Annotated in this window: 223 protein-coding genes, 2 pseudogenes, 2 riboswitches and 1 other annotated feature (2 of these 228 cut by a window edge); of the genes and pseudogenes, 195 read left to right on the forward strand and 30 right to left on the reverse strand. The window is 39.1% G+C overall.

All coding sequences use genetic code 11. The features are described from left to right. The 6 genes from accA to JW886_RS04360 all read left to right on the forward strand — a co-directional run. A protein-coding gene (accA, locus tag JW886_RS04335) for an acetyl-CoA carboxylase carboxyl transferase subunit alpha (RefSeq protein WP_205872403.1) crosses the window boundary here: on the forward strand, positions 1 to 525 show its 3' portion. It extends 264 nt beyond the left edge of the window; the window shows 525 of its 789 coding nt (coding positions 265-789); its start codon lies off the left edge, out of view; the stop codon is at positions 523 to 525. Positions 526 to 661: 136 nt separating this feature from the next. Continuing rightward, a complete protein-coding gene (locus tag JW886_RS04340) occupies positions 662 to 1,810 on the forward strand; it encodes a cystathionine gamma-synthase (RefSeq protein ID WP_075525027.1) in 1,149 nt (382 codons plus the stop codon). 39 nt (positions 1,811 to 1,849) lie between these two features. Beyond that, complete coding sequence (cysK, locus tag JW886_RS04345) at positions 1,850 to 2,767, forward strand: cysteine synthase A (RefSeq protein WP_205872404.1); 918 nt, start codon at positions 1,850 to 1,852, stop codon at positions 2,765 to 2,767. Positions 2,768 to 2,901: 134 nt separating this feature from the next. Continuing rightward, a complete protein-coding gene (locus JW886_RS04350; protein ID WP_075525025.1) occupies positions 2,902 to 3,150 on the forward strand; it encodes a GlsB/YeaQ/YmgE family stress response membrane protein in 249 nt (82 codons plus the stop codon). Between the two features lie 63 nt (positions 3,151 to 3,213). Beyond that, complete coding sequence (locus JW886_RS04355) at positions 3,214 to 3,456, forward strand: CsbD family protein (RefSeq protein WP_075525024.1); 243 nt, start codon at positions 3,214 to 3,216, stop codon at positions 3,454 to 3,456. 110 nt (positions 3,457 to 3,566) lie between these two features. Continuing rightward, positions 3,567 to 3,923: an arsenate reductase family protein gene (locus JW886_RS04360; RefSeq protein WP_205872405.1), complete on the forward strand. Its 357-nt coding sequence runs from the start codon at positions 3,567 to 3,569 to the stop codon at positions 3,921 to 3,923. A gap of 21 nt (positions 3,924 to 3,944) precedes the next feature. Here the strand turns inward: JW886_RS04360 and JW886_RS04365 are convergent, their stop codons facing one another. Next, positions 3,945 to 4,802, reverse strand: a complete 858-nt coding sequence (locus tag JW886_RS04365; RefSeq protein WP_205872406.1) for an exodeoxyribonuclease III — start codon at positions 4,800 to 4,802, stop codon at positions 3,945 to 3,947. Between the two features lie 176 nt (positions 4,803 to 4,978). Here JW886_RS04365 and metG point away from each other — a divergent pair, with 176 nt between their 5' ends. The 11 genes from metG to JW886_RS04420 all read left to right on the forward strand — a co-directional run bounded on the left by metG (position 4,979) and on the right by JW886_RS04420 (position 18,827). Next, entirely contained in the window at positions 4,979 to 6,979 is a 2,001-nt protein-coding gene (metG, locus tag JW886_RS04370; RefSeq protein WP_205872407.1) for a methionine--tRNA ligase, read from the forward strand. 156 nt (positions 6,980 to 7,135) lie between these two features. Further along, on the forward strand, positions 7,136 to 7,375 hold the full coding sequence (locus JW886_RS04375; RefSeq protein WP_011835550.1) for a DUF2829 domain-containing protein: 240 nt from the start codon (positions 7,136 to 7,138) through the stop codon (positions 7,373 to 7,375). A gap of 16 nt (positions 7,376 to 7,391) precedes the next feature. After that, positions 7,392 to 8,123 (forward strand): 3-oxoacyl-ACP reductase, encoded by a 732-nt coding sequence (locus JW886_RS04380; RefSeq protein ID WP_205872408.1) that lies wholly within the window; start codon positions 7,392 to 7,394, stop codon positions 8,121 to 8,123. A 143-nt stretch (positions 8,124 to 8,266) separates the two neighbouring features. Then, positions 8,267 to 8,371: riboswitch (PreQ1 riboswitch) on the forward strand. Further along, entirely contained in the window at positions 8,369 to 8,878 is a 510-nt protein-coding gene (locus tag JW886_RS04385) for a QueT transporter family protein (protein WP_075525019.1), read from the forward strand. (Overlaps the previous riboswitch by 3 nt.) Positions 8,879 to 8,984: 106 nt before the next feature. Further along, positions 8,985 to 9,629 (forward strand): NAD(P)-dependent oxidoreductase, encoded by a 645-nt coding sequence (locus tag JW886_RS04390; protein ID WP_205872409.1) that lies wholly within the window; start codon positions 8,985 to 8,987, stop codon positions 9,627 to 9,629. Positions 9,630 to 9,743: 114 nt separating this feature from the next. After that, positions 9,744 to 10,439 carry a ribonuclease III gene (gene rnc / locus JW886_RS04395; RefSeq protein ID WP_205272665.1) on the forward strand — a complete coding sequence of 232 codons (696 nt, stop codon included), beginning with the start codon at positions 9,744 to 9,746 and terminating at the stop codon, positions 10,437 to 10,439. Then, positions 10,429 to 13,965 (forward strand): chromosome segregation protein SMC, encoded by a 3,537-nt coding sequence (gene smc / locus JW886_RS04400; RefSeq protein WP_205872410.1) that lies wholly within the window; start codon positions 10,429 to 10,431, stop codon positions 13,963 to 13,965. The genes rnc and smc overlap by 11 nt, the downstream gene beginning before the upstream one ends. 346 nt (positions 13,966 to 14,311) lie before the next feature. Continuing rightward, positions 14,312 to 16,378, forward strand: a complete 2,067-nt coding sequence (locus JW886_RS04405) for an LTA synthase family protein (RefSeq protein ID WP_308430917.1) — start codon at positions 14,312 to 14,314, stop codon at positions 16,376 to 16,378. A 124-nt stretch (positions 16,379 to 16,502) separates the two neighbouring features. Further along, positions 16,503 to 16,916 carry an EbsA family protein gene (locus JW886_RS04410; RefSeq protein ID WP_075525014.1) on the forward strand — a complete coding sequence of 138 codons (414 nt, stop codon included), beginning with the start codon at positions 16,503 to 16,505 and terminating at the stop codon, positions 16,914 to 16,916. Positions 16,917 to 16,965: 49 nt separating this feature from the next. Then, positions 16,966 to 18,078, forward strand: coding sequence for a YibE/F family protein (locus JW886_RS04415; RefSeq protein WP_205872411.1), 1,113 nt, complete (start codon positions 16,966 to 16,968; stop codon positions 18,076 to 18,078). Then, positions 18,075 to 18,827, forward strand: coding sequence for a YibE/F family protein (locus JW886_RS04420; protein WP_205872412.1), 753 nt, complete (start codon positions 18,075 to 18,077; stop codon positions 18,825 to 18,827). The genes JW886_RS04415 and JW886_RS04420 overlap by 4 nt, the downstream gene beginning before the upstream one ends. A 68-nt stretch (positions 18,828 to 18,895) precedes the next feature. Here JW886_RS04420 and JW886_RS04425 read toward each other — a convergent pair whose 3' ends face one another. After that, positions 18,896 to 20,230 carry an amino acid permease gene (locus tag JW886_RS04425; protein ID WP_205872413.1) on the reverse strand — a complete coding sequence of 445 codons (1,335 nt, stop codon included), beginning with the start codon at positions 20,228 to 20,230 and terminating at the stop codon, positions 18,896 to 18,898. A 471-nt stretch (positions 20,231 to 20,701) separates the two neighbouring features. Between JW886_RS04425 and JW886_RS04430 the strand changes: the two genes are divergently transcribed. From JW886_RS04430 to JW886_RS04455, 6 genes are all read left to right on the forward strand, one after another. Continuing rightward, positions 20,702 to 21,511 carry a Cof-type HAD-IIB family hydrolase gene (locus tag JW886_RS04430; protein WP_205272661.1) on the forward strand — a complete coding sequence of 270 codons (810 nt, stop codon included), beginning with the start codon at positions 20,702 to 20,704 and terminating at the stop codon, positions 21,509 to 21,511. 104 nt (positions 21,512 to 21,615) lie between these two features. Continuing rightward, the gene (gene ftsY / locus JW886_RS04435; RefSeq protein ID WP_205872414.1) at positions 21,616 to 22,980 is read left to right on the forward strand and encodes a signal recognition particle-docking protein FtsY; all 1,365 of its coding nucleotides are present in this window, start codon (positions 21,616 to 21,618) and stop codon (positions 22,978 to 22,980) included. 142 nt (positions 22,981 to 23,122) lie between these two features. Next, a complete protein-coding gene (locus JW886_RS04440) occupies positions 23,123 to 24,097 on the forward strand; it encodes a ribose-phosphate diphosphokinase (RefSeq protein WP_075525008.1) in 975 nt (324 codons plus the stop codon). A gap of 96 nt (positions 24,098 to 24,193) precedes the next feature. Then, positions 24,194 to 24,865 (forward strand): helix-turn-helix domain-containing protein, encoded by a 672-nt coding sequence (locus tag JW886_RS04445; RefSeq protein WP_075525007.1) that lies wholly within the window; start codon positions 24,194 to 24,196, stop codon positions 24,863 to 24,865. A gap of 83 nt (positions 24,866 to 24,948) precedes the next feature. Then, positions 24,949 to 27,438: a leucine--tRNA ligase gene (gene leuS, locus JW886_RS04450; protein WP_205872415.1), complete on the forward strand. Its 2,490-nt coding sequence runs from the start codon at positions 24,949 to 24,951 to the stop codon at positions 27,436 to 27,438. 160 nt (positions 27,439 to 27,598) lie between these two features. Then, positions 27,599 to 28,402, forward strand: a complete 804-nt coding sequence (locus tag JW886_RS04455; RefSeq protein WP_205872416.1) for an alpha/beta fold hydrolase — start codon at positions 27,599 to 27,601, stop codon at positions 28,400 to 28,402. 62 nt (positions 28,403 to 28,464) lie between these two features. Here JW886_RS04455 and JW886_RS04460 read toward each other — a convergent pair whose 3' ends face one another. Then, a complete protein-coding gene (locus JW886_RS04460; RefSeq protein ID WP_205872417.1) occupies positions 28,465 to 28,863 on the reverse strand; it encodes an iron-sulfur cluster biosynthesis family protein in 399 nt (132 codons plus the stop codon). Between the two features lie 161 nt (positions 28,864 to 29,024). Here JW886_RS04460 and JW886_RS04465 point away from each other — a divergent pair, with 161 nt between their 5' ends. Both JW886_RS04465 and JW886_RS04470 read left to right on the forward strand, forming a co-directional pair. Continuing rightward, complete coding sequence (locus JW886_RS04465) at positions 29,025 to 29,390, forward strand: hypothetical protein (protein ID WP_205872418.1); 366 nt, start codon at positions 29,025 to 29,027, stop codon at positions 29,388 to 29,390. Between the two features lie 157 nt (positions 29,391 to 29,547). Continuing rightward, positions 29,548 to 31,473, forward strand: coding sequence for an FAD-dependent oxidoreductase (locus JW886_RS04470; protein ID WP_075525003.1), 1,926 nt, complete (start codon positions 29,548 to 29,550; stop codon positions 31,471 to 31,473). Between the two features lie 45 nt (positions 31,474 to 31,518). Here JW886_RS04470 and JW886_RS04475 read toward each other — a convergent pair whose 3' ends face one another. Beyond that, a complete protein-coding gene (locus tag JW886_RS04475) occupies positions 31,519 to 32,073 on the reverse strand; it encodes a biotin transporter BioY (RefSeq protein WP_200406650.1) in 555 nt (184 codons plus the stop codon). Positions 32,074 to 32,329: 256 nt separating this feature from the next. Between JW886_RS04475 and sdaAB the strand changes: the two genes are divergently transcribed. The 5 genes from sdaAB to JW886_RS04500 all read left to right on the forward strand — a co-directional run bounded on the left by sdaAB (position 32,330) and on the right by JW886_RS04500 (position 36,990). Beyond that, a complete protein-coding gene (sdaAB, locus tag JW886_RS04480; protein ID WP_075525001.1) occupies positions 32,330 to 33,001 on the forward strand; it encodes an L-serine ammonia-lyase, iron-sulfur-dependent subunit beta in 672 nt (223 codons plus the stop codon). A gap of 27 nt (positions 33,002 to 33,028) precedes the next feature. After that, positions 33,029 to 33,895 (forward strand): L-serine ammonia-lyase, iron-sulfur-dependent, subunit alpha, encoded by an 867-nt coding sequence (sdaAA, locus tag JW886_RS04485; protein ID WP_205872419.1) that lies wholly within the window; start codon positions 33,029 to 33,031, stop codon positions 33,893 to 33,895. A gap of 83 nt (positions 33,896 to 33,978) precedes the next feature. Further along, positions 33,979 to 34,434, forward strand: a complete 456-nt coding sequence (locus JW886_RS04490; protein WP_075524999.1) for a CopY/TcrY family copper transport repressor — start codon at positions 33,979 to 33,981, stop codon at positions 34,432 to 34,434. Between the two features lie 16 nt (positions 34,435 to 34,450). Then, entirely contained in the window at positions 34,451 to 34,651 is a 201-nt protein-coding gene (locus tag JW886_RS04495) for a heavy-metal-associated domain-containing protein (protein WP_205872420.1), read from the forward strand. 194 nt (positions 34,652 to 34,845) lie between these two features. Beyond that, a complete protein-coding gene (locus tag JW886_RS04500; protein ID WP_205872421.1) occupies positions 34,846 to 36,990 on the forward strand; it encodes a heavy metal translocating P-type ATPase in 2,145 nt (714 codons plus the stop codon). 66 nt (positions 36,991 to 37,056) lie between these two features. Here the strand turns inward: JW886_RS04500 and JW886_RS04505 are convergent, their stop codons facing one another. Beyond that, positions 37,057 to 39,696, reverse strand: coding sequence for a YfhO family protein (locus JW886_RS04505; protein WP_205872422.1), 2,640 nt, complete (start codon positions 39,694 to 39,696; stop codon positions 37,057 to 37,059). A gap of 66 nt (positions 39,697 to 39,762) precedes the next feature. Further along, positions 39,763 to 40,548 carry a DUF4931 domain-containing protein gene (locus JW886_RS04510; RefSeq protein ID WP_205872423.1) on the reverse strand — a complete coding sequence of 262 codons (786 nt, stop codon included), beginning with the start codon at positions 40,546 to 40,548 and terminating at the stop codon, positions 39,763 to 39,765. A 302-nt stretch (positions 40,549 to 40,850) separates the two neighbouring features. Between JW886_RS04510 and mnmA the strand changes: the two genes are divergently transcribed. From mnmA to rpsA, 3 genes are all read left to right on the forward strand, one after another. Further along, positions 40,851 to 41,999 (forward strand): tRNA 2-thiouridine(34) synthase MnmA, encoded by a 1,149-nt coding sequence (mnmA, locus tag JW886_RS04515; protein ID WP_200406655.1) that lies wholly within the window; start codon positions 40,851 to 40,853, stop codon positions 41,997 to 41,999. A 128-nt stretch (positions 42,000 to 42,127) separates the two neighbouring features. Then, on the forward strand, positions 42,128 to 42,667 hold the full coding sequence (locus JW886_RS04520) for a hypothetical protein (protein WP_205272649.1): 540 nt from the start codon (positions 42,128 to 42,130) through the stop codon (positions 42,665 to 42,667). 148 nt (positions 42,668 to 42,815) lie between these two features. After that, positions 42,816 to 44,042: a 30S ribosomal protein S1 gene (gene rpsA, locus JW886_RS04525; protein WP_075524992.1), complete on the forward strand. Its 1,227-nt coding sequence runs from the start codon at positions 42,816 to 42,818 to the stop codon at positions 44,040 to 44,042. A 137-nt stretch (positions 44,043 to 44,179) separates the two neighbouring features. Here rpsA and gloA2 read toward each other — a convergent pair whose 3' ends face one another. Further along, complete coding sequence (gene gloA2, locus JW886_RS04530; protein WP_205872424.1) at positions 44,180 to 44,572, reverse strand: SMU1112c/YaeR family gloxylase I-like metalloprotein; 393 nt, start codon at positions 44,570 to 44,572, stop codon at positions 44,180 to 44,182. 261 nt (positions 44,573 to 44,833) lie between these two features. Between gloA2 and JW886_RS04535 the strand changes: the two genes are divergently transcribed. Then, positions 44,834 to 45,445 (forward strand): hypothetical protein, encoded by a 612-nt coding sequence (locus JW886_RS04535; protein WP_205272647.1) that lies wholly within the window; start codon positions 44,834 to 44,836, stop codon positions 45,443 to 45,445. A gap of 270 nt (positions 45,446 to 45,715) precedes the next feature. On the opposite strand, the gene JW886_RS04540 is transcribed toward JW886_RS04535, so the two are convergent. Continuing rightward, positions 45,716 to 45,958: a GlsB/YeaQ/YmgE family stress response membrane protein gene (locus JW886_RS04540; RefSeq protein ID WP_075524989.1), complete on the reverse strand. Its 243-nt coding sequence runs from the start codon at positions 45,956 to 45,958 to the stop codon at positions 45,716 to 45,718. 206 nt (positions 45,959 to 46,164) lie between these two features. Here JW886_RS04540 and JW886_RS04545 point away from each other — a divergent pair, with 206 nt between their 5' ends. From JW886_RS04545 to JW886_RS04590, 10 genes and pseudogenes are all read left to right on the forward strand, one after another. Continuing rightward, positions 46,165 to 47,160 (forward strand): alpha/beta hydrolase, encoded by a 996-nt coding sequence (locus JW886_RS04545; protein WP_205872425.1) that lies wholly within the window; start codon positions 46,165 to 46,167, stop codon positions 47,158 to 47,160. A gap of 177 nt (positions 47,161 to 47,337) precedes the next feature. Beyond that, positions 47,338 to 49,341, forward strand: coding sequence for an excinuclease ABC subunit UvrC (gene uvrC, locus JW886_RS04550; RefSeq protein ID WP_205872426.1), 2,004 nt, complete (start codon positions 47,338 to 47,340; stop codon positions 49,339 to 49,341). A gap of 124 nt (positions 49,342 to 49,465) precedes the next feature. Next, the gene (gene mutY, locus JW886_RS04555) at positions 49,466 to 50,566 is read left to right on the forward strand and encodes an A/G-specific adenine glycosylase (protein ID WP_205872427.1); all 1,101 of its coding nucleotides are present in this window, start codon (positions 49,466 to 49,468) and stop codon (positions 50,564 to 50,566) included. 80 nt (positions 50,567 to 50,646) lie between these two features. Beyond that, the gene (pepV, locus tag JW886_RS04560) at positions 50,647 to 52,065 is read left to right on the forward strand and encodes a dipeptidase PepV (RefSeq protein ID WP_205872428.1); all 1,419 of its coding nucleotides are present in this window, start codon (positions 50,647 to 50,649) and stop codon (positions 52,063 to 52,065) included. Positions 52,066 to 52,163: 98 nt separating this feature from the next. After that, a complete protein-coding gene (gene acpS / locus JW886_RS04565; RefSeq protein WP_075524973.1) occupies positions 52,164 to 52,523 on the forward strand; it encodes a holo-ACP synthase in 360 nt (119 codons plus the stop codon). A gap of 133 nt (positions 52,524 to 52,656) precedes the next feature. Beyond that, positions 52,657 to 53,763, forward strand: coding sequence for an alanine racemase (alr, locus tag JW886_RS04570; RefSeq protein WP_205872429.1), 1,107 nt, complete (start codon positions 52,657 to 52,659; stop codon positions 53,761 to 53,763). A gap of 142 nt (positions 53,764 to 53,905) precedes the next feature. Continuing rightward, positions 53,906 to 54,346: pseudogene (locus JW886_RS04575) on the forward strand (Spx/MgsR family RNA polymerase-binding regulatory protein). Between the two features lie 121 nt (positions 54,347 to 54,467). Next, positions 54,468 to 55,775 carry a dihydrolipoyl dehydrogenase family protein gene (locus JW886_RS04580; protein WP_205872430.1) on the forward strand — a complete coding sequence of 436 codons (1,308 nt, stop codon included), beginning with the start codon at positions 54,468 to 54,470 and terminating at the stop codon, positions 55,773 to 55,775. 145 nt (positions 55,776 to 55,920) lie between these two features. Beyond that, the gene (locus JW886_RS04585) at positions 55,921 to 56,838 is read left to right on the forward strand and encodes an ABC transporter ATP-binding protein (RefSeq protein WP_205272636.1); all 918 of its coding nucleotides are present in this window, start codon (positions 55,921 to 55,923) and stop codon (positions 56,836 to 56,838) included. Next, positions 56,835 to 58,337: an ABC transporter permease/substrate-binding protein gene (locus tag JW886_RS04590; RefSeq protein WP_205872431.1), complete on the forward strand. Its 1,503-nt coding sequence runs from the start codon at positions 56,835 to 56,837 to the stop codon at positions 58,335 to 58,337. Before JW886_RS04585 ends, JW886_RS04590 begins: the two co-directional genes overlap by 4 nt. Positions 58,338 to 58,396: 59 nt before the next feature. On the opposite strand, the gene JW886_RS04595 is transcribed toward JW886_RS04590, so the two are convergent. Further along, a complete protein-coding gene (locus JW886_RS04595) occupies positions 58,397 to 60,436 on the reverse strand; it encodes a copper-translocating P-type ATPase (RefSeq protein ID WP_205872482.1) in 2,040 nt (679 codons plus the stop codon). Positions 60,437 to 60,619: 183 nt separating this feature from the next. On the opposite strand from JW886_RS04595, the gene JW886_RS04600 reads away from it, so the two are divergent. From JW886_RS04600 to JW886_RS04695, 20 genes are all read left to right on the forward strand, one after another. After that, complete coding sequence (locus JW886_RS04600; RefSeq protein WP_075524966.1) at positions 60,620 to 61,465, forward strand: bifunctional methylenetetrahydrofolate dehydrogenase/methenyltetrahydrofolate cyclohydrolase; 846 nt, start codon at positions 60,620 to 60,622, stop codon at positions 61,463 to 61,465. 112 nt (positions 61,466 to 61,577) lie between these two features. Further along, positions 61,578 to 62,831: an exodeoxyribonuclease VII large subunit gene (xseA, locus tag JW886_RS04605; RefSeq protein WP_205872432.1), complete on the forward strand. Its 1,254-nt coding sequence runs from the start codon at positions 61,578 to 61,580 to the stop codon at positions 62,829 to 62,831. A gap of 1 nt (position 62,832) precedes the next feature. Beyond that, complete coding sequence (locus JW886_RS04610) at positions 62,833 to 63,069, forward strand: exodeoxyribonuclease VII small subunit (protein ID WP_075524964.1); 237 nt, start codon at positions 62,833 to 62,835, stop codon at positions 63,067 to 63,069. 94 nt (positions 63,070 to 63,163) lie between these two features. Next, positions 63,164 to 64,213, forward strand: coding sequence for a glycerate kinase family protein (locus JW886_RS04615; RefSeq protein ID WP_205872433.1), 1,050 nt, complete (start codon positions 63,164 to 63,166; stop codon positions 64,211 to 64,213). A 77-nt stretch (positions 64,214 to 64,290) separates the two neighbouring features. Next, positions 64,291 to 65,154, forward strand: a complete 864-nt coding sequence (locus tag JW886_RS04620; protein ID WP_205872434.1) for a polyprenyl synthetase family protein — start codon at positions 64,291 to 64,293, stop codon at positions 65,152 to 65,154. 86 nt (positions 65,155 to 65,240) lie between these two features. Next, on the forward strand, positions 65,241 to 66,047 hold the full coding sequence (locus tag JW886_RS04625; protein ID WP_205872435.1) for a TlyA family RNA methyltransferase: 807 nt from the start codon (positions 65,241 to 65,243) through the stop codon (positions 66,045 to 66,047). After that, complete coding sequence (locus JW886_RS04630; RefSeq protein ID WP_075524960.1) at positions 66,044 to 66,490, forward strand: arginine repressor; 447 nt, start codon at positions 66,044 to 66,046, stop codon at positions 66,488 to 66,490. Before JW886_RS04625 ends, JW886_RS04630 begins: the two co-directional genes overlap by 4 nt. 115 nt (positions 66,491 to 66,605) lie before the next feature. Beyond that, the gene (gene recN / locus JW886_RS04635; RefSeq protein WP_205872436.1) at positions 66,606 to 68,273 is read left to right on the forward strand and encodes a DNA repair protein RecN; all 1,668 of its coding nucleotides are present in this window, start codon (positions 66,606 to 66,608) and stop codon (positions 68,271 to 68,273) included. Between the two features lie 46 nt (positions 68,274 to 68,319). After that, positions 68,320 to 68,841, forward strand: coding sequence for a DUF805 domain-containing protein (locus tag JW886_RS04640; protein WP_205872437.1), 522 nt, complete (start codon positions 68,320 to 68,322; stop codon positions 68,839 to 68,841). Between the two features lie 17 nt (positions 68,842 to 68,858). After that, on the forward strand, positions 68,859 to 69,758 hold the full coding sequence (locus JW886_RS04645; protein WP_205872438.1) for a DUF805 domain-containing protein: 900 nt from the start codon (positions 68,859 to 68,861) through the stop codon (positions 69,756 to 69,758). Between the two features lie 244 nt (positions 69,759 to 70,002). After that, the gene (gene rsmH, locus JW886_RS04650) at positions 70,003 to 70,956 is read left to right on the forward strand and encodes a 16S rRNA (cytosine(1402)-N(4))-methyltransferase RsmH (protein ID WP_075524956.1); all 954 of its coding nucleotides are present in this window, start codon (positions 70,003 to 70,005) and stop codon (positions 70,954 to 70,956) included. A gap of 61 nt (positions 70,957 to 71,017) precedes the next feature. Continuing rightward, positions 71,018 to 71,398, forward strand: a complete 381-nt coding sequence (gene ftsL2 / locus JW886_RS04655; protein ID WP_075524955.1) for a cell division protein FtsL — start codon at positions 71,018 to 71,020, stop codon at positions 71,396 to 71,398. After that, positions 71,395 to 73,686, forward strand: a complete 2,292-nt coding sequence (locus JW886_RS04660; RefSeq protein WP_075524954.1) for a penicillin-binding protein — start codon at positions 71,395 to 71,397, stop codon at positions 73,684 to 73,686. Before ftsL2 ends, JW886_RS04660 begins: the two co-directional genes overlap by 4 nt. A gap of 86 nt (positions 73,687 to 73,772) precedes the next feature. Then, complete coding sequence (gene mraY, locus JW886_RS04665) at positions 73,773 to 74,834, forward strand: phospho-N-acetylmuramoyl-pentapeptide-transferase (RefSeq protein ID WP_200406682.1); 1,062 nt, start codon at positions 73,773 to 73,775, stop codon at positions 74,832 to 74,834. A 210-nt stretch (positions 74,835 to 75,044) separates the two neighbouring features. Then, entirely contained in the window at positions 75,045 to 75,341 is a 297-nt protein-coding gene (locus tag JW886_RS04670; protein ID WP_200406683.1) for a hypothetical protein, read from the forward strand. Between the two features lie 158 nt (positions 75,342 to 75,499). Then, positions 75,500 to 77,023 carry an ABC transporter permease gene (locus tag JW886_RS04675; protein ID WP_205872439.1) on the forward strand — a complete coding sequence of 508 codons (1,524 nt, stop codon included), beginning with the start codon at positions 75,500 to 75,502 and terminating at the stop codon, positions 77,021 to 77,023. Between the two features lie 101 nt (positions 77,024 to 77,124). Next, positions 77,125 to 77,787, forward strand: coding sequence for an ABC transporter ATP-binding protein (locus JW886_RS04680; protein WP_200406685.1), 663 nt, complete (start codon positions 77,125 to 77,127; stop codon positions 77,785 to 77,787). 58 nt (positions 77,788 to 77,845) lie between these two features. After that, entirely contained in the window at positions 77,846 to 78,523 is a 678-nt protein-coding gene (locus JW886_RS04685; protein ID WP_075524949.1) for a GTP pyrophosphokinase, read from the forward strand. Between the two features lie 146 nt (positions 78,524 to 78,669). Then, a complete protein-coding gene (gene rplS / locus JW886_RS04690; RefSeq protein WP_075524948.1) occupies positions 78,670 to 79,014 on the forward strand; it encodes a 50S ribosomal protein L19 in 345 nt (114 codons plus the stop codon). A gap of 274 nt (positions 79,015 to 79,288) precedes the next feature. Further along, the gene (locus JW886_RS04695) at positions 79,289 to 79,693 is read left to right on the forward strand and encodes a hypothetical protein (RefSeq protein ID WP_205872440.1); all 405 of its coding nucleotides are present in this window, start codon (positions 79,289 to 79,291) and stop codon (positions 79,691 to 79,693) included. A 378-nt stretch (positions 79,694 to 80,071) separates the two neighbouring features. Here JW886_RS04695 and JW886_RS04700 read toward each other — a convergent pair whose 3' ends face one another. Continuing rightward, positions 80,072 to 80,341, reverse strand: a complete 270-nt coding sequence (locus JW886_RS04700; RefSeq protein ID WP_205872441.1) for a DUF3892 domain-containing protein — start codon at positions 80,339 to 80,341, stop codon at positions 80,072 to 80,074. Between the two features lie 139 nt (positions 80,342 to 80,480). Here JW886_RS04700 and JW886_RS04705 point away from each other — a divergent pair, with 139 nt between their 5' ends. The 6 genes from JW886_RS04705 (at position 80,481) to pnuC (ending at position 86,207) form a co-directional block, all read left to right on the forward strand. Beyond that, positions 80,481 to 80,906, forward strand: a complete 426-nt coding sequence (locus JW886_RS04705) for a universal stress protein (RefSeq protein WP_075524519.1) — start codon at positions 80,481 to 80,483, stop codon at positions 80,904 to 80,906. 126 nt (positions 80,907 to 81,032) lie between these two features. Beyond that, on the forward strand, positions 81,033 to 81,992 hold the full coding sequence (locus JW886_RS04710; protein ID WP_205872442.1) for an alpha/beta hydrolase: 960 nt from the start codon (positions 81,033 to 81,035) through the stop codon (positions 81,990 to 81,992). A gap of 114 nt (positions 81,993 to 82,106) precedes the next feature. Then, a complete protein-coding gene (locus tag JW886_RS04715; RefSeq protein WP_205872443.1) occupies positions 82,107 to 83,039 on the forward strand; it encodes a Rossmann-fold NAD(P)-binding domain-containing protein in 933 nt (310 codons plus the stop codon). Positions 83,040 to 83,313: 274 nt separating this feature from the next. Then, complete coding sequence (gene cls, locus JW886_RS04720; RefSeq protein ID WP_205872444.1) at positions 83,314 to 84,849, forward strand: cardiolipin synthase; 1,536 nt, start codon at positions 83,314 to 83,316, stop codon at positions 84,847 to 84,849. Between the two features lie 83 nt (positions 84,850 to 84,932). Next, on the forward strand, positions 84,933 to 85,364 hold the full coding sequence (locus JW886_RS04725) for a universal stress protein (protein ID WP_205872445.1): 432 nt from the start codon (positions 84,933 to 84,935) through the stop codon (positions 85,362 to 85,364). Between the two features lie 147 nt (positions 85,365 to 85,511). Then, positions 85,512 to 86,207 carry a nicotinamide riboside transporter PnuC gene (gene pnuC, locus JW886_RS04730; RefSeq protein WP_205872446.1) on the forward strand — a complete coding sequence of 232 codons (696 nt, stop codon included), beginning with the start codon at positions 85,512 to 85,514 and terminating at the stop codon, positions 86,205 to 86,207. 232 nt (positions 86,208 to 86,439) lie between these two features. Here the strand turns inward: pnuC and JW886_RS04735 are convergent, their stop codons facing one another. After that, entirely contained in the window at positions 86,440 to 86,994 is a 555-nt protein-coding gene (locus JW886_RS04735; RefSeq protein WP_075524525.1) for a TMEM175 family protein, read from the reverse strand. Between the two features lie 110 nt (positions 86,995 to 87,104). Between JW886_RS04735 and JW886_RS04740 the strand changes: the two genes are divergently transcribed. Continuing rightward, on the forward strand, positions 87,105 to 87,530 hold the full coding sequence (locus tag JW886_RS04740; protein WP_200406703.1) for a universal stress protein: 426 nt from the start codon (positions 87,105 to 87,107) through the stop codon (positions 87,528 to 87,530). Between the two features lie 153 nt (positions 87,531 to 87,683). Continuing rightward, positions 87,684 to 88,034, forward strand: coding sequence for an HU family DNA-binding protein (locus tag JW886_RS04745; protein ID WP_205872447.1), 351 nt, complete (start codon positions 87,684 to 87,686; stop codon positions 88,032 to 88,034). Between the two features lie 31 nt (positions 88,035 to 88,065). On the opposite strand, the gene JW886_RS04750 is transcribed toward JW886_RS04745, so the two are convergent. After that, a complete protein-coding gene (locus JW886_RS04750; protein WP_075524528.1) occupies positions 88,066 to 88,599 on the reverse strand; it encodes a TetR/AcrR family transcriptional regulator in 534 nt (177 codons plus the stop codon). Between the two features lie 164 nt (positions 88,600 to 88,763). On the opposite strand from JW886_RS04750, the gene JW886_RS04755 reads away from it, so the two are divergent. Both JW886_RS04755 and JW886_RS04760 read left to right on the forward strand, forming a co-directional pair. Continuing rightward, entirely contained in the window at positions 88,764 to 91,355 is a 2,592-nt protein-coding gene (locus tag JW886_RS04755) for a YhgE/Pip domain-containing protein (protein ID WP_205872448.1), read from the forward strand. Between the two features lie 145 nt (positions 91,356 to 91,500). After that, positions 91,501 to 91,833 carry a metal-sulfur cluster assembly factor gene (locus JW886_RS04760; protein ID WP_075524530.1) on the forward strand — a complete coding sequence of 111 codons (333 nt, stop codon included), beginning with the start codon at positions 91,501 to 91,503 and terminating at the stop codon, positions 91,831 to 91,833. A gap of 62 nt (positions 91,834 to 91,895) precedes the next feature. On the opposite strand, the gene JW886_RS04765 is transcribed toward JW886_RS04760, so the two are convergent. Further along, the gene (locus JW886_RS04765; protein ID WP_205872449.1) at positions 91,896 to 93,701 is read right to left on the reverse strand and encodes a glycerophosphoryl diester phosphodiesterase membrane domain-containing protein; all 1,806 of its coding nucleotides are present in this window, start codon (positions 93,699 to 93,701) and stop codon (positions 91,896 to 91,898) included. A gap of 271 nt (positions 93,702 to 93,972) precedes the next feature. Between JW886_RS04765 and liaF the strand changes: the two genes are divergently transcribed. The 27 genes from liaF to JW886_RS04900 all read left to right on the forward strand — a co-directional run bounded on the left by liaF (position 93,973) and on the right by JW886_RS04900 (position 118,598). After that, a complete protein-coding gene (liaF, locus tag JW886_RS04770; RefSeq protein WP_205872450.1) occupies positions 93,973 to 94,617 on the forward strand; it encodes a cell wall-active antibiotics response protein LiaF in 645 nt (214 codons plus the stop codon). Further along, positions 94,614 to 95,615, forward strand: a complete 1,002-nt coding sequence (locus JW886_RS04775) for a sensor histidine kinase (RefSeq protein ID WP_205272605.1) — start codon at positions 94,614 to 94,616, stop codon at positions 95,613 to 95,615. Before liaF ends, JW886_RS04775 begins: the two co-directional genes overlap by 4 nt. Before the next feature lie 10 nt (positions 95,616 to 95,625). Beyond that, positions 95,626 to 96,255 (forward strand): LuxR C-terminal-related transcriptional regulator, encoded by a 630-nt coding sequence (locus JW886_RS04780; protein ID WP_205872451.1) that lies wholly within the window; start codon positions 95,626 to 95,628, stop codon positions 96,253 to 96,255. 99 nt (positions 96,256 to 96,354) lie between these two features. Then, on the forward strand, positions 96,355 to 97,161 hold the full coding sequence (locus tag JW886_RS04785; protein ID WP_200406711.1) for a Cof-type HAD-IIB family hydrolase: 807 nt from the start codon (positions 96,355 to 96,357) through the stop codon (positions 97,159 to 97,161). Between the two features lie 115 nt (positions 97,162 to 97,276). After that, complete coding sequence (locus tag JW886_RS04790) at positions 97,277 to 97,867, forward strand: peptidylprolyl isomerase (RefSeq protein WP_075524536.1); 591 nt, start codon at positions 97,277 to 97,279, stop codon at positions 97,865 to 97,867. 1 nt (position 97,868) lies between these two features. Then, complete coding sequence (locus JW886_RS04795; RefSeq protein ID WP_200406712.1) at positions 97,869 to 98,309, forward strand: S1 RNA-binding domain-containing protein; 441 nt, start codon at positions 97,869 to 97,871, stop codon at positions 98,307 to 98,309. Between the two features lie 19 nt (positions 98,310 to 98,328). Beyond that, positions 98,329 to 98,934: a TVP38/TMEM64 family protein gene (locus JW886_RS04800; protein ID WP_075524538.1), complete on the forward strand. Its 606-nt coding sequence runs from the start codon at positions 98,329 to 98,331 to the stop codon at positions 98,932 to 98,934. A gap of 279 nt (positions 98,935 to 99,213) precedes the next feature. After that, positions 99,214 to 100,461, forward strand: a complete 1,248-nt coding sequence (locus tag JW886_RS04805) for an FtsW/RodA/SpoVE family cell cycle protein (protein WP_075524539.1) — start codon at positions 99,214 to 99,216, stop codon at positions 100,459 to 100,461. A 71-nt stretch (positions 100,462 to 100,532) separates the two neighbouring features. Then, positions 100,533 to 100,961, forward strand: coding sequence for a flavodoxin family protein (locus JW886_RS04810; protein ID WP_075524540.1), 429 nt, complete (start codon positions 100,533 to 100,535; stop codon positions 100,959 to 100,961). 195 nt (positions 100,962 to 101,156) lie between these two features. Then, complete coding sequence (locus JW886_RS04815) at positions 101,157 to 101,918, forward strand: (S)-acetoin forming diacetyl reductase (protein ID WP_075524541.1); 762 nt, start codon at positions 101,157 to 101,159, stop codon at positions 101,916 to 101,918. Positions 101,919 to 102,281: 363 nt separating this feature from the next. Next, a complete protein-coding gene (abc-f, locus tag JW886_RS04820; protein WP_205872452.1) occupies positions 102,282 to 103,808 on the forward strand; it encodes a ribosomal protection-like ABC-F family protein in 1,527 nt (508 codons plus the stop codon). 65 nt (positions 103,809 to 103,873) lie between these two features. Continuing rightward, positions 103,874 to 104,776: a DMT family transporter gene (locus JW886_RS04825; RefSeq protein WP_075524543.1), complete on the forward strand. Its 903-nt coding sequence runs from the start codon at positions 103,874 to 103,876 to the stop codon at positions 104,774 to 104,776. 453 nt (positions 104,777 to 105,229) lie between these two features. Next, on the forward strand, positions 105,230 to 105,937 hold the full coding sequence (locus tag JW886_RS04830) for a hypothetical protein (protein WP_205872453.1): 708 nt from the start codon (positions 105,230 to 105,232) through the stop codon (positions 105,935 to 105,937). A 53-nt stretch (positions 105,938 to 105,990) separates the two neighbouring features. Beyond that, positions 105,991 to 106,599: an HAD family hydrolase gene (locus JW886_RS04835; protein WP_205272599.1), complete on the forward strand. Its 609-nt coding sequence runs from the start codon at positions 105,991 to 105,993 to the stop codon at positions 106,597 to 106,599. Positions 106,600 to 106,755: 156 nt separating this feature from the next. Further along, on the forward strand, positions 106,756 to 108,711 hold the full coding sequence (gyrB, locus tag JW886_RS04840; protein WP_075524545.1) for a DNA topoisomerase (ATP-hydrolyzing) subunit B: 1,956 nt from the start codon (positions 106,756 to 106,758) through the stop codon (positions 108,709 to 108,711). 148 nt (positions 108,712 to 108,859) lie between these two features. Beyond that, entirely contained in the window at positions 108,860 to 109,699 is an 840-nt protein-coding gene (locus JW886_RS04845; RefSeq protein ID WP_200406718.1) for a metallophosphoesterase, read from the forward strand. Between the two features lie 472 nt (positions 109,700 to 110,171). After that, positions 110,172 to 110,702: a hypothetical protein gene (locus tag JW886_RS04850; protein WP_205872454.1), complete on the forward strand. Its 531-nt coding sequence runs from the start codon at positions 110,172 to 110,174 to the stop codon at positions 110,700 to 110,702. A 142-nt stretch (positions 110,703 to 110,844) separates the two neighbouring features. Then, complete coding sequence (locus JW886_RS04855) at positions 110,845 to 111,255, forward strand: ArsC/Spx/MgsR family protein (protein WP_205872455.1); 411 nt, start codon at positions 110,845 to 110,847, stop codon at positions 111,253 to 111,255. Positions 111,256 to 111,414: 159 nt separating this feature from the next. Beyond that, on the forward strand, positions 111,415 to 111,882 hold the full coding sequence (locus JW886_RS04860) for a VTT domain-containing protein (RefSeq protein WP_155724337.1): 468 nt from the start codon (positions 111,415 to 111,417) through the stop codon (positions 111,880 to 111,882). 161 nt (positions 111,883 to 112,043) lie between these two features. After that, positions 112,044 to 112,508, forward strand: coding sequence for a MarR family winged helix-turn-helix transcriptional regulator (locus tag JW886_RS04865; protein ID WP_075524551.1), 465 nt, complete (start codon positions 112,044 to 112,046; stop codon positions 112,506 to 112,508). Further along, complete coding sequence (locus JW886_RS04870) at positions 112,501 to 114,045, forward strand: MDR family MFS transporter (protein WP_200406722.1); 1,545 nt, start codon at positions 112,501 to 112,503, stop codon at positions 114,043 to 114,045. Before JW886_RS04865 ends, JW886_RS04870 begins: the two co-directional genes overlap by 8 nt. Next, entirely contained in the window at positions 114,045 to 114,764 is a 720-nt protein-coding gene (locus JW886_RS04875) for a DUF4811 domain-containing protein (protein WP_075524553.1), read from the forward strand. The genes JW886_RS04870 and JW886_RS04875 overlap by 1 nt, the downstream gene beginning before the upstream one ends. 118 nt (positions 114,765 to 114,882) lie before the next feature. After that, the gene (locus JW886_RS04880) at positions 114,883 to 115,635 is read left to right on the forward strand and encodes a MurR/RpiR family transcriptional regulator (RefSeq protein ID WP_075524554.1); all 753 of its coding nucleotides are present in this window, start codon (positions 114,883 to 114,885) and stop codon (positions 115,633 to 115,635) included. Positions 115,636 to 115,818: 183 nt separating this feature from the next. After that, the gene (locus tag JW886_RS04885; protein ID WP_205872456.1) at positions 115,819 to 117,027 is read left to right on the forward strand and encodes a phosphopentomutase; all 1,209 of its coding nucleotides are present in this window, start codon (positions 115,819 to 115,821) and stop codon (positions 117,025 to 117,027) included. 58 nt (positions 117,028 to 117,085) lie between these two features. Continuing rightward, complete coding sequence (locus JW886_RS04890) at positions 117,086 to 117,271, forward strand: DUF6440 family protein (protein ID WP_205872520.1); 186 nt, start codon at positions 117,086 to 117,088, stop codon at positions 117,269 to 117,271. 104 nt (positions 117,272 to 117,375) lie between these two features. Next, positions 117,376 to 118,080, forward strand: coding sequence for a purine-nucleoside phosphorylase (gene deoD, locus JW886_RS04895; protein ID WP_075524557.1), 705 nt, complete (start codon positions 117,376 to 117,378; stop codon positions 118,078 to 118,080). Between the two features lie 71 nt (positions 118,081 to 118,151). Beyond that, positions 118,152 to 118,598 (forward strand): ASCH domain-containing protein, encoded by a 447-nt coding sequence (locus tag JW886_RS04900; protein ID WP_075524558.1) that lies wholly within the window; start codon positions 118,152 to 118,154, stop codon positions 118,596 to 118,598. 30 nt (positions 118,599 to 118,628) lie between these two features. Here JW886_RS04900 and JW886_RS04905 read toward each other — a convergent pair whose 3' ends face one another. Next, the gene (locus JW886_RS04905) at positions 118,629 to 119,357 is read right to left on the reverse strand and encodes a membrane lipoprotein lipid attachment site-containing protein (RefSeq protein ID WP_200406724.1); all 729 of its coding nucleotides are present in this window, start codon (positions 119,355 to 119,357) and stop codon (positions 118,629 to 118,631) included. A gap of 177 nt (positions 119,358 to 119,534) precedes the next feature. On the opposite strand from JW886_RS04905, the gene JW886_RS04910 reads away from it, so the two are divergent. From JW886_RS04910 to JW886_RS04990, 17 genes and pseudogenes are all read left to right on the forward strand, one after another. After that, a complete protein-coding gene (locus JW886_RS04910; RefSeq protein ID WP_075524560.1) occupies positions 119,535 to 120,071 on the forward strand; it encodes an HdeD family acid-resistance protein in 537 nt (178 codons plus the stop codon). A 180-nt stretch (positions 120,072 to 120,251) separates the two neighbouring features. Further along, positions 120,252 to 121,919 carry a formate--tetrahydrofolate ligase gene (locus JW886_RS04915; RefSeq protein WP_205872483.1) on the forward strand — a complete coding sequence of 556 codons (1,668 nt, stop codon included), beginning with the start codon at positions 120,252 to 120,254 and terminating at the stop codon, positions 121,917 to 121,919. A gap of 127 nt (positions 121,920 to 122,046) precedes the next feature. Next, the gene (locus JW886_RS04920; RefSeq protein WP_205872457.1) at positions 122,047 to 122,649 is read left to right on the forward strand and encodes a C40 family peptidase; all 603 of its coding nucleotides are present in this window, start codon (positions 122,047 to 122,049) and stop codon (positions 122,647 to 122,649) included. A gap of 149 nt (positions 122,650 to 122,798) precedes the next feature. Then, positions 122,799 to 123,650, forward strand: coding sequence for an amino acid ABC transporter substrate-binding protein (locus JW886_RS04925; protein WP_205272592.1), 852 nt, complete (start codon positions 122,799 to 122,801; stop codon positions 123,648 to 123,650). Positions 123,651 to 123,800: 150 nt separating this feature from the next. Beyond that, a complete protein-coding gene (locus JW886_RS04930; protein WP_205872458.1) occupies positions 123,801 to 124,685 on the forward strand; it encodes an amino acid ABC transporter permease in 885 nt (294 codons plus the stop codon). Between the two features lie 14 nt (positions 124,686 to 124,699). Beyond that, a complete protein-coding gene (locus JW886_RS04935) occupies positions 124,700 to 125,452 on the forward strand; it encodes an amino acid ABC transporter ATP-binding protein (RefSeq protein ID WP_205872459.1) in 753 nt (250 codons plus the stop codon). 1 nt (position 125,453) lies between these two features. Further along, complete coding sequence (locus JW886_RS04940; protein ID WP_075524566.1) at positions 125,454 to 125,681, forward strand: DUF4059 family protein; 228 nt, start codon at positions 125,454 to 125,456, stop codon at positions 125,679 to 125,681. A 157-nt stretch (positions 125,682 to 125,838) separates the two neighbouring features. Then, positions 125,839 to 126,768 carry a thioredoxin-disulfide reductase gene (gene trxB / locus JW886_RS04945; protein WP_200406728.1) on the forward strand — a complete coding sequence of 310 codons (930 nt, stop codon included), beginning with the start codon at positions 125,839 to 125,841 and terminating at the stop codon, positions 126,766 to 126,768. 214 nt (positions 126,769 to 126,982) lie between these two features. Then, on the forward strand, positions 126,983 to 127,231 hold the full coding sequence (secG, locus tag JW886_RS04950) for a preprotein translocase subunit SecG (RefSeq protein WP_075524568.1): 249 nt from the start codon (positions 126,983 to 126,985) through the stop codon (positions 127,229 to 127,231). 238 nt (positions 127,232 to 127,469) lie between these two features. Continuing rightward, the gene (gene rnr / locus JW886_RS04955) at positions 127,470 to 129,917 is read left to right on the forward strand and encodes a ribonuclease R (RefSeq protein WP_205872460.1); all 2,448 of its coding nucleotides are present in this window, start codon (positions 127,470 to 127,472) and stop codon (positions 129,915 to 129,917) included. Positions 129,918 to 129,970: 53 nt separating this feature from the next. Next, entirely contained in the window at positions 129,971 to 130,555 is a 585-nt protein-coding gene (locus tag JW886_RS04960) for an isochorismatase family protein (protein ID WP_205272722.1), read from the forward strand. An 83-nt stretch (positions 130,556 to 130,638) separates the two neighbouring features. Then, positions 130,639 to 131,698 (forward strand): annotated as a pseudogene (locus JW886_RS04965) (exonuclease/endonuclease/phosphatase family protein). Positions 131,699 to 132,018: 320 nt separating this feature from the next. After that, the gene (locus tag JW886_RS04970) at positions 132,019 to 133,371 is read left to right on the forward strand and encodes an FAD-dependent oxidoreductase (protein ID WP_205872461.1); all 1,353 of its coding nucleotides are present in this window, start codon (positions 132,019 to 132,021) and stop codon (positions 133,369 to 133,371) included. A gap of 41 nt (positions 133,372 to 133,412) precedes the next feature. Further along, on the forward strand, positions 133,413 to 134,081 hold the full coding sequence (locus JW886_RS04975) for a hypothetical protein (RefSeq protein WP_205871449.1): 669 nt from the start codon (positions 133,413 to 133,415) through the stop codon (positions 134,079 to 134,081). A gap of 11 nt (positions 134,082 to 134,092) precedes the next feature. After that, on the forward strand, positions 134,093 to 134,632 hold the full coding sequence (locus JW886_RS04980) for a hypothetical protein (protein WP_205871450.1): 540 nt from the start codon (positions 134,093 to 134,095) through the stop codon (positions 134,630 to 134,632). Further along, entirely contained in the window at positions 134,629 to 135,912 is a 1,284-nt protein-coding gene (locus JW886_RS04985) for a glycosyltransferase family 2 protein (protein WP_205871451.1), read from the forward strand. The genes JW886_RS04980 and JW886_RS04985 overlap by 4 nt, the downstream gene beginning before the upstream one ends. Before the next feature lie 15 nt (positions 135,913 to 135,927). Next, on the forward strand, positions 135,928 to 136,191 hold the full coding sequence (locus JW886_RS04990) for a hypothetical protein (RefSeq protein WP_200406735.1): 264 nt from the start codon (positions 135,928 to 135,930) through the stop codon (positions 136,189 to 136,191). 49 nt (positions 136,192 to 136,240) lie between these two features. Here the strand turns inward: JW886_RS04990 and JW886_RS04995 are convergent, their stop codons facing one another. Then, positions 136,241 to 137,179, reverse strand: coding sequence for a UbiA family prenyltransferase (locus JW886_RS04995; RefSeq protein WP_205871452.1), 939 nt, complete (start codon positions 137,177 to 137,179; stop codon positions 136,241 to 136,243). Between the two features lie 187 nt (positions 137,180 to 137,366). On the opposite strand from JW886_RS04995, the gene JW886_RS05000 reads away from it, so the two are divergent. The 21 genes from JW886_RS05000 to JW886_RS05100 all read left to right on the forward strand — a co-directional run bounded on the left by JW886_RS05000 (position 137,367) and on the right by JW886_RS05100 (position 161,503). Next, on the forward strand, positions 137,367 to 137,630 hold the full coding sequence (locus tag JW886_RS05000) for an ACT domain-containing protein (protein ID WP_075524577.1): 264 nt from the start codon (positions 137,367 to 137,369) through the stop codon (positions 137,628 to 137,630). Positions 137,631 to 137,745: 115 nt separating this feature from the next. Continuing rightward, on the forward strand, positions 137,746 to 139,083 hold the full coding sequence (locus JW886_RS05005; RefSeq protein WP_200406737.1) for a PFL family protein: 1,338 nt from the start codon (positions 137,746 to 137,748) through the stop codon (positions 139,081 to 139,083). A gap of 25 nt (positions 139,084 to 139,108) precedes the next feature. Next, a complete protein-coding gene (locus tag JW886_RS05010) occupies positions 139,109 to 139,363 on the forward strand; it encodes a hypothetical protein (RefSeq protein ID WP_200406738.1) in 255 nt (84 codons plus the stop codon). A gap of 112 nt (positions 139,364 to 139,475) precedes the next feature. After that, complete coding sequence (locus JW886_RS05015; protein WP_200406739.1) at positions 139,476 to 140,165, forward strand: histidine phosphatase family protein; 690 nt, start codon at positions 139,476 to 139,478, stop codon at positions 140,163 to 140,165. Beyond that, positions 140,162 to 140,917, forward strand: coding sequence for a M15 family metallopeptidase (locus JW886_RS05020; protein WP_373298593.1), 756 nt, complete (start codon positions 140,162 to 140,164; stop codon positions 140,915 to 140,917). Before JW886_RS05015 ends, JW886_RS05020 begins: the two co-directional genes overlap by 4 nt. A gap of 642 nt (positions 140,918 to 141,559) precedes the next feature. Beyond that, positions 141,560 to 142,603 (forward strand): heat-inducible transcriptional repressor HrcA, encoded by a 1,044-nt coding sequence (gene hrcA, locus JW886_RS05025; RefSeq protein WP_075524583.1) that lies wholly within the window; start codon positions 141,560 to 141,562, stop codon positions 142,601 to 142,603. Between the two features lie 29 nt (positions 142,604 to 142,632). After that, positions 142,633 to 143,172 carry a nucleotide exchange factor GrpE gene (gene grpE / locus JW886_RS05030; protein ID WP_075524584.1) on the forward strand — a complete coding sequence of 180 codons (540 nt, stop codon included), beginning with the start codon at positions 142,633 to 142,635 and terminating at the stop codon, positions 143,170 to 143,172. Between the two features lie 67 nt (positions 143,173 to 143,239). Then, positions 143,240 to 145,066: a molecular chaperone DnaK gene (gene dnaK, locus JW886_RS05035; protein ID WP_075524585.1), complete on the forward strand. Its 1,827-nt coding sequence runs from the start codon at positions 143,240 to 143,242 to the stop codon at positions 145,064 to 145,066. Between the two features lie 185 nt (positions 145,067 to 145,251). Next, positions 145,252 to 147,015 (forward strand): oleate hydratase, encoded by a 1,764-nt coding sequence (locus JW886_RS05040; RefSeq protein WP_205871453.1) that lies wholly within the window; start codon positions 145,252 to 145,254, stop codon positions 147,013 to 147,015. Between the two features lie 68 nt (positions 147,016 to 147,083). Further along, positions 147,084 to 148,232 carry an amidohydrolase gene (locus tag JW886_RS05045; RefSeq protein WP_205872484.1) on the forward strand — a complete coding sequence of 383 codons (1,149 nt, stop codon included), beginning with the start codon at positions 147,084 to 147,086 and terminating at the stop codon, positions 148,230 to 148,232. A 117-nt stretch (positions 148,233 to 148,349) separates the two neighbouring features. Continuing rightward, entirely contained in the window at positions 148,350 to 149,048 is a 699-nt protein-coding gene (locus JW886_RS05050; RefSeq protein WP_075524587.1) for a DeoR/GlpR family DNA-binding transcription regulator, read from the forward strand. A gap of 46 nt (positions 149,049 to 149,094) precedes the next feature. Next, positions 149,095 to 150,012 (forward strand): 1-phosphofructokinase, encoded by a 918-nt coding sequence (gene pfkB / locus JW886_RS05055; RefSeq protein WP_205871454.1) that lies wholly within the window; start codon positions 149,095 to 149,097, stop codon positions 150,010 to 150,012. Next, on the forward strand, positions 150,012 to 151,937 hold the full coding sequence (locus tag JW886_RS05060; RefSeq protein WP_205871455.1) for a PTS fructose transporter subunit IIABC: 1,926 nt from the start codon (positions 150,012 to 150,014) through the stop codon (positions 151,935 to 151,937). Before pfkB ends, JW886_RS05060 begins: the two co-directional genes overlap by 1 nt. Before the next feature lie 172 nt (positions 151,938 to 152,109). Further along, positions 152,110 to 153,555 carry a cardiolipin synthase gene (gene cls, locus JW886_RS05065; protein ID WP_205871456.1) on the forward strand — a complete coding sequence of 482 codons (1,446 nt, stop codon included), beginning with the start codon at positions 152,110 to 152,112 and terminating at the stop codon, positions 153,553 to 153,555. A gap of 54 nt (positions 153,556 to 153,609) precedes the next feature. Next, positions 153,610 to 154,986, forward strand: coding sequence for an RsmF rRNA methyltransferase first C-terminal domain-containing protein (locus tag JW886_RS05070; protein WP_205871457.1), 1,377 nt, complete (start codon positions 153,610 to 153,612; stop codon positions 154,984 to 154,986). An 84-nt stretch (positions 154,987 to 155,070) separates the two neighbouring features. Further along, positions 155,071 to 155,961, forward strand: coding sequence for an RNase adapter RapZ (gene rapZ / locus JW886_RS05075; protein WP_205871458.1), 891 nt, complete (start codon positions 155,071 to 155,073; stop codon positions 155,959 to 155,961). Beyond that, a complete protein-coding gene (locus tag JW886_RS05080) occupies positions 155,958 to 156,941 on the forward strand; it encodes a gluconeogenesis factor YvcK family protein (protein WP_205871459.1) in 984 nt (327 codons plus the stop codon). The genes rapZ and JW886_RS05080 overlap by 4 nt, the downstream gene beginning before the upstream one ends. Positions 156,942 to 157,052: 111 nt before the next feature. Next, a complete protein-coding gene (whiA, locus tag JW886_RS05085; protein WP_075524594.1) occupies positions 157,053 to 157,970 on the forward strand; it encodes a DNA-binding protein WhiA in 918 nt (305 codons plus the stop codon). Between the two features lie 148 nt (positions 157,971 to 158,118). Further along, positions 158,119 to 159,027: an ABC transporter ATP-binding protein gene (locus JW886_RS05090; protein ID WP_205871460.1), complete on the forward strand. Its 909-nt coding sequence runs from the start codon at positions 158,119 to 158,121 to the stop codon at positions 159,025 to 159,027. Next, positions 159,008 to 160,618 (forward strand): ABC transporter permease, encoded by a 1,611-nt coding sequence (locus JW886_RS05095; RefSeq protein ID WP_205871461.1) that lies wholly within the window; start codon positions 159,008 to 159,010, stop codon positions 160,616 to 160,618. The genes JW886_RS05090 and JW886_RS05095 overlap by 20 nt, the downstream gene beginning before the upstream one ends. A 102-nt stretch (positions 160,619 to 160,720) precedes the next feature. After that, complete coding sequence (locus tag JW886_RS05100) at positions 160,721 to 161,503, forward strand: formate/nitrite transporter family protein (protein ID WP_205871462.1); 783 nt, start codon at positions 160,721 to 160,723, stop codon at positions 161,501 to 161,503. Between the two features lie 157 nt (positions 161,504 to 161,660). Here the strand turns inward: JW886_RS05100 and ntdP are convergent, their stop codons facing one another. Further along, positions 161,661 to 162,191, reverse strand: coding sequence for a nucleoside tri-diphosphate phosphatase (gene ntdP, locus JW886_RS05105; protein WP_075524672.1), 531 nt, complete (start codon positions 162,189 to 162,191; stop codon positions 161,661 to 161,663). Between the two features lie 145 nt (positions 162,192 to 162,336). Continuing rightward, positions 162,337 to 163,242: a metallophosphoesterase gene (locus JW886_RS05110; RefSeq protein ID WP_205871463.1), complete on the reverse strand. Its 906-nt coding sequence runs from the start codon at positions 163,240 to 163,242 to the stop codon at positions 162,337 to 162,339. Between the two features lie 381 nt (positions 163,243 to 163,623). Between JW886_RS05110 and JW886_RS05115 the strand changes: the two genes are divergently transcribed. The 5 genes from JW886_RS05115 (at position 163,624) to ftsX (ending at position 168,274) form a co-directional block, all read left to right on the forward strand. After that, positions 163,624 to 163,869 (forward strand): hypothetical protein, encoded by a 246-nt coding sequence (locus tag JW886_RS05115; protein WP_075524599.1) that lies wholly within the window; start codon positions 163,624 to 163,626, stop codon positions 163,867 to 163,869. A gap of 187 nt (positions 163,870 to 164,056) precedes the next feature. Beyond that, complete coding sequence (gene queG / locus JW886_RS05120) at positions 164,057 to 165,115, forward strand: tRNA epoxyqueuosine(34) reductase QueG (RefSeq protein WP_200406751.1); 1,059 nt, start codon at positions 164,057 to 164,059, stop codon at positions 165,113 to 165,115. Between the two features lie 132 nt (positions 165,116 to 165,247). After that, positions 165,248 to 166,345, forward strand: coding sequence for a peptide chain release factor 2 (gene prfB, locus JW886_RS05125; protein WP_200406752.1), 1,098 nt, complete (start codon positions 165,248 to 165,250; stop codon positions 166,343 to 166,345). A 308-nt stretch (positions 166,346 to 166,653) separates the two neighbouring features. Next, positions 166,654 to 167,346 (forward strand): cell division ATP-binding protein FtsE, encoded by a 693-nt coding sequence (gene ftsE, locus JW886_RS05130; protein WP_075524602.1) that lies wholly within the window; start codon positions 166,654 to 166,656, stop codon positions 167,344 to 167,346. Next, the gene (gene ftsX, locus JW886_RS05135) at positions 167,339 to 168,274 is read left to right on the forward strand and encodes a permease-like cell division protein FtsX (RefSeq protein WP_205272571.1); all 936 of its coding nucleotides are present in this window, start codon (positions 167,339 to 167,341) and stop codon (positions 168,272 to 168,274) included. Before ftsE ends, ftsX begins: the two co-directional genes overlap by 8 nt. Positions 168,275 to 168,450: 176 nt before the next feature. On the opposite strand, the gene nrdF is transcribed toward ftsX, so the two are convergent. The 5 genes from nrdF to plsY all read right to left on the reverse strand — a co-directional run bounded on the left by nrdF (position 168,451) and on the right by plsY (position 173,305). Next, the gene (gene nrdF, locus JW886_RS05140; protein ID WP_205871464.1) at positions 168,451 to 169,428 is read right to left on the reverse strand and encodes a class 1b ribonucleoside-diphosphate reductase subunit beta; all 978 of its coding nucleotides are present in this window, start codon (positions 169,426 to 169,428) and stop codon (positions 168,451 to 168,453) included. Between the two features lie 132 nt (positions 169,429 to 169,560). Further along, positions 169,561 to 171,729 carry a class 1b ribonucleoside-diphosphate reductase subunit alpha gene (nrdE, locus tag JW886_RS05145; RefSeq protein WP_075524604.1) on the reverse strand — a complete coding sequence of 723 codons (2,169 nt, stop codon included), beginning with the start codon at positions 171,727 to 171,729 and terminating at the stop codon, positions 169,561 to 169,563. A 142-nt stretch (positions 171,730 to 171,871) separates the two neighbouring features. Continuing rightward, positions 171,872 to 172,294: a class Ib ribonucleoside-diphosphate reductase assembly flavoprotein NrdI gene (gene nrdI, locus JW886_RS05150; RefSeq protein WP_200406755.1), complete on the reverse strand. Its 423-nt coding sequence runs from the start codon at positions 172,292 to 172,294 to the stop codon at positions 171,872 to 171,874. Position 172,295: 1 nt separating this feature from the next. Next, on the reverse strand, positions 172,296 to 172,514 hold the full coding sequence (gene nrdH / locus JW886_RS05155) for a glutaredoxin-like protein NrdH (RefSeq protein WP_075524606.1): 219 nt from the start codon (positions 172,512 to 172,514) through the stop codon (positions 172,296 to 172,298). A gap of 152 nt (positions 172,515 to 172,666) precedes the next feature. After that, a complete protein-coding gene (gene plsY, locus JW886_RS05160) occupies positions 172,667 to 173,305 on the reverse strand; it encodes a glycerol-3-phosphate 1-O-acyltransferase PlsY (RefSeq protein ID WP_075524607.1) in 639 nt (212 codons plus the stop codon). 207 nt (positions 173,306 to 173,512) lie between these two features. Between plsY and parE the strand changes: the two genes are divergently transcribed. The 19 genes from parE to JW886_RS05255 all read left to right on the forward strand — a co-directional run bounded on the left by parE (position 173,513) and on the right by JW886_RS05255 (position 193,358). After that, entirely contained in the window at positions 173,513 to 175,447 is a 1,935-nt protein-coding gene (gene parE / locus JW886_RS05165) for a DNA topoisomerase IV subunit B (RefSeq protein ID WP_420844217.1), read from the forward strand. Positions 175,448 to 175,482: 35 nt separating this feature from the next. Beyond that, positions 175,483 to 176,031 (forward strand): Type 1 glutamine amidotransferase-like domain-containing protein, encoded by a 549-nt coding sequence (locus JW886_RS05170; RefSeq protein WP_205871466.1) that lies wholly within the window; start codon positions 175,483 to 175,485, stop codon positions 176,029 to 176,031. 36 nt (positions 176,032 to 176,067) lie between these two features. Then, positions 176,068 to 176,889, forward strand: coding sequence for a 3'-5' exonuclease (locus tag JW886_RS05175; RefSeq protein ID WP_205871467.1), 822 nt, complete (start codon positions 176,068 to 176,070; stop codon positions 176,887 to 176,889). A 38-nt stretch (positions 176,890 to 176,927) separates the two neighbouring features. Beyond that, entirely contained in the window at positions 176,928 to 177,374 is a 447-nt protein-coding gene (locus JW886_RS05180; RefSeq protein WP_075524611.1) for a GNAT family N-acetyltransferase, read from the forward strand. A gap of 354 nt (positions 177,375 to 177,728) precedes the next feature. Then, a complete protein-coding gene (gene parC, locus JW886_RS05185; protein WP_200406760.1) occupies positions 177,729 to 180,203 on the forward strand; it encodes a DNA topoisomerase IV subunit A in 2,475 nt (824 codons plus the stop codon). 107 nt (positions 180,204 to 180,310) lie between these two features. After that, positions 180,311 to 180,733 carry a methylated-DNA--[protein]-cysteine S-methyltransferase gene (locus JW886_RS05190; RefSeq protein WP_205871468.1) on the forward strand — a complete coding sequence of 141 codons (423 nt, stop codon included), beginning with the start codon at positions 180,311 to 180,313 and terminating at the stop codon, positions 180,731 to 180,733. A 79-nt stretch (positions 180,734 to 180,812) separates the two neighbouring features. Next, entirely contained in the window at positions 180,813 to 181,268 is a 456-nt protein-coding gene (gene lspA, locus JW886_RS05195; protein ID WP_205871469.1) for a signal peptidase II, read from the forward strand. Positions 181,269 to 181,342: 74 nt separating this feature from the next. Further along, a complete protein-coding gene (locus tag JW886_RS05200) occupies positions 181,343 to 182,251 on the forward strand; it encodes an RluA family pseudouridine synthase (protein ID WP_200406763.1) in 909 nt (302 codons plus the stop codon). 160 nt (positions 182,252 to 182,411) lie between these two features. Continuing rightward, positions 182,412 to 182,855 (forward strand): divergent PAP2 family protein, encoded by a 444-nt coding sequence (locus tag JW886_RS05205; protein ID WP_075524617.1) that lies wholly within the window; start codon positions 182,412 to 182,414, stop codon positions 182,853 to 182,855. Between the two features lie 172 nt (positions 182,856 to 183,027). Further along, positions 183,028 to 184,665: a glycosyltransferase family 39 protein gene (locus JW886_RS05210; RefSeq protein WP_205871470.1), complete on the forward strand. Its 1,638-nt coding sequence runs from the start codon at positions 183,028 to 183,030 to the stop codon at positions 184,663 to 184,665. After that, positions 184,662 to 185,618, forward strand: coding sequence for a glycosyltransferase (locus JW886_RS05215; protein ID WP_205871471.1), 957 nt, complete (start codon positions 184,662 to 184,664; stop codon positions 185,616 to 185,618). The genes JW886_RS05210 and JW886_RS05215 overlap by 4 nt, the downstream gene beginning before the upstream one ends. A gap of 191 nt (positions 185,619 to 185,809) precedes the next feature. Further along, entirely contained in the window at positions 185,810 to 186,490 is a 681-nt protein-coding gene (locus JW886_RS05220) for a response regulator transcription factor (RefSeq protein ID WP_200406766.1), read from the forward strand. 36 nt (positions 186,491 to 186,526) lie between these two features. Further along, on the forward strand, positions 186,527 to 187,141 hold the full coding sequence (locus JW886_RS05225) for a DUF2127 domain-containing protein (protein WP_205871472.1): 615 nt from the start codon (positions 186,527 to 186,529) through the stop codon (positions 187,139 to 187,141). 3 nt (positions 187,142 to 187,144) lie between these two features. Further along, positions 187,145 to 188,482: a sensor histidine kinase gene (locus tag JW886_RS05230; protein ID WP_205871473.1), complete on the forward strand. Its 1,338-nt coding sequence runs from the start codon at positions 187,145 to 187,147 to the stop codon at positions 188,480 to 188,482. 5 nt (positions 188,483 to 188,487) lie between these two features. After that, positions 188,488 to 189,126: a phosphatase PAP2 family protein gene (locus JW886_RS05235; RefSeq protein ID WP_205871474.1), complete on the forward strand. Its 639-nt coding sequence runs from the start codon at positions 188,488 to 188,490 to the stop codon at positions 189,124 to 189,126. 197 nt (positions 189,127 to 189,323) lie between these two features. Next, positions 189,324 to 191,141 (forward strand): glutamine--fructose-6-phosphate transaminase (isomerizing), encoded by a 1,818-nt coding sequence (gene glmS, locus JW886_RS05240; protein ID WP_205871475.1) that lies wholly within the window; start codon positions 189,324 to 189,326, stop codon positions 191,139 to 191,141. An 86-nt stretch (positions 191,142 to 191,227) separates the two neighbouring features. After that, a complete protein-coding gene (radC, locus tag JW886_RS05245; protein ID WP_205871476.1) occupies positions 191,228 to 191,899 on the forward strand; it encodes a RadC family protein in 672 nt (223 codons plus the stop codon). 134 nt (positions 191,900 to 192,033) lie between these two features. Beyond that, positions 192,034 to 192,396, forward strand: a complete 363-nt coding sequence (locus JW886_RS05250; protein WP_205871477.1) for a TIGR02328 family protein — start codon at positions 192,034 to 192,036, stop codon at positions 192,394 to 192,396. Between the two features lie 227 nt (positions 192,397 to 192,623). Beyond that, the gene (locus JW886_RS05255; RefSeq protein ID WP_205871478.1) at positions 192,624 to 193,358 is read left to right on the forward strand and encodes an alpha/beta hydrolase; all 735 of its coding nucleotides are present in this window, start codon (positions 192,624 to 192,626) and stop codon (positions 193,356 to 193,358) included. A gap of 181 nt (positions 193,359 to 193,539) precedes the next feature. Here JW886_RS05255 and gdhA read toward each other — a convergent pair whose 3' ends face one another. Further along, entirely contained in the window at positions 193,540 to 194,871 is a 1,332-nt protein-coding gene (gdhA, locus tag JW886_RS05260; protein WP_075524627.1) for an NADP-specific glutamate dehydrogenase, read from the reverse strand. Between the two features lie 186 nt (positions 194,872 to 195,057). Between gdhA and JW886_RS05265 the strand changes: the two genes are divergently transcribed. The 3 genes from JW886_RS05265 to JW886_RS09860 all read left to right on the forward strand — a co-directional run bounded on the left by JW886_RS05265 (position 195,058) and on the right by JW886_RS09860 (position 198,976). After that, positions 195,058 to 196,998, forward strand: coding sequence for a cation:proton antiporter (locus tag JW886_RS05265; protein ID WP_205871479.1), 1,941 nt, complete (start codon positions 195,058 to 195,060; stop codon positions 196,996 to 196,998). Between the two features lie 296 nt (positions 196,999 to 197,294). Beyond that, the gene (locus tag JW886_RS05270) at positions 197,295 to 198,194 is read left to right on the forward strand and encodes a CHAP domain-containing protein (protein WP_205871480.1); all 900 of its coding nucleotides are present in this window, start codon (positions 197,295 to 197,297) and stop codon (positions 198,192 to 198,194) included. A 134-nt stretch (positions 198,195 to 198,328) separates the two neighbouring features. Then, a complete protein-coding gene (locus JW886_RS09860; RefSeq protein WP_241003736.1) occupies positions 198,329 to 198,976 on the forward strand; it encodes a hypothetical protein in 648 nt (215 codons plus the stop codon). 54 nt (positions 198,977 to 199,030) lie between these two features. Here the strand turns inward: JW886_RS09860 and JW886_RS05280 are convergent, their stop codons facing one another. Continuing rightward, the gene (locus JW886_RS05280) at positions 199,031 to 199,687 is read right to left on the reverse strand and encodes a redox-sensing transcriptional repressor Rex (RefSeq protein ID WP_075524631.1); all 657 of its coding nucleotides are present in this window, start codon (positions 199,685 to 199,687) and stop codon (positions 199,031 to 199,033) included. Between the two features lie 222 nt (positions 199,688 to 199,909). Between JW886_RS05280 and JW886_RS05285 the strand changes: the two genes are divergently transcribed. The 8 genes from JW886_RS05285 to JW886_RS05320 all read left to right on the forward strand — a co-directional run bounded on the left by JW886_RS05285 (position 199,910) and on the right by JW886_RS05320 (position 207,492). After that, positions 199,910 to 200,302, forward strand: a complete 393-nt coding sequence (locus tag JW886_RS05285) for a Spx/MgsR family RNA polymerase-binding regulatory protein (RefSeq protein WP_075524632.1) — start codon at positions 199,910 to 199,912, stop codon at positions 200,300 to 200,302. A gap of 170 nt (positions 200,303 to 200,472) precedes the next feature. Then, positions 200,473 to 202,380 (forward strand): ABC-F family ATP-binding cassette domain-containing protein, encoded by a 1,908-nt coding sequence (locus JW886_RS05290; protein ID WP_205871481.1) that lies wholly within the window; start codon positions 200,473 to 200,475, stop codon positions 202,378 to 202,380. A gap of 266 nt (positions 202,381 to 202,646) precedes the next feature. Beyond that, positions 202,647 to 203,276: an orotate phosphoribosyltransferase gene (gene pyrE, locus JW886_RS05295; RefSeq protein WP_205871482.1), complete on the forward strand. Its 630-nt coding sequence runs from the start codon at positions 202,647 to 202,649 to the stop codon at positions 203,274 to 203,276. Between the two features lie 70 nt (positions 203,277 to 203,346). Continuing rightward, positions 203,347 to 204,618: a dihydroorotase gene (locus JW886_RS05300; RefSeq protein WP_205871483.1), complete on the forward strand. Its 1,272-nt coding sequence runs from the start codon at positions 203,347 to 203,349 to the stop codon at positions 204,616 to 204,618. An 83-nt stretch (positions 204,619 to 204,701) separates the two neighbouring features. Further along, positions 204,702 to 205,361 carry a DnaD domain-containing protein gene (locus JW886_RS05305; RefSeq protein WP_205871484.1) on the forward strand — a complete coding sequence of 220 codons (660 nt, stop codon included), beginning with the start codon at positions 204,702 to 204,704 and terminating at the stop codon, positions 205,359 to 205,361. Positions 205,362 to 205,378: 17 nt separating this feature from the next. Next, complete coding sequence (nth, locus tag JW886_RS05310; protein ID WP_205272496.1) at positions 205,379 to 206,035, forward strand: endonuclease III; 657 nt, start codon at positions 205,379 to 205,381, stop codon at positions 206,033 to 206,035. Then, positions 206,028 to 206,732: a tRNA (adenine(22)-N(1))-methyltransferase gene (locus JW886_RS05315; protein WP_205871485.1), complete on the forward strand. Its 705-nt coding sequence runs from the start codon at positions 206,028 to 206,030 to the stop codon at positions 206,730 to 206,732. The genes nth and JW886_RS05315 overlap by 8 nt, the downstream gene beginning before the upstream one ends. After that, positions 206,722 to 207,492 (forward strand): Nif3-like dinuclear metal center hexameric protein, encoded by a 771-nt coding sequence (locus JW886_RS05320; RefSeq protein WP_205871486.1) that lies wholly within the window; start codon positions 206,722 to 206,724, stop codon positions 207,490 to 207,492. The genes JW886_RS05315 and JW886_RS05320 overlap by 11 nt, the downstream gene beginning before the upstream one ends. A 31-nt stretch (positions 207,493 to 207,523) precedes the next feature. On the opposite strand, the gene JW886_RS05325 is transcribed toward JW886_RS05320, so the two are convergent. From JW886_RS05325 to JW886_RS05335, 3 genes are all read right to left on the reverse strand, one after another. Further along, positions 207,524 to 207,892, reverse strand: a complete 369-nt coding sequence (locus JW886_RS05325; RefSeq protein ID WP_075524639.1) for an iron-sulfur cluster biosynthesis family protein — start codon at positions 207,890 to 207,892, stop codon at positions 207,524 to 207,526. A 137-nt stretch (positions 207,893 to 208,029) separates the two neighbouring features. Continuing rightward, on the reverse strand, positions 208,030 to 208,845 hold the full coding sequence (yidA, locus tag JW886_RS05330) for a sugar-phosphatase (protein WP_075524640.1): 816 nt from the start codon (positions 208,843 to 208,845) through the stop codon (positions 208,030 to 208,032). A 26-nt stretch (positions 208,846 to 208,871) separates the two neighbouring features. Further along, positions 208,872 to 210,176 carry an HD domain-containing protein gene (locus JW886_RS05335; RefSeq protein ID WP_200406782.1) on the reverse strand — a complete coding sequence of 435 codons (1,305 nt, stop codon included), beginning with the start codon at positions 210,174 to 210,176 and terminating at the stop codon, positions 208,872 to 208,874. A gap of 167 nt (positions 210,177 to 210,343) precedes the next feature. On the opposite strand from JW886_RS05335, the gene JW886_RS05340 reads away from it, so the two are divergent. From JW886_RS05340 to JW886_RS05380, 9 genes are all read left to right on the forward strand, one after another. Continuing rightward, complete coding sequence (locus JW886_RS05340; RefSeq protein ID WP_205871487.1) at positions 210,344 to 210,745, forward strand: YwiB family protein; 402 nt, start codon at positions 210,344 to 210,346, stop codon at positions 210,743 to 210,745. Between the two features lie 2 nt (positions 210,746 to 210,747). Further along, a complete protein-coding gene (locus tag JW886_RS05345) occupies positions 210,748 to 211,947 on the forward strand; it encodes an AbrB/MazE/SpoVT family DNA-binding domain-containing protein (RefSeq protein ID WP_205871488.1) in 1,200 nt (399 codons plus the stop codon). 49 nt (positions 211,948 to 211,996) lie between these two features. Further along, positions 211,997 to 212,070 (forward strand) — a sequence feature (ribosomal protein L21 leader region). A gap of 40 nt (positions 212,071 to 212,110) precedes the next feature. Then, complete coding sequence (gene rplU / locus JW886_RS05350) at positions 212,111 to 212,425, forward strand: 50S ribosomal protein L21 (protein WP_003130644.1); 315 nt, start codon at positions 212,111 to 212,113, stop codon at positions 212,423 to 212,425. A 2-nt stretch (positions 212,426 to 212,427) separates the two neighbouring features. Then, entirely contained in the window at positions 212,428 to 212,763 is a 336-nt protein-coding gene (locus JW886_RS05355) for a ribosomal-processing cysteine protease Prp (protein ID WP_075524643.1), read from the forward strand. A 1-nt stretch (position 212,764) separates the two neighbouring features. Next, a complete protein-coding gene (gene rpmA / locus JW886_RS05360) occupies positions 212,765 to 213,049 on the forward strand; it encodes a 50S ribosomal protein L27 (protein ID WP_003130646.1) in 285 nt (94 codons plus the stop codon). 224 nt (positions 213,050 to 213,273) lie between these two features. Next, entirely contained in the window at positions 213,274 to 214,227 is a 954-nt protein-coding gene (locus tag JW886_RS05365; RefSeq protein ID WP_205272490.1) for a PhoH family protein, read from the forward strand. Between the two features lie 94 nt (positions 214,228 to 214,321). Beyond that, positions 214,322 to 214,816, forward strand: coding sequence for an rRNA maturation RNase YbeY (gene ybeY, locus JW886_RS05370; RefSeq protein ID WP_205871489.1), 495 nt, complete (start codon positions 214,322 to 214,324; stop codon positions 214,814 to 214,816). Continuing rightward, positions 214,800 to 215,255 carry a diacylglycerol kinase family protein gene (locus tag JW886_RS05375; protein ID WP_082272278.1) on the forward strand — a complete coding sequence of 152 codons (456 nt, stop codon included), beginning with the start codon at positions 214,800 to 214,802 and terminating at the stop codon, positions 215,253 to 215,255. The genes ybeY and JW886_RS05375 overlap by 17 nt, the downstream gene beginning before the upstream one ends. Before the next feature lie 14 nt (positions 215,256 to 215,269). Next, the gene (locus tag JW886_RS05380) at positions 215,270 to 215,836 is read left to right on the forward strand and encodes a nucleotidyltransferase family protein (RefSeq protein ID WP_205871490.1); all 567 of its coding nucleotides are present in this window, start codon (positions 215,270 to 215,272) and stop codon (positions 215,834 to 215,836) included. Between the two features lie 57 nt (positions 215,837 to 215,893). On the opposite strand, the gene JW886_RS05385 is transcribed toward JW886_RS05380, so the two are convergent. Both JW886_RS05385 and JW886_RS05390 read right to left on the reverse strand, forming a co-directional pair. Beyond that, a complete protein-coding gene (locus JW886_RS05385; RefSeq protein ID WP_205871491.1) occupies positions 215,894 to 216,541 on the reverse strand; it encodes a ComF family protein in 648 nt (215 codons plus the stop codon). Continuing rightward, on the reverse strand, positions 216,538 to 217,854 hold the full coding sequence (locus JW886_RS05390) for an ATP-dependent helicase ComFA (RefSeq protein WP_205871492.1): 1,317 nt from the start codon (positions 217,852 to 217,854) through the stop codon (positions 216,538 to 216,540). The genes JW886_RS05385 and JW886_RS05390 overlap by 4 nt, the downstream gene beginning before the upstream one ends. Positions 217,855 to 217,910: 56 nt before the next feature. Between JW886_RS05390 and JW886_RS05395 the strand changes: the two genes are divergently transcribed. From JW886_RS05395 to JW886_RS05425, 7 genes are all read left to right on the forward strand, one after another. After that, positions 217,911 to 218,540 carry a YigZ family protein gene (locus tag JW886_RS05395; protein ID WP_205272486.1) on the forward strand — a complete coding sequence of 210 codons (630 nt, stop codon included), beginning with the start codon at positions 217,911 to 217,913 and terminating at the stop codon, positions 218,538 to 218,540. 78 nt (positions 218,541 to 218,618) lie between these two features. After that, a complete protein-coding gene (locus tag JW886_RS05400; protein ID WP_205871493.1) occupies positions 218,619 to 219,638 on the forward strand; it encodes a DUF475 domain-containing protein in 1,020 nt (339 codons plus the stop codon). An 85-nt stretch (positions 219,639 to 219,723) separates the two neighbouring features. Further along, positions 219,724 to 220,665, forward strand: a complete 942-nt coding sequence (locus JW886_RS05405) for a zinc-binding dehydrogenase (RefSeq protein ID WP_205871494.1) — start codon at positions 219,724 to 219,726, stop codon at positions 220,663 to 220,665. Between the two features lie 226 nt (positions 220,666 to 220,891). Further along, on the forward strand, positions 220,892 to 221,845 hold the full coding sequence (gene glyQ, locus JW886_RS05410; RefSeq protein WP_075524651.1) for a glycine--tRNA ligase subunit alpha: 954 nt from the start codon (positions 220,892 to 220,894) through the stop codon (positions 221,843 to 221,845). Next, positions 221,845 to 223,866 carry a glycine--tRNA ligase subunit beta gene (gene glyS, locus JW886_RS05415; protein WP_205871495.1) on the forward strand — a complete coding sequence of 674 codons (2,022 nt, stop codon included), beginning with the start codon at positions 221,845 to 221,847 and terminating at the stop codon, positions 223,864 to 223,866. Before glyQ ends, glyS begins: the two co-directional genes overlap by 1 nt. A gap of 71 nt (positions 223,867 to 223,937) precedes the next feature. Next, entirely contained in the window at positions 223,938 to 224,180 is a 243-nt protein-coding gene (locus JW886_RS05420; protein WP_205871496.1) for a DUF896 domain-containing protein, read from the forward strand. Positions 224,181 to 224,220: 40 nt separating this feature from the next. Then, positions 224,221 to 224,289: riboswitch (Fluoride riboswitch) on the forward strand. A 106-nt stretch (positions 224,290 to 224,395) separates the two neighbouring features. Beyond that, complete coding sequence (locus JW886_RS05425) at positions 224,396 to 225,607, forward strand: voltage-gated chloride channel family protein (protein ID WP_205871497.1); 1,212 nt, start codon at positions 224,396 to 224,398, stop codon at positions 225,605 to 225,607. A 12-nt stretch (positions 225,608 to 225,619) separates the two neighbouring features. On the opposite strand, the gene JW886_RS05430 is transcribed toward JW886_RS05425, so the two are convergent. Next, entirely contained in the window at positions 225,620 to 226,207 is a 588-nt protein-coding gene (locus tag JW886_RS05430; RefSeq protein WP_075524655.1) for a nicotinate-nucleotide adenylyltransferase, read from the reverse strand. 199 nt (positions 226,208 to 226,406) lie between these two features. On the opposite strand from JW886_RS05430, the gene JW886_RS05435 reads away from it, so the two are divergent. From JW886_RS05435 to JW886_RS05455, 5 genes are all read left to right on the forward strand, one after another. Next, the gene (locus JW886_RS05435) at positions 226,407 to 227,879 is read left to right on the forward strand and encodes a nicotinate phosphoribosyltransferase (RefSeq protein ID WP_205872485.1); all 1,473 of its coding nucleotides are present in this window, start codon (positions 226,407 to 226,409) and stop codon (positions 227,877 to 227,879) included. Next, positions 227,879 to 228,394: a GNAT family N-acetyltransferase gene (locus tag JW886_RS05440; protein ID WP_075524657.1), complete on the forward strand. Its 516-nt coding sequence runs from the start codon at positions 227,879 to 227,881 to the stop codon at positions 228,392 to 228,394. Before JW886_RS05435 ends, JW886_RS05440 begins: the two co-directional genes overlap by 1 nt. A gap of 30 nt (positions 228,395 to 228,424) precedes the next feature. After that, complete coding sequence (nadE, locus tag JW886_RS05445) at positions 228,425 to 229,249, forward strand: ammonia-dependent NAD(+) synthetase (protein ID WP_200406797.1); 825 nt, start codon at positions 228,425 to 228,427, stop codon at positions 229,247 to 229,249. Between the two features lie 139 nt (positions 229,250 to 229,388). Then, complete coding sequence (locus tag JW886_RS05450; RefSeq protein WP_205871498.1) at positions 229,389 to 230,090, forward strand: ABC transporter ATP-binding protein; 702 nt, start codon at positions 229,389 to 229,391, stop codon at positions 230,088 to 230,090. Between the two features lie 3 nt (positions 230,091 to 230,093). Continuing rightward, positions 230,094 to 230,686 carry the beginning of an ABC transporter permease gene (locus JW886_RS05455; RefSeq protein ID WP_205871499.1) on the forward strand. 2,107 nt of this gene lie beyond the right edge of the window, so only the first 593 of its 2,700 coding nucleotides appear in the window; the start codon lies at positions 230,094 to 230,096; the stop codon falls past the right edge of the window.

Consider the following 230,686-nt stretch of genomic DNA (forward strand, 5'->3'; position numbering starts at 1 on the left):
CAGCCTTCTCCCAATGGCTACCGAAAAGCGCTACGTTTGATGAAACAAGCTGAAAAATTTGGTCGACCAGTTGTTACTTTTGTAAATACGGCAGGCGCTTATCCAGGGATTGAAGCCGAAGAACGTGGGCAAGGAGAAGCTATCGCGCGTAACTTATTGGAAATGTCCGATCTCCGAGTGCCTATCATTACGTTTATTACTGGTGAAGGTGGGTCAGGTGGAGCATTGGCCTTAGCTGTTGCCAATAAAGTTTATATTTTGGAAAACGCTGTTTATTCTGTCCTTTCACCGGAAGGATTTGCAACTATTTTGTGGAAAGATGGCTCCCGGCGTGATGAAGCAGCTGAGCTGATGAAAATCACGGCCCCTCATCTCTTTGAAATGGGACTGGTCGAAGGCATCATTGCAGAAGACAATCTGATTGAAAACACCAAAAATCAATTATCAAAAGCTCTGACAGAGCTGTCAGTAATGTCAGTTGAAGCACTGACTGAGCAACGCTATCAACGTTTTAGAAAATATTAAAAATGAGCATATTTTGCTCATTTTTTTATTTTTTAACCGATAAAAATAATGAATCCTGTGATAAAAAAATCTTATGGCAAGCGCGTGAATTTCATGTTATTTTATAAAGAGCACATAAAAAGAAAAGGAAGAAGAAATGACCAATTTAAAAACAAAAGTGATTCATGGGGGGATTGCTACGGACTCTACAACAGGAGCTGTTTCTGTTCCAATTTACCAAACTTCCACCTATCAGCAAGATGCCCTGGGCCAGCCTAAAGCCTATGAGTATTCGCGTTCTGGAAACCCTACACGTCATGCGCTTGAGCGTTTGATTGCAGATCTGGAAGGGGGCATTCAAGGGTTTGCTTTTGGCTCTGGATTAGCTGGGATACATGCAGTCCTCTCGATGTTTTCTGCTGGAGATCATATCATTCTTGCTGATGATGTCTATGGTGGGACATTTCGTTTAATGGATAAAGTCATGACGAAAGTAGGGCTTACGTATGATTTGATTGATTTAAGCGACCTTGAAGCATTTTCAAACGCATTTACTCCTCAAACAAAAGCAGTTTACTTTGAGACACCTTCCAATCCATTACTTAAAATCTTGGATATCGCAACAATTTCAAAAATTGCTAAAGCACATCATGCCTTAACGCTAGTTGATAATACCTTTGCAACGCCTTACCTCCAACAACCTCTTCTTTTAGGCGCAGATGTAGTTTTGCATTCGGCGACAAAATACTTGGGTGGACATTCTGATGTAGTTGCTGGACTTGTGACAACTCACTCGCAGGAACTTGCGCAACAGATTGGGTTTTTACAAAACTCAATTGGTGCGGTCCTTGGTCCACAAGATAGCTGGTTAGTTCAGCGGGGAATTAAGACACTGGCTTTACGGATGGATGCGCACAGTGCAAATGCCTTTAAAATTGCAAGTTATTTAGAGGAAAATTTAGCAGTTGCAAAAGTCTATTATCCGGGACTTGACCAACATTTGGGGCATGCGATTGCTCAAAAGCAAATGCGTGATTTCGGAGGGATGGTCTCTTTTGAATTAGTAAATGAAGCAGGAGTTAAACGCTTTGTTGAAAAACTCAAATATTTCACTTTGGCAGAATCGCTCGGAGGAGTCGAGAGTCTAGTTGAAGTACCAGCCATTATGACACATGCTTCAATTCCAAAAGAAATTCGTGAAACAATCGGGATCAAAGATGGATTAATCCGCCTATCCGTAGGTGTAGAAGATATTGCAGACTTGCTTGAGGATTTGCAGCAAGCACTTGAAGCTGTAAATGCTTAGAGCAGACAGGCTTATCTTAGGTGAGGTAGCAGAGCAGAGATGACTAAAATCATAGAAAACATTACAAATTTAATCGGCGAAAGCCCTATTGTTCAATTGAGCCATACGCCTAAAGAGAGTGCAGATATTTATCTAAAGCTTGAACGGTTTAATCCTGGTGGTTCTGTAAAAGATCGTATCGCCTTAAGTATGGTCAAAGCTGCCGAAAGGCAAGGCTTACTTAAACCGGGGGGCACTATCGTTGAGCCAACATCTGGAAATACGGGAATTGGACTTGCAATGGTGGGCGCAGCACTAGGATACAAAGTGGTGATTATTATGCCTGATAATTATTCAAAAGAACGTCAGCAGTTAATCAAGGCATATGGTGCTCAACTCGTTTTGACACCAGCATCCCAAGGCATCCAGGCGGCTATAGATCTTGCGGCCACATATGTCAGAGAAAAAGGTTGGTATATGCCGATGCAGTTTGAAAATGTTGCAAATAGTGCAGCCCACGAATTAACGACAGGCCCTGAGATATGGCGAGCTTTCAAAGAAGAAGGCTTAAACGCTTTTGTGGCAGGTGCGGGAACAGGTGGAACTATCTCTGGAGTATCTCACTACCTTAAACAAAAAGACCCTTCGGTAGAAACCTATGTGGTAGAACCAGGCGAATCGCCTATATTATCTGGGGGAACAAGTGGTTCCCACCGGATACAGGGAATCGGTATTCCTTTTTTATCTCCTAACCTTGATACTCAGGCCTATGATTATGTTGTTGATGTCATGAGCGATCAGGCCCTCGAAATGGCCAGAGTAATTGCTAAAGAAGAAGGCATATTGATTGGAATTTCTGGAGGAGCCGCAGTTTGGGCAGCCTACCAAATTGCAAAAAAATTAGGTCCTGGCAAAAAAGTATTGGCGCTTTGCCCTGATAGTGGGGAACGTTACCTTTCAACAGAACTTTATTCTTAAAACACTGACTCTTTAGGGTCAGTGTTTTATATAATACAATTTTTAAGAAGTTGTGAGCAGTTTTCTGTACTTTTTATATGTCAGGTGTTAAAATAAGAAGTAGGTTAAAACTAAATAATAAAGGAGGAAAAAGCATGCATTTTATTTGGTCATTAATCGTCGGAGGTGTCATTGGTCTTATTGCTGGAGCAATCACAAGCCGCGGTGCAAAAATGGGAATTATCAGTAATATTTTGGCGGGTTTAATTGGTTCTGCGATCGGTGAAGGACTCCTCGGACATTGGGGTCCACAATTAGCGGGTATGGCAATTTTACCATCCATTATTGGTGCGGTAATTCTAGTATTAGTTGTTTCTGCAATCTTTGGACGAGCAAAAAATTAAAAACTCGTAAAGTTTAAGAAACAAAATGAGAATTAAGTTAATAAAAAATTAGGAGGTCTTACTATGACTTTGAATGACAAACTTGACGCTACTAAAGATAAAACTTCTGGTAAAATCAAAGAAACTACTGGTAAAGTAACAGGTGACGAAAAGCTTGAGGCTAAAGGTAAAGCTGAAGGTTTACTTGGTAAAGCTAAAGAAGGACTTGGTCATCTTAAAGACAAAGCCTCTGACGTGGCTGAAGATGTTGCTGACAAGTTTAACGATGGTGTTGACTCAGCAAAACATAAAAAGGATCATGAATAGTCCCTACATATTTTTTATCAATAAAACCTGAGCATTGGCTCGGGTTTTTTGGTTTACTCCTTGGCGTTTTTCTTATGGTATAATATAAAAAAAAGCGTTAAGGAGAAAAAATGTATACGTTTTACTGGTACCCAAAATGTTCCACTTGTCAGAAAGCCAAACGCAAGCTTGATGAGATGGGGATTGCTTATGAAGCGATTGATCTTAAACTTACTCCGCCGACGAGTACTCAGTTGATGGACTGGTTCAAACAAGACAAGTTTCCAATAAAAAAATTTTTTAATAGTAGTGGACTTGTTTATCGTGACCTCCAGCTTAAAGATCAGTTACCCACAATGGCGACAACAGAAAAGGCAGAACTTCTGGCCTCTAATGGAATGTTGATAAAGCGTCCTTTACTCATTAAAGATGGGAAAATTGTCCAAATAGGTTATAAAGAAAGTGAATATGAAGCAATTAAAAAATGAGTGTCTGAGGCACTCATTTTTTTAAAGTTCAACTTCTAGGAGGATAGGCACATGGTCGAGGCGTTCGCCCGAATCGAGGGGTTCAGAGCTTCGGACACCTTCTGCAATACGATTAGAAACGAGCCAGTAATCAATTCTCCAACCAGAGTTATTGAGTTTTGAGGTTTTCGCACGTTGTGCAAACCAAGTGTAGATACTACGTCCTTCAGTAAAGAAGTGTTCAACATTACCGTGGATGTAACGGAAAGTATCCGTGAAACCTGCTTCTAAGAGTTGTCCAAATTTTTCACGTTCTTGGTCAGTAAATCCAGCGGAATTGTGGTTACCACGGGGATTGGCAAGGTCAATTTCGGTGTAAGCGGCATTGAAATCACCGCAAGCAAAGACAGGTTTCTGTACATCGAGACTTGCGAGGTATTCCCGATACTTATCATCCCAGATTCCACGTAAATCAAGTCTTGTCAAGCCTTCTTGGGCATTCGGTGTATAAACAGTTGTAACAAAAAATGCGGGGAATTCTAAGGTGATGATGCGTCCTTCGGCATCCATTGGTTCAGGAGCGCCGATTTCTGGAAAAGTGATGGTCGGCTCAGGTAGCGTTTCTTTGTAGAGGACAAGTGTACCCGAGTAGCCTTTGCGGGCTGGTTCAACAGAAGAACGCCAGACTAATTTATACCCTTTAAAAATTTCTTCTAGGGCTTCTAAATGTGGCTTTTTAGGTCCTGTAGCGGGAAGCTTCGTTTCTTGAATGGCTAAGACATCTGGCTGTGCTGCGGCAAGTTGTTTTACGACGGCGAGTGAAAGTGCTGCGCGTTCAGAAGTACCTGTCAAAGCAGCATTGAGTGAATCAATATTCCATGAGATAAATTTGTATTTCATAACTTTTCCTTCTTTAGGAAGGCTACCAAGGAGATTTGTTAGGGTAGTCTATCCATTTACTTAACAATTATTATAACAAACTTAGCCGGTCAAAGCGATATCGGAGCTTTTTTGATATAATGAAGAGGAGAAAATTCTCAAAATAACGAGTTTCATTCGCTCGGAGAGGACTTAAAATGACTGAAAATAAAACTTTTTACATTACAACACCAATCTATTATCCTTCTGGTAAACTTCATTTGGGCTCAAGCTATACAACCATCGCTTGCGACGTGCTTGCTCGTTACAAACGGTTGATGGGCTTTGATACTTTTTATTTAACAGGGCTTGATGAACACGGCATGAAAATTCAACGAAAAGCCGAAGAATTGGGAATGACTCCTAAAGAATACTTGGACCCAATGGCGGCTGATGTTCAAGAATTATGGAAAAAATTGGATATTTCTTATGATAAATTTATCCGTACGACAGACACTTATCATGAAGAAGCCGTTCAAAAAATCTTTGAAAAATTACTGGAACAAGATGACATTTACTTGGGTAAATATGCGGGTTGGTATTCTGTTTCGGATGAAGAATTTTTCACTGAAACACAATTGGAAGAAGTTTTTAAAGATGAAGCGGGCAACGTGACTGGTGGGATTGCACCCTCTGGTCATGAAGTAGAATGGGTTGAAGAAGAATCTTATTTCTTCCGTATGGGCAAATATGCAGATTGGCTTCTTGAGTTTTATGAAGCTAACCCTACATTTATTGAGCCGGCAATTCGTAAAAATGAAATGATTAATAATTTCATCAAACCAGGATTGGAAGATTTGGCCGTTTCTCGGACAACTTTCACTTGGGGTATTCCAGTAAAATCAAATCCAAAACATGTGGTTTATGTGTGGTTGGATGCGCTCTTTAACTACGTGACAGCGCTAGGATTTTATGGTGATGACGACTCACTTTATAAAAAATTCTGGCCTGGGGTCAATATGGTCGGAAAAGAAATTGTTCGTTTCCACACGATTTATTGGCCAATTTTCTGTAAAGCATTAGGAATTGAACCACCAAAACAAGTTTTCGCTCACGGTTGGCTCTTGATGAAAGACGGAAAAATGTCTAAATCAAAAGGAAATGTTGTTTATCCTGAAATGTTGATTGAACGTTATGGCCTTGATGCGGTTCGTTATTATTTGATGCGTGCGATTTCTTTTGGACAAGATGGCATTTTCACTCCAGAAGACTTTGTTGGACGTATTAATTTTGATTTGGCCAATGATTTGGGGAATTTGTTGAATCGTACCGTTTCAATGATTAACAAATACAATGGTGGTAAAATTGAAAACACAGGAGTTTCGACTGAATTGGATGCGAGTTTGGAAGAAGTGGTTGAAGAAACAATCAGTCATTTCCATAAAGCAATGGATAAATTTGAATTCAACGTAGCTTTGGCTGATGTTTGGACATTGATTTCAAGAACAAATAAATATATTGATGAAACAGCACCTTGGGTCCTTGCAAAATCAGAAGATGACAAAGCAAAATTGAATAATGTTTTGTATCATTTGGCAGAAAATTTACGAATTGCTGGTAGCCTTTTACAACCCTTTATGCGTGCAACTTCAGGTAAAATCTTTGAGCAATTGGGAGTGGATGAAGTATCATTTTCACTTGAAAATCTTGCTTTTGGCTATTCATTTACTCATCTTGTAGTAGCAAAAGGTCAACCTATTTTCCCGCGTCTTGATGTGGAAGAAGAGGTTGCTTATATTAAATTACAAATGGCTGGCGGCTCAGCGGAATCCGCTGAGGTGGCAGATGAGTGGGTGCCTGAAGAAGTTGAATTGAATTTAACTTTACCACAAATTAAGTTTGATGATTTTGAAAAGATTGAACTAAAAGTTGCCGAAGTGCTTGAAGTAGAACCTGTTGAAGGTTCTGATAAATTGTTGAGATTTAAATTGGATGCTGGTGATTCTGAACCACGTCAAATCTTGTCAGGCATTGCACAATTTTATCCCAATGAACAAGAATTAGTAGGTAAAAAGTTACAAATCGTAGCCAACTTGAAACCACGTAAAATGATGAAAAAATACGTTTCACAAGGAATGATTTTGTCAGCCGAATTTGGTGGAAAATTGCGTGTCTTGACCGTTGATGATGATGTGCCTGCTGGTTCATTGATCGGGTAATCGGCATTTAATATTTTACTGACAGTTCTGTCAGTAAAATGCGATTGAATAATGAGCATTTTAGATGTAGATAAAGGAATTGTCAGCTCTGCTGACAAATCTATCAGTAATATCAAGAGGGGCGAAAGCCCCTTTTTAAACAATATGGAGGAAAAAATGACTTTTGAAGAAGCATTAGCTTTACTTAAAGCTGGGAAAAAAGTAGTCAGAACTCAAGGCTGGTCTGGTGCCGAAAATTATGTTAAACTCTATGATTCGATTGTTTTAGAATCTGGTGAGAAGTTGGAAGTTACCCCTTATTTCTTGATTAATGTCTCAGGAGAGGGTGAAGGTTTTTCAATGTGGGCACCAACGCCTTGCGACGTTTTGGCTGATGATTGGGCCTTGGTTGAATAGAGTGATAGGCTACAAAATGAAATTTTCTGGGAAAAAAGTGCTCATTACAGGTGCTGCCAGTGGGATTGGCTTAGCTCAAACAAAAGTATTTTTAGCCGAAGGTGCAGAGGTTGTTGCTGTGGACTTACAAGAATTTACTGACGAATCTATCAGTAATTCAAAAAATCTGTCAGTAAAAATTCTTGATGTTTCCGATGAAAAAGCAGTTGAAAAATTGGCTGACGAAGTGGGAAGTATTGATGTTTTACTCAATACAGCGGGCGTTTTGGATGCTTATAAAACTTTGGAAGAAACTGACTTTGCGGAATGGCAACGAATTTTATCAACGAATCTCAATTCAATGTATTTGATGATTTCAGCATTCTTGCCAAAAATGAAAGCTCAAAAATCAGGAGTCATTATCAATATGGCTTCGGTTGCTGGCTTGGTTGCCGGTGGTGGTGGTGTCGCTTATACGGCCAGTAAACATGCCATTGTTGGATTGACAAAACAGTTAGCTTTGGATGAAGCACAACACGGGATTCAAGTAGCAGCTATCGCTCCAGGTGCCATCAATACACCGATGAATGCGGCTGATTTCACTGAAAATAATGGTCAGATGGCCCAATGGGTAGCTGATGAGACACCAGCTAAACGATGGGCTAGTCCTCGCGAAGTGGCTGATTTGACCCTCTTTTTAGCAAGCCCACAAGCCTCTTATATGTCGGGAGCAATTGTCCCGATTGATGGTGGCTGGACCATCAAATAAGTTACTGACCAGCTGGTCAGTAATAAAAAAGGGCTGGATAAGCTGTTCGTTCTCAATATTAAGATTTAACAAGTGATAAGCACGAAAGATTTCTCCCATTTGCTCAAAGGGAAATGTTTCAGTGCTTTTCATTTGTTGTAAATTTTGCTAAAATAAAACCGTTGCTCAATTGTGAGTCAACCCTTGAGCCTTCTTCCCTTTGCTCAAGCATATTACATGCGGTTTGGCCGCTAAAGGAGAATTTTTTGAAAAACTCAAAAACTTATGATTTGGTCACGATTGCGATTGTGGCTGCCCTCTACGTTATTTTAACTGTTACCCCAGGATTGAATGCAATGAGTTACGGTCCTGTCCAATTTCGGATTTCTGAAATGCTCAATTTTACCGCGTTTTTTAATAAAAAATATATTATTGCGGTAACCATAGGTTGCATGATTTCCAATTTTTTAAGCTTTACCTGGGTAGATGTAATCGTGGGTGGACTTTCAACCCTTGTCTTTTTGACACTTGGTGTTCTTTTATTTGATCGTTTTAAAAATCGTTATTTCTTTAATGGTAAATTAAATCAAGCATTTTTGTACTTTGCCGTTTTCTTTTCTCTGAGCATGTTTACGATTGCGCTGGAGTTAAAAGTAGTAGCAGGGGCGCCATTTTGGATCACCTGGCTGACAATGGGGTTGGGTGAATTTGCGAGTTTACTTGTGGGGGCTTTCGTGATGGACCATCTTGGTCGGCGAATAAATCTCGCCCGTTAATAAAAAAATAAAAGTGGCTTGTGCCACTTTTTTTTGAACTTATCCAAAAGTTTTAGACCATGCTTTTGTTATAATTAAAAATAAATAAAAGAATGGAGTGGAAAAGATGAAAAAAATTGCAGTCATCGGAGCAAGTGGCAAAGTGGGCACTTTAGTGTCCCAAAAAGCGATGGCAAAAGGTTTTGAAGTCACTGCTTATGTACGACAAGCCAGTCGTTTAAAAACTGAGGTTTCTAAGGTCGTTGAAAAAGATCTTTTTGATTTGCAACTTTCAGATTTGGAAGGCTTTGATGCGATTGTCTTAGCTTATCGGGCACCCCAAGGGCAGGAAAAAGATTATTCGAAAGTCGCTTTTCATTTAACGGGTTTGCTGGCTCAAAGCCAAACGCGATTAATTGTCGTGGGAGGTGCAGGGTCAATGTACCTAGATGATGAGCGGATGACACGCTTAGTGGATACGCTACCCAAAACGCTCCCTTATTATCCGACAGTCAATCAAATGGCTATTGCGAGCCTCATCTTTAAAAATTCCGCAGCTAATGTAACTTTCTTTTCGCCCGCAGAATTTTTTGATCCAGAAGGTAAAGAAACGGGTAACTATACTTTAACGAATGATATTTTGGGACATAATGCTGCTGGTGAAAGTCGAATTTCTTATGCGGATTATGCGTCTGCATTGGTTGCGATAATTGAAGAGGGACGTTATCAAAATGAACATATCGGTATTTATGAAAACGAGAAGAGAAGCTGAAAAGCCTCTTTTTTTCAGCAGTATACGTCAAACTGACGCCCCCAAAATTGTTATTTTTTGGTATAATAAGGGATAAAACTAAAAAAAATGTATTTTCATAAAAGGGAGGCTTTTATGCTCAAGCTCCAAGAAAAACTAAAAAATGATTATGGTCTAGTTTTCTCAGATGAGGAACTTTTAAAGACTGCATTTACTCACTCCTCATATACTAATGAAGAACGGCTCCCAAAGGTTGCAAACAACGAACGTTTGGAGTTTTTGGGAGACGTCGCTTTGTCATTGGTCATTTCTGATTATCTCTATCGGACTTACCCTGAAAAGTTAGAAGGTGAACTCTCCAAGATGCGCTCCAGTATTGTCCGAACAGAGTCTTTAGCAAACTTTTCACGTCGTTGTGGCTTTGGTGAGTTTTTAAGACTCGGCCATGGTGAAGAAAAAATGGGAGGACGCAATCGAGAAACGACTTTAGAAAACCTTTTTGAGGCTTTTTTAGGGGCACTTTTTATTGATCAAGGGATGGACGAAGTACGACGCTTTATCTACCGGGTAGTGGTCCCACATGTTAAAGCTGATGATTATGTTAAAGTGGTGGACTACAAGACGGAACTTCAAGAGATTTTGCAAATGGGTGGTGAAACAACCATCACTTATAAAATCCTGGAAGAAGAAGGTCCAGCCCACGATCGTTCTTTTGTTGCTGCCGTTTACAATAACGGTAATGAGCTAGGACGTGGGATTGGGAAATCTAAGAAAGTAGCTGAACAAAAAGCAGCTGAAGATGCGATAAAAGGGCAGAACCATGTATCTTAAAAAAATGGAAATTGTCGGATTCAAGTCATTTGCCGACCGCACGACGATTGCCTTTGACCAAGGAATAACCGCAGTAGTTGGTCCAAATGGATCTGGGAAATCTAATATCGTTGAAGCCCTACGCTGGGTGTTGGGTGAACAATCGGCAAAATCACTTCGTGGCGGAAAAATGCCAGATGTGATTTTTTCTGGTACAGAAAAACGGCGTGCGCTTAATTATGCAGAAGTTACTGCTCACTTTGATAACAGCGATCATTACTTGCAAGGACAGGATGAACAAGAAGAAGTTGTCATTACACGTCGCCTTTATCGCAATGGGGATTCAGAATTTCTGATGAATGGGCATAAATGCCGTCTGCGTGATATTCATGATCTTTTTACCGATACAGGACTTGGTCGTGATTCTTTATCAATCATTTCCCAAGGACGTATCGAGTCTGTCTTCAATTCAAAACCTGAGGAACGTCGCGCGATTTTTGAGGAAGCAGCGGGCGTTTTGAAATATAAAAATCGGCGCAATGAAACGCAATCCAAGCTTCAGGCCACACAGGATAATCTGGATCGGCTTGAGGACATTATCTTTGAGTTAAATGGACAGTTAGTTCCATTGCAGGCTCAACGAGATGTCGCTTTGCGTTTTAAGACCTTGGATGCTTCACGTCAGAAACTGGCACTCGCTGTTCTAGTGGGACAACTTACAGCTGGTAAAGCACAGTATGAAACGATTAAAGCTGAACTTGAAGAGGTTACGCAACAGCTGACCGGTCTGTCAGCACGACAAAAAACTTATGAGGACCAGTTGGGCGACTTGCGTAAGCAAAGACGTGCTGTAGAAACTGAGCAAGAAAACTTACAAGCTGATCAGCTAAACTTTTCCAATTTAAAAGCAGATTTGACAAGGAAAATTGAACTTTTTGATGTGCAAAAAGATTCTTCACAGAAAACTGAGGCGGAGCGAAAGCAGCGTTTACAAGTTTTAAACGAACGAAAAGAAGCTGCCCACCAAAGCTTAGCTGAATTGAAAACGAAGACCGCTCAGTTGACAGCCGAAAAAACGCAACTTGATCAGCAACTGACAGCACTGTCAGCCGAATTAGCCAATCTGTCAGAAAATCCAGAAACCCTTATGGAACGCTTACGAGATGAATTTGTTCGTTTGGTCAGCCAAGAAGCGGAACTCTCGAATGAGATGGTGCGTAACAAGGCAGAAATCGAACAACTGACTCGCCAACAGTCTGAACAGAATGAATCAGCCCGTGAAAATCTGATAAAATTTGAAAAGGTAAGCCAACAGGTAGCACAAGTTAAAGCCAATCTGGCTCAACTTCAAGATGAGATTGCTGAACGTCTAGCGATTTTTGAGAAAAAAAGTACTGCTGAAAAAGAAGAAGCCGCACGTGAACGTCAGGCACAAAACGCTCTTTATGATCACTTGCAAACACTTAATCAGCAAAAAGCTCGGTTGAGCTCCTTACAAAACATTCGTGATAGCCACAGCAATCTCTTTGCTGGCGTTAGGGCGGTGATGCAAAATGCAGACCAGCTGGGTGGTGTGATTGGTGTTGTTGCCGATTTGCTGTCTTTTGATAGTCAGTATACCACGGCAATTGATATCGCTCTTGGTGGAGGAAGTCAAAATATTATTACTGAGGATGAAAATGCCGCCAAGCGAGCCATTGCTTTTTTGCGTGAACGTCGCTTAGGCCGAGCAACTTTTTTGCCCCTTACAACCATAAAAGCCCGCACGTTCAATGGACTTGAACGTATTAAAAAAATGCCTGGTTTTATTGACTTGGCGATTGACTTGGTCCAATTTGATCCCCGTTTGAAAAAAGCCATGCAGTCACTTTTAGGCACGACGCTCATCGTGGATAATAGCGAAAATGCTACGGCGATTGCTCGCATGATGAACTATAGCGTGCGGATTGTGACGGTAGATGGTACTCAAATCAACCCAGGTGGTTCTTATGCAGGAGGAGCTGGTAAACGCAATACAACTACCTTTACAACCGTTGAGTTAGAACAACTTCAAGCCCAACTTTCTACTTCTGAAGCCCAGCTCAAGGCAGCCGAAAAAGCGGTGCAAGTCGCTCAAAAAGCACGTGCACAAATCCTTGAAGAGCTGGAACAGCTCAAAGCTGAGGGTGAAGAAAAGCGCTTTGCTGAGCAGTCTCTGCAGCTTCAACTGACCCAATTAGAAGACCAAAAAGCCACTTTAGAGCAGCTGACCGGTCTGTCAGTACAAAAAGAAGCCTCAGGTCAACTTGCCGAACTTAACCAACAAAATCAAAAGACTGCGAAGCAGTTGGCGATAATTGCCGAACGAAAAGCGGCGATTGAACAAGAGCTTGAGGCAGTGAAATCAAATAGCCAGGCTCACAAAGCGTTACATAGTGCTAAAACCCAAGCTCAAACAGCTGCCAAGCTCCGACAATCAGAGGTCAGCAGTGCGCTACGCTATAACAAAACTGATGAAGAACGTTTACTGACAGAGCTGTCAGCTCTAGCAGAAGAACAAAAACAACTGTCTCATTTGCTCAACCCTGTCAACTTTGACGAAACGGAACGAAACCATTTTGCTGAACAACTAAAGGAAGTGGAAGCTCGACTCGGTGCGTTGAATGTGCGTCTGGTCAGTCTTAAATTTGAACGGGAAGATATCGCGGCACAGATGGAAGACTTGGAACAACATCATCAAGATTTTATCCAGCAAAATCAAACCCTCAATAATCAAAAAACGCGTTTAGAAATGCAAGTTGAACAGCTTGAAGCACAAATAATGCATCTGCAAGAAAGCTTGACGAGCGAGCATCAGATGAGTTTTGCAGAGGCCAAAGCTCAAGTAGAGGTTCTCGATAATCTGAGTCAAGCTGAACAGGAGCTCAAACAATTAGAGCGTCAAATCCGGGCGCTTGGTCCGATTAATTTGGATGCCATTGCTCAATATGAAGAGGTCAGTGAACGCTTCAACTTTTTGTCCAGCCAAAAAGAAGATTTATTGGAAGCCAAAACCTTGTTGCTCTCCACGATTGACGAGATGAATGACGAAGTGAAAATCCGCTTTAAGGCAAGTTTTGAAGCAATTCGTGAAAGTTTTAAAACCACTTTTGCACAAATGTTTGCAGGAGGCCAAGCCGATCTGGAATTAACCAGTGACAACTTACTGGAAGCTGGTGTGGAGATCAATGTCCAGCCCCCTGGAAAAAAATTGGCTAGTCTCAATCTGATGAGTGGGGGAGAAAAAGCCCTCACTGCCTTAGCCCTCATTTTTGCGATTTTGCGTGTACGGACGGTGCCTTTTGTAGTGCTCGATGAAGTAGAGGCGGCGCTTGATGAAGCGAATGTCAAACGGTTTGGAGATTATATGAACCATTTTGATAATAGCAATCAGTTTATCGTGGTTACTCATCGTCGTGGAACGATGGCTGCTGCGGGTGCGATGTATGGTGTTACGATGGCGGATGCTGGAGTTTCTAAGATGATTTCGATCAAGCTTAATTCAGCCGAAACTCAAACTTTAAGCTAGCTTTAACTTAAAATTGTTATACTAAAAACTGAATTTTTTACAGGACTTGCTCAAGGGTGTGATTCGCATTTTGATTGCCTCTCACGCTTAAAAAGCGTATAATTTAAGCAAATACCATGTAAAATAAAGCATAAGTTTTTATGTTTAAAATGAAAATTTGTAGTGATTATTGCCTTTGTTTGAACACTGTTTCTCAGAGGTTACTACAATTTCGTAACTTATTTTCTAAATAGGGAAACGAAATAAATCTATTTTTGGGGTTATAAAATTGAAAAAATTACTTTCTGCTTTCAACACACGTGTTGGTTTGCTTAGTTTTCTTGTCTTTTTTGTCTGGGCCAAATCAATGCTTGCCTATTTTGGAGTATTTAACCTCCGAGGCGTTGGTCCAGCTGAATTTTTGTTGATGATCATCAACCCGATTGGTTTTACAGCAACATGTTTTGCGCTGTTGCTCTTTATCAGAAGGACTTCCCTCTTTTATCTTGCAACGCTTGTCCTTGGGATTGGTGCAAATTTCTTACTTTATTTGAATGTTCTCTATTACCGAGAATTCAGTGATTTTATCACGATTGATACGATGACAGGTGGAGCAGGAATGTTCCAACATGGCTTTGATTTTGGATCGGTTCCTGTCCATTTGATGGATTGGCTTTACTGGATTGATCTTGTGGTTATTATCGTTTTATTAATCGCAAAGAAAATGAAATTTGACCAACGCCCTGTCGGGGCAAAGCGCGCTTTCACCTTCTTCTCGATGGGATTGGCATTGTTTGGGCTTAACTTTTGGTTTGGAGATTTCAATAAAAATCAATTGATTATGCGTCGAGCACAGTCTGATAAAACCTATGTCGTTCGCTACTTAGGCTTGGGGCCTTGGATTTTGACCGATGGTTATTATACAAATTTAGCAAATACACAACGTAAAGATGCTAGTAAAGAAAGCTTGGAAGAGATTCAAAAATATATTGCTTCCAACCGTTATCTAGCCCCTAATATGAAAATGTATGGGATTGCTAAAAACCGGAATGTCATTGAGATTCACTTGGAATCTTTCCAACAAGCTTTGATTGATTTGAAAATCAAAGGGACAGATGGTAAGGAACATGTTGTTACGCCGTTTTTGAACTCAATCTATCATTCCAATTCTACCTATTCATTTAGTAATTTCTTTAACCAGGTTGGTCAAGGGAAAACATCCGATGCTGAAAACTTGCTTGAGACTTCAACGTTTGGTTTACCTGCTGGTTCGCTCTTTGCTAAATACGGTTCCACTCAAACTTTCCAAGCCATGCCTGCGATTTTGAATCAAACCGATGGTTACAGTTCAGCTGTCTTTCACGGGAATGTTGGTGCGTTCTACAACCGTTTAAACACCTACAAACAAATGGGTTATCAAAACTTCTTTGATCAAAGCTTCTTTGATAACTCTGCTTCAAATATGAGTCCTTGGGGAATTAAAGATAAATTACTCTTCCGGGATTCAGTACCCATGCTTGAACAGATGCAACAGCCTTTCTATGCTAAATATCTAACGGTAACCAACCACTTGACTTATACGATGGATGACGAAGATAAGGATCCCAATTTTGCAACCGTTGATTCGGGTAATAAATTGGTTGATGGTTACTTTGAAACGGCTCATTATCTCGATCAAGCTGTGGAGCAATTTTACGCTTATCTGAAAAAATCAGGGCTTTATGACAAGTCAATCATTGTCCTTTATGGGGACCATTACGGTATCTCAGGTAGTGATAATAAAGCTTTTGCCCCATATGTTGGCTACGATGCGGATACATTCAATAACTACGACAACACGATGCTCCAACGCACACCGTTTATGATTGACGTGCCAGGACGTACAGATGGTCACATCATCGATACTTATGTGGGACAAGTTGATGTGATGCCTACTTTAGAACATTTGATGGGCATTGATACTTCAAAATACGTTCAATTTGGCCAAGATATGTTTGCATCAGGTCGTCAAGACTTTGTTGCCTTGCGAAATGGGGGATTTGTGACCCCAACCATTACTTTACCGACATTAAATAGCCGTTACTATTACGATACGCAAACGGGCTTACAGATTGAAAACTTAACGCCAGAGCAAGAAACTTATGTGAAAGAAACTAAACAGAAAGTAGCCGATCTATTGGCAGCTTCGGATAAGTTAAATAATCAAAATCTCTTGAGGTTCTATACCCCTACAGGCTTTACACCAGTTGATGCAAAAGATTACAGCTATACGGTGAAAGATACTGAAAAACGTCTGAAGAAAGAGAATGAAGATTTGTCGGCTAAATCAAATAGTTTATTGAGCCAAAATCAAGGAAAATCAACTTTACCAGACTACACGACGGATATTCCCGAAGTGAAAAAAGGTGAAGATGAAGTCAAAGTTAAAGATTAAACAAAAAAATTCCGTCAGTTACTGACCAGGCTGTCAGTAACTTTCTCAGGTAAAATGCAGCGTCAAAAGAGAGTAACACTTTTCTTTATGGCTTTTACCTTAACGGACATGAAGAGAGGAATCAATGAAAACAGGATATTTTCTCCCAGTTTCACTTAATCATCGATTAGTATGGCTCTGGGGTATCATCATTTTGAGTTTCGAGCGTACACTTTTTTATGAGCTAGATAAACAAGGCAATTGGTTTTTGACCACCTTGGCAATTCTTTCTTACCTGGTCTTTGTTGTACTGATTTGGCCGCACCGTTTCTTTATATCGGAAGGTCAACTTCATTTCACAACATTCCCTCGGGTTAAAATGAAAAGTATTGAACTAAAGTATATTTCGGCCATTCGGGTCAGAAAGTTCGGCTTTGAATTTAGCTATGCGGGGAAACGTTATCAATTTTTGACTTTTGGTAAGTCAAAACAAACTTTGGCAAGTTTACAAGAAGTACTCGATGCTTCTCAAGAAAAGATACTCGAGGCAAAAGCCTAAGAAGAGACGGCACTATTGCCGTCTTTTCTTTTTTGAAAGTAGAAAATTTATGAATATAAAATGGCTTTTAAAAAAAATGATCCTGCCCATTTTGATTGCACTCTGTGTTTTTGTGGTGGTCAGTCATGATCATTTTCTTTATCATTCACCTGTAGGAAAAATTACGGCGGTCAGAACACTTAGTTCGCATGAAGTGAGTGATGATTTTCAAAATAAAGATCGACAAATTGTTCAAGAACTCCAGGTTAAAATACTTAACGACAATAAAAAAACACTGACACTGCAAAATGCAACGACCAGTTCACAAACAACTGACCAACTTTTTCGCGTCGGTCAGCAGGTGATTTTACAAAAGATTGCTGGACAAGTCCAAATCGTTTCCCTCAAAAGAGATGCTTTAATCAGTGCCTTACTGGTTTTATTCATCGGTTTTTTAATCAGTTTCCAACGTTTGCGCGCTTCTCTATTTTTGTTGGCCTCTTTGGTGCTGAATCTCATATATTTTGTGAGTGTGATCGCGTTTAATGTTTCTTTTAATCCACCTGTCCTCCTACTTTTTGCTTTTTTATCCGCTTTATTTGCTGCATCATCCCTTTTGTTTGTGCTTGGCCCAACTCGACAAATGGTTTATACTTTTATCACCACGGCACTTACGACTTTTATTACATTTGCTGTGACTTTGCTGGTGTTAAAGCTGACAGGCAACCACGGAGTCCATTTCGAATACTTAGAATATGTGACGCAAAACCCTTCAGAATTTTTCTTTGTCGGCACAATGATTTCTGTACTGGGTGCCATTATGGATGGGACGGGAGACATCGTTGCTGGACTTTTTGGTCTTGCTAGACAAAATGAATTGAATCAGATTAACATGACAAAAAAAGATTATATCCGCTCTGGGATGTCCATTGGCCAAGAAATCATTGGTACCTTGACCAATGTTCTATTTATGATTTTTATGGCCGAGGCGCTTCCTATGACTTTGTTGCTTTTGAGAAATGGGAACACGTGGGGATATATCGCAACGGTCGGGCTCAATCTTGGACTCCTTCAAACAATTATTTCGGCTATCGGTATTGTTCTTGCCGTCCCTATTACCGCAATTGTCACCAGTTTTGGGCTTGTACGTATGCATAGAAAAAGCGAGGTGCACCCTATATGAACTCACTTTTAGTCTTATTAATCCTTCTTATAGCTTTAATGCTTTTAGTGGCACGCCAAGATGGCTTGAGAAATTTGATTGGATTGGCCCTTAATTTTGGTGCAATCTTTGTCTTGATTACACTGATAGCTTGGGGATTTAATGCCATTCTTGTACTGACAGTGCTGTCAGCGATTATTTTGGCCATAGCAATCTTTATGTCTGCTGATGAAAGTGAAGTCACGCTTATTGCTTTTAAAACGAGTTTGATTGTAGTGCTCGTTTTATTAGGCTTGGCGGTACTTGTACAGCTAGTGGGTCAATTTCAAGGTTTTGCTGCAGAAGATGTGGATGAACTTGAAAATCTCTCGCTTGCAGTGGGATTAAACTTTTCAAACGTTGCCATTGTAGTGATTGTGATTTCTATGTTAGGAGCTGTCGCTGAATCGGCCATGGCGCTGACGGCGAGCTTATCAGAAGTGGTAGAACAGGATGAAGCCATGACTTTGTCTCAATTTATCAATCAGCGGCGAATTATTTCACAACAAATTTTGGGAACAGCTGTCAATACCCTATTTTTTGGTGTTTTAGGCTCAACAGTAGGTTTAATTTTATGGTTTGTGCGCCTTCATTATCGATGGGCGGATATCTTTAATTCGAAACTTTTGATGGCTGAGGTCGCTGCCATGTTAGTGGGTATGCTAGGTATTCTCTTTTCTATTTGGTTAGCCGGCTATTTTGTTCAAAAGAATTTTGAAAAATCCCTTTAAATTTTACTGACAGCGTGGTCAGTAAAGAAAAAGACCCGTTTGTTACTGACAAACGGGTCTTTTTGTTCTTAAAGCTCATCAGCAGGCTTAGAGCGGCGATAGCTAAAGAGAATAATCAGATAGAGTGCACCAGTAAAGAGGGTAACCCCTATTGGATTGGTCAATAATATCCCAATGAAAATCAAGACAAGTGCAAGCATTGCGCCCAGGCTCATACTTTTCGCTGACCAAACTCGTTTTCTCAATGCCAGTAGAAAGCCAGCTAAGCTGATTAAAAACCATACCAGTAATACTGTGTAGGATAAAGAACCTGCTAAATAATTGAACAGACGATCCCCAAGGAAATAAGAGAGGACTACTCCGATATAGAGCGTGCCTGAACAAAATAAAACGGCACGTTGTGGGACTTGCTTGCGGTTAAGTTTAGCAATATGACCTGATAAACGACTAGGTCGCTGTTTTAAACGGAAAAATAAGAGGCGAGAAGAGGCATAAATTCCCGAATTTATTGATGAAAAGAGTGCTAAAACAATGATAAAATTCACCAAATCACTCGCAAATGGCAGGTGCATTTTGTTAAAAACCATCACGAAAGGACTCATGGAGGAGGCCGCTAAAGTCTGCCAACTGTAGATAAGTAACAATAAGAACATCGGAACAATATAAAAAGAAATGATGCGTCCGATAACTCCTCGTATTGCTTTGGGAATAGCCTTTTTAGGATTCTCCGTTTCACTAACAGTGATGGCGATTAATTCAGAGCCCCCATAAGAATAAATTACAATCAAGAGTGAATTCATCACGCCTTTGAATCCATGGGGAGCAAAGCCACCATGAGCAGTGAGCCCTGATAGTGCAGTAACCAGATTGGTGTGAAAGACCATCTGAGCCACTAAAAAGAGACCAAATAAGATAAGCAAAATAATGACACTAATTTTGATAAAAGCCAACCAATATTCTGTTTCAGCAAAGAAAGTGACCGAAAACAGATTAATCAGTGAAGTCAAAGCAGCAATGATTAAAACAAAAATCCAAGTGGGCACCTGAGCAAACCAGAGTTGTAAAAAACTCGCTGCCGCAACAGCTTCAGCGATAATGTTAATCATCCATAAAGACCAATAAACCCAGTCAGTAAAATCAGCTGCACGTGCGCCGAGATAAGGCTGAACTAGACCAGACAAGCCATGTGGATTTTCAGAAGACAAAATTAACTGCTCCAGGCTTTTCATGACGAAAAATAAGACCAAGCCACCTAAAAAGTAAGCAACTAAGACGGCAGGCCCTGCAGATTCAATTGCTGAAGCACTCCCTTTAAATAAACCAGCCCCAATAGCTCCTCCTAGAGCAATCATGGCAATATGACGTGACGTCATTCTCTTTTTTAATGTGTGTGTATTTTCCAAATTTTTTTCCTTTCATTTAACAAACACTTAGTAATTTTATTCTTATTTTTTGATTTAGCTTTCCTCCTTCTTAATTGACATCAAAAAAAGACGCCCTGAGGACGTCTTTTTGTCCTCATCATGACCAAACGCCAAAGAGGACTCACACTGATAGCAAGATGTTGCTAGCGTGAGCCCTCCTTCAACAACAAGTTAAAAGTGGCATTAATTGGAGTCATGTTTAGGACCTCTGTATTTTAATTATTACTAGTTTAATTAAAAAACTTCGCTTTGTCAAATCTTTTTATGAAATTTCAAGAAATATTAGAAAGGGGATTAAAGTACACATTCAGGAGTTTTAGAAGTTTCAAGGAGGAAGTGATTACTTGTTTTACCCAAAAATAAAGCAAATTTCTTTACCAGTTCTTCTTTTCGCTGTGAAATTAATAACCATTATTGAGCCATAGTGACACGGTATGGTATAATAAAACAATGAAGAATGAAATTAAATTGGTAGCGCTTGATTTAGATGGTACCTTATTAAACTCCTCGAAAGAAATTTCAGCAGAAAATGTCTCAGCGATTGAAGCGGCTCGAAAAAAAGATGTTCACGTTGTTTTGACAACAGGGCGCCCTTTAGTAGCCATCCAACCTTATTTGAAGCGGCTTGAAATGCTGGATTTTAAAGATTTTAGCATCACTTTTAATGGAGGATTGGTCCAACGTAATACGGGACAAATCGTTTCGAAGAAAAGTTTTTCCTATGAGCAGATTTCAGCAATTAAACGTTTAACCACCGCACTTGGTTTACCTTGTGATATTCTGAGTGAGGAAAAAGTATTTGTGACTAAAAGTGCGGTAGCTTCACAGTATGAAACTTTAAATAAATTGCTCACTTTTATGAAGATGGACTTTGCTGATGTCCCTCAGAATGTTGTCTACAATAAAATTGTTTCCTGTACAGAAAAAGAATTATTGGATCAACGACTCGCTGAGATTCCTGAGCGTTATTTCGAAGAATTTGAAGTTTTTAAAACACAAGCAAAATTACTAGAATTTATGCCAAAAGGGATTAATAAAGCCTATGGTCTCACTCAACTCATCCATCAGTTAGATTTGAAACCAGAAAATGTGATGGCAATGGGAGACGAGGCCAATGACCTTTCGATGATCGCATGGGCAGGCTATGGTGTGGCAATGGCGAATGCGGTACCTGCTGTAAAAGAAGAGGCCAAAATTATTTCCGACTGGACCAATGATCAACACGCAGTAGCCAAAGTGCTTGAAACGTACGTTCTTTAAAGATGACTGATGGACGTAAAGCTTGAAGTTTTAAAAGTAGTGACCTCTATCAGAAAATAAAGTGTAAAATAGAATGAACTCGGTTCATTTAAAAGGAGAAAAAAGTGGGACTTTTTGACCGATTATTTGGTAAGAAAAAACAAGAAGAACAAGTAGTAAATGAAGAACAACTTGCAGCGGATCAGCAAGAACAAATCACTGATGAGCCTGTCAGTACAGTTATTGAAGAGAAAAAACACGCTGACCAAAAAGTAGAACAAAAAGAGGAACCTGTCGTTCCTAAAGAGGGGCTATCGTCAGCCCAACCCAAGGACAGTGAACAAGTGCTACCTCGTCCGACAGCTGAACCTACATTAATCAATCCATCAGAAGAAACTTCCGAAAACGAGGAAGTATCAGCTGAGCCTGTTGTAACAGAGCCACAGATCAAACCTACTTCTGATGAGCCGGTCAGTCCTGCTGCCGAGCCTGAGCCTGTCGCAGAAGAGGAAGATATCGTGATTGATATTGATGCCTTAGCTGATATCTTTACTCAATCTCGCGAAGAAACTGAAAAAAAATATGAACAATCGCTTTCCCTGACCCGTAAGACTTTTGCGGATGGGTTCAATGAACTTTTTGCAAATTTCCGTACCGTGGATGAGGAATTCTTTGAAGAACTTGAAGAAACCTTAATCATGTCCGATGTGGGTGTGGATTTGGCGATGGAAATTACTGAGGAATTACGTAAAGAAGCCAAATTAGTTAATGCTAAATCCACGGATGATTTACGTCAACTGATTATTGAAAAAATTGTTGATAAGTTTGACGGGGAAAAACTCCCTTCACGTCTGGATATTCAACCAGAAGGTTTAACGGTTTTACTTTTTGTTGGGGTAAATGGAGTTGGGAAAACAACGACGATTGGTAAACTTGCTGCGCGGTACAAAAATGAAGGAAAACGCGTTTTACTTGCCGCTGCCGACACTTTCCGGGCAGGTGCAATCGACCAGTTGGTTGAATGGGGGAATCGTTCCGCAGTTGAAGTAGTCACAAAACCAGCGGGTTCAGATCCAGCAGCAGTTGTTTTTGACGCTCTCGCAAAAGCTAAAGCTGACAATTATGATATTTTACTTGTGGATACTGCAGGTCGTTTGCAAAATAAAGATAATCTGATGAAAGAGCTGGAAAAGATTGGCAAGGTCATCAAACGTGAAATTCCGGATGCTCCGCATGAAACGATTTTGGCACTTGATGCAACAACAGGCCAAAATGCTATTCAACAAGCCAAAGAATTTTCTGCCGTCACACCGATTTCAGGAATTGCTTTGACCAAACTTGATGGTTCAGCAAAAGGTGGGATTGTTTTATCCATCGTGCAAAGTCTTAAAATTCCGGTCAAATTAATCGGTTTGGGCGAAAAGCTTAATGATTTACAGGATTTTGATGAAGAATTCTTCGTCAGAGGCCTTTTCAAAGAGTTGTTATAATCAATAAATAAAAGGGAGAAATAAAATAGCTCCTTTTTATTTTATTTTTCATCACGGTTTGAAAAAATTGAAAATTTAAGGTAAAATAAGAATACATAAAATTGAACCTCTGTGTTCTGTAGGAATTAAAGAAAGGCTCTTCATGTCGTATTCAAATTTGAAGTTGTTTTCGCTCTCTTCCAACCATGAATTAGCACAAAAAGTTGCTAAAGAAATCGGAATTGAGCTTGGAAAAGTAAGCGTTGGTGCTCACTCAGATGGCGAAACTATCGTACATATTGATGAATCAGTCCGTGGTGACCATGTATTCATCCTTCAGTCAACAAGTGACCCTGTCAATGATAACCTGATGGAACTTTTGATCATGATGGATGCCTTACGTCGTGCCTCAGCTGCATCAATTAACATCGTCTTGCCTTATTATGGTTATGCTCGTCAAGACCGTAAAGCGCGTGCGCGTGAACCAATCACCTCTAAACTTGTAGCAAACATGCTTCAAATTGCTGGTGCAGACCGTCTGATTACATTTGACCTTCACGCTCCCCAAATTCAAGGATTCTTCAATATTCCTGTTGACCACTTGATGGGTTCACCATTGATTGCGGAATATTTCCGCCGTCAACTGGTCTATGCTGGTGATGATATCGTAGTCGTTTCACCTGACCATGGTGGAGTTGGACGTGCACGTAAGTTGGCTAATTTCTTGAAAGCACCACTTGCTATTATTGACAAACGCCGTCCACGTGCAAATGTGGCAGAAATCATGAACATTATCGGGGATGTAAAAGGTAAAAAATGTATCTTAATTGATGATATGATTGATACTGCCGGTACCATCACCCTCGCTGCGAATGCTCTGAAAGAATTGGGTGCAACAGAAGTTTATGCGTCATGTACGCACGCCGTACTTTCAGGACCAGCAATCGAGCGCATTAATAATTCAGCAATTACTAAACTTGTTGTTTTGGACACCATCGAAATGCCAGAAGAACGTCAAAGTGAAAAAATTGTTAAGTTATCAATTGCACACTTGCTTGCTGACGCAATCATCCGCATTCATGAAAGTCGTCCCTTGTCACCACTTTATGAATTGCATCTTCCTTCAGAACAAATCTAAAAGCTGATGTTTCTTCTCACTTACTTGGCTTATACAGAGCTAAGTCGAGAGAGGATAATAGCAGTTTCAAGCGGCCGTAGGTCGCTTTTTTGAAAAATGGAACTAGAAAAAATAAAAAAACTTTATGAAAATGTTGATCCAAATCAACTGACAGCTCGTGAAAAGTTACTGACAGCGTTACTATTTACTGACGATGTGGTCAGTACCGATAAGCTCCCCAATGGGCGTTATCGCATGCTCCAGTTTTCGAGCAATGATTTTTTAGAGTTAGAAAGTAGCTTGAAGCTCTTGCTGCCAGATTTTGTGAAAAGCAATGCTCAGGAGCAATATGTGATTGAAGCATTTTCCACGGATAGCCCGACCAAATCGGAACTTTTTGATATTTTTCAAACGCTTGCGCAAGATAGAGGAGAAGAAGTTTCGCTCTATATTGGGCGTTTTGTGGATAAAAACAAGCTTTCAGCAACTTACAGCATAGAACGTGAAATTTTTCAAAGTCACAAGGCCTTTAGTGAATATATCTTATCAGAAAGCTTAACGCATTTTGATTTTCCAATGTTAGAGGAAATTCGTCAGGAACTTCTGGCAAACGGTGACGATCAAACGCTAGTGCGAACCCTCTATAAAACAGGGGGAAATCAAACACAAGCAGCTAAGGCGCTTTATATTCATCGTAATACCTTAATTAATAAAGTTAAAAAGTATGAGCAAAAGTATGGTTTGCAACTTACAGGAAGTGATCTCGTGCTTGCTTTTAATTTATTATAATCTCACTTTAAACGACATTTACTTAGTCATGAAAGGAGTGGAGTGTTTTGAGCTAAATTTAGTAAAACCTCCCATCTTAATTTATGGAATACAATCATCAAGAAATAGAAGCCAAATGGCAAAAATACTGGGCGGATAATAAAACTTTCCGTACAGGAACTGACAAAAATAAACCAAAATTTTATGCCCTCGACATGTTCCCTTACCCGTCCGGTGCAGGACTTCACGTAGGACATCCAGAAGGCTATACAGCAACTGATATTTTGAGCCGTTACAAACGCGCTCAAGGGTTCAATGTGCTTCATCCTATGGGATGGGACGCTTTTGGTCTACCTGCTGAACAATATGCAATGGATACAGGAAATGACCCAGCAGAATTTACAGCTGAAAATATTGCTAACTTTAAACGTCAAATCAATAGTTTAGGTTTTAGTTATGACTGGGAACGTGAAGTTAATACAACTGACCCTAATTTTTATAAATGGACACAGTGGATTTTTACTAAACTTTATGAAAAGGGTTTAGCTTATGAAGCAGAAGTAGCTGTTAACTGGGTTGAAGAACTCGGAACAGCTATTGCCAATGAAGAAGTGCTTCCAGACGGAACTTCTGAACGCGGGGGTTATCCTGTTGTTCGTAAACCAATGCGCCAATGGATGCTTAAAATTACAGCTTATGCGGAACGTCTACTTGAAGACCTTGAAGAAGTGGATTGGCCTGAATCAATCAAAGAAATGCAACGTCACTGGATTGGTAAATCCGTCGGTGCAGATGTTACCTTCAATGTAGAAGGTACAGACGAAGCTTTTGAAGTTTTCACAACCCGTCCAGATACACTGTTTGGTGCAACTTACGCTGTCCTTGCGCCAGAGCACCCTCTTGTTGATAAGATTACTACGCCGGAACAAGCTCAAGCAGTTGCGGACTATAAACATCAAGCTAGCCTCAAATCTGACTTAGCACGTACGGACCTTGCAAAAGAAAAGACGGGAGCCTTTACCGGTGCCTATGCGATTAATCCAGTCAATGGTAAAAAAATGCCGATTTGGGTGGCAGATTATGTGCTTGCTTCATACGGACATGGCGCTGTTATGGCAGTTCCTGCTCACGACGAGCGTGACTGGGAATTTGCTAAGGTCTATGGACTTGAAATTTTGCCTGTTGTTGAAGGTGGAAATGTAGAAGAAGCTGTTTATACAGAAGATGGCCCTCATATTAATTCAGAATTTTTGAATGGACTTGATAAAGCGCAAGCGATTGAAAAAGCCATTGAATTTTTGGAAGAAAAGAAAATTGGGAAAAAGAAAATCACTTACCGCTTGCGTGACTGGCTCTTTAGTCGTCAACGTTACTGGGGTGAACCAATCCCAATTATTCATTGGGAAGATGGCACATCAACCGCTGTTCCAGAAGATGAACTCCCACTTGTTTTACCAGTAACTTCTGATATCAAACCGTCAGGAACAGGTGAGTCTCCTTTGGCTAACTTGACGGATTGGTTGGAAGTCACACGCGCAGACGGGGTTAAAGGACGCCGAGAAACGAATACAATGCCACAATGGGCAGGCTCAAGTTGGTACTACCTTCGCTATATTGACCCAAATAATAGCGAAGCTTTGGCAGACCCAGAACTTCTCAAAGAATGGTTACCAGTTGATATCTATGTGGGAGGGGCTGAACACGCTGTTCTTCACTTACTTTACGCTCGTTTCTGGCATAAAGTGCTTTATGATTTAGGCGTTGTTCCAACTAAAGAACCTTTCCAAAAACTCTTTAACCAAGGAATGATTCTCGGAACCTCTTATCGTGATCATCGTGGGGCCTTGGTTGCAACTGATAAGGTTGAGAAACGTGATGGTGGCTTTTACCATATGGAAACAGGCGAAGCGCTTGAACAAGCTCCAGCTAAAATGTCTAAATCTCTTAAAAACGTGGTTAATCCTGATGATGTTGTTGAACATTATGGGGCTGATACGTTACGTGTTTATGAAATGTTCATGGGTCCACTTGATGCAAGTATTCCATGGTCAGAAGAAGGCCTTGAAGGGGCTCGTAAGTTCCTTGACCGTGTCGTGCGTATGATTGAAAATTCTGAGATTACAGAAGGGTCGACAGGTGAACTGGATAAGGTTTACCACGAAACCGTCAAAAATGTAACGGAGCGTTTGGATCATATGTACTTTAACACAGCCATTTCTCAGCTTATGATTTTTGTAAATAGCGCTAATAAGGCTAAAGCCCTCCCCCGTGACTATGCAAAAGGTTTTGTACAACTTTTGGCGCCATTTGCTCCCCATATCGCTGAAGAGCTTTGGGTTAAACTTGGTGAAAAACCAGGGATTTCTTATGTGGCATGGCCAACTTATGATGAAAGTAAGTTAGTAGAATCAGAAGTTGAGATTGTTGTTCAAATCAACGGAAAACTTAAGGCTAAAATCAAGATTGCGAAAGATCTCTCACGCGAGGAACTCAGCAAAATTGGACAAGAAGCTGTTGCACAGGCTCTTGAAGGAAAAAATGTGATTAAAGTCATTGCGGTTCCTAATAAACTAGTGAATATTGTTGTAAAATAGAACTTTATAAACCCTCCTGACGTTTCTGTCAGGAGGGTTTTGTTAAGAAGTTACTGACCCATTCCTCAGTAAATGTTTTGTGTAAAATCTGCATTGACCTGTGACGAGATTTATTTTGATACAATGAAAATATGTAAAAAAAACCTGAAAGGAAAGAAAAATGCCTTTTTTTATTACCAATGATTCTGTAAAAATCAATTATCATGATTATGGAGAAAAAGAAAAGCCAGCATTAGTATTGATTGGTGGTTATTCCTCTAGTGAAGTGACCTGGTTTGCTCAAGTTGCTCCTTTTACTGCAGCGCGGTACCGTGTGATTACTTACGATCATCGCTCACATGGGGATTCACAGCGTGTTGATTTTGGAATGAGTTTGCAACGTCTGGCTATGGATTTGCACGAGTTGATTGAATACCTTTCCCTTAAAAAGGTTACCTTAATCGGACATTCAATGGGGGCGGCCACGATTATGGCCTATGAGGAGTTGTTTACGACTAATGATCTGACAGCAGTAATTACCGAAGATCAAGCGCCGACCTTCATGAAATCAGAAGACTGGCTTAATGGCGCTTATGGGCGTACACTTCCTGAGTTAGAAACTTTTATCGACACGTTTCCAAAAACCACGCTCACACGTCAAAAACTTTCCGATGAGGTGAAGCGAGCACTAGGACGAGGGATGCGTCCCTTTGACTTTAAACGTTATCGAGGATTGCTACAAAATGTAATTTTGCAAGATTGGCGCGCTCAACTTGGTCAAGAACATGTTCCTCATCTCTTTTTTGCGGGTGGAAAGTCCCCAATTTTTCCGAGTGCTCATGCTCAAGCTGCGCGTAACTTGCAACCTCATCCGCTCTCAGAGGTGCAAGTGTTTGATGAATGTGGACATATCCTGCACTTAGAAGAAAGTGACCGGTTTAATCAGTGTGTTCTTAGCTTTTTAGAAAAAATAAAAAAAGACTGAAAAAGCAGCCTTTTTTTATTACGGTACTTACTGACCAGCTGGTCAGTAAATAAATTGCCGCTCTAACGTGTCAGTACAGCTTGTTTTCGATAATCGACAATTTCAATGTGCGGGGCAATTTGCTCTCCACGACCCATGATTTCGATCAAATGGTTGGTAGTAAGGCGGACATTCATCGTTTCATCAAAATACATCATTCCCCATTTTTTACAGTAAAAGGGTCCTAATGATGAAGAAATTTGTCCATCAAAAATAGGCGGCACCTGATCTTTTTCAACAGCTACAATCCGGTAGCGTGTAATCCCGCAACAAGTACTTTCAAGTTGTTCACTACTTAAAGTATGATCAAAGTCTAAAACAAAATCAACGGCTGACGGTTTGGTCAGTAAGTCTTTTTTATCTTGAAAACCCATCAGTCCTAATAAACGCTTGGTGACAGTTTCATCAAAAGTAATTTCCATTTTCTATCCTCCACCTAAGTTCATTTTATCAAAAGAATGAGCGCTTTGCTTAACGAATGGTTTTTTTCATTATTTTTTAATAGTATATCATTATGTGCTCATAAATAAAGTTGGTACAATAGAATTAACGATTAGAGAAAAAACTTTTAAAGGAGGTTTTTATGAGGCAAAAACATATTGAATATGCGACTTTTACGCAAAAAGACGTTCAAAAATCTGGAACCACTCCTATAAATAGGGAAAAGGTGGTGATGAAATTACTCGTGGAGAGTTACATGCATGGCGCTCAAACCTGTGAGGCCGAAAATGGAAAAATCCTTGGAGTGAGTATTCATCATGGAATTTGTGACCATATCCATTTTTTTATCAACGACAGCCATAAAGTGACAGTAGAAATCAGCCAAGGAACAAGTCGAATTACAGTGATGTCAGATAAGGAGTTAGGCGATGCCGAATACATTATCCCTTTTATCCGATGCCTAGGGATTCCAGAAGGACAAATTTTAGAGAATGGTCCCCAAATTTAAAAAGTCGCTTGGTCGACTTTTTTAATGATCAAATGAGCAGAAATCATGAAGATTAACTTCTCCTTAAATTTCCGTATGCAACGGTTTACAAATGCTTTCAAAAAGGATATAATGGACACTGACATTATTATATCACTATTAGGAGACTGATTTTAAAATGACTAAGAAAAAAATCGTAGTCGTCGGTGGTGGCGTTGCTGGGGTCCATGCAACACGCGAGCTTTCAAAGAAATTGAAAGCCAACGCTGACATCACTTTGATTGACAAACATAGCTATCACACTACCATGACACAACTTCATGAAGTTGCAGCTGGTCGTGTACCCTTTACAACAGTTCAATACGACTTCCAAAAACTTTTAGGTAAGCGTAAAAACGTTAATCTTGTAACTGACGCCGTTGTAAGTCTTGATAAAGAAAATAAAAAAGTAATTACAAAACACGGGAGCTATGATTATGACTACGTGGTAGTTGCACTCGGTGGCGAACCAAACGATTTTGGTGTTCCTGGAGTAAAAGAACACGGCTTTACACTCTGGTCACTTGAAGACGCTATGAAAATCAAGCGTCAATTGGAAACGGTTGTACAGTACGCTTCCACAGAAGTTAATGATGAAAAACGTCGTGCCCTCTTGACAATCTCAGTAGCTGGTTCAGGCTTTACTGGTATTGAAATGGCTGGTGAATTGATTGACTGGCGTAGAAAAGTTTCAACAGACTGGAAGATTCCAGAAGAAGAAATCACGATCAACGTTGTTGAAATGATGCCAACTATTCTTAATACCTTGGATCGTAAGCAAGCTGATAAAGCTCACGCTTACCTTGAAAAGAAAAATGTTAATGTGTTGACCAACCATGGTATTGTTGAAGTTGCTGAAGACCATATCAAAGTTAACGTCGGCGGACGTGATGAAGAAAAAGTTGCAAAAGAAATTGCCACTCATACTTTGATTTGGACGACAGGGGTTCAAGGGAATACAGCAGCACAAACCAACCTTAAGGAAACAGAACGTGGTCATCGCCTCCAAGCAAATGAGTACATGGAAGCTGTTGGCTTTGAAGGACAAGGTATCTATGTTGCTGGTGACGTTTCTGGATATATCGAACCTGATACAGGTCGCCCTACTCCACAAATCGTAGAAGCAGCAGAACAAACTGCACATACAGCAGCAGAAAATATTCTTGCGGATATCAATGGTGGAAACAAACACAAACACGTGAGCAAGTACCAAGGAACCATGGTTTCAATTGGATCAACTTGGGGTGTAGCAAAAATCGGAAGCATGCGCTTAACTGGCTTTTGGGCAATGTTGATGAAGAATATTGTTTATTTCATCTACACTTTGCAAATCCGTTCGGCACACTATTTCTGGCGTTACGCTTTGGATGAAGTTTTCCGTACAAAAGACAATCGCAACTTCATGCGAGGTCATACTTCACGTCAAGGAAATGTTCTTTGGGCATTGCCACTCCGTCTTTTCTATGGTTTTGCTTGGTTAGTAGAAGCAATGGCTAAAATCGTTGGTGATGGGAAATGGTTTAATCCTGGAACGTGGTTTGGTCAAGGATCTTGGTTCACAAATGATCTGAAATTCCCATTTGAATGGTTGCAAACTTCAGATGCAGCAGCAGGCGCATCTGCAGCAGCTGCAAGCGGATCTGGCGATAGTACGACTGAAGCTGTTAAATGGGGCTTGACTTATTCTTCAGAACACAGCCCAATGCCTGTTTTTGATCATGTGGTAGGTTGGTTCCAACCAATTATGAAATTTATGATTCCAAATCGTGATGTAGCCTTATTCATGCAAAAATTCATGTCTATCTTTGAAGTACTGCTTGCACTTGCAATTATTTTCGGTTTCTTCACATGGATTGCCTCAGCTGTAACAGCTGCCTTAACAGTGATGTTCTCCCTCTCTGGTATGTTCTTCTGGGTTAACATCTGGTTTATTCCAGTAGCGATTGCCTTGATGAATGGTTCTGGACGCGCATTTGGTTTAGATAAATGGGTTCAACCTTGGGTACAAAAAGTGTTAACTCAACTCTGGTACGGTAAATCACGTTCAATTTATAAAGGGCGTTAAAATAAAAAAATATGTTACCTTCAAAGGTAACATATTTTTTTATTCTTAAATTTCTCTCAAAACTCCCGCTTTACTCATAGCGCCTTTAATTCTTTGTCCAAGTAATGCGGCAGCCACAGCTTGGATAGGATTTGTGAAAATGAAAGGAAGTACGCCAGCACTGAAAGCAGCGCTCCAACTCATCTGAGATTGAAATTTGAGCCAGATTAAACCGAATAAGAGGATGATTACAGTAACTCCAAGAATCGCACCAATGACAGCGGCAGTATAACTATTTGGAAAACGACTTGTAAAGAAGCCTACCACATAGGCGGCTAAAGTAAAGCCAACGATATAGCCACCCGTAGGACCAAGTATGATTCCAAAGCCGCCAGACATCCCTGCAAATACAGGGATACCAATTGCACCAAGAAGGCAGTAGAGAAATACAGAAAGGGTACCGTAACGTTTTCCAAGTATGACAGCAATAAGCCCAATTCCCAGTGGTTGTGCTGTATTAGGAACGATAGGAAATGGGATAGTAATTTGGGCTAAAATTGCGATTAATGCTGCACCGATTGCAGCTGCGATAAGCATCTTTCGATGTTGTGAGGTGCTCATGAAATTCTCCTAAATAAAGTCATTAATTTGTTACAAAAATGAGTATAGCAGATATGAAAGCCTTTTACAATTTTTTTGTCTAATACTTTTACATCTCTTTATTTAATGTTTACGTTTGATTTAATCGGGTTTAGCTTACCTCTAGTTTTTACTAACTTGTCACTCCCCAATTTTTTATGATAGAATAGAAGAGCTTGTATTCAATTAAAAAATAGAGAAAATTTTAGCTCAATTCCACGCCGTAGAAGGGATACAAATGGAAAACTTAAGATATAAAAGTGTTTTTGATATTATTGGTCCAGTGATGATTGGACCGTCTAGTTCACATACTGCTGGCGCTGCTCGCATTGGTAAGATTGTTCGTTCAATTTTTGGTGAACTTCCCGAAAAACTTGAGATTCATTTGTATGAATCTTTTGCAAAGACTTATCGAGGACATGGTACAGATGTAGCCTTGGTAGCTGGAGTACTTGGGATGGATACTGATGATGAACGTCTCCCAATGGCCCCTCAGCTTGCTTATGAGCAGGGCATGGAGATCAGTTATGTGCCACACCCTGAAGAGAAAGCCGAACATCCCAACACGGCACGTTTGATTGCAAAAAAAGGAAATCGAACCATGACTATCACAGGAATATCAATTGGTGGGGGAATGATCCAAGTCACTGAATTGAATGGTTTTGATATTGCAATTTCTGCGGGTGTTCCTACATTTGTAGTGATCCACGAGGATGTTCCAGGGATGATAGCAAAAGTGTCCAGTCTATTATCAGAGCATGCCATAAATATTGCGCAAATGAATGTAACGCGCGAAGCAAAAGGTGAAAAGGCGATAATGATTTTAGAAGTGGACACACCAAATGTAGAGGAAGTGATTGAAGAGATGAAATCAATCCCACGCTTACATGCGGTGAATTTCTTTAATTAGACCATAATGAGTGAAACGGAAACGAAAATGTTTAAAAATATACAAGAATTAATTGAGGATTCGAAAAATTATTCCTCAGTCGCAGAGCTTATGATTGCAATCGAAATGGAACAAACAGGGCGCCAAAGAGATCAGATCTGGACTCTGATGGAACGAAACTTAATGACAATGCTAGATTCTGTTGAAAAAGGATTAGAGGGAAAGAAATCCTTGACAGGACTAACAGGTGGCGATGCCAAACTCATGGACGATTATATTAAATCAGGCAAAGCCTTATCCGGAGATTTAATTTTAGGAGCGGCTCGTGATGCAGTGGCTGTAAATGAAGTAAATGCTCAAATGGGGTTAATCTGTGCTACACCAACAGCTGGTTCAGCTGGTTGTCTTCCAGGCGTGTTGACGTCTGCTATTAAAAAATTGCAATTAAGTCACGAGCAACAGGTAGAGTTTTTGTTTGTCGCTGGTGCTTTTGGTCTTGCGATTGCCAATAATGCGACAATATCTGGTGCTGAAGGAGGCTGTCAGGCCGAAGTTGGGTCAGCTTCAGCTATGGCTTCAGCTGCTTTGGTTTTAGCAGCAGGAGGTTCTGCTGAGCAAGCGGGTTATGCGATTGCTTTAGTTTTACAAAATATGTTAGGTTTAATTTGTGATCCTGTCGCTGGTTTAGTTGAAATTCCATGTGTGCATCGAAATGCTATGGGTGCTTCACAAGCAATGATTTCAGCTGATATGGCATTGGCAGGAGTGAAACCGGTTATTCCTGTGGACGAAGTGGTTAATACAATGTATAATGTAGGCCGCTCCCTTCCGGCTGCCTTTCGTGAAACAGCAGAGGGAGGCTTGGCACAAACAGCAACTGGACGACGTATCATGGAAGAAGTCTTTGGAGCGTAGAGATTCTTAGTTAGAATACTTGACAATTTTCGTTTACGCGTGTAAACTTAAGCTATAAGAATAATTAGAGAAAGGAGACAGAGATGAACGAATCAGAATTTAATGTTTCCAATGCAGAATTGATTGTTATGCGTGTGATTTGGTCTTTGGAAGAGGCACGAGTTGATGAAATCTATCAACAGATTCCCCAAGATTTGGAATGGTCTCTTGCGACTGTAAAAACGCTGCTAGGTCGTCTGGTGAAAAAAGAAATGTTGAGTACAGAAAAAGAAGGACGAAAATTTATTTATCGACCTTTAATGGAAGAATGTACGGCTATTAATTTAATGGCTGATAATCTTCTTGAAAAAGTATGTGCTACAAAGCATGTCAATATTTTGCAAGACATGATTGACAAATCAGTCTTAACGGCGCAGGATATAGAGAAATTAACCCAGGCCTTATCTCAAAAAGAGACGGTGTCAGAAAAGCATTGTAACTGTCTCGAAGTGACTGGAAGTTGTGCTTGTAAACACGAGCATGAGCAGATAGCTGTCTAAGGAAAGAGGAATATAAATGAAAGCAATATTAAAAATAGAAGGCATGACTTGTGATCACTGTGTCATGCATGTCACAGATGCGCTTCAAAAAGTAGAAGGTGTAGAAAAAGCAAAAGTTTCATTAAAGAAAAATGAAGCAGCGGTTAAATTTTCTGAACCTGCCACAATGGATGAAATGCGCGAAGCGGTTGCGCAAGTAGGCTACAAAGCAATTTAGGAGTCACTTAATTTGTCACCCTCGTTTAAATTTGCTAGAATAATAGAAGTAAAACAAACCCCAAATGATGTTTTACTTAAATAATAACAGCCACCTTCATTCCCCAAATGGAGGTGGTTTTTTGTTAAAGAAATGACTTGACTTTTTAAGTTTACAAGTGTAAACTATAATAAAGAAATAAAAGGGGTAACATAATGAGAAGTCAGACTTTTGTGATCACAGGAATGACCTGTGCTAACTGTGTTAATACAGTAGCTAAGGCCTTACATAGTACAGATAAAATTAGTGAAGCAACGGTTAATCTTGCAACTGAAAAGGCAAAAGTAGTCGTTGATGATCAAATGTCAGATGAAGAAATCATCGCCTTAGTGGAGCAAGCAGGCTATGGAGCAATTGTTAATGATAAAGCACACCAAGAAAGAATTGCGAGACAAGCTCATCGTCATTCCCGATTCCTTCGTTGGTCATTTTGGGCTTCGCTTATCTTAACTTTGCCTTTAGTAGTAGCTATGTTTGCTTCTGTCCTTGGGCTACACGCATCGTGGGTAATGTTTTTACATCAACCCATCCTCCAATTAATCTTGGCAACCCCCGTACAGTTTGTTATTGGTTGGCGTTTTTATAGGGGAGCTTTTCATGCGTTGCGAAATAAATCCGCCAATATGGATGTTTTAGTCGCTTTGGGAACGACAGTTGCTTATTTTTCAAGTTTAATCTTGTCCGTTATGATGGGAGAAGCTAATGCCCTGAACTTCGAATCGTCGATGGTTATTATCACCTTGGTGTTAATGGGTAAAGTGTTAGAGCATAATGCAAAAGAGAAAACTACACAAGCCATTACAGGCTTAATGTCTTCACGAGCTTCTGTTGTTCATACGCCTGATGGGGATCAAGCCATTGAAGAAATTCAGATGGGAGATGTCATCCGTATTTTACCTGGAGAAAAAGTTCCTTTAGATGCTATGATTTTGTCAGGAAAAGCTTCTTTTGACGAAAGTATTCTGACAGGAGAGGCACTTCCAGTAGTGAAAGCCGACGATGCGGTTATTTTTGAGGGGACCATCAACTTGGACGGGGAAGTGAAGGCTGTCGTTGTTCATGATTTGGAGGGATCTACAATTTCGCGTATGGTAGAAATGATGAGCGAAGCTCAAGGTTCAAAGCCAAATATTCAAAAATTGGCGGATCAGATTTCGGGAATTTTTGTCCCAATCGTTCTGGTGATTGCCCTGCTTACCTTTGGGATAACTTGGTGGTACACGGGTCTCTTATTGACGGCTTTAATGCATGCAGTAGCCGTATTGGTGATTGCATGTCCTTGTGCGCTGGGCTTAGCGACTCCCACGGCAATTATTTCTGGAACGGGCTTAGCAGCCAAAAACGGTTTGCTCATTAAAAACGCGAATGCATTAGAGCTTGCCGGAACGATTAATACGATCTTTTTAGATAAAACGGGGACGATTACAACGGGTGAATTTGAACTGACCGACTTGAAAATGATTGCTCAGCCTACTGACAGCGCCGTCAGTGAAGCCACAGCGCCCCAAGCCGCTCTGCTAAAACTCTTGGCTAGTCTTGAAGCACATTCAAATCATCCATTAGCAAAATCGCTTGCTTACAAAGGAGAACTCTTCGAACTTACTGAGTTGTCAGAACTTGCTGGGCGTGGTATCACAGGAAAAATCAATGGAAAAAGTTATTTTGCAGGAAATGATAAGTTGATGAAGGAACTGAATCTGACAGTACCTGAGACAGAAGATACTGTGATTTATCTGGCCGAATCACATCAACTCTTAGCAGTGGCTACCTTTAATTCGAAGGTAAAAGCTGAGAGCGCACAGACGATAAAGACGTTGCAAGGACAAGGCTTGAAGGCCATCATGTTAACTGGGGACAACAGAAACTCTGCACGTAAAATCCAAGAACTGGTGCAACTTGATGAAATTTATACGGATCTGAGTCCTGAAGAAAAAGCGACGATTGTTCAAAAAACTCCGCGGGCGATGATGGTAGGTGATGGCATCAATGATGCTATTGCATTAGCTGGAGCAACAATAGGATTAGCGATGGCTACTGGTTCAGATATTGCGATGGAGGCAGGAGATGTTACTGTTGTAGGCGGACAGTTGCACAAAATTACTACCTTCTTTGAAGTTTCTCGAAAAACAATGCGTAAAATCAAGCAAAATTACTTCTGGGCTTTTATTTATAATCTCATAGGTATTCCACTTGCTGCGCTTGGTTTACTCAATCCGATGTTGGCGGCTGCAGCGATGAGCTTATCTTCTGTTTCAGTGATTCTCAACTCATTACTACTGACGAAAAGTAAAGTAAAATAAAAAAGCATTGATTTATCAACGCTTTTTTTATTGGCTTTGACTGACAAACCGGTCAGTCTTTTTTGGCTAATTTTTTAAAGATGACTTACGTCGAAGAACGTCGTAAGTAATGAACAAAACGATACCTAAGACAAAACAAAGGATCCCGGTTTTTAGACCATTTGGGAAGAAGGAGAGGCGCAAAGTATGCTTGCCAGCAGGCACCTGAACCTTCATAAAGCCTTCTTGTGCTTTGGACACTTTGACGGTTTTTCCATCGATTTTTGCTGACCAGCCCTTGTCATAAGGTATGCTCAAGAAGACTTCTCCTTTTTCGGACGTATTGGTCTGAAGCGTAGCACCGTTTTTGGTGAGTTGTGTTTTAGGGCTACGCGCTTTGAGGGTGGACATTACTTGGCTGTAAGCCTGAGTATCTAAACTCCAAAAAGAAGTAGTATCAAAGCTTACCTGTGAATTCTCAGGAAAGGCAAGGGTTACTTTTAAATCAGTAGCTTTACTAAAAGTTCCGAGATTTATAAAGCGACCCGTATCGTTGGTTCCGATATAGTAGCTTGATAAGGTGCGCGTGATTTTATTATTTTCGACGTTGCTGATTGTGACAAGTGTATTTTCAGCATTACTATTAATATAACTAATATTTGGCACCGATAGATAGATTTGACTATGAGCGGGAGCGGTAATGCCGTAAGTGACAGAAACTTCGTTATCCGTAGAAGATTCTGGACGAGTTAGGGTAACGGAGTCCCCTGTACCAGTGATTTTATCTGAGGTAGCTTCACTTGTTGTATAAAAAGGTTGAAAAAGTGTAGTCTTCGTTTTGGAGAGTGCGTCAACAAAGGCTGTTTGATTGTTGAGGATGGCAGAAGTCTCATCACGATCTTCAAATTTTGCATTGACAAATTCTCCGGGGACGAAGATGCCCAGACTTAGGGCTTCTTGATTTTCGTTCAAGGCATTTAAAGGGGAGGTTTTACTGACGGACTTGAAGCCATACTTTTCCGGTTGGCTCTGGTTAATATTATATTTTACACCAAAGAGCGCGTCCATCAGTAAAGTATTGCCAGGATAACGCAGATTAAGATAGGTACTGTCGGTATGAAAGCCTAATTGGCGCATGATTGAGCTGGAGTTGCTATTACGTACAGAAGAAAACTGAGAGATGGTGTTAAAATTATATTTCATCCCATCATTAGCTGTATCGGGGTTAGTATTATCAGTTCGAGCAAAAGTTGTTCCTGTTAATGCGTTAATTTTTTCTGCAATAGGAGCGAGCGTATCAACTTGACGATTATAATAATCTCGGCTCGCAAAATTCCATTCTTTCTGGACACCCTGAACTTGATAGAGACCATTTACACCAGCTTCACTAACCATAAAGACGAAAAGGACAGGAATTAAAGCACGAATGGAAATCCAGCGGTGAATTAGATTTAAACCTAATATGAAGTAAGCTAAACCAAATAAAAAGGTTAAAATAATTTGAACAGTGGTAAGGTAGTGATAATGTCCGAAATAGAATGTGGCGAGATAGAAAAGAGCAAAAACTGCGCTTACTACAAGGAGATGCCAAGTTCGAAATTCTTTCCAGCGTTTGCAGCTTTCTAGAGCCATTAAAATAATAAGAAGGCTAAAAAGAAAGGCGTAGCGATGAAGGAACATATTTGGGGAATGCATGCCTTGCCAAAATAAATCTAAAGCTTGCAAATAGAAAGAAGCGATAAAAAGAACCAATAAGCCAAGAAAAGCAAATTTAGTACGTCTCTTGATGCTTTTTGCAAAAAAGAACAAGAAAGCTAAGCCCAGAGGAACCATTCCCACATAAATCATAGGAATGGCATCAAACTGGGTGGTGTCATAGGCCCCTACGAAATTTTTGGCAAAAAGGTCAAAAAGGTGAGCATTTTCGGTAAACACCCCAGAAAGACTAGTCAGCGCGTCGGAGTTATTTGCTCGCAAATCTAAATACATGGGTAATAGCATGATGAGACTTGAGAGCCCTGCTAAGAGTGAAGTAACTACAAAATCTAGAACTTTGTGCCATGACCATTTATCAAAGGTCATACGGGCTAAAAAGTAGAAGACGAGGAACAGTGCAATCATAAAACCAAAATAATAATTTTGGATAAAAACAATAAGTAAACTGATGAAATAAAGCCAACGTTTTTGTTCATTCATCAAGCGATGCAGTCCCCAGATGATAAGTGGAAGAAGGATGAAAACATCTAACCACATGATAATTTCAAGCTGAGAAGTTAAAAAACTCATCAAACTAAAAGCTACGCTCAAGGCAAGCACAACGACTTGTGGAAGCTTTTTATACATATTTTTGAAACTTATAAAAGCTGATAAACCGATCAGCCCAAACTTGATTAAAGTCAATAAATAGAGTGCATCAGGCATATTATGGACATTAAAGAAAAAAGTAAAGGGCATGAGAAAACTGCCCATATAATAAGCCGAAAAAGCGTAAAGGTTTAAACCTAAGCCGCTGGTAAAGGTGTAGAGGAAACCCTGCGAACCTCCTGAATGTAAAATATTACGATAAAGAGAATGGATCGCGACATATTGGTGATAAGCATCTCCCGCCAAAATCGAACGAGAGCTTCCCCAATAAATACCAGTAATCGCCAGAATGATCGCCATTAAAACCAAGGGAAGCAAGAAGCTTGCTAAGAGACTCCATTTATTTTTCTTGATAAATTTCATAATTCTATTATACCAAAATCAACCTTATATCAGGCTGATGCGTTCAAAAAAATACTGACCAAGCTGTCAGTAATTTTTATCTAATCTTAATTTAATTTCTTGAGCAATTTCTGCCAAGGTTTGTGGATGAGAAACTTGTGGGATTTTATAACCAATAAAGTAGGGAGAAGTGATGAAACGCGGTACAATTTTGCAAATGTATTGACCATCAAAATGGTGGAAAAAGAGGTTGTAAGAATCACAACGCCCCTCCATATAGCTGCTCATCAGATAAGCTGTGATTTCATGAACCATATCAGCTAGATTTTCAACATTGTCAAGGTCAGTAATCATCGCATTGAATTCCACAAATCCCATAATAGGGCGGGTAGAGAGCGTGACTGTGACTCCATTTTTATGAATCTCGACCCCTTCAAAATTTTCAGGAGAGATCTGTCCGTAACCGTCAGTATTTTTTAATCCGACCACTTGTAAGTGAGGGTGGCGTAAAGTACCACCAGAGCGGGGACCAAAATTTTTGAACATGAGCACGGAGCGATAATTTCCTGATTGAATCATTTCATCCCAGCAATCAAAGGCAAAGCGGAATACTTCACGATTCTCTTTCAAGCGATAGGTTGAGACATCTCCTAAATGCTCATCAGATTCTATAATCACTGTCATCGTAGCTTCTTCCAGTGTTGGAAATTTATTTTTTAGCCATATTTTCTTTCCGTCAGTACGTAAAATACCAGTTAAATGCTCCACATCACAAAATGGACAAGTGTTTTGTACAGGGACGACCGTTTCTGCTCGCTTTTTTTGCCCGATGGCAGTATTAAAGACCAAAGGATTTTCAGTATGTTTTATCATAAAAACTATTATAGCACGCGTTCTGAGTGACGACGTTTACAAAAATATCCTCTAAAATTGGAAGAAAGAGCTATTTACATTTTGACCAAAATTGACTATAATAAATAAGTTACCTATTAAATTCAGCCTTCAACTGAAGTAACCTACAAAAATCAGCCTTCAACTGATATTTTGTCTAACTTGGGAAAAAGAAAGTGGACTGACGCAGAGGTCAGTTGTCTTTTTTTAAAGTACATTTACTGACCACTCTGTCAGTCATTTCTTTTTTTCAAAATCAAAATAGAAAGAGATGGTGAAAATTAATGGATAACAGTCAAACTTTAAAGGGCAAGCTCCCAGCGCAAACGCGTGTCGTTGTGGGAATGTCAGGAGGGGTCGACAGCTCTGTCACTGCCTTGTTACTCAAAGAACAGGGCTATGATGTTATCGGTGTATTCATGAAAAATTGGGATGACACTGATGAAAACGGAGTCTGTACGGCTACGGAAGATTATAAAGATGTCGCAGCAGTGGCAGACCAAATCGGTGTTCCTTACTATTCTGTTAACTTCGAAAAAGAATACTGGGATCGTGTCTTTGAATATTTCCTTGCAGAATACCGCGCTGGACGTACGCCCAATCCTGATGTCATGTGTAACAAGGAAATCAAATTCAAAGCTTTCTTGGATTATGCCATGGAGCTTGGAGCAGATTATGTTGCAACTGGACACTATGCGCAAGTTCGTACCGACGAAGATGGAACCGTACACATGTTGCGTGGCGCAGATAATAATAAAGACCAAACTTATTTCTTAAGTCAATTGACACAAGAACAATTGAAGAAAACCATGTTCCCACTTGGTCATCTTGAAAAACCGGAAGTCCGTCGAATTGCAGAAGCAGCTGGACTGGCAACGGCTAAGAAAAAAGATTCAACAGGAATTTGTTTTATTGGAGAAAAAAACTTTAAAAAATTCTTAAGTGAATACTTACCCGCACAACCTGGTAAGATGATGACACTTGATGGAATCGAAATGGGTACTCATGCTGGTTTGATGTATTATACTATCGGTCAACGTGGCGGGCTTGGCATTGGTGGACAACATGGACAATTAACAAGTGATCCATGGTTTGTTGTCGGAAAAGACTTGAGCACAAACACCCTTTATGTTGGACAAGGTTTCCACCATGAACACCTTTATTCAACAAGTCTGGACGCAAGCGATTTGAGCTTTACCAGAGAAATGCCAGAAACTTTTGACCTTCACTGCACAGCAAAATTCCGTTATCGTCAAGAAGATACAGGTGTTACGATCCATGTAAATGGTGATAAAGTTACTGTTGACTTTGATGAACCTGTCAGAGCGATTACTCCTGGACAAGCAGTAGTCTTCTATGATGGAGAAGAATGCCTCGGTGGAGCACTGATTGATGTCGCTTATAAAAATGAAAAGGTAATGCAATACCAATAAGAAGAAAACTCGTCACTAGTGACGAGTTTTTTTTCATGCCCAAATCGTAAAAAAGAGTATCTTTTTGTAGGATATAAAAAGAGTGTTATAATAATTTTATAATAAAATTATCATTTTAGGAGTGTACTATGATATTTAATTTAAAAAAGTTATTAATATTCTCTGTTATTCTATTAATTATCCCCAGTTTACTAGGGATTATGGCTAGCAGCAAAAATATCGCTCATGTCTCACAGGAAGATAATAAACTTCTCATAAAGTATAGTGAAAAAGAATTTACTCAAGTAGAATACGCCCAAATAAGAAATGGAGATTATTCTTCGTTAGAAGGAAACTGGATCAGCAGGGATAAGCACAATAGCACGCGCCTAGCAGTCAATCAAGGGGTACTGATTTTTAATAATGTCCGGTATGTTCTTAGCTTGGCAGAGGGTCAGACGGGGGCAGCTCCTACCCTAAAATGCCGCTCAGAAAAAGGCTATCAAAATACAGCGAAACTTAGTTTCTATCCAGAAGGTATCGTGATTCCCGTACGCTTAAAAGATGGAACCGTTGATTATTCGGGAGCCCATGATCCGACAAATCGGGGGACAGATCGTCTTTTATTATCACAAACAATCTTAAGTGAAGAAGGTTTAAAAGAAAACGTTTGCTATCGAAAAAAATGAAAAATCAACTGTATTTTGAGTTCATTAAAAAGACTCATAAATTTTTTATTATTTAACAAAGAAAAAGCTTTCCCTAAGCGATTTTTTATGGTATAATGTTTTGTAAGGCTGTGTATCAGCCAAATTGTTGGAGGAATTTTTTTTACAAATGAACGAATTTGAAACACTATTAAACAGCGTTGAAGACGTTAAAGTACGCGACGTCGTTAAGGGCGAGATCCTTACAGTTGAAAACGGGCAAGCAACTGTTGCCATCGTAGGAACTGGTGTCGAAGGTGTCCTTACACTTCGCGAAATCACTAACGATAAAGATGCTGATATCAATACATTCGTTAAACCTGGTGATGTTCTTGACTTACTCGTAATTAAACAAATTGTCGGTAAAGAAGCTGAAGGTGCAAACGTATACCTCCTTTCATTGAAACGTCTTGAAGCTCGTAAAGCTTGGACTCAATTGGAAGGCAAAGAAGGCGAAATCGTAACAGTTAAAGTTACTAAAGACGTTAAAGGCGGACTTTCAGTAGACTACAACGGTGTACGTGGATTTATCCCTGCCTCTATGATCGATACTTACTTCGTAAAAGATACTAAGAAATTTGTTGGCGAAGAAATTGAAGCTAAAATCATTGAAGTTAATGCTTCTGAAAATCGCTTCATCCTTAGCCGTCGTGCAGTTGTTGAAGCTGAAGCTCTTGAACTTCGTAAAGAAGCTTTCGCACAACTTCAAGAAGGTGATATCGTTGAAGGTACCGTTTCACGCGTTACTAACTTCGGTGCTTTCGTTGACCTTGGTGGGATTGATGGTTTAGTTCACGTATCTGAACTTTCACACAGCCGTATCAAACGTCCATCAGATGCCGTTAAACCTGGTGATGTGATTAACGTTAAAATCTTGAAACTCGATCCAGAAGCTGGACGTCTTTCACTCTCACTTAAAGCAACACAACCTGGACCATGGGAACAAGTTGAAGAAAAAGCACCCGTTGGCTCAACTGTTGAAGGTACAGTTAAACGTTTGACAGACTTTGGTGCCTTTGTTGAACTTTATCCAGGTGTTGAAGGACTTGTTCACGTTTCACAAATCTCTTGGGAACGCGTTGAAAATCCAAAAGATGTTCTTAAAGTTGGTCAAGTTGTGAATGTAAAAGTTCTTGACGTAAAACCAGAAGAAGAACGTATTTCTCTTTCTATCAAAGCGCTTGAAGAAGCACCAGCTCGTCCAGCTCGTAACAACGACAACGACGGTGAAAAACGTGATCGCAAACCACGTGCACCACGCAAAGCTGCTAAACCTTCATACGATTTGCCTGAAACACAAGAAGGCTTCTCATTGGCTGATTTCCTTGGAGAAGACTTCGATATTAACGATTTGTAAGAAAAATTCAAAAATATCCTCGAAAAGACCTTATAGGTCTTTTTTAGTTCACTCAAACCAATTTTGACTAGCACTATCTCTCACCGATTGTATGATAAGCAAAAAAACGCCCGATTTATTAATAATTCGGGCATTTTTTATTCATGAAGTTCAAGAGGTAGACCATCTGGATCAAAGAAAAAAACCATTTTTTTATGAGTGATTTCATCATATCTAATCTCTTCAACTCGTACATCATTCTCTTTAAGGTATCGTACATCTTCTTCGATAGCTTGTGTTTTAAAAGCAAGATGTCTCAGACCTTTGGCTTCTGGAAAAGATACACGCTCGGGTGCATCAGGTTTTATAAATAATTCAATTTCAGTCTGATCGTTCATCATCAAATCTATTTTTATATCATTTTTCTTACCTCGTTTCGTTTCACGAATAATTTTGAAATTTAAAATTTCTGAATAGAATTTGAGACTCCGTTTATATTCACTACCAATAATGGCGATGTGATGAATCATATTAAAGTGATGTTTGTTCATTCGTTCTCCTTTTTATAAGCTCCCAACAGTATTTTAACATATTGATTTTAGAAATAGCCTAAAGGAAGCTTGTGCTACCGTGTACGTACTATCCAAAGTGGTTGGCTCGATTGGGCCAGCCAGTGAGAGCTCATTTCTAGTTTTTATTTCTAGTAAAGTAATTAATTTTTGATAATTTATTGCTTTTTAAACATTATTTTGATACTTTAGACTAAAAGTTAATAATACAGATTATTAGTATTTGTATTCTAGGGAGAGAAAATGAAGAGGAAACTTACCGTAGGCGTATTATCAGTGCTAGCTCTTTTAATTTTTACAGGCTGCACTAATGGAAATGAGAAGAAAAAGAATAGTGAAGCCTCTAATAGGAGCATGCAAAGCAAAAAGAGTTCCACTAAAAGTAAAGTGTCCCAGATAAGTAAGAGTGCAATTAGCAAATCACAAGCTAGCGCAGAATCAAGCAAAAAAGTTACCTCTACAGTCGTTAATAAACCAAGCCAAGTAAGCTCGTCTCAAGTGGTAGAAAGTACAACTAACCAGGAAGTAGTTTCACCACCAAGTGAATCTCTCTCTTCCTCAGTCCTCAGTAGTGAACCAGCCCAAAGTTCCTCGCAAGTTATTCAAAGTACCACGACTACAATTAGTAATGAACCAATAAACCAAGCGCAAAATCAAGATTACTATACAGAAATTAAAAAAGTTTGGCAGGATGAATTGAATTATATTAATTCAATCACAGATCCACATTTAAAACAAGCTGTCCAAACACCAGAAGCTGCAGCGATTTCCGAAGCTACTTTCCTCTTGGGCACCCATCCTGAAAATAGTACAATTATCAACGAAAGTTTGAAAAAAGTTCTGTCAGGAGAATAAGTAGATAACTATTGATGACAATCGTACTTTATGGCATCATGTTGTGTACCGCAAAGTAAAGAGAAAGGACTCGCTGTATCAAGTCCTATTGTGACCGATTAAATGTCGGTATCAATAATAAGTCAAAGAGCTGAAAAAAGACCTCCGTTGGAGGTCTTTAATGGAATTTTGTTTTCGTTTTACCGAAATTTTCATTTATAAATTTATAAATCTATTATTACATGATGTTATCGCAAAAAATTATAAAGTATCGTTTTTGAATTTTTTCTCTTAATGCTTTACTTTAGCTAAAACGAAAGATACGATTAGCACGACGATCACTGCCCCAATAATGGAAGGAATGAGTGCCATACCAGCAAGTGAAGGACCCCATGTTCCGAGGAGAGATTGTCCTACAAAAGAACCAACAAGACCAGCTAAAATATTAGCAATCCAACCCATTGAGCCTCCCTTGTTAGTGAGTGCTCCTGCAATCACACCAATAATAGCTCCTACTATTAACGACCAAATCATAAAATACCTCTTTCTAGTATGCTTTTGCATACATGTTATAGTAATACTTTAGCATATTAAATACGACTATTCAAAAAAACTGTCTCGAAAATAAGAACAATTCTTATTTTATAACGTTTTTTTCTAATCATGATGTAACATTTTCATTTCTAATGGATAACTTGAAAGTTATTTAGAATGATATAACGATATGGTATAATAAAAAAATGAAAAAGATCTTATTTAGAAGTGTTTTAGGGTTATTTGGGCTATTAATTGTAATTGTGTTTGCTTTTTATATTTCACCTAAGCCTGGAGCAATACTCATCAGACATCTGTTTAATTCTGAAGTAAAAATTACTGATAAAGTATCTTTTAATAGAGCAAAAGCTAATGTTGAAGTTACTTATAACCAGCATTATGATTCGGATTTTAAAGATAATACCTATGATCTATATCTTCCTAAGAATAACAACCAACGGTTACCAGTGTTGATTTGGGTGCATGGAGGTGGTTATGTAGGTGGAGATAAGGAAGGGGTGAAAGAATTTGCGACAAAACTAGCTTCTGATGCAAAGATAGCAGTAGTGTCTATGAATTATGAAAAAGCTCCTGAATCAAAATATCCTAATCAGTTACGCCAAGTTAGCGAATTGGTAAAGACTCTAAAAGATGAAAAACTTTCTAAGCTAAAGCTCGATAATATTATCTTAGGAGGAGATAGCGCAGGTGCTCAGATTGCGTTGCAGTTTGCCTTGACTCAAACTAATGAACAATATAGAGACAGTTTAAAAGTTCCTCAACTGATTAAAAGAGAGGGGATTAAAGCAACGATATCCTATTGTGGGCCGATAAACTTAGAACAATTAAAGAATACGAAGAACTCAAGTAATTTTATGAAGTTTTTTGTGAGAACAGTCGCTTGGTCTGAATTAGGGATTAAGAACTGGAAAACAAGCTCTCAGCTAAAACAAGCGAGTTTAGTTAAGCATCTTACAAGTGAATTTCCTCCGACTTATATTACGGATGGGAATGCCTATTCCTTCCAAGAGCAGGGATTAACATTTAAAGATAAGTTAAAACAACTTTCAGTACCTGTCCAAAGTTTGTTCTTTAATAAAACTAAGAAAGAAATTACTCATGAATACCAATTTGATTACTCTAAATCAGAAGCAAAGGATTGCTACATCCAAACACTAAACTTCATAAATCAATACAAATAAAGGACTGTTTAGCAACTGTTTATTTTGTTAGGATGAGAAAGCCAAAAAAGATGCTCTGAATCATAGCTCACTTCGATAAGGGATTCTTTAAAATAGATAAACGTGATGCTACTTTTTTAACTACGTTTAAGTTGAACCTTATTGAACCTTGTTGGCATAGTATGCTATACTAGGCATATGAATCAAACGATTAAAGCGAAGTTAGAGTTGCTCCCCGATAGTCCGGGGTGCTATTTACATAAAGATAAAAATGGCACAGTTATTTATGTCGGAAAGGCTAAGAATCTTAAAAATCGAGTCCGTTCTTATTTTCACGGCTCACACAATACAAAAACTGAACTATTGGTTTCAGAAATTGAGGATTTGGAATGGATTGTTGTCGATTCCAACATTGAGTCTTTAGTTTTAGAAATCAACTTAATTCAACGTTATAAGCCTAAGTATAATATCATGCTCAAGGATGATAAGTACTATCCATTCTTGAAAATCACGAATGAAAAGTACCCACGGTTGTTGGTTGTTCGTAAGGTACAAAAAGACGGGGCAACTTATTTTGGTCCTTATCCTGATGTGAGGGCGGCTAATGAAGTAAAGCGACTTTTAGATCGGATTTTTCCTTTTCGTAAGTGTGGTCTACATGAAAAAAAGGTGTGTTTTTATTTTCATATTCACCAGTGTCTTTGTCCAGTAGTTAATCATGTGGACCCTCAAGTTTTTAAAGAGATGACTCAAGAAGTGAAGGAATTTTTAACGGGTTCTGATCAGAAAATTATTAAAGAATTAGAGTCTAAAATGCTGGTAGCTTCTAATAAAATGGAGTTTGAGCAGGCAGCTGAGTATCGTGATATTATTAAAGCGATTGGGACTTTACGAACTAAGCAGAGAGTCATGAATCAAGATTTGCAAGACCGAGATGTCTTTGGTTATTATGTGGATAAAGGTTGGATGTGTGTGCAAGTTTTCTTTGTACGCCAAGGAAAACTGATTCAGCGTGATGTCAATATGTTTCCTTATTACAATGAAGCTGAAGAAGACTTTTTAACGTACATCGGACAATTTTATCAAGAAAATAATCACATGATGCCACGAGAAATTTTTATTCCTCAAAATGTGGACAAGGCCTCTGTAGAAACTGTGGTGGCTGCGAGCCAAGCAGAAAATAGTTTGACAAAAGCACAAGCGCGTGCCGTGGATGCTAAAGTATTTACGGCGAAAACTGTAAAATTTTCCGACCAACAGGATGTAGAGCAATCGATTGTCAAATTAGATAAAGAATTATCTTCAGAAAAACGTTTGTCCAGTTTACTCGCAAAAACTAAAATCATCCAACCCAGTCGGGGGGAGAAAAAGCAGCTGGTAAATATGGCGATGAAAAATGCTCAAACCCAACTGCAACTCAAGTTTGATGTGGCTGAGCGAGACATGTTGAAAACGACAAAGGCTGTAGAAAATCTGGGTAAAATTTTAGGAATTCCAAAACCAGTGCGGATTGAATCCTTCGATAATTCCAACATTATGGGAACATCTCCTGTATCAGCAATGGTTGTTTTTATCGATGGAAAACCTTCCAAGAAGGATTATCGAAAATACAAAATAAAAACGGTCGTGGGCGCCGACGACTATGCTTCAATGAGGGAAGTTATGACGCGTAGGTACAGTCGTGCCTTAAGAGAAGGGACAGCTTTGCCAGATTTAATAGCTATGGATGGAGGAGCAGGTCAAGTCAACATCGCCAAACAGGTTTTACGTGAGTTGGGGCTGTCAAAAATTCCAGTCGCAGGGATGCAAAAAAATGATAAACACCAAACAAGTGAATTGCTTTTTGGCGATCCTTTAGAGGTAGTCCCCTTATCGAGGCAGTCGCAAGAATTTTTCTTACTCACTCGCATTCAAGATGAGGTCCACCGTTTTGCTATTACTTTCCATCGCCAACTTCGTGGGAAAAATACCTTTTCCAGTAAACTGGATGGAATCGTTGGTTTAGGACCAAAACGTAAGCAAAAATTGTTGACAACTTTTAAAAATCTTAAAGCGATTGAGGAAGCTACCGTTCAGGAGGTTGCTGATGCGGGTGTTCCTTATGAGGTCGCTGAACGGGTCAAAGCTACGTTGGAAAAACCTAAAGCTACTGACGATAATTGGGAATCCTTAAAAGATCAAGTCCCCGAAATAAAAAAGTAACGATTAAGTAGCAAGTCAACTTATTTTCTAAGACAAATAAGGGAGAAAACATCAGAGCTACTACTGACCAAGCTGTCAGTAAAAAGTTCTGATGTTTTTTCTACTTTTTTATTATAATAGAAAGATGAAGCTAAGCAAAAAACAAGTGACAGCCTTTCAAAATTCACTTTTAGACTGGTATGATCAGCATAAGAAGCCACTCCCATGGCGTAAAACAACAGAGCCATATCAGATTTGGATATCGGAGATTATGTCTCAACAAACTCAAGTGGAGACCGTGATTCCTTATTTTGAGCGTTTTATGGCAAAATATCCGACGTTGCGGGACCTAGCAACTGCTGATGATGCAGAATTGTTGAAACTTTGGGAAGGTTTAGGTTATTACTCACGAGCCCGCAATCTGAAACTGGCAGCGCAAGAAATTGTGACCAATTTTGACGGAATTTTTCCCGAACATTTGTCAGATATTCAGTCATTAAAAGGGATTGGCCCTTACACAGCTGCAGCCATTGCTTCCATTGCTTATGGTCAACCTGAACCCGCAATTGATGGAAACCTTATGCGCGTGACGAGCCGTGTTTTTGAAATGACTGACGATATTTCCCAAGCAAAATCGCGCAAAGCATTCGATGAAGTTTTACGAAAGCTGATTTCATCTGAACGTCCAGGGGATTTCAACCAAGCGCTTATGGATTTGGGCTCTACTGTCTGTAAGCCCAAAATTGCCCTGTGTGCTGCTTGTCCCCTCGCCGAGTTTTGTCAAAGTCGAGCTAAAGGGACCCAACTGAATTTTCCCATCAAAACGAAGAAAATAAAGCAAAAGGATCTCTATTTTACAGCCTTTGCACTTCAAAATGCTGCGGGAGAATATTATCTAGAAAAACGGCCTGAGTCTGGACTTCTGGCCAATATGTGGACCTTTCCGCTGACCAAGTTGTCAGGTGAAGATTTCGAGAAAATAGTTACTGACGGAGCTGTCAGCAACAACGGCCTCCTGCCTGAGTTGCCAGAAAGTATTTCCAAGCTGACTTATGTCGGAAATTTCACACATATTTTTTCACATCAGAAATGGCATATTGTGCTGGTCAAAGCTCAGCCAGAAGAACATTTCCAACTTACCGAAAATCATCTATCAGAAGAAAAAATGTGGCTGACCGATCTGTCAGCAATACCACTTGCTGGTCCTCAAGTTAAAATGTTCGAAATGTTGACCAAAGAAAAATAATTTTATTAATCATGTGAAAACACCAAGAAAGACTGAAAATTTGATATAATTGTAAGTATATTATTTCAAGGAGAATTTAAATGACAACAATTGATTTTGCAGCTGAAGTTGACAAACGTAAAGATGCGCTCATGGAGGACCTTTACAGTCTTTTACGCATCAATTCTGCAGAGGATAAAGCTCACGCTGACGCTGAAAATCCTTTCGGTCCTGGCCCAAGAAAAGCTTTGGATGCTTTTTTAAAAATCGCTGAACGCGACGGCTATTCAACAAAAAATTATGACAACTATGTTGGTCATTTTGAATACGAAAATGGTGCAGCTGATGATGCTGAAGTCCTTGGTATTATTGGACACTTGGATGTTGTACCTGCAGGTTCTGGTTGGGATTCTGATCCATTTGAACCTGAAATCCGTGATGGAAATCTTTATGCCCGTGGCGCTTCAGATGATAAAGGCCCTACAATGGCTTGCTATTATGGTTTGAAAATTTTGAAAGAGCTTGACGTTAAATTGAGCAAAAAAATTCGTTTCATCGTGGGAACTAACGAAGAAACGGGTTGGGCAGATATGGACTACTACTTCGAGCATTGTGAATTACCAAAACCAGATTTTGGTTTCTCACCTGATGCTGAATTCCCTATTATCAATGGTGAAAAAGGAAATATTACTGAATATCTCCATTTCGCAGGGAAAAATGCTGGTGAAGTAGTACTTCATTCATTCAAAGCTGGTCTTGCTGAAAATATGGTTCCAGAATCTGCTACTGCAGTGATTTCTGGTGCTAAAGATTTACAAGCTGCGTTGGAAAAATTCGTAGCAGAACATGCAGATAAAAATCTCCGTTTTGACCTCGAAGAAGCAGAAGGAAAAGCAACAATTACACTTTATGGTAAATCAGCACACGGTGCGATGCCAGAAAAAGGTGTAAATGGAGCAACTTACCTTACTTTATTCTTGAACCAATTTAATTTTGCTGATGGTGCTGCTGCTTTCATTAAAGTTGGAGCTGAAAAACTTCTTGAAGACCATGAAGGTGAAAAATTGGGAACAGCTTACGTTGATGAACTCATGGGTAATACCTCAATGAACGCGGGTGTTTGGTCATTTGATGAGAATTCTGAAGGTAAAATCGCGCTTAACTTCCGTTTCCCACAAGGAAATAGCCCTGAGCGTATGCAAGAAATCTTGGCTAAACTTGATGGTGTTGTTGAAGTTGCACTTTCAAAACATCTTCATGTTCCACATTATGTTCCAATGTCAGATCCCCTTGTGTCAACATTGATTGATGTTTATGAAAAACACACTGGTCTTAAAGGCTACGAAACAATCATCGGTGGCGGAACATTTGGTCGTCTTTTGGAACGTGGTGTGGCTTATGGCGCAATGTTTGAGGGCGAACCAGACTCAATGCACCAAGCTAACGAAATGAAACCTGTCGAAAATATCTTTAAGGCAGCCGTTATTTATGCTGAAGCAATTTACGAACTCACAAAATAAGCGATACAGATAGAAAAGTTTAGATAAAATTTTTAGTGACGGAATGACCTGATGGCTTAGCTATCAGGTTCTATTCCTTTGGGAGATAGGAGAGAAAAATGGTATTTGGTACGGGCGTGGACAACGTAGAACTTGCCAGAATTCAAAAGGCTTTAACACGTTCTGAACGCTTTGTTGAACAAGTCCTGACACCTGAGGAATTAGAAAAATTTAAAAGTTTTCATTCTAAGGCGCGCCAGACCGAATTCTTGGCAGGACGTTGGGCAGCAAAGGAAGCTTTTTCTAAGGCTTATGGTACAGGAATCAGTAAAGCCCTTGGGATGCACGATCTTGAAGTTAAAAATGATCATTTAGGAAAACCATATTTTTCAAAGCATCCCTTTGAAGGTGAAGTCCACCTCTCCATTTCACACAGTAACTTAGAAGCCGTTGCTTTTGTCGTTCTTGAAAAAAATTAAGAAAGTGGCGGTAACGTCACTTTCTCTGTCTATTTAGGCTAATAATTTAAAAAGTTACAATCAAGAAAAAGTGTGCTCTACTTTGAAATATATTTTATTTAACAATTGGTTCTATCATGGAAGGATTTAAAAAATGAAAGCTTCTCCGCATCGTCATACGACTGCTGAAGTTGATTTAGTAGCGATAAAAAATAATATTAAGAAATTTAAAAAATATCTTGGTCCCAAACCGCAGATTTGGGGTGTAGTCAAAGCGAATGCCTATGGACATGGAGCTGTTGCTGTCTCTCAAGCTATTGAAAAAGAGGTTGAGGGTTTCTGTGTTTCTAATCTTGATGAGGCGCTCGAACTTCGAGAAAATCTAGTGACCAAGCCTGTACTCATTCTTTCAGGGATTGTACCCGAAACAGTAAATTTAGCGCTCCAGCATGATATCACCCTGACCGTGCCAAGTCTTGCTTGGATTAAACTTGTCGTTGCACAAGATATAGACCTTACAAAATTAAAAGTGCATGTTGCGGTGGATTCTGGAATGGGTCGTATTGGCGTGCGTGAGGTTGAAGAAGCAAATGCCATTATCGATACTCTTGATCGGTTTGGCATCACTTTTGAGGGAATCTTTACCCACTTTGCAACAGCAGATGAAGCAGACGAAGAAAAATTTAAACTCCAGCAGGAACGTTTTAGCGCTTTTCTCAATTCGCTCAGGCGTAAACCCCGCTATGTACATTCGACCAATACTGCATCTGCCCTATGGCATACTCACCAAGTTCAGGATATTGAGCGACTTGGAATTTCGATGTACGGTCTTAATCCGAGTGGAAAAACACTTCCTTTACCCTTCGAACTTGAGCCCGCGCTCTCTTTAAAAACAGAGCTAACCCATGTTAAACAAGTCCAGTCAGGTGAGACACTGGGATATGGCGCAACCTATGAAACTTCCGAAAGCACTTGGATTGGGACTGTATCCCTTGGTTATGCAGACGGTTGGACAAGAGCAATGCAAGGTTTTCATGTCTTAGTTGACGGGAAGTATTGTGAAATAGTGGGGCGGGTTTCAATGGACCAGATGATGATTAAACTTGACCAAGCTTATCCACTTGGAACCGTTGTGACGCTTATTGGAAGAGACGGAGTGGCAGAAATTAGTGCCACAGACGTCGCAGATTGGCGGGGAACCATCAACTATGAGGTCCTCTGTCTTATTTCAGATCGTGTGGTGCGTATTTACAAGCAATAAACAACAAAATAATTTCATTTATATTAAAAATAAGTTAAATGCTCATTTTTATCTCATAAAACTATTTACAAATCTCATTTTTATGTTAGAATAAAGATAAGATATAAATGAGAAAGTACTAAGATAAAAATGAGGTGACCACATGATTAAGATATATACTGTAGCGTCTTGTAGTTCTTGCAAAAAAGCGATGGACTGGATGGACAAGCATGAACTGCCCTATCAAGAAATTAATCTAATCACAGATCCGATCACTAAAGAAGATCTCTTAGAAATATTGGCTTTGACTGAACACGGAACAGTCGACATTATCTCGCGGCGAAGTCAGGCTTATCAACGTCTCAATATTGATTTTGAGACAATAAAGCTAAATGAGCTCGTTCAAATCATTGAAGAAAATCGGACACTTTTGAGACGCCCCCTTGTTGTTGATGAGAAGAGGTGACAAGTCGGCTATAATGATGATGAAATTAGAAAGTTCTTACCACGCCCTCGTCGCAAAATTGAAATTGAAACAGCTAAAAAGCGTGTACTTGATCTGGAATGGCAAACTCCAAGTGACAACCATGAAATCAGTAGTTAAGGCTACTGATTTTTTGTTTGAAACTTATTAGTTTTAAAAATGGGTTAAAAACAGTAAAATAAGGTTAAATTGTAATAAGCAAAATTTTCTAAAACTTGTTCCCTAAAGAAAGAAGGTAGAAATGTTTGATCTATTGATTATTGGTGCAGGACCTGGTGGTATTGCATTGGCACATCATCTCAACCAAGCGGGTAAAAAGGTTGCGATTGTTGAAAATGATAAATGGGGTGGAACTTGTCCGAATTATGGCTGTGACCCTACAAAAATGATGATGGCAGTAGTGGAAGCTAAAAAACATGCTGAATGGTTACAAGGACAGGGAATTGTCGGAGAACCAAGTGTGAAGTGGGAAGAAATGCGGGCACGCAAGTTGAATTTAACAGATCCTTATGAGAAGGAGATGCTCAAGGGATTAGAAAAAGCAGGGGTTACCACAATTTATGGGACAGCTTCTTTTAATCGTAATGGAGATGTTGTCATCAACGAGAAAACGTATCAAGCCAAGCAATATGTTATTGCGACAGGGAGTCGTCCGAAAAATCTTGCAATCAAAGGCTCGGAATTTTTAAAAACGAGTAATGATTTCTTAGCACTTCCTCATCTTCCAAGTCACATGACCTTTTTAGGTATGGGTCCTGTCTCACTAGAACTTGCACAATTGGCGCATGCTGCAGGGACAGAGGTCACGATTATTTCACGGCATGAAGCGAAAATCGGTCACTTCGATCAAGAGATAGGAGATGTATTTATCGCCTCGCTGAAGTCAGAGGGGATCGAATTTATTGAAAATGTTTCAATAAATCAAGTGGTGCAAAAAGATGAAGGTTATCAAATCACGGATTCAAAAGGTTTTGAATTGGAGACAGGTCTGGTTGTTCTAGGGATTGGTCGTGGAGCTAACCTTAAAGACCTAGCCCTTGAAAACGTGGAGGTCGCTGTGAATGCGCATGGAATTGAAGTTGATGAATTTTTAAGAACGACTCATCCCAAAATCTACGCGTTAGGAGATGTTTTATCAAAAACAGAAGGACATTTGACACCAGTATCCAGCTTTGAGAGCGCTTATCTTGCTCGTTTACTTACGGGAAAAGAAGAGAAAGCCATCACCTATCCAGTAATCCCTTCTCTTATTTTTGGTCCAACCAAATTGGCACAAGTCGGGCGAGTTTCAGGTGAGGATATAAAGGTAAAAATGCTTGATTTAACTTCTTGGTATACTTACAAGCGCATTAATGCACCTTTTGCAAAAATTAAGATAGCAGTCAATGATCGGAATGAGTTGGTAGGAGCCTCAACGGTTAGTCCTCTGGCTGATGAGGTGATTAATCTACTGACCGTGATGATTCAACAAAAAATTTCGCAAGCTCAGGCGGAGAGAATGATTTTAGGATACCCAACAGTAGCAAGTGATTTAGAATATTATTATTAAAAATTTTCTGGGGCATACTGACGGCTTGGTCAGTTACTTCGAAAAATTAAGTCCTTAAAAAAACTATTCATAATTTTTTTTAGAGTGGCGTAAGCGATCTGACCATGTGGTCAGCCCCTAAACATGACTTAGAAATGAGGAATTCATGATTGAATTTCAAGACGTATCAAAGGCCTTTGCTCACAAAAAAATATTGGATCATGCCAATTTTGTGATTGAAGACGGTGAGTTTTTTGTACTTGTTGGACCAAGTGGGAGTGGCAAAACGACTACATTAAAGATGATCAATCAACTTGTTGCACATAGTGAGGGGAAAATTTTGATTAACCACCAAGATGTGACCCAGACGAATCTGAGAAAACTTAGACTTTCAATCGGCTATGTTCTTCAGCAAATTGCCCTTTTTCCCAATCTCACGGTGGCAGAAAATATTGCCTTGATTCCAGAGATGAAGGGGTGGTCTAAAGACCAAATCGAAAACCGCACTACAGAATTACTGGACTTGGTCGGACTCGCACCTACAGACTACGCCCACCGCTTACCCGCTGAACTTTCAGGAGGTGAGCAACAGCGCGTTGGAATTTTACGTGCAATTGCTTCTAATCCTGCCATTGTCTTAATGGATGAACCTTTTTCTGCGCTAGATCCTTTGTCTCGCAGACAACTGCAAATCTTTATTAAAGACTTGCAAAAGAAAATGCAACTGACCATTGTTTTTGTGACACATGATTTAGATGAAGCCCTTTATCTAGCAGATCGTGTGGCCGTGATGAATGAGGGACTTATTCAGCAAATTGCTGATCCGACCGCTATTTACTATCATCCCGCCAACGATTTTGTCAAAAATTTCTTTAAGGAGTCACAGCAAAATTTGTCAACTGTTCGTGTTGATAATCTTTTACTGACAACGCCGTCAGTAGATGATGAGGCCCATGAAGTTGAGGCGGACACGCCTCTTTCAGATGTTGTTACAACATTGGCAAAAGGGGAGCGTCTTAAGTACCAAGGAAAGCGCCTTGCTGCTGAGGATATTGTTACTTACATGGCAGGAGGTGGCTTATGAGTCAGCTTATTACCACTTTTCAGAACCAACAAGGACAATTTTGGCAGGCCCTTCTTGAACATATCCAAATTTCACTGATTTCAATTTTTATTGCATTACTTATAGGGATACCCTTAGCTTTGTTACTTAGACGTTATCCAAAGCTTGCAGAAGTGGTTTTACAAATTACTGGTATTTTGCAAACCATACCGAGTTTAGCCTTATTAGGCTTACTTATTCCCTTTATCGGGATTGGTAGTTTACCCGCAATTGTGGCCTTGGTAGTCTATGCTATTTTTCCTATCGTCCAAAATACCTATACAGGACTCTCTCAGATAGAGCCCTCTCTGATTGAAGCAGCTACCGCTTTTGGGATGAATCGGCGAGAGCGTTTAATGAAATTTGAACTAAGCCTAGCCATGCCTTTTATCATGGCGGGGATTCGGACGAGTACAGTCATGGTTATCGGGACCGCAACACTAGCAGCATTAATAGGAGCAGGTGGCCTTGGTAATTTTATTCTTCTTGGAATAAATATGAATGATGTTTCCCTAATTCTTATTGGGGCCATCTCATCTGCTTTATTAGCAATCCTCTTTAGCGCCCTGCTCAAATTGCTAGAAGGTGCGAAGATTAAAACTATTGTACTCAGTTTTTTTATCGGATTACTGATTTTGGGTGGTTCCTATTATCGCCCACACAGGGATACCCATCCGCAAATTACGATTGCAGGAAAGCTAGGAGCAGAACCTGATATTATTATTAACATGTACAAACTCTTGATTGAACAAGACAGTGATATCCGTGTTAATCTTAAAACCAATTTTGGAGATACTACCTTTTTATATAATGCTTTGAAAGCAAATAAAATTGATCTTTATCCGGAGTATACGGGAACGATCACAAGTACTTTCTTAAAAAGTCCTGTGCAGTCCACTGACCCGACAGTAGTTTGGCAAAAGGCTCAAGAGGGGATTAAGGCATTGAATCATTTTGCCTATCTCTCACCCATGCAATTTCAAAATACCTATGCGCTTGCTGTTAAGACCGACTTTGCCAAAGCACATCATCTTAAAACCATTTCTGATTTAAAAAACGTTCCAGATTTGACGGCCGGCTTTGATGTCGAGTTTGCCAATCGGACTGATGGAAACATCGGTCTAAAGAAGGTTTATGGTTTGAACCTTAATGTGAAAACCATGCAAAGTAGTTTGATCTATAAAGCGCTCAACACAGGTGCTGTTAATGTGGCAGAAGTTTACTCAACAGACAGTCAGATAAAACAATATGGTTTGACAGTACTTGAAGATGACCAGAATCTCTTTCCACCTTATCAAGCTGCACCGATGATGAACGAAAGTCTACTTAAAAAATATCCTGAACTCAAGCAGATTTTGAATCAACTTTCTGGTGAAATCACAGCTCAGCAAATGATTGAAATGAATTATGAAGTCAATGTGAATCAGGCTAGTCCTGAAAAAGTGGCGCGTGAATTTTTAAAGAAAAATGGATTGATATAAAAAAGAGGAGATGTACTCCTCTTTTTATTTTTTAGTAATGCTTGCTTGGTTGCAGTGCCTCATTCTTTGTCTGTAAGTCTCATTGCATTAATAGAGACAACGACCGTCGAAAGTGACATCAATACTGCAGCTAACAATGGATCAATATAAAGTCCTATAAATGGATAGAGAATCCCTGCGGCAACTGGAATAGCAATGATATTATAACCCGCACCAAACCAAAGATTTTGCTTCATTTTACGTAGCATTTTTTTCGAAAGTGAAATAAGATCAAGCACAGCTTTAGGATTAGAATTCACCAAGACAACGTCGGCGCTACTAATAGCCACCGATGTTCCTGAACCAATGGCGCAGCCAATTGTTGCTGTTGCGAGAGCAGGAGAATCGTTGACTCCATCTCCAATAAAGATGACCCCACCCTTTTCTTGGTATGTTTTAACCAAGCGTGCCTTGTCCTCTGGTTTTAATTCTGCTTGAAACTCAGGGATTCCTAAAGCGGCTGAGATTTTTTGAGCTGTTTGCTGATTATCACCCGTTAACATTACCGGTTGGATATCTTGGGCAATCAATCCTTCGACCAAAGCCTTAGCTTCAGGTTTTGGTGAATCTCCTAGAGCAATAAAACCAAGGATTTCTTGCTGATCATTAAGGAGGTAAGAAAGGGTTAATCCAAGGGATAAATATTCTTGGGTTTCATCGTCGGCGACTGTAAGTTGATGTTCATTCAAGTACCTCCCGTTGACAATCTGATAGGATTTACCCTCGATTTTTCCAGAAATACCAACCCCTGGAATATTTTTAATCTCACTTGCTAATGCTTGGGGCTCATCGGCGGCTGCTTGTACGATAGCTTGTGCCAAGGGATGAGTTGAACTCTTTTCTAGAGCTGCCATGAGTGACAAAATATTGTCTTTTTTATTTAGAGCTACCACTTTTCGTACTTTAAATTGTCCATCGGTTAAGGTTCCAGTCTTATCCATCAAAGCATATTTTATCTGGTTGATATTTTCTAGAGCGGTCCGATTTTGAATTAAAAGTCCTTTTTTAGCGGATAAACTCATTAAGCGTGAGACAACGAGCGGGACTGCAAGACCGAGTGCATGGGGACACGCAATAACAAAGACGGAGACGGCTAAAAGAAGGGCAAAACTGAAAGTAGCTGTAAGATTCCAAATGATAAAAGAGAGGATCCCTACAAACAAAGCGGCATAGAAGAGATAGCCTGCTACTTTATCGGCCATATTTTCCAGGGAGGATTTTTGGGCTTGAGCATTTTGTACAAGTGCAGTGACTTGACTAAGAAAACTTTCTTTTCCTAACGTTGTAACTTCCATTTCAAAGGGTTGGTTTTTATTTTGAGCCCCTCCATAAACTAAATCATTCGGCTTTTTAGTGACAGCTCGACTTTCCCCTGTAATCATAGACTCATCAATGAGTGCCTCGCTGAGGATTTTTCCATCAGCTGGTATTTTTTCATTTTCTTTAACGAGTAAGACATCACCAACTTGCAGTTCAGAAAGTTCAACGTCTTTTCCATTTTTCAGATGGGCTTTTTTAGGAACCAAACTTGCCAAGTCTTTTAAGGCATCTCCTGCACCCATAATTGCACGCATTTCGATAAGATGACCAATCAACATAATCACAATTAAGGTAGATAATTCAAACCAGAAATTCATTGCCATCTGACCTTGCAACGTGAGGACAGTGGCGTATACGGAATAAGCATAGGCGACAGAAATCCCCATTGTTATAAGCATCATCATAGCTGGTTTATGACTTTTAAGCTCTCCTTTTGCACCACTGAAAAAGGGGGTGCCTGCATAAAAGAAAAGAATGGAGCCTAAGAGCAATTGTACAAGCTCACTTCCAGGAAAATGAATGAGGGTAAAACCTGCAATGGGTGAAATCAGCAAAAGAGGTATCATCAAACCAATGGCTACTTTAAGCTTTTTTTTCATGTTGCCCATGTGCATCATGTGACCACCGTGGTTCATCATCGTGTGGTCCTCCATCATTTCCATAGAATGATCCCCCTTCATGTGATGATGGGGTGTAGCTTCGGACTCCGTATGGGGCATGTTTTTAATTTTGTTCGTCATCATTTCCTCCTCTTAATTTGTTTTAATGTGTTACCTCTTCTTTAAGGTTACACATGTAAACTTAAAAAGTCAAAGAAAGCGCTCATTTTTTAGAAAACAAATGGCGAACGTTTAAATTAATAATTAAAAATATGAGAAAAAGGAGAGCTGAGAACTAATTAGGCTTATGTTATAATAAGAGATATGAAATTAATAGATGGAAAAGCGCTCGCTGCAAAGATGCAAGACGAGTTAAAAAATAAAGTTGACGCATTGCAAGCAGCTGGACTTATTCCGGGTTTAGCTGTAATTTTAGTTGGGGAAGATCCTGCTAGCCAAATTTATGTACGGAATAAAGCACGTCAAGCTACAGCTATTGGACTTAATTCAAGTGTGGTTCGCTTGCCAGAGGATGTTTCTGAAGAAGAGCTTTTAGGTTTGATCGAACAGTATAATCAAGCGGAACAGTGGCATGGTATTTTGGTGCAATTGCCCCTCCCTGCACACATTTCTGAGGAGAAGGTGTTGTTGGCTATTGATCCTGAAAAAGATGTCGATGGTTTTCATCCGATGAATATGGGACGTCTGTGGTCAGGAAATCCACTGATGATTCCCTCTACGCCTGCGGGCATTATGGAGATGTTTCGAGCATATGATGTTGATTTGGCCGGGAAAAAAGCTGTGGTGGTTGGACGCTCTAACATTGTAGGTAAGCCGATGGCGCAGTTATTGATGATGGCTGATGCGACTGTAACGATTGCTCATTCACGTACCCAGAATCTTCAAGAGTTGACTAAACAAGCAGATATTTTGGTCGTGGCAATTGGAAAAGATCGATTTATCAAGGCAGCGGATGTAAAAGAAGGCGCCGTAGTTATTGATGTGGGAATGAATCGGGATGAAGAAGGAAAGTTGCATGGAGATGTCGACTTCGATGAGGTCAAGAACGTCGCAGGACTTATCACCCCTGTTCCGGGAGGTGTTGGACCGATGACCATTACCATGTTAATGGAGCAAACGGTTCGCGCTGCTGCAAGAAAATTAGACTAATTTTACTGACAGAGCTGTCAGTAAAAAATGATGCTTATAAATGGATTAGAGATTAGAATTTAAAAGAAATTTTTTAAAGTTTATAGGTAAAAAGATAAGAAGTTGATAAAAAATGACAGAATATTTATCCGTAAGCACCTTAACAAAATATTTAAAAGCGAAATTTGACCGTGATCCCTATCTGGAACGGGTTTATCTGACAGGAGAAATTTCAAATTTTCGTCAGCGACCAAATCATCAGTACTTTGCACTCAAAGATGAAAGTGCAGTGATTCAAGCTACGATGTGGGCCGGTCAGTTTAGAAAGTTAGATTTTCGTCTGGAAGAGGGAATGAAAGTATTAGCGGTGGGGCGTATCAGTATTTATCCCCCTTCTGGCTCTTACTCAATCAATATTGAGCGTTTAATTCCAGATGGTGTCGGTGCTCTGGCTGTTAAATTTGAACAATTAAAGAAAAAATTAACCGCTGAGGGTTTGTTTGAGGCAAAATGGAAGCAACCCTTACCAGCTTTCTCTCGAAAAATTGCTGTGGTAACAAGTCCCTCTGGCGCGGTAATTCGGGATATCATTACGACGGTACAACGCCGTTTTCCCATGAGTCAGCTGGTCGTTTATCCCACAAAAGTTCAAGGAAATGGAGCAGCTGAGGAAATTGCCACTAACATTCGTCGTGCGAATGCGCGAGGCGATTTTGATGTGATGATTATCGGTCGAGGCGGTGGCTCTATCGAAGACCTTTGGGGGTTTAATGAAGAAAGTGTGGTTCGGGCAATCTTTGAATCGCGGATTCCGATTATTTCCTCAGTGGGTCATGAAACTGATGTGACTCTAGCAGATTTTGTGGCAGATCATCGGGCTGCAACACCCACTGCTGCAGCTGAATTGGCGACTCCGACTACAAGATTAGATTTAATGAACTGGGCAAGTGAGCAAGAAAAACGCATGACAAACCAGCTCACTCATTTGATTAGCGTAAGGCGCGAGCGAGTAGAAAAACTGAGTGCATCCGTAGTTTTTCGCCAACCAGAGCGTCTTTATGATGGTCACGTTCAAAAACTTGACCGACTGACGGAACGTTTAAGTTCACTGACCACGACGAAAGTAACGCAAGTTCAGCATCGGTTTGAACTTGCAGCTGACAGGCTCGTGCCAGCTTATGCTAAAATTTTAGACCGACAAAAAAATAAAGTCGCACAACTTTATCAGTCCTTACTTTTATTAGATCTTTCTAAAATAAAAGCACGTGGCTTCTCTGTCGTCACGAATGATCACGGTAAAATTATTAAGTCTGTCAATGAGGTCGAAAAAGGGGAAACCCTCCATTTGGATTTTGTTGATGGTAAAGTAGAAGTTGAGGTAAAATAAAATGGCAACTAAGAATGAAGCAACCTTTGAAGAACATTTAGCAGAGCTCGAGAGCATTGTCCGCAAGTTAGAATCAGGAGATGTCCCTCTTGAGGATGCAATCGCCGAATTTCAAAAAGGAATGAAACTCTCTGAAGGTTTGAAGAAAACGTTAAATGAAGCAGAGCAGACCCTGGTCAAAATTGTGGGTAAAGATGAAGAGGAAAGTGATTTTGCACCTGAGCAAAAAGAGTACTAAGTGTACTGACCAGCTGGTCAGTAAATAAAGAAGGACTTACGGGTCCTTTTTTATATTATTTTGGTAAAATAAGAGTAAAGCAAAGGAGTCTCGGATGAAAATTGTTGTAGCTTTAGATTCTTTTAAAGGTTCAGCCTCGTCATATGCATTAAACGCTGCCGTCAAAAAGGGAATAAAATCTGTTCTGCCACAAACAGAGGTGTGTACTTTTGAAATTGCCGATGGTGGTGAAGGAACCCTTGCAGCTTTAGCCCAGAAACTTGGCGGTGAGCGGATTAAAGTAGACACAGTAGATCTAATGGGGCGCCAGATTACTGCTTCTTATCTGTTAGCGGGAGATGTAGCGGTCGTTGAAGCTGCACAAGTGATTGGACTTGATAAAATCACGCCAACAGCTGACACATTTACTCAGGCGAGTTCCCGGGGGCTTGCAGCTTTATTTATTGACGCTGAAAAAAGGGGAGTGCGCGAATTATTAGTCAGCTTGGGCGGTACAGGAACTTCTGATGGCGGTCTCGGTCTTTTGGAAGGTTTGGGCGGAAGTATCTTCGCTCTGCCACGCTTTGAGAATATGAAAGTGACGGCTTTGACAGATGTTACCAATGTTTATGCTGGCGAAAATGGTTATGCCAGAGTTTTTGGTCCTCAAAAAGGCGGAACACCTGATTTAATTGAGCAGCAAGAGGCCCAAGCACAAGAAAGAGCAAGACAAATACGAGAACGCTATGGTTTAGATGTGCAGAAAGTAGCAGGAACGGGAGCTGCTGGAGGGTTAGGAGCAGCTATTTTGCTTTTAGGAGGAGAGCTAAAATCAGGCTTTTTTAAGATCGCAGAATTATTAGAGCTTGAAGAGGAGCTAAAAGATGCGGACCTAGTAATTACAGGAGAAGGAAGTTTGGATTTTCAAACTGCTCATGGGAAAGTTCCTTACGGGATGGCTATATTGGCGAAAAAACACAAGGTACCCACGTTAGCTTTTGTGGGAACTTTAGGGGAAAATCTGGGAGAAATGGAGGAACTTTTACTGGCAAGTTTCTCGATTCAGCCTCGCCCGCTTTCTTTAGAACAAGCCTTAGAAGAAAAAGGAACACTTCATCATCTGGAAGAGCTTACAAAAAATGTAATCAAAGCAAGATTTTTATAAAAAAATTCAGTTTTTCACTTGCTATTCACTAACAACGAACACAACTTTTAGTTGTGTTTTTTGGTATAATGAAACTAATGGACACGAAGAGAAAAAAAATAGAAGATCTTATTAAAACGTTTTATGCTCGAGAGGACATTCCGGCGCAACTTGCTGCTTCTGCTCGCTATTCGTTATTAGCTGGTGGAAAGCGATTACGTCCCCTTGTGTTTTTAGAACTATTGGAAGGATTTGGCCTGAGTCTTAATCCGAGCCATTATCAAATTGCTCTAGCAGTAGAATTAATTCATACGGGTTCATTAATTCATGACGATTTACCCGCGATGGATAATGATGATTACCGTCGTGGTGTCTTGACCAATCATAAAAAATTTGATGAAGCGACTGCCATTTTAGCGGGAGATACTTTATTTTTTGACCCCTTTTTCCTTCTCGCAGAAAGTGACTTACCCTCCTCTGTTATTGTGGACCTCACGCGAGAATTAGCCTATGCTTCAGGTTCTTTTGGGATGGTGGCTGGTCAGGTTTTGGACATGGCTGGTGAAGGGAAAACCTTAAGTCTCCGTGAGATTGAGCAAATTCATCAGTTAAAAACGGGACGACTTTTAACATTTCCTTTTGTGGCTGCAGGGATTGTAGCTGGAAAGTCAAGGACAGAAATTGAAAGCCTCAGAAAGACTGGTCAGCAGTTTGGTTTAGCTTTTCAAATTCGGGATGATATCTTAGACATTACAGCAACTTTTGCAGAACTTGGCAAGACCCCTGGCAAAGATATTTTAGAAGAAAAATCGACATATGTTGCTTACTTAGGACTTGATGGTGCAAAAAAAGCTTTACATGTACAGCTGACCGCAGTCAAAGCACAACTGACAGAGCTGTCAGTGATGCCAAAAACGCCTCTTTTCGAATTGATTGAAAAACTGGACATGGAGCAGGAGTAATACGGCTTGCTCTAGAAGTGGCAGAGATAAAAAGCGGGATTATCCGATGAACTAAGCGAAGTAAGAAAGGATTTATTTTTTAATAAATGAAAGAAAGAATTGACGTTTTAGCTACTAACCAGGGTTTGTTTGAAACACGTGAGCAAGCAAAGCGTGGGGTGATGGCGGGACTTGTCGTTGATCAAAAGTCAGGAGAACGTTTTGATAAACCAGGTCAAAAAATAGAGGACAGTACGGAGCTTCGCCTCAAAGGCGAGAAGCTGAAATACGTCAGCCGAGGTGGTTTAAAATTAGAAAAAGCCATTGCCCAATTTGGTCTAGATGTGGCTCAAAAAATCTGTTTGGATATTGGAAGTTCAACAGGTGGCTTTACCGATGTGATGCTACAATCTGGGGCTAAACTGGTCTATGCACTCGATGTAGGAACTAATCAGTTAGCTTGGAAAATTCGTAATGATGCACGGGTCGTGGTCATGGAACAATTTAACTTCCGGCATGCCGTCCTCGATGATTTCAAAGAAGGACAGCCAGAATTTGCAACCATTGATGTGAGTTTCATTTCGTTGGACTTGATTTTGCCCCCGCTTTATGCTATTTTAGCTGAAAATGGTTCAGTAGCAGCTTTGATTAAACCCCAATTTGAGGCAGGTCGGGAACAAGTCGGCAAAAATGGGATCATTAAAGATCCTAAAATTCATAGAATGACCATTGAGAAAGTGCTCCGAAGTGCAACAGATATTGGCTTTTCTGTCAAAAATTTAACCTTTTCACCCATCAAAGGGGGAGCAGGAAATGTTGAATTTCTTGTCCACCTTGTTAAAGACGGTTTAGCGCAAAACGCTGATACCGCCATGATTGATTCAGTCTTAAAAGAAGAAAGTGAAAACTTATGAAAAGAGAAGAACGCTTAAACTTTATTGCCCAATTTATCAAAGAAAACGAAGTGAAGACACAAGAAGAGCTGGTTTCAAAACTTCAGCAACATGACGTCGATGTGACGCAAGCCACGGTGTCACGTGACATTAAATCTTTGGCCTTGATTAAAGTTCCAGCCGCTTCTGGAGGATATCGATACGATTTACCTAAAAATAATGAGGGACTTCAATCCAGTCTTCACAAAGCACTTGTCTTTGACGCGATTACTGGTACGAAAATTAAGGCGGATAAACTTTGGATTCAGGCAAACCCTGGGACAACAAGTTTGGTTAAAAATTATCTTCTTGAAGATTATGGAGATGAAATCTTTGCATTGATCATTGATGATGATAGTGCGCTGGTCATTTTTGAAACGGAAGCACAGGCAAAAAAACTATATCAAGTACTTACTGAGTTTTAGAACTTACTGACAGAACCATCAGTAAATTTAAAACCGATTAGCCTAAAAAAACATGCGGAGAAAACCTGTCAGTTTACTGACAGGTTTGTCAGTCATTTTTTGGAAAGGAATTCTGATGTTACAAGAGATTTCAATCAAAAATTTTGCAATTATTGAAGAAATTCATCTTTCATTTGAAAATGGAATGACGATTTTGACAGGTGAAACTGGTGCAGGGAAATCAATTATTATTGATGCGATGAACCTTCTTTTAGGAGGACGAGCTTCAAGTGATTTTGTCCGACACGGCGCAACAAAAGCTGAAATTGAGGGTTTGTTTTATTTTGAAAAAACTCCAGAATTAAAAAATCTTTTACAAGAACTTGGCTTTGAAGAAGTTGAATCTGAGTTGATTCTACGGCGAGAAATTTTCGCAAACGGTCGTTCGGTTTGTCGCATCAATGGTCAGATGGTAAATCTGAGCACCTTACGTCAGATCGGTGAATTTTTGGTGGATATTCATGGTCAACACGACAACCAAGAGTTAATGAATGCAAAAAATCATCTTCATTTGTTGGATGAATTTGGTGATGAGCAATTCGAAGAAAAGAAACATCACTATAAAAGCAAGTTTGAACGATTTAAAACACTGCGCCAACAACTGACGCTTCGTCAAAAAAATGAGCAAGAATTTGCCCAACGTATCGAAATTCTTCAATTTCAAGCAGAGGAAATTGAAGCAGCTGCCATTAATTTGACAGAAGATGAACAGCTTTTGCATCGCAGGGAAAAACTTAATAACATTAAGAGTATTGCTGACGCACTTAGTGTGGCTTACTTGGCACTAGATGATGAGGATAGCGATTATTCTAGCCTCAACAACATTCGCACGACCATGTCAGAGCTTGATGCGATCAGCAGTTATGATCCAGAATACCAAGATTTAGCAGATAAAACAGCAGAGAGCTATTATGTTTTAGAAGATGTAGCGGCCCAGTTACAGCGGATTATGAGTGATTTAGAGTTTAATCCTAGTGAACTTCTCCAAATAGAAGATCGAATACTCAGTCTCAACACCTTGAAAAAAAAATATGGGCCAGAACTCACTGATGTTTTAAATTATCTTGAAAAAGTTCAGCTCGAGCTTTCTGAATTAACGGGTTCAGAAAATGATTCTGAACGTCTAGAAAAAGCGGTAAAAGTCGCTCAAAAAGAGCTAATTGAAGCCAGTAAAGTGCTCAATATTGCCCGACATGAAATAGCACAAGAATTAGAAAAAGATATTAAGCACGAGCTTGCTGATTTGTACATGGAAAAGGCGGATTTCAAAGTACAGTTTGAAGCAGGAAAATTCTCTTCCAATGGCAATGAGCATGTAGAGTTCTTCATCCAAACTAACCCAGGTGAAGGATTTAAACCTTTGGCAAAGACAGCTTCAGGCGGTGAGCTATCTCGTCTAATGTTAGCTATAAAATCAAGCTTTTCACGGCGTGAAAATAAAACAGCGATTGTCTTCGATGAGGTTGACACCGGTGTTTCAGGCCGCGTTGCCCAAGCTATTGCCAATAAAATTTATAAAATTGCGACTAACGGGCAGGTTCTTGCAATCTCGCATTTACCTCAAGTTGTGGCCATCGCAGATACACAATTTTATATTGAAAAAGCTTCTACGGATGAGATTACGACATCGACCGTGCGTAAGTTGAGTTTTGACGAACGCGTCAAAGAAGTAGCGAAGATGTTGGCTGGAGATGATCTTACAAAGGAAGCTTTAGCTCAGGCAAAACGTTTACTTTCTCACTGAAAAAGCTGATCAAGCGATCAGTAAAAATTAAGATTAGAGGTGAAAAATGATACAAGCATACAAAAAATATTGGAAAAAAGCGGGTGATTATAAAACATATGCGAGTCGCTCAGACTATTGGTGGGTCTTTTTAGTTAACGTCATTATTTTTGCCCTACTAAATATGATTCATTTCTTTATGATGATTCCACAGGCTGCTAAAATTCTTAATCAGGCTTCAACCTTGTCACAAGCAGAACTGCAAAAAAGCATACTTGATTTATCTTTTAATCCTACGGGAAGTACTCTGATTATTGTTATTCTCATTGCTCTAGTCGGTCTCATAATTCTTCTTCCCAATATAAGTTTGACAGCACGACGCCTGCTTGATGCTGGCCTTCCCAGATGGTTTGCCCTTTTGTTTGGTGTGAGTGCTTTATATGGAATAGTTGTGCGCTTTATTCAAATTGATTTTTTGAGTAATTTTGGTCTCCTGTTTAATCTTATTACATTAGTAGTTTATGTGCTCTGCCTCTTTCCATCGAAGTATGGTAAAGATGAGGCTGACGATTCAAGACTTTACGAGTGAGAAAGGATGAACATTCCATGATTCAAGCATATCAAAAATTTTGGATGGGCGCATTTAACTTTTGGGAGCGTACGGTTCGCAGTGACTTTTGGTCCGCAATGTTTGTTCATTTTATTGTACTTATCATTCCACTAAATGTGCATCACTACCTCACGACGCACTCTTATTTAGGTTACTCACTCGTTTGGGAGTCGCTAGCTTCTCTTACGTTACTTATATTTTGGGGTTACGCTCTAGCGGCTATATTACCCTATTTTGCCATGACGATTCGCCGTTTAAGAGATGCGGCGTTGCCTTGGGAACTTATTTTTTTAACCCTTGTTTTTGGTGTAGGGTCGGTAATTTTATTGATACTCAATGGTCTTCCTCAGGACGCGCGCGCGCGTCATCTGCCAATTTATCAGCCGCTTAATGTTTCATCTGATCAACTTGCTGAAGAGCCTCAAAATTTTTCCAAAGCATTTAACCTTTATTTTAAAAATTATTTTGATTTTTCAGGACGTCTTAATCGAAAGGCGTTCTGGTTGGTTCAGCTTGTATGGGTGCTGATTCTTACGTGCTTTATAGTTTTAGCAAAGCTTTTAGAACCACTGAATCAATTCGGTCTGGTAAATGTAGCCATGTTTTTACAGGGACTCTTCATTCTTTTCCTTGTCATAACGGCTATCCCTCAAATTGCAAGTTTTACACGCAGATTAAGAGACGTTGGACTTAGCAATTTAAATATTTTAATAGTACTAAGTACGACTGCGATAGGGACTGCTTACTATTGGATTTTAAATCACAAAATTTCGCTAAGCTACGCAACCAATCAAGATTTACTCCTCCAATATCTCTTGTTTTTAGTATTGATGTTAATTATTTTATGTTTAATTATCTTGCTAAGTTTACCAAAACAAGCAGTTAGGGAAAAATAAAATAGACTGACTTAGTTCAGTCTATTTTTAGTAGAAGTTGGTATAATTAAACTCGGCCCAATGTTGACACGATTTGTCAATCCATTTGACAGAAGAAAGCGGGCCGTTTATCTATCGCCTTTTATAATAAAGGGCTTACAGAAATGATGAGGTATAAAAAAATTTACATCATTATGTAAACTACTACAAAAAATATAAAAAAGTGGTATAATGAACTATAAGTATACAAGGAGGATGGCACAAATTGCCAAAAACTACAGCATTTAAGCATGATACAGTCTTACTACATGAAACCGTCGATTTGCTTGACGTCAAACCTGATGGAATTTATGTAGATGCAACCCTTGGGGGGGCTGGCCATAGTGAATATCTCCTTAGTAAACTTACCACAGGGCATTTATATGCGTTTGATCAGGATGAAACTGCGCATGAGAATGCAAAGATTCGTCTAAAGCAACAACTTGCAGCGCATAAAGTTACACTCATCAAGAGTAATTTTCGTTACCTCACTTCAGCACTCGCTGAGGAGGGGATTACGAAGATTGATGGGATTCTTTATGATTTAGGAGTCTCAAGTCCACAATTTGACGATAGTCAACGAGGCTTTTCCTATAAAAAGGATGCACGTTTGGATATGCGAATGGACCAAACGCAAACTTTGACAGCCTATGAAGTGGTTAATGATTACCCTTATGAAGCGTTAGTTCGAATTTTTTTCCGTTATGGAGAAGACAAATTTTCAAAACAAATCGCTCGTAAGATTGAACAAGCAAGAAAAATAAAACCAATTGAAACAACAATTGAACTAGCAGATTTAATAAAAGCTGCTCTGCCTCAAAAAGCTTTGAAGAAAAAAGGTCATCCGGCTAAGCGAATCTTTCAAGCCATCCGAATTGAGGTGAATGATGAACTGGGTGCAGCTGAAGAATCAATCGAACAAGCTATTGACTTGCTAAAAGAAGAAGGTCGAATTTCAGTAATCACGTTCCATTCTTTAGAAGATCGCTTGACGAAAAATATCTTTAAAGAGTACAGCACAGTCAATGTCCCTAAAGGGCTTCCTATGCTTCCAAAAGAAATGGAAGCAAAATTGAAACTTATTACACGCAAGCCTGTGCTTGCAAGTGAAGAAGAGCTCGCAGAGAATAACCGTGCCCATAGTGCGAAATTACGCGTGGCTCAAAAACAACATGATTAATAAATAATCTGATAACAAAGAAGTAAAAATAGCTTTAGAATATAAAGCAGTGGAGGAGACGATGGCAGCACAGCCGAAAGAATACTTTGACATAGAAACTGCGGCAAAAAAAGACTCGTATTTGATTGATACAGAGTCTCTCGCGCCAGAAGTTTTAGCAAGTAAGTTTAAAAAATTTAGCGGTGTCGAAAAAGTGTTCTACCTTGCAATGGTAGGGGCTGCTTTGGTATTGGCTGTCGGCTTGCTCTATGTTAAGACAAAAACTCTTGAAGTCCAAAGTAATACGATGGACTTAAAATCAAAAATCACACAACAAACGACCCAACAATCAGAATATGATCAACAAATTTTAGACTTAGCTTCACCCAATCGGGTTATCGATGCAGCAAATAAGGCTGATATGAAACAAACGCCGTCTAATATACTGAAAGCAACAAAATGATAAAATTCTTTAAAAAACTAATTTTCTTTCCATTTAGAAAAGTATCTCGAAATGCAAGAAAGACGAAGTTGAGTCCTGAAAGAAATCGTAAACATGTAGGTAAGAGCCTTTTTTTCCTAGCTATTGCTCTGTTTACGATTTTTATATTTCGCTTTGTCTGGTTAATTACAGTAAATCATGTAGGTGGAACTGATCTTAAAAAGATGGCCACAAACAATTATCAAAGTACAGTAACTGTTCAAGCCAAGCGTGGAACAATCTACGACCGGACAGGAGCTCCTATTGCGGTAGATTCAAGTACTTATACAATCTACGTGGTCTTGGATAAAACACAAGTGGATTCCAATGGTAATCGGATGTATGCTGATAAAAGTGAATACAGCAAGTTAGAAGATTTTCTTAACCGTGAATTAAATATCGACCGAAGCCTTATTGAGAAGCAACTAAATTCGAAATATAAACAAGTGCAGTTTGGGACAAAAGGCTCTAATATTTCTTTGCAGAAAATGCAGGAAATACAAAAAGCAGCTGAAGAACAAAAACTTGTGGGAATTGGCTTTTCTGCCGATCTTTCACGTTCCTATCCGTTCGGAAATTTTGCTTCACAGTTTATTGGGATTGCACGTCCAAAAGATGTCAATGGTGTACAGGTTTTGCAAGGAGACATGGGGTTGGAAAAATCTTTCAATCCAATCTTGAGCGGTAAAAATGGGGTGGAAACTTACCAAAAAGATATCTTAGGGCGTCCTATCCCTGGGACTACTAAGGTGATTGAGCCCGTTGAAAATGGTCAAGATGTTTATACGACGCTGGATGCGCAACTTCAAAAACTGTTGGAGACCTCAATGGACTCTGCAGCAAGCCAGACCGGAGCTCAAGAGATTTCAGGTACGCTGGTTGATGCGCATACAGGAGACATTTTAGCTACCAGCCAACGTCCGACTTATACTGCTGAAACAATCAACTCAGACATTACACAAAAGAATTTCACATGGAATAGCTTGCTTTATCAAACTGCTTTTGAACCGGGCTCAACCTTCAAAACCTTTTTGATGGCTTCAGCTTTAGATAGTGGTAAAGTAGATCTTAATGCAACTTATCAACGGAAGCTCCAAGTGTATGATGCGACCATTAATGACTGGGACGTTACCGAAAACAAGAGTTATACCCTTCCCGAAACAGTAACTTATGCGCAAGGATTTGCGATGTCATCCAATATTGGAATGAGCCGCATTGAAATGGATATGGGGAACGACCTTTGGGGCAGTTATTTAAATAAATTCAAATTTGGCTTAAAAACGCGAGTTGGGCTGGATGACGAAAATGCAGGTTCGCTTCCTTCGGCAAATGCTGTATCCCAAATCCAATCTTCGTTTGGTCAAGGGGTAGCTGTGACACCTATTCAGTTAATTCGAGGATGGACAGCCATTGCGGGCAATGGAACAATGCTTGAGCCTCATATTGTAAGTAAAGTGGTTAATCCTAATACGAAAACCAGTTTGACCTCTCAACCAGAAGTTATTGGACATCCCGTTTCAGAAAGTGCAGCGGATAAGGTTCGGGATTTGATGCTAACTGTTAATACGGATCCAGTTTATGGAACGTCTTATTCTACAACAGGCGATCCTGATGAAGGAATTGATCCTGGTCCATTATTTATGGTGAATGGGCAAGCCGCAGCAGTCAAAACTGGGACGGCACAGATTGCCTCTTCAACAGGAGGCTATATGACGGGCTCCCAAGATTATTTGTATTCTGCAGTTGTAATGTATCCTGCTAAAGACCCTGATTTTATCTTCTATATGAATGTCAAGATTCCTTCAGAGCCATGGACGCTGAAATACATTGCACGTGTAGCAAATCCGCTCTTAACGCGTGCTGAGAGCTTAAAGAGTGAACTGAACCAAACAAATTCTGATGATGAAAAAGCTGGTCAGGTTAAAATTTCTGACTATAAAGGAAAAGAAGCGGGGACGACAGCAGATAGCTTGCGTCAAACCGTTCTTAATCCTGTGATTATCGGTTCAGGAACAAAGGTCACTGCTCAATCAGTAAGTGCAGGCAAAAAAGTTAATGCGAATACACGTATCTTGCTTCTTACAGATGATAAGGATCAAGTAATGCCTGATATGTATGACTGGTCAAAAGAAGAAGTTAATCAGCTCGCCGATTGGTTCGGTCTAAAAGTTACTTTTGAAGGATCAGGTACGAAGGTAGCAAGTCAAAGTCTTGACGTGGGTACAAAAGCTAAAAAAGGGCAGACTTTAACTGTAACACTTGGCAGTTAAGTTTTGTCTTGAATGAAAACAGGAAAATCACTAAAAATAGACGGGTAATAAGAAGTCACGTCGGGTGATTAAAATAGGAGAAGAAAATGTTATTGAATGGGATAGTGGTAGCGGTCGTTGCGATGGTTTTAACAATCATTGGCATCCCTCGCTTCATTATGTTCTTCCATAAGAAAAAATTGGGTGGACAACCAACGCTTGAAGATGTCAAGCAACATGCGAGTAAGGCTGGAACGCCTACAATGGGTGGATTTGTCTTTGTCATCGTGGCATTGATTGTTTCGGTAGTAGCAGCACTTTTATTAGGGCAAGCGAGCGCTTCGTTCATCATTGCATGGTGGGTTCTTGCTATGTATGCCGTGATTGGTTTCTTTGATGACTTCTTGAAAATTTTTAAGAAGAAAAATGAGGGGTTGACAGCAATACAAAAACTTTTGGCGCAAATCGTGATTGGTTTAGTTTCTTATTTGATTTATACGAGTGCTCCTCATTTTAAAGCTGCACCACGCATGGGAAATTTCATTCCTGATCATATGATTCCTCCCGTATCTCCTGGGCTTCAAGTCAATCACCTGATTTTATTTGGTCGAAATTTTGACTTAGGAATTTTCTTCTTGATCTTTATCATCATTTGGTTAGTGGGATGGTCAAATGCAGTCAATCTTACCGATGGGATAGATGGGCTTGCTTCTATTACAGTTGCCATTTCCCTTAGTGCTTATGCGATTATTGCAGTAGTCCATCACCAGTATGATGTTTTGCTGATCATCTTGTCAGTCATTGGTGGCTTGCTAGGCTTCTTTGTTTTCAATCACAAACCTGCTAAGATATTTATGGGTGATGTCGGAAGCTTAGCCTTAGGTGGCTTTCTTGCTATCATTTCGATTTTATTACACGCCGAGTGGACGTTAATCCTTATTGGTGCAGTCTATGTGATTGAAACATTATCTGTGATGATCCAGGTCACTTACTTTAAGAAAACAGGGGGCAAACGAATTTTTCGAATGACTCCAATTCATCACCATTTTGAGTTGGGTGGTTTTTCTGGAAAAGCCGCTGGCTGGTCTGAATGGAAGATTGACATTGTTTTTTGGTTATTTACCGCAGTGATGTCGGTAGTGGCTTTGTGGCTCTACTTCATGTTCTAAGCCATTCAATCTCTTAAGATAAAAAATAAAAGCTACCTCGGGTAGCTTTTTTTATAATGTTAAATTCAGAGCTTACTGACAGCTCTGTCAGTAGCATGACGTGTCAGTCAGAAAGTTAAAAGTTTCTTTCAGAAAAAATTAAGGCTGGCTTGGGTTGTACTTAAGTTTTAACTTCTATAATCATCTTATCAAGTGAGAAAGGAAGAGGCGTTGACAAAAATTTTACATCTTTTTAAAGAAAAAACGGTGGTCTACATGTCACTTTTGACTTTAGTTTTAGGTGGTCTGGCAGGTTATTATCTTGGGCAACGACAAGCCAATGCGGACTCAGGGCAGAATTTACAACAAATGCAAAATCGTCCATCGGGAAACGGCAGTAATCAGACAGAAAATAACCAGGGTGCCCCAGATGTGAATTCAGGTGCATCCAATAACAGCGGTGGCACAACAGATCAAAATTCTGGCTCAGTCGATGATAATACTGAGGGTGGAACCACTGCCATCTAATGCAGCGAGAGTGATTTTTAAGGACGGCAAGCCAAGTTTAATCTGCTTAATCTTATGCTATTATTTTTAAATTAAAAGGTGGCTGACGTGCTTAAAAATGGACTGACCGGGCTGTAAGTTTTAAAGGTCTGTGGTACAGACTTAGAAAAGAGGAAAATATGGATTTTATAAGACGGGCATGGCTTTTTACGAAAGCCAAAATCGGACGTACAGTATTATTGATTGTCGCATTTTCAGCCATTTTGATATTTGTTTTATCTGGTTTGATTATCAATAGTGCAGCAAATGTTTCCATTGATAATGCTAAAAAGGCTGCGGGGGCAACAGTTTCCCTCTCAGTAGACATGCAAAATGTGATTAAAGAAGCGCAAAGCAGTGCTACTTCAAGCTCCAGCTCTAGTGAGAGCACATCAGATACTTCGGGCAAACGTTTCAATATTGATATGCCAACAATTTCTGAATCCACTGCAAAAAAAATTGCCGCTCTTGATGGTGTAAAATCTTATAGTTTTACTTATCAAGCATCAGCTTCAGCTGATTCAGGGATTGAAAAAGTTTCAACAAGCAGTGATACTTCAAGTTCCGATAGTGCTACTGGTGATCAAAATGGCCCTGGTGGCGATATGGGTGGTGGCCAAATGGGAGGCTCTCAAGATGATTTCACCATCTACGGAACAAATAATTTAGCGGCAAATACAAGCTTCTCAAGTTCTTACAAGATTAAATCTGGACGTGCTATCAAAGCTTCAGATGAAGGAACCAATAATGTAGTTATTGAATCAACCTTAGCCAGTCAAAATAATTTGAAAGTGGGTTCTACTTTCACCTTAACCGATTCAAATGACAAAACTTATAAGATGACAGTAGTCGGTATTTACACAACGACAAGCAGTAGTACAGAAAGTTCAATTCAATATATGAACACGATGTATACGCCCCTTTCTGTGGCTAATGCGATGAAGGCAACTACTGGTAAGATCTCGACAGCCACTTATAGTATGACAAATCCAGCCAATGCTGACAGCTTTGTCAAAAAAGCCAATAAGCTCATCAATAATGACAGCTTCCAAGTATCAAAAGACGATCAAGCTTATCAAAATGTTAAATCTTCACTGAACAATGTGGCAAGTTTTGCACGTAATATTGTCTTGATTGTTGCGATAGCTGGTGCGATTATTCTTGCACTTATCGTAATGCTTATGGTACGTGAACGCCGCTTTGAGATTGGGGTCTTGATGAGCCTTGGCGAATCTAAAATTAAAATTATCGGTCAATTCTTCTTTGAATTATTCATGGTGATGATCGTGTCAGTTGGGATCGCTTCCGCTGCCGGAAATGTTGTCGGAAACGTTGTTGGTCAACAAATTTTAAAACAAGAAACAACACAAACAACAGCAAGTTCTACAAATAACGGTGCTCCTGGTGCGCCCGGCCAAAATGGCAATACTACAAGTCAACGTCCATCTGGTAACGGAGGAGGATTTATGGGTAAAGCAGGTGGAGCCATGGGTATTGGTCAATCACAAGCTGAATCTAAAGCACTCGAAAAATTGAACGTTAAAACGTCTTATACAGAGATTCTCTTATTGGTAGCTATTGCGATTCTTATTACGTTGATTGCTGTAGGTTTAGCAAGTATTGGCATTCTTCGCCTAAATCCTAAGCAAGTTTTGACCAATTAAAACGACTGACTGACTAATCAGAGAACGCCAAAATAGTGTAACACCTTACCTCACTTTACTGACAGCTCTGTCAGTAAACTCAAACTAGAATAGGAGCGCTTATGACCTTAAAAGTAGAAAATTTAACCTATTATTATACCAATCCTGAGGATTACCTCTTCAAAGAGGTCACACAGACATTTGCCAAAGGAACCGTGTATGCAATTCTTGGGCAATCCGGTTCAGGAAAAACAACTTTTCTCTCCTTACTTGCCGGGCTAGATACACCGAAATCTGGGACAATGTCTTATGATGATCAAATCATCAAAGCAAGTAACTTAACCAACTATCGTAAAAAAACAGTGAGTACCGTCTTTCAAGCTTATAACTTATTGACTTACATGAGTGCTTACGACAATGTTAAAACAGCTGTAAAAATCTCCGCTGTAAAATTTGAAGACGAAAAGGCAGCGATTGAAGAAGCACTGGAAAAAGTTGGATTGACCAATGAAATGATTTACAAACCTGTCAGTAAATTATCCGGTGGTCAGCAGCAAAGGGTCGCTATTGCCCGTGCCTTAGTGCTTAATCACGACGTGATCATTGCTGATGAGCCCACAGGAAATCTGGACGAAGAAACAACGGCACAAATTGTTGAACTCTTTAAGAAAATTGCTCATGAAGATAAAAAAATCGTGATTATTGTTACGCACGAAACAGAGGTCGCTAATGCCTCTGACGTAGTGTATACCTTGAAACATCGAAAATTTGAGCGCACCGCATAAATTAGAACGTTTTCATTTCAAAGCAGAAAATTTTTACTATTTTTAATATAATAGAAGTATGGAAGAAAAAGATTACTTAAAAACGCGATTTGAACCTGAGGAATTTGAAAAACTCAAGCAAAAATTAGTGAATTACAGTTGCGCACTGGACGTTGTTCGGACGCAACTCTCAAATCTCAATACCTACTATAATAATTTTGAAACGGTTAATCCGATTGAACATATCAAGCACCGTCTCAAGTCACCGGAAAGTATAGCTGGTAAATTGAAGAAAAAAGGGCTCCCCATTACAGCGGAAGCCGCTCAAGAACATCTCTCAGATATCGCAGGGATTAGAATCATTTGTTCCTATGCTAAAAATATCTATGAAATAGTAGAAATCATTAAAAATCAAGAAGCTTTTACGGTAGTCAGTGAAAAAGATTATCTCCGCAATGTCAAACCTACGGGATACCGCAGCTACCATATGATCTTAGAAGTTAATCTAGGTCACCTCTTTAACGAAAAAGTTTGTCGCGTAGAGATTCAATTGCGAACCTCAGCTATGGACTTCTGGGCGACTTTGGAACATAAAGTTCGTTATAAATATGATGGTCAAATACCTGAGCAACTGAGCAAAGAACTCCAAAACTGCGCAGAACAAATCCATGCCTTAGATGAGCGCATGTACCTCATTCACAAAGTTTTAGACATGATTAACCAATCAGAAGTTGACATTGATCGGATTGGTTACTGACCACTCCGTCAGTAAAAAAATCAGCATAGTGGGCTTGTCAATGCTAAACAAATTTGTTATAATTTACTAGTATGTGTTTTACATACTAATAAAACTGTTCATCCGCTGGGTCAAAGTTACTTATTGATGGGCAAGAGGAGAAAAAAATGAACCTTATCGAATCTATCAACGCTGAACAACTTCGCACTGATATCCCTGACTTCCGTCCTGGTGACACTGTACGTGTACATGCTAAAGTTGTCGAAGGTACGCGCGAACGTATCCAGATCTTTGAAGGCGTTGTTATCGCTCGTAAAAACTCAGGAATCAACGAAACATACACTGTTCGTAAAATCTCTAACGGTGTTGGTGTAGAACGTATCTTCCCTGTTCACACACCACGTGTTGAAAAAATTGAAGTGATCCGTCACGGTAAAGTACGTCGTGCGAAACTTTATTACCTCCGTGCACTCACAGGTAAAAAAGCTCGTATCGCTGAACGTCGTCGTTAAGAGATACTTCTTAAACCGCTCTATTGAGCGGTTTTTTTGTTCTCTTCTTAAAGAAAGTATCTATCAGTACAATAAGCGATATTATATAGAGATAAATGATAAATAAGCTCAATAAATTCCATAAAAAAACGGGAAAAACGCTATATTATTACACAAATAACGCTAACGGTGTAAATAAAATCATTTTTTGCAATTTCTGTGTATTATTTTGACAAATGATTAAAGGAAGTAGTATTATAATTAAAGAAATTAAGAAAAGATTAGGAAAGTAATAATGAACAATATTCCATGTCCAGCAAAAAATCAAGATCCGTTAATCTACCAACGCTATAAACTTCCTAGCGGTCGCATTGTTATGATATCAAAGGAAATGATGATGCCGAGTAAGTTGAATAGTATGAAATTCGAGCAGATGATTTCTGTTACATCTTTTGAGACGGGATTACTTACATATTTTAATTTTGGACATCGGGGTAAGCTTGCATTTAGATTACCCATGAGTTTTTTTGCAAGTACATCTCCCGAAGCAAAACAGCAACTACTTAAGCAGTACATGATTGAGTTTCTAAATGAAACATCTCGCAAGAAAAGCCAGCTGAAAATTAATCTCGCCCAGAAATTGGTTCCGCTCTTTTTAGCTATCGAAGCTGCAGAACTTCTTCTTAAACTTGCCCTGTAGTTTGCCTTATTTTAAGTAAAAAAAAGAGACACGTTGTGTCTTTTTTTTAAGAACTGAAACACATTAAATCCTTACATTAAGCCTCTATTTGAATAATGTAGCGTGTATTAATCAAATGTTCAATATTGTCCTCGTCGATAACGAGACACATTCCGCTCATTGTTTTTTTGAGATGAACCACTGAAATAGTAGCTCCATCGATCATATATAACTTGACGCTTTCATTTTGTTTAAGCATTTTTTTTAAATAACTAATCATAATATTCCTTTCCTAAAGAAGTTCATCTTTAACCATTCTATGCTATAAACCATAAATAGAGCAAAAGCTTAGAAAAAACCAATTAGTTCGCTTTATAATCAGTTGTAATTCAAGTGAATTTAAAAAAGAGGAAGAAATAAAAGCTCGTCAGGAGAGGTTACACGCTTACGCGTATGAATATAAGGGCTGCGGTTCATTGGGTGGACGGACCCAACGGAAAGCTTTTGACCAGCTTTGTTGGTATAGGAATAGTGACATCCTATATCAATAAAGTAAGCCACTTCAGCTGTTGTTTCAATAGTTCCTCCTTCTAGTTTAACATGCGTGATTTTTGAGGGTGAAGAACTAAAATGATCAGAAAGTCGAATGTGAGTAATGTGATAATTCATGGAACCTCCTTTAAGTAAATTATAGCGCTTACTTCGTAATAAATAAAATAAGTAGTCCTTTATTTCAGATAAAATGATTTTGTATTTTAACGCTTTCATTATAAAATAGAAGTAACTAAAAAAGAGGAGGTTATAACCTATGAAAAAAGAATACAAAAATATTATGGTAGCAGTAGATGGATCGGAGCAATCATATAACGCAGTACAAGAAGCAGTAGAAGTGACAAAGCGCAATGGTGGTAAACTTCAAATCGTTACCGTTAAAGACAATAAACGGTATTATGGCATGGCTGGTGCTGGATTCGTTGAAACACCGGGTTTAGATCAAATGGCTCAAGAAATTTTGAATGAGGCAAGCCGACTGGTGGGTGATAAAGTAGAAGTTACCTTACAAGAACTTTCGGGGACTCCTAAATATAGGATTGTAAGCTTTGCCGAAGAACATAATATCGATCTTATCGTTATTGGCTCAACTGGAGCCGGGGTAATTGATAAACTCATGCTTGGTTCTACTACTCAATATGTTGTGAGTCACGCGCCATGTAACGTAATGGTAATTAAATGAAAAATTAAAGGCTCAGGTAGGAGCCTTTTTTGTATCCTATGGTTTTTTAGGGACGAACAGATATGTTGACAATGTAAACGCAAACAACTAAAATTAATGTTATAAATAGAATACAAGGAGACACCCATGGTAAATAGAATTTCATTAGAGGATGCTGCCCGAAAATTTAGCGATGATAATGCTCCACACCCACGTATTTATGAGCTAGAACCAAAAGAAGGAAGAAAACTACTTGAAAAAGTACAAGATGGTGAAGTGCATAAAGAAGAAGCAATCATTGAGGATCTACCAGTAGATACAGGGAAATGGGGCACAATAAACGTTCGCTTTATCAGCCCTAAGTCTCCTGCTGGAAACAATTCTAACCTCCCTGTGATACTTTACCTTCATGGAGCGGGTTGGGTATTTGGCAGTGCGCATACGCATGATAAACTAATTCGTGAACTTGCAGTAAAGACAAATTCTATCGTAGTATTCCCCGAGTACTCTTTAGCTCCAGAAGCCAAGTATCCCACAGCAATTGAACAAAATTATGCAATATTAGAACAACTAAAGAATTTCAGTAAAGAAAAACATTTTGATCTTAATCGTTTGACCGTTGCAGGAGATTCTGTAGGTGGAAATATGGCAACGGTAATGACCCTATTGAGTAAGCAACGCAATGGACAAAAAATTAACCAGCAAGTTCTATTTTATCCTGTTACTGATGCCAATTTTAATACACCTTCTTATCAAGAATTCGCTGAAGGTTATTTTTTGACAAAAGAAGGGATGCAATGGTTCTGGGATCAATATACAACAGATGAAAAAGAACGTGCTCAAATTACAGCATCCCCTTTGCGTGCGACTAAAGAGCAACTTGAAGGTCTTCCCCAAGCTCTAATTATTACGGGCGAAGCCGATGTTTTAAGAGATGAGGGAGAGGCTTATGCTCAGAATCTAAGAGAAGCTGGGGTTGAAGTGACCCAAGCGCGTTTCCAAGGAATAGTGCATGATTTTGTGATGGTAAATATGATGGATGAGACAAATGCCACACGTGGAGCGATGATGTTGACGACTCAATGGTTAAAAAATAAAAATGAATAACTTGAAGTAACAAAGAATTCATCACTCAAAATTGAAAGATACACTTGTCACACTCCGTAGCAACGAACTGAAGAGAACCAAGTGTATTTTTTATTAGCTTAAAGGAGGAATTAAATGATAATTGGATTAATAAAGGCAAATTTTCCAGGAGAAAGACGGGTCCCTCTCTTACCCGAAGATATTTCGGGATTTGAAAATGAGTTAATTGTTGAAAAGGGATTTGGTGAATATCTAGATATTACTGATGAAGAATATCGTGCAGCGGGTTGCCGAATTTTAGACCGTAAAGAAATATTTAAAGAAGCAGAAGCAATTTTTTCTTTAAAATTAATCCAGCCTAGTGATTATGCTGAACTGAGACCTGGGCAAATGATAATTGGTTGGACTCATCCTATGGGGTCGGGTAAGGAGTTTATGAAAGATCAGGTCTATCCAAAAAATCTAACCGTGGTAGATTTAGATAGCAATGCACCAAGTATTTATTATAAAAATACTAGTAAACCTGCTCCGCTACCAAAGGGATTGCTGTATAGAAATAGTTTTTATGCTGGATTTGCTGGAGTGCAAGATGCTTTGATTCGATATGGCTTGTATCCAGATGACTCTATTAAAATTGCGGTTTTAGGCTCAGGAAATGTGGCGCAAGGTGCTTTTAGCAGTCTTTCAAAATATTCTAGTAATATCCGGATGTTCTATCGGAAAACCATGCCTGTTTTTAAGGAAACTTATTCTACCTACGATATCATCGTGAACGGTATCGAAATAGGGAAAGATGATGCACCGATTCTAAGTCTAGAGGAACAAAAAAATTTAAAGAAAGGAACCTTTATTATCGATGTGGCAGCCGATGCAGGTAATGCTATTGAAGGAACACACTTTACAACACTCAGCCACCCTATTTATAAAGAAGAGGGAAAATACTATTATGTGGTACCTAACACGCCTTCTTTAGCTTACCGTAACGTCAGTAGGATTTTAAGTAAGATTCTAAGTGAACATATATTTAAGTCTGATACCTCTCGTTTTAAAGTAAGCGATGAACAATAAAAACTTCCGTCTATTCGGGAGCTTTTTCTTAGGTCTAATGGCATATTGTAGCTAGTCAAATTAATCACTAATACTTAAGTAATAGAGTTAGCTAGTTAAAAAGAACAAAGGGGACTTTCTCAGTACACAAAAAGAGCAATCGCTACCACTTGAGTGTAGAACCATAAAAGCTTTGTTGTCGTGCTTTCTTAAGTTAAGATTATAAAATGAGAGTTAATAGCTCGATTATTTTTTATGTTACAATTATAGTATAAAAAATGAAGGAACCCTCGCCGTGCACAAAGTTTTTAATAAGCTCTTTAATCGAATTTCAATCACTGTTTTTTTTATTCTAATTGAATTATTAGCGGTGGTAGGAATAGTTCGTAGTTTCGATCATTATGTACCAATTCTAGGACTTTTGAGTCTTACAGTTAGTGTCTTGGTTGTACTCTACTTGATTCGACGTGATCAAGCCTCCTCAATAAAAATTGTTTGGATAATAATCATTCTGCTTGTTCCAGGTTTTGGAGGTCTGCTATATCTTCTTGTTGGAACTCAAAACCCTGTAAGGAAAATGGAAGCTAAGATTGAGCGTGCGCATCAAGAAATCGTGCCCTATCTTAAACAGGATAGAATAGTGCTTGATCATCTCAAAGAAAAGGATAAACGTTTTTTAGGTACTGTAAAAAACCTCATCAATGGAAGTGGCTATCCACTCTATGAGGATACTCAAGTGGAATACTTCGAGTTCGGGGAGATAATGTATGCTGCGATGCTTGAAGAAGTTGCAAAAGCTGAACGTTATATCTTTTTAGAATATTTTATTATCAATGAAAAAAGTCGGATGTGGCAGGACCTGTTAAAATTGCTGATAGAAAAAGCAAAGGTAGGGGTAGATGTTCGCCTTATTTATGATGACTTTGGTTCATTGACAACTTTTCATTTGAAAAATATTGCTGAATTGAGGAAGTCAGGAATAAAGGTTGTTAATTTTAATCCTTTTATTCCCGCTTTAGCTGTTAAGATGAATAACCGCGACCATCGAAAAATATTAGTTGTTGATGACAAAGTGGCTTTCAATGGCGGAATCAATATTGCAGATGAGTACATAAATGAAGAGAATCGTTTTGGGATTTGGAAAGATACGGGATTGAGAATTAAAGGGCCTGCTATTGCTAGCTTTACAATGATGTTTCTTGAAACATGGAACGCTTTCTGCCAACCTCAAGAAGTATTGCTTGATTTTGCAGCCTACTCTTATAAGGGAGAGAGTTTCGAAAAACAAGGCTTTGTCCAACCTTTTGCCGAGAATCCACTTACGCATGATTTGCTCGCGGAAGATACCTATATAGACATTTTGAATCAGGCTACAGATTATGTTAGTATTTTCACTCCTTATCTTATTATCACTGATAAAATGATTCATGCCCTGCAACTAGCAAGTAAGCGCGGCGTTAAGGTGACCATCATTACTCCTGGAATCCCAGATAAGCCTCTCATTTATCGAGTAACGAGATCTTTCTATCGAGTATTAATGAAAGCAGGAGTTGAAATTTATGAATATTCACCTGGTTTTGTTCATGCAAAAAGTTTTGTTGCAGATGATAAAATTGCGGTGGTAGGTACGATAAATTTGGATTATCGGAGTTTATATTTGCATTTTGAATGTGCTACGCTTCTCTACAATGCACCAATGATAAAAGAGTTAAAAAGAGATATGGAGCAAACGCTACTTAGCTGTCGTAAGGTGGAGCGTGACGAAATAAAACGTCATTTTATTGGTAGTATCATTGATGATGTTTTGCAACTTTTTTCACCATTAATGTAAACAAACTTCTAACTTTTAACTTTAGATTTTGAACACTTAGGTGTAGAATAGAAGTAAAGCAAGAATACAAGGAGGTATTTCAGATGAGTAGAAAGTACGATAATATATTGGTTGCAGTGGACGGTTCAAAGCAGTCGTATGATGCTGTTCAGGAAGCTTTAGAGGTAGCAAGACGTAATCAAGCGCAGCTCAAATTGCTATATGTGTTGAATGATAAATTAGCAAATATTCCTGTGCATCTAGATACGATGACACTTTATAAAAGTGTACAAGAGCATTCAGACTTTGTTGTTGAAGAGCTTCATAAAAGATTTGAAGATCAAGCGAAAACTTTGGATATTGTTCGTTTGACAGGAACACCCAAGAGAGAAATTGTAAACTATGCTCAAGAGAATAATATTGATTTGATTATTATTGGTTCAACAGGGCTTGATGCAATTGACCGCCTTTTACTTGGCTCAACTACACAGTATGTAGTAAATCATGCCAAATGCAATGTCTTAGTAATAAAATAAGCATTAATAGGTCGCCTTAGGGCGGCTTTTCTAGTAGCGTTCGCTAAAGTAGATTTCCCCCTTGAAGAAAAGGGATACAAAATTGTATCAAGAATAATACGCCTAATCATGATATAATTTTTAAGTATTTCCATAAAGGAGGAGATCATGAAAAACTATATTATTTGGCTCAAAGATGAGCTTAAATCTATAAATACAGCGGGAAGTATTATGCTTTCTTTCATCATAGGAGTTCAGTTGGCTTTTTTTCTTACGGCTCCAATAACGTTATTATCAGTAATCACGCTTATTGCGACTTTGATTGGCTCAGCATGTACGGTCTACATGATGATTGGTAAACCAATTAATGGTTTGTTAGGTTTAATAAGTGCGATAGGCTTTATTTATATTAATTGGACAGCAGGGCACTATGCCTCAGTCTTAGACCAACTTGTGTTTGTTGCTCTTATTGATATCCCTCTTATTATTACTTGGAAAAATTGGGGACATCGTATTGAAAATGGTGTTAAGTTTATGAAAGGGCGTTCTTGGATTTTAACCATCTTGATAATGCTTGTCTTGTGGTGGCCGATGATGATGATTTATCAACATTTAGGAGATACTAATCCTGTCTGGGATGCAATCACCTTGATCATCGGTGCTACTGCCTCCCTTTTAGTATTTAAAGGTTATGGGGATAGTTATTCTTTATGGCTATTGTCTGATTTCGTTACCATCATTCTTTGGGCCACAGCACTTGCAAAGGGATATTCTGCAAGTTCATTGCCTATGCTTTTAACACTTACTTTTTATTTAGCGACTGCTTTATATGGGAAATTTTTCTCCATTTGGAAAAAGCAATAAGAAAAAGACGTACTTTAGGGTACGCTTTTTTCATAGCATTGAAACAAAAAATCCGCTGTTAGGATCAGCGGATCAGAAGAAATTCAGATATGTTGGTGACGAAAAAAATCGTGAGCCAAGCACCAACATACACTATTTATGATATCAAATCTTGAAAAGTGAATCAAAAAAGTAGTGGTGATTTTGGACTCAAAAAAAGAACTTATGAAGTACTGAAAATGAGTAATGTGAGTTATTCAAAGGCGTTGTGTCTACCCCAATAGAGCGCCATTAATAAAGTGACAATAGGCAAGGCGTATAGCCATATCAGTGAGAGAAGGGCGCCAGGGAGTAGAAAAATAAGAAAAATTTTAATTCGCTTTCGATTTCTCAAGCGTAGGATTTCACTCTTATTACATTGGCGATAAATTACCTCACTAAAACCAATCAAGCTTAGCCAGATAATCAAATAAATAGCAACATAAGCCAGACTATCAATAAGTGAGTGAGGATGTTCGGCATGGACTACTGTGGCAAAAGGGAAAAGGCAGATAACCAGCAAGAGTCCATGGTTAAGCCACAAAATCAGTTCATCCACTTGCTTGCTCTTTAAAAAGCTTAATACATGGTGGTGCGCATTCCAAATAGACGCAAGTGCAACGAAGGTCGTGACATAGATAAGTAACATCAACAGTAATTTAGGAGAGAAAAGGTTCCCGTTTTCTGGTACTTTAAACTCTAGTACGGTAAGGGTCATGACAACGGCAAATATTCCATCCGTTAAGGCTTCCATTCTACTTTTATTCATAAAATGATTATAGCAAATCTTTCTTATTTTTTTATCACTCAGCATTCTAAGCATTTTATTGGATTTTTTTAGAATTTTATCATAAAATAGTAGATAAGGAGGCGCTTACAATGAGAGATAAATATACTAAAATTTTGGTACCACTGGATGGTTCAGAACAATCAAAAGAAGCTTTAAAAGAAGCAGTAGCAGTTGCAAAACGTAACATGACATCTTTAGTTTTGCTCCATGTAAAAGATGAGGCGCGGATTAGTGGCACCCCTTACGCTTTAGCACTTAATCTTGAAGATTTAGAAAACGAAGCTAAAGAGATTGTTGCAGAGGCGCAGGAACTTGTTGGCGATGAAGTGGCGGTTGATATCCATCGGACAACAGGAAGTCCGAAGAAAGAAATTGTCAATCTGGCTAATGAGCTGGGAATTGAACTCATTGTAATGGGCTCAAGCGGGAAAGGTTTGCTGGACCGAATGTTAGTTGGTTCAACGACAACGTATGTCATTAGCCACGCACCTTGTAATGTGATGGTTGTGAGGTAACACTGTCAAAACCTTAGCGGGAGCTAAGGTTTTTTATATCGCTAAATTACAGCAAAAGATTCTTCGCAATAGCGCACGTGGGCCTGTACGCCTAATTTAAAAATAAATTGTGCTAGAATGAAAAGACAAGGCATAACAAAAGGAGGAGGATAAATGGCTGCTAAACAGGAATTAATTAACTATATTGCAGATCGTACAGAGCTTTCAAAGGTCACAACTGCCAAAGCGATTGATGCTTTTTTTGAGGCGATAACATACTATATTTCAGAAGGCACTCCTGTCCATCTATCTAATTTTGGAACTTTTTCGGTAAAGCGACGTGCTGCTCGGGTCAGCCATGATATCCATTCTCGAGAACGTGTCCTTCATGAAGAACAAAATGTTCCTGTCTTCAGGGCTGGAAAAGCACTAAAAATGGCAGCGAAAAAAGCTCAACAACATCACATCAAAGTCGAAGAACCCTTTTCTCAACAGTTAAATATTAATCATCAAGAACCTAAATAACAAAAAAGACTTCACAATGCGGAAGTCTTTTTTAATTAATAAGCTCTTGTAAGAGATCTGCGATTTGAGCAGGGGTTTCTTTTTGTTTACGGCGTATCCACGATTGAGTGGTTCCGAAAATTGCGTTGGCGTAGTAAGTGGCAGCATAAATTTCACCAAGCTTTCCAAAGCTAATCCTTTCTGATTTAGGGAAGATTGCATTTTGAAAGAGCTCTTTAAGTTTTTGCAACATAAATTGGTGTATTTCTTTGCTCCCATTTTCTGAGAGCAGCACAGCATAAATTTCATTGCGTTGGAGAAATTCAAAAGTCTCAAGCATTGTGGCATGCAAGTCTCCGTGATTTTTTTCAAAGACATATTGGATGGTTTCAAAGAGGCGACGTTGATAAGCTTCAATCATGTCGTATTTATCTTGGTAATGGGTATAGAAACTACTGCGACTAACTTTTGCTAATTTAACAAGTTCAGTGGTTGAAATTTGGTCAAAAGGTTTCTCACGCAATAGTTCAATCATGGCATCGCGAAGTTGAATTCTTGTCCGATCTTTTCTAGTATCAGTAGACATTGCAATGGAGCTCCTGTTTCTATAGAAATGTAAGTGCTTCAAATAGACAAAGTGAATTATAGTGTCTAAAATTTATGAGTATTAATTGTCTATTTCCTTAAAAGGTTTATAATTACATATTATAGCAATTTTTGGACTAAGTGTCCATAAAGGAAGGGAGAAATATGTTAAAAAGAGAATGGCAAGCCATTTTAAAACACAAATTTTTTATTATTGTTATTATTGCGTTGGCGCTTGTACCGGCAATTTATAACTATATTTTCTTAGGATCAATGTGGGATCCTTACGGGAACTTAGATGATTTACCGGTTGCGGTTGTAAATTTAGACAAGTCGTCTGAATTGGAAGGAAAAAAGCTTAAACTGGGGAACGAAGTGACAAAAGAGATGAAGAAATCAAAAGATCTGGATTATCATTTCGTTTCTGAAAAAAAAGCATCTGAAGGTTTAAAATCGGGTGATTATTATATGGTTATCACTTTCCCTGAAGATTTCTCGGAAAATGCTGCCAGTTTGATGAGTAAGAATCCTAAAACGGTTCAACTTGATTACCAAACTACACGTGGACACAATTACATTTCTTCAAAAATGAGTGAAAGCGCGATGAATGAACTCAAATCTGAAGTCTCTAAAAATGTTACGCAAGAGTATACACAGGCCATCTTTGATAAGCTGGGAGATATGAAATCCGGTATGAAGGATGCGTCAAAAGGTTCGACTAAACTTGCTGATGGGACTTCATCAGCACTGACAGGTTCGTCAGAACTCTCGAGCAATCTGAAAACACTTGCCTCATCAAGTTTAACTTTTACTGATGGAGCAGATAGTTTAAATGTTGGTTTAAAGCAATACACGGATGGTGTTGATCAAGCCGCAGATGGTGGCGAGCAATTATCAAGCGGGATAAATCAAGCGGCAGATGGTAGTCAACAACTGGCAACTGGAATTAATCAAGCCTCTTCAGGCGGTCAGCAGTTGAGTGATGGTACCAGTCAATTTTCATCTGGTACAGCGTCTTTGGCAGCTGGGACTCAACAACTTGTAGACAAATCCAAAGATTTATCTGCTGGTATTGCGCAAATTTCACAAAGTACCAGTTCGGTGGCTCAGCTCCAACAAGGGAGTCAGGAACTCACAAATGGCCTAAATGAACTAGTCCAAGGAACGACCTTATCAAGTGAAGAACAAGCTAATATTCAGAAGGTTCAAGAAGGTCTACAAGCTTTAAATACTCAACTTTCTCAAAATAATATTGACCCTAATTTAGCAGATAATTTGACGGCTGCATTAACTAATCTTAAAAATAGTTTACCAGGATTAATCCAAACAGTAGTGAGTGACCAAGTCAATGTAACGGGGGAATCCATTAAAGCTACGCAAGCTTACAAAAATTTATCTGAAGCTGATCAAAAAGAAATCTTGAATGCTGTGCAAGCTTCTGCTGGTAGTGGAAATGTACCTACTGATATTTCAAACATTACGAACAGTTTGACAAGCCTGGGCGATCAATTAAACACACAACTCAATACTTTGTTGCCTATGATCAATAATCTGGCTCAACTTCCAACCTTAGTTACAGGTGCAAGTACAGCAATTACTAATCTTTCAAATGGATTAGCGAGTGTCAATACAAATGTCGCTCAAAAGATACTCCCTGGAGCAACAACATTAACCGCTGGCCTAACTGAATTTAACACGAAACTTTCCGCAGGTGGAGCACAACTTGAGAGTGGTTTCAATCAATATGTTAATGGGGTAAGTCAGGCTAATGATGGTGCTCAAGAACTCGCGACTAAGTCTAAGGAATTACAAAGTGGGGTACAAAGTTTAAATACCGGACTTACGCAATTACAAACGGGTAGCTCTAGTTTGACCTCAGGCTTGACACAATTGCAGACTGGAGGACTTCAATTAGTTTCTGGTTTAGCCCAACTGCAGGATAATAGCTCAACTTTGACCTCAGGCTCAGGTCAGCTTGCTGATGGCGCTCAACAGTTAGCCTCAGGTTCAGGTCAATTGTCTGATGGTAGCAACACATTGACAAAAGGTTTAGGCACGCTTAATACAGGTGCTAAGAGCCTTTCGTCAGCTCTGACGGATGCTGATAAAACCCTGTCAGCAACTAATAGTACGGATGAAAATGCTAAAAAAGTTGCTGCACCTCTCAAAACAAAACATACGGACCACGATAATGTTCCAGTCAATGGAGCAGGGATGACGCCTTACATGATTAATGTGGCTTTGTTCATCGGTGCGCTTGCAACGAATGTCGTGATTGGGGTTGGTTTCTCTGGTGACAAATGGAAAAATGGCCGTGAGTTTATGTTGGCCAAAATCGGAACAAACGGTGTGGTAGCTGTCTTACAAGCGATTATCGTTTGTGGCGCTGTGGCTCTTTTGGGCTTGAATCCCAATTATTGGGGTGAAACTTTCCTTGTTGTACTGCTAATCAGCTTGGCTTATATGGCCATCAACACCTTCTTCTTAACGGCATTAGGTAAGGTGGGTGAGTTCTTGATGATCATCGTTTTGGTCTTACAACTTGCAACAAGTGCAGGGACTTATCCATTACAACTTGCACCAAAGATTTTCCAAGTCATCAGCCCATGGTTACCGATGACTTATGGATTGAAGATGTTACGGGAAACGATTGGTTTAAATGGCGCAATTCTTCCTTACGCGCTCCTATTTGCCGTCTTAATCCTCGTCTTTACATTTATGTTGAGTTTCTTCAAAAAATTCTCACGTTTTGCCTAAAAGAAATCACTGACAGCTCTGTCAGTGATTTTTAGGTAGAAATTTCAGTTTAATTTTGATAAAATAAACCTTGTAAAAAGAATTTGACAATTTGGAATTACCTCAAAAGCATGTAATTGATGCATATGAGGTAAAGGAGATAAACATGGCGGATAAATACACAGACGAGCAAGTAGAAACAATAAAAAATAAAATTTTGGCTGCTCTTGAAAATGTCATTGACCCTGAATTGGGAATTGATATTATTAATCTTGGTTTGGTATATGAAATCAGTTTTGAAGATAATGGTTTTACAGAAATCAAAATGACTCTTACAACTATGGGATGCCCTTTGGCCGATCTTTTGACTGACCAAATCCACGATGCGCTCAAAGAAGTCGAGGAAGTTAGTGAAATTAAAGTAAACTTAGTTTGGTATCCAGCGTGGACGGTCGATAAAATGAGCCGTTATGCGCGTATCGCTTTAGGGATTCGCTAGTTGCCATAAAGAGTTATGGTTAAAATTTAAAAAACATTGTCCTAAAAAGACAATGTTTTTTTTTAGCCAATTCCAATGACAAAGAAAAGCAGTTGGTCAGAGTAATGAAGTGGGGTCGTTTCCTTGAGCGTCTGATTAAGTAAGGTCATCTGATCGGTGATAATACCATCAGCACCGTAAAATTTCATCCGTGACATGGTATCTGCGTCGTTTGGCGTCCAGGTAAAAACTTTTTTTCCTTGAGCATGGGCTTCATTGATAAATTTAGAGTTAAGGGTTGTGTACTCAATCGTAAAAAAGTCCATCTTTCCTTGAGGGGGTCCTACTACGCTAAAAGGCATGATATAGCCTGCTGTTACTGAGGGAGCAAGCTCTTTAAGCTCAGCAATGATATCGTAAGAAAGAGACTGAATAATATGTCCTTCTTGAAGAATTTCTGTTTGGTACTTTTGGAGAAATGTTTTGAGCATTTCAGGGCTGTCTTCTTTGGTGGGTTTGATTTCAATTAAGAGTTTTTGATGTAAGTTTTGAGCTTCTTTTAGATAATCATCAAAAGAGACGAGGTGAGCAGTTTGCCCGTTCTCATGCGCTTGCAGCTTTGTAAGCTGTGCTAGTGTCAGTTCATTGGGCTTTTTATTCACACCGGTCAATGCTTTAAGGTTGTAGTCGTGATAAACGATAAATTGGTGATCCTTAGTTTCTTGGATATCCATTTCAATGTATTCTGGATGTGTGCTTTGACTCGTTTTTTTGAGGGCCTCAAGGGAGTTTTGAACGCCATTTTTGTCGTCTACACCTCGATGTGAAGCGGCCATTGGTGTACTAGTAGAAGGATGTGCTAGAAAATCAGCATTGGATTGACCGACGAATAATATAACACCCAAGATAAGAAGAACTGTCACAGCTTCCTTAAGACGCCGTGCTTTTAACGAGGTTTTTAAAGAAGAGTTAGGACTGAACCAGCTGAGTTTTTCGGGTAAAAAGTTTTGAAGCTTCATATAATCAACAGTGATAAAGAAGATGCTTACAGTTGAGAGAACGATATTAATTACCCAAAGTACTTGAAGAAGGGTCATGATAATGATAGCTGAGACAAAGCTTGCTTGTGGAGAGTAAAGCTCGATAGCATGCTGAATAAGTAATAGAAGGCTCTGTGAAAGTCCCATGACTAAGGTCAAACTACCTAGGACAATTAAAAATTGGAAGATAATCGAAAAAAGTTTTCGTTGTGTTTTTTTCCAACTGTGCTTTAGTGCTTTTTTAAAAGGCTGATCATGTAGAATCATCTCTGGAAGAGTGAAGATAAACCTAACAGCTAAATAAATCAATAGAAGATAAAAAAGAATGAAAAGTCCTAAATATAAAAATTTATGTTCAAAGATGACATCCAAAATAAAGACAGGAATACGGACTTTGGCTAAAAGGGCAGAGTTAAAGCTCATACCAATAAGTGGTAAAATAAGGAAAAAATAAAACAGAAAGAAAAAAAGTGTGCCAATCCTAATTTTTCGCAATTGTAAAAGCGTTCCTTTAAGGAGTTCACGTAACGTGATTTCTTGCCTTTGCTCAATAAAAAAAACCGTGAGGAGCAAAAAAGTGAACTCGAAGTAGACAGCAAGTAAAAGTAACAAAAGAATAAGCAGGAGGCTGAGAAAAACAAAAGGGTGTTCTTGCAGAATTACCCCGAGGTTATCATAGGAGAGGTAACTAATCTCACCCTGGTTAAGAATGAGACGCGTGAGGTGGGAGAGAAGAGGAGTTAAAATAAACAGCAAAAAGCCATGCATGAGTAGGACGTCTCGATAATAGAGGCGAGCGTCACTGATGAATCTGAAAGTTTTTTTGAGGTTGGTTTTTAAGACGTGCATAATTGTCCCTTACTAAATAAAAATAAAAAATAATAGAAAGCCAGTTGTTTCAACTTGTAAATCAAGAAAGTAATTTTTAGAAGTCGAGGAACTGCACCATTATTATAGCATTTTTGTTTTCATTCATCTGGCATGGATTGAAAAACTGGAAGCTGCTTATGAGAAGCAAGGCCGGGTGGTGCCATCTACTGACCAACCTGTCAGTAAAAAAGCAGAGAAAATACACCTTTAGACTGAGTCGCTTAACCGCTTTTTTTGATACAATAGGATTATGAATAAAAAACTGAAAGCAATCATCATTATCGAATTTTTTATCGTGTTAGGATTGATTTTTCATGTTGTACGTACGCCGCATTTATGGGTGGTCTTGGGTCTAGCCATCTTATTTACTGTACTCGCTACACGCTCACGTGCGCGTGTACTACGAGTGCTGAGCTTAATTTTCTGGGCGATTACAACGATGATTCTTTTCACGGTGGGCTGGTTTTGGTTAGCCATTGTTTTTCCAGCCATCATGTGTATTATTTTTTGGAAAAATAATCCAAGAGAAGGACAAACCATCTTTGGCTATGATATTTTTAATGGAGCATCTGCGGCAGAAAATGATTCACTGGAAGCGCAAGGTCGTGCGAACGGAAATGATGTCATTGATCTAGAAGATTATAATTTTAAGGCTTCAGGAAACCGCTTGTCCATCAAAAAAAATGCAGGGAACACTAAAATTATTGTTCCACATGATGTCGCAATCAAATTGGATGCGACTACCCAAACTGGTTTAATCAAAATTTTTGACGAAACACCACAGATTAATGCGGGTAATCTCCATTATTTCTCAGAAGGATTTGACCATACAAGTAAAAGAATAACACTCTTTATTCGAGTAGAGACAGGAAATATTGAGGTAGTGCGCGGATGAAAAAATCAATATTTACGACCTTTCTGGCAGTTTTTAGCATTATCGTAGTGATGTATCTTTTACTTTTTACTCTCATGAACAGTGGACAGTCCTTGGGAGGCATGACTAGGATCATTGGTGAGTTTCGTGAAAATCTTTATGGCCTATGGATTTTTATTTCAGTAGCAGGGCTTCTTGCACTCATCTTTACTTTATTCAATCATATTGAGAATATGAGTATTGAGCAGCGGTTTCGTAACGATATCACACGGGTCGAGCAGAATGAAGCACCAGAACTTCCAGAACTCCAAGAAGTGCATCACAAAATCATGACCATGTCTGCTGAGTTGCAAGAATTATCTAAGCAAAAATCCGCAGATAAAGCAGAAATTATTGAACTTGAACGTAAACGTATCTCCCGTGAACTCCATGACTCAGTGAGTCAGGAACTTTTTGCTGCCACGATGATTTTATCCTCAGTAGCAGGTTCTACCCAAAATCTCACTAAAGAGCAAATTGAAACTCAAACCCAACTTGTTTTAAAGGTGTTGCATTCTGCCCAAAATGAGATGCGGGCACTTTTGCTTCATCTGCGTCCTGTTGAATTGGATGGTAAGAGTTTGGCAGAAGGACTGTCGGCTCTGACAGATGAACTGCAAGCCAAGATTTCGGCAAATATTACTGTGAAACTTGCAGATATTGAAGCTTCAAGCAATATTGAAGATAATCTTTTTCGGATGGCGCAAGAAATTTTATCTAATACCTTGCGGCATTCACAAGCAGATCACATTGAAGTAGCTCTGCGAGAAACGCGAGGTAATATTATCTTAAAAATTGCAGATGATGGGGTGGGCTTTGACACTTCAGAGCGAGACAAGACAGCGAGCTATGGATTAGCAAACATTAAAGAGCGTGCCTTGTTGCTAGGAGGCGATGCTAAGGTTGTCTCAGCTCCTAATGCGGGGACAATGGTGGAGATTATTATTCCTCAGCCCAAAATAGAAGATAAAGAGAATTAGAAAGTAAAATATGGAAAAAATAAAACTCTTGATTGTAGATGATCATCAGATGGTTCGTTTAGGACTTTCAAGTTTCATGAATATCCAACCTGATATAGAAGTTGTCGGAGAAGCATCAGATGGTGAGTCTGGCTTTTTGAAGACAGAAAGTCTCAACCCTGATGTTATTTTGATGGATTTAGTAATGGATCGTCTCGACGGGATTGGTGCAACACAAAAAATTTTAGCAAAAAATCCGGAGCGTAAAATCTTGATTTTGACGAGCTTTATTGATGATGAAAAGGTTTTTCCAGCTCTGGCAGCTGGCGCTAAGGGTTACATTCTGAAAACTTCCCAAGCCGCCGAGATAGCCAACGCAATCCGTAAGGTTGCTAAAGGCGAAGATGTACTTTCGGACGCTGTTAAAGAAAAAATAGCTCAGCAAAAACACCGAAAACACGAGCTTCATGATGATTTATCAAAGCGGGAGATGGAAGTTTTGAAAGTGCTTGCTACTGGGCTTTCCAATCAAGAAATCGCTGATGAACTTTTTATAAGTTTAAAAACAGTAAAAACCCATGTTTCTAATATTTTTAACAAACTAGAAGTCTCTGATCGCACGCAGGCAACGATTTATGCCATTCAACATCATTTGGTTTAGATGAGAAAAACTCAGACTAAGGCGCGGACTTTCCCCGAAAAGTCATAGGATTTGTGATATAATTTATAAAGAACTAAAATATAATTAGATTGAAAAAAGATGGATAAAATATTAGAAAAAGCAAAAGCGATCAAAATTATTTTCTTTGATATTGATGACACTTTACGTGTTAAGACCAGCGGATTTATGCCCGAATCAATCACACAAGTTTTCGAAAAATTGCGTGAAAAAGGGATTATGACAGGGATTGCTACTGGGCGGAATCTCTATGGGGTTGTTCCTGAAGTTCGTGATTTACATCCCGATTTTTATGTGGCAATCAATGGGGCTTATGTAGAAGAGGTAAAAAGTCACAATATCCTCTACAAAAATACCTTTTCCACACCACTGGTAGAGGAAATTATCACATGGTTAGAGCAGGAAAAAAGTGAATATGCCTTTGTGGCAAGCGACAGTCTGAAAGTTTCAAAATGGGATAAGATTGCTAAAGAAGCAATCAGCCCCGTTTATGCTGAGCTTGAAGAAGATCCAGCTTACTACCAAAAACAGGATATTTATCAAATGCTGACCATTTCCGATCATGACGACCAACTTGTCTTGCCTGAGCATTTGGCTCAGCAAATTCGACTGGTTCGTTGGCATCCGAACAGTTCGGATGTAGTGCCTATGGCTGGCTCCAAAGCGATTGGTTGTCAGAAAGTACTAGAAGCCTTAGATTTAAAACCAGAAAATATGCTGAATTTTGGCGATGGCCTAAATGATCGTGAACTTTTTGATTTTGCTGGTTTATCTGTAGCCATGAAAATTTCACATCCAGAAATTTTGGAAAAGGCTGATTATGTGACAGATACAGTGGAAAATGATGGGATTTTAAAAGCCCTACAAGCACTTAAAATTATTGACTAGTTAATCAGCGACTTACAGAATTGTAAGTAACGGTTGGCGAATTTATTGATAGAATAATAAAGAAAGGATGACAGATGCATAAGGAATAGCCTTTTGTATTTGTCAAACGACTAAAATGACTTACCCACAACTTGATCTTAAAAACTATAACGGAACAACTGCTATTATTAAAACTAATCATGGAAAAATGACAGTAAAACTCTTTGATGACGTTGCTCCAAAAACAGTAAAAAACTTTATCGAACTTAGCAAACAAGGCTATTATGACGGCGTGATTTTTCATCGCATCATCAAAGATTTCATGATTCAAGGGGGAGATCCAACAGGTACAGGGATGGGCGGCAGCTCCATTTACGGAGAAAAGTTTGAAGATGAGTTTTCAATGGACGTCTTCAACCTTCGTGGTGCTCTCTCTATGGCAAATGCTGGTCCAAATACAAATGGTAGCCAATTTTTCATTGTACAAAATAAAAATCTCCCTTATCCTAAAGATGCTTTAGTGCAAGGAGGTTGGCCTGAAGAAGTCGCTGAAGTTTATACAGAGGGTGGTACGCCGCATCTTGATGGGCGCCACACCGTTTTTGGTCAGTTAGTTGATGCAGAGAGCTACGAAGTTCTTGATGCTATTGCAGCTGTACGTACAGGTGCGCAAGATAAACCTGTAGACGATGTAGTGATTGAATCTGTGGAAATTATCGAGAAATAAGATGGTAGCAAAACGTCCAAAAATCGGAGATATTGTTGAAGTAGAAGTCATCGGAATGCAAGACTACGGGGCTTTTGTTAAATTTTTCCTCCCGGAAGTTGCTGATGAGATGGTCAGTAAGACCCCAAAGCAATCTGTTGGGAACATAGAGCAAAAAGGTTTAATCCATATCTCAGAAATCCAATCTGGCTATGTCAAAAGCATTCATGACGTAGTTAAGATTGGTCAAAAAATAAACGCACAAATCATTGATATTGATGAATACAATGGCAAAATCAGCCTATCAATACGGAGTTTAGAAACAACACCACAAGTTCATCATATCTACCGAAAAAAACATTTTACCGATTCGAGAGATAAAATTGGCTTCAAAACTTTGGAACAATCCCTCTCTCACTGGGTGGAAGAAAACGAGGCTTACCTAAAAGCGCAGAAAAAATAGCCAAAAGTGAGGATTTTCTTTGACTGAGAATGTATTAAGATACACCAAAAGAGTTTTTAATATTATTACCATCCTTGGTTTTATTGCAACAATTGTTGGTGGTGTCTATCTCTGGCGTTTAGGGGCTTTTCAAGACCAGGCCATTTTGCAACAACTCATTGTGGCGCATCGGTTTTTAGGCCCTCTCATTTTTTTGTGTATGCAAGTCCTTCAAGTCATTGTACCAATTATTCCTGGTGGCATTACCATGGCTGCAGGTGTCATGATTTTCGGACCAGTATGGGGCTTTGTCTACAACTACGTCGGAATTATGGTAGGCTCCTTTTTATTATTTCACTTTGGAAAAAAATATGGTGCCTCCCTTGCAAAAACCTTTGTCAAAGAAAAGACCTATACAAAGTATATGGGGTGGCTGGATAAGGGACAAAAGCGTTTTAATATTATTTTCGCTTTATTAATCCTTTCGCCAATTGCTCCTGATGATGCGCTTGTCCTCATTGCAAGTCAGACGAAGATGACCTGGAGATTTTTTACGTGGACGATGATTCTCTGTAAGCCACTCCCTATTCTTTTGTATTCTTATTTGCTTATTTTTGGAGGTGGCTTTCTCAGACACTTTCTATAAAATACTGAAAGTATTTTCAGTATTTTTTTCTGAAATTTTTTGTAAAGATTACCCAAATCTTCTAAAAAAATGTATAATAGAATGGATTTATCACTTGAAAAAAGTGAACTCGCTCGTGTTCCGTGTCACTCATGATATTTAAGTTTGCTGATAACAAGAGCGACAAGACACGTATATTCCAACCTCTCGGAATTAAAAACAATCCACAAACATCTTGAACACAGGTGCATGAGCCGCCTATTTAAAATGTTTCGGAGGATAGACTGACTGGAGCTAGTTTTGAATAAAAAGAAACAAACGAAATTTTCATTTGATGCAAGAATTGACTATGGTTTAATCTTACCGGCTTTCATGCTGATTCTTATCGGGCTTTATGCCTTGTACGTGGCCCTTTCTCATGATCACCCGACACAAGCAACGCAAATGCTTGTTCAACAGGGCACATGGATTGTTGTGGGGCTCTTTATTGCACTTATTGTGATGCATATGGATTCGCGCTTTTTATGGAATCTTACACCCTTTTTTTACCTCTTAGGTTTAGTTTTGATGGTCTTGCCCATTTTCTTCTATAATGATGCAACCTACGCCTCTACCGGAGCAAAAAACTGGGTGGCTTTTGGAGGGCGCAATCTCTTTCAACCCTCCGAATTTATGAAAATCTCCTATATTCTCTTTTCGGCACGGCTAGTGGTCACTTTTCAAAATAAACTAAGAAATCGAATTTTAAAGGATGATTTCCGACTCATTGGCCGTCTTTTATTAGCGCTGCTCCCCGTTGCAGTACTTACAGCCTTGCAACATGACTTTGGGACTTTTATGGTTTTTGGTGCTATATTTGCTGGGATTATCCTCGTTGCAGGGATTTCTTGGAAAATCTTAGCCCCCGCCTTTCTCGCCGTTTTTGCTGCAGCAGGAGGTATTGTCGCCTTAGTGGCCTCACCTGGAGGGCAAAAGTTTCTTGAGAGCACCCATTTTGCTCAATATCAGGTCAATCGTTTTATAGCTTGGCTCCATCCTTTTGAATACTCGCAGACTTTTAGTTTACAACAAGCCCGCTCATTAATTTCTATTGGTATTGGTGGAGTTTGGGGTAAAGGGGTTGGTTCAGCAAGTGTGAATGTTCCGGTTCGTGAATCAGACATGATCTTCACCGTTATAGCGGAAGACTTTGGCTTTGTTGGTTCTGCCTTTTTGATTTTCTTATATTTTATGCTTATTTATCGGATGATTCGGGTAACCTTCAACTCAAATAATCAATTTTATACCTACATTTCAACGGGGATTATCATGATGATTCTTTTCCATGTCTTTGAAAATATAGGAGCTGCTATTGGTGTAGTACCACTGACTGGGATTCCGTTGCCCTTTATTTCACAAGGGGGCTCCGCTTTGATGTCCAATATTATAGGATTAGGGCTTGTTTTATCTATGAAATACAATCAATTGCCAACTTGGGCTGAAAAACATGGACAGATTCCAGAACCTAAAGCCGGTGGACGTGTAGCACGGCGGAAAAATAAGCGTTAAATTATTCTCTTATTCTTGAAGAATATGCTAAAATGTAAGGGTAGTATTATTCGGATAGGAGTGGATGAATTATGAAATATGCAGTGCGGTACACATCGCGTGGTGGGAATACAAAAGCTGTTGCTGAGCTGATTGCTCAAGAAGCAGGCGTGGAAGCGCTCCGTGTTTTTGAACCTCTCACAGAAGAAGTAGATGTTCTCTTTTTAGGTGCAGGCGTATGGTTTATGAATGTGACGAAAGAAATGAAAGAATTTCTAGCTCACTTGGATAAAAATCGAATCAAAAAAATTGTGGTATTTTCAACCTCAGCTGATTTGGATTCTGCGACAAAAGTCATTAAAGGAGCGGCCAATAAAGCGGGTATCCCGGTTGATGACCGTAGTTTAACTTTGAAACTTGGTTTTCAAGGGTTTAGTTTAATGGCTCCAGCTGGTGGCGATCTTAAACCTGCACAAGTACAAAAAGTGAAAGAATTTGCGGATCAAGTCCTTACAAATTGATAAAATAACGCCTAAAAGTTACTGACAGACTGGTCAGTAACTTTTTTTATATTATATGTAAGAGGATACAGAAAACGCTTTAAATTTTTGTATTTTCAAGAGAGAAGTGCTAAAATAATTTTTGTGAGAGAAATCTCAATAAATTAAAGAGTGATTGCCTGAAACGACAACCATTGATTGATAAAGGAGACTATTATGTCTAAAGTTGCTGTAGTGACTGGTGCTGGTCAAGGGATTGGATTTGCAATTGCAAAACGATTGGTTAATGATGGCTTTAAAGTAGCCCTTGTAGATTACAATGAGGAAACTGCCAAGGAAGCTGCAAAAAGTCTAGGTGAAAGTGCTTTTGCTGTTAAGGCGGATGTATCAAAACGTGATGATGTTTTCGCTGCGGTTGATCAAGCGGTTGAAAAATTTGGCGATCTTAACGTCATCGTCAACAATGCAGGACTTGGCCCAACAACTCCAATTGATACCATTACGGAAGAACAATTTACTCGTGTCTATGGTGTAAATGTCGGTGGCGTACTTTGGGGAACCCAAGCGGCGCATGCAGCCTTTAAGAAATTAGGACATGGCGGGAAAATCATAAATGCTACTTCACAGGCAGGTGTGGTAGGAAATCCAGAATTGGCGCTCTATAGCGGCACTAAATTTGCTGTGCGAGGGATTACTCAAGTTACTGCCCGTGACTTAGCAGAAGAAGGGATTACCGTCAATGCTTATGCGCCTGGTATTGTTAAAACACCAATGATGTTTGATATTGCTCATGAAGTTGGTAAAAATGCAGGTAAAGATGATGAATGGGGAATGCAACAATTTGCAAAAGATATCGCTTTGAAACGTTTATCAGAACCAGAAGATGTCGCAGCTGCAGTATCCTTCTTAGCAGGTGAAGATTCAAATTATATTACAGGTCAAACGATTATCGTTGATGGCGGGATGCAATTCCATTAATAAACCTAAAAATGCGTTGTCAAGTTTTTTTCTTGACAGGGCTTTTTTAGTTGTGCTATACTATTAATATCAAATATCGGAGGAATGGTCTATTGAAATTTTAAATCATGAAAAGTAAAAAAACGCACTGATGAAGCGGTCAGCACGATTTCTTTGTTAAAAAGGAAAAGGCAAGACACGTCTCCGTCTCTAGGAAGCCTCTTTTTATCCTAGGACAATCAGTATTTTTTGCATTCATGATTTGAAAAATGACCGTTCAATAAGCGCATTGTCGTATTTTTTGAGCTCTTTTTCTTATTGTGAATGTTTCGCAAAAAGAAGAGGAGCTTTTTATTTTACTAAAAGCTCAAGAAGGAGCAGATAATGTCAAACATTGAATTTAAAGACCTCATATTTGGATATGGCGCAACACTTATTTTTGATCACGCACAGATTAATATTGATGACAGCTGGAAATTGGGACTGGTCGGTCGTAATGGACGTGGGAAATCAACACTTTTGAAACTTTTACAAGGAAAAATCACTACTGACAGCCCCATCAGTACAAATAAAAACTTTGTCTACTTCCCACAATTATCATCTTCTGATCATCAGATGAACGAGGAAGTGAACCTCGTCACAGCATCCTCTCAACGCTCGCTGACCGACGCATCAGCACTGACCTTTTACTTACTTAGTGAGTTGGCTGATTTTGAACAGTGGGAGTTGGAACGCGAGTTGACTTTGTTAAAAGTAGACTTAGAAGTTCTGTGGCGCCCTTACGAAACCTTATCTGGAGGAGAACAGACAAAATGCCTATTGGCTTTACTTTTTTTAGATGAATCTAATTTTCCACTAATTGATGAACCAACCAATCATCTGGATATGGCAAGTCGTGAGACTGTCGCTCACTATCTTAAGAAAAAATCTGGCTTCATCGTAGTTTCACATGACCGACATTTTTTGGACGAGGTCTGTGATCATACGCTTGCGATTGAACGTCGACAAATTAAGCTTTACCAAGGCAATTTTAGTACTTATGAACATGAAAAAAAATTACGTGATGATCAGGAGTTAAGTCAAGATGGTAAATTGAAAAAAGAAATTACACGCTTAAAACAAACGGCTCGTGAAAAGGAAGAATGGTCAAAAACAAGAGAGAAGACCAAGGACCAAGCCGCTGACAGCGGTTTTGTCTCAGCACGTGCAGCGCGAATGATGAAAAAGTCTAAACACTTAGAGAAGCGAATGTCTCAAGACCTTACCGAAAAAGAGGCCTTACTTCAAAATATTGAAAAAGTAGAGCCTTTGGTAATGAACAATCAGGGGACACATCATAAAAGACTTTTACATTTTGAGCATTTTCAATTAGCTTATGAAGGTCAATCTTTGTTTGAACCCGTCACATTCTCACTCATGGCAGGACAAATTACAGCCCTTCTAGGGGCAAATGGTTCTGGGAAGTCTACTCTTTTGAAATTCATTGAAAATGATTTTACAGGGGAACAGAAGGGCTATTTCGAAAGTCCTCAAGGACTCAAGATTTCTTATGTCCGTCAAATCTATGAAAATAAAGGAGATTTGAAATCCTTTGCCCTTATGAACCAGCTAGATATGGAAAGCTTTCTTGCCAACTTAAGAAAGTTAGGGATGGAACGCAGTGTTTTTGAACTCAATATTGAGCAGATGAGTCAGGGACAACAAAAGAAAGTCGAATTAGCGCGCAGCCTTTCACAAGAAGCTCACTTGTACATTTGGGATGAGCCGCTCAATTATCTTGATGTATTCAATCAAGGACAAATTATTCAGTTGCTTAAATTTGCTCAGCCAACTTTGTTACTGGTAGAACATGATCAAAGCTTTATTGAAGCTGTCGCTAATCAGACCGTTGAGCTAACGAGAGTGAAATGAAGAGGAAAAAAGAGCTGCGTGTTTTCACGGAGCTTTTTTAGAAAAGTATTTGATATAATAGACGGATGAATGTTAAAAAACAAATTTTTAAAGGAACACTCTATGCAGTTGTTGCGGGCTGCATGTGGGGGATATCAGGTATTTTTGGGCAACTTTTCTTTCGAGATTATCAAGGTAGCCCTTTATGGATTACTTCCACACGTTTAACAGTGGCAGGTATCATTCTGCTTACCCTCTCTTTTATCCGTGACCGAGAACATTTTTTCGGTGTTTGGACTTCTAAGAAAAATATGCCTACCCTCTTTTTATATGTCTTTGGAGGTGTTTTTTCTGTGCAGTATTTTTATTATTTAGCCATTCAACTATCAAATAGCGCCACAGCTACGATTTTACAATATACAGCCCCAGTCTTTATTATGCTTTATTTATTGATTTTTCGACGCCAAGCTCCTAAGCCTAAGTCCGTAGTATTTGTCTTTTTAGCAATGCTAGGTGTTTTTTTGTTGATTACAAATGGTGATTTGAGCCATCTCTCTATTAGTCCACTCGCTCTGATATCCGGCTTACTTGCAGGAGTAGCAGTGGTGATTTACTCCATCGTTCCTAAACCACTTCTTGATAAATATGGCGCTTTGAACATGACAGGCTGGGGAATGATGCTCGCGGGTATCGGCTGCAATATTTTCTATCCTATTTGGCGGGTTGACTTTAAAATAGAGCCTTTATCTATTTTTTATGTCTTAACGATTGCCATTGTAGGAACAGCTTTAGCTTTCTTGCTTCTTTTGAGAGCTTTCCAACTCATTTCACCGCTAGTAGTCTCTGTAGCAACGGCGACAGAACCCTTAACTTCAGTATTTTTGAGTATTCCTCTTTTTGGCTTAAAATTAACACCTGTTGAACTACTTGCTATCATAATGGTCATCGTCTCTGTCATTTTACTTTCAAAATCAGAACAACAAGTCTAAGAAACCGGATGGTTTCTTTTTATAATGTGAAATAGCGCACTTTTTTGTTATAATAAGCTCAAGAAAGTAGAGCAAAGGCTGATATGGAAGAAATTTATTTACCGTTAAAATTAAAAACGAATGTTTGGACGATTTTATGGATCAGTGTTTTGTTTGAGCTTTGTTGCGGTTACTTATTTTACAGGTTTTGGTTATCAATTCCATATAGTCAGCCGTTTTTTTTTGATGTTTCTCCTGGTACTCCTTTTTTTGTATCTGCTTACGTTTTCAGTACGACATCTTCGCAAAACACTGTTAGTGATTGATGAAAGAGGTATCACTTTTCGACTCCTACCTCATGAAAAAAGTGTTGAATGGCGGGAGATTCGTGGAATTTATCTTCGAAATCAGCAACTTTACATTTGCAAGGGCCAGCCGAGTGGACCGTTTCAAATGGAAAAAAACAGGGGGAAAATGTTCGACTTCTATCATCCGGGTCATGATTTAGAGGTCGCCTTTTCCATCAGTGCTTCAGCAGTAAAAATTTCTTTAGCAGAATTGTCAATGATTTGTGAAGAGGTTTGGGAAGAAAAAAGCGGACAACCCAAGGAGTCGTTGTGGCGAAATGATCCCTCTCCCAAACAACCAAATTTAAAAAGGAGATTAGCCACATGGCAAATTGCTCTTCTTTGGTTTTTGACTTTCGTTGGTGCACTAACCTTTACTTTTGGTAAAGATATTCTGAAGAGTCACTTTAGTATCGCTTCGGATAAGATTTATTATGTCGTTAACGAAACGACCCATAATATTGAATTCGGATTTGAAACACAAGAATTTAGGAGTGAGGAGGACCGTGCTTACCTTGTTCAAGATGCTTCTTTCAACCAACAGGTAAACCCATCGATGAGCAAGTACCAATTTGACGAAATAGAGCGCTTTTCTTACGAGCATCTTCTTACAAAAGAACAAAATTATGTGATTTCCAAATTAGAACGTCCAACTTGGTGGAAAATCACTTTTGATTTTAAAGACTTTGCTAACAAGAAAAAAGATCTTCAAGCCATTACCTTATATAAGATTCGCAAGCCCTTATTCAAAGATTACTTTGAAGCACAAATGCTTCTAAGACAACCAAAAGGAAACAGCGCTGCAATTCCAGTAAAAATCTATCTGGCCCACTAAATTTAAATGGTTTTAAAATAAAGCTTACAAGGTGAGTATGTTATAATATGAACATGGACTACGAAAACTATATCTGGGATTTAGGCGGTACTTTATTAGACAATTACGAAAGTTCTAGTCATGCTTTTGCAGCAACATTATGGGCAATGGCAGAACGAGTGGTCTTACATTCAGAAGCTTATGACGCTTTGAAAATTTCTACTGCCTATGCCGTGGAAAAATTTGCAAAAGATCTCCCAGGTTTTTTAGAGGAATACAAGAAACTTGAAGCAGAAGTTTTAGAAAAACCAATTCTTTTTGATGGAGCAAAAGAAGTACTGACAGAGCTGTCAGCAAGGCACGCTCATAATTTTATGATTTCACATCGTAATAATCAAGTTCTTACAATTTTAAACTCAGCACAGATTGATTCTTACTTTACAGAAGTTGTGACATCAGATAATGGTTTTAAAAGGAAGCCTGCTCCTGATTCAATTAACTATTTATTAGACAAATATCATCTTGATCCAGCTAAAACAGTGATGATTGGAGATCGTCCCTTAGACATTGAAGCCGGAAAAGCAGCAGGTATAGCCACCATATATTTTGATAGTGCAGTCTCTACGACAGAAGCACCTACTGCCGACCATCTTATCCATCATTTAACAGAAATTTTAGAATAAAGAAGTTGAAAAGTAAATTTTAAAAATTTGCTTTTTTATTTAACAATATTCTCTCCAAAAAGGTGATTATTTAATAAAAGTTTACCTCACGAAGTCGCTAAAATCGGCTATTTATGGTATAATAGGAGTAAGTTTTCATAGAAATGAGATTTGATTTTGAACGAAGAAAATAAAGATTTAGAAATGCTTGCTGATGAGTATGATGCCAGTCAGATTCAAGTACTTGAAGGGCTTGAGGCAGTTCGGATGCGTCCAGGGATGTATATCGGGTCCACTTCAAAAGAAGGGCTCCATCACTTGGTATGGGAAATTGTAGATAATTCAATTGATGAAGCTTTGGCAGGATTTGCCAGTCATATTGAGGTATTCATAGAAGCCGATAATTCTATTACTGTTGTCGATGATGGCCGGGGAATTCCTGTTGATATTCAAGAAAAAACGGGGCGCCCAGCTGTTGAAACAGTTTTTACGGTGCTCCATGCGGGTGGTAAATTTGGCGGTGGCGGCTACAAGGTATCTGGCGGTTTGCACGGTGTGGGTTCTTCCGTAGTTAATGCACTCTCCACAACCTTAGACGTCACGGTACATAAGGACGGTGAAAAGTATTACCAAGAATATCATCGGGGGCTTGTTGTTGACGATCTGAAAGTTATTGGAGAAACCGACCGGCGTGGAACTACAGTTCACTTTGTACCAGATCCCGAGATTTTCACTGAAACAGTGGAGTTTGACTTTGATAAATTGGCAACACGTGTCAGAGAATTAGCTTTCTTGAATCGTGGTCTGCGTATCTCACTGACTGACAAGCGTGCAGGAAATGAGAAAAATGAAGTTCATTTCCATTACGAAGGTGGAATTCAGTCTTATGTTGAATATTTAAATGAAAATAAGACAGTCATTTTTGAACCAGCAATTTTTACTGAAGGGGAAATGGATGGCATTGCAGTTGAAGTGGCAATGCAATATACTGACACCTACCATTCAGTTGTGATGTCCTTTGCTAATAACATTAATACGCATGAAGGTGGGACTCATGAACAAGGCTTTAGAACAGCTCTAACGCGTGTCATTAATAATTACGCAAAACAAAATAAAATTCTTAAAGAAAACGAAGATAATTTAACTGGAGATGATGTTCGAGAAGGGTTGACTGCTGTTATTTCGGTTAAACATCCTAACCCTCAATTTGAAGGACAAACCAAAACGAAGCTAGGTAATTCTGAAGTAACAGGGATTGTGAATAAACTTTTTGCTGAAGCTTTGAGTACCTTTATGCTCGAAAATCCAAACGTTGCTCGTAAGATCGTCGAAAAAGGGATTTTGGCAAGCAAGGCTCGTATCGCAGCAAAACGTGCGCGTGAAGTGACACGTAAAAAATCAGGGCTTGAAATTTCCAACCTTCCCGGTAAATTAGCTGACTGTTCATCCAATAATCCAGAACAAACTGAATTATTCATCGTCGAAGGTGATTCGGCTGGTGGATCAGCTAAATCAGGACGTAATCGTGAGTTCCAAGCAATTTTACCTATTCGGGGTAAGATTTTGAATGTGGAAAAAGCCACGATGGATAAAATTTTAGCCAATGAAGAAATTCGTTCGCTATTCACTGCAATGGGAACAGGTTTTGGAGCGGATTACGATTTGTCCAAGGCACGTTATCACAAACTTGTTATCATGACCGATGCCGATGTCGACGGCGCACACATCCGGACACTTTTATTAACACTTTTCTACCGTTACATGCGCCCAGTTGTTGAAGCAGGATATGTTTACATTGCTCAACCTCCAATTTACGGTATCAAAGTTGGTTCAGAAACAAAAGAATACATCCAACCAGGTGAAAATCAAGAAAAAGATTTACAAGAAGCTTTAGCACGTTGGGCACAAGGAAGAACAAAACCCACAGTTCAGCGCTACAAAGGTCTTGGGGAAATGGATGACCATCAACTTTGGGATACAACCATGGATCCTGAACACCGTTTAATGGCACGCGTTTCTGTTGAAGATGCAGCAGAAGCTGACAAAATCTTTGATATGCTCATGGGTGACCGTGTTGAACCCCGTCGTGAATTTATCGAAACCAATGCCCAATATTCAACAATTGATGCTTAAAGATTTAAAAACCCGTGTATATCAAGGGTTTTTCTTTGGTTTCTTTTTTAAATTTTATTAAAGGGGATGAAAAAAGAAAATTTTACAATAAAAGCTTTAGGCTTTTTAAAAATTTATGCTCTACATAAATATGTTATAATTAAAAGATATGAAACTAATAAAAACATTTCTGACCCTCTTTCTGATTGCACTTCTTGCTTCAGTAGGGTGTTTGTATTATGCTTTTAAAGTTGAGCCTTATCGTCTCACTTTAAATGAACATCAGGTACAGAGTGTGGCCTCAGAAGAAAAACTAAAATTAGTTCAAATCTCTGACTTGCATATAAAAAAAGATTACACTGCAAAACACTTAGAAAAAGTCGTTCAAAAAGTAAATGAGCAATCTCCAGACTTCATCGTTTTTACTGGTGATCTTTACGATAATTATTCAAACTATCAAGATAATGAACAAGTGGCCTCAAAACTTGCTCATCTAAGAGCAAGATACGGAAAAATAGCTATCTGGGGGAACCGTGATTACGGAGGAGGAGCCTCTCGCATCTATGAAAATATGATGCAACAAGCTGGGTTCTCGCTTTTAAGAAATGAAAATTTAGTAGTAGGAACCTCTCAAGGAAGATCCATTTTATTTACCGGCCTCGATGATGCTTTATTAGGAAACCCTGTATTACCTCCGACAGTTGAGGAAATGAATGGTACAGCCTACGATATTTTATTGACACATGAACCAGATGAGGTGATCCAATATCAAGGAAAAGGGTATGAACTTATTCTCTCGGGACATAGTCATGGCGGACAAGTAAATATACCATTTTTCCCACAAGTCCAAAAAAAAGCAGCAGCCGTGATGGGTCATGCTAATCGTTATACTGGAGGGCTATACACCTTAGATACAGGGGAAAAATTATATGTAAATACGGGTATAGGAACAACTCATCTCTCAGCGCGTTTTGGGGTTTTACCAGAAATTGCGGTATTTTATATTTAAACTCGCCTCCGTTTAGGAGGCCTTTTTTATTAATCTAGAAAAAAACTCATTAAGTTACAAGTGGAGTCTCAAAATAGATATTTCTCAATAATAGCAAGGAGTAGATGACAAAAATAGTCCATATTTTATATTGGAGAGTGTCAAAGAAAGGTATTTTGAACGTTCATTTTTCTAAAATGTGCTAGACTATTTAATATTAGGATATGATAAATGAAAATATATAAAATATGGCTAACAGTCATTTTAGTAGGTACAATTATTTTTTGGATCGGGGTTATTAAACCTAGCCACTACCATTGTCTTCTTTTTTTAGGAAGTGTAGGAATTGCTGGCGGACTGGTCTGTCTGCTTACGGACTTGATCACAGGACATGTCGTTAGAAAAAAACATCAGTTGAATAAATAATTCCCGTGGAAAATGGGTTTTTCTTTTTTAAAAGTAATAGAATGAAAAAATTGGAGGAAACAGACAGTTGAGAGAAATTATCATTGTGTTTTTAGGAGCATTTTTAGGAACTTTGTTAGCAGGAGTGTTACTCCAAAAAAAAGGACAAGATGTAACAGTTACTCAAGCAAAATTTCAAAGGCTACAAAAGGTAAGAGAGCAGCTTATTGAAGTGATAATGGCCTATCGAGTAGTAAAGGATACAGCAGACTCTAAAATGAAGCAAGAGAAAGAACTTTTACAGCAACTCGAGTTACTTTCTGTTTACTTTCCGCAGGTAGAGGAACAAGCTGACCAACTAGATAAGTCGATGTTGGAACGCGTTTATAAACTTTCTAATCGTTTTTTCAGTAATCATTATGAAATCCAGATAAAAAGAAAACCAAACTTATCTCAGAAAGAGGGGCTGTCAAAGGAAATTAGTGAAATGCTTACTAAGTTTTTAGAAGACCCAAAAGACTGGGATATGCTTCCTATTTTGAAAGAAAAAGTAAATGCTTATTTAGAAGAAGAATGGATTCTAATTACAAAGGGTAAAAAAGTTCATAAAGATTTATGATCTTTTTTTGTGCTCTGAGAGTACTTAAATTAAGTAATATGAGTAGGGGTAAGCTTTCATTTCTAGGCGTCTAAAGAAATAAAAATTTTATTGAAAAAGATGCTTGTATTTTAAAAAGAAGCATTATATAATTAATAACCATATGAAAGTAAAGGCTTACTATGCTTCACCTGAGAAGTGCTCTTCCGTAAAAAAAGCACAGGAATGGTTAGAAGATCATAAAATCGAATATGAACTGATTCCTTATGGTAAATTGTCTCGTCAGCAGTTGTTAGAAATTTTAAGTTTTACTGAAGGAGGCTTTGCTGATGTGCTCCGCCGAGGGATGAACTATCAAAAGTTGAGTCGTTTAGCGGGAAAGAAAGTTGAAGAAATGGGAACTTTAGAGCTTGCTGATTTTTTGCTTTCCAATTCTCGGTACCTTAATCAACTGCTTCTTGTTGGTAATAATAGAATTCAAGTTGGTTACAATGAAGAAGAAATGAGAAAATTTATCCCTAAAAACAAACGAGTGATTGCAAAAAAATTTTTAAAAAAATCTAAACTAAATTAAAGTAAAGCTTGCCTCTCTTTTTGTCATCGTTTCACCTATGCCTTTTTGAGCATTAATTTCCTTTCTGGTGAAGCTTTTATGATATGATAGAGCTAGATGCCCATTTTCTTCTTGTTTAGAAAAGGGTAAAGAAGCGAGGTAGAATCATTGGCTAAGGCAATGTTGGATTGGGTAGCAAGTTTACCATTATGGCAAGCTACCATATTTTTATTTGTAGTAGTATTTTTCAGAGCTCAACTTACTTTTTGGTTGGGAAAATTCATGCGAAAAGGGCTTATTAAAAGTAAGTTTGGAAAAAGCGGCCAAAATGCTGAGGAAAAAAGAGCTGGTATAGCTGCACTTGAAAAATATGGTTGGCCCGTTATTCCCCTGAGTTTTTTAACAGTAGGATTTCAGTCGGTCGTTCAACTTGGCGCAGGATTTTTGGATTGGAATTGGTTAAAATACACGCTAGCTGCCTTGCCGGGCTATCTAGCTTGGGGATTTATTTATGCTTTTGGCGGATTAGCGCTATTTCGGTCCATTACGAATGGATCAATTGGTCTTTTAATCATCGCACTTATTGTTGCTTTCCTCGTATGGGCTGTAGGCGCGGTAATTGTTAAAAAGTTAAGAACGAATGGATAGTATTCGGATTTTTATAAGAAGCGGTGAGTTACAAAAACTTATAGCTTTTTTTTTTTTGCAAATTTTTTGGAAAGACGAATTTTTCTTCTTGACAAAATAAAATGAACGGACTATAATAGTTAACGTCGTTAATAAATATTGCCGTTAGAGAGAGGGAAAAGATGGATTACAACCAAGCCGCAGAGGTTTTTCTTTCTGCCGTGAAGAAAAAAGGAAAAGCTGAAATCATAAACCGCTTCAACAATTACTCCCATGGGGAGCAATTGGTGTTGGGGTATCTTTATAAAGAAGCTGGTAAAGAAGTTGTACCTAGTGCGATTGCAAAATACACCCACACGAGTACAGCTCGAATTGCGACCATCTTGAACAATCTCGAAGACAAACATATGATTACCCGTGAGATTTCAAGAACTGACCGTCGTAAAATATTGGTTGCTATAACTGATAAAGGGCGCCGAACTGCAGAAGAAGCAAAAATGGCCGCCTGCACCAATTTGGCGCGTGTTTTTGAGGAAATGGGTGAAGAACGAACGCAAAGTTTCATCGAAAATTTCAAATTATTTTTAGAAATTGGGATGAAAAATGCGCAAGAACAAAAAGAAAAAGAGGAGGAAAAAAATGCCTAATACAATTGAAAAAGATTATCATTTAGACATTCATGGTAAGCATTATAGCCGTATCGGTATGCTTATTTTAATCTTAGTTGGGACATTCGGGGCCATGTTGATGCAAACATCACTTGGAACGGCCATTCCTACTTTGATGAACGACTTTAACATTACAATGTCAACTGCTCAACAAGCCACCACATGGTTCTTGTTAGCAAATGGGATTATGGTCCCAATTTCTGCCTACTTGGCAACAAAATTCCCAACACGCTGGCTTTATATGAGCGCTTATGCCATTTTATTTATTGGGATGTTCGTAGCTTACTCAGCTCCAACTTCAAGCTGGTGGGTCTTTCTTGCTGGTCGTATCTTACAAGCTATAGCTGTAGGGATCACGATGCCCTTGATGCAAGTGGCTTTAGTCAATATGTTTCCTGCTAAACAAATGGGAGCAATCATGGGGATTGCAGGGGTAGTTCTCGTCCTTGCACCTGCAATTGGACCTACCTTTGCTGGTTGGCTCATCACACATAAATTTCATTTTATTTTCTGGACTTTTGCCGCGAGCTGGCGTACAGTTTTCTTGATTCCTATGATTGTGGTTGGTATCGTCTTTCTCGTTTCAATTTTTGCGATGCGAGATGTTATCCCAAACCGTCCAATGAAGTTAGATTTCCTCTCAGTTGTTCTTTCTGTCCTTGGCTTTGGTATCTTCCTTTGGGGCTTTACAAATGTCGCAACAGATGGCTGGGGACAATTTGACACGGTTATTGCTCCAATCGTGGGTGGGTTAATTATAATAGCACTCTTTGGTTGGCGCCAACTTAAAATGGATGATCCTTTCCTTGACATTCGTGTCTTTAAGATTAAACAATTTACATTGGTGACTTTAGCACTTGCATTAAGTACCATGGCCATGATGGGTGTTGAAATGATGCTGCCGCTCTATCTTCAAGATGTGCATGGTCTTTCAGCCTTTAATTCAGGTTTGGTATTACTTCCTGGTTCCTTGGTAATGGTAGTTGTCGCACCACTCGCAGGGAATGTTTATGACCGAATTGGTGCTAAACGTCTTGCCCTTGTCGGTTTCTGTGTATTGGCAATCGGTACAGTGCCGTTTATGTTCTTTACATCAACTACTCCAGACCACTTCGTCACTTTACTTTACGGTTTACGTATGGTCGGGGTTGGTATGGTTATGATGCCTTTGACTACGAGCGCCATGAACTCAGTGCCTGTTAATGAAGTGGCTCAAGCTACCGCCTCTAATACCACTGCACGTCAAGTTGCTTCGTCAGTCGTTGTTGCTTTACTTTCATCAGTAGCGCAAAATGTAATTACCAACAACATGCCTGCTACATCCTTGAAAACTTCTGATCCATTACAATACGCTAATAAAGCTATCGGAGCAATGCTTCAAGGTTACCACGCTTCGTTTGCGATTGGTTTTGCCTTTGCGGTAGTAGGTATTGTTGTCGCACTCTTTTTGAGAAATGGAAAAATGTTGGCTGGTGTTCCTGTTGAAGAACATGAAGTAGAAGGAGGAACTAAATAATGTTAATTTTAGTATTAATTGTGATCTTTATGATCGGTACTTTCTTTGGATTTATGTTCATTAAAAATACTTTCGCTCATTGGTTAGTGGGAGGTCTCTCATTTTTACTTTTGGCGACTTCTGTTGGGATGCTCACCTTCCATATTAAAGATCACTGGGGAATGAAAGAAGTTTCAACTTCACGTACCCATGAGATTTATACAGCTGGAGATTCATCAGCAGCCTATAACTTGATGATCAAAGCTGAGATTGGTAAAAATACCAATAACTATGTGTTCGTTTATCGTAATGAAGAAGATGCGAAGAAGCCGGATACAAACTTTACACCAGATGAAAAGCATATTTCAGAAGCAGTCAAGAAATCTGCTACTTATAAAATGACAGATGCGTCGAAAGCTACAGTAACCACCACCACAACACGTCGTGTTTGGGCTTCTGATTTATATAAAGCACTTTTTAGCATGGGTGACGAAGAAGGTGATTTGGTAAAACAACGCTCAGTGGTTAGTGTTCCAAAAGATACTTGGCTCGTTTTGACACAAGATCAAGTCGAAAAATTGACTAAAGAAGCACCAGCGATGCAAGCTCAAATGGCAGCTCAACTGAAAGCTGATCCTGCAAAAGCTGCAGAGTTGGCACAGCTGCAAAAAACGAATCCTGAAGCTTATGCTAAGATGCAAGTAGAGCAAATCAAAACCCTTTTGGGAATCAAAGATTAATTTAAAAAGGCCCCCTTATTAGGGGCTTTTTTTTGTGCGATACTCAATAACAGGAGGGGGTCTTTAAGGAGATATGATATAATAAGAAGAGCATAAAACGAACAAGAAATGAGAAATAATGGAAAAGTTATCGGATGCAGAAATGTATACTTGGGATTTTTTGGAAGAAAATAGATCAAAGGTGCAGCGCTCATCGATCACTCAAATTGCTGAGTTAGGCCACGTGAGTACAGCAACGATTGTCAGAACGTTAAAAAAAAGAGGTTTTGAAGGCTTCTCTGATTATAAAAATCTTTTGAAACGTCATCACCAAACAGATCAGCAAGAAATCAAAGGTCTGTCAAAGGAAGCCAATGCTTTTATTTATAAAAATTTAGATGAAGTGGTGCGTACAATCAACTTATTGGATGGTCAGGAACTTTCCCACATTTTAGAAGCGCTGACAACTTCTCAGACAATAATGATTATCGCGCGTGGGCCAAGTACGGGTGTGGCTGATGATCTGACACATCGGCTACAATCCTTAGGGAAAAATGCTGTCAGCCGCTATTTTGATAGTATGATGGACTATGCGGATAAGTTGACGGCTGACGATATGGTCATTGCCTTGAGTTCGTCAGGAACAACACCTAGAATTCTTGCTGCGGTCAAGAAGTCAAAAAGGCAAGGAGCTAAAGTTTTAGCGATTACTTGCAACTATCAAAGTGAGCTTGCTCAGTTGAGTGACTTTGTACTTTTGGCTTATAAATCTAAATTAGAAAAATCAGCTTTACTAGGAGATGCTGCAAGTCGCATGACTTTAGAATTAATTTGCCGTATTTTGCTGGATTTGTATGCCATCTACCAAGAAAAGGGCTCAATCATGAACTGACAGAACTGTCAGGCGCTTTTGAAGTGACGGAAGGCAATTTCCGCCTATTTTTTATTAAAAGCTTTTGTAAAAGTTTTCAGATGAAGACGCAGCGATGTGAAAACCTTTTTATGAGGAATTTTTATATAATAGAGATAGAAAAGTTTGATATAATAAGTGTAATATTAGAAAATGGAGTATGAGATGGCAAAAAAATTTGGTCGTGTACATTTAATCGTAATGGATTCAGCAGGAATCGGTGAAGCACCTGATGCGAATCGCTTTTTCAATCATGAAACACCAGATACTGGTTCAAATACTATTGGCCATATTTCAGAAAAAGTGGGCTTAGACGTACCCAATTTTCAAAAATTAGGCTTGGGTAATATTGCACCATTAAAAACAGTGGCCCCAACTGACAAACCGCTCGGTTACAGTACAAAATTGCAAGAAGTATCTGAAGGAAAAGATACGATGACTGGACACTGGGAAATTATGGGGCTGGATATTAAAACGCCTTTTCCTGTCTATCCGGACGGCTTTCCTGAAGAACTTTTGACTAAAATCGAAGAATTTTCAGGCCGTAAAATCATTCGTGAAGCGAATAAGCCCTACTCAGGTACGGCGGTTATTGATGATTTTGGTCCTCGCCAAATGGAAACAGGCGAGCTGATTATCTATACATCAGCTGACCCTGTCTTGCAAATTGCGGCACATGAAGAGATTATCCCTGTTGATGAACTTATGAAGATTTGTGAATATGTACGCTCAATTACGTTAGTCGGCTCTGAATGGATGTTGGGCCGGATTATTGCTCGGCCTTATGTGGGTACGCCAGGTCATTTTGAGCGGACAGCACATCGTCGTGACTTTGCACTTGCACCATTTGGTCGTACCGTCATGAATAATCTGGACGATGCGGGTTTCAAGGTGATTTCGGTCGGTAAAATCCATGACATTTATGATGGTCAAGGTATTAATAAAGACATGGGTCACAATGAAAACGACATGGACGGTGTGGATCGCATGTTGAAAGCCATGGCCCTGCCCGAGTTCGATGAAGGCTTACTCTTTGTTAACCTCGTGGATATGGATGCCAAATACGGTCACCGTCGCAATCCAGAAGGTTATCGTGATGCCATTCAAGACTTAGATGGTCGTTTGCCAGAAATTATGGATGCGATGCGAGAGGATGACATTCTTATGATCACTGCAGACCACGGGAATGATCCAACATTCGTGGGAACAGATCACACGCGTGAATACATTCCATTGGTCACTTTCTCTAAAGCTTTCAAGGAACCAAAACCTTTGCCAATCGGACACTTTGCCGATATCTCTGCGACTATCGCAGAAAATTTTGGCGTAGCAAAAGGCGATATTGGAGAATCAATCTTGGATGAATTAGTTTAAGCTGAAAAATTTTACTGACGAAGTGGTCAGTAAAGGTTAAATGAGAAAAGGTGAGCTTATGGACAAAAATGATGTCAAAAATCGCTTTGAAAAAATTTCGGGTGGGATGTCAGGCAACGCAGTCATTATTGATAAAGAAACAGGAATTGAATACCTCTTTATCGCCGGTAGTGGCGGTGGAGGGGGACTTACGGTGCTTTTGGACCGATCAGGCAAACCAAAAATTAATCAAGATTACCACTAAACCCAATTTATAAAAAGCAGTGTACGCTTACTGACCACTCTGTCAGTAATTTTAAAACTGATGGAGCCATCAGTGAACTCAAAATAATAAAAAGGAAAAAAATTATGCCAACACCACATATTGAAGCTCAAAAAGGCGAAATCGCAGATAAAATCCTCTTACCAGGTGATCCCTTACGTGCCAAATTTATTGCGGAAAATTTCCTAGAAAATCCAGTCCAATTTAACCAAGTGCGTGGAATGCTTGGATTTACAGGGACTTATAAAGGGCATCGCGTTTCAGTCATGGGGACAGGGATGGGGATTCCTTCCATTTCAATCTATGCCAATGAATTAATCACAGAATACGGTGTGAAACGCTTGATTCGCGTGGGGACAGCGGGTTCCATTAATGAAGAAGTTCATATTCGTGATTTGGTGATTGGGCAAGCTGCAGCAACAACCTCAGCGATTGTTCGTCACGATTTCCCTGATTTTGATTTTCCACAAATTGCGGACTTTGACTTGCTAGATAAGGCTTACCATATCGCAAAAGACTTAGGGATCACCACCCATGTGGGAAACATTTTAAGCTCTGATTTATTCTATGGCGGGCCTGATGCGTTGAAAATCGGTCAACTTGGCGTCAAAGCTGTTGAGATGGAAGCAGCAGGTCTTTATTACCTTGGCGCTAAACATCACGTTCAAACCCTCGGTATTATGACAATATCTGATCATCTGCTGACAGGAGAAGCAACGACATCAGAAGAACGCCAACTCACGTTCACTGATATGATGAAAGTTGGACTTGAAACACTTATTGCTGAATAATTATTTATAATGAACTTACAGCCCTGTCAGTGAATGACAGGAGTTTTTAAAAGAGAAGCAGGAGGTGAGTGATGAAGTATGAAGCTTTTATCACAAGAACTGGACTTGAACCCGAAAATTTCCGTTGGGCTTGGGCTTTTTGTAATGAAGTCGAGGGGCCTATTACAGAACCTGAACTTGCCGATGAGTTACTCGACCTCGTTTTAACTGGAAAAAAAACAGCCACAGCCAGTGCTTTAGCCGAATACGCACCAGATGAAGCTCAACCTGTAGTGGACGGTAAGTTTGATGTGTTGTTAGATGGTAAAGGTGTACCGCGTGCTGCTATCCGGACAACCCGTGTCACCATTAGAAAATTTAAGGAAGTTTCTGCAGCGCACGCTTTCAAAGAAGGTGAAGGTGATCGCTCTCTTTCCTATTGGCGGCAAGCTCATCAAGAATTTTGGGAAAATCTAGGCCTATTTCAAGAAGAAATGGACGTGATTTGTGAGGAATTTGAAGTTTTGTACCAAGAGTAATAAAAAGCACTCGAATTCGAGTGCTTTCTTTTATTCGATTTTATCATAAGCTCCTGTTGTAGGATTGTTTTTCACTAGAAAGTTAGTGCCATCTGAAAACACTTGGTATAAGCCTACCGTGCCACTTCCTCCTTGGGCACGGATTGCTTTGGAGACAACTTGAATAATGTAGCTATTTTCATATTTGGTAGCTAAGAAATAGGAATCGTCATCACTAAAGCCTTTAGAAGATTGAAGGATTTTGAGTGCTTCTTGCTCTGTAAAAGGAAGGCTTGTTTCTGCGGTACTGTATTTAAAAATAGTGGCTTGATTATTATTATAAATGTCTTTGGAGAGGCTAATACTCGTGATTTTATCACCAGTATCATTAAAAGTTACAGTTATCGTCTCCGTATTAAAAGCGTAGGTACGGCTAAAGCTAGGGGAAGTAGTTTGCTTAGAGAAAGTTTTTTGATTGAGCACAACACTCCCCACTAAAGTTTGATCTGGCGCATAATAGTGGATCTTGTCGGCGCTAATGATTAAACTGGAATCCAGTTCGCTTTTATAAGTACCCGTGTAAGCACTATAGTCGCCACTGGCAAATTTTTTAATAGTTTGTGGCATGGCGGTGCTGCTTGAGGTACTGGAGTGAAGTTTTTGACTTGAAGAAGAGGAAAGGGGAGTTTTATTGCTCGAAGCTTGTGTAGATTCTGTAGACTTGGCACTACAGCCAGTTAATAGAAACAATGCCGTACAAGCCAATAAGTATTTTTTCATAATGTTATCTCCTTATCATCATTTTATCATAAGTTCGCTTACAAAACGTATTATAAAAACGACTATCTGCGATTGATTCAAGGAAATAAGGGTATGAGAAGTAATCTAAAAATAAGCCCATTGTTTGAAAAAATGAGAATAACTTGTTATACTTTGGGTATAAAAGGAGGTAGGAGTATGCGTGGAGACTTTGAAAGATTACGTCGTGGTCTAGGGTTTAACGGAATTGTTTCAGTTATTATTGGTTTATTAATTCTATTTTGGCCCTCTCGCACGGCAGCCATTGTTGCTTCGATTGTTGGTGTTGCCCTGATTATCATGGGGGTTGTTTACATTGGGTCGAATTTTATTAGAAAACGAGAAGACCGTAGTAAAATTTGGCGTGTGGGTCATTTTATACTTGGGTTTATGTATTTGTTCGCAGGTATTTTCGTTTTTGCTGACTTAAACGCAGCAGCAGAGTCGTTATTTATTCTTGTCGGTATTTTTGTAGGGGTACTGTGGATTATTGATGGTATCGTAAATTTGACTGCTTTAAGCCAGTTTTATAATAAAATCTGGGCAATGATTTTAAGTCTAATTAGTGTTATTGCTGGTGCAACATTGCTCTTCTCACCTTTATGGGGAGCGGTTACCCTTTGGATGATTTTGGGGATTGAATTTTTGGTTGTCGGTATCATCAAAATTATCCATTATTATAATTGGAATAAATAGAGGGAATAAAGACGAGTTTCGACTGGTCTTTTTTTTTATTATATTTTATAAAACCGAACATTTTAGATGGGAAGATGAATCAATAAATAGCTTAAACAGTAAATCCTTTTAATTTCTGATAAAATATTAATAAAAGAACTTCAAATTACCTATATTAGTTGTTAGATTTTAAGGAGTATGATGAAATCAGATATCGAAATTGCACAAGCTGCTACAATGACCCCCATCACTGAAATTGCTGAAAAAGTTGGTTTATCTTTTGCTGATATTGAACTTTATGGAAAATATAAAGCGAAACTGCCTTTAGATGTTTTAAAAAAATTTGAAACAAATAAAGAAGGAAAACTCATCTTAGTGACCTCTATCAATCCTACACCTGCAGGGGAAGGGAAATCTACGGTAACAGTAGGTTTGGCAGATGCTTTTGCTCAAAAAGGAACACGTGTTATGGTTGCCCTACGTGAGCCGTCACTTGGACCAGTGATGGGTGTAAAAGGCGGGGCAGCAGGTGGAGGGTACGCTCAAGTTTTGCCAATGGAAGACATTAACCTTCATTTTACAGGCGATATTCACGCCATCACAACAGCTAATAATGCGATTGCAGCTTTTTTAGATAATAGTTTACACCAAGGGAATCCTTTGCAGATTGATCCACGGCGCATCATTTGGAAAAGAGTACTTGATTTAAATGATCGAGCACTGCGCCATGTGACCATTGGTCTAGGAGGTCCTTTAAATGGGGTTCCTCGAGAAGATGGCTTTGATATTACTGTAGCCAGTGAGATTATGGCTGTGTTATGTTTGGCGACTTCGTTGGAGGATTTAAAAGAACGCTTAGCTAAAATTGTCATTGCACAACGCTATGATCGAAAACCAGTCACAGTAGGTGATATTGGCGTTGCCGGCGCCATCACGATGCTCTTGAAAGATGCGATAAAACCCAACTTGGTGCAAACCATTGAAGGTACACCTGCACTGATTCATGGTGGGCCTTTTGCAAATATTGCACATGGCTGTAACTCCGTTTTAGCGACTAAAACAGCATTGCGTTTAGCAGATGTAGTGATTACAGAAGCAGGTTTTGGCGCAGATCTTGGGGGCGAAAAATTCCTTGATATTAAAACACGTCAACTGGAAAAAACTCCAGATGCTGTTGTTATTGTAGCAACGTTACGGGCCCTTAAAATGCATGGTGGAGTGGATAAAACCGATTTAACACTCGAAAATAAAGAGGCTGTAGCACGCGGCTTTGCCAATCTGAAACGGCATATCCAAAATATGCAAGCATATGGTATTCCAGTAGTAGTCGCCTTAAATCAATTCGAATCTGACACAGAAGCTGAGATTGAAGTTTTAACCCAGCTGACTCAGGACTTAGGCGTAGAAATTTCTTTGACGCAAGTCTTTGCTAAAGGCGGAAAAGGAGGCTTAGACTTAGCAGAAAAACTTTCACCAATGTTACAAGAAAAAGCTGATTTTCACTATCTTTATGAGCTTGAGACGTCTATTTCAGACAAAATTAACAAAATTGTGACAGAAATTTATGGCGGTTACAAGGTTAATTTTTCGGATAAAGCTAAGAGGCAGATGAGAGAAATCGAAGAGAATGGGTGGGCTCAACTCCCGATTTGCATGGCAAAGACCCAATATTCCTTTTCAGATCAGCCGCAACTTTTGGCTGCACCCGAGGGCTTTGAAATCACAGTAAGAGAGCTTATTCCTAAAATTGGTGCTGGGTTTATTGTCGCTCTTCTGGGCAACATCATGACGATGCCTGGGCTTCCTAAAGCCCCAGCTGCATTAAAAATGGATGTGACAAATGAAGGTAAGATCTCTGGTTTGTTCTAATTTATAGAGGACTTGCAATAAGTTACACCGAGATAATGCGTATTATTTTTGGAAGACTAAATTTTCAAAGATTAAAATATGGTAAAACCGCTTGTAGAGCGGTTTTTTTATGCTATACTAACTAGCGATGTTAAAGAAACTTATTTTTTCAGCAGCAGTCTTCACAGGTCTTGCTGCTGCTATTGCAACACCAGTAAAAGCTGACGAATTTCTAGTCAGCAATGATGAAAATGATTTGAGTACACTGACCACGTTATCAGCAGCTAGTGAGTCACTCGAGGCATTGACTCAAACGATGGACCAAACAGTAACGAAGGTCTCCAAAGCGCATACGGCAAAAACAGCTAAGAAAGCTCCTGCGAAAGCTGCAACTAAGGCACCCAATAAAGCTGACCAACTCATCAGTACTGCTAAAAAATATTTAGGTGTCCCTTATGTATGGGGAGGAACAACACCTGCAGGCTTTGATTGCTCTGGATTTACAAGCTACGTCTACCGAGAAGCCCTTGGTATAGAAATTGGTCGCACGACTTGGAATCAGATAGCTTCTGGGCAGCACCGCTCACTAGATCAAGCACAAGTGGGCGACCTCATTATTTGTTACGGTGGGGACCATGTGGGGATATATCTTGGAAATGGTCAAGTGCTACACGCTCCACAACCTGGGGAATCTGTTAAAGTCAGTGCGCTGACCGACTTGTCAGCAAATTATGCGCTTAATTACATATAAGATTATAGAAAGAAGTAGCAAATTATGCTACTTTTTGTCTTTTATTAATATCATAGAAGGAACGAAAGTTCGTGATAAGTTTTTTTAATAGCAAATGATTTAAGTTCATGTTAAGATAGTTTTATCAAAAATTTAAAAAGGGGAACTTTATGAGAACATCACTAAAGGTCACACTTGCCGCTCTAACATTTATCGCTGCTGGAACTTTGGCTGCATGCTCCAATTCAGGTTCAAAAGATACTTCATCAAGTAAAACGACTTCCGTTGTCATCGCTACAGATGGTGCAACTAAACCATTTAATTACTCAGATGCAGAGGGAAATTTGACAGGTTATGATATTGAAGTTGCGCGCGCAGTTTTTAAAGAATTACCACAATATAAGGTGAAATTTCAAGTGACAGATTTCTCTGGGATTGTACCTGGCCTTGATTCTGGTCGCTATCAAATGGGGGCTAACGATTTTGGTTGGACAAAGGAACGTGCGCAAAAGTACTATTTTTCATCACCACTTTCCAAATCAAATAATGCAGTTCTTGTAAAATCTGGCACCTACAAAACTTTAGGTGATTTAGCAGGAAAATCAACGATTGGAAATCCTGCATCAAATTATACAAAGTCTATTCAAGATTGGAATAAAGCAAATCCGGATAAAAAGATCAATTTGGGTTATTCTGCAGACAGTACCTCTATCAATACGCGTTTCACTCAAGTCGAGTCTGGTAAAATTGATTTCATGCTCTATGATAAAATTTCCTTGACCTCAGCGATTAAAGAGCAAGGTTTTGACGACTTAAAAGTTGAAGATATTAATATGGATACTGGCGACCCTGAACATGATGGTTATGAATATTTCTTGTTTAGTAAAGATGAACAGGGAAAGAAGATGCAAGCCGATGTCAACAAGGTTTTGGCGGAATTCCAGAAAGATGGAACGTTATCTAAGCTTTCCAAAAAATACCTTGGAGGCGATTTTGTCCCTGACGCTTCGCTCTTTAAGTAATAGTCCCAATAGTTACTGACCACTCCGTCAGTAAGATGTAAAAAAGCAGAAAAATTTTCAAAAATCTTGTATAATAGTACAAGATAAGATCAAAAAAGAGCTCTGTCACTTCATTGATGACGGAGTTTTCAGCATTAGAAATAGAGAACGATGAATAAAAACAAAAAAATCATACTGGGGGTGGGATTGTTATTGGTCCTGATTCTGTTGCCAGCCTTACCCTTTTTGCTGATTAAAGGACAGTATAATTTCCATGATTTTTGGGCGATGTTTTTCACCAAAATATTCAGTTGGGAAGCTTTTGTAAGTGCCTTTGTCCCTATTATTAAGATGATTCCATCATCCCTTGAAATGACAATCATTGCCATGTTTTTTGGCCTTCTTTTAGGTCTCTTACTCGCTTTAGTACGGATTAACAAGATTCCGATTTTAAATCAATTGCGTGCTTTATTTGTAAGTTTTGTACGTGGTACGCCAATCCTTGTCCAATTGTACCTCTCATATACTGGGATTCCTTTAATCTTGAAAGCCATCAATATGAACTACGGGACATCATATAATGTCAATACGATTCCCGCAATGCTTTTTGTTATTGTGGCCTTTGCGCTTAACGAGGCTGCTTACAATTCTGAAACAATCCGTGCAGCGATACAAGCTGTGGACAGAGGACAAACCGAAGCGGCTAAAGCCTTAGGTATGACCAACTTTCAAGTCTTCATGCGCGTCACTTTGCCTGAGGCAGCGACGGTAGCGACTGCACCGCTTGGGAATGCTTTGATTGGACTGCTAAAATCAACTTCGTTGGCCTTTGTGGCTGGGGTGGTTGAAATGACTGCCCGTGCTCAAATTATTGGGGGATCCACCTTCCGACTTTTTGAAACCTATCTTGCGCTCGCCCTTGTTTATTGGCCAATTTGTATCATTTTCGAGCTTCTTATCCGTTTGTTGGAGCGTAAACTCGAAGTGAAAATGCCAAAAGATAAACGGAAAAATCGGGCACAAATTTCGCTTTCACAAAATCCATTTAATCGCTAAAAGAAAGGACGACTATGATTAAAATTACAAATTTAAGTAAGGCTTTTTCAGGCAATCAGGTCCTTGATCATCTGGATTTAGAGATTAACGAAGGGGATGTTGTGGCGTTGATTGGCGCTTCTGGTGCAGGAAAGTCTACCTTTTTGCGCTCCTTAAATAATCTGGAAAATCCGGATAGTGGGCAAATTGAAATTGATGACTTAAAAATTGATTTTGCACATTTAACAAAAAAGGAAGTTCTTGCTTTAAGGCGAAAGACGGGGATGGTTTTTCAACAGTTCAACCTTTTTGAGCGAAGAACTGCTTTAGAAAACGTGATGGAGGGCCTGATTCAAGTTAAAAAACTTCCTAAAGAGAAAGCGCGTTTGATTGCTGAACAAGAACTAGAAAAAGTAGGTTTGACCGATCGTAAAGACTATTATCCGAAGTTTCTTTCGGGTGGTCAAAAACAACGGGTAGGTATCGCTCGGGCCCTCGCTATGGAACCTAAACTTTTACTTTTAGATGAGCCGACATCGGCACTTGACCCTGAATTAGTAGGTGAAGTTCAAGAAGTGATCTTGCAGGCTGCTAAAAATCAACAAACCATGGTTTTAGTCAGTCATGAAATGGATTTTGTTTATAATGTAGCTACAAAAGTGCTCTTTTTGGAAAAGGGTAAAATTATTGAAGCAGGTACGCCACAAGAAGTATTCTATGCCCCCCAAAACCCACGTACACGTGCCTTTTTGGCTCGCCATATAAAAAATCTAGAGGTGGACAACTAAGATGATGATTCTAGAATTTTATCTCAAAGGACTCTTAATTTCTGCAATATTTGTTTTGTTAGTTGGTGGCTTTTACGCTTTCACCTATCTGGTAAGAAATACGAAGAAACCATTTGCAGAACGTCGTAATCGCATTTTTGACTTAATCCTAGTCGGTATTTTAACGACGCCCATTTTAAGTTTTGCTGTGCTTGGTGTGCTTGTCATTCTCCAAATCCGTGGGTTGTAAATTACAAATGCAATTCAAATAATGGAAAAATAGAGCGCGACAATGTAAAATAGGGCTATAAGATTTTAGCATGAAAAATAAAGGAAGTCACAGCTAAGTCGCTAATGCTTTAAGACTTAGGGATGACTGTGATTTGCTTTTAGAAAAAGGAAATAAAATGACAGAAAAGTTATATGACGTCGTAATTATAGGATCAGGGCCTGCCGGAATGACAGCTGCAATGTACACTGCCCGCTCTGAAATGAAAACATTATTATTGGAACGAGGCGTTCCTGGTGGGCAAATGAATAATACGGCAGAAATTGAAAACTATCCTGGCTATGGAACAATTATGGGGCCGGAGCTTTCCATGAAAATGGCTGAGCCCTTGGAAGGACTCGGTGTAGAGAACGCTTATGGTTTTGTCACTGCTATCGAAGATCATGGGAGTCATAAAAAAATTATCACGGAGGACGATGAGTTTTTGACGAAATCCTTGATTATTGCTACGGGCGCAAACCACCGCAAATTGGGAATTCCAGGGGAAGAAGAATATGGGGCTCGAGGCGTTTCATATTGTGCAGTCTGTGACGGTGCTTTCTTTAGAAATCAAGAAATTTTGGTCGTTGGCGGTGGAGATTCTGCTGTTGAAGAAGCGGACTACTTGACACGTTTTGGTAAAACAGTTACGATTATGCATCGACGTGACCAACTACGGGCCCAAGAAATCATCCAACAACGCGCTTTTAAAAATGAAAAAATTAATTTTATCTGGGATTCTGTCCCACTTGAGATTAAAGGGGATGATAAAAAAGTACAATCTGTTCTTTTTAAAAATACAAAAACAGGGGAAGTAACAGAAAAAGAATTTGGGGGCGTCTTTATCTATGTGGGACTCGATCCTGTCGCTGAATTTGCGGGTAATCTTGGAATTACTGATGAAGCAGGCTGGATTATTACAGATGACCATATGAAAACAGCGATTCCAGGAATCTTTGCTGTGGGAGACGTTCGTCAAAAAGACTTCCGCCAAATTACAACAGCTGTAGGCGATGGAGCACAAGCTGCGCAAGAAGCTTACAAGTTTGTCAGTGAATTAGGCGAATAACCTTCTTGTACAAGTTATCTAGAACTACAGCGTGGTTCATGATTAACACAAGGGCTAGACTCAAGTTTCCGTAAAGTTCGAAACTTGAGTTTTTTTATTGAATCTGATGTTCTAAAATAATTTGTGAAGATAAAAAAACAAAAATGTGTTATAATGTTAATAACGCAATTTTGAAAAAGGAGATTAGGCAATTGCCTAAAGGATTAATAAGACTATGGAAAAAGTAATTTATGACATTTTGATTGTCGTGATGCTGATTGTGTCATTGTTTATTATTGTGGCGATTTTCATGCAACCTTCAAAACAAGACGGAGCGGCTGATGCTTTTTCAGGAGGAACGGGCGAGCTCTTCGAACGGCGCAAGGCGCGTGGCTTTGAAGCGGTTATGCAGCGTTTTACCGCAATTATGATTGGCTTATGGCTTGTCATTGGATTTGCACTTGTCGTCTTGTCAACACGATAAAATTGCGGGCTGAAATAGCCCGTATTTTATTTTTTCAAATTTGTGGAAGTACTGACACGATGGTCAGTAAACTTTAGCTCGACAAAAGGAGCTAGTGGCGAGCGTTATTCCTGTCAGGGGTAGAATTGATTCTATCAGTGGCCTCGGCTGATAAAATGATTAATACCACTGACAGAGATTTAAATGAAAGAGGCTCAACATGAAGTGATCAAAAGAATGAGCCCAGAAGAGAAAGAGAATGAGTATTAGAAAAATAATCATGGACTACCTTGAGAATAGTCCAAAAACCGCCTTGTCAGTGGAAGAATTGTCCGCTGCTTTGCATATGAACAAATCAAAAGACTACAAAGTTTTTGTCAAGACTTTGGCTTCTCTAGAAGCTGAGCACTTGATTCAATTTACCAATAAAGGAAAAGTCGCACTCAAACCCAAAGAAGAAGCTAAAATAGTAGTTGCCGGAACTTTTCGTGCAAATGCTGCTGGCTTTGGCTTTGTTAATATTGATGCAGAAGAACCAGACGTTTTTATCCGACGGGGGCAAACTGGCTTTGCACTTGAAGGTGATGAAGTTTTCATTGAATTGGATAAAACCGCCAATGCTTTGAAAGGAACATCAGCTGAAGGTCATGTTGTCGAAATCACGAAACATGAACTGCATCAAGTCGTTGGAACTTTTGTAGCGCTCGATAAAGAGGAACGCGCAGAGACGGGGCTTATCGGTTTTGTGAAATCCCGTAATAAAAAAGTGCCTTATCGTGTGTATCTAAGTGAGGAAGGCTTAATTCCTGAAGATCGAGCAATTATAAGAGCCGAAATTACCCATTATCCGGATTCCGAATTCCCAGAAACCATGCAGGGCGTGGTTACAGAGATTGTAGGACAATCAGGTGAGCAAGGAATCGACGTTCTTGAGGTATTGGCTTCGATGGATATTGTTTCCGAATTTCCACAGGAAGTACTCGCACAAGCTGAGGTTGTTCCTGAAGAAGTGCCAGAAAGTGAAATCGCAGGCCGTGTAGATTATCGTGGCGAAATCACTTTCACGATTGACGGAGCAGATGCAAAGGATCTTGATGATGCCGTACATGCTAAACGTTTAGGAAATGGTAATTTTGAACTTGGCGTGCATATCGCTGATGTCTCACATTACGTCACGGAAAATTCTCCACTTGACCAAGAAGCTTACGAGCGCGGGACTTCTGTCTATGTGACAGATCGCGTCGTCCCTATGTTACCCGAGCGCCTGTCAAATGGGATATGTTCTTTGAATCCACGTCTTAATCGATTAACTCAATCTTGTGTAATGGAAATTACTCCTGAAGGGCGAGTGGTAAATTATCAGCTCTCACAATCTGTGATTAAAACAACCGAACGCATGACCTATGATGAGGTCAATCAGATGATCGCCAAAGACCCAGAAGCTCTGGAGAAGTATGCTAAGATTGCTGATTCTGTTGAAATTATGGTAGAGCTTCATCATATTTTGGAAGCGATGCGTAAACGTCGTGGGGCCATTGATTTTGAAACCGTTGAGGCTAAAATCATTGTTGACGATAAAGGGCTACCTGTTGAAATTAGAAAAAGAAGCCGGGGCATTGCAGAGCGAATGATTGAGTCGTTTATGCTAGAAGCCAATGAAACTGTAGCAACACATTTCGAAAGCCATAATTTGCCTTTCATCTATCGGATCCATGAGCAGCCTAAAGCTGATCGCTTACAACGCTTCATTGATTTTGCTGGAACTTTTGGTATGCAAATTGAAGCTACAGCAAATTCGATTGATCAAAAAGCACTCCAAGCCTTTATGAAAAAGATTAAAGGTCAACCGGGTGAAATGGTGCTGTCGACCATGCTTTTACGGAGTATGCAACAAGCACGATACTCAGAAAACAATGAAGGACACTTTGGACTGGCTGCTGAAAATTATACCCATTTTACTTCGCCAATTCGCCGTTATCCCGATTTGTTAGTGCATCGCTTAATTCGTGAAATCGGCGAGGGTAAAAAATCCGCTAAAGTTTTACAAAAATGGGAAGAAAAAATTCCTGAAATTGCTGAACATTCTAGTCATCGTGAGCGTCGTGCTGTGGATGCTGAGCGCGAAGTTGAAAAAATGAAAAAAGCCGAGTTCATGGTCGACCATGTTGGCGAAGAATATACCGGTGTAGTTGCTTCAGTGACACGTTTTGGTATGTTTATCGAACTTGAAAATACAATTGAAGGGCTTGTTCATATTTCAACCCTAAAAGGAGACTACTTCGCCTTTCATGAACGGATGTTAGCCCTAGTGGGAGAACGTACAGGTTTAGTCTTTAAGATTGGACAACCCATCAAAATTAAAGTCGTTAAAGCTGATAAAATAACCGGTGACATTGATTTTGCTTACCTTCCTTCTGAGCTTGACGTCATTGATAAGAATGCTAAAGTCAAGAAAAAATCAGATAATAAACGCCGTCAGAAGTCATCACAAGACATAAAAGTAAAATCAGTTCATAAAAAGAAGACTGACAGAGCGGTCAGCTCAGATAAAAAAGGCTCAAAGTCCGATCAGGATGCTGAATATGTGGCTCGTAAAAAGAAAAAAGGGAAGAAACCCTTTTATAGCAAAGCGGCAAAAGGAAAATTTACTGACAAGTCTGTCAGTAAGAAAGCGACTGCTGGGCACAAAAAAACACATAAAAAGTAATGTGAATGATTAAACAGAAGAAAAATAGAGTTGATGAAAGTTGGAAAAAAGAGATGTCTAATCTAGAGTTAAAGAAAACAGCCTTGGTCCTTATTGATTTGCAAAAAGGAATCGCTGGACGTACAGGTTTTACTCCATATTCTGCTCAAGCTGTAATTGAAAAAAACAAAAAATTGGTCGAAGCTTTTAAGAATACCGAAGCTCTTATCGTTTTTGTTCATGTCAAAAACTATGGGCCTGAAACGCTTCACCCCCATACGGATACACTGAATACTACGCCACAAGTTTTGCCAACAGATTATGCCGAATTTGTCATGGAAGAAGCTTATGATCAAGAAATTCACAACGTTATCCATGTCGCAAAACATAACTGGGGAGCTTTTTATGGAACAGATTTAGATGTGCAATTACGTAGAAGAGGGATTGATCAAATCATCCTCACTGGAATTGCAACGACTATTGGCTGTGACACCACAGCGCGTGAAGCTTTTCAGCATGGTTATCAGGTCATTGCTGTAGAAGATGCGATGACAGACTTCAATGGGGAGCTCCATACTGCGATCATGGAAAATATTTTTCCAAGACTCGGCCGCGTGCGGACCACACAGCAAATTTTGGACATGTGTCCAGTTAAGTGAGTCGCTCATAGGCACCACATTAAAAATCGAGTTTTCAAGCTTCGATGAGCGGGAATAACTCTTCATAGTTAGACATAATAAAAATGAAAAAGATCATATTCAAAATTGGAAAAATTGTAGGCCTTTTACTCGCGCTACTTCTTGTGGGCGCTATTGGCTATTTGATTTATGTTTTTGGGCAATACCATCGTTTGCCCGACCAGAGCCAGGAGAGGATTAAAAATCCTCAAACTCAGGTTGTAGAACAGGGTAAAACCTACAAAATGATGACTTTTAATATCGGTTACGGTTCCTATCCGCCCTCTTTTAGCTTTTTTATGGATGGAGGTCCAGATGTTCGCGCTTATAGCCGAGCTGCCGTGGTGAACGCCATTGAAGAGGATATTCGCTTAATCAAAAAAGCAAATCCTGATTTTGGTAACATTCAAGAGATTGATTGGCAAGGAGATCGCAGCCGTAAAGTCAACGAACCTCAAATGGTTCGTAAAGCTCTGGAAGATTACACAACGGTATTGACACAAAACTATGATTCAGCCTACCTTTTTTATCCTGTGACTAAGCCGATTGGTAAAGCAAAATCTGGGATTATGACCTATTCAAAATATAAAATTGAGCAGGCAGAGCGTTATCGTCTCCCTATTGAGACAAACTTCAATAAGTTTTTTGACCTGGATAAGAGCTTTCAACGTCAATATTTTACCTATCAAAAATTCGAATAAAAAGTTTGTTATATTCAATACGCACATGTCAGCTTTCATTAAGGATCAAAAGATTCAAAAAGAACAACTGCAAACCCTATTTGATAAGATGCAAGAATATGTGGATGCGGGAGATTATGTAATTTGTGGAGCAGATTATAACCATGCATTGGCTGGAAAGGCTCATCCAGAACTGACGTGGATGAAAGCTTTTCCTACCGATCATCTAACTAAAGGGATGCGAGTCGTAGCTCCAACAAATGCTTCGACAGTAAGGTCATTGGATGTCCCTTATGATCAAAAAAATCCTAAAAATACCTTTGGGATAATTGATGGATTCCTCGTTTCCGATAATATTAAAGCATTGAAAGTTCAAACCGTTGATAACCAATTTAAATCTTCGGATCATCAACCCGTTACCATCGACTTTCAACTCAACCCGTAACGCTAAAAGATAGCTATGCTATCTTTTTTTTATTAGTATAAAATGAGAATACCTCCCCTTATAATATTAAATGATAAGGGGATTTATTTTTTCGAAAGCATTGATGAGGGGATGAGGAGGAAAAGAGGGAGATTAACCACGTTTTGAACAAAATAGCAGCTGCGAAAACTTCAAGAAACTTCAATGTATTTTAAAATAAACAAAAGTAATTTAAAAGGTTTTTAGTTACAAAAACGTAAGAAATAAGTTATAATGATTACAAGAATTAAAAGAGAAAAGGCAAGGTAAGATAGAAACAAGACACCTGCTCAGGAGAAAGGATGAAAGTTGTAATAGTAGGCGGCGCCCATGCAGCAGTAGCATGTGCGATAAAAACCCGTACAGAGTATCCAGACAGCGAAATTGTCCTTTATGAGCGACAAAAGAGCATTGGCTTTGCTGCACAAAATATACCTCGCTATCTTTTAGGACATCAGGATTTCAGTTATTTATTTAATGAACAGACAAAAGCTCAACTTGAAAATTTAAAGATTCAGGTTTATACTCAAACGGTTGTTGTTGAGTTAAATCTTGGAGTGAAAAAAATAAAAGTATTTGATTTATCCCAAGAACTTGAAGAAGAAGTGACCTATGACAAGCTTGTATTAGCGATGGGTTCCTCTCCAAGTTTGCCCTTGGCTCAAGGTTATGTAGGAAAAAACTTTTTTATTATCAAGCGAGCTGATGAGGCTGAAAAATTAAAAAAATTTATGCAAGAAGCTCATAGTGTCTTAATTGTAGGTGGTGGGGCGATTGGTACAGAACTTGCTCAGGTCATGAGTGCTCGAGGCATTGAAACGACCTTGCTTCATTCTTCTTCCCATCTGCTTCATAATTATCTTGATGAAGCAGTCTCAGATAGAGTTCGTAAAAGTTTAGAAGAAAGTGGTGTTACTGTCTTTACAGACGAAATCGTCCACTCTATAACGGAAGAAGCTGATGAACAAAGCGTTCGTAAAAGTAGTCACATCCAGACGCAAAAAGGAAAGCAGTTTGTAGCTGATGGGGTAATCTATGCCACTGGCTTTCTTCCCAATAGTTTTCTGGTGGCAGAACAACTTGACTTAGGGGACAAAGGGGCAATTGTAGTCAATGATTATTTGCAGACCAGTCAAGAGGACGTCTTTGCCGTTGGAGATTGTGCGACAACTCAAGTAAAAAACATGAAAACTGCACATTATCTTTCGCACGCTAGTGACGCCCTTAGACAAGGAGAAATTGCGGCATTCAACTTACGAAAACCTCAAAGAAAAATTCCTGCCACACAAAGTACTTATAAATTTATCCTTGGTAGTAGACACATACTTGCCGTGACTGGATTAAATCTTGCAAAGGCCCAAAGTGAAGGTTTTGCTGCTGCGATTGTGAGTATCCGAGATGTAGTCGTTGATACTCACGACTATGTATATTCGTGGTTAGTTTATGAAAAAAAGACACATAAGATCCTAGGCTATCAATGTTTTGGAAATGTCGAAGGAATTGCGGAACAGGCGGATCTTATCTCACTAGCGATTCAAAATGACATGACAATTGAAAGTCTCGAATACAGTGATTTTCATTTTAGAACGACTTATAACAACCCTCAGAGTTTTGTAAAACGTTTAGCGGATGAAGTCCGTATAAAGGAAAGGTGAAAAGTGATCCAAAAGGGGGTTAGAGAAAGTGAGGAACAAGCGTGGTAGAAACACGGTTAAGCGACTTAGATTATTGTTATGCTTCTGTAGAGCTATTGAAGGTGCTAGAAAACAATGCTTATTTGCGTAATGAACGCATCCGTACATTTTTAGAACAACGAGCAAGTCGTGAAACACGTATCGTTTCTCTAGTCGCCCTCCTTTTTCCTGCGGTACTCCTGATCTTATTATTTGGTTTCCCAGGTAATTTTGCTCGGGAACTTATATCAATAGAAAATTTTCTTTTTCGTATGTTTAGTCTTTTAATGTTAGGATTATTCATCTTTATCTTTTGCTTTTTGTTGGTGTATCATTTGTGGCATTTACGCCTTGTAGAACCTCTGAGAAAAAAGCTAACACATGATTTAAAAAAAGAACTTTTAGACGATATCAAAAAGATTGATGAGCACACCGAATCGATTGTTCAAAAAAGTCTTTTCACTCATCCGCGCGTGCCAGAGCTTTACCTGTGTACTGAAATCCTGCCTTTACTTATTCGTTATTTTGAGAAAGGATTAGCTGATTTTATGAAAGAAGCGGTCTATGCACTCGAGTTGGAACTTAAACATACGGGGCATTATCATCATCTTGTCCCTCGTGTTACCTTCCTGCAGCGCGAAAGAGATTATCTACAAAACCGCATGGCCTACCTTAACAAGCTTTTAAAATGAGGTGAATCAATATGAAGATGAAGAAAGAGTTAAACAAAAAAGTCGCTCTAAAGCAGCAAAGTGAACAGCAAGTCAAAAATTTCGTGCAAGATCAATTTTTTGAGACTGGGCATTGGTGGTTAAAGACGCGACAAATAATCGTGAATGTCTGTTTTTTAGTATTTTTGATTTTTCCTATTGGTATCTTTATCACTTTTTTGACGAATCATCACGTTTGGCATTATTTGCACTGGAATTATGAGGCTAGTTTTTTATTAACGCGGCACTTGAATGAAATTATTTTGTATCTCTTTGTTATTGTTTTAGTAGCAAGCTTGGCCTTGGTATGGCGTAATAACATTTTAGAACAAAAAGTCTACCCTCAAAAAGTTACTTATAATGTTCAAAAGTTAAACCAGCGAAAAGAGATTATGGAAAGGATGTATGAGACACGTTTTGGTGCCAAATCCTTTAGAGAAGCAACACGTTATTATGTGGTTGAGCGCGAACAAAATCTCCCCAATCAACTTGTTCCAGACTTATTTAAAGCAGGAAAGGTTGAAATAAAATGACTGTTTTGTTGCATTTCACACAACTTTTAATGTTTTACCCCATCGTAGGCACAATTGCATGGACAGTCGGCGGTTTATTTTATCGGACGCTTTATGTTGGCAAATACCTAGAGCGAGATTTTCGGCCCTTAGTTGAAGCTGAAGAACCGTTTATTACGATAATGATTCCTTGTCATAACGAAGAAGTGATGATTGAGGAGACGATTGATTATTTAATGAATGAAATTGAATACCACCACTATGAAGTGTTAGTTTGTGATGATGGTTCTTACGATACAAGTCCCGAGATATTAGCGCGTTTAAGTATAAAGTACGAAAAACTACGGGTATTAAGAATTAATGAGAATAAGGGGAAGGCGCATGCTTTTAACATTGGCCTCTCTTTTTGCAAAGGGGATTATATTTTAAGTAATGATGCTGATATCGTTCCCTCTCCGGATGCTCTGTGGAAATATATGAACTATTTTCTAGGTCCAGGCGGTCAGAATGTTGCTGCTGTTACAGCTAATGCGGATGTCCAGAACCGCTCTTTATTGGTCGAAAAATCACAAACCGTTGAATTTTCTAGCATCGTAGGCATGATTAAACGCTCCCAGATGGGGGTTTTAGGGACAATGTATGCTTATTCTGGAGCGAATACAATGTATCGTAAAGATGCAATCATGGATTGTGGTGGTTTTAGACAAGACCGAGCGACAGAGGATATCTCAATCGCCTGGGATCAACAGTTTAATGGTTGGCGCGCTATCTTTGCACCAGCAATCATGTTTTATATGAACGTTCCTAACACTTATAACATGCTTTACCAGCAACGTAAACGTTGGGCAAAAGGGGGCACAGAGGCTTGGTTGACGAATTTTTGGCGCATTATGAAACATCCTATCAAAAATTTTCCAAAATTAATCCTGCTTTTAGATCAAACTGGCAGTATCCTTTGGAGTTTTTGTTACCTTTTTTTCTCGCTTTGGCTTATTTTTCTCGTTTTTGTCTTGGTGTTGACTAATAATTTTGACCAGTTGCTCTATGTTTTAGATATGGCCTTTGTTTTTTCGGCCTTTATGACTTTAGTGGGAGTGTGGCAGCTTATTGCATCAAGTGCATTGGATAATCATGGGTCGAAAATGAAGTATCTATTTTTTGCCCCCGCTTATATGATTTGGTATTGGCAGATGAACACGATAACCATTGCGACAACTTTTATCCCTGCAATCAAAGGGGTACTTGGATTTTCTGGCGAAGGAACATGGGTCAGTCCAACCCGCACAAAAATGAAGAAATAAAAAAAGGGGGACGCGATGAAAAATTTCAGAGATACAGCAATTTGGCTGCAGAGTGATTTTTTTACGACACCGCTCGCTCGGACGCTCCTTTTGGGTTTATGTGCTGTGGGAATCTGTTTAACCTTTTTAGTATTTGGGCAAAATAAAAAGGCTTCCGCCAAAAAGGAACATCAACACAGAAAAAAAGACCTTCTTGGAAGCTTATTAATGAGTGTTTTGATTGGTTTAATTTTACTTTTTCTCGGTTTTGAAACTTTCTTTCAATTATTCAAGCATTAAAAAAACTTTGCTCAAAACGGAGTAAAGTTTTTTAAAAAGTTTTGTGCTTTTAATCAAAAAGTAGGGCGAGAAAAAGCGAGAGCGCTAGTGCACCATTGAAAAGCATGAGGTTATCAATTTGAAGATGAAAAGTTTCAGATTTGATTTGGCGTGCTCGAAAAGTTTTGATGTTAGGAATTAGCTTAAAGAGGATAAGCAGCATAAGTAAAGTCCATAAAGGTAAAATGCCCAGCAGAATACTAACCAGAATACACAGCCCCGCAAGTACATACATCCCGGTAAACAAGGTCAAACTAGCAGGAGTTTTTAAGTAATAAGGCAAGGTATAACGCTGATTCCGAATATCTTGTTCTAAATCACAAAGGTTGTCACTAAGCATAATATTAAAGTTTTGAGCAAAGCACATAAGACCAATTAAGACCAGCGGAAAAAGGAGCTTAAAATCCCAAATCCAGGTCATTTTCCATCCTTCGAAACGGATAAAAAAGTAGCCTTTATCGTAAGAGTTGATATAGACTGCTAAGAAAAAACCAAAAAATCCTTCACACAGTCCAGCTAAAATTTCACCGAGAGGAAAACGAGAAAATGCAAAAGGGCCATAAGTATAAAAGATGGCAATAAGGAAACAAAGCCCACCCAATGGCAAGATAGCCCAATTAGTCAAATAGAGGACAATGAGTCCAATCAAAACGTCAAAAACCAAAAAAGAAATACAAAGCTTGAAAGCTAGTCGAGGGTTAATGTTTTTAGCCACGATAATATTCCATTTTTTATACTCCGGATCTAAGGCTTTACGGTAGTCCATTAGATTGTTCCACGCACTGACAAAAAGATTAATACTGGCAAGTCCGAGAAAGAAAAATAGTGTCGGGAGCCAATGAAAACTTTTAAAATACCACAAAGCGTATAAAACACCTGCGAGAGGTGATAATACGGCAGCAGGAAGTGTTTGAATCCGTGTGAAATTAAGGAAAGTTTTTAAATTCATAATAAGCTGATTATAGCAAAATATCACTGATAATTCATACTTCGTCAGCACTGACCAGATGGTCAGTGCAAAAATGCACTGATTTTCCGAATGAATAAAAAATAAAAAAATCCTCTTTGGGTGAGGTCAGCAAAACAGAGAAACAAAATGATATAATATAAATAAAAATTTTGAATGGAGAACAAAGATGCGCGCAGTAGTAACAGTGGTAGGAACGGATAAAATTGGGATTGTGGCAGGCGTAACTGCAACCTTAGCAGAACTTAATGCCAACATCATCGAAATTTCTCAAACTTTAATGAGTGGTGCTTTTACGATGATGATGGTTGTTGAGACTGAAAATAGTGATTTCACAGCTTTACAAGCAGAACTTTCCCGTCAAGGAGAAGCTCTTGGCGTCACGGTTCATGTGCAAAACGAAGCTATTTTTAATGCCATGCATAAGTTATAAGGATTGACGAAGCCGTCAGTAAATGAGACGGAAAAAAAGATGTACAGAGCAGAAAAAAAGAGAAAAAGCTACTGATGGAGCTATCAGTAACTTACATAGGAAAAATTTAATACTAATGGATATTCAAAATATTAAAGAAACAATTGCGATGATCGAAGAACAAAATTTCGACATTCGCACAATAACAATGGGAATCAGTCTTCTTGATTGTATCGATGCTGATATTGATAAAGCAGCTGAAAAAATCTATCAAAAAATTGTCAAAAAAGCAGGAAAACTTGTTGAAGTAGGTAACGAGATTGGACATGAACTCGGTATTAAAATTGTTAATAAACGTGTTTCTGTAACACCTATTGCAATTATCGGGGCAGCAACAGCTGCTGATGATTACACACCACTTGCTCTTGCAATGGACCGTGCAGCAAAAGAGATTGGCATTGACTTTATTGGTGGCTATTCTGCTCTTGTGCAAAAAGGCTATCAAAAAGGTGATGAAATTTTGATTAAATCAATGCCTAAAGCTCTAGCAGCAACTGAGCGCGTCTGTGCTTCGGTAAATGTTGGTTCAACTAAAACAGGAATTAACATGACAGCAGTTCGAGATATGGGTGAAACCATCAAAATCATGTCTAAAGGTGATAAATGGCTCAATGCCAAACTTGTTGTCTTTGCTAATGCCGTCGAAGACAATCCATTTATGGCAGGAGCTTTTCATGGAGTTGGGGAAGCAGATACGATTATCAATGTTGGAGTTTCAGGACCTGGTGTAGTTAAACGTGCTCTTGAAAAAGTCCGTGGAGCATCTTTTGATGTTTTAGCCGAAACCATTAAAAAGACAGCTTTTAAAATTACCAGAATTGGTCAACTTGTTGGTCAAATGGCTTCAGAAAGACTTAATGTTGAATTTGGAATCGTTGATTTATCACTTGCACCTACACCAGCAATCGGCGATTCGGTTGCACGCGTTTTGGAAGAAATGGGACTTGAAACTGTTGGGACTCATGGAACAACAGCCGCTCTTGCAATGCTTAACGACGCCGTGAAAAAAGGCGGAGTTATGGCAGCTGAACGTGTTGGTGGACTTTCAGGCGCCTTTATCCCAGTTTCAGAAGACGAAGGGATGATTGCCGCGGTCAATTCTGGGGCATTGAATATTGAAAAGTTAGAAGCCATGACTTGTGTTTGTTCAGTTGGCTTGGATATGATTGCAATTCCTGAAGAAACACCGGCATCTACCATTGCGGCAATGATTGCTGACGAAGCCGCTATCGGGGTCATTAATCAAAAAACGACAGCAGTACGGATTATTCCTATGGGCAAAGAAGGCGAACAAATTGAATTTGGTGGACTTTTCGGTGTTGCTCCAGTTATGAGAGTAAACAAGGCATCGTCAGCAGATTTTATTGCTCGTGGCGGTCAAATTCCAGCGCCTATCCACTCTTTTAAAAATTAATACATTTCAAAATGAAGAGGTAAAAATGCAAGTAAAAATGGGCGAACGGATTGTCAAAGCTTGGCAAGTAAAACATGATGAAGCACCTCTAGAGGAGTGGGTTCAACATTTATTCGATCAACAAATTTGTTTTTGGAACCCTAGGGATAATGAGCAACTGCGTTTTAGCCTGATGTTTGGTGGTGCTGCACGCGTGGGCGATTACCTCATTTACTTAGGTAAAAGTGATATTAAAGTTATCTCAGAAAAACGATTCAACAGAGAGTTTACCATCTTATAACTAAAAAAAAGATGAAAACGCTCTAATCTTTTGTTATAATAAAGAGAGTTGGTTACTCATTCATAAGAGTTTTTTAATGAGTGATAACGTGAAAAAGCAAAGGGGAAGACTTATGGTTAATATTTACTTAGTAAGACACGGAAAAACAATGTTTAATACAATTGGCCGTGCGCAGGGGTGGTCAGATACGCCACTGACAGCAGCTGGGGAAATGGGTGTCACCGAATTGGGTCTGGGATTTAAGGCGAAGGGAATCAAATTCGACAGGGCATATTCTTCTGATTCGGGTCGGACCATCCAAACCATGGGTTTTATCTTAGCCAATTCTGAGAATGAAGGCATCCCCTATCGCTTTGATAAACGGATACGGGAGTGGTGCTTTGGATCATTTGATGGCGGCTATGATGGAGAACTTTTTGACGGTGTATTACCGCGTATCTTTGCTGAAAATGGTAGTTTAGAAGAAGGTTTCCCAGATGATGAGAAAGTAGCTAATGCCATCTATGCTGTGGATACAGCAGGTTGGGCTGAAACGTGGGAACAATTATCTGGTCGGATTTTAGAAGGTTTTACAGACATTGCTAAAGAGTCAGAAGCAGCAGACGCCAACAATATCGTTATTGTCAGCCATGGCATGACGATTGGTTCTTTTGTAAAATTGATTCGCCCTGAGCTCCCAAGGCCTCACGGCTTAGATAATGGATCGGTCACTCATCTCACCTATGAAAATGGAAAATTTTCTGTTGGAAAAGTCGGAGATATGAGTTACCGTGAGTTAGGAAATAAAATATTAACAAAATAATGAAAAAACGGATTCTCCTGAGTTTGTCTTTACTTGTTCTTTTGATTGCCGCAGTGATTGCCGCCATCTTGTTTTCGAGTAGCAGCTCAACCAAAAAAGAAACAGCACAAAGTGCACACGAGAGAACAGCACAAACTAATAAAAATGCTGCTCTCTTAAAAGACTTACCCGATGCGAAACGTTCAGATTGGGAACTTGTGCTCGTCAGTAGGGATTCTCCTCAGCCTGAAATGAATCCTGATTTAGCGACGGTTGGTAATATTCAAGTAGACCAGCGAATTGTCCAGTCAACTGAACAGTTCCTTGCTGCTGCACAGAAAATTTCACCTGCAGAACATCTCATCTCTGGCTATCGTTCAGTAGCTTATCAGAATACTCTTTACGAAGGTTACATTAAAGATGAGATGGAAGGGCATGGCACCGTAAATACGGATGGATCGACGATCTCGCGAGAGCAAGCGATAAAAAATGTTCAGACTTACTCCCAACCTCCTGAAAGCTCTGAGCATAATACAGGTCTTGCTATTGATATGAGTGATATTGATAGTTTAAATGAGAGTACTGTAGCTCAGCAAGTAGCAGAACTAGCGCCTGATTATGGTTTTGTCTTGCGTTTTCCCAAAGATAAAAAATCTACTACAGGAGTAGACTATGAAGATTGGCATTTTCGTTATGTGGGAGTCGAAAACGCTAAATACATGACGACACATCATTTGACGCTTGAAGAATATCGAAGCTTGCTCCCTGATTAAAGATGGGTTATGCAGGTAAGAATTTAGAGGAAAGAATGCTACTTAAGATACGCTTATTACTTACTATTAATGTGGGTTTGTTTCTTTATACGGTCATGCTTTGTGTCCAAAAGTTGAAAACTTACCCTAATTTTTTTACAGATTTCTTTAATAATTTTGCTAGTAATACAACAAACCTTACCGCTCGCTGGCACTTTTCGTTCTTGAGTTGGCGCAGCTTGGTGTTCTTAGTCATTCTTGTAGCCCTTCTCTTTTTACTCTTAAAGTTTTGGCGGGTAACTTTTGTCCTTCTCGAAGTGATAGCAGGATTTCTTTTGTTAGATTATTTCCTGCTCCTTTTTCAAAAGCAAATCGACATGTCAGCGTTTTATCCCTTTATTGTTCTAATTATCGCTTTGATGAATATTTGGCATAACTCCAAGGTTTTGAAGCTCTTATAAAAGATAAATTAGCACTCTTGTCAAAAGAGTGCTAATTTTTATGACTTTTTCCTTGACAAGGACTTCCCAAAGGGTTATAATAAATTTGTTAGCACTTAGAGCTTTAGAGTGCTAAGTGATAAAAGAGGCTACAACGAAATGCTTTATCCTTTTGTTGTCCAGATGTTAATGTTCCTTATGTTAGGAGCGAAAGGAGTCGTCAATGATTACAGAACGTCAAAGACAAATCTTAAATCTGATCGTTTCTCTTTATGCAAAAGATCATACTCCTATTGGTTCAAAATCATTGCTTGACAGTATTCAAGCATCTAGTGCAACCATCAGAAATGATATGAAGGCATTGGAAAATTTAGGACTGATTCAAAAAGAACATTCCTCCAGTGGACGTGTTCCGAGTGTGTCAGGTTATAAGTACTTTGTAGAAAACGTCATTAAGCTAGACCAGTTTAGTCAAAATGATCTTTTCAAAGTAATGAAAGCCTTTGATGGGGAGTTATATCGATTAACTGATCTATTTGAAACAGGTGCAAAAATTTTATCCGAACTTACGGGTTTAACAAGTTTTGTACTCAACGTTCCGCAAAAAGATCAAGAGTTAGTATCCTTTGAAATGGTCATGTTGGACAGTCATTCTGTCCTTGCCGTCATTACTTTGGGCACAGGTGAAGTGAGAACGAATCAGTTTATACTTCCAAAATCGATGACCGAAGCTGACATTGGCGTGTTTACCAATCTCGTCAAAGAGCGGATGGTGGGTAAAAAAGTAATTGATATCCATTATATCTTACGAACAGAGATACCTCAGATTGTGCAACGCTATTTTAAAGTTACCAGCGAAGTTCTTGGATTATTTGAATCAATCTTTTCTGACCTGTTCGTTGAGCATTTAACGGTTGCAGGTCGGAAAAACATTTTTGATTATGCGACAGATAATTTAGGTGAGCTTTATAAATTATTTAGCGATGATCAAAGAATGTTGCAAGAGATTAGAGAGCTTACTAACAACGACGAAATGCGTGCCGTTAAGTTCGAAAATGATGAAAAGTATATGAAAAATCTAACGATTATATCGCAAAAATTTGTCATACCTTACCGTGGTTTGGGAACATTAACAGTAGTTGGACCAGTTGAGATGGATTATCAACGAACGCTTTCAACACTTGATTTGGTCGCGAAAGTAATCACGATGAAATTAAGCGACTATTATCGTTACCTTGATGGTAACCATTATGAAATTAGTAAATGATAAAAAAGTTATTTAAAAAAGGAGGGCGTATGTCCGAAGAAGCAAAAGAAGAGATTAAAAATGAACAAGCGGAGGAACAAGTCACAGAAGAATTGACTGAAGAAGCGCTTGAAGATATTGTTGAGGATGAAATTTCTGAAGTTGAAGCAGCACAAAAGCTTGCGGATGAGTGGGAAAATAAATTCCTCCGGGTTTCTGCGGAAATGCAAAATGTACAACGTCGTGCAAATGAAGAACGTCTCCAACTTATCAAGTACCGTTCTCAAGATTTAGCTAAAAAAATATTGGCTTCCCTTGATAACCTTGAACGTGCACTCGCTGTTGAAGGTTTGACAGAGGATGTCAAAAAAGGCCTTGAAATGGTCCAAGAAAGTTTAATTTCAGCCCTTAAAGAAGAAGGTGTTGAAGAAGTTTCTTATGAAAGTTTCGACCATAATCTTCACATGGCTGTTCAAACTGTCCCAGCGGATGATGAACATCCGGCTGATACAATCGTGCAAGTTTTCCAAAAAGGTTATCAACTTCACGAACGTTTACTTCGTCCAGCAATGGTTGTCGTTGCACAATAAAATAAAAAATAAAATGACCGCAAAGTCGTTAAACTATCCATAAGTAATAAGAAAAGGAGATATAAATATGTCTAAAATTATCGGTATTGACCTTGGTACAACAAACTCAGCAGTAGCAGTTCTTGAAGGAACTGAATCAAAAATTATTCCAAATCCAGAAGGAAATCGTACAACACCTTCAGTTGTAGCCTTCAAAAATGGTGAAATCATTGTCGGTGACGCTGCAAAACGTCAAGCAGTAACTAACCCAGAAACAATCATTTCTATTAAATCAAAAATGGGAACATCTGAAAAAGTTTCTGCAAATGGTAAAGAGTACACACCACAAGAAATTTCAGCAATGATTCTTCAAAACTTGAAAGCTACAGCAGAAAGCTATCTTGGAGAAAAAGTAGAAAAAGCGGTTATTACTGTACCTGCATACTTCAATGATGCGCAACGTCAAGCCACTAAAGATGCTGGTAAAATTGCTGGTCTGGAAGTAGAACGTATCGTTAATGAACCAACAGCAGCAGCTCTTGCTTACGGTCTTGATAAAACAGATAAAGACGAAAAGATTCTTGTATTTGACCTTGGTGGTGGTACATTCGACGTTTCAATTCTTGAACTTGGTGATGGAGTATTTGATGTTCTTGCAACTGCTGGTAACAACAAACTCGGTGGTGATGATTTTGACCAAAAAATCATCGACTGGATGGTTGCCGAATTCAAGAAAGAAAACGGAATTGACCTTGCCCAAGATAAAATGGCTTTGCAACGCTTGAAAGATGCCGCTGAAAAAGCGAAAAAAGACCTTTCAGGTGTAACAACAACTCAAATCAGCTTGCCATTCATCACAGCTGGTGCTAGTGGACCGCTTCACTTGGAAATGGCTTTGACCCGTGCTAAATTTGATGAATTGACACATGATCTTGTTGAAGCTACACGTCAACCCGTTCGCCAAGCTTTGTCTGACGCAGGTTTGTCAACTTCTGATATTGACGAAGTGCTCTTGGTTGGTGGTTCAACTCGTATCCCTGCTGTTGTTGAACTTGTCCGTAAAGAAACTGGAAAAGAACCAAACAAATCTGTTAACCCAGATGAAGTTGTTGCTATGGGTGCAGCAATTCAAGGTGGTGTGATTACTGGTGACGTTAAAGATGTTGTTCTTCTTGACGTTACACCACTTTCACTTGGTATTGAAACAATGGGTGGGGTCTTCACTAAATTGATTGACCGTAACACAACTATCCCAACTTCTAAATCACAAGTCTTCTCAACTGCTGCTGACAATCAACCTGCTGTAGATATTCATGTGCTTCAAGGGGAACGTCCAATGGCAGCTGACAACAAAACTTTGGGTCGCTTCCAATTGACAGACATTCCTGCAGCACCACGTGGTGTTCCACAAATTGAAGTAACATTTGATATTGATAAAAATGGTATTGTTTCTGTTAAAGCTAAAGACCTTGGTACACAAAAAGAACAAACAATTGTTATCAAATCAAACTCAGGTCTTTCTGATGAAGAAATTGATAAAATGATGAAAGACGCTGAAGCAAATGCTGACGCTGATGCAAAACGTAAAGAAGAAGTTGATACACGTAACGAAGCTGATGCTTTGGTCTTCCAAACTGAAAAAACTTTGAAAGAACTTGAAGGAAAAGTTGACGAAGCTGAAGTTAAAAAAGCTGAAGACGCTAAAGAAGAACTCAAAAAAGCACTTGAAGGTGAAGATATTGCTGATATCAAAGCTAAATCAGAAGCCCTTTCTGAAATTGCTCAAAACCTTGCTGTGAAACTTTATGAACAAGCCAATGCCGCTCAAGGTGAAGCTGGACAAGCAACTGATGCGCAAGAAGGACCAAAAGATGATAATACATTTGATGGTGACTTCACTGAAGAAAGCAAATAATATTTTTAAAAGCACTGACGATTTTGTCAGTGCTTTTTTTGTGATAAACTTCTTAAGTTTTACTGACAGCTCTGTCAGTGAAGTTAGACACAAATAGACAGAGTGTACAAAAAACGATTGCTAAATTTGCAATCGTTTTCTTCTTGTATTATCATGAAATTAATTAAGAAAAGGAGGAGAGAATAATGCGTTACACGAATGGAAATTATGAGGCGTTCGTACGTCCAAGAAAACCAGAACATGTCGATAAAAAATCAGCTTATATTGTGGGTGCAGGTTTAGCAGGACTTGCGGCAGCAACTTTCTTACTACGTGATGGGCAAATGAAAGGGGAAAACATTCATATTTTGGAGGAACTTCCTTTATCGGGTGGGTCTTTAGATGGCTCATTTATCCCCCATGATGGCTTTGTAGTGCGTGGTGGAAGAGAAATGGAAAATCACTTTGAATGCCTTTGGGATTTATTTCGATCGATTCCTTCATTAGAGGTGGACAATGCGTCCGTTTTGGATGAATTTTACCGTTTAGACCTTGATGACCCTAATTCTTCCAACTGTCGGATTATCCATCAACGCGGTGAGCGAGTGGAAGATGATGGTAAGTTTACTCTAAGTCCAAAAGCTCAAGAAGAAATTGTTCATTTATTCATGACCAAAGAAGAGTTGCTCGTCGGGCAAACTATTGAAGATTGTTTTACAGAAGAATTTTTTGAATCTAATTTTTGGCTCTATTGGTGCTCGATGTTTGCTTTTGAAAAATGGCACTCAGCTATCGAGATGCGTCGCTATATTATGCGCTTTATCCATCATATTAAAGGACTTCCTGATTTCAGCGCGCTCAAATTCACCAAGTATAACCAGTATGAATCTCTGGTTAAACCCTTGGTTGCTTACTTGAAAGCACATCATGTTGATTTTAAGTATGGGGCCCAAGTGGAAAATGTGGAAGTTGATATCAGAGCAGGAAAAAAGGTTGCAAGGGCTTTGTTATTTACTGACAGCTCTGTCATTAAACTGACAGAAGACGATTTCGTTTTTGTGACAAACGGTTCTATTACCGAAAGTTCAACCCAAGGTACAGCTACAATGCCTGCTCCTAAAACTACGGAATTAGGAGGTTCTTGGAAACTTTGGCGAAATCTAGCTAAGCAATCTGAAGACTTTGGTCATCCGGATGTTTTTTGTCAGAACTTACCAAAAGCGTCCTGGGTAGTATCAGCAACGGTAACTTGGAAGAACTTAAAAATACAACCTTACTTTGAAAAACTGACGCATCGTCAGTTGCGCTCAGGTAAGGTGGTCACTGGGGGGATTATTACTGTAAAAGATTCTAATTGGTTGCTCTCTTTTACCACTCACCGCCAACCTCATTTTAAAGAACAAAAGGACCAAGAAACTGTAACTTGGGTCTATGGCCTTCTTTCAAATACACCTGGAAACTATATCAAAAAACCAATTGAGGATTGTACAGGTGAGGAAATCACACAAGAATTACTTTATCACTTAGGAATGCCCGAAGAAGAAATTGATGATTTCGTCAAAAATAACACAAATACTATCCCTGTTTATATGCCCTTTATCACTTCCTATTTCATGCTCCGTGAACCTGGTGATCGCCCACTGGTCATCCCTAACGGCTCCGTGAACTTAGCTTTTATTGGGAATTTTGCAGAAACGCAACGTGATACAGTTTTTACTACTGAATATTCCGTTCGTACAGCGATGGAAGCAGTATATCAACTACTAAATGTAGAACGTGGTGTTCCTGAAGTCTATGCTTCAGCTTATGACTTACGTGCCTTGGCAAATTCCGTCTACTACCTTTCAGATCGTCAAAAGTTGTCAGATATGGAGCTACCATTTGTGAAAAAACAAGCACTTCATTATGGTTTGAAAAAAATCAAGGGCACTTATCTTGAAGAAATACTAGAAGATGCAGGCTTGATTTAAAAACTAAATGACCTCAATGCAAATAACGAAGGCGAGTCTTTCGTTATTTTTGATAGAATAGCACTATGATAATTGATAAAAAATTTGAACAAGAACTCATAGAAACGCGTCGATATCTTCATGCACATCCTGAGATTTCAGAAAAAGAGTTTCAAACGACACATTTTATCCGAGAAAAACTTAAGCAATGGGATATTGAAATACTAGAAGGAGATCTGAAAACGGGGGTAGTCGCGCAGATTGGTTCAGGCCGGCCTGTCATTGCTTTACGTGCGGATATAGATGCCTTGCCCATTCTCGAAAAAACTGAACTGCCTTATGCTTCTAAATACAAAGGGAGAATGCACGCTTGTGGACATGATTTGCATATGACGAGTCTTCTAGGAGCCGCAAAACTTCTTAAAAAAGAAAGATTTAAGGGGACGATTAAGCTCATCTTTCAACCTGCAGAAGAAATTGGGCAAGGAGCTTTACAAGTTCTAAAAAGTGGTTTAGTTAATGATGTACAAGCTTTTGTCGGCTATCACAATATGCCTACTCTACAAGCGGGAGAGATCCGACTAAAAGAAGGAGCAATGATGGCGGCAGTCGATCGGTTTCGGGTGGTGGTGCGTGGAAGTGGGAGTCACGCCGCCTATCCTCAAGAGGGGACTGATGTTGTTCTTGGCATAAGTACAATCGTTCAAAATCTTCAACAAATTGTCGCACGTAACCTCTCGCCTTTACACGCTGCGGTGGTATCAGTTACGCATATTGATGTTGGTAATACTTGGAATGTTTTGCCTGATGAGGGCTATTTTGAAGGAACGATACGTAGTTTTGACAGTGAGAGTCGACAACTGATCAAGAAACGTTTTGTTGAAATAGCCGAGCTCACAGCGAAAACAGTGGGACTTAGTGCAGAAGTTGCTTGGCTTATGGATGCTGAACTTACTTTCAATGATCCCAATTTAACTGCCATTGTTCGAGAAAGTTTGGCAGGTTGGTATGGCCCTATTGCATCAACTGAACCGTCCAGTGCAGGTGAAGATTTTGCGCATTACCGAACACAAGCCCCTTCCGTTTTTGCTTTTATTGGCTCGAATGCTCCAGAAGCGCCCGGTCTTCATTTTCCAGAGATGACAATAAAAGATGAAACTTTAGCTACAGCGGTAAAATATTATGTTCATTCTGCGTTGTCTCTATTGCGAACACTTGAAAAACCATCAGAGGGATAAAGCTATTTATGTTAGCTTTATTTTTTGGTGTTTTTTGAAAGAAAATGATAGTTTGTGATTGATTTTGAAAGAAAAAGGTGCTATAATATTTTTTGTAAACGAATTCAGGAGATGGAAATGTTAGCGAGTGAACGCAAAAGAAAAATTATTGATTATCTCAAAATCAAAAAGCGCGCAACAATTGAAGAATTATTGCCCGTGATCGAAGGCTCTATCTCAACGCTTCGAAGGGACTTAAATGAATTAGAAAAAGAGAAGCGTCTCCGAAGGGTGCATGGAGGAGCTGAACTTACCCAAAACCTTTCTGGGGAATTGAGTATATCTGAAAAAACTTCCAAAAACATTCAAGAAAAAACAAAAATTGCACAACAAGCCTTATCCAAAATCAAGGATGGGGATATTATTTTTCTGGATGCGGGAACGACGACAGGCCTTCTTGCAGAATTAATCAGTCAGTCACATCTATATCTGACTGTCGTCACGAATTCAGTAACCCATCTTACAAAATTAACTGATGAGCGCCTCATTGTTTATCTTTTAGGAGGACGTGTCAAAAAAGTTACGGATGCAATTATTGGAAGTCAGGCATTAGAGCAGCTTTCACATTATCAATTCAATGCAGCATTTCTTGGAGCTAATGCTTTCGATGAAAATCATGGAGCAATGACTCCCGACCATGAAGAAGCAGCGATTAAAGCTTTGGCTGTAAAACAGAGTCAAAGTGCCTATGTTTTAGCAGATGCTTCCAAAATCGGTCAGATGAGTTTTGTTAAATTTGCCGAAACTGATGAGGTCCATCTGATTAGTGAAAAATAGATAGAATTACTGATGAGTTCATAACTTATCAAATAAAAGGAGAAATATGATTTACACAGTAACCCTTAACCCTGCACTCGATTACTTCATGACTTATGAAGAAATTGAAAGTGGCGCAGTCAATCGAACAAGCCAAACACAGGTTTCTGCCGGAGGCAAAGGAATAATGGAAAGTCGCATGATGAGTCTTTTAAAAGCTGATAACACAGCTTGGGGCTTTCTCGGAGGTTTTTCTGGACAATACATAAAAGATTTTCTTACAGAAAATAAGGTTCATTCTGATTTTACAGCTATTCAAGACTTAACTAGAATTAATGTAAAGCTCCAGACGCTCAAAGATGAAACAAGCTTGGATGCTGCGGGACCTCAACTCCAAGAAAAGGAGATACAGGCCTTTATTGACAAATTCGAGGTTTTGAAAGCCGATGATATCGTGGTGTTTGCTGGAACAATTCCTAAAACATTGGGTGAAGATTTTTATCAAAGACTCATTCAAAAAGTCAAAGAACATCAAGCGACCTTCGTCATGGACGTGGATGGCCATAAATTATTAGAGACCTTATCAGATCATCCGCTCCTTATCAAACCAAATCGTGAAGAATTAGAAGGCATCTTCAATGTCAAATTTGAACGAAATGATCAGATTATCCCATATGGTAAAAAGTTACTTGAGATGGGAGCACAGCAAGTCATTGTTTCTATGGCAGGAGATGGTGCATATCTTTTTACTCCAGAAAAAACTTATTTCGCAGCAGGAATTAAAGGCGAGTTAAAAAATTCAATCGGGGCTGGCGATTCTACTGTTGCTGGATTCTTGGCTGAATATAGCAAGACTAAAGACGCGTTTCAAGCATTTAAGCAGGCAATTGCGTGTGGTACAGCAAAGGCATTTTCAGAGAATATGCCTACCCAATCATTCTTGGATGAAATCTATCAAAAAGTAAATATTTCAGAGGTGGACTAATGGAAATTAAAGATCTATTAAAAACAGAGGTTATGATTCTTGACCTGAAAGCTAACAGCAAAGAAGCTGCTATTGATGAAATGGTCAACAAATTAGTATCAGAAGGTTATGTCAGTGATTTTGATACATTCAAAGCAGGAATCATGAAGCGTGAGGCCCAAACATCAACGGGACTTGGTGATGGGATTGCAATGCCGCATAGTAAAAATATCGCAGTTAATGAACCTGTTGTGTTATTTGCAAAATCAAAAACAGGAGTTGATTATGCAGCGTTAGATGGACAACCAGTCAATCTTTTCTTTATGATTGCAGCACCTGATGGAGCAAACGACACTCACTTGGAAGCCTTGGCGCAACTGTCTACTTATCTCTTGAAAGATGGTTTCCAAGACCGTCTTCGTAAAGTAGAGTACCCACGGCAAGTCATTGAACTTTTTTCTGAAAAACAAGAAGAAGTTCAAACCGTTGAAAATGCTGAACATTATATTGTCGCAGTAACAGCTTGTACAACAGGGATTGCCCATACTTATATGGCTGAAGAAGCACTCAAGAAACAAGCGCTGGAAATGGGCGTTGGTATTAAAGTCGAAACCAATGGTGCCCGTGGTATTGATAATAAATTAACTGATGAAGATATTAAAAAAGCTGATGCAGTAATTGTCGCAGCTGATAAAAAAGTTGAAATGAATCGCTTTGCTGGTAAACAGATGGTACAAGTGCCCGTCGCTCATGCCATTCGTGAGACGGAACACCTGATTGATGAAGCTTTATCGGGTAAAGCACCGATTTATCAAGGGGACGGTTCAGAAGATACTTCTGCTCAAAGCTCCTCTTCTCAACAAACGATGGGACAAAAATTCTATAAACACTTGATGGGTGGGGTTTCTGCAATGTTACCATTCGTCGTTGGTGGTGGGATTATGATAGCCTTGGCTTTCCTCATTGACCAACTGATGGGTGTCCCTCAAAGTCAACTTTCCCAACTAGGGGTCTATCATCCAATTGCTTATTACTTTAAGACAATCGGTGGTGCAGCCTTTAACTTCATGCTTCCTGTCCTTGCTGGATTTATCGCCCAATCTATTGCTGATAAACCAGGGCTGGTCGCAGGTTTTGTAGCGGGTTACATGGCACAAATTGGGATTTCTTTCCAAGGTTTTGCGCACACCAATGCTGATAAATACATTCCATCAGGTTTCCTTGGTGCCTTGGTTGGTGGTTTCTTAGCCGGAGGAGTAATCCTTTTATTACGTAAATGGTTTAAGAAAATGCCGGCTTCACTCGAAGGAATTAAAGCTATCTTACTTTTCCCATTGCTTGGAGTCTTTATTACTGGTTTCTTGATGCTTTTTGTCAACATTCCAATGGCTTGGATTAATACAGGTTTATCTAATTTCTTGACAAGTTTATCCGGCGCATCGGCCTTGATTCTTGGTATCGTTGTTGGTGGTATGATGGCTATTGACCTTGGTGGACCTATCAATAAAGCGGCTTACATCTTTGGTACAGGGACGTTGACCTCAGCTGCATTATCAACGGGTGGTTCAATCGTTATGGCCTGTGTAATGGCTGGTGGGATGGTTCCTCCACTTGCGACAACCGTAGCAGTTTTATTATTCAAAAATAAATTTACAAAAGAAGAACGTAATGCTGGTTTGACAAATATTGTAATGGGACTTTCTTTCATTACAGAAGGTTCAATTCCTTTTGGTGCTGGTGACCCAGGACGTGCAATTCCTTCCTTCTTCGTTGGAGCAGCAGTGGCTGGAGGTTTAGTTGGAGCAGCAGGTATTAAGTTGATGGCACCACATGGTGGAATCTTCACAATCGCACTCTCTACTAATCCTCTACTTTATCTTCTCTTTATCTTAGTTGGGGCTGTTATCTCTGGAGTTCTCTTTGGAGCATTGAAAAAAGCAAAATAAGCAAGATGTATTGCTACAAAAAAAGGAGCGGTTAAATCCGCTTTTTTTTGTAGGAAGTTTAAGAGAAAAAGGTGCTGAGGAGTGGTCTTTAAGCAAAAGTGAAGAGGAATGACAGAAAAGGTCAACTTTTTGTTATAATAATAGAGGTAAACTGGGGGTAGGAGTAGATTATATGAATTTTATTGCAATATTTGAGTTGATGATTTTTCTTCTCAATATTATGTTATCGTTTGTGATTATTTTTAGGGAAAGAAAGTCCACATCATCAACTTGGTCATGGTTATTTGTCGTTAATGTACTGCCCATTTTAGGATTTATATTATATTTATTGATCGGACGTGGAATTTCGCATTACCGAATTTTTAAAGACCGCAAAAGATTTCAAATTGGTTTTGAAAAACAACATAGTCATGCGAGGAAGGCCTATTCAGATCGTGCTTTTCTTGATATGATGCGTAAGAATCCTGTCATTGGTCAATTGATTAATATGTTATATGTGGAAGAAAAGTCCATTATTTCTACTAATACTGATGTTAAAATTTTTAATGATGGGCGTGAAAAGTTTGATGCACTGATTGAAGACATCAATCGTGCTAAATATCACATCCACATGGAATATTATATTTTTCGGATGGATGACGTTGGACAAGAAATCTATGAGGCCCTAATTGAAGCACGCAAACGCGGGGTGGAGGTCAAACTTTTGATTGATGCTTGGGGTTCTAATAAAACTAAAATGTCCAAATTTAAAGAATTAGAAGAATTGGGAGGGCGCGTGGCTCAATTCTTTCCTTTAATTTTACCTTTAATTAATCCACGAACTAATTATCGCTTACACCGAAAAATTGTCGTGATTGATGGTGTGATTGGATACACGGGTGGATTTAATGTGGGAAACGAATACGCTTCGGTTACAAAAAAATTCGGTTACTGGAGAGACAACCATTTACGCTTGACAGGAGATATTGTTTATAGCTTGCAGCATCGCTTTATTTTGGATTGGAACTCGCAACATCATTTTGAAATTACGCAGGGAGAGCCTTATTTCCCAGATGCGATTTCTCAAGGCCATGTGGCCACTCAGTTGGTAACTTCTGGACCCGATGAAGATAAAGAGCAGATCAAACTGACTTACATGAAAATGATTTCAGGAGCGGAGCGTGAAATTGTCATCCAAACACCTTACTATATTCCATCGGATGCATTGCATGAGTCTTTGAAACTTGCGCTTTTGTCGGGCGTTCAGGTAAAAATGATGATTCCTAATAAACCAGACCATCCGCTTGTCTATTGGGCGACTTATTTTCATGCAGCGGATTTGGTAAAGTATGGTGCAAAAGTTTATACGTATGAGAATGGATTTGTTCATTCTAAAACGTTGATTATTGATGGAGAATACGCCTCTGTTGGGTCGGCAAATCTAGACTATCGGAGTCTCCAACTGTGCTTTGAAGCAAATGTTGTTATCTATAATTATGACATTGCTCAAAAACTGCGTAACGATTTTATTAAAGATTTGAAGTTGAGTCGTGCGCTTACGCTTGAGCGGTACGAGCAGCGTTCAAAAATAGTCCGTTTCAAAGAAGGATTGGCACGACTCATCGCGCCAATGCTTTAACAAAAAAAGATTGCTGAGGACAATCTAAAGATATAAAACTAAAATGAGGATTGTATGGATTTACCAGTAGAATTTTTAGAAAAATATAAAAAGATTTTAGGGGAAGAATTTGCAGCTTTTCACGCAAGTTTTGACCAACCTGTTCAAACTGCTTTTCGCGTCAACCCTTTAAAAGAGCTTGACGAACGTTTTAGAGTGGCGAAAGATTTATTGATCAGCCCTCCAAAATCTACTGACGGCTCTGTCAGTAAGTTTGAAAAAATTCCAAAGCAGCACTTTGGTTATTATGGTAAAATCTCTGGGAAATCCATTGAGCATGTGACAGGTCTAATCTATTCTCAAGAACCTGCTGCCCAAGTTGTGGGCGAAGTGGCAGCACCCAAAAAGGGCATGCGGGTGCTCGATTTATGTGCAGCCCCAGGTGGTAAGTCTACGCATCTCGCCAGTTTTTTAGAAAATACAGGAATCTTAGTATCGAATGAGATTTCTAATAAACGTAGCAAAATACTTGTTGAAAACAGTGAACGTTTTGGATCGCGCAATACGATTGTGTTAAACGAACAGCCAGAGCGTTTGGCGCGTGTTTTCCCTGCCTACTTTGATTTAATTGTTCTTGATGCACCTTGTTCTGGCGAAGGCATGTTTCGAAAGAACCCTTCGGCCATACAATATTGGACTGAAAATTATCCTGCTGAATGTGCTGAATTACAACGGGAAATTATCACAGAAGCCCTCAAAATGTTGGCGCCAGGTGGTCATTTGATCTATTCGACCTGCACATGGGCACCAGAGGAAAATGAAGCAAACATAAGATGGATCTTAGAAAATTATCCTGAGCTAGCTTTGCAGGACATCCCTAAAACAAATGGTTTACAAGCAGGACTTAATATGCCGGAGGTTGTCCGATGTTGGCCACATCGTTTTCGTGGGGAAGGCCAATTTGTTGCTCATCTTGTGGACACAGGTAAAAAGTTAGAAACTCTGAAAGTAAAATCAGGAAAATCTAATTTGACGAGAGAACAAGTTCAACTTTGGGAAGATTTTTCTCATCGTTATCTACTGACAGAGCTGTCAGCTGGTATTTTGCAAGTCTTCGGTGATCAGTTGTATCTTTTACCTGATGGCCTGCCAGACTTATCTTCATTAAAAATAGCGCGTAATGGTTTACACCTAGGGGTCTTCAAGAAAAAAAGATTTGAGCCCTCCTTGGCTTTGGGTATGGCCTTAAAACCAGCAGAAGTCACGACAAGCTTAGAAATTTCTGAGGAACAGTTTCAAAACTATGTTTCTGGCGCAACTTTTGCTACTGACAAGGCGGTCAGTAAAGGTTGGGTGCAATTAACGGTGGGAGGTAATGGACTTGGTTTTGCTAAAAATGTAAATGGAATCATCAAAAATTACTTTCCTAAAGGCTTGAGGTTTATTTCCTAAAACTTCTGGAAATTTACTTTCAAACTGGTCAGAAAAAAATGAATGTGTTAGTTCAAACAAATGGATATTTGAGAGGAGCTCAAAATGGAGAACACTAAATTAAACATTGTCATCATTACAGGGATGTCTGGAGCTGGAAAAACTGTAGCCATTCAGTCTTTTGAAGACATGGGCTATTTTACAGTTGATAATATGCCCCCAACATTAATTGAAAAGTTTGTCGAATTACTCAAAACACCAGACAGTAAAATTGACAAAGTGGCGATGGTCGTGGATATGCGGTCACGCGCTTTCTTTGATCACATTCAAAGTATTGTTACCGAACTGACAGATAATGTAAGTGTTAATTTTAAATTACTCTTTTTAGATGCCAACGATAGCGAATTAGTGTCTCGTTATAAAGAAACACGTCGTAGTCATCCCTTAGCGATTGATGGCCGCACGCTTGATGGTATTACTAAAGAGCGGGAAATTTTAGCAGATTTGAAAAATTTAGCAGAAGTGGTCATTGATACTAGTGAGTTGACACCGCGTAATCTGCGCGCTCAGATTTTACAAAATTTCTCTGGGAATACTGAATCCAATTTTAGAATTGAAATCATGTCTTTTGGTTTTAAATATGGATTGCCTTTGGATGCAGATTTAGTCTTTGATGTACGATTTTTACCAAATCCTCATTATATTTCAGAACTACGCGATAAAAATGGAACCGATCAAGAAGTTTATGATTATGTAATGGAGCACCCTCAATCAGAAGCTTTTTATCAAAATCTGATGAAAATGCTTGTTCCAATTTTGCCTGCTTACAAAAAAGAAGGAAAGTCAGTATTGACAATCGCCTTTGGTTGTACCGGTGGCCAACACCGCTCTGTAGCTTTTGCTGAACGTGTTTCTAAAATGCTCCAAAAAGATTGGCATGTTAATATAAGTCATCGAGATAAAGATCGGAGAAAGGAAACGGTAAATCGTTCATGAGTAATCCAAAAGTTGTTGTTATTGGCGGAGGAACAGGTATACCTGTTGTTTTAAGAGCGCTCCGAAAAGAAAAAGTTGATTTGACTGCAATTGTTACAGTAGCTGATGATGGGGGTTCCTCAGGGCGGATACGTTCTGCAGTGAGTATTGCACCCCCAGGAGACTTACGTAATGTCCTGATTGCCATGTCAGATATGCCTAAGTTTTATGCTGATATCTTACAATATCGTTTTGATCAGTCCGATGGTGAACTTGCAGGACATCCTCTGGGTAATCTCATCATTGCTGCAGTATCTGAAATGCAAGGCTCCACCTATCGTGCGATCCAAACACTCGCCCAATTTTTCCATGTGGATGGGAAAATTTATCCGTCCTCTGATGCAGCGTTAACCCTGCATGCCGTCTTCAAAGACGGACATGAAGTAGCAGGGGAAAGTCATATTGCGGGTTATAAGAGCTTGATTGATCATGTTTACCTAACCCAGACAAGTTCTGGTGCGTCTCCGATTGCTTCAAGAAATGTTGTGAAATCAATTATGGAGGCTGACACTATTGTTTTAGGGCCAGGTTCACTTTTTACCTCTATCTTACCCAATATTGTCATCCCTGAAATTTGTGAGGCCCTTTGGAAAACATCCGCAAAGATTGTCTATGTCTGCAATATCATGACTCAACGTGGAGAAACGGAACACTTTAGTGATGCTGATCATGTACGGGTTCTTCATGAACATATTGGAACAAAAGTCATTGATACCGTCCTAGTTAATATTGAAGAAGTACCAGAAGCTTATATGAATACGAATAAATTTGATGAGTATTTGGTTCAGGTTGACCATGATTTTAAGGCTTTACAGGAAGAAGGAGTCAATATTATCTCCAATAATTTTTTGGAGTTAAGAGATGGGGGAGCCTTTCATGATGGTGCAGCTGTAGCCCGTGAAATTGTAGCCTTATCTCAAAGTAAAGAGGTTAAGCTGTGAAGCGGGTCCTAAAACTTCTTCACTTTTCTTGAAAAAGGCTTGCAGTGAAAAATTGATAAAAGTGTAGGAGAAGGAAAAAAGACCAACAGGGCGTGGATCTTAGGTAGATATATGAGTTTTACAAGTGATGTTAAAAATGAACTAACCCGGAATTTAGCAACAACGGGAACTTTGCTGGCTCTGGTGAGGATGAATGGCTCAGTGGGGATTTTCGGAGGATTAACACTCTCAATAACGACTGAAAATGCGGGGACTGCGAAGTATATCTATCAAATGCTTTTAGAACTTTATGAGATTCGGGCAGAGATTCGCGTTCACCAGAAAACCACCTTATCTAAAAATCGGGTTTATACTGTTTATGTAGAAGAGGGTGCCGCTGAATTGCTTGATGAGTTGAGTCTTGCAGATTCACTCATGCTCGATAACGGGGTCCCTGAATTCGTCAAAAATGATGAATTTATCAAAAAAGACTATCTGCGAGGTGCTTTTTTGTCAGCAGGCTCTGTCCATAATCCTGAAAAAGGAGATTATCAACTTTCAATCGCCAATGTCTATCAAGAACATGCGGAGGACTTACAGACCATGTTCCAAGACTTTGGCTTGAATGCGCGGGTGATTGAACGCAAAAATCGTTGGATTCTCTACCTTTCTCGGGCAGAAGAAATTATGGATTTTCTTACGCTTATTGGTGCCATGAAAGCCCGACTAAAGTTTGAGGAAGCCAAAATTGTACGAGAGATGCGAGGACTCGCTAATCGGCAGTCAAATTTTGAAAATGCTAACATTACCAAGTCGGTGACTGCTGCACAAGAGGCCATTGAAGCTATTCATTTTTTAAATGAAAAAAAAGAACTAGAACAATTACCCGAGCAATTAACGGAAATTGCTCGACTTCGATTGGAAAATCCAGAAGCGACCATCAAAGAACTGGGAGAAATGTTAGACCCACCTTTAGGAAAATCAGGGGTTAATCATCGAATTAGAAAGCTTGTTGAACAAGCAAATAATCTAAAAAATACGGAAATTTAAGAAAGAAGGGCAGCCTTCTTTTTTTATTGTCAAAATCACCGAACAGTCTTACTTTTTAATTGTACTCTAAGCAATAAAAGCGTACAATATTTACTGTGAAAGCGTTATCTAAAATTTTATAAATCCTCTACAAAGAAGGAGATGGCCAATGGAAAAAATTGTCGAAGTAAAAAAACTTCAAAAAAATTTTGGAGCGTTCCAAGCTCTTAAACAGATAAGTTTAGAGGTTAATAGAGGTGAGGTATTAGGCTATATTGGTCCTAATGGTTCAGGGAAATCGACTACTTTACGGATCCTTCTTGGTATCATCAAAGCAACAAGCGGTCAGGCGACTATCTTTGGTCAAGATGTTTGGCGTGACGCGATTGATATTCATAAAAAGATTGCTTACGTTCCTGGTGAGTTGTCCTTATGGCCCAATTTGACGGGTGGGGAAACCCTTGAGCTTTTGTTGAACATGCATGGTAAAGGATTGCGTGCTAAAAAAGAAGCCCTTATTCAGAAATTTGATTTAGATCCACGCAAAAGAATCCGTTCCTATTCGAAAGGAAATCGACAAAAAATTTCATTAATCGCTGCCTTAGCAAGTGAAGCTGAGCTTTATATTTTTGACGAGCCAACAAGTGGACTTGACCCTCTTATGGAAGCTGTCTTTCAAGAAGAAGTGGCACGTCTAAAAGCAGACGGGAAAGCCATTATCCTCTCGAGTCATATTTTGTCGGAAGTTGAAAAATTAGCGGATCGTGTAGCAGTAATTCGGCAGGGTGAAATCGTGGAGACCGGTACCCTTACACAGTTACGTCACCTTACGCGTTACCAGTATCGTGTCGAAACAAAAACAGAACCTATAAAATTAAAAACTTTAGCAGGGGTTTATGATTTGAAGATAGAGGGCAAAAAAGCTTCCTTTCAGGTGGAGGCTAACCAACTGGAAAAGATCTTGAAAGTTTTACTGGACTATCAGCTCCTTCAATTGGAAGCCACTCCACCTACCCTTGAAGCACTCTTTATGCGACATTATGAAGGAGGGAATGAGGATGAGAAGGATATTTTATAGGACGGGATTTCTCTTCCAAAAGCTTGTAAAACGAGATCGATTCACGCTCTTATTATGGCTAGTAGGGATGGTTGCTTTTACAGCCTCAGGTGTTGGGAAACTTGAAGTTGCGGCACAGCCTACAACTGCAGTAGTTTTATATGCGATGTTTGTCAAAAACCCAGCAATGGTAGCTTTGTTTGGACCGACGCCGATTAAAAATCCAAGTGCTTATACGTTAGGTCCGATTTTTGGACAAACAATGTCTTTGATTACAGGGCTAGTATTTGCCAGCCTCGCCATCCTCTATGTGCTTAACCGTACAAGAAGAGATGAAGAGGAAGGGAGGATTGAATTGTTCCGCTCTTATCCGATTGGGAGATTGGCAAACACGAGTGCGGTGGTTGTTGTAGTGTGGATCTTACATGTTCTCATAGCCTTTTTAATCACTGTGAGTCTCCAAGGACAGGGAGTGGCTGGGCTTGACCAGTGGAGTAGCAACAGTTTGTTTGCCCTCTCTACATCAACACAAGGGGTGCTGTGGGGAATGGTTGCTTTGCTGATAGGACAACTTTTCCAAGAAAGTCGTTCTGCGAAAAATCTAAGTTTTACGTTGTTGGGTATTTTTTATCTCCTGCGTCTTTTTACAGATGGACATCAGCAGGAGTTAGGATGGTTTAACCCTCTCTCATGGTCTTATTTGGGTTTTCCTTATGTCAGTAATAAGGAGAGCGGTCTAGGTGTGGCTTTGTCCCTTTTCTTTGCCTTACTGCTCTTGGGAGCGGCACTCTTTCTTGAAGGACGACGTGACAATGGAGCAGGCTATTTTAAAGGAAAAAGTGTGACCTTTTTTAAGGGGCCTCGTCGTCTGTTTACTCTCCTATTGTACTTAGAAGGAAAGGTGATTATGGGGTGGTGGTTGGGCCTGTTCATTCTGGGGCTTATCTATGGTTCCATGTTTGAGCAAATGGGCGCTTTCATCGCACATAATAAACTGGTAAAGCAACTTTTTGTGGGGAATGCGCAAACAGCAGTGGTGGGAAATTTTATGGTTACTTTATTTTCGATCTTGTCAGTACTGATTACGATGTTAGCTGTCTCACTTTTACTGCGTCTATTGTCAGAGGAGCGTAAGGGGCATTTGGATTTGATTTATGCCTTTCCTTATTCTAAGGTGAAGGTGTATGGCAGCTATGTTTGCTTGGCAATAATAGCAGGAGTTATCGTGCAAGGAATTACGCTTGTTGGTGTATATTTTGCACAGGTTGGAATGGAAAATGCGCTGAGGTTTGGAGAAATCATGCAGGCGGGAATGATTTGGAGCGTGGGTTCAGTTTTTGTTCTTGCTTTACTCGCCCTCTTGATTGCTTTTATGCCACGATGGGCAAATTTAATCTGGGTCTATGTTGGTTTTATTCTGTTGATGACTTATTTAGGGCGTCTCGTAGCTTTTCCAAGACTCCTCACTCAATTAAGCATTTATAGCTACATTCCAAAACTTCCAGTTGAGCAGATGAATTGGAGAGTGGTAGTGCTTATAGTGGTCCTCACTGTGTGTTTATTGGTTCTTGGAGCGATCGGGTATCGTCACCGGGACCTGTTGAAGGAGTGAAGTAAAAAAGGAGAATTTGACGACAGCGCTTCCATGCTTTTTGAATATTATTGTGATAAAATAAACAAGGTAATTTATAAAAATTTTAGGAGAAATTTTATCATGATGAGTCCGGCAGAAATATTGTCAGTCACTATTCACCACGGTCAGGAAAAAATTAAGCGCCCTTTTTTGGAAAAAGCAGTTCTCGGTTTTATTGGGGGAGCCATGATTTCGTTTGGTTACTTGCTTTACATTCGTTCAGTCGCAAGTGTCGTTGATCAGTTGGGCACCTTGGCAAGTCTGATTGGAGCGAGTGTATTTCCCATTGGACTCATAGTTATATTGCTTGGAGGGGGCGAGCTCATCACTTCAAATATGACAGCTGTAGCCACTTCATTTTTTGCCAAGCGGGTAAGTCTTGCTGATTTGCTAAAAAATTGGTTGGTGATTACCTTGTTTAATGTAGTGGGAGCGATTTTTGTTGCTTATGTTTTCGGCCATTTGCTGGGATTGACTAGTACAGGCGCATTTAAAGAAGAACTCTTACGCTTGGCTCAAGGGAAAGTTGCAGCGAGCTGGTCACAAGAACTCTTATCGGGGATGGGATGTAATTGGTTTGTTGGAATTGCCATGTGGATGTGTTATGGTGCTCGCGATGCAGCGGGAAAAATTCTTGCCATTTGGTTCCCTATTATGGCTTTTGTCGCTATCGGTTTTCAGCATAGCGTAGCAAATGCTTTCGTCATTCCTGCGGCCATATTTGAAAATGGTTCCACGTGGCTTGATTTTGGCCATAACTTTCTCTTTGTCTACTTAGGAAATGTTCTTGGTGGCACAGTATTTGTTGCTGGCTTCTATACCTTAGGTTACCGACGTCAGATGAAGGAGCTAAAAAATAAATGACGACAGAAAAACTTTACTGACCAAGCTGTCAGTGACGTTTTTAAATAAACAGCTTAAAATAAGAAAAAATACTGATGAGGCCATCAGTATTTTTGGTGTCTAGAAATGGTCCGCTTAATTCTTTTAACAAAAAAGTTACTGACAGCGTGGTCAGTAACTATTTTTTTAGTTGGTGATAACGATCGTACCAGATTTTAACGTATTCTTGTGAAAAAGGACCTTTTCCGTTATTTATCCAATCAACAAGAATTTTGACGTTCTCTTTTAAAATATGATCAATCTCCTTTGGATAGTGCATCTGGCGACGATGGCGCTCATATTCTTCAACATCTAGCAATTTTTTTTCGCCATCTTTGAAGACTTTTACGTCAAGGTCGTAATCAATGTACTTAAGTGCTTCGTTATCTAAGACGAAGGGACTAGCTAGATTGCAGTAATAGCTGACGCCTTCCTCACGAATCATAGCAATGATGTTAAACCAAAACTTTTTGTGGAAGTAAACAATGGCTGGTTCGCGTGTGACCCAACGCCGGTCGTCGGATTCTGTCACTAGCGTGTGATCGTTCACTCCAATAATCGAATTTTCATTTGTTTTCAGAACCATCGTATCGCGCCAAGTGCGATGGAGGCTCCCATCATGTTTATAGCTTTGAATCGTGATAAAGTCGCCTTCTTTGGGAATTTTCAAGGCTTTTCTCACTTTCTCAATTCAAAGTTCTCGCTTACTACTATACCACTTTTTTACCAAAATTTACAGTATTAATGTTCTATTTGTGAATTAAATCATTTGATAATGTTCGGAGTTTAATCACCTTTTTGAGAAAAAAGAGCCGTCAATTAAGCTCAAAAATTGTCATTGCTGCCTGAAATTCCTCAGCAAGATGCGCTTTGCGAAAGGCTTGCCACTCTGGAAGATGGCGGATAGCATTGTAACGCTTGCGCCAATGCCAATATTCGGAAATCTGATGCTGCGGATAAGTTGCCAAAAATTGTGCTACCATTTGCCATTCATAGGGATAGCCTAGAGGTTTAGCATGATAGCGAATCCCATCAAGAACAAGGGGCGCACGGCGTTCGTGCAAATGCCCAAACACCACTTCCTTCACCTTTGGAAAAGTTTTAAAGAGTTCATGAAAATGCTGGGAACCCAAATAAGCATTAAAACGTGCAAATTTTTCATAGCGGGTATCGATGATGAAGGCCTGGTGCGGAACAAAATGGGTACCGACAATGATTTTCTCGATTGTTTCATTTACTGACAGCTCGGTCAGTAGTTTTTTTAGTTGCTGGAGCTCATTTTGGGTCGTCTGGATATCATCGAAAGCACGATGAATTTTCCGGTCAAAATAAAAAGCATTTTTAAAGGCAATAATTTTTTGAAAATCCGCTTCTTTAGTCATGAAAGAATAGTCATACCAACCATGAAAACTAAGAAAAGCGGTTGTTCCAAAAGTCCTAACTTTAAAATTTGAAGCAGCGATTTCTGACTCTTTTAAGCCGACCATATCATGATTTCCAAGATTATAGGTTACTGACAAACCTGTCAGTAGTTGGAGTTGTTCAAAAAAAGGCAAGGTTATGCCATGAAAGTCGTTGGAAATATCGCCAGCAAAATGAAGATCAGTGATTTTCAGCTGCAATAAAAGTTGAGTAAAAATCTGAAGTTCTTCCTTAGAAAAATCATTGACGTCTAAATGAAAATCTGAGATTACAGCGAGTTTCCTTTGTGGTTTATACATGCTAAAATTATATAACAATTAACAGATTTAAACAATGAATCTTGGACTTGTGGAGAATATTATCTGGTGTGTAGGATAGGTTTGGGATGATTTCAGCCCACGGATTTCCCCAAATGGCTGCTAGGCTGCCAGAAAAGTGACGGCTAGTCTTTCTCATGCGCCTATTAAATAATTTCAATAGCTGTACTTCTTTAAATTTACCTTTGACATGTGTAGTTTGAAGTGTTATGCTATTTATGGCCAACAGGAGAAGAATAAAGCGTTAGAATAATAGAGTAAATAACTCAATCATTACCACTTATTATTACTAATCATTCTCGTTTTACCTAAGGATATACTGATAGTTGGCTGAATTTGTGAGTTAAATTTATCGAGGAAAAAATGAAAGAAGAATATCTTAATAAAAAAGTCATTATCCCTGCCTATTTTGTCGGGGTTTTATATATTGTAAGCTCAATCATTCTATTGGCTGTTTCGGAGAATACAGGAGCTAAAGAACCAGACTATAAAGGTCTGAGTATCTTATTAGCTTTGTTTGGCTGGCTAGAATTGGTTGGAATTACGATTTTTACGGTGGTCATGGCAAGAAAAGTGAAAAAGTTGCGTTTGAGTCATTCCGTTAAGTGAAAATTTCCTCAGTAGGATTAAAAATAGTTGCCTATTACTTATAGGCAGCTATTTGCTAGCCTTTTTATCATTCTTTCGTTAAAATAGAATAAACCAGCAAATCAAAATTTGTATAGTTTAAGAAAAAGACTTCTCCTAAGCAGGATTTCTTGCAAATATCCCACCAATGAAAGGAAAACCATAAATCATGACCTCACTCAAACAGGCCATTCAAACGTTGGCCCAGGAGCTTAATATCCAAAAAATTGGTTTTACCACTGCGGATGATTTTGAATACCTTAGAAAATCTCTTGTGGAGCAGAAAGCTGCTGGGCATACGAGTGGTTTTGAGCACCAAAATCTAGAGGAACGTTTACACCCACGGCTTGCTGTAGCGTCAGCAAAAACAATTATCTCTATTGGTATTGCTTATCCAAATAAGGCGGATGAACGTCCTGAAAAAACGTCCTATCGAAGAGGACAATTTTCACGTGGTTCATGGGGAGAAGATTATCACTTTGTGCTTCAACGCAAACTCAAGGCCCTTGCTGAGGGAATTGAAAGATTGGCAGGGGAGTTTGAGTATAAAGCAATGGTGGATACGGGAGCACTTGTTGATGTTGCTGTGGCTGCTCGAGCTGGTCTGGGTTTTATTGGAAAAAACGGGTTACTCATTTCTAAAGAGTTTGGTTCTTGGATGTTTCTTGGTGAGTTAGTAACGGATTTAGAGATAGAACCGGATGAACCGGTCGATTACGGCTGTGGAGAATGTAGCCGTTGTGTTGACTTTTGCCCAACCTCAGCCCTTTTAGGCGATGGGCGACTGAATGCCCAACGCTGCCTTTCTTTTCAAACTCAGGCGAAAGGGAAAATGCCAGAAGAATATCGAGAAAAGATTAAAACCGTGATTTACGGTTGTGACATTTGTCAAACTGTTTGTCCCTATAATAAAGGGATTAATAGCCATTTTCATCCTGAGATGGAACCAGATCCTGAACTGACGAATCCTGAGCTTTTACCGCTTTTAGAGCTGTCTAATAAACAATTTGTAAACAAATTCGGTCAGATGGCTGGAAGTTGGCGAGGAAAAAATCCACTTCAGCGCAATGCGGTTTATGCGTTGGCTAATGCAAATGACCGCAGTGCATTACCCAAATTGCGTGAAATGGCAGAAAATGATAAGCGGGACTACATGGTCGATGCAGCTCAATGGGCCATTGAGCGCTTAGAAAATGGAAAAACAAGGATACGTCCGAAGAGACGTTAACCAAAAACGTCAGGTTTTACTTTGTTACCGAAAAGTACTTGAGCTTTTTTCAAGTACTTTTTTGCTACGCGTTAAGCCAGTAGAATAAGCTTGCTCTGTCCTTAGAGGGGGGACTGTGGTATAATAACAGTTATGGAACTATCAGAAATTAGAAATTTACTTGAGGGATACAGTGAGAAAATCAATGGTTTTCACGACTCACTAGACTTAGATCGTTTAGAAGAAGAGATCGCTTTGTTAGATAATGACATGGCACAGCCCGATTTCTGGAATGATCAGGCTGCTGCACAAAAGGTTATTGATCAATCAAACGCTCTAAAAGCCAAATACGATAACTACCAAGCCATGAATAATATGCTTGAAGAAGCACAGATGATGCTGGAAATGCTTCATGAAGAAGCAGATGCAGAAATGCAAGCCGAGTTAGAGGAGCTGACGACTGCACTCGGTCAAAAAATCGAAGCCTACGAGTTGGAAATCATGCTCAATCAACCTTATGATCATATGAATGCAGTGTTAGAAATTCATCCAGGATCAGGTGGGACCGAGTCTCAAGACTGGGGTTCAATGCTCATGCGGATGTACACCCGCTGGGGCGAAGCACATGGGTTCAAGGTTGAAATTCTCGACTATCAAGATGGCGATGTGGCCGGGCTTAAATCGGTGACCATCCGTTTTGTTGGACGAAATGCTTATGGTTTCTTGCGTGGTGAAAAAGGGGTGCATCGTCTGGTGCGCATCTCACCTTTTGATTCGGCCAACCGTCGTCACACTTCGTTTACTTCTGTTGATGTTATGCCTGAGTTGGATGATTCGATTGAAGTGGAAGTACGCGATGCTGATGTGAAAATGGACACTTTCCGCTCTGGCGGTGCTGGTGGGCAAAATGTCAACAAGGTCTCAACAGGGGTGCGTTTGACTCACATTCCAACGGGGATTGTTGTGCAATCAACAATGGATAGAACGCAGTACGGAAACCGTGACAAAGCGATGGCCATGCTGAAATCTAAACTTTACCAAATGGAAATGGACAAAAAACAAGCAGAAGTTGATGAACTTCGGGGGGACCAGTCTGATATTTCATGGGGTTCACAAATTCGTTCTTACGTTTTCATGCCTTATCAGTTGGTTAAAGACACACGAACAGGTTACGAAACAGGACAAATTTCAAATGTCATGGACGGAGATTTAGACGGCTTTATCAACGCTTATTTACGTTGGAATCTGTGATCCATTGAGGTTGGCAATTGGCCTTGTTGCAATCTATTTGTGATTTTTTTGTTACTCGAGTAAAATTCAGTTATAAAAAAAACTACACAAAGGCGTGTTAATTTGGTATAATTAGACTGGTTTTACTTTGGACTCTTTTGAAAAAGTAAAACTGGTTCGCTTTTTGTCTTTCAAAAAGTTAGCCAAAACATCCATAGTGATTAAAATATATTTTTATTTGTATGTGTGATAAAAACCGGTTCTGGCTCGTCAAAAGTTGCGGACTGGATGGTCATTCCAACAAATAAATCTTATACAGGAAAGGTACTATGAGTATTATTAAACTAAGCAACGTTTCCAAGAAATATTCTAATGGGACAACAGCTTTACGTAATATTTCGCTTGAGATTGAAGCAGGCGAATTTACCTATATCGTTGGTCCATCAGGAGCTGGGAAATCGACCTTTATCAAACTCCTTTATCGTGAATTAAAGATTGACCGAGGCTCTGGACAAGTTGCAGAATATGATTTATCTAAATTGAAGCGCCGTGATGTGCCAATGTTACGTCGTTCTGTAGGGGTGGTTTTCCAAGACTATAAACTCTTACCAAAGAAAACAGTATATGAAAACATTGCCTATGCCATGGAAGTTATCGGTAAACGTCCACGTGAAATTAAAAAGCGCGTTAACGAGGTCCTTGATCTTGTCGGTTTAAAACATAAGATACGGTCATTTCCAAATGAACTTTCAGGTGGAGAACAACAGCGTGTAGCGATTGCCAGATCTATTGCTAATGCACCAAAAGTATTGATTGCCGATGAGCCAACGGGGAACCTAGACCCTGAAAATTCATGGGAAATCATGAACTTGCTTGAAAAAATCAATCTTCAAGGGACGACCATTTTGATGGCGACCCACAACAGCCAAATTGTTAACACATTGAAACACCGTGTTATCGCTATTGAAAACGGACGAATTGTCCGCGACCAAGAGGAAGGAGTTTACGGCTACGATGATTAGAAATTTCTTCAAGCATCTTTTGGAATCGCTCAAAAACTTAAAACGTAATGGTTGGATGACAGTTGCCGCTGTCTCATCAGTAACAATTACTTTAGTTTTGGTTGGTCTTTTCCTTTCAATTATCTTGAACACGCAAAGATTAGCAGATGGTATTCAAAACAATGTTCGGATTGTTGCCTATATGAAGTTAGACGTGCATGATCAAGAAGCAAAAATTCAAGATCCAAAAAATAGTAAAAAAATGATTGATAATTCAAATCATCTAAAGATTTATAATTCAATCAAAAAAATTCCTAATGTAGAAAAAGCTACTTTTTCAAGCAAAGAGCAACAATTGAAAGAATTGACAAAAACATTAGGAAGCACCTGGAACCTTTTCAAGGGTGATGCTAATCCACTTTACGATGCTTATATTGTTGAAGCAGACTCACCCGATCATGTGAAGAGCGTTACCGCTCAGATCAGAAAAATTTCTGGTATTGAAAGTGCAACTTATGGCGGAGCTAATACGCAAAAGATTTTCCAAATCGCCAAAGGAGTTCAGACTTGGGGAACCATTATAGCTGTTCTGTTGATTTTTGTCGCCGTCTTCTTAATCTCTAATACGATTCGAATTACGATTCTTTCACGGCAGCGTGAAATTCAAATCATGCGTTTGGTAGGAGCCAAAAATGGTTATATTCGTTGGCCATTCTTCCTAGAAGGTGCATGGGTTGGTCTGATTGGAGCGATTATTCCGAGTCTTGTAGTTGTGTGGGCTTATCGTTTAGCTTTTGTAAGCCTAACACCGAGTCTTCAGTCGCAAAAGCTTTCTATGTATGCACCTGATCAATTCATCCCTGGGATTATCGCATTGATGGCGGTGATTGGGGTCTTGATTGGTTCGTTTGGGGCCTTGCTCTCAATGCGTCGTTTCCTTAAAATCTAAAATAAAAAATACTATCTCTGATGATAGTATTTTTTATTTGTGACATTCTAAATAATTTACAACATCTTTTCCTCTTCCAGTTCAATTTCTTCTAGAAAGAAGCCTGTTGCTAAGGAGTTGCAAGTAAAAAACTACTGACCGGCCGGTCAGTAGTTATAATTTTTAAAAAGTCAAGCTTAAATCTCATAATCATCGTCAGACATGGCTTCAACTTCTCCTAATAAGTAAGAATTTCCGACTTGTGAGAAGAAGTCATGGTTAGAAGACGACGTAGAAATCCCATTCATCACTACAGGATTAACATCAGCAGCAGTGTCAGGGAAAAGTGGATCTTGTCCAAGATTCATCAAAGCTTTATTGGCATTATAGCGCAAGAAAGTTAAAACTTCCTCTGTCCAACCCACTTGGTCATAAAGTAAATGCGAATATTTTTCTTCATTTTCATAAAGTTGGTAAAGTAATTCATACATCCAGTCACGTAATTCACTTTGCTCATCTTCTGATAACTCATTAAAGCCAAGTTGGAATTTGTAGCCAATATAAGTGCCATGGACAGACTCGTCACGAATGATTAATTTAATGATTTCAGCTGAATTAATCATTTTATTATTTCCTAAATAAAGTAAAGGAGTGTAAAAACCGGAGTAGAAGAGGCATGTTTCAAGGAAAACAGAGGCCACCTTTTTTTGCAAAGCTGTACCAGATTCATAAATTTTATTAATAATTTCGGCCTTGGTTTGCATATAAACGTTGGTATCGACCCAGTCAAAAAGTTCTTCGATTTCTTTTTTGGTATTCAAAGTAGAGAAAATCGTAGAGTAAGATTTGGCGTGAACCGATTCCATAAATTGGATGTTATTGAAACAGGCAATTTCTTGAGGTGTTCTGGCATCGTGTTTAAGTACTTCCGCACCATCTACGGATTGCAGGGTATCAAGCAAGGTCAAGCCGGCAAAGGCCTTAGCAAAAGTATCTCGTTCGATTTGAGGTAATTTACGCCAGTCATCTAAGTCGTTAGAAACAGGTACGCGAGTGTCTAACCAAAATTGGCTCGTCAATTTCTCCCAAGTGTATTTGTCAATCGAATCTTCAATAGAGTTCCAGTCAATGGCGCTGTAGTAGGTCGGCACCGTCAAATTTTCAGTTTCAGACATAGTATTAAGATGTGAGCCCTGCGGTAAACAAGATGGGCTCAATTCCTTTCTCTTTTTCTTCGTATAAAATGCCAAGAAAATTTACTGACCGCTTCGTCAGTAAATTTTGTAGCAGTGGTCAGTAAATTTTCCTTAGATAACGCAACTTTCACATTGATTAGCGCCAACTTCTTCTTGATCATCAGTAAAAGTCCGTACGTAATAAATGGTTTTGATCCCTTTTTTATAGGCATAATTACGTAAGATAGACAAATCACGAGTGGTCATTTTGTTGGTAGCTGATTTCCATTCATAAAGGCCTTCAGGCAAAGTAGAGCGCATAAATAGGGTAAGGGATAAGCCTTGGTCAACATGCTCTGTGGCAGCAGCGTAGACGTCAATCACGGCGCGCATGTCTGTGTCATATGCTGATTTGTAATAAGGAATAGTTTCCGTTGAAAGACCAGCCGCTGGGTAGTAAATTTTACCGACTTTCTTTTCTTGACGTTCTTCAATTCGGTTAACAATTGGGTGAATAGAAGAAGAACAGTCATTAATATAAGAAATTGACCCATTTGGCGCAACGGCCATACGATATGAATTGTAGAGTCCAGAAGTTTTTACAGTTTCACGCAGAGCTGCCCAGTCAGCAAGACTTGGAACTTCAATCCCGTCAAACAAAGCTTGTACTTTTGGAGAGACAGCAGCAAAATAATCATGGCTGACGTATTTGTCAAAATAGCTGCCGTCAGCGTAAGCTGATTTTTCAAATGTCTTGAAAGAAGCCCCTTTTTCTTGTGCTAATTTATTGGAGGCTTTCAACGTATAGTAATTCAATAGCATGAAGTAAACGCTAGTAAATTCAACGGCTTCTTTACTATCATAATGGATTTGGTTTTGAGCTAAGAAAGAATGTAAGCCCATGGCTCCAAGTCCGATGGCATGCATTTCATCATTTCCTTTACGTACAGTAGGCACAGTGTCCAGGTTAGATGTTTCAGAAATGAAAGTTAATGCCCGAACCATTGATTCAATAGAAGGGCCAAATTCTGAACCAGAGGTCATCATGTTTAAAACGTTTGTTGAACCCAAGTTACAGGCCACATCTGTCCCCGTCACTTTGTAGGTTTGATCATCATTCAAAACAGAAGGTGTTTGAACCTGCAAAATTTCAGAACAAAGATTAGACATCGAAATCACACCATCAACCGGATTAGCTTTGTTAACGGTGTCTACATTGACGATATAAGGGTAACCAGACTCTTGTTGAAGTTTTGAGAGTTCTTGTTCAAGTTCACGAGCAGAAATTGGTGTTTTACGAATTTCTGGATTAGCTACCATGTTGTCATATTCGGCTGTAATATCCACTTCTGTAAAAGGTTTACCATAGTGTTTTTCGACGAAATAAGGTTCAAACAAGTACATTGTTTCCCCTTTTTTGACCAATTCATAAAACTTATCAGGAACGGTTACACCTAAAGACAACGTTTTGACACGTATTTTTTCATCTGCATTTTCTTTTTTAGTAGATAAAAATTCCATAATGTCCGGATGGAAGATGGACAAATAAACTACACCAGCGCCTTGACGTTGCCCTAATTGGTTAGCATAAGAAAAGCTATCTTCAAACAATTTCATGACAGGTACTACACCAGCTGCGACCCCATCATAACCTTTGATTGGTGCACCAGCCCCGCGCAAGTTTGTCAAATTGAGGCCAACTCCACCACCATTTTTGGAGAGTTGTAACGCTGAGTTGATTGTCCGACCAATGGAGTTCATATCGTCGGTCAATTGCAAAAGGAAACAAGAGACGAATTCACCCCGGCGTTTTCGACCAGCATTTAAGAAAGTTGGCGTGGCAGGCTGATAGCGACGATTGACCATTGCAAAGGCCAAGTCATGCGCTAATTTCTCATTGCCATCCGCCATATACAAAGCATTCATGAGTACACGATCTTCAAAATCTTCCAAATAAAGTGACCCATCATTATTTTTCATGGCGTACTGATTGTAAAATTTATAAGCGGCCATGAATGAATCGAAATGAAACTCAAACTGACTCAATTCTTTTCTCAGTGAGGTGATGAAGTCAAATGAATATTGCGCTAAAAAATCTGCCTCCAGATATTCTTCTTGTACAAGCCACTTGAGTTTTTCTTCATACGTCTCAGCAGTGAAACGATTTGGTGCAACGTTTTCTTTAAAAAAAGCAGTGATTGCTTCTTTATCTTTAGCCAATGGAATGGCACCATTGACGGGAATGTTAATTTCATTATTAAGCTTAAAATAGGTGACATCTTTAAGTTGTTTAAGAGACATATTACTCCTTTATTTATCAATGCGTTTCAGTTGCTACATTTTTACTGAAACTAAAATAATTAATCAATGTAAAGCTAGCTGTTAGAAAAGCAATAGCATTAAAAATGAAAGATGCTTCACGTCAAATCTGTGAAGCATAAGATCATAGTGGATTTTTAAAAGTTACTTTGGCCCCTTGATCAAGCTGTATGGCGAGTTTTTCGACCGCCTCTACATCAGCTGGCGTACCGTTAAACTCAAAGTCATATAAGAGTGGAATTTGATATTTGGCAGAAAGTTCCTTAGCTGTAAAAATATAAATTCCTGCAAAATTGCGGTTTCCTGTTCCAATGATACCACGACAAAGCTTATAGTTTTCATTATAAGCCATGAAATCAAACACAGGATCCATCACGTCAATAGACTTAGAGACGGTAGGGGATTCCTCGGCATAACTTGGTGTGATGAGAAGAAAAGGCTCAGACATCTCTAAATCATCGTCGGGTAGAATTTCAACATGAGGTAAACTGGTTTTACCTACAAAACGTCGAGTTTGCCCGGTTACACTAAAATAAACAAGTTTCATCTTAAGCCAACTTTGCTAATTCGGCAGGACGAAAACCAGAGAAAGCTACTTCTCCCTTAGTAACGACAGGAGCAGCTCTAAAGCCCATTTCGATGACTTTTTCTACAAACTCAGGTTGCTCATCAATGTTGATTTCAGTGAAGGCGACGTGATGTTCTCCGAGCCATTTTTTGACCATTTTACATTGCATGCAGTTATTTTTCGAATATACTGTAACCATTTTAGTCTCCTCAGTGGTGAGTCAAAGTTCTTTTACTTTTTCTCGAATTTTATATTCTTATTTTAGCGTAAAAAAAATACCTAGTCAAATTATATTTACTAGATATTGTGTTGAATTATGTAAAATGTGACAAGATGACACAAGATATTGTGCTATTTTTTTTGCTGGTGGGACAGGTTTAAACCAAAGGGGACAAGGGATTCAGTGTGATTTTTAATCCGGATGAGGTTACTTTTGTGTCTATAAATGATAATAATTGCTAAAACAATAACAATTAAAGAGAATAAAAGGTCATAAGAAGGTAAAATAAAACCAAAGCTTGGAAAAATCAAAATCCCCACTAATGCAGCAAGAGCTGCAACAACGCTTGAAAGGCTAATCATACTAAATAACCATAAGACAACGAAGAAGATCAGTAACAGATAAACCAGAAAAAGAGGGGTGAAACCAAGAATGACACCACCAGAGGTAGCAACAGCCTTTCCTCCTTTGAAGTGATCAAATATGGAAAAGGTATGCCCAATAACCGCCATCAACCCAAAAATAAGAGGAGAGAGCCCGTGCACATGAAAGAGGACAGGTAAAAGGGTTGCAAGTGTTCCTTTAAGAAGATCAAAAGTAAAGACGGCGATGCCCGCTTTTACCCCAAGAATCCTAAAAGTATTGGTAGTGCCAGTATTTCCTGAGCCATAATCGTGTAGGTTTTTTTTGAAAAAAAGTTGCCCTACCCACAGCCCAGCTGGTATTGCTCCTAACAGATAGCTCACAACAAGAAGTATAAAAATAATCATAAGTGCTCCAGGTCTATTTCTTTTAAAATAACATATGCTTTTAACTGTACAATTATATCATATTTTACTAAAGAAATAAGTAAATTTTTCAAAAAATGCTTACAGCAGGCTTTTGACAAAGCTTTCTGAACAAGGTACAATAAGCTAGATGAATATTTTTTGTAGCTTAACAAAGAATATGAGCTTTCAATGAGGGGAATGACAGTAATGGTAATAGATATTAATAATTATGATGATAGTGCGATTCAAGTCCTAGAGGGCTTGGATGCTGTCAGAAAACGGCCTGGTATGTACATTGGCTCAACCGATAGTACAGGCTTGCACCACATGGTTTGGGAAATTGTAGATAATGCAGTCGATGAGGCCCTTTCCGGTTTTGGAAATAAAATCCTAGTGACGATTAACAAGGATGGCAGCTTAACCGTTGAAGATGAAGGACGGGGTATGCCTGTTGGAATACACGCCAGTGGAAAACCTACCATTGAAGTTATTTTCACGATTTTGCATGCTGGTGGTAAATTTGGTCAAGGGGGTTATAAAACTTCAGGTGGACTGCATGGCGTTGGCTCGTCAGTTGTTAATGCCCTTTCTACTTGGCTAGAAGTCGAAGTCACGCGTGATGGAACGGTCTATCGGCAACGTTTCGAAAATGGCGGACACCCTGCTACTACGCTGGAAAAAATTGGCAAAGCACCCAAGTCAAAAACAGGGACAAAGGTCACCTTTATGCCCGACCCAAGTATTTTCTCGACAACAGAGTTCAAATATAATATCATCTCAGAACGCCTGAACGAATCAGCTTTCTTGCTCAAAGAAGTGACTATCGTTCTTGAAGACAAAAGAACAGATCAAAAAGAAGAATTTCATTATGAAAATGGGGTTCAGGATTTTGTCACATATCTGAATGAAGACAAAGACAGCTTGACGCCAGTGCTTTATTTCGAAGGCAAGCAAGACGGGTTTGAAGTAGAAGTGGCCATGCAATACAATGATGGTTACTCGGAAAATATCCTCTCTTTTGTTAATAATGTCCGTACCAAAGACGGTGGAACGCATGAAGCGGGCCTGAAAACTGCCATTACTAAAGCGATGAACGAATACGCCCGCAAGGTAGGCTTACTCAAGGATAAAGACAAAAATCTGGAAGGTTCAGACTATCGTGAAGGTTTGACGGCGGTGCTGTCGGTTTTGATTCCTGAAGAACACTTGCAATTTGAAGGGCAGACTAAGGACAAATTAGGCTCCCCTTTGGCTCGCCCGATTGTGGACGGTTTGGTGGCTGAAAAGCTCAGTTTCTACTTGATGGAAAATGGCGAATTGGCTCAGAATTTGATACGTAAGGCCATCAAAGCGCGTGAAGCCCGTGAAGCGGCTAGAAAAGCGCGCGAAGATTCCCGAAATGGCAAAAAGAACAAGAAAGACAAAGGGCTTTTGTCTGGTAAATTGACCCCAGCTCAAACCAAAAACCCTAACAAAAACGAACTTTATCTGGTCGAAGGAGATTCGGCTGGTGGCTCCGCTAAACAAGGGCGTGACCGCAAGTTCCAAGCGATATTGCCTTTGCGTGGTAAGGTTATCAACACGGAAAAGGCCAAAATGCAGGATATTCTCAAAAATGAGGAAATCAACACCATGATTTACACCATTGGTGCAGGTGTTGGTGCTGATTTTACCTTGGCTGACCGCAACTATGACAAAATTATCATCATGACCGATGCCGACACGGACGGCGCTCACATTCAAACGCTCTTGCTGACTTTCTTTTACCGCTACATGAAACCGCTGGTGGAAGCGGGTCACATCTACATCGCCCTGCCGCCCCTTTACAAAATGAGCGAAGGCAAAGGGAAAAAGGAAAAAATTGAATACGCTTGGACTGATGCCGAGCTGGCTGAGTTGCGCAAGAAGTTTGGTAAAAATGCTAACCTGCAACGTTACAAAGGGCTTGGTGAAATGAACGCGGATCAGCTTTGGGAAACGACCATGAATCCTGAAAGCCGTACTTTGATTCAAGTGACCATTGACGATGCCGCACAAGCTGAGAAGCGTGTATCTGTCCTTATGGGTGACAAGGTCGAACCTCGCCGGAAATGGATTGAAAACAACGTGAAATTTACGATGGAAGAAGAAACGGTCTTTTAAAGTTTGCTGACAGATTCGTCAGTAATTTTTCGAACATGAAAAGAGAAAAAATGCGTTTGATTTTAGCATCTCGCCCAGAAGGCAAGGAAAAATTCATTCGACAAATTGAAAAATGGCTGGGCAAATCTCGCGCCGACATCTCGGTCTGTCTGATTAACGAAGCGCTCGCCCAGTCAGATGATGATTGTCGCTGGCTTTTATCGGCATTTTCAAGTTTGGCCACAACTTTTGGTGGCAAACTAACTTTTGCCAATCTGCGCGCTGTGGCGCCAGAACAGCTCAAGACCAAGATGTTGGGCTACGATTTGATTTGGTGTTTTGGTGGCTACACTAATGAATTGCTAGAAACCTTTGAGAAAACTGGTTTTTCTGAACTTTTGCCAAAACTTTTGGCAGGAAAAATCTGGGTGGGTTCATCAGCAGGCGCTTGCGTTTTGGCGAAAAATTATCTGGGGCTGCTGGATTTCTCAATTTCTCCTCATGAAAAACTTACGATTTTCAAAGAAAATACTTATTTTCTGACTGACTCAGCAGGGCTGATTGTTGATAATCATGAGATTTTGCTGATAGAGAATGCTGTATAATTTGCTGACGAACCTGTCAGCTGGAGTAACTAAAATATGAAAGAAAAATACGTCGTTTTTGACTTTGAAACCACTGGCTTCTCTGCTCAAAAAAATGAAATTATCCAAATTGGTGCGGTAAAATACGACGAAAATGATGTTGAGATCGCGCGGTTTAACCAATTGGTTAAAAATCAGCGGTCCTATGTCTCCTCAGAAATTACAAAATTAACTGGGATTAGACCAGCTGATTTGCTCAATCAGCCGACGATTGAAGAAATCCTACCGAAGTTTTTGGCCTTCATCAAAGATCATCTTTTAGTTGCGCATAATGCCCCCTTTGATGTCAGTTTCTTATACCAAGCAATTATTGATTGCGCCCTAAGTGGCGTCGAGGCTTTTCGCGTCTATGACACGCTGACAGAAAGTAAACGCTTATTGACGATGTCATCCTATGCCTTAGAAAATTTTAAATCGGTGCTTGGAATGGAGGAACTGCGCTCACACGATGCACTTAATGATTGTTTAATTACAGCAAAACTTTACCAATATTTACAAAAAATCGAGTATTCAGAAGAATTAGCATTTGCCAAAGAAGCTGATCAGTTGGATTTGTTTGGAGAAATGACCGATGAGATTACCGTTGAGTTACGTCGTGAATTGCACCTTCCAATCACGAAAGCTTTGGTCTACTACCATCAAGATGAGCAGCGACGCTGGCATCGCTTAGAAGTGGTTGGCATTCACATTGAGCGCACTTACAGTACGGGAGCAAGTCTGACTATCCGTTTGTACGATGGTGAAAAAGTAGCGATTCATTCGGATTTTTTGAAGGAAATGCAGAAGGCTAACTTTGTGAATCAGATGGAAGAAGACTAGTTAAAAATTAGTGATGCACCCGCCCTAAGGAGGAAAAGATGGAAAATTGGAAACTTAAAACGTTTGATCAATTAACAACTACAGAAATGTATAACTTACTGAGTTTGCGAACAGCTGTATTTGTAGTGGAACAAAACTGTCCTTATCAAGAACTAGATGGCAAAGATCAAGTTGCGCAGCACCTCTGGCTTGAAAATGAAGCAGGAGAGGTAGTAGCGCTTTGTCGGCTATTACCTCAAGGGTTCTCCTTTGCTGAAGCTTCAATCGGAAGGGTGCTTGTTAACCCTGCCTATCGGGGCGAAAATTGGGGTCGTGCGCTTGTTAAAGCGGCTTTAGAAGTCTTACAACAAGCTGGGGAGGACGCAGTTACGATTGAAGCTCAATATTATTTACGTGATTTTTATCGAGGATTTGGGTTTGTCGAAAATTCAGAACCTTTCGATGAGGATGGCATTAAGCACGTTAATATGAAACTTATTTTTTGATTCTTTGACTTACTGACAGCTCTGTCAGTAAGTTTTTTACTGAAAAGGTTATCAAAAACGACCTCTTGAGGAAGAAAACAGACCTTTAGATTTTGTCCACTCCGCCTTTTGGCAGTTTTTTTCACTCTGTTTTTGTGGTAGAATAGAAGAAGTGATTGCTGAAAAAAACGGCTCACTGGCTTTTAGCTGATGAGCGGATTAAAAACTACAAGGCCCACCATAATGGGGGTGCACGACAGTTCTCAGCTCACAGCTTTACTGACGAGTGGGTCAGTGAGTGTAAAAAAAAGTCAACTTAAAATTAAAAAGCCATTATTAAATGAACTAAAAATTTTCTCAAAAGAAAGTTAAAAAATGTCTAATATTCAAAAATTACCCCTTGAGGATATCATGGGTGAGCGCTTTGGGCGCTATTCAAAATACATTATTCAAGAGCGGGCTTTACCTGATATTCGAGATGGATTAAAGCCCGTTCAACGCCGCATTCTTTATTCCATGAATAAAGACGGCAATACGTTTGATAAGTCTTACCGTAAATCAGCGAAATCTGTCGGAAATGTCATGGGTAATTTTCACCCACACGGCGATAGTTCCATTTATGAAGCAATGATTCGGATGAGTCAAGATTGGAAAATGGGCGAACCTTTAATCGAAATGCATGGTAATAATGGTTCGATGGATGGTGACCCACCCGCTGCGATGCGTTATACCGAAGCGCGCCTTTCAGAAATTTCAGGCTATCTTTTAGCAGATATTGAGAAAGAAACAGTCAGCCACGCGTGGAACTTTGATGATACTGAAAAAGAACCGACCGTCTTGCCGGCAGCTTTTCCTAACCTTTTGGTCAATGGCTCAACAGGTATTTCAGCAGGTTATGCGACAGATATTCCGCCTCATAACTTGGGTGAAGTCATTGATGCGACCATCCACATGATTGATCACCCTAAAGCAGACGTCGAAAAGATCATGGAATTCTTGCCTGGTCCTGATTTTCCAACGGGAGGAATCATTCAAGGAAAAGGCGAAATCAGAAAAGCTTATCATACAGGTAAAGGCCGTGTCGTTGTTCGTTCCAAAGTTGAAGTGGAAGCAATGAAAGGCGGCCGTGAACAGCTCATTGTTACGGAAATTCCTTATGAAATTAATAAGGCTAATCTGGTCAAGAAAATTGATGATGTTCGGATAAATGCTAAAGTACCTGGTATTTCAGAGGTTCGAGATGAGTCTGACCGTGAAGGATTACGCATTGCCATTGAACTAAAAAAAGAAGCAGATAGCCAATTGGTCCTGAATTATTTGCTTAAAAATACAGATTTGCAAGTTAATTATAACTTCAACATGGTAGCCATTGATAGTATGACACCTGTCCAAACAGGAATCCTACAAATCCTACGCGCCTATATTAAGCATCGTGAAGAAGTGATTGTCAAACGTTCTCAATTTGATTTGACAAAGGCTGAAAAACGACTGCACTTGGTGGAAGGATTGATTCGCATGGTTTCAATCTTGGATGAAGTCGTGGCAACGATTCGGGCTTCGGAAAATAAAGCTGATGCGAAGGAAAACATCAAGGTTTCTTTTGATTTTACAGAAGAACAAGCTGAGGCTATTGTGACCTTGCAGCTTTACCGTTTGACCAATACCGATATTGTAACTTTGCAAAATGAGCAAGCGGAGCTTGAACAACGTATTTTGGAATTAAAAGCAATCATTAATGATGAACGGACGCTTTTTAACTTAATGAAACGTGAATTGCGTGAGGTCAAGAAAAAATTTGCGAAAGCCCGTCGAAGTGAGTTGCAAGATGAAGTTCAAACCATAGAGATTGAGGCCAGTGAGTTGATTGTTGCTGAAGATACGGTGGTTTCCGTTACTCGTTCAGGCTATGTCAAACGTACCTCTCCACGTTCATTTGCTTCCTCAGCACTTGAAGAAATCGGTAAACGTGATGATGACGAGCTGCTCTTTTATGCCAATGCGAAAACGACGCAAGGTTTGTTGATTTTTACAACCCTTGGAAATGTTATTTATCGACCTATTCATGAACTTGCTGATGTACGTTGGAAGGATATTGGTGAGCATTTATCACAAAGTTTGTCAAACTTTGCTTCTAACGAAAAAATCCTCTATGTGCGCTTAGTCGACCAGTTTGAAGGAGAAACCTTTGTTGTTGTGACCAAAAATGGCCAAGTGAAACAAGTGGATCTAGCGAGCTTCACGCCCTGGCGGACCTATCGTTCTAAATCTGCTGTTTATGCGAAGATGAAGGGCGAGGATGACGAAGTCGTTTTGATTTGCCCTGTTGAATTTGCTGATCTGATGGTGATTTCAGAGCAAGGGTATGCATTACGCTTTAATTTGGATGATGTGCCAATTCTTGGGAATAAGGCAGCAGGGGTTAAAGCGATGAACCTGAAAAAAGGAGATGTGATCAAAGCAGCTTTCTTTGTAACAAGCAACAGTTGGTATTTATTGACACAACGCGGCTTTATCAAACGGATGAAAACTGAGGATATCCCAGTCACTTCAAGAGCAAACCGAGGACTTCAAGTGCTCCGCACTCTGAAAACGAATAACCATACCGTATTTGCGGCGGGTTTGGTCAATGCGACCGCTGATTTAAGTGCTGTTAGCAAAGAAGTTGATCTGTTCACCTCGGCAAACCCTACAAAAGAAACAACGCCACAACCACAGATCCTGGAGGTAGCTTCGGTTGATGGAGAGCTTCACGATGTAGTGTTGACTGATTTGACACTCTCTGAGCGCACAAGTAATGGTCATCCTCTGTCTGAAAAAATGAGTCAAGTAGGAACTGCTCACTTGAAATAACTTTAAAAAATGGCTTTGTCTTTAAGATGAGGCTATTTTTTATGGTCTTATTCTCGCTATCCTGTTATAATTAAGAACAGAAGACACATCTCTCAAAAAGGAGCGACATGCAAACAGCATTTAAGTTATCTGTTGAGCGTGCAGCCAATGGAAAAATTGTCCACGTCTATTTTGATGAAACACATGAACCCATGGCCTATGAGGTGCTGATAGGCTTATCAGAGCAAGATTACGAGCTGATTAGTGGGACGCCCTTTCAACAAAAAGTTTGGTTAGAGCTGCGCCGTATTCCATCAGGACAAACAATCACTTATCAAGAAATGGCACAACGAGTAGGTGCCCCAGGCGCACAACAAGCTGTGGGGCAAGCCTTAGCCCGTAACCCTCTACCTGTTATTTTACCTTGTCATCGGGTCACAAAAAAAGATGGTACGTTGGGAGGATTTATGGGAAAAGCCAATCGACAAGATATCAAAACAGCCATATTGGCTTACGAAAAAAGCACTGCTGGTCAGGCAGATTTGACGTGAGTTCCTATCATTAAAGTTTCGCGTCCACTGTTAAAGTGCGCTACTGACAGATTGGTCAGTAAATGCTATAATTAAACTTATGAAAAAAATACTGTCACTCCTGATCATTGCCGCTGGGATTGCTTTTGACCAGCTTTTTAAAAATTGGATTGTTACTCACCTTGCGCTAGGAGAGGTGAAAGATTTTTTACCTGGTTTTATGAGTCTGACTTATTTGCGAAACGATGGGGCTGCTTGGTCATCATTTGCGGGTCAACAATGGTTTTTTCTCGTGCTTACTCCGGTCGTTTTAGTCATTGCGGCTTGGTTTTTATGGCGTAAAATTCAACAGAATTGGTATTTTATTGGGCTGACATTGATTATTTCAGGAGCTTTAGGAAATTTCATTGATCGAGTCCGACAAGGCTTTGTGGTTGATATGTTTCAGACCGACTTTATGAATTTTCCAATTTTTAATATTGCGGATACGCTCTTGTCGATAGGATTTATATTACTTTTTATTGCCATTTTAACGGATAAAAGCGACCGCCTCTAGTAGACAAGATAAAAAAGCTTGCTGACCAGCTGGTCAGTAAAAAATGAGTGACTTAACAACAAGGAAAGAAAAATTTGAATAAATTTATTATTAAAGAAGAAAATAATCAGCTTCGCTTGGACAAAGCTCTAGCCAATCAAACAGAGCTTTCTCGGAGTTTATTGACTGAGCTCATTCGTGATGGCAAAGTGCTGGTCAACGGCGAAGTTAAAAAAGCCAAGTATAAAGTAAAAACGGGCGATCGCATCGATGTGGAAATTCCTAAAGATGAAGTGCTTGATATTGTTGCTGAAGACTTGCCCTTAGAGATTGTTTATGAGGATCTTCAAGTTGCGGTGGTAAACAAACCTCAAGGAATGGTGGTTCATCCAGCAGCAGGACATGCTTCAGGGACTTTGGTCAATGCGCTCATGTACCATATTAAAGATTTATCAAGCATCAATGGCGTTATTCGCCCTGGCATTGTGCACCGAATCGATAAAGATACAAGCGGTTTGTTAATGGTAGCTAAAAATGATAAAGCTCATGAAAGTTTGGCAGCTCAGCTTAAAGATAAATCCAGTAAACGGCGTTATTTAGCCATTGTTCATGGCGAAATTCCGAATGATAAGGGCACAATTGAAGCACCTATTGGACGAAATCCTAAAGAGCGTAAAAAACAAGCGGTTGTATCTGGTGGGAAACCCGCGATTACCCATTTTGAAGTTTTGGAGCGTTTCTTAGGTTATACTCTGGTGGCGTTACGGCTTGAAACAGGGAGAACGCATCAAATTCGGGTGCATATGAATTATATTGGTCATCCTGTTGCGGGCGATCCTTTATATGGACCGAATAAGACCCTTACACCCAACCATGGCCAGTTTTTACACGCTGAGACTTTAGGATTTGAACATCCAACGACAGGAGAATTTATGGAATTTCAAGCAGAAGTACCAGAAATTTTTGCTGAGCAGCTCAAAAAACTCCGTGGACAAGTAGAATAAGGAAACTTATTCTTTTTTTATTAAAATAATGCGCATCCTTTTTGAAATCTGCTATAATAAAAGAAAGACTTCCAGTAACTTTTTGTAATCTTTCAGGAAGTCGCTATATGAATGCACACAGGTGTTTTTATACCTCTTTTATGAGGAAAGGAGGTCAAATATGTCCTTTTTTGAACAAGTGATGCAAAATCGCATCTTACTGACGGCTTTGGTCAGCTGGGCACTAGCCCAACTGATTAAAATTTTGATTGAGTTAATTCGTACTCACCAGCTCAACTGGCGCCTTGTTTTTGCGACAGGAGGCATGCCAAGTTCGCATAGCTCACTTGTCGTGGCCTTAGCTACTGCTGTAGGTTTGACGCAAGGCTTTGGCTCTCCGCTATTTGCTGTGGCGGTGGTCCTTGCTTTTGTCGTCATGTATGATGCTCAAGGGATACGCCGGCAGGCAGGTAATCAAGCTCGGATCATCAATAAAATGCTTCAGAATGTTGAAAATGCCGGGATCAAAGTTGACAAAAATCTTAAAGAGCTCCTCGGTCATACGCCGATTCAAGTATTAGGGGGAACGCTGCTAGGGATTATTGTCGCGCTCCTTATGAACTAAACACACGCTTTCACTGACCGGCTGGTCAGTGATTTTTTGTGCTCATAAATCCCCAAAAGCGTGCTTAGCCTTTTTTAGACACTCTGAATATTTTGTGTTTTTATGATAAAATCTCAGCGATTTAGCAAGGCTATCACGAGAAGTTCGTAAGAAGCTGTGGTAAAATAGTACTATGGAATTTATGAAATTTAAAGGCTACAAACGCACTGTTTTTTATGCGCTTGTAGCGGGGATTTTTATCCTTATTAATGGAATTGCACTGGTTATTACACCAAAGTGGCATCCAGATCATGTCGTTGCTCTCCTGCTTGGAAATCTACTTCTGATTGGTGCCCTTTTTTATTTTGTTTACGTTTACAGGCTAGCATGCAGACTAAAACAACCGATCCCTGCCCTAGAAAATGCAGCGAAATCTGACCTTGCGGTCAATCAGCCTTTTGGTCTGACGGAGATGCAAGTTCAGGTAGGTTACCGCAAAACCTTTGTTTTACTGCTGGTTTTGTCCTTCGTCTTGCCTTTTTTCTTTATGATTCACGTGCCGGATAGTCCGCATGCGTGGGATTATTTTGTCATATTTAACTCGACGACGGCTTTACAGGGACATTCGTTTGAAAATCTACCCATGACTCCTGATCGTTTGGGCTACTTTTTACGCTATCCGAATAATCAATTTTTGGGAATTCTTTTTAACAAGTTATTTGCTTCCTTTGCAGGAAATATTCAACTCAAAATGTGGATCGTGACTGCCGTATCTGCATTGCTTACTACAGTTGGTACCCTCGCAGGAAGTCTAGTCGTGAAGAGTTTGAGTGGTAAAAGACCAGCGATGCTCTATAACGTCATGGCCATGGGCTTTATTCCCTTTTATCTTTACGGGGCACAACTTTACAGTGATACAGTAACTTTACCTTTTGTGAGCTTAAGTCTTCTTTTCTTTTGTTACGCCCTAAAAGCAGTGTCCCAAACACAACGGTATCTTTGGTTAGCAGTAGGAACTTTATTTGCAGTAGTTGGTTTCCAATTTAAGCCAACGGTTTTAATTGTCTTACTTGCTGTATTAGGCTATCTTTTGTTGAATAAAAAATGGTCTTCCTTACTTGTATTGTTCTGCTTTTTAGTGGTTGGTTTTGTAGGAACCCACCAACTTGTGAAAACGACTGTGGCAAATGAACCCGCTTTTTCAAAGGCAGCAAATGATCGCTATAATCTTCCGATGTCGCACTGGCTTGCGATGTCTTGGTCGCCTGAAAACAAAACGGGTGGATTCAACAAAAAAATACGTCTGTATTCAGAATCTTTCCCTAACTATGCGGCAAAGGATAAAGCGGATAAGGCTTTACTACGCGATAATTTTAAAACCATGGGCTTTGGAGGTGTCGTTCGCCAAATCGGAAGAAAACTGAGTTATACGTGGCCTTTTGGGGACCTCAATGCCGCTTTCTATACTTATCGGCATGAAAATCCTTTGGTTAAGCGTTACTTTGACTATATTGATCGTGGGACCAAACCACAAGGTAATATCACGGGGTGGTTCATGCTCAAAGCGGTTCAGACCATTTACTGGGTTTTCTTAGTGATTTTATTGTGGCGCGAAATTTGGTGGCTACTGAGTAAGAAAAAGAATTGGGCAAACTTATGGTTTATCCCTGCGCTTGCTTTCTTTGGTCTGAGTGTATTCCTTATTTTATGGGAAACCAATTCACGTTATCTTTATCATTTTGCCCCATTAATGATTGCCCTCGCCGCTCAAAATTTAACTCGTTTATTAGATAACAAACTATTGAAAACTAAAGGAGAAGAAGGAAGATGACTACAATCCTCTATATGGTTGTACCTTGTTACAATGAAGAACAAGTGCTTGATGAAACTTCGCATCGCCTCAAAAGCAAATATGAAGCTTTGATTGCAGAGCAAAAAATCAGCACAAAGAGTCGGATTGTGTATGTAAATGACGGTTCGAAAGATAAAACATGGGAGAAAATCCAAGAAAAACATCAGGAAAATCAAATGTTTAGTGGAATAAATCTCTCACGTAATCGCGGACATCAAAATGCGCTTTTAGCCGGTTTAATGACTGTTCGTGCTCTAGCGGATTGTGTGATTTCTATGGATGCAGATTTACAGGATGATATTGACGCAATTGATAAGATGCTTGAGGCTTTCGAAACAGGGTCTGATGTCGTCTATGGGGTGCGAGATAATCGAGAAACCGATACTGTATTCAAGCGGCGTACCGCAGGAGCCTTTTATAAATTAATGGAAGGGCTCGGAAGTCAGAGCATCCCCAATCATGCAGATTTTCGGTTAATGAGCCAACGGGCGCTTGATGGCCTTGCCCAATTTCCTGAGCAAAACCTCTTTTTACGCGGTATGGTGCCTTTGATTGGTTATCCTTCATCGATTGTCTATTACAAGCGAGGAGAACGTTTTGCTGGGGAGAGTAAGTATCCTCTTAAAAAAATGGTGAGCTTTGCAGTAGATGGGATTACCTCTACCTCCGCCGCGCCGATGCGCTTGATTTTTTGGACAGGCTTGGTTTGCTTTTTAGGGGCATTGATCTGGGCAATCTATATCATTATTAACCACTTTATGTATGGTCCTGATGTTGCAGGGTGGGCTTCTTTGATGGTCGTTATCATTGGTTTTGGCGGTGCGATTTTGCTTGCTCTTGGTGTGATCGGGGAGTATATTGGGAAAATCTTTTTGGAAGTCAAACAACGACCTCGTTATCTGGTGGAAGAGTTTCTCAATGACGAAGTATGATAAAAGAATTACTTATGGCGCTGTCAGCTACTGACGGTGCTTTTTTAAAGTGAAATTCTGCAGCTTTTTTTAATTTCTGATAAAATATCAGTATTCCTTCATCAGAAAAGAATGGTTTTGTGGTTAGAAAAAGGCTAGAATTGAGAGAGACATCAGTTAGAGCACAGAATTTAGAAAGAGTAGGACATAAAATGAAGCGGCACGTTTTGGTGGTAGAAGATGAGCAAAGCATCTCAGACTATGTCAAAAAAGAGTTGATGTTTGAAGATTATGAGGTAACCACAGCTGCTGACGGTCAAAGCGCTCTAGACATCTTTGAAACTGCAAAACCTGCTGTCGATGTTGTTTTATTGGACTGGATGATCCCCAAACTAGATGGGCTGACCGTGCTTCGAAGGATGAAAAAACAGCAAGCTCAAATTCCCATTATTTTCCTTACTGCCCGAGATTACGTAGGAGATAAAGTAGCAGGTTTGGATGCGGGAGCTGATGATTATATGACAAAACCTTTTGAAATTGAAGAACTTTTGGCACGCTTACGCTTGATTTTTAGAAAGCAGCAACTTAGCCAGCCTAGGTATTGCAGCGGTGATTTAGTAGTGGATGTGAGCGCGCATACGACAGAACTGGCTGGTAAAAGTATTAATTTGACACAACGCGAATTTGCTTTGTTAAGTTATTTTTTAGAACATCGTGGTAAAGTGGTAAAGCGAGCAGACATCTTAGATGATGTCTGGGGAATGGACTTTGATGGTCAAGAAAATACGGTAGATGCGTATGTTCGGTATTTACGGACGAAAATTGATTGGCCTGGGCAGCCTTCAAGGATTGAAACCATCCGTGGCGTTGGCTATCGTTTTAATGATCACTGATGAACATTAAAACACATTAGGAAAAGAGGTAAAGCCATGAAAAATGTAAAAACAAAAGACGAATTGCTGGATGTCAGTTTTAACACCATGCTTATTTTTAAAAGCCTTTTTGCCTTAGGCGAAACTCTGGCGGGCTTAGTCTTGATCTTTATTCCGTTAGACCTGATAAAAGCTGCTATTCACCATGTAGCAGCCGTACTTCCTCTGACGAGCCTGTCAGTACTTGTGACTGAGGCAGGCCAACGCTTAACAAGTGATGCAACGCTATTTGCAATCGTCTATCTTTTATTACATGGTGTTCTAAAGTTGGGTACCCTTGCCCTCTTATGGAAAAAAATCCTATGGTCCTATCCTTTATCGGTCGCTTTACTGGTCGGTTTCATTATTTATCAACTCTTTGAATTTTCACAAAGAGGCGCGTTGTCAATGTTGGTGTTGTGTGGGGTCGATGTGCTTATGATTGCTTTAACCCTGCTGGAATATCGCAAACTGAAAAAGCGCTTGGCAAAGCCAAAGCACACTCTTCTTGCATCTATTGACAGAAAAAAAATCTTAAGTGAACTCCATAGTCAAACACGCCCAGCGGGCATGCTAGTGCTCAATTTTGCCCTTTTGCTCAGTATTTTTTTTAGCCTACAATATTTTCTTTAATCAATGAAAAAAAGTTTAAAAAGTACGTCGCAAACGAGTGCCCAAATTATTACCAAGACTTTCGTTCGTCTGTTTTTCATGTTTGTGTTACTCATGGGGATTATCGTATCCGGCGTGGTTGCGCTCACCAGTTTACAGATTCGAGAATCTGAGGGCGCATCACTTCTTGCTTCTGTACAGGAAGCAGCGGAGAATGGCAATATCAATTGGAAAGAGTTTCGGTTAGAAAACCATGACGAAAAAGGACATGCAGAGACTTTTTACCGCGTGACACGTCCCTCAGGTGTGCAGGACAAAAGTCATGGAACAGCTGCCTTTTTAAAGGAGCGCCGACAATGGGGGAATTTCAGCTTTTCCGGGGATGATATTTTTTGGTATACCTCTTCAGTCGCTTCTAAGTCAGGAATTAAAGTTGAACTCTGGTTAAACATTAACCTTGTTATTAAGGCGATGATGCGAGCCGTTTTATTGATTGGTTTGGTCGTCATTCTTTTATTTTTTATTGCGCGTTTAATGATACGTAAAGCTTCTGATGCAATTAGTAAACCGTTAGTTGATTTGACCCAAGTAGCTAATCAGGCTGAAATTAAAGAGTTTCCAGTCGTTGAAACCCCTAAGGAAGTAGCACAGTTAAGTCAAAGCTTCAATCATCTTTTGCAACGTCTCAATCGGAAAATAAAAAAAGAACAACAGTTTGTTTCTGATGCCTCGCATGAATTGCGCACACCAGTGGCAGCTATTCGCGGTCATGTGACACTACTCAAGCGCAGATGGCATGATCATCCTGAAATCGTTGATGATTCACTCGCTTATATCGATGAAGAGTCTATGCGAATGAAGCACCTCATAGAAGAATTATTGGACCTCTCTCGTGAAAGCCAACTTCCTTCTCAAAAAACGTCCTTTAAGCTCACCGAATTTACTGACAGACTGGTCAGTGAAATCCAACCTGCTTTTGCTCAAAAAATAACTGTCGAAGCGTCATCAGAAGTCATGGTCAATACAGATCAGACGGCGCTTCATCATATTTTACTTAGTCTTTTGGAAAATGCTGGAAAGTATTCGCCAAAAGAAAGTGCCATAAAGGTGTTGATCACCACGCATCAGCAAGAAATCGACCTGTCAGTAGCTGACGAAGGCAGTGGCATTGCTGACAGTGAAAAAGAAAACATTTTTGAGCGTTTTTATCGGATTGACAAATCACGCTCAAGTCGTATTCCAGGGACAGGACTTGGCCTAGCGATTGCCAGGCAGTATGCTACAAGAATTTCTGCTGAACTTTTTGTTTCAGATAACTTACCGAAAGGATCTATTTTTCATCTCGTCTTCAAACGAGATTAACGATTATGAATAAGAAACGATATTATTTTTTAGGTACAATGAGTACCGTGCTCTTTATTGTACTAGCTCTACTTATCCAAAGCCAAGGGTTGAAAGGTCCAGTGCTCTTCGATCATCCGCTCCAAGAGTGGGCCTATTCTGTTCAACAACATCAAGGACTGACTACCTTTTTCTCACATCTTACCAATATGTTTGGTGACACAGGTGGGCTGATTACCGCTGGTCTTGTTGCACTCCTACTCTATTTTGTGGTGAAAGAAAGAGTCGGGGCAATTTGGTTTTCAGGTTTAATTGTCTTTAGCTTTGTCTTGAATAGTTTAGTCAAACATCTCATTGGACGCGCTCGGCCATCCATCCATCGTTTAGCTGCCTTTGCCAATGAACCAGGGCAGAGTTTTCCAAGTGGTCATTCTATTTTTGCAACGGTATTTTTTGGAAGTTTGTTCTTTATTTTTCTTTATCGAATGAAAAAGAAATCAACAAAAATAACCTGCGGCTTGCTCTGTCTGGTGATGATTGGCCTCATCATGTTTTCACGTATTCTTGCAGGAGTACACTATCCGACAGATACCTTGGCAGGCTTTTTAGAGGGGCTTATGCTTTTAATGTTTACTTACCCTTATTTCCAAAGCCGTTTTCGCTGAAATATTACTACTCTGTGAAGGAGTAGTATTTTTTTACTCGAAAAATAAATTATACCAATAGATAATAAAATACTAAAAAGTTTATAATACAAATCCTTGACAAAGCTTAATAACTGTATTATAATGCTCTTTGTAAATAAAAAACAGAAACAGAATTAACTATACCAATTTTTGGTGAGGTTAAAAGGAGTTAAATTATGTGTGGTATTGTCGGTGTTGTAGGTAATAAAAATGCAACAGATATCCTGATGCAAGGTCTTGAAAAATTAGAATATCGTGGTTATGATTCAGCAGGGATATTTGTAAATGGCGCTCATAGTGAACCTAGTCTTATCAAAGCTGTTGGACGTATCGCTGATCTCCGTGCAAAAATCGGGATTGATGTGGCAGGGACGATGGGAATCGGGCACACACGCTGGGCGACCCACGGTAAACCTACCGTTGATAATGCACATCCCCATACCTCAGCTTCAGGCCGGTTTGTTCTTGTGCACAATGGCGTGATTGAAAACTTCGTTGAACTTAAAGCTCAATATTTAGCTGACGATACTTTCAAAGGACAAACAGATACTGAGATTGCTGTTCACCTCATTGCGAAATTCGCTGAAGAAGAAGGGTTAGATACCCTTAAAGCATTTCAAAAAGCCTTGAATTTGATTAAAGGGTCTTATGCCTTTGCACTCGTAGATGCCTATGACCCAGAAGTCATTTATGTAGCTAAAAATAAATCTCCTTTGTTGATCGGCCTTGGGGAAAACTATAATATGGTATGTTCTGATGCAATGGCAATGATCCGTGAAACTTCAGAATTTATGGAAATTCATGACCAAGAACTGGTTATATTAACTAAAGAAAACGTGCAAGTTTTAGATTATCAAGGAAATGAAGTAGCGCGTGATTCTTACACTGCTGAACTTGACTTATCAGATATTGGCAAAGGGACTTATCCATTTTACATGCTTAAAGAAATTGATGAACAGCCTGCTGTCATGCGTAAGCTTATTGCAACTTACACTAATGAAGATGGTTCAATGAAAGTAGATGACAAGATTGTCAAAGAAATTCAAGCCGCAGACCGTATTTACATTATTGCTGCCGGAACTTCATACAATGCTGGTTTTGGGGCAAAAATGATGCTTGAAGCACTGACTAACACTCCAGTCGAGCTTGGCGTAGCTTCAGAATGGGGCTATGATATGCCACTTTTGAGCAAACGTCCGTTCTTTATTTTTCTCTCTCAATCAGGTGAAACAGCGGATAGCCGGCAAGTCTTAGTTAAAGCTAATGAGCTTGGTCTTCCAAGCCTTACAATCACGAACGTCCCTGGATCTACCTTATCTCGTGAAGCAAGCTATACTATGCTCATCGGAGCAGGTCCAGAAATCGCCGTTGCATCAACAAAAGCTTATACCGGCCAAATTGCAACTTTAGCTTTCTTAGCTAAAGCAGTGGGTGAAGCAGATGGAGAGCCAAAAGCCGCAGCATTTGATTTGGTTAAAGAATTATCATTAGTTGCTCAGTCAATCGAATCGACCTTATCAGAAAAAGATGAAATTTCAGACGTCGTTGCAAAACTTTTGCCAAATACCCGCAATGCCTTCTACATTGGTCGTAAGCAAGATTATTTTGTAGCTATGGAAGCCTCCTTAAAACTTAAAGAAATTTCATATATTCAATGTGAAGGTTTTGCCGCGGGTGAGTTGAAACATGGAACGATTTCTTTGATTGAAAAAGGAACCCCTGTGATTGCCTTGATTTCTAACAACAAAGAAGTCGCATCTCACACAAGAGGAAACGTCATGGAGACTGTCGCACGTGGAGCCTCAGCCATCACTATTGTTGAAGAAGGAGTCGCTCGTGCGGATGATACAATCGTTGTTAACCAAGTACATCCTTACTTATCAGCGATTTCAATGGTTATTCCTACCCAATTAATTGCTTACTTTGCATCTATGCAACGTGGGCTCGATGTAGATAAACCGCGTAACTTAGCCAAAGCAGTAACAGTTGAATAGTAAACCTCCCCTTCATTTATAGTGAAGGGTTTTTTTATTGACGAAGCGGTCAGTGACAAACTTATAATCTTTTCGTATAGAAAGATATGTACGAAGTTAAAGAAAATCCATATCCTATGCGCCCACGCGAGCGACTCATCTTACTTGGTGAACAACAGCTTTCAGACATCGAACTTCTTGCTATTCTTTTGAGAACAGGCACAAAAAAAGAATCCGCCTTGGAGCTTTCAGCGCACCTTCTTAGACATTTTGAAACGTTAAGTAATCTTAGGAGAGCTTCGCTATCTGAACTTTGCGAACTCTCTGGTATTGGACAAGTGAAAGCCACTGAGATGCGTGCGATGATTGAGCTTGGCAAACGAATTCAACTTGCTAAAAATCAAAGAGAGGGACAAGTTTTAGGTTCTCAAGAATTTGGACAAAGAATAGCACAAGAGATGCTAAACTTAGAACAAGAGCATCTGATAGCAACTTATCTTGATGGACAAAATCAAATTATTGAAAAGCGAACAATTTTTATTGGCGCAGTTAATCATGCTCCAGCCAATCCAAGAGAAATTCTGTATCATGCCATTAAAAATTTGGCTGTAGGTTTACTTGTGATTCATAACCATCCCTCAGGAAAAGTAAAACCTAGTCAAGCGGATAAGTTATTTACCGATAAGATAATGTCTTCCTGTGAAAACTTAGGGATAAACTTTGTTGATCATATTATTGTGGGAGCTGGCCAATATTATAGTTTTCGTGAACATTGCTGAAATTCTCTCCTAGTAGCACAAGTTGTGTCTATAACAGCTTGAGTCATTTATTTTTTAAAGAATGCCATTTTTGATACAATAGTTAAAGAAAAAGACTTTAAAAATAAATCAGATAGAACCTAAAAAGGAAAATAATGAGACTTTGGCATGAAAATTTGATTAAAAAACTACCAAGACAACAACTTCTAGGGCAACATCGCGAGTGCTGTGCATTAAGAGGTAAAGGCTGGGGCAAACCTCACGCAACGGTAAATTATGTTTTTCAATATTCCCCTTATAAGCTTTATCAGTATCATCAACACGTTATAGAAGAGATGTTGAACAGAGGCTATCAGCCTGATTTGATTTGGACTAATCCTTGTTATCGCGGGCAATCGCTCCCCCCTTGCGTAAACTTAGAGGTTGTGCCACTTTCTTCACCAATTTACCCAGAACATGATCAACGATATCTTAACGAGTGTCTAGCTAATCTCAAAGCTAAGGGAATTTACTTATAAATTTTTCGTTTGCATAGTCGGGCACATTGGTTTGAAATTGTTAATGCTTATGCTACAATAAAAGTATCTATACCAATCCTTTACAATCCTTTACGTATAGACACGCCCTTTAGGGCGTATTTTTGTTTCATTGCGCGTAAAGCGATACGGATAATTTTGCTAAGTAGCTGTGTTACAATGAAAGTAGTACAATTTCTTAATAATTAATATGAAAAATGGAGGATAAAATGAAAAAGAAGTCTCGGTTGAAACGATGGCTAATTGCCTTTGGGGTTATTTTGCTCGCCTTAATTTTGGGGCTCTTTGTTTACGTCCAATTCAATACCTATTACCCTTCACAGCAAGCTGTATCAAAAAGTAAAAAAGCCGAAGAACGTGGTGATACTCTTATTTTTAAAGGTCAACCTGAAAATCCAAGTATGATTTTTTACCAAGGTGCTTTTGTAGATAATAGAAGTTATAGTGTTTGGGCGAGTGAGGTGGCGAAAGCAGGTTATACTGTTTATCTTTTGAAAACGCCACTTAATCTGGCAATAGTTAATCCAAACAAGGCTTCATCTGTTATTGATCGTGAACATTTAAAAAGTTATGTAGTGGGTGGACATTCGTTAGGTGGAGTCATGGCAAGTCGTTTTGCTGAAAAAAATAAACAACAAACTGCTTTAGAAGGGGTATTCTTTCTTGCGAGTTATCCAGATAAAAAAGGGAGTTTAAAAGGTTATCAAGGAGCTGTTCTATCATTAGTCGGCACACAAGATGGTGTCTTGAATTGGTCAACTTATAATAGATCAAAAGCTTATTTACCGAAACAAACAAGTTATCAAACCATCCACGGAGGAAATCATGCAGGGTTTGGAAGCTATGGAAAACAAAAAGGGGATAATAAGGCAAATATTAGCAATTACCAACAACAAAAGGAAGTAGCTACCCTACTTGTACAATGGTTGGAGGATATAGATTAAACACCCAAAGGACCTTTATGAGGTCTTTTTTTATAAAAAAACCACTAGTTATAAAACTAGCGGAATGTATAGAATAGAATATGTTGGCGAGTATTTGCGTATAAAGACCAACATATATGTTAATCATATCACATACTTTAATGCTAAGCAAATAAAAAATGCAATCTTTAAATAACACAAATTATATTCCTTGTGCAATCATTGCTTCGATGACTTTTTCAAAGGCAGCAACATTTGCTCCGAATACATAGTTATCATATTGTTTAAAGCGAGCTGCTGATTCAGAAATTTTTGAGAAAATATCTTCCATGATTTCTTGTAATGCTTTGTCTACCTTTTCAAAAGACCAACTCATACGCTCAGCATTTTGAGACATTTCCAATGCAGAAACAGCTACTCCACCAGCATTTGCAGCTTTGCCTGGAGCAAAAAGAACCTCATTTTTTTGAAGATAGTGTGTGGCCTCTAATGTCGTTGGCATGTTTGCACCTTCGGCAACTGCCTTGACTCCATTTGAGACGAGCTGTTTCGCATCGACTAAAGTAAGTTCATTTTGTGTAGCACAAGGTAAAGCAACCTCACAAGGAATACTCCATATATCCTTACCCTCTTTATAAAGGGCTTCAGGGTGGGTTATTACATATTCAGCAATTCGACCACGTTCAATCTCTTTTATATTTTTAACAGTTTGTAGGTCAAGACCATTATCATCACGGATATAACCTGTCGAATCAGACATTGCTATTACTTTGGCTCCTAGTTGTTGTGCCTTCTCTGCTGCATAGATTGCGACATTTCCTGAGCCAGAAATCACGATTCTCTGATTTTCAAGCGATAAACCATGGGTTTTCAACATCGCATTTGTTAGATAAAGGAGGCCATACCCAGTAGCTTCAGTTCGTGCTAATGAGCCGCCAAACGTCAGCCCTTTTCCAGTTAAGATACTTTGATGACTACTGGTGAGACGTTTATATTGTCCAAAAAGATAGCCGATTTCGCGGGCACCCACACCAATGTCACCAGCAGGGACGTCAATATCAGGACCAATATATTTGTAGAGTTCACTCATAAAGGCTTTGCAAAAACTGAGAATTTCTCGATCTGATTTACCTTTTGGATCGAAATCAGACCCTCCTTTGGCTCCCCCAATAGGAAGTCCGGTGAGTGCATTTTTAAAAATTTGTTCAAATCCTAAAAATTTAATGATACCAATATTAACATTATCTCGTAATCGTAATCCCCCTTTGTAAGGACCAAGTACATTATTAAATTGGACTCTATATCCTGTGTTTACCTGCACTTGCCCATCATCATCAAGCCACTGAACTCGAAATTTTATTTGTCGATCTGGCTCGGTAAGGCGTTCAAGTATAGCCTCCCTTTTATAATAATTCTCATTTTTTTCAATAAGAGGATGCAGTGAATCGAGAACCTCGTCTACAGCCTGTAGAAATTCAGTTTCATTCTTATTGTTATTTTTAATTTTTTTCTTAACTTCAGTGACATAGGACATAGCTAATCCCCTTTCTTTATGAAAAACTTATTATATTATAACATTTTTTAGTAAAATAAAGAACATTACAAATTGTCTGTAAAATAGTTTGAGAGCACTTCAAAATAAGTCATATCTTCTAACCCTTTCACAGAAACTTTGGAATATGTTATACTAAAGTGATTCGTATAAGGAAGGTGGCCGAGGATGTCAGCAACACATTTTATGGCGGTGATGCTTATTGGAGTGATCGTCGCTAATATACTAAAAGAGTATTTTTCAAAAATTTCTGAGACTTTTATTCTTATCGGGGTAGGTCTCCTAATCAGTTTTCTGCCTGGCTTCAGACATTTTGAATTAGAGCCAGATTTTTTTATGATGATGATCATAGCTCCTTTAATGTTTTTTGAGGGCAGTAAGATTTCACTTAAGTCGGTGCGTAAAAATATAAAAGGGATATTTTTTCTATCCATTACTTTAGCAATCATCACTGTTTTACTGGTAGCCTTTCTGACAAGTCATATAATGAACAGTTGGATTTTTGCACTAGCTATTTGTTTTGCGGCCATTGTCACGCCAACGGATTCTGCTGCTGTAAAATCAATTATTGCGGGTAAACAAATGCCTGTTGGGGTTAATGAGGCAGTTGAATTTGAGTCTCTTTTTAATGATGCAACAGGTCTTGTTTTACTGAGTCTAGGTCTATCTGTGTTAGAAAGTGGTCATTTCAATCTTTGGCAAGGGATTGGGCAATTTGCCTTTGTTGCAATTGGTGGGATTGTTATTGGTTTGATTGCGGGTAGTATTCTTATACGAATAAGAATGGGGATAAATTTACGTGCAACACGTCCAGAAGCTACTATCATTCCTATTTCGCTACTTACCCCCTTTTTTATTTATCTCTTAGCCGAACATCTTGGAACTTCTGGTATTTTAGCTGTTGTAGCTGCTGGGCTGGTTCATAATTTTGAAGCAGATGTACTAAAACTAACTTCCACGAATGTACAGTTGACCAATCAAACCATCTGGGAAATAATCAGTGACATGTTAAATAACTTCGTATTTATTTTGTTAGGTGTTAGCCTAGTGGGAATAGCGGAGATTCTGTGGAACCTAGGGCTTATGCGGGCTTTGACTTTATTCTTGGTTAGTGTTCTTGTTTACCTTTTGATGCTCTTTATTCGGAAATTTTGGACATATAAAAGAGGAGTGCAAGCTTTAGATCATTTCTTTAGTGATGATCGCGATGTACGAAGTAAAGAAACGACAGTCTTTGCTTTATCGGGAGCTCATGGTACAGTAACCCTTGCGATGGCCTTCTCTTTGCCAATAAATTCCGCCATTATAAGTACTCAGAATCGTGAATTGATGATTACGATGGCAGCTATAGTTATTGTGTTAAGCCTTGTTGTTCCAACCCTCATATTACCTCGTCTGTTGCCGGCTGCTCGTTCACAAAACCATTCCAATATTAATGATATGCGAGAAGCAATGGTTGACTTTGCGATTATTAATATGTCTCAAAAGGATATGACGCCTCAAATACGTAATAGTTTAATCAAACAGTTGCAATCTCAAAAAGGACTACAAATTCCTGATCATAAAAAAAGTCAAGTATTGATGGACCAAATTATTCAGGAACAAACAGACTTCTTAAAAAGTGATGAGGTTACAGCACATTTTTCTGCTCGTGCCATAGAGTATTTTAGTGAATACTTTATTGGCAGAAAGCGAAGTCCACTCTTTCGCTTTAAAAAAAGGAAAAAAAGAACTTATGAAACTGAAAATGTAGACTACAACGAATTAGTACTATTAAGAGATGACTTAATGGGCCTAGAAAAAAATCTCTATGAACACAGTATGCAAACGCTAGAAGAACTTGAAAAAACAAGATTGGCGCAAAAGGAAATGGAATTTAGTGACATAGAAGAAGTAAAGCGGATTTTGGAGAGTCGGCATCATCGGACACGAAATGAAATTCAAGAAGATGCTCAAATACCAGAAGAGTTCCTTATTGAAGCTTTTCAATTGGAATATCAATTTATTATTGAGAAAGTAAACGACGGCTCTATCTCAAAAGAGCTAAGTAATAAATTATTCAAAGAAATAAATAATGCTCAAGTATTACAGTTACAAAGAGAAAACTAAATATTAAAAACCAGTTCATAGAAAGCTGGTTTTTTTCTTTAATGGGAAATGAATTGCATGCTACAAAGGACACTTCTTAATACCATCGCACAACTTTTTATTAATGATGGATGAAAATCTATTTTTAACATTAATATGAAATCATTTGAAAAAATATTTTAAATATAGAGGATGATTTATATGGTAAAATAAATTTCTAAACTATTTTGAGGGTTAAAGTAACCTAATATTGATGTTGAAGTACTTTAACCTTATGCTATTGTTGGTTGAAAATTTTAAGAAGGAGAGCGTGTTAGATGCAAAAAAAAAGACTGTGGGGGAGTGCTTTATTACTCATAGCATTCGTTTTAACAAGTAAACATGTCTCAGCAAGTGAGAAAGAAGTAGTCTATCGTTTGTACAATCCTAATAGTGGGGAGCATTTTTATACAACTAGTTTTTATGAACAAAACACTCTGAAAAATGTAGGTTGGCGCGACGAAGGAGTTGGTTGGCAAGCTGCAACAAAGGGAACACCTGTCTACCGAGTATATAATCCCAATGTTAAGGGAGGGAATCATTACTATACTATGAGTAATTATGAGGCTAAGAGTTTAATCAAAGCTGGTTGGCGATGGGATAACAATGCCAAACCTGTTTTCTATTCGGGGGGGAGCGTCAACTTATATGTTGCTTATAATCCGAATGCACAGTCAGGTAGTCACAACTATACCACAAATGTTTATGAACAAAATAACCTCCTTAAAAATGGTTGGAAATATGGTGCAATTGCTTGGAAAACGATGCCTTCTGATCCGCTTCCTACACTACCGCAAGGCTGGTCTATTGATCGCGCAATAAATACCAATAATTACTCCACACAAAGTTATGCATATAAACAATGCACATGGTGGGTCTATAATCGTGCCAAGGAATTTGGTATTAACTATGGATTATATATGGGCAATGGAAAAGACTGGCAGAACCAACCGGGTTACACGGTAACTAGCACACCACAACTTCATAGTGCAGTAAGTTTTAAAGCGGGGCAGCTGGGGGCAGATGCTAGTTATGGACATGTAGCTTTTGTGGAACAGATACATTCTGATGGGTCTATCCTCATCTCTCAGTCTGGAACAGGTTATAAAACATTATATGACTACCAAGTCCTAAGTAAAAAAGAAGCTGGACAATTAAAATATATTATTGGAAAATGATTTGTTCAGATTTTGACAAATAAGGTATTCTTTTTCTTTCTAATGTAAAAAATTGATAGTGAACAATTAAAATAAATTTGACTTTATCAATTTTTAATGTTAACTTCAAAGGGTATTATTAGGAGAATTATATTATGAAAAAAAAGATACTTTTGTCGGTAACATTTCTGGGTATAATTACACTTAGTGCTTGCTCAAGTACAAAAAATAGTGATGAAAAAACTCAAAAACATTCTGTAACCAGTTCATCAACTCAAAAATCTCTTTCTCGTTCAAAAAGCACATCAAGTTCTAGAAATAATGCTACGGCAGGTAGTCAAACTGAGAAGAGCAGTACAGGAAATATCTCCAAAAGTAGTACTTTTCCTTTATCAGGATATAGCTCTGAACAAATTGAATACGCACGAGTGACGGAAACATTGCTAAATTATTATAAGATCCAGCATCGACCAGTTTCTATTGAAGTCACTAAAAACGGCACCAACCACCCCGTTTTTCCTTTTTCAGGTTCTGTAGTTGTACCTCGTGATACGGTAACATTATCCTTTAGTTATGATCATACGATGGCTGGAACTAGTACTGTAACCTATAGTTCAAATCATAATGGTACGATTAATTTTTATAAAGATCCCAATCATTACCAGGACGTGAGGTACCTTCAAGATCCGGTTTGGGTTAAACAAGAGTCACAAAAATTATTGGATAGTACGCAATTGATTGAAATTCCTACCTCATTTGATAAGCAAGCTTCCCAAATTATATCTGAGATAGTGATTAAATAATAAGGTAAGCTATAAAATAGCATCAAAAAAAAACAGCTAGATTTAGCTGTTTTCTTATTCATTTTTTTCATTATTTCCCATAAAGAAAAGGAGGGTTTGGAGCTCTTTAGTTAAATCGATAGATTGAACAACAACGTCTGATGGAACGTGAAGACGAATTGGTGCAAAGTTTAAGATTCCTTTGATTCCTGCTTTGATTAAGTCATCGACAACTTCTTGAGCATTTTCTTTTCGAACGGAGAGAATGGCAGTTTTTATTTCAGATTTTTTGACATTTTTTTCTAGATCAGAAATATTATAAATGGGAATTCCATCGTCGGTTTGTGTTCCGACTAAAGGATTCCCAGCAATATCGTAAGCTTGAGTGATTCTCATTTTATTCCGTTCTTGGAAGTGGTAGTGGAGAAGGGCTCGACCAAGGTTACCGACACCAATTAAAGCAATGGGCGTTTCCTGATCTTGTCCGAGTAGTTCGCCGAAAAAATCGCGTAGAGTTTGAGTTTCATAGCCGTAACCCCGACGGCCCAGTTCCCCAAAAAGAGAAAAATCACGTCGAATTGTTGCAGCATCGACGCCGATTTTTTCGGAAATCAGTTGTGAATTAGTACGAGAAATATTTTCGTCAACTAAGCTTTTGAAGAGACGGTAGTATTGGGGCAAACGCTTTGCAGTTGCTTTGGGTAAGTTCTTACTTACTTTATTTTCGTTCATGTTGATACCTCGAATTTATAATTACTTTATTTATTTTATAATATGTTTTGTGATTATTTTACCAAAAGTTTGTGAAAAACTCAACTAAATTGTTTTTTTCAATTTTTTTCAGAAGTTTAGATGTAAAACTAAATATAATTTTAAAGAAATCTCATAAAACGCTTTCTTTAATTTGTCTTTCATGTTAGAATAGAAATATGAAAAAAAGATGAGGAGAAAATTATGATTAAAGTTTATCTCAGTGGTTCCTGTTCGTCCTGCAGAAAAGCTAGAAAATGGCTTCGAAAACGTCAACTAGAATTTATGGAAATAAATTTGTCTTCTACAGTTATGAGTAAAGAAGACTTGATCAAAATCTTATCTTTAACAGAGAATGGCTTGGAAGATATTATTGCTGTACGCGGAAAAACCTATCTAAATTTGGAACAAGAGTTTGAAAGTTTGAGCTTAGAAGAAGCTATCCGATTAATACAGAAAAATCCTCGCCTTTTGAAACGTCCACTTATCTTTGATGATAATCGTTTGTTAGTGGGTTTCAATGAGGAAGGGATTCGTGCCTTTGTACCAACGGAAGTTCGTAAGGTGGAGTTGAAACAACGTTTAATTTTAGCATAATTTTTAAAGAAAAGTGTTCAACTCGCTCAGTGAACACTTTTCTCTTTTCTTAAAAACTACAAAAAGACTTTGTTAAATGTTATAATCAGTTCATATGCTTTCTTTGGAGCAGTTATAATATACCTGCTTTGAAGAAACTTCGATCAGTTATAAAAAGGAAGATACAAACAATGATACTATTGCAAGGAAATGGAATTGCACGGACTTTCGGCGGTGACACCTTATTTGAAAATATCAATTTTAGCCTCCAGGATCACTCCAGAATTGCTTTAGTTGGGCGAAATGGAGCTGGTAAGTCAACTTTACTTAAAATCATCGCTGGAGTTGAAGAGGCCAGTCGTGGAACGATTTCCAAAACAAAAGATTTAAGTATGAATTACTTAGCTCAAGATACCGGGTTGAATTCCTCACGGACAATATTTGCCGAAATGCTTTCTGTTTTTGATTTGCTTCGCCAGATGGAGAAGCAATTGCGTCAGATGGAATTGCAAATGGGAGAACTTGCTGGGGAGGAATTGACAGCTTTGATGAAACGTTACGATGCTTTATCAGAAGAATTTCGGATGAAAAATGGATTTACTTATGAATCTGAAATTAAGTCTGTCTTAAATGGGTTTCGTTTTGATGAAGCAATGTGGGAAAGAGAAATTTCAAGTTTATCAGGGGGGCAAAAAACACGTTTGGCTCTTGCTAAGATGTTGCTTGAAAGACCACAACTTTTGATTTTGGATGAACCAACTAACCACTTGGACATTGAAACTTTAGCTTGGCTTGAAAATTACCTTAAAAATTATGAAGGAAGTTTATTGATTGTCAGTCATGACCGCTACTTTTTGGATAAAGTAGTTAATGAGGTCTTGGAGTTGTCGCGAGGAGAATTGACTCGTTTTTCTGGAAACTACTCGCGCTATGTTGAACAAAGAGAGCAAAAATTACTCACTGAGCTCAAAAATTTTGAAAAACAACAAAAAGAAATTGCTAAATTAGAGGATTATGTTGCCAAAAATTTAGTTCGTGCTTCGACGACTAAAATGGCACAATCACGTCGTAAAAAGTTGGAGAAAATGGAGCGTTTAGACGCACCGACAAGTGATGATAAATCGGCTAATGTCACTTTTACTCCTGAAAAAACGTCTGGAAATGTTGTTTTGACCGTTTCAGAAGCAACGGTGGGTTATGAAGATAATCGTCTCTCTGGACCGATTAACATTGACGAGCGTAAAGGTGAGTCCCTTGCCATTGTTGGGCCAAATGGAGTAGGTAAAACAACATTGATTAAGTCAATTGTGGGACAAATTCCATTTTTAGCAGGTCAAGCAAAATTGGGTGCCAATGTTACTTTGGGCTATTATGACCAAGAACAAGGGAGATTAACTGCTTCAAATACTGTTTTAGACGAATTATGGAATGAGCATCGCTTACTTAATGAAGTTGAAATTCGCAATTTGCTTGGAGCCTTTCTTTTTAGTGGAGATGATGTAAAGAAAACGGTTGGGATGCTTTCGGGTGGTGAAAAAGCCCGTCTTTTACTTGCTAAATTAGCAATGGATCACGATAACTTTTTAGTTTTAGATGAACCAACCAATCACTTGGATATTGATTCACGTGAGGTCTTGGAGAATGCTTTGATTGATTTTCCAGGAACAATCTTGTTTGTTTCTCATGACCGCTATTTCATCAATAGAGTAGCTACCAAAGTTTTAGAAATTGCTCCCGAAGGAAGTACAGAATTTTTGGGAGATTATGATTATTATGTCGAGAAAAAAGAAGAAGTACAAGCTGAGAGTAATTCTTCAGAAAATGGGGAGCCGATAGAAAGTTTAGCTCAACAAGATTTTACAGCTCAGAAAGAAGCTCAAAAGAATCGACGTAAAGTAGAGCGCGAAATCAAGGCTTGTGAAGAGAAACTAGCCGATTTGGAAGCAAAAATTGCAGCTCTATTATTGGAAATGCAAGAAAATACCGCTGATTTTGTTAAATTAGGAGAATTACAAGCTGAAATTGACCGCTTTAATGATGAAAAAGATGAGATAGAAATGACTCTTTTGGAAGCGATGGAAGAATTGGAAAATTTGTAAGTGTTGTGAAGAGAATTTAGTGGAAATAATATAAAAAGACTTGCAAATCTGGCTCAAGTTTGTTAAACTAATAAACAATATAACTTTTAAACTAGTCCAGAGAGGCTAGCAAGGTTGAAATCAGGAAAAATTAATTCTCATTATTACTGACAGGATTTTCTGTCAGTAAAAGTGAATTTCTTTTGATACTTTTTACACTTGCTAGGATTCTTGGCAAGTGTTTTTTATTGCTGACCATTCTGTCAGTAAATTGAGAAGGAGAAATCATGTCAATATCAAAAGCCATTGCTGCAGATTTATTGGAAATTAAAGCGGTCAGTCTCTCACCAAGTCAACCTTTTACTTGGGCTTCAGGAATTAAGTCGCCAATATATACTGATAATCGGGTGACCTTAGCTTATCCGGAAGTAAGAAACCAAATCGAAGGGGCTTTTGCTGAATTGATTAAAGCGGAATTTCCAGAAGTTGAAGTCATTGCAGGAACTGCTACAGCAGGAATTCCTCATGGTGCAATTATTTCTGACTATCTTAAATTACCATTTGCTTATATTCGTAGTAAACCAAAAGACCATGGAGCAGGTAATCAAGTTGAGGGACGTGTGGCCAAAGGCCAAAAAATGGTTGTGGTTGAAGATTTGATTTCTACTGGTGGTTCTGTTTTAGAAGCTGTTGCAGCCGCTGAACGTGAAGGTGCTGATGTTCTTGGTGTGGTTGCAATTTTCACTTATGAATTAGAAAAAGCGAACAGAAAATTTGCTGATGCTGGTGTTAAATTAGCCACTTTGACAACTTATTCTGAATTGATTGAAATTGCTAAAGAAACGGGTTATGTGACAAAAGAAGAATTAGAATTACTTAAAAAGTTCAAAGAAAATCAAGAAACTTGGCAAGATTAATTTACTGACAGCTCTGTCAGTAGATCAACAGCTACTGATGAAAAGAAATTTTCAAAACGGAAGGTGAATAATGGCATTATTAATCAAAAACGGACGTCTCATTGATCCTAAGTCAAAACGCGATGAAGTAGTCGATGTTTTAATTGAATCAAATAAAATATCAAAAATTGCTTCAAACTTAACCGTAGAAAATGCAGAAATCATAGATGCGACAGGGTTGGTCGTAGCGCCCGGTTTAATTGATGTTCATGTTCATTTTCGTGAGCCAGGACAAACGCATAAAGAAACGATTCATAGTGGTGCTAAGGCAGCGGCTGCAGGTGGTTTTACAACTGTGGTCATGATGGCGAATACAAAACCGATTTTATCTACGCCAAAAGTGCTGACAGAAACTCTAGAAATTGCTGACCAAGAAGACATTAAGATTGAAGCGGTGGGTTCAATTACGCAAGATTTTGATGGAGAAAATTTAACAGATTTTGATGCACTCAGGGAAGCAGGAGCAATCGGCTTTTCTGATGATGGGATTCCACTGACAGATGCTGGAGTTTTACGTAAAGCGTTACAAAAAGCGAAATTAACTGACAGCCTGCTTTCAATTCATGAAGAAGATCCAAATTTGATTGGAACTTTAGGAGTGAATGATGGGGAAGTGGCACATCAATGTGGTTTCACAGGGGCACCGACTGTTTCAGAATACAGTATGATGGCGCGTGATGCCATGATTGCTTACGAAACAGGTGCTCGCTTGCACATTCAACATTTATCAGCTGGAGAATCTGTTGAAGTGGTGCGATTTGCCAAAAATTTAGGAGCAAAAATCACAGCAGAAGTGACTCCACAACATTTTTCGATTACAGAACAAATGATTTTTGAGCAAGGGACAAATGCTAAACTCAATCCACCACTGCGTAGAACGGCTGATATCGATAAAATAATTGAGGGATTAAAAGATGGAACGATTGATGTCATCGCCACAGACCATGCCCCTCATACTCATGAAGAGAAAAATGTCAGCATTGATAAGGCACCATCAGGAATGATTGGATTAGAAACTTCCTTGCAACTTGGATTGACAAACTTAGTCGCAAAAGGCCATTTGACACTCAGTGAATTACTGACAAAAATGACCGTTAATCCAGCTAAACTTTATAATTTTGATGCAGGCTATCTCGCAGAAAATGGACCGGCTGACCTCGTCATTTTTGACGCAACAACTGACATCACAGTAAGTGAAACATTCATCTCAAAAGCTTGTAATTCGCCATTTATCAATAAACAGTTGAAAGGTAAAGTCGCTTATACAATATGTGAGGGCAAAATCATTTATCAAGGAGAATAAGAAGCACTAGGTGCTTTTTTATTTTTAAGAGATCTTATCAAAGTTAAATAAGTGTAGGGCTTAAGATATGTTATAATAAGCATATGAATTATTACGATGAATACAGTGTCGGGCATCTGGTGTTACCAAGTGCACTGCTCGCTCACTTTGATAAACTTTTCCCCTCAGCTTTCGACTTTCTAGTCTGGCTTTATTTCTATGAAAATCGGGAAATTGCGCCAAGTGATATTGCCACTCAGACAGGTAAAAGTTTAAATGATGTCAACCAAGCGATTGATCGGCTCGCAAAATTTGGCACAATGAAAGTAGCTTTGTTAGAACGAGATGGGGAGATGGAAACCTTTTTTGACACACGGCCTGCTTTTCAAAAACTTGACCAACTTGTTACGACAGGAAGCTCTGAGCTTACACAACCTCAGCAAGAAGAGGGTCAGCTTAAGACTTTGGTCAGTATGTTTGAAGCTGAAATGGGCATGATTTCGCCTGTGCAAATGGAAGAGTTAAGAGCTTGGCTGTTTGAAGAACATTATGATTTTCAGCTGATTCAACAAGCACTGCGCGAAGCAGTCCTAAACCGCAAAGTTTCTCTTAACTACATTAAGGCAATCTTACGAAATTGGAAAAATGATGGAGTGACCTCTCTTCATGATGTTGAAGAAAAGCAAAGCGAACGTTACCAAAATAAAAGTAATATGACGAATGAATCTTTCTATATCCCTTTAGAAGGTCCTTGGGATAACTAAATTACGGAATTAAAATTATGTTAAGCAAGAAAAAATATTTAGAAGCACTAGAAATTATCGAAGAGATGTTTCCTCAGGCCCATGGAGAATTGAATTGGGAAACACCCTTTCAGCTTTTGATCGCTACTATACTTTCTGCACAAGCAACAGATAAAGGAGTCAATAAAGCAACTCCAGCCCTTTTTGCTGCTTACCCCGATGCTGAAACGATGGCAGAGGCATCTGTTGAAGATATTGAACAAAAAATCAGAACAATTGGTCTTTATAAAACAAAGGCTAAAAATATCCTCAAAACGGCACAAATGCTTACTACTCAGTTTAAAGATGAGCTTCCTGATTTACCAAAGGACAAAAAAGTACTCCAAACTTTGCCAGGGGTTGGACGTAAAACGGCCAATGTTGTGTTGGCAGAAGCCTATGGAATACCAGGGTTAGCAGTTGACACCCATGTTGAACGCGTCTCGAAACGATTAGATGTTGTTCCTCAGAAAGCCTCTGTTCTTGAAGTAGAAGAGAAGCTGATGAAGCTAATTCCGAAAGAAAAATGGATTCAAGCGCACCACCACCTCATTTTTTTTGGACGCTACCACTGTACAGCAAAAAAGCCTAACTGTGAAACATGTCCAGTTTTAGAATATTGTAAATTTGGAAAGAATTATTTAAAAAATGACTGAAATTAAATTATCGCAACGCTTACAAGCCATTGCAAATTTTGTCCCGCAAAATGCTCGACTTGCCGATATTGGCTCTGACCACGCTTTTTTGCCAACTTACCTCGTACAGCAAAAAAAGATTAATTATGCTGTTGCGGGAGAAGTCGTACAAGGTCCATTTGAAATCGCAAAACGTCATGTAGAAGAAGCGGATTTACATAATGAAATTTATGTAAGAAAAGCAAACGGTCTAGCTGCTATCAATGAGCAGGATGGTATTGATACTATTGTGATTGCGGGTATGGGTGGAATTCTCATCACCGAGATATTAAGTAAAGATAAGCCTTTGTTAAACGGTGTATCACGTCTGATTTTACAACCTAATAATCATGAAGATACCTTAAGAAGGTGGCTCCTCGCCCATGACTTTGTGATTTCCCATGAAAGTATTTTGCTGGAAGCTGGAAAATTCTACGAAATCATTGTTGCTGTGCCTAAAAAACAACATCCCGAATTACTGACAGAGCTGTCAGTAACTGAATATTTATTTGGACCGATCCTTCTTACTAAGAAAACAGCGATTTTTAGGCAAAAATGGGAAAAAGAGTTAAGGACCTTAAACAAAATACTCGCTAAACTTCCTCAAAATCAGCATCAGAAACGGGAAGATTTAGAAGAAAAAAAACAGAGAATAGAGGAGGTACTCAGTGAAAATTAAAACACTTATGGCGCAATACGAAACATTTTGCCCACAAGAATTAGCTATGGAAGGTGATCCTGTGGGTTTACAACTTGGTGATCCAGAAAGTGAAGTCAGAAGAGTTTTGGTGACGCTTGATGTTCGAGAACAAACGGTCAAAGAAGCCATTGCTCAAAACGTCGATCTGATTATTGCAAAACACCCGCTTATTTTTCGCCCCTTGGACGCTCTAACAACTCTAGATACTCAGCAAAAATTAATCTGGGATTTAGCTCAAAAAGGTATTGGAGTCTACACGAGCCATACCAACATCGATATTGTTTCTGGGGGATTAAATGATTACTTTTGCCAGCTTTTAGGGCTAACAGATGTTGAAACTTTCAATGATGAAGGTTTGGGTCGTGTGGGTAATCTTCCAATGACAGAACTGTCAGTACTGACTGAACGTGTAAAAAAGACATTTAATCTTGATCATTTACGACTGGTGACCTACGATCGTCAATTAAAAGAAAAAATTCAACGCATAGCCATCTGTGGTGGTTCAGGCGGTAAATTTTGGCCGCAAGCCAAAGAACACGGCGCTGATCTCTATATCACTGGAGATATCTACTACCATACAGGACACGATATGCTCTCTGCTGGTCTCCTTGGAATCGACCCAGGGCATTATATCGAACAAGCATTTATCCCACTTGTAGCTGAAAAAATTCGTGCGTTTGCAACAGATGTGACGGTCATTGAGAGTGCAAGCTCGACCAACCCGTTTTATGATATTTAAAAAAGCCCTTATTAAGTTAAGGGCTTTTTATTTAGAAGCTAGCACTTGTTTTTCCACGAAAATCTACAATCAAAAGGTTAGGACTTAGAAGCTCGGCAGTGCTCCGAAGCTCAATGAGATTGTAAGAGGTATTAAGCACTGTGTACATCTCATCTTGGAAGAAGTAGGCGCCATATCCTTTATAATAAATTGGTCCAAATTCAGAGTCGATTGTCGCATCAAATTCTTTTGGGACTTTTCCTTTATCGACAGCCACAATACGGTAGCGAGAAATCCCGCCAGCACATGCATCAACTGCTGTATTTTCTTCACTCAACGTATGATCGAAATCAAAGACTAAGTCAGCTTCGCCTAAATCTTTAATCTTAGTAGCAGTCTTTTCATCAAATTTAATCTTCATATCTACCTCCACTTCAAAATCAAACTCAAGAATACAAGGATTCTTGCATCTTTAAGTTCATTTTTTTATCATCTGTTTATAATGTTATTATAACATGCAGAAGGGGGAAGTACAGGAAATCTGCTTATAAATTGTAACTAGGCTTCGTAATCTTTCAAAACCCATTCATTGATAGCATAGGCAACACCAGATTCTGCGTTGGATTTCGTCACGTATTTTGCGATTTTTTTCAATTCAGCTTTACCATTTTCCATCACAACAGGGTTCCCAGCAACTTCAAGCATAGACCGATCATTTTCCTCGTCTCCGATAGCCATAACTTCATCTAGATCCAAGAAAAGTTTTTCTGCTAAGTGTTTAACGGCTGAACCTTTACTTGCTTTTTTATTCATAAACTCGAGATAATATGGAGTCGATTTTACCATGTTGTAGCGCTCGAAAAATTCGAAAGGAAGATAGGCAATTCCATCATTTAAAGCTTGAGGTTCATCAACCATCATCACTTTGGCAATTTCAAGCGCAGCTATTTCCTCAGGTTGTCTGAAGTAGAGCGGCATTTGTACCATCTGTGCCTCTTGAACAGTGTATTTACCAAGATCACGGTTTGGAGTATAAATCCCTTCACGAGTAATCGCATGAATTGGCAACCCTATTTTGCGAGCTGCTGCATCTAAATCTAACCAATCTTCTGAAGTGAGCGTCTCTTTGATAAACTCTTCCCCCGTAGCTCTTTGAACTAAGGCACCGTTGTAAGTAATGACATAGTCACCCTGTTCGGTAAGACCTAAAGTTTTCAGTATTTCCACTACACCAGGGAGTGGGCGCCCAGTGGTGATTACTATCTTAACACCAGCGGCTTTTGCTTTAGCGATTGTTTTTCTTACTTCTTCGGTAATTTGGCGGTTAGGGTCAAGTAGTGTACCGTCAAGGTCAATTGCAACAAGTTTAATCATCGTATTATCTTTCTATATTGGATATTTTATAATTTAGAACTTTCGTCACGTTCCTCTTTATCAAAAAAGGTGTCATTCTGAATATGTTTTGTAAATTCCGGATTTTCCATCATTTCTTTTGGAAAATAAAAGCGGCTGTTTCCATGAATAGTACCTGTAAGACTTTTTATTAAGGGAGATAAAACGGACAGCTCAGTTAAAGCTCCATCTTTTTGCAAAATTTTAATTTCTGTCCGTGGCTTTTGAGAACTTGGTCGATAAAAGTCATAGGGAAGGTCATAATTACTGTGAACGCCTGTGTAGTAGTCAGGATCATAGCCCGCTTCCTCAACCAACTGCGTCAAAATTGATAGATCGTCTAGTGAGACAGTATCACGATTAAATTTAATTGATTTTAGTAAATGACGATTAACATAAGCCCTCGCCAAATCTGCCAAGATAGGATCCTCGTGCGTCATCCAAATTTGAAAATAAGTATTCATTACGCCATCATCTAAACGTAGATAATCTTCAAGGCGGTGTTCTTCCCTGAAAAAAGGAACTAAACATGGGCTACTCATGGCAAAATATTCGGGGTATTTTTTATAAAGTGCTTTGGCCCGTGCTAAAAGTTTTTGAAGCAAGACTTCCATCGAACGAGAAGAAGCATGAAAATAAACTTGCATATACATTTGGTAACGACTAACGATATAATCTTCAACCGCATGCATCCCAGAATATTTAAACGCAATGCCATTTTCTGTAGGGACAATAACACGTAAAATCCAAGTTAAATCAAACTTTCCATATACAGCTCCGGTAAAATATGCATCTCGTAATAAATAGTCCATCCGATCCGCATCTATTTGGCTAGAGATAAGTTGAACCACCTGAGGATTTGGATATTCATGTGAGATAACAGAAGCGACTTTTTCTGGGAAATCAGCCGAGACTTGTCGTAAAATGGCATTGACTTCTGTTTGAGGGGAAGTAATAATTTCTCGGGTGACTGCTTCGTGGTCGGTACCAAATAACCCTTCAAACGTATGAGAATATGCACCATGTCCAACATCGTGAAGTAAGGCGGCACATTGTGTAAGCAAATTTTCATCCGGATTCCATTCTAATGGAAAGTTGAGACTAAAGTAATCTGTTATCCTTTTAGCAATATGATACACACCTAAACAGTGTGAAAAGCGCGTGTGTTCTGCCCCGTGAAAAGTAAAACTAGATGTCCCTAGTTGCTTAATTCGTCGTAACCGTTGGAATTCAGCAGTATCAATTAGAGCAGCAATTACGGGATGCGTCACAGTGATGTAATCATGGACAGGGTCGCGGAAAACTTTTTCCAAGTGAGACCTCCTCTTAAGACTCTAAATATGACTTTAGAATGTTGTTTTTAAGTTAAGAGTCTTTTCTTTATTATACCGTATTTTTGAGCAAAATGCTGAACGATTAGTATGGACAACTCCCTTATCTAGGATTTCTATTCTCATGAATATTATAGTAAAATAAACATATGAAAATTACGATTCGCAATAGAGTAAAGATTGATCAACAAGAAGAATTGATTAAAGAAACCTATAACGCACAAATAAAACAAAGTGCTCAGCATACTCTTATAATGTATAAAAATGGAGAAAATGAAAAGGTATTATTAAAGATCAATGATGCAGAGGTAACGATGACACGTTATTCAAGGCAGGCAGTTAAGATGCGTTTTAATCCTGAAATTCCGAGTCATACTACTTACGAAGGCGTTGGGAAACTCTCTATTTTCACGCATCAATTAGATCTTAATCCTTCAAAAGGTCAACTTAAAATAAAATATCAATTGTCGCAAGGTGAGATGAGTATTGGGGAATATCATTTAAGGATTGATTGGAGTGAAGTGCCCGATGTGAAAGAAGAGGAAAGTTAACAATGGAAAAAATACATCTCCCCAAGGAATTATATGACAGGCTTAACTTGAGCGAGGATGAAGAAATAGAAGTAGTCGCCTTGGAAGCAGATAGTTTTACAATTCGTAAAGTTAACGTCACCAAAACGGACCGAGCGGCAACGTGGTTTATTCTACCAACGATTATCGCTTCCTTGATCTTTATTGCTTTTGCCTTTTTCTTGGAACACCCTCATGTCATACCGCTATCCGGTAATGAATCCATTGCGACAGCGGTTATTATTATTGCTAATGCAATTGGAATGTTCACTTTTATTGGTGCTTATTATAAGCGTCGGCAAGATTTCTACCGACAAATGGGAAAACGAATATTTTGGCGGACTTTTGCAACAGTTGTGTTTTCAGTTTTGCTTATCCTTGTCTTATCGACTATCGCGTTCTTCTGGTTTTTAGGACAAATATTTTACGGCGTCAATTTTGGTTTATTTACCTCAACCTTAATTTTTGGAATTTTTTCTGGGATTATTAACTATCTGATGATTTTTGTTGTAGATACATTCTCCATTAATGTGATGGTTAATATGCTCTTGATGGTTTCAATTGGTGGACTGGTTTCCAGTATGGCCACAAATGGTGATCAATATTGGTGGCAGCGGAATTTTAGTTTATTAGGAACACAAGCTTCGCACTCCAGCTGGCAGTTTAATCTGACCCTCATAGTCTCCGCTGCTCTATTTGCAGCTTTAGTAGATTATATCTTTGTCTCTTTAAGACAAAAGATTGGTACTCACCTTCGACAATCTATCCTGCAGGTTCTATTAACCTTGTGCGCTATTTCAATTGGATTGGTTGGACTAATTCCCAATAATGGAGGATGGATGCATGTTGCTCATGACGTAGTAGCCCAATTGATAGTATTCTTTATGGGACTTTCTATCTTAGGAATTCGTTGGTTTTTACCTCAGGCAACACGGAACCTCTATCGCATGTCGTATTTAATTGTCGGCTTAATCTTTTTATCTTATCTGTTATGGCATCCGATTCATTACCTCACCCTTACTGCTTTTGAAATCTTGTCCTTCTCTCTTAGTTTTGCCTGGCTCCTTCTTTTGGTCAACTCCTTAATCAACATGCTTTGGAATGACCAAAAGCTTTACCGAGTAGGACTTAATCCACAAACCAAAGTCACGAAAAAAAAGGAAAAAGAAAATAATAAGGGTTGAAATCCTCTTGAAGAAGTAGTATAATAATGTAGTTGTCTTTGTGAAGTCTCATAAAGTGCAACCGCACGAAGTTTCGTATGAAGTGGCATAAGCCCACGAACTAAGGCGAGTCTAACAGTCGCTTGACTCAAAAAGCGATGAAATCTAACAAGGAGGAATCACAATGTCAAACTATGCAATCATCAAAACTGGTGGTAAACAAGTTAAAGTTGAAGAAGGTTCAGTAATCTACGTTGAAAAACTCAATGTTGAAGCTGGTCAAACCGTTACTTTCGACGAAGTTATCTTTGTCGGAGGCGAAACAACTAAAGTTGGTGCACCACTCGTTGAAGGCGCAACTGTTGTCGGTGAAGTCGAAAAACATGGTAAGCAAAAGAAAGTTGTTACTTTCCAATACAAACCTAAAAAACACTCACACCGTAAACAAGGTCACCGTCAACCATACACTAAAGTTGTTATCAAATCAGTTAACGCTTAATTATGATTGAAGCTTGTATCAGGACAAAAAGAGACAAGATTGTTTCTTATGAAATCTCAGGACATGCTGAATCTGGCGAGTACGGACACGATGTGGTTTGTGCGGCAGTCAGCGTTCTATCGATTACAACGGCGAATAATATCTATGATATGGCTCACATTAAACCTGTGACGCATATGGAAGAAGGTTATCTCTATGTTGAAATCCCTTTGAGCACACCTGAAAAACAAGGCGTATTGGCACAAACTTTGCTCGAAGCCTTTGCAAATGCAATGAAAGCAGTTGAGAAAAATTATGGCCAGTACATTACACTTAAATTTGAAAATGGAGGGCAATAACATGCTTGAACTTAATCTGCAACTCTTCGCCCACAAAAAAGGTGGGGGTTCTACTTCCAATGGACGTGACTCACAAGCTAAACGTCTCGGTGCTAAAGCATCTGACGGTGAACTTGTAAGCGGCGGTTCAATCCTTTTCCGTCAACGTGGTACACATATCCATCCAGGTACTAACGTTGGCCGTGGTGGCGACGATACTCTCTTCGCTAAAATCGAAGGAACTGTTAAATTCGAAATGAAACGTGGTAAAAAACACGTATCAGTTTATCCAGTAGTGGCTAAATAAGAATTATAAAATCTATCTTGTGAAGATAGATTTTTTTATTGCTTAATTAGGAGTAGAAGAAATTACTAATGTAATGCTTGTTGAAGTTGTCATGCACTATGACTTTTTGAACGTTTGTACTTTCAAAGTCAATTAGTACTAGGTTTGTTAAATGACACGACCAATGGCATCGTTCATCGACTTGTGCTATAATGTAAGAAAATGCTTAATTGGAGATTGCTTATTTGACTAAAAGTTCGATTGAATTTAAAATAGAAAATCCAGAGGATACTAGCCTTCTTTTTGGAGTACAAGACAAGTTTCTAAAATTGGTTGAGGCGCAAATGGGCGTGGAGATTAATTATCGGGGTGAAATGGTTCAAATTTTCTCGACAGATGAACAACAAGGCGAAAACGCTCGAAAGGTGTTGCAGGCTTTACAAGTTCTTGTAAGAAGAGGCGTTCCTGTTCAAACATCAGATGTCATAATTGCTATCAAAATGGTTTTGAATGATGACATTGAAAATTTTACCAGCCTTTATGAAATTGAATTGACAAAAGATGCTTATGGCAAACCGATTCGTCTGAAAAATTTAGTACAAAAAACATATGTCGATGCAGTCAAATACCATGATATCGTCTTTGGTATTGGTCCTGCGGGGACAGGTAAAACTTTTCTTGCGGTCGTTATGGCTGTCCAAGCTTTACGTAACGGTGTTGTCAAACGGATTATTCTTACACGTCCAGCAGTAGAAGCTGGGGAAAGTTTAGGATTTTTACCTGGGGACTTACAAGAAAAAGTCGATCCATATTTACGTCCAGTTTATGATGCTCTTTTTCAAATACTGGGAAAATCAGCAACAGAGCGGATGATGGAGCGTGGAATTATTGAAATAGCACCCTTAGCTTATATGCGTGGTCGAACACTTGATGATGCTTTCGTCATTTTAGACGAAGCTCAGAATACCACAACCATGCAAATGAAAATGTTCTTAACAAGACTTGGTTTCAATTCCAAAATGATTGTGAATGGAGACAGTTCACAAATTGACTTGCCGGGTAAAGTGAAATCTGGACTTATTGATGCTAAAGAAAAATTAAGTGCTGTTAAAGCTATCGACTTTGTCTATTTTACAGCGAAAGATGTGGTACGTCATCCGGTTGTTGCTGAAATTATTAAAGCTTATGGTGATGATTAAAAGTGCTTTTATACAAACTTGCTGACAAGGCTGTCAGTATTTGACTTAAGAGAAATAACAACTGATGAAGACTCAGTTTTTAATAGGAATAAACATGTATATCGAATTAGTAGATGAAACAAATAAAGTGCCAAAAGAAATTATTGAACAAACAAAGCACATTCTCAATTTTGCTGCTGAAAAATTAGGGTTGAGGCCTTCAACGGAAATGGCCGTGACTTTTGTAGATAATGCACGTTCACACGAGCTTAACTTGCAATACCGAGATACGGACCGTCCGACTGATGTTATTTCACTTGAATACAAGCCAGATGAAGAGGAATTCTTCTTTGATGAAGAAATGGACATTCCAGAAGAACTGTTGGAAGAAATGGATCCCTTTATTGGAGAGCTCTATATTTCGATTGATAAAGCACAAGAACAGGCGCAGGATTTCGGACACTCACTGGAGCGTGAATATGCGTGGCTTGCCGTCCACGGCTTTTTGCACATTAATGGTTACGATCACTATCCTATGGGCGGACCTGAAGAAGCGGAAATGTTTGGACTGCAAGAGGAGATTTTGACTGCTTATGGACTCACACGATAAGGATGTAAAGCTTTTCAAGAAAAAAGATTTTAATAATGGAAATATCCCTGAAAAAAAAGAGCGTTCCCGTTGGAAAAATCCCAATTTACTTTCCAGTTTAGATTTTGCCCTTTCAGGAATTTGGACAGCTTTTAAAGAAGAAAGAAATATGCGTAAGCACGCTTTTTCAGCAATTGCGGCTATTATTTTTGGACTTATTTTTCAAATTTCTGAATTTGAGTGGCTCTTTTTACTTCTGGCTATCTTTTTAGTATTCATGGCTGAACTATTTAACTCGGCAATAGAGAATGTGGTGGATTTAGCTTCTGACTATCAATTTTATATGCGTGCAAAGCGTGCTAAAGATATGGCGGCAGGTGCAGTACTTGTGATTTCAGGTTTTGCTCTTATTGTTGGTTTAGTTATATTTTTACCTAAAATTTGGCAATTCTTTTTTTAGAAAAGTGTACAAAGATGGGAAGAGAAAAGGAATTTATTACCCTGCTACGAGCTAATAATGAGCTCATGGTTATTTTAGACGAAGTCGCTACTTTAAATTTGCCGAATTACTATATTGCTGCTGGGAGTATCTTTCAGACGGTTTGGAATCAGGTTGATTCGAAATTACCGATGCATGGTGTAGAGGATATTGATGTGGTATATTTTGACGACCATGTTACAGCTGACCAAGCTGTCAGTAAAGATCATGCACTCGAAAAGGAATTATCTCAAAAATTTCCTTTCACTTTTGATGTCCACAATGAGGCATATATGCATTTATGGCGAGGCGGTAATAAAAAGCCTTATCAATCGACGGAAGATGCGATAGGCCGTTGGATTGCGACTGTGCATGCTATAGGGATTACGGGAACATCAAAACACCTTGAGTTTTATGCCCCTTATGGTCTCAATGATATATTTACGAAAACCCTTCGCCCTATTATTCATAAGGATAACAACAAGGAACTTTACGAGAAAAAAATAAAAAGTTGGCAAACACGGTTTTCAAACTTGAGGATTATCGCATGGCCAGAGAAGTGAAGAACAAATGACATGCTACTCTATTGGCATGTTTTTTTAGGATGTTTTAAGTTTAGTTTAACGACAGAGTGAGAAGGTCTTGACAGTGTTGCATCCAGCTTCTTTTAATGTCTTACAGGCATGAACCAGAGTAGCTCCAGTGGTATAAATATCGTCCACTACTATTATTTTTTCTGGAATACTGCTGTTTTCCTTTATTTGGAAAGGGTTGGTGTGGGTCAATCGTTCTTCGCGTGTAAGTGAGCTTTGTGGCTGGCTTTCTTTTTTTGTAAGAAGATGTTGGAGAGGGAGTTTTTCCATAAAAGCTGCAACCTGGTTAAAGCCTCGCACTTGATAACGCTCTGGACTTAAAGGAATAGGAACAATTGTAAACTCCTTTTTGAATTTAAAGTAACTTTTAAACACTTGATGCAACTGATAATCACCCATGAATTTGTAGCGACTAAAAAACTGTTGCATTGAGCCATTATATTTAAAAATTGCCTGATGATTGATTATAATTCCTTTTCGTTCCCATTCTTGACAGTCTTGGCAGATTTCTTTCTCTCCAGATTTATAGCAGCGTGGGCAATGGTCCGCCCCAATTTTTATAAATGTATTTTTACAAGTCAAACAGAGATAAGAAGGATTGCTCTTCAGAGTGATAAGTGCTTGAAAATCAATTGAGGGTGTAAGCGCTTTGGCTTGGCAGATTAAACAATTCATGAGAGGCCCCCTTTAAGATTACTTCTTTTAATTTCTTGTCTTGCTTTCGTCATTGCTCTAGTGCGTCCTTCGTGGAAAAAATAAACGAGACCATTAGGGCGTTCAGACGAGCGTCCGACACGTCCAGCCATTTGTATTAAAGATGATTTTGTAAAATTTGAATGCTCGGCATGGTTAACAAAAACATCAACTTTAGGGAAAGTAACTCCTCGCTCAAGAATGGTTGTAGAGACGAGAATATCTAATTCTCCTTGGCGAAATTGTTGGATATACTCCTGTCGTAAAGAACTTTTAGAAGAGACACACGCTATTTTCTCATGAGGGAAATTTTTTTGTAATTTTTGAGTTAAAAGTTGCCCTGCCTGAATTTCCGCTGCAAAAATGAGTAATGGGAAACCTGTTTTGCGCTGTTTTTTTATCTTCTTGATAAGTTGTGTGTGCCAAAAAAAGCGTGGTAAAATGAGGGGCGACTGATGGAAACGCTGATTAAGCTCCAGTTGTTTTAACGTCCCATTTTTTATCTGCTGCTCTAAATAATTCGTTGAAGTAGCTGTGAGATAAAGAAGTTGTGGCTCTTTTTTCAGCGCCTTTTTCAGTGCAAAATAGAGATAAGGACTTTCAGAGAATGGAAAGGCATCCACTTCATCCACAATAATTAAGTCAAAGGCTGCTTGGAAGCGGAGGAGTTGATGAGTTGTTGCGACAACAAGAGGGGAACGAAAATAAGACTTTCCATGCCCATAAAGGAGAGGAATAGCGCAGGAAAAGTCGTGACTTAATCTGTTATGTATTTCTATGCAAACATCTATTCTAGGACTCACAAAAGCCACGCCTTTTCCACTTTTAAGAAATTGATCAATGAGAGGATAAGTCATCTCTGTTTTACCAGCGCCAGTCACAGCGCGTACTAATGTATGAAAGTGTTTTTTGCTATTACTGACCAGTTGGTCAGCAATATTTTGTTGAGCGGGTGTCAATTTTCCTCTCCATCTCAAATAATGGCCAGCTTGAAACTCTTCTTGAGCAAAAGCATAAAGCCATTCATCAGAGCGCACTCTCCCTAAATTGATACAAGTAGGGCAATAAAAACACCCCAAAGGGAGTTGGACCTCATGTTTGAAATGAAGGCTGCCACAGCGGTTGCATTGTATCTGTCGTTTGTTAACTGAAAACATTCCTTGGATTTTTGTTACTTTAGCGTGTTTCAAAACCTTTTGGGGAGTTATAAGAAATTTATCTTTATTATCACTGACAGGTTGGTCAGTAGCTTTTAGATCGTTTTCTAAGAGGAGTCGTCCATAAAATTGTTCCATATCTTACTATACGGAAATGCTGTTAAATCATCACCAAATTTGTTAAAATCATAAGCATGACCATAACGATAAAAAATGATTTCACCCATGAAGAAGAAATAAAAAAGTCACGTTTTATTTGCCACCTCAAGCGGATAGAAAATGAACAAGAAGCACGAGCGTTTATTAATCAAATTAAAAAGGAACATTGGAAAGCCAATCACAATTGTTCAGCATATACTTTAGGTGATCGCCAGGAAATACAGCGAAGTAGTGATGACGGTGAACCTTCAGGCACAGCAGGTGTACCCATGCTTGAAATCTTAAAAAAGAAAGAACTGATCAATGTTTGTGCTGTCGTCACTCGTTACTTTGGAGGGATAAAATTAGGAGCCGGGGGTCTGATTAGGGCTTATGCGGGCGCAGTAAATCATGCGATTGAAGCAGTAGGTTGTGTGGAGTTTGTTGTACAAAAAGAGTTAGTTCTAACATTAGATTATGCCCTCTATGATAAGTTACAACGTTACCTTGCTAGTCGAAATATTGAAATTATTGAGCCCGTATTTTTGTCTGACATTACTGTCAAATGTTTTATTGAAGAGGATCAGGTCAAATCATTCTTGTCAGAGCTGACGGAGGATTTTAATGGAAAAATTAGCATTCTTAAAGGCAAAACACAGCTTATTGAAAGAGAAATAAAGGATTGATTTATTGGTGAGTTTAAAGCTTTAACAAGATTAAAATATGGTAAAATAGGTTCAATAACTAATTAGAAGAGGAACCCCATGAAACTATTCAGAGGCTCATTTATTGTCACGCTTTTTGCCCTTATTATCGCGTTTATCTATGGCGGATGGAATGGACTTTTTGTCACATTTATTTTAGCTGTTTTAGAAATTTCCTTATCAATTGATAATGCTATCGTAAATGCGCGAATCCTAGAGAGGATGAGTCCAGCCTGGCAAAAGATGTTTTTGACCGTCGGGATTCTTATAGCAGTAGTAGGGATGCGCCTCATTTTTCCCTTGCTAATAGTAGGTGTTTCGGCTCATATAGATCCTATTAGCGCGCTACGCTTAGCCTTAGCAAAAGGTGATCCTCAAGTAATGGGTACGTATGGCTATATTTTGCACCATGCACATCCTCAAATTGCAGCTTTTGGTGGCATGTTTTTACTGATGTTGGCTTTAGGCTTTTTCTTTAATCAGCGTGCTTATACCTGGTTAAAATTACCAGAAAAACTTTTGCAGCGTATCGGTCATTTCCCTGCTGCGAATGCAATTATTTCACTAGGCTTGCTATTACTTGTTTCTGAAACATTGGCTGTAGAGTCACATACGATTTTATTTGCTGGCTGTTTAGGAATTTTGACTTTCTTATTAGTTGATGGCTTTGGTGACATGATGAGCCATTCAAAGGCAGCTTCAACGACTAATTTTATTATCGCTACAGGAAAAGCTGGTTTTGCTCTCTTTCTCTACCTCGAAGTCATTGATGCTTCATTTAGTTTTGACGGGGTCATTGGTGCTTTTGCAATTACCTCAGATCCTATTATCATTTTGTTAGGTTTAGGTGTTATTGGAGCGATGTTTGTTCGGAGCTTAACTCTGTACCTTGTCAAAAAGGGAACACTTAACGAGTTAGTTTATTTAGAGCATGGGGCTCATTGGGCGATTTTGACCTTAGCAATTTTAATTTTAGCAAGCATCAAGTGGGAAATTGGTGATGTTATCACTGGACTCATAGGAGCAGTGATTATTGGTCTGTCTTTTACTTCTAGCATTGTTTATAATCGCAGACATTAATCTATTGCTTTGCTCAAGCACAATAAAGCAAAATAAAAAGGTTTAATTTAAAAACTGATCAAAGGAGATGCAAGGAGATGCATCAATGAAAGCTTTATATTTTGACAAATTTGGCGATTCGGAAGTTCTGAAATATGGAGAGCAGCCAGAACCAGTTCTTACGGCTGACGAAGTATTAGTAAAGACTTCTTTTATCGGTTTAAATTTTGCTGATATATATCGGCGCAGAGGTGAGTATACAATTGCCCAAAGAGCGCCTTATATTAATGGCTATGAAGGTGCTGGTTTTATCGTAGAATCAAAAGATAAGTGGCTTATTGGTAAACGAGTACTATTTGTCGATGTTCCTTTTGCAAATGCTTCTTTTGTAGCGGTACCTAAAGCGCATCTCATTATTTTACCAGATGATATTTCTCTAGAACTGGCGGCTAGTATTGGGTTACAAGGTCTGACTGCTGATTTTTTAGCGCATGATTTAGCTAAAGATCAACAAGGAGCTAAAGTCTTTATTTCTGGCGTGACAGGAGGAGTTGGACAGATCCTTAGTCAAATGCTTCGCGCTGATGGGATGAGCGTGTATGGCTCTGCTTCAAAAGAAAAAGTGGCTACTGCCATAAAACTTGGAGTAAAAGAAGTTTTTCCAAGTCGAGAATTTTCTTGGGTTGAGCAACAGAGTCAGCAATTTGATACCGTTTATGATGGGATTGGCTCAACCTTAAATCAATCTATTAAACTACTTAAAAATCGAGGGAAAGTTGTTCTTTTTGGTATGGCTGGAGGCCAGCCACCACAAATAGATTTTGTAAATCTTTTTTCTCAATCAAAGAATATCCTCACCGGTGATTTATGGCATTTTCTAACGTCTTATGAAGAAAGAAATAGCCGTGCTCAACGCCTGTTTAACTATTTTTTAGAAGAAAAAATTACGATTACCCCACCTACCATTTTTCACCTTTCTGATGGAAAGGCAGCCCATGACTATTTAGAAAAGGGGAAGAACGTAGGAAAAATCCTCTTGGTTCCGTAGCGTTGAGGTTTCTCTTGACAAAATGGGAAAATAGAGCTAGAATTTATAGGTAGCGACTCGAAGATAGTGAAAGTTCGGGAAAAATAATGGCTTAACTTAAAACTGTAATGAACACAAATAAAGTAAAAAATAAAGGTGGAACCGTGCATTTGCACCCTTTATCATGATTTTTGATAATTATGATGAGTGTGCGAGTGACGGTTTTTTTGAATTTTGGAGGAAAATAATGACAAATAAAAAACTAGCATTTCAAGATATTATCTTGACCCTACAAGGCTTTTGGTCTAAACAAGGGGCAAACTTGATGCAAGCTTATGATAATGAAGTAGGAGCAGGAACAATGAGCCCTTACACTTTCTTGCGTTCAAACGGACCTGAACCTTGGGGAGCCGCCTATGTGCAACCTTCACGTCGTCCTGCTGACGGTCGTTATGGTGAAAACCCAAATCGGTTGTTCCAACACCACCAATTCCAAGTTGTATTAAAACCCTCTCCAAAAAATATCCAAGAACTTTATCTTCAAAGTTTAGCTGAACTTGGAATTGATGCTTTAGAGCATGATATCCGCTTTGTTGAAGATAACTGGGAAAATCCTTCAATGGGATGTGCCGGTATTGGATGGGAAGTTTGGATTGATGGGCAAGAATGTACTCAATTTACTTATTTCCAACAAGTTGGAGGAATTGAAGTTGATTCCGTAACTTCAGAAATCACTTATGGTTTGGAACGTATTGCGACAGTTATTCAAGAGGTTGATTCTGTTTATGACCTTGAATGGGGGAATGGCGTAGCTTACGGTGATATTTTCAAAGAACCTGAATACGAACATTCTAAATTTGCCTTTGAAGAATCAAACCAAGAGCTTTTACTTAAACTTTTTGGAGAATATGAACAAGAAGCGCTTGATTTATTAGATAAAGGTTTAGTTCACCCAGCTTATGATTATATTTTGAAATCTTCACATACCTTCAATTTACTTGATGCACGTGGAGCAGTTTCTGTAACTGAGCGCGCAGGTTATATGCATCGCGTTCGTACAATGGCACGTAAGGTAGCAAAAACTTTTATTGAAGAACGTGCAAAACTTGGTTTCCCGCTCTTAAAAGATGAAGCGTTGCGTGAAAAATACCTGGGTAAAAAGGGAAAATATACAAAGATTGTTGAAGGAGAAGAAAAATAATGACAAATTACTTACTTGAAATTGGTTTGGAAGAAATTCCAGCACATTTGGTGACTCCTTCAATCAATCAATTAGCCGAAAGAATGGAAACTTTTCTTAAAGAAAATCGTTTAGAATTTGATAAAATTATTAAATTCTCAACTCCACGTCGTTTAGCAATACTTGTTGAAGGTTTGGCAGAAGCGTCAGAAGCGATTGATGAAGAAGTTAAAGGTCCATCTGCTAAAATTGCTAAAGATGCGCAAGGAAATTGGTCAAAAGCGATTCAAGGTTTCTCAAGAGGGCAAGGAGCTACTCCAGATGATTTAATCCTTAAGGGTGATTATTATTATGCTAAAAAACATATTGACGGAGTAAAAGCAGAAGAAATTCTGTCTAAAGTTGGCGATGAAGTCATCGCAAAAATGACATTCTCAACTTATATGAAATGGGGGAATAATGATTTTCTTTTTGTTCGTCCGATTCAATGGATTGTTTCACTTCTAGAAGATAAAGTTGTTGCTTTTGATTTATTGGACGTAACAGCAAATCGTTTTTCACGGGGCCATCGTTTCTTGGCAAATGTTGAGGTTGAACTCAAAAATGCAAATGATTATGCTAGCAAAATGCCAGAAAACTTTGTTTTAGTTGATGCTGAACATCGTAAAGCAGAAATTTCAGCTCAAATTTTGGCGCTTGCGTCTGAAAATAAATGGCAAGTTACTTTGCATAAAGATTTATTAGAAGAAGTAAATAATATTGTTGAATATCCAACTGCCTTTGTTGGTTCATTTGATCCTAAATATCTTTCTGTTCCAGCAGAAGTTTTAGTGACATCAATGCGTGATAATCAACGTTATTTTGAAGTTTATAACCAAGAAGGTCAACTCGCACCAAACTTTATCTCTGTCCGTAATGGGAACGCTGAAAATATTGAAAATGTCGTGCTCGGAAATGAAAAAGTTTTGGTTGCTCGTCTTGAAGATGCAGAGTTTTTCTGGAAAGAAGACCAAAAACTTAAAATTGAAGATTTGGTCGCTAAACTTGCTAAAGTAACTTTCCATGCAAAAATTGGTTCAATTACTGAACACATGGCGCGAACAAAAGAAATAGCCGCTAAGTTAGCTGATATTGCTGGTTTGACAGATGAAGAAAAAAGAGACGTTGCCCGTAGTGCTGAAATTTATAAATTTGACCTTTTGACAGGAATGGTTGGAGAATTTGATGAATTACAAGGGGTAATGGGTGAAAAATATGCGCTTTTAGCTGGTGAAAATGCAAATGTTTCTGCAGCAATTCGTGAACATTATATGCCAACTTCAGCCGAGGGAGAATTGCCTGAAACAAAAGTCGGTTCTGTGCTTGCAGCAGCTGATAAAATTGATTCAGTCCTCTCTTTCTTTAATGTTGGTTTAATTCCTTCTGGTTCAAATGACCCTTATGCCCTACGTCGAGCAGTACAAGGCTTGATTCGTATTATTGAAAAAATGAATTGGCATTTCGATCTATCTTTATTTATTGACCAATTTGAAGGTGAAAATCATCTTGAAATTTTGGATTTTGTCAAAGCACGTATTCAAAAACTCTTGCTTGAAAAACTTGATCGTCATGATATTGTTGAAGCGGCAATTAATAGTTCAAGCTTTGATATTGCTAACATAATGGAAGTAGCTTTTGTCATTGATGCGCACAAGGACCATCGACCATTTAAACCATCTATGGAAAACATTACGCGTTCAATTAATATTGTGAAAAAAAATAAAAGCACTTCGTCAGTAAGCGCAGCCTCTTTTGAATCACAAGCGGAACAAAACTTATATGATGTGGTGGTTTCATTACAGGATGAGTGGATGCAACTGTCAGCTGAAAATAAATTTAGAACACTTGTTCATGATTTATGTCCCGCTATCGAAAACTTCTTTGAAAATGTTATGGTAATGGCAGAAGATGAAGCTGTTCGTGAGAATCGTCTGGCGTTGCTTTCGGAAGTTGTTACCTTAACAAGTTCTATGGCTGACTTTAGTTTGATTAATACAAAATAATTGTGGTAAGTAATAAAATCTTTTAAAAAAACTACTGACAGACTGGTCAGTGAAAGAAAGGAACTTTAATTATGGCAATGACTAATGAACAAATAGCGCGCATTAATGAACTAGCTCGTAAGAAAAAAACAGAGGGTTTGTCAGAAGCAGAGCTTGAAGAACAAACTGTTTTACGACGTGCTTATATTGAGAGTGTTAAAGCTAATTTCCGTTCACAAGTTGAAACCATCAAAGTAATTGATGAAAAAACTGGGGAAGATGTTACTCCTGAGAAGATAAAAGAAGCTCAAAGAAAAAATGGAATGCGTGACTAGGCTCATCCTTGCAAATTATTTTAAAAATGAGTACAATAAGATAATAAATGGGAATGGTGCACTCCCAAAACCGCTGATTTAAAAATCAACTGATGGCGCCTACAAACAAAAGGCTGTTACTGACAGTCTTGTTTGTAGCGCCTTTTGTTTTGAAAAATTATAAGGTGAGGTTTTTTAGAGAAGCTCCTCACTCAGAATATAAGGAGTAGTAATTCATGAATTTTTTTAAACTGGGTATTTCTCGTGTACAAATTCTCTATGTATTTTTGGCGATTGTAATGGGACTTATAATTGGTGGAGTAGACGCACTTTTTGGTCGTGGTCTCATTTATATTACAAGCTTTAGAGACGCTCATGCTCTATATCTCATTCCCTTTTTAGGACTGTCAGGACTTTTGATTGTGTTTATCTACAGAAAGTATGGTAAAGAGAGTCAAAAAGGAATGGGCCTAATCTTTGAAGCGGGAAACCATGGAAGAAAAGAAATTCCAAAGCGCTTGATTCCATTGATTGTATTCTCAACGTGGCTTTCACATTTATTTGGAGCGAGTGTGGGGCGTGAAGGAGTCGCTGTTCAAATAGGGGGTGTGATTGGTCATACCATTGGTAAGAAATTATCAACGGAGGAGGCAGCAAAAATCTTACTTATCACAGGGATGGCAGCGGGTTTCGCAGGTCTTTTTCAGACCCCTATTGCCGCAAGTTTTTTTGCTATCGAAATTCTAATGTTAGGTAAGATAGAGTATCGGGCCTTAATTCCTGCATTGGTTGCTTCATATGTTGCGAGCGAAACTTCACATTACTTAGGACTTGAAAAGTTTTCATTTCATATTTCTAGCTCAATCCAAATAGAGCCTGTGACACTTCTCAAACTTTTGTTTGTTGCAATTTGTTTTGGCTTAGTTGGTCGCTTATTTGCTGTTTCATTGGCTTTTATGAAAGCTAAAGTCGCTAAAAAGATTGAAAATCCTTATCAAAGAATCCTCTTACTCGGTATTGTTCTCAGTATCGGACTTTTGTTGATACATTTGGATCGATACGCGGGACTAGGGACCAATTTGATTGCTCAAAGCTTTCACGGAGGTTCTATCAATGGATATGATTGGCTCTTAAAACTTATCTTTACTGTTTTAAGCATCTCCGCTGGATTCCAAGGTGGGGAAGTCACACCGCTTTTTGCTATAGGATCGTCATTAGGTGTTACTTTAGCACTTTGGTTGGGCTTACCAGTAGAACTGATAGCTGCTGCAGGTTACGTCTCTATCTTTTCAGCTGCAACGAACAGTTATTTTGGACCAATTTTTATTGCAGCAGAAGTGTTTGGCTTTGATTCAGTTCAGTATATTCTTCCCATTATGACCATTGCCTATGTGATTAATGGTAATGCATCCATTTATGCGCAAGAAGTCTTAAATCTTGAAATGTAAAAAAAAGCATGTTTATTCATGCTTTTTTTTATAGAGGTTGTTTTTTTGAATATACTGAAGCACACTTTGAGGCAATAGATAGGTAGGTTCGAGTTGTCTTGCAAAAGTTTCCCGAATCATGGTGCTTGAGATAGGTAAAAGTGGCGTTTCTAGCCAGGTGACAGGATAAGGGGACTCTGGTAAAAGTGGAGTGCGCCGGATGGCAATAAAGTTTACCAGCTTTATAAGTTCATCAATTTTATACCATTTGGGTAAATATTCAACCATATCACTGCCGATAATAAAATAAAAGTCAGTATCAGGGTGCAGTTGTGTGAGGAGCTTTAAGGTATCATAACTGTAAGATTTCCCCCCCCGTTCAATTTCGATAAGCTCCAAACCGAGTCTTGGATTATCTTTGATAGCAAGCTTTAGCATATTGACACGATGCTCGGCCGCAATTGTGTTCTTTGTGTCTACGTGCGGAGGGATGTTTTCAGGCATAAGGAGGACTTGGTCAAGGCTCATTTGTTGAGCTACTTGGTCAGCCATCATGAGATGGGCATGATGGATAGGATTGAAGTTTCCTCCAAGTAGCCCAATTTTTTTTCGTTTTTTCATGTTTTGATTATATCAAAAATGTCTCTTTTGTAAAAGAAAGAGGAAAATAAGAAACAGTCAATGTAAAGGCAAAGCGCTTATTTTTTTATCTGGTCCTTTAAGACGTTTGTAGTACAAATTTATGCAAAAATTTGATAAAATAAAGATTAGAAACGTCTTAAAATCAGTGAACTTCACAAATGTGAATGACGGAGGAATTATGCCACATCTTTATCCAGACGATAGTCTTACATTACATACCGATTTATATCAAATCAATATGATGCAAACTTATTTTAAACTTGGGCGACACAATCGCCATGCGGTTTTTGAGGTTTTTTTTCGAGAGATGCCCTTTAAAAATGGGTATGCTATTTTTGCTGGACTTGAGCGGATGGTGGAGTATTTAAAAACTCTCTCTTTTTCAGAGACAGATATTGAATACCTGCGGGAATTAGACTATCCTGAAGATTTCCTTAGTTATTTAAAATCATTAAGGTTTACAGGGACAGTAAGGGCGATGCGCGAAGGGCAGTTGGCCTTTGCAAATGAACCGTTAGTTCAAGTAGAGGGCTCACTTGCGGAATGCCAGCTGATTGAAACAGCCCTTTTAAACATCATTAATTTTCAAACATTGATTGCCACGAAAGCAGCTCGGATTAAATCGGTGATTGGTGAAGACCCTCTCTTAGAATTCGGGACACGCCGTGCCCAAGAAATGGATGCAGCCATATGGGGGACACGTGCGGCGGTCATTGGGGGAGCGGATGCGACCTCTAATGTGAGAGCGGCGAAGATTTTTGGTATTCCAGCGAGTGGGACGCATGCTCACGCCTTAGTACAAAGCTATGGAAATGACTATGAGGCTTTCAAAGCTTATGCATCCACCCATAAAGATTGTGTTTTTCTTGTTGATACCTACGATACTTTGCGAGTAGGTGTGCCTGCTGCGATAAAAGTGGCACGAGAATTTGGTAATAAAATTAATTTTCAAGGTGTGCGCATTGATTCGGGAGATATGGCTTATATTTCTAAAAAAGTTCGTCAGCAGCTGGACGAGGCCGGTTTTCCTGCTGCCAAAATTTATGCTTCTAATGACTTAGACGAAAACACTATTTTGAGCTTGAAGATGCAAAAGGCGAAGATTGATGTGTGGGGGGTGGGTACAAAACTTATCACCGCTTATGATCAACCAGCACTTGGGGCAGTTTACAAGTTAGTATCTATTGCAGATGAGAAAGGTCAAATGCAAGACACGATCAAATTATCAAGTAATGCTGAAAAAGTCTCTACACCTGGTAAGAAACAAGTTTGGCGCATCACGAAAAAAGGAGATGGTAAATCAGAGGGAGATTACATTACTTTTAACGAAGAGCGCCCTGATCAAGCAGATGAAATTTATATGTTCCATCCGCTCTATACTTATATCAATAAAAATGTGCGTGATTTTAATGCAAAACCGTTGCTAGAGAATATCTTTGTTAAGGGTGAATTGGTTTATGAGCTTCCCGCCCTTCAAGAAATAAAAGCTTTTGCTCGTGAAAATTTAGATGAATTATGGGACGAATATAAGCGTGATTTAAACCCACAGCCGTATCCCGTTGACTTATCGCAAGAGCTCTGGAACCACAAGATGCGCTTGATTTCGCAAGTGCGTACAACTGTTTCAATGACGAGATTGGATGATGTATAATGAGAATAAGAAGGATTGATATATGTGATGCCCGACTGTTTTGGGATGTCCAAAAACAGTTGGACACGGAAACAAAATTTATGATGTTAGAGCCGGATGAGCGGCGGTTTGATTTTAGTCGTACGATTGGGCAAATTTCACGTTTTGATTTCCTAATTGGTGCAGAAGATGCTGGAAAACTCGTTGGTTATTTATCGGCGAAACGTGGAAAAGCTCGACGAATCAGAAACACGGCTTACCTTGTGGTTGGGATTTTAGAAGCATACCAACACCAAGGAATTGGGACTCAGCTCTTTGAGTGGTTAGATGACTGGGCCAAAGATAAAGGCATCAAGCGACTTGAGCTCACGGTAATGGTTAATAATTATGCAGCTATTGCCCTTTATCACAAACAAGGATTTGTAATTGAAGGGGTACGCCAAGAAGCCATGTACGTAGATGGAAAATACATTGACGAATTTTATATGAGTAAAATTTATCCGTCAGTAAGTCCTGATGAAACGGTCAGTAACTGACCAAACCATCAGTTGTTGAAAGGAAATAAAATGACATTGCAAGACCAAATTATTCAAGAATTAGGCGTTAAACCGGAAATTGATCCGAAAGCAGAAATTCGCGTATCAGTGGAATTTTTGAAAGCTTATCTCAAAAAATATCCTTTTATAAAAGCATTTGTATTAGGGATTTCTGGCGGGCAAGATTCCAGTTTAGCAGGACGTTTGGCTCAAATGGCAATTGAGGAGATGCGAGCTGAAACAAAAGATGATACTTATCAGTTCATTGCAATCCGACTGCCTCACGGTGTACAAGCTGATGAAGCAGACGCCCAACGGGCTCTTAAATTTATTCAACCCGATGTGAGTTTAACGATTAACATTAAACCTGCAGTAGATGGGCAGGTTGCCGCTCTTAAGGAAGCCGGGATTGAAGTTTCTGACTTTAATAAAGGAAATATCAAAGCCCGTCAACGGATGATTACGCAATACGCCGTTGCAGGGGAGTACCACGGAGCTGTCCTTGGAACGGATCATGCGGCAGAAAACATTACAGGCTTCTTCACTAAATTTGGGGATGGGGGAGCAGATTTATTACCACTCTTTCGTTTGAACAAGCGCCAAGGTAAAGCGTTGCTTGCCGAGCTTGGCGCCGATCCTGCGCTTTATGAAAAAGTACCGACTGCCGATTTGGAAGAAGGCAAGCCAGGGCTAGCAGATGAAGTGGCTTTAGGCGTTACTTACCGTGATATTGATGACTATACAGAAGGGAAACAAATCTCTGCTGAAGCGCAAGAAAAAATTGAAGCTTGGTGGAATAAAACACAACATAAACGTCATTTACCAATTACAGTATTTGACGATTTCTGGAAATAAAAGACAAAAAGTTACTGACCAGCTGGTCAGTAACTTTTTCTTATCCTTTACAAAGGAAATCTAAGAAAAGGAAATCTAAGAAAATGAAAAGAATTATGTTATAATTATCATAATAGCGTTTTCATAATAGGAGGACTTTATGACTTTTATTCAACTTAAAGCCGAATCAAAAATTTATCAATCGGGACAAGAAAAAATCTATGCGAATGACCAAGTGACTTTTGATATTGAAGAAGGAGAACTAGCAGTTATATTAGGTTCTTCTGGTGCAGGAAAATCTACGGTGCTTAATATCTTAGGGGGGATGGATACGAGTGATGCTGGTGAAGTGTGGATTGATGGGCAAAACATCGCCAGCTTCTCTGCGAAAGAATTAATAACTTATCGGCGATACCAGGTAGGTTTTGTTTTCCAATTTTATAATTTAATCAATAATTTAACAGCAAAAGAGAATGTTGAACTGGCTTCAGAGATCGTTGAAGATGCGTTAGATGCTGAGAACGTATTAAAAGAGGTCGGCTTAGAGCACAGAATCCATAATTTTCCCTCTCAACTTTCGGGAGGTGAGCAGCAGCGTGTAGCAATTGCGAGAGCATTAGCTAAAAATCCCAAACTGTTGCTTTGTGATGAACCAACAGGCGCGCTTGATTATCATACGGGTAAGCAAATCTTAAAACTTTTACAAGAAATGGCACGTGAACAAGGGACAACAGTGATTATTGTGACGCATAATGCAGCCATTGCTCCAATTGCTGATCGAATCATCCAAATGCATGATGGTAAGGTGAAGGCGGTAAAAGAAAATGACCAGCCTGAGAGTATTGAACAGATCGAGTGGTGAGACATGCGTAAAAAGACACTAAATAAAGAAATACGTCGCTCTATTACTGGTTCGCTGGGCCGCTTTTTATCGATTTTTTCATTGATGGTTTTAGGCGTTTTTGCTTTCGTTGGGCTCAAAGTCTCTGGGCCGGATATGCGTGCCACCGCCGAACACTTTTACCGACAGCAGCAATTAGCTGATCTGACAGTCACTTCAAGTTTGGGCCTAGATCAAAGTGATCAAAAATTTTTGAAACAAACATCGGGTCTAAAAAAGATAGAATTCAGCTATTTTCAGGATGTTGTTATTAAAGATACTCACACGAGTTTACGCCTTTTCTCGCAACCTGATACACTCTCAACCTACCAACTCATGTCTGGTAAAATGCCACAAGATTCTGGTGAAATTGCTTTAGATTACCGATTTAAAGCGGACTATCATCTTGGTGAAACCCTTCATTTTGCAGCTGAAGCACAAGATGAGTCCAGGATTTTGCGCAAAGATAACTTTAAAATAGTTGGTTTTGTTAAATCCAGTGAATATGTTGATAAAAACACGTTTGGACCAACAACAGTTGGTACGGGACAACTTAATGGCTACGCCGTTGTTCCAAA

Origin of the sequence: Lactococcus taiwanensis, assembly GCF_017068355.1 — a bacterium.
Lineage (GTDB): Bacteria > Bacillota > Bacilli > Lactobacillales > Streptococcaceae > Lactococcus > Lactococcus taiwanensis.

Excerpts from the sequence above, each read along its gene's own strand:
- JW886_RS04340 (WP_075525027.1), top strand. The coding sequence starts at position 662 with ATGACCAATTTAAAAACAAAAGTGATTCATGGGGGGATTGCTACGGAC.
- cysK (WP_205872404.1), top strand. The coding sequence starts at position 1,850 with ATGACTAAAATCATAGAAAACATTACAAATTTAATCGGCGAAAGCCCT.
- JW886_RS04350 (WP_075525025.1), top strand. The coding sequence starts at position 2,902 with ATGCATTTTATTTGGTCATTAATCGTCGGAGGTGTCATTGGTCTTATT.
- JW886_RS04355 (WP_075525024.1), top strand. The coding sequence starts at position 3,214 with ATGACTTTGAATGACAAACTTGACGCTACTAAAGATAAAACTTCTGGT.
- JW886_RS04360 (WP_205872405.1), top strand. The coding sequence starts at position 3,567 with ATGTATACGTTTTACTGGTACCCAAAATGTTCCACTTGTCAGAAAGCC.
- JW886_RS04365 (WP_205872406.1), bottom strand. The coding sequence starts at position 4,802 with ATGAAATACAAATTTATCTCATGGAATATTGATTCACTCAATGCTGCT.
- metG (WP_205872407.1), top strand. The coding sequence starts at position 4,979 with ATGACTGAAAATAAAACTTTTTACATTACAACACCAATCTATTATCCT.
- JW886_RS04375 (WP_011835550.1), top strand. The coding sequence starts at position 7,136 with ATGACTTTTGAAGAAGCATTAGCTTTACTTAAAGCTGGGAAAAAAGTA.
- JW886_RS04380 (WP_205872408.1), top strand. The coding sequence starts at position 7,392 with ATGAAATTTTCTGGGAAAAAAGTGCTCATTACAGGTGCTGCCAGTGGG.
- JW886_RS04390 (WP_205872409.1), top strand. The coding sequence starts at position 8,985 with ATGAAAAAAATTGCAGTCATCGGAGCAAGTGGCAAAGTGGGCACTTTA.
- rnc (WP_205272665.1), top strand. The coding sequence starts at position 9,744 with ATGCTCAAGCTCCAAGAAAAACTAAAAAATGATTATGGTCTAGTTTTC.
- smc (WP_205872410.1), top strand. The coding sequence starts at position 10,429 with ATGTATCTTAAAAAAATGGAAATTGTCGGATTCAAGTCATTTGCCGAC.
- JW886_RS04405 (WP_308430917.1), top strand. The coding sequence starts at position 14,312 with ATGCTTGCCTATTTTGGAGTATTTAACCTCCGAGGCGTTGGTCCAGCT.
- JW886_RS04410 (WP_075525014.1), top strand. The coding sequence starts at position 16,503 with ATGAAAACAGGATATTTTCTCCCAGTTTCACTTAATCATCGATTAGTA.
- JW886_RS04415 (WP_205872411.1), top strand. The coding sequence starts at position 16,966 with ATGAATATAAAATGGCTTTTAAAAAAAATGATCCTGCCCATTTTGATT.
- JW886_RS04420 (WP_205872412.1), top strand. The coding sequence starts at position 18,075 with ATGAACTCACTTTTAGTCTTATTAATCCTTCTTATAGCTTTAATGCTT.
- JW886_RS04430 (WP_205272661.1), top strand. The coding sequence starts at position 20,702 with ATGAAGAATGAAATTAAATTGGTAGCGCTTGATTTAGATGGTACCTTA.
- JW886_RS04440 (WP_075525008.1), top strand. The coding sequence starts at position 23,123 with ATGTCGTATTCAAATTTGAAGTTGTTTTCGCTCTCTTCCAACCATGAA.
- JW886_RS04445 (WP_075525007.1), top strand. The coding sequence starts at position 24,194 with ATGGAACTAGAAAAAATAAAAAAACTTTATGAAAATGTTGATCCAAAT.
- leuS (WP_205872415.1), top strand. The coding sequence starts at position 24,949 with ATGGAATACAATCATCAAGAAATAGAAGCCAAATGGCAAAAATACTGG.
- JW886_RS04455 (WP_205872416.1), top strand. The coding sequence starts at position 27,599 with ATGCCTTTTTTTATTACCAATGATTCTGTAAAAATCAATTATCATGAT.
- JW886_RS04460 (WP_205872417.1), bottom strand. The coding sequence starts at position 28,863 with ATGGAAATTACTTTTGATGAAACTGTCACCAAGCGTTTATTAGGACTG.
- JW886_RS04465 (WP_205872418.1), top strand. The coding sequence starts at position 29,025 with ATGAGGCAAAAACATATTGAATATGCGACTTTTACGCAAAAAGACGTT.
- JW886_RS04470 (WP_075525003.1), top strand. The coding sequence starts at position 29,548 with ATGACTAAGAAAAAAATCGTAGTCGTCGGTGGTGGCGTTGCTGGGGTC.
- JW886_RS04475 (WP_200406650.1), bottom strand. The coding sequence starts at position 32,073 with ATGAGCACCTCACAACATCGAAAGATGCTTATCGCAGCTGCAATCGGT.
- sdaAB (WP_075525001.1), top strand. The coding sequence starts at position 32,330 with ATGGAAAACTTAAGATATAAAAGTGTTTTTGATATTATTGGTCCAGTG.
- sdaAA (WP_205872419.1), top strand. The coding sequence starts at position 33,029 with ATGTTTAAAAATATACAAGAATTAATTGAGGATTCGAAAAATTATTCC.
- JW886_RS04490 (WP_075524999.1), top strand. The coding sequence starts at position 33,979 with ATGAACGAATCAGAATTTAATGTTTCCAATGCAGAATTGATTGTTATG.
- JW886_RS04495 (WP_205872420.1), top strand. The coding sequence starts at position 34,451 with ATGAAAGCAATATTAAAAATAGAAGGCATGACTTGTGATCACTGTGTC.
- JW886_RS04500 (WP_205872421.1), top strand. The coding sequence starts at position 34,846 with ATGAGAAGTCAGACTTTTGTGATCACAGGAATGACCTGTGCTAACTGT.
- JW886_RS04505 (WP_205872422.1), bottom strand. The coding sequence starts at position 39,696 with ATGAAATTTATCAAGAAAAATAAATGGAGTCTCTTAGCAAGCTTCTTG.
- JW886_RS04510 (WP_205872423.1), bottom strand. The coding sequence starts at position 40,548 with ATGATAAAACATACTGAAAATCCTTTGGTCTTTAATACTGCCATCGGG.
- mnmA (WP_200406655.1), top strand. The coding sequence starts at position 40,851 with ATGGATAACAGTCAAACTTTAAAGGGCAAGCTCCCAGCGCAAACGCGT.
- JW886_RS04520 (WP_205272649.1), top strand. The coding sequence starts at position 42,128 with ATGATATTTAATTTAAAAAAGTTATTAATATTCTCTGTTATTCTATTA.
- rpsA (WP_075524992.1), top strand. The coding sequence starts at position 42,816 with ATGAACGAATTTGAAACACTATTAAACAGCGTTGAAGACGTTAAAGTA.
- gloA2 (WP_205872424.1), bottom strand. The coding sequence starts at position 44,572 with ATGAACAAACATCACTTTAATATGATTCATCACATCGCCATTATTGGT.
- JW886_RS04535 (WP_205272647.1), top strand. The coding sequence starts at position 44,834 with ATGAAGAGGAAACTTACCGTAGGCGTATTATCAGTGCTAGCTCTTTTA.
- JW886_RS04540 (WP_075524989.1), bottom strand. The coding sequence starts at position 45,958 with ATGATTTGGTCGTTAATAGTAGGAGCTATTATTGGTGTGATTGCAGGA.
- JW886_RS04545 (WP_205872425.1), top strand. The coding sequence starts at position 46,165 with ATGAAAAAGATCTTATTTAGAAGTGTTTTAGGGTTATTTGGGCTATTA.
- uvrC (WP_205872426.1), top strand. The coding sequence starts at position 47,338 with ATGAATCAAACGATTAAAGCGAAGTTAGAGTTGCTCCCCGATAGTCCG.
- mutY (WP_205872427.1), top strand. The coding sequence starts at position 49,466 with ATGAAGCTAAGCAAAAAACAAGTGACAGCCTTTCAAAATTCACTTTTA.
- pepV (WP_205872428.1), top strand. The coding sequence starts at position 50,647 with ATGACAACAATTGATTTTGCAGCTGAAGTTGACAAACGTAAAGATGCG.
- acpS (WP_075524973.1), top strand. The coding sequence starts at position 52,164 with ATGGTATTTGGTACGGGCGTGGACAACGTAGAACTTGCCAGAATTCAA.
- alr (WP_205872429.1), top strand. The coding sequence starts at position 52,657 with ATGAAAGCTTCTCCGCATCGTCATACGACTGCTGAAGTTGATTTAGTA.
- JW886_RS04580 (WP_205872430.1), top strand. The coding sequence starts at position 54,468 with ATGTTTGATCTATTGATTATTGGTGCAGGACCTGGTGGTATTGCATTG.
- JW886_RS04585 (WP_205272636.1), top strand. The coding sequence starts at position 55,921 with ATGATTGAATTTCAAGACGTATCAAAGGCCTTTGCTCACAAAAAAATA.
- JW886_RS04590 (WP_205872431.1), top strand. The coding sequence starts at position 56,835 with ATGAGTCAGCTTATTACCACTTTTCAGAACCAACAAGGACAATTTTGG.
- JW886_RS04595 (WP_205872482.1), bottom strand. The coding sequence starts at position 60,436 with ATGACGAACAAAATTAAAAACATGCCCCATACGGAGTCCGAAGCTACA.
- JW886_RS04600 (WP_075524966.1), top strand. The coding sequence starts at position 60,620 with ATGAAATTAATAGATGGAAAAGCGCTCGCTGCAAAGATGCAAGACGAG.
- xseA (WP_205872432.1), top strand. The coding sequence starts at position 61,578 with ATGACAGAATATTTATCCGTAAGCACCTTAACAAAATATTTAAAAGCG.
- JW886_RS04610 (WP_075524964.1), top strand. The coding sequence starts at position 62,833 with ATGGCAACTAAGAATGAAGCAACCTTTGAAGAACATTTAGCAGAGCTC.
- JW886_RS04615 (WP_205872433.1), top strand. The coding sequence starts at position 63,164 with ATGAAAATTGTTGTAGCTTTAGATTCTTTTAAAGGTTCAGCCTCGTCA.
- JW886_RS04620 (WP_205872434.1), top strand. The coding sequence starts at position 64,291 with ATGGACACGAAGAGAAAAAAAATAGAAGATCTTATTAAAACGTTTTAT.
- JW886_RS04625 (WP_205872435.1), top strand. The coding sequence starts at position 65,241 with ATGAAAGAAAGAATTGACGTTTTAGCTACTAACCAGGGTTTGTTTGAA.
- JW886_RS04630 (WP_075524960.1), top strand. The coding sequence starts at position 66,044 with ATGAAAAGAGAAGAACGCTTAAACTTTATTGCCCAATTTATCAAAGAA.
- recN (WP_205872436.1), top strand. The coding sequence starts at position 66,606 with ATGTTACAAGAGATTTCAATCAAAAATTTTGCAATTATTGAAGAAATT.
- JW886_RS04640 (WP_205872437.1), top strand. The coding sequence starts at position 68,320 with ATGATACAAGCATACAAAAAATATTGGAAAAAAGCGGGTGATTATAAA.
- JW886_RS04645 (WP_205872438.1), top strand. The coding sequence starts at position 68,859 with ATGATTCAAGCATATCAAAAATTTTGGATGGGCGCATTTAACTTTTGG.
- ftsL2 (WP_075524955.1), top strand. The coding sequence starts at position 71,018 with ATGGCAGCACAGCCGAAAGAATACTTTGACATAGAAACTGCGGCAAAA.
- JW886_RS04660 (WP_075524954.1), top strand. The coding sequence starts at position 71,395 with ATGATAAAATTCTTTAAAAAACTAATTTTCTTTCCATTTAGAAAAGTA.
- mraY (WP_200406682.1), top strand. The coding sequence starts at position 73,773 with ATGTTATTGAATGGGATAGTGGTAGCGGTCGTTGCGATGGTTTTAACA.
- JW886_RS04675 (WP_205872439.1), top strand. The coding sequence starts at position 75,500 with ATGGATTTTATAAGACGGGCATGGCTTTTTACGAAAGCCAAAATCGGA.
- JW886_RS04680 (WP_200406685.1), top strand. The coding sequence starts at position 77,125 with ATGACCTTAAAAGTAGAAAATTTAACCTATTATTATACCAATCCTGAG.
- JW886_RS04685 (WP_075524949.1), top strand. The coding sequence starts at position 77,846 with ATGGAAGAAAAAGATTACTTAAAAACGCGATTTGAACCTGAGGAATTT.
- rplS (WP_075524948.1), top strand. The coding sequence starts at position 78,670 with ATGAACCTTATCGAATCTATCAACGCTGAACAACTTCGCACTGATATC.
- JW886_RS04695 (WP_205872440.1), top strand. The coding sequence starts at position 79,289 with ATGAACAATATTCCATGTCCAGCAAAAAATCAAGATCCGTTAATCTAC.
- JW886_RS04700 (WP_205872441.1), bottom strand. The coding sequence starts at position 80,341 with ATGAATTATCACATTACTCACATTCGACTTTCTGATCATTTTAGTTCT.
- JW886_RS04705 (WP_075524519.1), top strand. The coding sequence starts at position 80,481 with ATGAAAAAAGAATACAAAAATATTATGGTAGCAGTAGATGGATCGGAG.
- JW886_RS04710 (WP_205872442.1), top strand. The coding sequence starts at position 81,033 with ATGGTAAATAGAATTTCATTAGAGGATGCTGCCCGAAAATTTAGCGAT.
- JW886_RS04715 (WP_205872443.1), top strand. The coding sequence starts at position 82,107 with ATGATAATTGGATTAATAAAGGCAAATTTTCCAGGAGAAAGACGGGTC.
- JW886_RS04725 (WP_205872445.1), top strand. The coding sequence starts at position 84,933 with ATGAGTAGAAAGTACGATAATATATTGGTTGCAGTGGACGGTTCAAAG.
- pnuC (WP_205872446.1), top strand. The coding sequence starts at position 85,512 with ATGAAAAACTATATTATTTGGCTCAAAGATGAGCTTAAATCTATAAAT.
- JW886_RS04735 (WP_075524525.1), bottom strand. The coding sequence starts at position 86,994 with ATGAATAAAAGTAGAATGGAAGCCTTAACGGATGGAATATTTGCCGTT.
- JW886_RS04740 (WP_200406703.1), top strand. The coding sequence starts at position 87,105 with ATGAGAGATAAATATACTAAAATTTTGGTACCACTGGATGGTTCAGAA.
- JW886_RS04745 (WP_205872447.1), top strand. The coding sequence starts at position 87,684 with ATGGCTGCTAAACAGGAATTAATTAACTATATTGCAGATCGTACAGAG.
- JW886_RS04750 (WP_075524528.1), bottom strand. The coding sequence starts at position 88,599 with ATGTCTACTGATACTAGAAAAGATCGGACAAGAATTCAACTTCGCGAT.
- JW886_RS04755 (WP_205872448.1), top strand. The coding sequence starts at position 88,764 with ATGTTAAAAAGAGAATGGCAAGCCATTTTAAAACACAAATTTTTTATT.
- JW886_RS04760 (WP_075524530.1), top strand. The coding sequence starts at position 91,501 with ATGGCGGATAAATACACAGACGAGCAAGTAGAAACAATAAAAAATAAA.
- JW886_RS04765 (WP_205872449.1), bottom strand. The coding sequence starts at position 93,701 with ATGCACGTCTTAAAAACCAACCTCAAAAAAACTTTCAGATTCATCAGT.
- liaF (WP_205872450.1), top strand. The coding sequence starts at position 93,973 with ATGAATAAAAAACTGAAAGCAATCATCATTATCGAATTTTTTATCGTG.
- JW886_RS04775 (WP_205272605.1), top strand. The coding sequence starts at position 94,614 with ATGAAAAAATCAATATTTACGACCTTTCTGGCAGTTTTTAGCATTATC.
- JW886_RS04780 (WP_205872451.1), top strand. The coding sequence starts at position 95,626 with ATGGAAAAAATAAAACTCTTGATTGTAGATGATCATCAGATGGTTCGT.
- JW886_RS04785 (WP_200406711.1), top strand. The coding sequence starts at position 96,355 with ATGGATAAAATATTAGAAAAAGCAAAAGCGATCAAAATTATTTTCTTT.
- JW886_RS04790 (WP_075524536.1), top strand. The coding sequence starts at position 97,277 with ATGACTTACCCACAACTTGATCTTAAAAACTATAACGGAACAACTGCT.
- JW886_RS04795 (WP_200406712.1), top strand. The coding sequence starts at position 97,869 with ATGGTAGCAAAACGTCCAAAAATCGGAGATATTGTTGAAGTAGAAGTC.
- JW886_RS04810 (WP_075524540.1), top strand. The coding sequence starts at position 100,533 with ATGAAATATGCAGTGCGGTACACATCGCGTGGTGGGAATACAAAAGCT.
- JW886_RS04815 (WP_075524541.1), top strand. The coding sequence starts at position 101,157 with ATGTCTAAAGTTGCTGTAGTGACTGGTGCTGGTCAAGGGATTGGATTT.
- abc-f (WP_205872452.1), top strand. The coding sequence starts at position 102,282 with ATGTCAAACATTGAATTTAAAGACCTCATATTTGGATATGGCGCAACA.
- JW886_RS04825 (WP_075524543.1), top strand. The coding sequence starts at position 103,874 with ATGAATGTTAAAAAACAAATTTTTAAAGGAACACTCTATGCAGTTGTT.
- JW886_RS04830 (WP_205872453.1), top strand. The coding sequence starts at position 105,230 with ATGTTCGACTTCTATCATCCGGGTCATGATTTAGAGGTCGCCTTTTCC.
- JW886_RS04835 (WP_205272599.1), top strand. The coding sequence starts at position 105,991 with ATGGACTACGAAAACTATATCTGGGATTTAGGCGGTACTTTATTAGAC.
- JW886_RS04845 (WP_200406718.1), top strand. The coding sequence starts at position 108,860 with ATGAAACTAATAAAAACATTTCTGACCCTCTTTCTGATTGCACTTCTT.
- JW886_RS04855 (WP_205872455.1), top strand. The coding sequence starts at position 110,845 with ATGAAAGTAAAGGCTTACTATGCTTCACCTGAGAAGTGCTCTTCCGTA.
- JW886_RS04860 (WP_155724337.1), top strand. The coding sequence starts at position 111,415 with ATGTTGGATTGGGTAGCAAGTTTACCATTATGGCAAGCTACCATATTT.
- JW886_RS04865 (WP_075524551.1), top strand. The coding sequence starts at position 112,044 with ATGGATTACAACCAAGCCGCAGAGGTTTTTCTTTCTGCCGTGAAGAAA.
- JW886_RS04870 (WP_200406722.1), top strand. The coding sequence starts at position 112,501 with ATGCCTAATACAATTGAAAAAGATTATCATTTAGACATTCATGGTAAG.
- JW886_RS04875 (WP_075524553.1), top strand. The coding sequence starts at position 114,045 with ATGTTAATTTTAGTATTAATTGTGATCTTTATGATCGGTACTTTCTTT.
- JW886_RS04880 (WP_075524554.1), top strand. The coding sequence starts at position 114,883 with ATGGAAAAGTTATCGGATGCAGAAATGTATACTTGGGATTTTTTGGAA.
- JW886_RS04885 (WP_205872456.1), top strand. The coding sequence starts at position 115,819 with ATGGCAAAAAAATTTGGTCGTGTACATTTAATCGTAATGGATTCAGCA.
- JW886_RS04890 (WP_205872520.1), top strand. The coding sequence starts at position 117,086 with ATGGACAAAAATGATGTCAAAAATCGCTTTGAAAAAATTTCGGGTGGG.
- deoD (WP_075524557.1), top strand. The coding sequence starts at position 117,376 with ATGCCAACACCACATATTGAAGCTCAAAAAGGCGAAATCGCAGATAAA.
- JW886_RS04900 (WP_075524558.1), top strand. The coding sequence starts at position 118,152 with ATGAAGTATGAAGCTTTTATCACAAGAACTGGACTTGAACCCGAAAAT.
- JW886_RS04905 (WP_200406724.1), bottom strand. The coding sequence starts at position 119,357 with ATGAAAAAATACTTATTGGCTTGTACGGCATTGTTTCTATTAACTGGC.
- JW886_RS04910 (WP_075524560.1), top strand. The coding sequence starts at position 119,535 with ATGCGTGGAGACTTTGAAAGATTACGTCGTGGTCTAGGGTTTAACGGA.
- JW886_RS04915 (WP_205872483.1), top strand. The coding sequence starts at position 120,252 with ATGAAATCAGATATCGAAATTGCACAAGCTGCTACAATGACCCCCATC.
- JW886_RS04920 (WP_205872457.1), top strand. The coding sequence starts at position 122,047 with ATGTTAAAGAAACTTATTTTTTCAGCAGCAGTCTTCACAGGTCTTGCT.
- JW886_RS04925 (WP_205272592.1), top strand. The coding sequence starts at position 122,799 with ATGAGAACATCACTAAAGGTCACACTTGCCGCTCTAACATTTATCGCT.
- JW886_RS04930 (WP_205872458.1), top strand. The coding sequence starts at position 123,801 with ATGAATAAAAACAAAAAAATCATACTGGGGGTGGGATTGTTATTGGTC.
- JW886_RS04935 (WP_205872459.1), top strand. The coding sequence starts at position 124,700 with ATGATTAAAATTACAAATTTAAGTAAGGCTTTTTCAGGCAATCAGGTC.
- JW886_RS04940 (WP_075524566.1), top strand. The coding sequence starts at position 125,454 with ATGATGATTCTAGAATTTTATCTCAAAGGACTCTTAATTTCTGCAATA.
- trxB (WP_200406728.1), top strand. The coding sequence starts at position 125,839 with ATGACAGAAAAGTTATATGACGTCGTAATTATAGGATCAGGGCCTGCC.
- secG (WP_075524568.1), top strand. The coding sequence starts at position 126,983 with ATGGAAAAAGTAATTTATGACATTTTGATTGTCGTGATGCTGATTGTG.
- rnr (WP_205872460.1), top strand. The coding sequence starts at position 127,470 with ATGAGTATTAGAAAAATAATCATGGACTACCTTGAGAATAGTCCAAAA.
- JW886_RS04960 (WP_205272722.1), top strand. The coding sequence starts at position 129,971 with ATGTCTAATCTAGAGTTAAAGAAAACAGCCTTGGTCCTTATTGATTTG.
- JW886_RS04970 (WP_205872461.1), top strand. The coding sequence starts at position 132,019 with ATGAAAGTTGTAATAGTAGGCGGCGCCCATGCAGCAGTAGCATGTGCG.
- JW886_RS04980 (WP_205871450.1), top strand. The coding sequence starts at position 134,093 with ATGAAGATGAAGAAAGAGTTAAACAAAAAAGTCGCTCTAAAGCAGCAA.
- JW886_RS04985 (WP_205871451.1), top strand. The coding sequence starts at position 134,629 with ATGACTGTTTTGTTGCATTTCACACAACTTTTAATGTTTTACCCCATC.
- JW886_RS04990 (WP_200406735.1), top strand. The coding sequence starts at position 135,928 with ATGAAAAATTTCAGAGATACAGCAATTTGGCTGCAGAGTGATTTTTTT.
- JW886_RS04995 (WP_205871452.1), bottom strand. The coding sequence starts at position 137,179 with ATGAATTTAAAAACTTTCCTTAATTTCACACGGATTCAAACACTTCCT.
- JW886_RS05000 (WP_075524577.1), top strand. The coding sequence starts at position 137,367 with ATGCGCGCAGTAGTAACAGTGGTAGGAACGGATAAAATTGGGATTGTG.
- JW886_RS05005 (WP_200406737.1), top strand. The coding sequence starts at position 137,746 with ATGGATATTCAAAATATTAAAGAAACAATTGCGATGATCGAAGAACAA.
- JW886_RS05010 (WP_200406738.1), top strand. The coding sequence starts at position 139,109 with ATGCAAGTAAAAATGGGCGAACGGATTGTCAAAGCTTGGCAAGTAAAA.
- JW886_RS05015 (WP_200406739.1), top strand. The coding sequence starts at position 139,476 with ATGGTTAATATTTACTTAGTAAGACACGGAAAAACAATGTTTAATACA.
- hrcA (WP_075524583.1), top strand. The coding sequence starts at position 141,560 with ATGATTACAGAACGTCAAAGACAAATCTTAAATCTGATCGTTTCTCTT.
- grpE (WP_075524584.1), top strand. The coding sequence starts at position 142,633 with ATGTCCGAAGAAGCAAAAGAAGAGATTAAAAATGAACAAGCGGAGGAA.
- dnaK (WP_075524585.1), top strand. The coding sequence starts at position 143,240 with ATGTCTAAAATTATCGGTATTGACCTTGGTACAACAAACTCAGCAGTA.
- JW886_RS05040 (WP_205871453.1), top strand. The coding sequence starts at position 145,252 with ATGCGTTACACGAATGGAAATTATGAGGCGTTCGTACGTCCAAGAAAA.
- JW886_RS05050 (WP_075524587.1), top strand. The coding sequence starts at position 148,350 with ATGTTAGCGAGTGAACGCAAAAGAAAAATTATTGATTATCTCAAAATC.
- pfkB (WP_205871454.1), top strand. The coding sequence starts at position 149,095 with ATGATTTACACAGTAACCCTTAACCCTGCACTCGATTACTTCATGACT.
- JW886_RS05060 (WP_205871455.1), top strand. The coding sequence starts at position 150,012 with ATGGAAATTAAAGATCTATTAAAAACAGAGGTTATGATTCTTGACCTG.
- cls (WP_205871456.1), top strand. The coding sequence starts at position 152,110 with ATGAATTTTATTGCAATATTTGAGTTGATGATTTTTCTTCTCAATATT.
- JW886_RS05070 (WP_205871457.1), top strand. The coding sequence starts at position 153,610 with ATGGATTTACCAGTAGAATTTTTAGAAAAATATAAAAAGATTTTAGGG.
- rapZ (WP_205871458.1), top strand. The coding sequence starts at position 155,071 with ATGGAGAACACTAAATTAAACATTGTCATCATTACAGGGATGTCTGGA.
- JW886_RS05080 (WP_205871459.1), top strand. The coding sequence starts at position 155,958 with ATGAGTAATCCAAAAGTTGTTGTTATTGGCGGAGGAACAGGTATACCT.
- whiA (WP_075524594.1), top strand. The coding sequence starts at position 157,053 with ATGAGTTTTACAAGTGATGTTAAAAATGAACTAACCCGGAATTTAGCA.
- JW886_RS05090 (WP_205871460.1), top strand. The coding sequence starts at position 158,119 with ATGGAAAAAATTGTCGAAGTAAAAAAACTTCAAAAAAATTTTGGAGCG.
- JW886_RS05095 (WP_205871461.1), top strand. The coding sequence starts at position 159,008 with ATGAGAAGGATATTTTATAGGACGGGATTTCTCTTCCAAAAGCTTGTA.
- JW886_RS05100 (WP_205871462.1), top strand. The coding sequence starts at position 160,721 with ATGATGAGTCCGGCAGAAATATTGTCAGTCACTATTCACCACGGTCAG.
- JW886_RS05110 (WP_205871463.1), bottom strand. The coding sequence starts at position 163,242 with ATGTATAAACCACAAAGGAAACTCGCTGTAATCTCAGATTTTCATTTA.
- JW886_RS05115 (WP_075524599.1), top strand. The coding sequence starts at position 163,624 with ATGAAAGAAGAATATCTTAATAAAAAAGTCATTATCCCTGCCTATTTT.
- queG (WP_200406751.1), top strand. The coding sequence starts at position 164,057 with ATGACCTCACTCAAACAGGCCATTCAAACGTTGGCCCAGGAGCTTAAT.
- prfB (WP_200406752.1), top strand. The coding sequence starts at position 165,248 with ATGGAACTATCAGAAATTAGAAATTTACTTGAGGGATACAGTGAGAAA.
- ftsE (WP_075524602.1), top strand. The coding sequence starts at position 166,654 with ATGAGTATTATTAAACTAAGCAACGTTTCCAAGAAATATTCTAATGGG.
- ftsX (WP_205272571.1), top strand. The coding sequence starts at position 167,339 with ATGATTAGAAATTTCTTCAAGCATCTTTTGGAATCGCTCAAAAACTTA.
- nrdF (WP_205871464.1), bottom strand. The coding sequence starts at position 169,428 with ATGTCTGAAACTGAAAATTTGACGGTGCCGACCTACTACAGCGCCATT.
- nrdE (WP_075524604.1), bottom strand. The coding sequence starts at position 171,729 with ATGTCTCTTAAACAACTTAAAGATGTCACCTATTTTAAGCTTAATAAT.
- nrdI (WP_200406755.1), bottom strand. The coding sequence starts at position 172,294 with ATGAAACTTGTTTATTTTAGTGTAACCGGGCAAACTCGACGTTTTGTA.
- nrdH (WP_075524606.1), bottom strand. The coding sequence starts at position 172,514 with ATGGTTACAGTATATTCGAAAAATAACTGCATGCAATGTAAAATGGTC.
- plsY (WP_075524607.1), bottom strand. The coding sequence starts at position 173,305 with ATGATTATTTTTATACTTCTTGTTGTGAGCTATCTGTTAGGAGCAATA.
- parE (WP_420844217.1), top strand. The coding sequence starts at position 173,513 with ATGGTAATAGATATTAATAATTATGATGATAGTGCGATTCAAGTCCTA.
- JW886_RS05170 (WP_205871466.1), top strand. The coding sequence starts at position 175,483 with ATGAAAAGAGAAAAAATGCGTTTGATTTTAGCATCTCGCCCAGAAGGC.
- JW886_RS05175 (WP_205871467.1), top strand. The coding sequence starts at position 176,068 with ATGAAAGAAAAATACGTCGTTTTTGACTTTGAAACCACTGGCTTCTCT.
- JW886_RS05180 (WP_075524611.1), top strand. The coding sequence starts at position 176,928 with ATGGAAAATTGGAAACTTAAAACGTTTGATCAATTAACAACTACAGAA.
- parC (WP_200406760.1), top strand. The coding sequence starts at position 177,729 with ATGTCTAATATTCAAAAATTACCCCTTGAGGATATCATGGGTGAGCGC.
- JW886_RS05190 (WP_205871468.1), top strand. The coding sequence starts at position 180,311 with ATGCAAACAGCATTTAAGTTATCTGTTGAGCGTGCAGCCAATGGAAAA.
- lspA (WP_205871469.1), top strand. The coding sequence starts at position 180,813 with ATGAAAAAAATACTGTCACTCCTGATCATTGCCGCTGGGATTGCTTTT.
- JW886_RS05205 (WP_075524617.1), top strand. The coding sequence starts at position 182,412 with ATGTCCTTTTTTGAACAAGTGATGCAAAATCGCATCTTACTGACGGCT.
- JW886_RS05210 (WP_205871470.1), top strand. The coding sequence starts at position 183,028 with ATGGAATTTATGAAATTTAAAGGCTACAAACGCACTGTTTTTTATGCG.
- JW886_RS05215 (WP_205871471.1), top strand. The coding sequence starts at position 184,662 with ATGACTACAATCCTCTATATGGTTGTACCTTGTTACAATGAAGAACAA.
- JW886_RS05220 (WP_200406766.1), top strand. The coding sequence starts at position 185,810 with ATGAAGCGGCACGTTTTGGTGGTAGAAGATGAGCAAAGCATCTCAGAC.
- JW886_RS05225 (WP_205871472.1), top strand. The coding sequence starts at position 186,527 with ATGAAAAATGTAAAAACAAAAGACGAATTGCTGGATGTCAGTTTTAAC.
- JW886_RS05230 (WP_205871473.1), top strand. The coding sequence starts at position 187,145 with ATGAAAAAAAGTTTAAAAAGTACGTCGCAAACGAGTGCCCAAATTATT.
- JW886_RS05235 (WP_205871474.1), top strand. The coding sequence starts at position 188,488 with ATGAATAAGAAACGATATTATTTTTTAGGTACAATGAGTACCGTGCTC.
- glmS (WP_205871475.1), top strand. The coding sequence starts at position 189,324 with ATGTGTGGTATTGTCGGTGTTGTAGGTAATAAAAATGCAACAGATATC.
- radC (WP_205871476.1), top strand. The coding sequence starts at position 191,228 with ATGTACGAAGTTAAAGAAAATCCATATCCTATGCGCCCACGCGAGCGA.
- JW886_RS05250 (WP_205871477.1), top strand. The coding sequence starts at position 192,034 with ATGAGACTTTGGCATGAAAATTTGATTAAAAAACTACCAAGACAACAA.
- JW886_RS05255 (WP_205871478.1), top strand. The coding sequence starts at position 192,624 with ATGAAAAAGAAGTCTCGGTTGAAACGATGGCTAATTGCCTTTGGGGTT.
- gdhA (WP_075524627.1), bottom strand. The coding sequence starts at position 194,871 with ATGTCCTATGTCACTGAAGTTAAGAAAAAAATTAAAAATAACAATAAG.
- JW886_RS05265 (WP_205871479.1), top strand. The coding sequence starts at position 195,058 with ATGTCAGCAACACATTTTATGGCGGTGATGCTTATTGGAGTGATCGTC.
- JW886_RS05270 (WP_205871480.1), top strand. The coding sequence starts at position 197,295 with ATGCAAAAAAAAAGACTGTGGGGGAGTGCTTTATTACTCATAGCATTC.
- JW886_RS09860 (WP_241003736.1), top strand. The coding sequence starts at position 198,329 with ATGAAAAAAAAGATACTTTTGTCGGTAACATTTCTGGGTATAATTACA.
- JW886_RS05280 (WP_075524631.1), bottom strand. The coding sequence starts at position 199,687 with ATGAACGAAAATAAAGTAAGTAAGAACTTACCCAAAGCAACTGCAAAG.
- JW886_RS05285 (WP_075524632.1), top strand. The coding sequence starts at position 199,910 with ATGATTAAAGTTTATCTCAGTGGTTCCTGTTCGTCCTGCAGAAAAGCT.
- JW886_RS05290 (WP_205871481.1), top strand. The coding sequence starts at position 200,473 with ATGATACTATTGCAAGGAAATGGAATTGCACGGACTTTCGGCGGTGAC.
- pyrE (WP_205871482.1), top strand. The coding sequence starts at position 202,647 with ATGTCAATATCAAAAGCCATTGCTGCAGATTTATTGGAAATTAAAGCG.
- JW886_RS05300 (WP_205871483.1), top strand. The coding sequence starts at position 203,347 with ATGGCATTATTAATCAAAAACGGACGTCTCATTGATCCTAAGTCAAAA.
- JW886_RS05305 (WP_205871484.1), top strand. The coding sequence starts at position 204,702 with ATGAATTATTACGATGAATACAGTGTCGGGCATCTGGTGTTACCAAGT.
- nth (WP_205272496.1), top strand. The coding sequence starts at position 205,379 with ATGTTAAGCAAGAAAAAATATTTAGAAGCACTAGAAATTATCGAAGAG.
- JW886_RS05315 (WP_205871485.1), top strand. The coding sequence starts at position 206,028 with ATGACTGAAATTAAATTATCGCAACGCTTACAAGCCATTGCAAATTTT.
- JW886_RS05325 (WP_075524639.1), bottom strand. The coding sequence starts at position 207,892 with ATGAAGATTAAATTTGATGAAAAGACTGCTACTAAGATTAAAGATTTA.
- yidA (WP_075524640.1), bottom strand. The coding sequence starts at position 208,845 with ATGATTAAACTTGTTGCAATTGACCTTGACGGTACACTACTTGACCCT.
- JW886_RS05340 (WP_205871487.1), top strand. The coding sequence starts at position 210,344 with ATGAAAATTACGATTCGCAATAGAGTAAAGATTGATCAACAAGAAGAA.
- JW886_RS05345 (WP_205871488.1), top strand. The coding sequence starts at position 210,748 with ATGGAAAAAATACATCTCCCCAAGGAATTATATGACAGGCTTAACTTG.
- rplU (WP_003130644.1), top strand. The coding sequence starts at position 212,111 with ATGTCAAACTATGCAATCATCAAAACTGGTGGTAAACAAGTTAAAGTT.
- JW886_RS05355 (WP_075524643.1), top strand. The coding sequence starts at position 212,428 with ATGATTGAAGCTTGTATCAGGACAAAAAGAGACAAGATTGTTTCTTAT.
- rpmA (WP_003130646.1), top strand. The coding sequence starts at position 212,765 with ATGCTTGAACTTAATCTGCAACTCTTCGCCCACAAAAAAGGTGGGGGT.
- ybeY (WP_205871489.1), top strand. The coding sequence starts at position 214,322 with ATGTATATCGAATTAGTAGATGAAACAAATAAAGTGCCAAAAGAAATT.
- JW886_RS05375 (WP_082272278.1), top strand. The coding sequence starts at position 214,800 with ATGGACTCACACGATAAGGATGTAAAGCTTTTCAAGAAAAAAGATTTT.
- JW886_RS05380 (WP_205871490.1), top strand. The coding sequence starts at position 215,270 with ATGGGAAGAGAAAAGGAATTTATTACCCTGCTACGAGCTAATAATGAG.
- JW886_RS05385 (WP_205871491.1), bottom strand. The coding sequence starts at position 216,541 with ATGAATTGTTTAATCTGCCAAGCCAAAGCGCTTACACCCTCAATTGAT.
- JW886_RS05390 (WP_205871492.1), bottom strand. The coding sequence starts at position 217,854 with ATGGAACAATTTTATGGACGACTCCTCTTAGAAAACGATCTAAAAGCT.
- JW886_RS05395 (WP_205272486.1), top strand. The coding sequence starts at position 217,911 with ATGACCATAACGATAAAAAATGATTTCACCCATGAAGAAGAAATAAAA.
- JW886_RS05400 (WP_205871493.1), top strand. The coding sequence starts at position 218,619 with ATGAAACTATTCAGAGGCTCATTTATTGTCACGCTTTTTGCCCTTATT.
- JW886_RS05405 (WP_205871494.1), top strand. The coding sequence starts at position 219,724 with ATGAAAGCTTTATATTTTGACAAATTTGGCGATTCGGAAGTTCTGAAA.
- glyQ (WP_075524651.1), top strand. The coding sequence starts at position 220,892 with ATGACAAATAAAAAACTAGCATTTCAAGATATTATCTTGACCCTACAA.
- glyS (WP_205871495.1), top strand. The coding sequence starts at position 221,845 with ATGACAAATTACTTACTTGAAATTGGTTTGGAAGAAATTCCAGCACAT.
- JW886_RS05420 (WP_205871496.1), top strand. The coding sequence starts at position 223,938 with ATGGCAATGACTAATGAACAAATAGCGCGCATTAATGAACTAGCTCGT.
- JW886_RS05425 (WP_205871497.1), top strand. The coding sequence starts at position 224,396 with ATGAATTTTTTTAAACTGGGTATTTCTCGTGTACAAATTCTCTATGTA.
- JW886_RS05430 (WP_075524655.1), bottom strand. The coding sequence starts at position 226,207 with ATGAAAAAACGAAAAAAAATTGGGCTACTTGGAGGAAACTTCAATCCT.
- JW886_RS05435 (WP_205872485.1), top strand. The coding sequence starts at position 226,407 with ATGCCACATCTTTATCCAGACGATAGTCTTACATTACATACCGATTTA.
- JW886_RS05440 (WP_075524657.1), top strand. The coding sequence starts at position 227,879 with ATGAGAATAAGAAGGATTGATATATGTGATGCCCGACTGTTTTGGGAT.
- nadE (WP_200406797.1), top strand. The coding sequence starts at position 228,425 with ATGACATTGCAAGACCAAATTATTCAAGAATTAGGCGTTAAACCGGAA.
- JW886_RS05450 (WP_205871498.1), top strand. The coding sequence starts at position 229,389 with ATGACTTTTATTCAACTTAAAGCCGAATCAAAAATTTATCAATCGGGA.